This is a genomic window from Pectobacterium jejuense (assembly GCF_026800125.1).
GTDB lineage: Bacteria > Pseudomonadota > Gammaproteobacteria > Enterobacterales > Enterobacteriaceae > Pectobacterium > Pectobacterium jejuense.
Window position 1 is genome coordinate 461,371 of the sequence record NZ_JAPQKX010000002.1, and the last position, 195,298, is coordinate 656,668.

The 195,298-nt window shown below is 50.8% G+C and carries 172 protein-coding genes, 2 tRNA genes, 1 other RNA gene and 3 pseudogenes (1 of these 178 cut by a window edge); 60 read left to right on the plus strand and 118 right to left on the minus strand.

Annotation, left to right across the window (positions count from 1 at the left end; translation table 11 throughout):
- The 6 genes and pseudogenes from NXT09_RS05565 to NXT09_RS05590 all read right to left on the minus strand — a co-directional run.
- A protein-coding gene (locus NXT09_RS05565; protein ID WP_052234618.1) for a hypothetical protein crosses the window boundary here: on the minus strand, positions 1-470 show its 5' portion. 1,561 nt of this gene lie to the left of the window's left edge; 470 of the gene's 2,031 nt are visible here — the first part of the coding sequence; it begins with the start codon at positions 468-470; its stop codon lies beyond the left edge, outside the window.
- A gap of 452 nt (positions 471-922) precedes the next feature.
- Positions 923-1,958: pseudogene (locus NXT09_RS05570) on the minus strand (IS630 family transposase).
- Positions 1,959-2,271: 313 nt separating this feature from the next.
- Complete coding sequence (locus NXT09_RS05575) at positions 2,272-3,537, minus strand: DUF4427 domain-containing protein (RefSeq protein WP_039503412.1); 1,266 nt, start codon at positions 3,535-3,537, stop codon at positions 2,272-2,274.
- Between the two features lie 286 nt (positions 3,538-3,823).
- Positions 3,824-7,885: an NACHT domain-containing protein gene (locus tag NXT09_RS05580; RefSeq protein ID WP_039503414.1), complete on the minus strand. Its 4,062-nt coding sequence runs from the start codon at positions 7,883-7,885 to the stop codon at positions 3,824-3,826.
- A 13-nt stretch (positions 7,886-7,898) separates the two neighbouring features.
- Positions 7,899-8,306 (minus strand): DUF6375 family protein, encoded by a 408-nt coding sequence (locus tag NXT09_RS05585; RefSeq protein WP_039503416.1) that lies wholly within the window; start codon positions 8,304-8,306, stop codon positions 7,899-7,901.
- Positions 8,307-8,317: 11 nt separating this feature from the next.
- Entirely contained in the window at positions 8,318-9,220 is a 903-nt protein-coding gene (locus NXT09_RS05590) for a radical SAM protein (RefSeq protein WP_039503418.1), read from the minus strand.
- Positions 9,221-9,733: 513 nt separating this feature from the next.
- Between NXT09_RS05590 and NXT09_RS05595 the strand changes: the two are divergent.
- A pseudogene (locus NXT09_RS05595) lies at positions 9,734-9,971 on the plus strand (IS3 family transposase); the annotation flags it as partial.
- A gap of 83 nt (positions 9,972-10,054) precedes the next feature.
- On the opposite strand, the gene NXT09_RS05600 reads toward NXT09_RS05595, so the two are convergent.
- The 6 genes from NXT09_RS05600 to NXT09_RS05625 form a co-directional block, all read right to left on the minus strand.
- Positions 10,055-10,606 carry a hypothetical protein gene (locus NXT09_RS05600; RefSeq protein WP_039503422.1) on the minus strand — a complete coding sequence of 184 codons (552 nt, stop codon included), beginning with the start codon at positions 10,604-10,606 and terminating at the stop codon, positions 10,055-10,057.
- Positions 10,607-10,610: 4 nt separating this feature from the next.
- A complete protein-coding gene (locus NXT09_RS05605) occupies positions 10,611-14,957 on the minus strand; it encodes an AHH domain-containing protein (RefSeq protein ID WP_117588400.1) in 4,347 nt (1,448 codons plus the stop codon).
- Positions 14,950-15,393 carry a DUF1795 domain-containing protein gene (locus NXT09_RS05610; RefSeq protein WP_039503425.1) on the minus strand — a complete coding sequence of 148 codons (444 nt, stop codon included), beginning with the start codon at positions 15,391-15,393 and terminating at the stop codon, positions 14,950-14,952. Before NXT09_RS05610 ends, NXT09_RS05605 begins: the two co-directional genes overlap by 8 nt.
- Positions 15,394-15,448: 55 nt before the next feature.
- The gene (locus NXT09_RS05615; protein WP_039503426.1) at positions 15,449-17,278 is read right to left on the minus strand and encodes a type VI secretion system Vgr family protein; all 1,830 of its coding nucleotides are present in this window, start codon (positions 17,276-17,278) and stop codon (positions 15,449-15,451) included.
- Between the two features lie 121 nt (positions 17,279-17,399).
- The gene (locus NXT09_RS05620; RefSeq protein WP_039503428.1) at positions 17,400-17,918 is read right to left on the minus strand and encodes an Hcp family type VI secretion system effector; all 519 of its coding nucleotides are present in this window, start codon (positions 17,916-17,918) and stop codon (positions 17,400-17,402) included.
- 184 nt (positions 17,919-18,102) lie between these two features.
- Positions 18,103-18,321, minus strand: a complete 219-nt coding sequence (locus NXT09_RS05625) for a hypothetical protein (RefSeq protein ID WP_043885390.1) — start codon at positions 18,319-18,321, stop codon at positions 18,103-18,105.
- A 213-nt stretch (positions 18,322-18,534) separates the two neighbouring features.
- Here NXT09_RS05625 and NXT09_RS05630 point away from each other — a divergent pair, with 213 nt between their 5' ends.
- The 3 genes and pseudogenes from NXT09_RS05630 to NXT09_RS05640 all read left to right on the plus strand — a co-directional run.
- Positions 18,535-18,789: a helix-turn-helix domain-containing protein gene (locus NXT09_RS05630; RefSeq protein ID WP_039503430.1), complete on the plus strand. Its 255-nt coding sequence runs from the start codon at positions 18,535-18,537 to the stop codon at positions 18,787-18,789.
- A gap of 687 nt (positions 18,790-19,476) precedes the next feature.
- A complete protein-coding gene (locus NXT09_RS05635; protein WP_441844233.1) occupies positions 19,477-19,767 on the plus strand; it encodes an Arm DNA-binding domain-containing protein in 291 nt (96 codons plus the stop codon).
- Positions 19,713-20,147 (plus strand): annotated as a pseudogene (locus tag NXT09_RS05640) (integrase core domain-containing protein); the annotation flags it as partial. The gene NXT09_RS05635 and the pseudogene NXT09_RS05640, both read left to right, overlap by 55 nt.
- A 185-nt stretch (positions 20,148-20,332) precedes the next feature.
- On the opposite strand, the gene NXT09_RS05645 reads toward NXT09_RS05640, so the two are convergent.
- Together NXT09_RS05645 and NXT09_RS05650 are read right to left on the minus strand one after the other, a co-directional pair.
- Positions 20,333-21,640, minus strand: coding sequence for an AAA family ATPase (locus NXT09_RS05645; RefSeq protein WP_268579096.1), 1,308 nt, complete (start codon positions 21,638-21,640; stop codon positions 20,333-20,335).
- Between the two features lie 388 nt (positions 21,641-22,028).
- On the minus strand, positions 22,029-22,916 hold the full coding sequence (locus NXT09_RS05650) for a LysR family transcriptional regulator (RefSeq protein ID WP_268579097.1): 888 nt from the start codon (positions 22,914-22,916) through the stop codon (positions 22,029-22,031).
- Positions 22,917-23,053: 137 nt separating this feature from the next.
- Here NXT09_RS05650 and NXT09_RS05655 point away from each other — a divergent pair, with 137 nt between their 5' ends.
- A complete protein-coding gene (locus tag NXT09_RS05655) occupies positions 23,054-24,016 on the plus strand; it encodes an AEC family transporter (RefSeq protein ID WP_268579098.1) in 963 nt (320 codons plus the stop codon).
- 68 nt (positions 24,017-24,084) lie between these two features.
- Here NXT09_RS05655 and narP read toward each other — a convergent pair whose 3' ends face one another.
- Positions 24,085-24,717: a nitrate/nitrite response regulator protein NarP gene (narP, locus tag NXT09_RS05660; protein ID WP_268579099.1), complete on the minus strand. Its 633-nt coding sequence runs from the start codon at positions 24,715-24,717 to the stop codon at positions 24,085-24,087.
- Between the two features lie 98 nt (positions 24,718-24,815).
- On the minus strand, positions 24,816-26,534 hold the full coding sequence (narQ, locus tag NXT09_RS05665) for a nitrate/nitrite two-component system sensor histidine kinase NarQ (RefSeq protein ID WP_268579195.1): 1,719 nt from the start codon (positions 26,532-26,534) through the stop codon (positions 24,816-24,818).
- Between the two features lie 249 nt (positions 26,535-26,783).
- Between narQ and napF the strand changes: the two genes are divergently transcribed.
- From napF to napC, 7 genes are read left to right on the plus strand one after another with little or no spacing between them, the layout of a single operon-like run.
- Positions 26,784-27,320 (plus strand): ferredoxin-type protein NapF, encoded by a 537-nt coding sequence (gene napF, locus NXT09_RS05670; protein WP_268579100.1) that lies wholly within the window; start codon positions 26,784-26,786, stop codon positions 27,318-27,320.
- Positions 27,317-27,637 carry a chaperone NapD gene (gene napD, locus NXT09_RS05675; protein ID WP_268579101.1) on the plus strand — a complete coding sequence of 107 codons (321 nt, stop codon included), beginning with the start codon at positions 27,317-27,319 and terminating at the stop codon, positions 27,635-27,637. The genes napF and napD overlap by 4 nt, the downstream gene beginning before the upstream one ends.
- Positions 27,634-30,120 carry a nitrate reductase catalytic subunit NapA gene (gene napA / locus NXT09_RS05680; RefSeq protein ID WP_268579102.1) on the plus strand — a complete coding sequence of 829 codons (2,487 nt, stop codon included), beginning with the start codon at positions 27,634-27,636 and terminating at the stop codon, positions 30,118-30,120. The genes napD and napA overlap by 4 nt, the downstream gene beginning before the upstream one ends.
- Before the next feature lie 5 nt (positions 30,121-30,125).
- Positions 30,126-30,818: a ferredoxin-type protein NapG gene (napG, locus tag NXT09_RS05685; protein ID WP_040032198.1), complete on the plus strand. Its 693-nt coding sequence runs from the start codon at positions 30,126-30,128 to the stop codon at positions 30,816-30,818.
- Entirely contained in the window at positions 30,805-31,668 is an 864-nt protein-coding gene (gene napH / locus NXT09_RS05690; RefSeq protein ID WP_268579103.1) for a quinol dehydrogenase ferredoxin subunit NapH, read from the plus strand. The genes napG and napH overlap by 14 nt, the downstream gene beginning before the upstream one ends.
- The gene (gene napB, locus NXT09_RS05695; protein WP_040032202.1) at positions 31,665-32,117 is read left to right on the plus strand and encodes a nitrate reductase cytochrome c-type subunit; all 453 of its coding nucleotides are present in this window, start codon (positions 31,665-31,667) and stop codon (positions 32,115-32,117) included. Before napH ends, napB begins: the two co-directional genes overlap by 4 nt.
- An 8-nt stretch (positions 32,118-32,125) precedes the next feature.
- The gene (gene napC, locus NXT09_RS05700; protein ID WP_010276503.1) at positions 32,126-32,728 is read left to right on the plus strand and encodes a cytochrome c-type protein NapC; all 603 of its coding nucleotides are present in this window, start codon (positions 32,126-32,128) and stop codon (positions 32,726-32,728) included.
- Between the two features lie 608 nt (positions 32,729-33,336).
- On the opposite strand, the gene ccmI is transcribed toward napC, so the two are convergent.
- The 22 genes from ccmI to licT all read right to left on the minus strand — a co-directional run bounded on the left by ccmI (position 33,337) and on the right by licT (position 56,228).
- On the minus strand, positions 33,337-34,206 hold the full coding sequence (gene ccmI, locus NXT09_RS05705; protein WP_268579104.1) for a c-type cytochrome biogenesis protein CcmI: 870 nt from the start codon (positions 34,204-34,206) through the stop codon (positions 33,337-33,339).
- On the minus strand, positions 34,203-34,661 hold the full coding sequence (locus NXT09_RS05710) for a cytochrome c-type biogenesis protein (RefSeq protein WP_268579105.1): 459 nt from the start codon (positions 34,659-34,661) through the stop codon (positions 34,203-34,205). The genes ccmI and NXT09_RS05710 overlap by 4 nt, the downstream gene beginning before the upstream one ends.
- On the minus strand, positions 34,658-35,215 hold the full coding sequence (locus NXT09_RS05715) for a DsbE family thiol:disulfide interchange protein (protein ID WP_268579106.1): 558 nt from the start codon (positions 35,213-35,215) through the stop codon (positions 34,658-34,660). The genes NXT09_RS05710 and NXT09_RS05715 overlap by 4 nt, the downstream gene beginning before the upstream one ends.
- A complete protein-coding gene (locus NXT09_RS05720; RefSeq protein ID WP_268579107.1) occupies positions 35,212-37,167 on the minus strand; it encodes a heme lyase CcmF/NrfE family subunit in 1,956 nt (651 codons plus the stop codon). The genes NXT09_RS05715 and NXT09_RS05720 overlap by 4 nt, the downstream gene beginning before the upstream one ends.
- A complete protein-coding gene (ccmE, locus tag NXT09_RS05725) occupies positions 37,164-37,646 on the minus strand; it encodes a cytochrome c maturation protein CcmE (RefSeq protein ID WP_268579108.1) in 483 nt (160 codons plus the stop codon). The genes NXT09_RS05720 and ccmE overlap by 4 nt, the downstream gene beginning before the upstream one ends.
- Positions 37,643-37,864: a heme exporter protein CcmD gene (gene ccmD, locus NXT09_RS05730; protein ID WP_205554431.1), complete on the minus strand. Its 222-nt coding sequence runs from the start codon at positions 37,862-37,864 to the stop codon at positions 37,643-37,645. The genes ccmE and ccmD overlap by 4 nt, the downstream gene beginning before the upstream one ends.
- The gene (locus NXT09_RS05735; protein ID WP_095701931.1) at positions 37,861-38,601 is read right to left on the minus strand and encodes a heme ABC transporter permease; all 741 of its coding nucleotides are present in this window, start codon (positions 38,599-38,601) and stop codon (positions 37,861-37,863) included. Before NXT09_RS05735 ends, ccmD begins: the two co-directional genes overlap by 4 nt.
- Positions 38,602-38,668: 67 nt before the next feature.
- A complete protein-coding gene (ccmB, locus tag NXT09_RS05740) occupies positions 38,669-39,325 on the minus strand; it encodes a heme exporter protein CcmB (protein ID WP_010276475.1) in 657 nt (218 codons plus the stop codon).
- Positions 39,313-39,945, minus strand: coding sequence for a cytochrome c biogenesis heme-transporting ATPase CcmA (gene ccmA / locus NXT09_RS05745; protein ID WP_174877893.1), 633 nt, complete (start codon positions 39,943-39,945; stop codon positions 39,313-39,315). The genes ccmB and ccmA overlap by 13 nt, the downstream gene beginning before the upstream one ends.
- Before the next feature lie 189 nt (positions 39,946-40,134).
- Positions 40,135-40,995, minus strand: a complete 861-nt coding sequence (gene nrfG, locus NXT09_RS05750) for a heme lyase NrfEFG subunit NrfG (RefSeq protein ID WP_268579109.1) — start codon at positions 40,993-40,995, stop codon at positions 40,135-40,137.
- Entirely contained in the window at positions 40,992-41,393 is a 402-nt protein-coding gene (gene nrfF / locus NXT09_RS05755) for a heme lyase NrfEFG subunit NrfF (protein WP_268579110.1), read from the minus strand. Before nrfF ends, nrfG begins: the two co-directional genes overlap by 4 nt.
- A complete protein-coding gene (locus NXT09_RS05760) occupies positions 41,386-43,260 on the minus strand; it encodes a heme lyase CcmF/NrfE family subunit (protein WP_268579111.1) in 1,875 nt (624 codons plus the stop codon). The genes nrfF and NXT09_RS05760 overlap by 8 nt, the downstream gene beginning before the upstream one ends.
- A gap of 21 nt (positions 43,261-43,281) precedes the next feature.
- A complete protein-coding gene (nrfD, locus tag NXT09_RS05765) occupies positions 43,282-44,244 on the minus strand; it encodes a cytochrome c nitrite reductase subunit NrfD (RefSeq protein WP_268579112.1) in 963 nt (320 codons plus the stop codon).
- A complete protein-coding gene (nrfC, locus tag NXT09_RS05770; protein WP_205554441.1) occupies positions 44,241-44,912 on the minus strand; it encodes a cytochrome c nitrite reductase Fe-S protein in 672 nt (223 codons plus the stop codon). Before nrfC ends, nrfD begins: the two co-directional genes overlap by 4 nt.
- Positions 44,909-45,478: a cytochrome c nitrite reductase pentaheme subunit gene (gene nrfB / locus NXT09_RS05775; RefSeq protein WP_010276443.1), complete on the minus strand. Its 570-nt coding sequence runs from the start codon at positions 45,476-45,478 to the stop codon at positions 44,909-44,911. The genes nrfC and nrfB overlap by 4 nt, the downstream gene beginning before the upstream one ends.
- A gap of 48 nt (positions 45,479-45,526) precedes the next feature.
- A complete protein-coding gene (gene nrfA, locus NXT09_RS05780) occupies positions 45,527-46,900 on the minus strand; it encodes an ammonia-forming nitrite reductase cytochrome c552 subunit (RefSeq protein ID WP_268579196.1) in 1,374 nt (457 codons plus the stop codon).
- A 501-nt stretch (positions 46,901-47,401) separates the two neighbouring features.
- Complete coding sequence (locus NXT09_RS05785) at positions 47,402-48,415, minus strand: nucleoside hydrolase (RefSeq protein ID WP_268579113.1); 1,014 nt, start codon at positions 48,413-48,415, stop codon at positions 47,402-47,404.
- A 111-nt stretch (positions 48,416-48,526) separates the two neighbouring features.
- A complete protein-coding gene (locus tag NXT09_RS05790) occupies positions 48,527-49,711 on the minus strand; it encodes an alpha/beta hydrolase (protein WP_268579114.1) in 1,185 nt (394 codons plus the stop codon).
- A gap of 92 nt (positions 49,712-49,803) precedes the next feature.
- Positions 49,804-51,444, minus strand: coding sequence for a carbohydrate porin (locus NXT09_RS05795; protein WP_268579115.1), 1,641 nt, complete (start codon positions 51,442-51,444; stop codon positions 49,804-49,806).
- Between the two features lie 276 nt (positions 51,445-51,720).
- Positions 51,721-53,115: a glycoside hydrolase family 1 protein gene (locus NXT09_RS05800; RefSeq protein ID WP_268579116.1), complete on the minus strand. Its 1,395-nt coding sequence runs from the start codon at positions 53,113-53,115 to the stop codon at positions 51,721-51,723.
- Between the two features lie 35 nt (positions 53,116-53,150).
- Entirely contained in the window at positions 53,151-55,052 is a 1,902-nt protein-coding gene (gene bglF, locus NXT09_RS05805; RefSeq protein WP_268579117.1) for a PTS beta-glucoside transporter subunit IIABC, read from the minus strand.
- Between the two features lie 312 nt (positions 55,053-55,364).
- Positions 55,365-56,228, minus strand: coding sequence for a BglG family transcription antiterminator LicT (gene licT, locus NXT09_RS05810; protein ID WP_268579118.1), 864 nt, complete (start codon positions 56,226-56,228; stop codon positions 55,365-55,367).
- A 642-nt stretch (positions 56,229-56,870) separates the two neighbouring features.
- Here licT and pykF point away from each other — a divergent pair.
- Positions 56,871-58,283: a pyruvate kinase PykF gene (gene pykF / locus NXT09_RS05815; protein ID WP_014915791.1), complete on the plus strand. Its 1,413-nt coding sequence runs from the start codon at positions 56,871-56,873 to the stop codon at positions 58,281-58,283.
- 312 nt (positions 58,284-58,595) lie between these two features.
- Entirely contained in the window at positions 58,596-58,832 is a 237-nt protein-coding gene (locus NXT09_RS05820; RefSeq protein ID WP_005970385.1) for a major outer membrane lipoprotein, read from the plus strand.
- A 180-nt stretch (positions 58,833-59,012) separates the two neighbouring features.
- On the opposite strand, the gene NXT09_RS05825 is transcribed toward NXT09_RS05820, so the two are convergent.
- The 7 genes from NXT09_RS05825 to sufA form a co-directional block, all read right to left on the minus strand.
- On the minus strand, positions 59,013-60,035 hold the full coding sequence (locus NXT09_RS05825; protein WP_240585637.1) for a L,D-transpeptidase family protein: 1,023 nt from the start codon (positions 60,033-60,035) through the stop codon (positions 59,013-59,015).
- Between the two features lie 474 nt (positions 60,036-60,509).
- Positions 60,510-60,926, minus strand: coding sequence for a cysteine desulfuration protein SufE (gene sufE, locus NXT09_RS05830; RefSeq protein ID WP_103860441.1), 417 nt, complete (start codon positions 60,924-60,926; stop codon positions 60,510-60,512).
- Between the two features lie 33 nt (positions 60,927-60,959).
- Positions 60,960-62,183 carry a cysteine desulfurase SufS gene (gene sufS / locus NXT09_RS05835; protein ID WP_268579197.1) on the minus strand — a complete coding sequence of 408 codons (1,224 nt, stop codon included), beginning with the start codon at positions 62,181-62,183 and terminating at the stop codon, positions 60,960-60,962.
- A complete protein-coding gene (gene sufD, locus NXT09_RS05840) occupies positions 62,183-63,526 on the minus strand; it encodes a Fe-S cluster assembly protein SufD (protein ID WP_268579119.1) in 1,344 nt (447 codons plus the stop codon). Before sufD ends, sufS begins: the two co-directional genes overlap by 1 nt.
- Entirely contained in the window at positions 63,501-64,247 is a 747-nt protein-coding gene (sufC, locus tag NXT09_RS05845; protein WP_205554472.1) for a Fe-S cluster assembly ATPase SufC, read from the minus strand. The genes sufD and sufC overlap by 26 nt, the downstream gene beginning before the upstream one ends.
- A 96-nt stretch (positions 64,248-64,343) precedes the next feature.
- Positions 64,344-65,843 (minus strand): Fe-S cluster assembly protein SufB, encoded by a 1,500-nt coding sequence (gene sufB, locus NXT09_RS05850; protein ID WP_010297791.1) that lies wholly within the window; start codon positions 65,841-65,843, stop codon positions 64,344-64,346.
- A 13-nt stretch (positions 65,844-65,856) separates the two neighbouring features.
- A complete protein-coding gene (sufA, locus tag NXT09_RS05855; RefSeq protein ID WP_005970398.1) occupies positions 65,857-66,228 on the minus strand; it encodes a Fe-S cluster assembly scaffold SufA in 372 nt (123 codons plus the stop codon).
- A gap of 426 nt (positions 66,229-66,654) precedes the next feature.
- Here sufA and NXT09_RS05860 point away from each other — a divergent pair, with 426 nt between their 5' ends.
- On the plus strand, positions 66,655-67,056 hold the full coding sequence (locus NXT09_RS05860) for a hypothetical protein (RefSeq protein WP_205554474.1): 402 nt from the start codon (positions 66,655-66,657) through the stop codon (positions 67,054-67,056).
- A 48-nt stretch (positions 67,057-67,104) separates the two neighbouring features.
- Here the strand turns inward: NXT09_RS05860 and menI are convergent, their stop codons facing one another.
- The gene (gene menI / locus NXT09_RS05865; protein WP_268579120.1) at positions 67,105-67,521 is read right to left on the minus strand and encodes a 1,4-dihydroxy-2-naphthoyl-CoA hydrolase; all 417 of its coding nucleotides are present in this window, start codon (positions 67,519-67,521) and stop codon (positions 67,105-67,107) included.
- Complete coding sequence (gene ydiJ / locus NXT09_RS05870; RefSeq protein ID WP_268579121.1) at positions 67,521-70,574, minus strand: D-2-hydroxyglutarate dehydrogenase YdiJ; 3,054 nt, start codon at positions 70,572-70,574, stop codon at positions 67,521-67,523. Before ydiJ ends, menI begins: the two co-directional genes overlap by 1 nt.
- A gap of 295 nt (positions 70,575-70,869) precedes the next feature.
- Here ydiJ and ydiK point away from each other — a divergent pair, with 295 nt between their 5' ends.
- The 3 genes from ydiK to apbE all read left to right on the plus strand — a co-directional run bounded on the left by ydiK (position 70,870) and on the right by apbE (position 73,553).
- Positions 70,870-71,979, plus strand: coding sequence for an AI-2E family transporter YdiK (gene ydiK, locus NXT09_RS05875; RefSeq protein WP_205554478.1), 1,110 nt, complete (start codon positions 70,870-70,872; stop codon positions 71,977-71,979).
- A gap of 324 nt (positions 71,980-72,303) precedes the next feature.
- An RNA gene (rprA, locus tag NXT09_RS05880) (antisense sRNA RprA) lies at positions 72,304-72,415 on the plus strand.
- Between the two features lie 91 nt (positions 72,416-72,506).
- Positions 72,507-73,553: an FAD:protein FMN transferase ApbE gene (gene apbE, locus NXT09_RS05885; RefSeq protein ID WP_268579122.1), complete on the plus strand. Its 1,047-nt coding sequence runs from the start codon at positions 72,507-72,509 to the stop codon at positions 73,551-73,553.
- Between the two features lie 172 nt (positions 73,554-73,725).
- Here apbE and ppsA read toward each other — a convergent pair whose 3' ends face one another.
- On the minus strand, positions 73,726-76,104 hold the full coding sequence (gene ppsA, locus NXT09_RS05890) for a phosphoenolpyruvate synthase (RefSeq protein ID WP_268579123.1): 2,379 nt from the start codon (positions 76,102-76,104) through the stop codon (positions 73,726-73,728).
- 300 nt (positions 76,105-76,404) lie between these two features.
- On the opposite strand from ppsA, the gene ppsR reads away from it, so the two are divergent.
- The 6 genes from ppsR to NXT09_RS05920 all read left to right on the plus strand — a co-directional run bounded on the left by ppsR (position 76,405) and on the right by NXT09_RS05920 (position 82,363).
- Positions 76,405-77,226 (plus strand): posphoenolpyruvate synthetase regulatory kinase/phosphorylase PpsR, encoded by an 822-nt coding sequence (gene ppsR, locus NXT09_RS05895; RefSeq protein WP_010276338.1) that lies wholly within the window; start codon positions 76,405-76,407, stop codon positions 77,224-77,226.
- A gap of 203 nt (positions 77,227-77,429) precedes the next feature.
- Positions 77,430-78,476, plus strand: a complete 1,047-nt coding sequence (locus NXT09_RS05900) for a 3-deoxy-7-phosphoheptulonate synthase (RefSeq protein WP_268579124.1) — start codon at positions 77,430-77,432, stop codon at positions 78,474-78,476.
- Positions 78,477-78,707: 231 nt separating this feature from the next.
- Positions 78,708-79,757 (plus strand): hemin-degrading factor, encoded by a 1,050-nt coding sequence (locus NXT09_RS05905; RefSeq protein ID WP_268579125.1) that lies wholly within the window; start codon positions 78,708-78,710, stop codon positions 79,755-79,757.
- The gene (locus tag NXT09_RS05910; RefSeq protein ID WP_268579126.1) at positions 79,754-80,572 is read left to right on the plus strand and encodes a heme/hemin ABC transporter substrate-binding protein; all 819 of its coding nucleotides are present in this window, start codon (positions 79,754-79,756) and stop codon (positions 80,570-80,572) included. The genes NXT09_RS05905 and NXT09_RS05910 overlap by 4 nt, the downstream gene beginning before the upstream one ends.
- Positions 80,569-81,573, plus strand: coding sequence for a FecCD family ABC transporter permease (locus tag NXT09_RS05915; protein WP_268579127.1), 1,005 nt, complete (start codon positions 80,569-80,571; stop codon positions 81,571-81,573). The genes NXT09_RS05910 and NXT09_RS05915 overlap by 4 nt, the downstream gene beginning before the upstream one ends.
- Positions 81,566-82,363 (plus strand): heme ABC transporter ATP-binding protein, encoded by a 798-nt coding sequence (locus NXT09_RS05920; RefSeq protein ID WP_268579128.1) that lies wholly within the window; start codon positions 81,566-81,568, stop codon positions 82,361-82,363. The genes NXT09_RS05915 and NXT09_RS05920 overlap by 8 nt, the downstream gene beginning before the upstream one ends.
- A 20-nt stretch (positions 82,364-82,383) precedes the next feature.
- On the opposite strand, the gene NXT09_RS05925 is transcribed toward NXT09_RS05920, so the two are convergent.
- From NXT09_RS05925 to NXT09_RS05960, 8 genes are all read right to left on the minus strand, one after another.
- The gene (locus NXT09_RS05925) at positions 82,384-83,835 is read right to left on the minus strand and encodes a protein adenylyltransferase SelO (protein ID WP_268579129.1); all 1,452 of its coding nucleotides are present in this window, start codon (positions 83,833-83,835) and stop codon (positions 82,384-82,386) included.
- A gap of 176 nt (positions 83,836-84,011) precedes the next feature.
- Positions 84,012-85,028 (minus strand): lipoate--protein ligase, encoded by a 1,017-nt coding sequence (gene lplA / locus NXT09_RS05930; RefSeq protein ID WP_268579130.1) that lies wholly within the window; start codon positions 85,026-85,028, stop codon positions 84,012-84,014.
- A 39-nt stretch (positions 85,029-85,067) separates the two neighbouring features.
- The gene (locus tag NXT09_RS05935) at positions 85,068-85,544 is read right to left on the minus strand and encodes a C40 family peptidase (protein ID WP_207783042.1); all 477 of its coding nucleotides are present in this window, start codon (positions 85,542-85,544) and stop codon (positions 85,068-85,070) included.
- Positions 85,545-85,687: 143 nt separating this feature from the next.
- Positions 85,688-86,464, minus strand: coding sequence for a vitamin B12 ABC transporter ATP-binding protein BtuD (btuD, locus tag NXT09_RS05940; RefSeq protein ID WP_268579131.1), 777 nt, complete (start codon positions 86,462-86,464; stop codon positions 85,688-85,690).
- Positions 86,465-87,016, minus strand: a complete 552-nt coding sequence (locus NXT09_RS05945; protein WP_268579132.1) for a glutathione peroxidase — start codon at positions 87,014-87,016, stop codon at positions 86,465-86,467.
- 65 nt (positions 87,017-87,081) lie between these two features.
- The gene (gene btuC, locus NXT09_RS05950) at positions 87,082-88,119 is read right to left on the minus strand and encodes a vitamin B12 ABC transporter permease BtuC (protein WP_268579133.1); all 1,038 of its coding nucleotides are present in this window, start codon (positions 88,117-88,119) and stop codon (positions 87,082-87,084) included.
- Positions 88,120-88,255: 136 nt separating this feature from the next.
- A complete protein-coding gene (locus tag NXT09_RS05955) occupies positions 88,256-89,020 on the minus strand; it encodes a class I SAM-dependent methyltransferase (RefSeq protein ID WP_095699846.1) in 765 nt (254 codons plus the stop codon).
- 60 nt (positions 89,021-89,080) lie between these two features.
- Positions 89,081-89,422 (minus strand): cupin domain-containing protein, encoded by a 342-nt coding sequence (locus NXT09_RS05960; protein ID WP_095699847.1) that lies wholly within the window; start codon positions 89,420-89,422, stop codon positions 89,081-89,083.
- Positions 89,423-89,538: 116 nt separating this feature from the next.
- Between NXT09_RS05960 and NXT09_RS05965 the strand changes: the two genes are divergently transcribed.
- On the plus strand, positions 89,539-90,255 hold the full coding sequence (locus NXT09_RS05965) for a Crp/Fnr family transcriptional regulator (RefSeq protein ID WP_240585651.1): 717 nt from the start codon (positions 89,539-89,541) through the stop codon (positions 90,253-90,255).
- A 185-nt stretch (positions 90,256-90,440) separates the two neighbouring features.
- Positions 90,441-90,677 (plus strand): hypothetical protein, encoded by a 237-nt coding sequence (locus NXT09_RS05970; protein ID WP_268579134.1) that lies wholly within the window; start codon positions 90,441-90,443, stop codon positions 90,675-90,677.
- Positions 90,678-90,719: 42 nt separating this feature from the next.
- On the opposite strand, the gene cobB is transcribed toward NXT09_RS05970, so the two are convergent.
- The 5 genes from cobB to lolC all read right to left on the minus strand — a co-directional run bounded on the left by cobB (position 90,720) and on the right by lolC (position 95,707).
- Positions 90,720-91,550 carry a Sir2 family NAD+-dependent deacetylase gene (cobB, locus tag NXT09_RS05975; protein ID WP_205554512.1) on the minus strand — a complete coding sequence of 277 codons (831 nt, stop codon included), beginning with the start codon at positions 91,548-91,550 and terminating at the stop codon, positions 90,720-90,722.
- 11 nt (positions 91,551-91,561) lie between these two features.
- Positions 91,562-92,476 carry an N-acetylglucosamine kinase gene (gene nagK / locus NXT09_RS05980; protein WP_205554514.1) on the minus strand — a complete coding sequence of 305 codons (915 nt, stop codon included), beginning with the start codon at positions 92,474-92,476 and terminating at the stop codon, positions 91,562-91,564.
- A gap of 84 nt (positions 92,477-92,560) precedes the next feature.
- Entirely contained in the window at positions 92,561-93,808 is a 1,248-nt protein-coding gene (gene lolE, locus NXT09_RS05985) for a lipoprotein-releasing ABC transporter permease subunit LolE (RefSeq protein ID WP_240585655.1), read from the minus strand.
- On the minus strand, positions 93,805-94,512 hold the full coding sequence (lolD, locus tag NXT09_RS05990; protein ID WP_268579135.1) for a lipoprotein-releasing ABC transporter ATP-binding protein LolD: 708 nt from the start codon (positions 94,510-94,512) through the stop codon (positions 93,805-93,807). Before lolD ends, lolE begins: the two co-directional genes overlap by 4 nt.
- Positions 94,505-95,707: a lipoprotein-releasing ABC transporter permease subunit LolC gene (gene lolC / locus NXT09_RS05995; protein ID WP_205554526.1), complete on the minus strand. Its 1,203-nt coding sequence runs from the start codon at positions 95,705-95,707 to the stop codon at positions 94,505-94,507. Before lolC ends, lolD begins: the two co-directional genes overlap by 8 nt.
- A 142-nt stretch (positions 95,708-95,849) precedes the next feature.
- On the opposite strand from lolC, the gene mfd reads away from it, so the two are divergent.
- Complete coding sequence (gene mfd, locus NXT09_RS06000) at positions 95,850-99,302, plus strand: transcription-repair coupling factor (RefSeq protein ID WP_205568452.1); 3,453 nt, start codon at positions 95,850-95,852, stop codon at positions 99,300-99,302.
- 78 nt (positions 99,303-99,380) lie between these two features.
- Here the strand turns inward: mfd and NXT09_RS06005 are convergent, their stop codons facing one another.
- On the minus strand, positions 99,381-99,824 hold the full coding sequence (locus NXT09_RS06005) for a lysozyme inhibitor LprI family protein (protein ID WP_268579136.1): 444 nt from the start codon (positions 99,822-99,824) through the stop codon (positions 99,381-99,383).
- A 217-nt stretch (positions 99,825-100,041) separates the two neighbouring features.
- Between NXT09_RS06005 and yegD the strand changes: the two genes are divergently transcribed.
- Entirely contained in the window at positions 100,042-101,394 is a 1,353-nt protein-coding gene (yegD, locus tag NXT09_RS06010; protein ID WP_268579198.1) for a molecular chaperone, read from the plus strand.
- A gap of 51 nt (positions 101,395-101,445) precedes the next feature.
- On the opposite strand, the gene NXT09_RS06015 is transcribed toward yegD, so the two are convergent.
- The gene (locus NXT09_RS06015) at positions 101,446-102,036 is read right to left on the minus strand and encodes a TetR/AcrR family transcriptional regulator (RefSeq protein ID WP_268579137.1); all 591 of its coding nucleotides are present in this window, start codon (positions 102,034-102,036) and stop codon (positions 101,446-101,448) included.
- A 135-nt stretch (positions 102,037-102,171) separates the two neighbouring features.
- Here NXT09_RS06015 and NXT09_RS06020 point away from each other — a divergent pair, with 135 nt between their 5' ends.
- Both NXT09_RS06020 and NXT09_RS06025 read left to right on the plus strand, forming a co-directional pair.
- Entirely contained in the window at positions 102,172-103,380 is a 1,209-nt protein-coding gene (locus NXT09_RS06020) for an MFS transporter (protein WP_268579138.1), read from the plus strand.
- A 42-nt stretch (positions 103,381-103,422) separates the two neighbouring features.
- On the plus strand, positions 103,423-104,616 hold the full coding sequence (locus NXT09_RS06025; RefSeq protein WP_268579139.1) for an MFS transporter: 1,194 nt from the start codon (positions 103,423-103,425) through the stop codon (positions 104,614-104,616).
- Between the two features lie 111 nt (positions 104,617-104,727).
- Here NXT09_RS06025 and NXT09_RS06030 read toward each other — a convergent pair whose 3' ends face one another.
- The 9 genes from NXT09_RS06030 to NXT09_RS06070 all read right to left on the minus strand — a co-directional run bounded on the left by NXT09_RS06030 (position 104,728) and on the right by NXT09_RS06070 (position 113,021).
- Positions 104,728-105,267 carry a glycine zipper 2TM domain-containing protein gene (locus NXT09_RS06030; protein ID WP_205554552.1) on the minus strand — a complete coding sequence of 180 codons (540 nt, stop codon included), beginning with the start codon at positions 105,265-105,267 and terminating at the stop codon, positions 104,728-104,730.
- A 459-nt stretch (positions 105,268-105,726) separates the two neighbouring features.
- On the minus strand, positions 105,727-107,031 hold the full coding sequence (locus NXT09_RS06035) for an NAD(P)/FAD-dependent oxidoreductase (protein ID WP_268579140.1): 1,305 nt from the start codon (positions 107,029-107,031) through the stop codon (positions 105,727-105,729).
- Positions 107,032-107,397: 366 nt separating this feature from the next.
- On the minus strand, positions 107,398-107,940 hold the full coding sequence (gene ycfP / locus NXT09_RS06040) for an alpha/beta hydrolase YcfP (RefSeq protein WP_010297273.1): 543 nt from the start codon (positions 107,938-107,940) through the stop codon (positions 107,398-107,400).
- A 28-nt stretch (positions 107,941-107,968) separates the two neighbouring features.
- Positions 107,969-108,997 (minus strand): beta-N-acetylhexosaminidase, encoded by a 1,029-nt coding sequence (nagZ, locus tag NXT09_RS06045; RefSeq protein ID WP_268579141.1) that lies wholly within the window; start codon positions 108,995-108,997, stop codon positions 107,969-107,971.
- A 72-nt stretch (positions 108,998-109,069) separates the two neighbouring features.
- Positions 109,070-109,954, minus strand: a complete 885-nt coding sequence (thiK, locus tag NXT09_RS06050; RefSeq protein ID WP_268579142.1) for a thiamine kinase — start codon at positions 109,952-109,954, stop codon at positions 109,070-109,072.
- A complete protein-coding gene (gene lpoB / locus NXT09_RS06055) occupies positions 109,935-110,516 on the minus strand; it encodes a penicillin-binding protein activator LpoB (RefSeq protein ID WP_039532229.1) in 582 nt (193 codons plus the stop codon). Before lpoB ends, thiK begins: the two co-directional genes overlap by 20 nt.
- A gap of 21 nt (positions 110,517-110,537) precedes the next feature.
- A complete protein-coding gene (locus NXT09_RS06060) occupies positions 110,538-110,918 on the minus strand; it encodes a YcfL family putative periplasmic lipoprotein (protein ID WP_014915833.1) in 381 nt (126 codons plus the stop codon).
- Positions 110,919-110,987: 69 nt separating this feature from the next.
- The gene (gene hinT, locus NXT09_RS06065; RefSeq protein WP_268579143.1) at positions 110,988-111,338 is read right to left on the minus strand and encodes a purine nucleoside phosphoramidase; all 351 of its coding nucleotides are present in this window, start codon (positions 111,336-111,338) and stop codon (positions 110,988-110,990) included.
- 228 nt (positions 111,339-111,566) lie between these two features.
- Positions 111,567-113,021 (minus strand): MFS transporter, encoded by a 1,455-nt coding sequence (locus tag NXT09_RS06070; protein WP_268579144.1) that lies wholly within the window; start codon positions 113,019-113,021, stop codon positions 111,567-111,569.
- Between the two features lie 122 nt (positions 113,022-113,143).
- Here NXT09_RS06070 and NXT09_RS06075 point away from each other — a divergent pair, with 122 nt between their 5' ends.
- Entirely contained in the window at positions 113,144-113,941 is a 798-nt protein-coding gene (locus tag NXT09_RS06075) for a helix-turn-helix transcriptional regulator (protein WP_268579145.1), read from the plus strand.
- 60 nt (positions 113,942-114,001) lie between these two features.
- Here NXT09_RS06075 and ptsG read toward each other — a convergent pair whose 3' ends face one another.
- The 14 genes from ptsG to yceD all read right to left on the minus strand — a co-directional run bounded on the left by ptsG (position 114,002) and on the right by yceD (position 126,337).
- On the minus strand, positions 114,002-115,435 hold the full coding sequence (gene ptsG / locus NXT09_RS06080) for a PTS glucose transporter subunit IIBC (RefSeq protein WP_268579146.1): 1,434 nt from the start codon (positions 115,433-115,435) through the stop codon (positions 114,002-114,004).
- A gap of 313 nt (positions 115,436-115,748) precedes the next feature.
- A complete protein-coding gene (locus NXT09_RS06085; RefSeq protein WP_268579147.1) occupies positions 115,749-116,546 on the minus strand; it encodes a metal-dependent hydrolase in 798 nt (265 codons plus the stop codon).
- Between the two features lie 19 nt (positions 116,547-116,565).
- The gene (holB, locus tag NXT09_RS06090) at positions 116,566-117,576 is read right to left on the minus strand and encodes a DNA polymerase III subunit delta' (protein WP_268579148.1); all 1,011 of its coding nucleotides are present in this window, start codon (positions 117,574-117,576) and stop codon (positions 116,566-116,568) included.
- Entirely contained in the window at positions 117,576-118,235 is a 660-nt protein-coding gene (tmk, locus tag NXT09_RS06095; RefSeq protein ID WP_110164028.1) for a dTMP kinase, read from the minus strand. Before tmk ends, holB begins: the two co-directional genes overlap by 1 nt.
- Complete coding sequence (mltG, locus tag NXT09_RS06100) at positions 118,225-119,244, minus strand: endolytic transglycosylase MltG (RefSeq protein WP_268579149.1); 1,020 nt, start codon at positions 119,242-119,244, stop codon at positions 118,225-118,227. The genes tmk and mltG overlap by 11 nt, the downstream gene beginning before the upstream one ends.
- A 14-nt stretch (positions 119,245-119,258) precedes the next feature.
- Entirely contained in the window at positions 119,259-120,056 is a 798-nt protein-coding gene (pabC, locus tag NXT09_RS06105; protein ID WP_268579150.1) for an aminodeoxychorismate lyase, read from the minus strand.
- Positions 120,057-120,183: 127 nt separating this feature from the next.
- A complete protein-coding gene (gene fabF / locus NXT09_RS06110; RefSeq protein ID WP_205554590.1) occupies positions 120,184-121,425 on the minus strand; it encodes a beta-ketoacyl-ACP synthase II in 1,242 nt (413 codons plus the stop codon).
- A gap of 80 nt (positions 121,426-121,505) precedes the next feature.
- The gene (gene acpP / locus NXT09_RS06115; protein WP_005970506.1) at positions 121,506-121,742 is read right to left on the minus strand and encodes an acyl carrier protein; all 237 of its coding nucleotides are present in this window, start codon (positions 121,740-121,742) and stop codon (positions 121,506-121,508) included.
- 154 nt (positions 121,743-121,896) lie between these two features.
- Positions 121,897-122,631, minus strand: coding sequence for a 3-oxoacyl-ACP reductase FabG (gene fabG / locus NXT09_RS06120; protein ID WP_010276180.1), 735 nt, complete (start codon positions 122,629-122,631; stop codon positions 121,897-121,899).
- Positions 122,632-122,645: 14 nt separating this feature from the next.
- Positions 122,646-123,575 (minus strand): ACP S-malonyltransferase, encoded by a 930-nt coding sequence (gene fabD / locus NXT09_RS06125; RefSeq protein ID WP_268579151.1) that lies wholly within the window; start codon positions 123,573-123,575, stop codon positions 122,646-122,648.
- Between the two features lie 17 nt (positions 123,576-123,592).
- Positions 123,593-124,546 carry a beta-ketoacyl-ACP synthase III gene (locus NXT09_RS06130; RefSeq protein WP_010297218.1) on the minus strand — a complete coding sequence of 318 codons (954 nt, stop codon included), beginning with the start codon at positions 124,544-124,546 and terminating at the stop codon, positions 123,593-123,595.
- A gap of 6 nt (positions 124,547-124,552) precedes the next feature.
- Complete coding sequence (plsX, locus tag NXT09_RS06135) at positions 124,553-125,599, minus strand: phosphate acyltransferase PlsX (RefSeq protein WP_039511822.1); 1,047 nt, start codon at positions 125,597-125,599, stop codon at positions 124,553-124,555.
- 29 nt (positions 125,600-125,628) lie between these two features.
- The gene (gene rpmF, locus NXT09_RS06140) at positions 125,629-125,799 is read right to left on the minus strand and encodes a 50S ribosomal protein L32 (protein WP_005970518.1); all 171 of its coding nucleotides are present in this window, start codon (positions 125,797-125,799) and stop codon (positions 125,629-125,631) included.
- Between the two features lie 16 nt (positions 125,800-125,815).
- On the minus strand, positions 125,816-126,337 hold the full coding sequence (yceD, locus tag NXT09_RS06145; RefSeq protein WP_205554592.1) for a 23S rRNA accumulation protein YceD: 522 nt from the start codon (positions 126,335-126,337) through the stop codon (positions 125,816-125,818).
- Between the two features lie 140 nt (positions 126,338-126,477).
- Between yceD and NXT09_RS06150 the strand changes: the two genes are divergently transcribed.
- On the plus strand, positions 126,478-127,062 hold the full coding sequence (locus NXT09_RS06150; protein WP_268579152.1) for a Maf family protein: 585 nt from the start codon (positions 126,478-126,480) through the stop codon (positions 127,060-127,062).
- A 77-nt stretch (positions 127,063-127,139) separates the two neighbouring features.
- On the opposite strand, the gene rluC is transcribed toward NXT09_RS06150, so the two are convergent.
- Positions 127,140-128,096: a 23S rRNA pseudouridine(955/2504/2580) synthase RluC gene (gene rluC, locus NXT09_RS06155; protein WP_010276147.1), complete on the minus strand. Its 957-nt coding sequence runs from the start codon at positions 128,094-128,096 to the stop codon at positions 127,140-127,142.
- 594 nt (positions 128,097-128,690) lie between these two features.
- On the opposite strand from rluC, the gene rne reads away from it, so the two are divergent.
- Positions 128,691-132,017: a ribonuclease E gene (gene rne / locus NXT09_RS06160; RefSeq protein ID WP_268579153.1), complete on the plus strand. Its 3,327-nt coding sequence runs from the start codon at positions 128,691-128,693 to the stop codon at positions 132,015-132,017.
- Positions 132,018-132,077: 60 nt separating this feature from the next.
- Here rne and NXT09_RS06165 read toward each other — a convergent pair whose 3' ends face one another.
- Positions 132,078-132,365, minus strand: coding sequence for a putative quinol monooxygenase (locus NXT09_RS06165; RefSeq protein ID WP_268579154.1), 288 nt, complete (start codon positions 132,363-132,365; stop codon positions 132,078-132,080).
- A 184-nt stretch (positions 132,366-132,549) separates the two neighbouring features.
- Here NXT09_RS06165 and pyrC point away from each other — a divergent pair, with 184 nt between their 5' ends.
- From pyrC to NXT09_RS06195, 6 genes are all read left to right on the plus strand, one after another.
- Entirely contained in the window at positions 132,550-133,593 is a 1,044-nt protein-coding gene (gene pyrC / locus NXT09_RS06170; protein ID WP_268579155.1) for a dihydroorotase, read from the plus strand.
- Positions 133,594-133,699: 106 nt separating this feature from the next.
- Positions 133,700-133,939, plus strand: coding sequence for a DNA damage-inducible protein I (dinI, locus tag NXT09_RS06175; protein WP_205554597.1), 240 nt, complete (start codon positions 133,700-133,702; stop codon positions 133,937-133,939).
- An 88-nt stretch (positions 133,940-134,027) separates the two neighbouring features.
- Positions 134,028-134,285 (plus strand): hypothetical protein, encoded by a 258-nt coding sequence (locus NXT09_RS06180; protein WP_010297192.1) that lies wholly within the window; start codon positions 134,028-134,030, stop codon positions 134,283-134,285.
- Positions 134,286-134,519: 234 nt separating this feature from the next.
- Positions 134,520-134,774: a biofilm formation regulator BssS gene (gene bssS / locus NXT09_RS06185; RefSeq protein ID WP_039471533.1), complete on the plus strand. Its 255-nt coding sequence runs from the start codon at positions 134,520-134,522 to the stop codon at positions 134,772-134,774.
- 458 nt (positions 134,775-135,232) lie between these two features.
- A complete protein-coding gene (locus NXT09_RS06190; protein WP_010276123.1) occupies positions 135,233-135,787 on the plus strand; it encodes a cytochrome b in 555 nt (184 codons plus the stop codon).
- Positions 135,788-135,816: 29 nt separating this feature from the next.
- A complete protein-coding gene (locus NXT09_RS06195; RefSeq protein WP_205554674.1) occupies positions 135,817-136,392 on the plus strand; it encodes a YceI family protein in 576 nt (191 codons plus the stop codon).
- A gap of 73 nt (positions 136,393-136,465) precedes the next feature.
- Here the strand turns inward: NXT09_RS06195 and trhO are convergent, their stop codons facing one another.
- Complete coding sequence (gene trhO / locus NXT09_RS06200) at positions 136,466-137,533, minus strand: oxygen-dependent tRNA uridine(34) hydroxylase TrhO (protein ID WP_268579156.1); 1,068 nt, start codon at positions 137,531-137,533, stop codon at positions 136,466-136,468.
- Between the two features lie 235 nt (positions 137,534-137,768).
- On the opposite strand from trhO, the gene NXT09_RS06205 reads away from it, so the two are divergent.
- Positions 137,769-138,863: an NADH:flavin oxidoreductase/NADH oxidase gene (locus NXT09_RS06205; protein ID WP_268579157.1), complete on the plus strand. Its 1,095-nt coding sequence runs from the start codon at positions 137,769-137,771 to the stop codon at positions 138,861-138,863.
- A 259-nt stretch (positions 138,864-139,122) separates the two neighbouring features.
- Positions 139,123-140,043: a Kdo(2)-lipid IV(A) acyltransferase gene (locus NXT09_RS06210; protein ID WP_205554600.1), complete on the plus strand. Its 921-nt coding sequence runs from the start codon at positions 139,123-139,125 to the stop codon at positions 140,041-140,043.
- Positions 140,044-140,161: 118 nt separating this feature from the next.
- Here the strand turns inward: NXT09_RS06210 and mdoH are convergent, their stop codons facing one another.
- Positions 140,162-142,726: a glucans biosynthesis glucosyltransferase MdoH gene (gene mdoH, locus NXT09_RS06215; protein WP_268579158.1), complete on the minus strand. Its 2,565-nt coding sequence runs from the start codon at positions 142,724-142,726 to the stop codon at positions 140,162-140,164.
- On the minus strand, positions 142,719-144,221 hold the full coding sequence (locus NXT09_RS06220; RefSeq protein ID WP_240346588.1) for a glucan biosynthesis protein G: 1,503 nt from the start codon (positions 144,219-144,221) through the stop codon (positions 142,719-142,721). Before NXT09_RS06220 ends, mdoH begins: the two co-directional genes overlap by 8 nt.
- A 443-nt stretch (positions 144,222-144,664) precedes the next feature.
- Here NXT09_RS06220 and NXT09_RS06225 point away from each other — a divergent pair, with 443 nt between their 5' ends.
- Positions 144,665-145,162: a DUF2946 domain-containing protein gene (locus tag NXT09_RS06225; protein WP_268579159.1), complete on the plus strand. Its 498-nt coding sequence runs from the start codon at positions 144,665-144,667 to the stop codon at positions 145,160-145,162.
- A gap of 102 nt (positions 145,163-145,264) precedes the next feature.
- The gene (locus NXT09_RS06230; protein ID WP_268579160.1) at positions 145,265-146,788 is read left to right on the plus strand and encodes a PepSY-associated TM helix domain-containing protein; all 1,524 of its coding nucleotides are present in this window, start codon (positions 145,265-145,267) and stop codon (positions 146,786-146,788) included.
- 109 nt (positions 146,789-146,897) lie between these two features.
- Here NXT09_RS06230 and NXT09_RS06235 read toward each other — a convergent pair whose 3' ends face one another.
- The 3 genes from NXT09_RS06235 to NXT09_RS06245 all read right to left on the minus strand — a co-directional run bounded on the left by NXT09_RS06235 (position 146,898) and on the right by NXT09_RS06245 (position 150,173).
- Entirely contained in the window at positions 146,898-148,562 is a 1,665-nt protein-coding gene (locus NXT09_RS06235; RefSeq protein ID WP_268579161.1) for a methyl-accepting chemotaxis protein, read from the minus strand.
- Positions 148,563-149,433: 871 nt separating this feature from the next.
- Complete coding sequence (locus NXT09_RS06240) at positions 149,434-149,715, minus strand: hypothetical protein (RefSeq protein ID WP_205554617.1); 282 nt, start codon at positions 149,713-149,715, stop codon at positions 149,434-149,436.
- Positions 149,716-149,873: 158 nt separating this feature from the next.
- The gene (locus tag NXT09_RS06245; RefSeq protein ID WP_268579162.1) at positions 149,874-150,173 is read right to left on the minus strand and encodes a hypothetical protein; all 300 of its coding nucleotides are present in this window, start codon (positions 150,171-150,173) and stop codon (positions 149,874-149,876) included.
- Positions 150,174-150,327: 154 nt separating this feature from the next.
- Here NXT09_RS06245 and NXT09_RS06250 point away from each other — a divergent pair, with 154 nt between their 5' ends.
- Positions 150,328-150,513: a GhoT/OrtT family toxin gene (locus NXT09_RS06250; protein ID WP_039275654.1), complete on the plus strand. Its 186-nt coding sequence runs from the start codon at positions 150,328-150,330 to the stop codon at positions 150,511-150,513.
- A gap of 67 nt (positions 150,514-150,580) precedes the next feature.
- On the opposite strand, the gene NXT09_RS06255 is transcribed toward NXT09_RS06250, so the two are convergent.
- The 4 genes from NXT09_RS06255 to NXT09_RS06270 form a co-directional block, all read right to left on the minus strand.
- Positions 150,581-151,009 carry a universal stress protein gene (locus NXT09_RS06255; RefSeq protein ID WP_014915858.1) on the minus strand — a complete coding sequence of 143 codons (429 nt, stop codon included), beginning with the start codon at positions 151,007-151,009 and terminating at the stop codon, positions 150,581-150,583.
- Between the two features lie 166 nt (positions 151,010-151,175).
- Positions 151,176-151,631: a GNAT family N-acetyltransferase gene (locus NXT09_RS06260; protein ID WP_268579163.1), complete on the minus strand. Its 456-nt coding sequence runs from the start codon at positions 151,629-151,631 to the stop codon at positions 151,176-151,178.
- Positions 151,632-151,635: 4 nt separating this feature from the next.
- Positions 151,636-152,160: an isochorismatase family protein gene (locus NXT09_RS06265; RefSeq protein WP_205554623.1), complete on the minus strand. Its 525-nt coding sequence runs from the start codon at positions 152,158-152,160 to the stop codon at positions 151,636-151,638.
- A gap of 89 nt (positions 152,161-152,249) precedes the next feature.
- Positions 152,250-152,672: an NUDIX hydrolase gene (locus tag NXT09_RS06270; protein WP_268579164.1), complete on the minus strand. Its 423-nt coding sequence runs from the start codon at positions 152,670-152,672 to the stop codon at positions 152,250-152,252.
- A gap of 466 nt (positions 152,673-153,138) precedes the next feature.
- Here NXT09_RS06270 and NXT09_RS06275 point away from each other — a divergent pair, with 466 nt between their 5' ends.
- Entirely contained in the window at positions 153,139-153,393 is a 255-nt protein-coding gene (locus NXT09_RS06275; protein ID WP_014915862.1) for a biofilm/acid-resistance regulator YmgB/AriR, read from the plus strand.
- Between the two features lie 403 nt (positions 153,394-153,796).
- Here NXT09_RS06275 and NXT09_RS06280 read toward each other — a convergent pair.
- Positions 153,797-153,884, minus strand: a tRNA-Ser gene (locus tag NXT09_RS06280).
- Positions 153,885-154,171: 287 nt separating this feature from the next.
- Between NXT09_RS06280 and yccA the strand changes: the two genes are divergently transcribed.
- Entirely contained in the window at positions 154,172-154,831 is a 660-nt protein-coding gene (gene yccA / locus NXT09_RS06285) for an FtsH protease modulator YccA (RefSeq protein WP_103860384.1), read from the plus strand.
- 109 nt (positions 154,832-154,940) lie between these two features.
- Positions 154,941-155,270 (plus strand): sulfurtransferase TusE, encoded by a 330-nt coding sequence (tusE, locus tag NXT09_RS06290; RefSeq protein ID WP_268579165.1) that lies wholly within the window; start codon positions 154,941-154,943, stop codon positions 155,268-155,270.
- 12 nt (positions 155,271-155,282) lie between these two features.
- Here tusE and yccX read toward each other — a convergent pair whose 3' ends face one another.
- Positions 155,283-155,561, minus strand: a complete 279-nt coding sequence (gene yccX / locus NXT09_RS06295) for an acylphosphatase (protein ID WP_268579166.1) — start codon at positions 155,559-155,561, stop codon at positions 155,283-155,285.
- A gap of 227 nt (positions 155,562-155,788) precedes the next feature.
- Between yccX and hspQ the strand changes: the two genes are divergently transcribed.
- Positions 155,789-156,097: a heat shock protein HspQ gene (gene hspQ / locus NXT09_RS06300; protein ID WP_010276051.1), complete on the plus strand. Its 309-nt coding sequence runs from the start codon at positions 155,789-155,791 to the stop codon at positions 156,095-156,097.
- Between the two features lie 81 nt (positions 156,098-156,178).
- Here hspQ and NXT09_RS06305 read toward each other — a convergent pair whose 3' ends face one another.
- Positions 156,179-156,592, minus strand: coding sequence for a CoA-binding protein (locus NXT09_RS06305; protein WP_240583253.1), 414 nt, complete (start codon positions 156,590-156,592; stop codon positions 156,179-156,181).
- Between the two features lie 194 nt (positions 156,593-156,786).
- On the opposite strand from NXT09_RS06305, the gene NXT09_RS06310 reads away from it, so the two are divergent.
- The gene (locus NXT09_RS06310) at positions 156,787-157,311 is read left to right on the plus strand and encodes a DUF2057 family protein (protein WP_240583254.1); all 525 of its coding nucleotides are present in this window, start codon (positions 156,787-156,789) and stop codon (positions 157,309-157,311) included.
- Between the two features lie 137 nt (positions 157,312-157,448).
- Positions 157,449-157,907 carry a methylglyoxal synthase gene (locus tag NXT09_RS06315; protein WP_014915868.1) on the plus strand — a complete coding sequence of 153 codons (459 nt, stop codon included), beginning with the start codon at positions 157,449-157,451 and terminating at the stop codon, positions 157,905-157,907.
- A 77-nt stretch (positions 157,908-157,984) separates the two neighbouring features.
- Here the strand turns inward: NXT09_RS06315 and helD are convergent, their stop codons facing one another.
- The gene (gene helD, locus NXT09_RS06320; protein ID WP_268579167.1) at positions 157,985-160,042 is read right to left on the minus strand and encodes a DNA helicase IV; all 2,058 of its coding nucleotides are present in this window, start codon (positions 160,040-160,042) and stop codon (positions 157,985-157,987) included.
- Between the two features lie 197 nt (positions 160,043-160,239).
- On the opposite strand from helD, the gene NXT09_RS06325 reads away from it, so the two are divergent.
- Both NXT09_RS06325 and yccS read left to right on the plus strand, forming a co-directional pair.
- Positions 160,240-160,686, plus strand: a complete 447-nt coding sequence (locus NXT09_RS06325) for a YccF domain-containing protein (RefSeq protein WP_010276031.1) — start codon at positions 160,240-160,242, stop codon at positions 160,684-160,686.
- A gap of 20 nt (positions 160,687-160,706) precedes the next feature.
- Complete coding sequence (gene yccS / locus NXT09_RS06330) at positions 160,707-162,842, plus strand: YccS family putative transporter (protein WP_268579168.1); 2,136 nt, start codon at positions 160,707-160,709, stop codon at positions 162,840-162,842.
- 14 nt (positions 162,843-162,856) lie between these two features.
- Here yccS and NXT09_RS06335 read toward each other — a convergent pair whose 3' ends face one another.
- Positions 162,857-163,477 (minus strand): TfoX/Sxy family DNA transformation protein, encoded by a 621-nt coding sequence (locus NXT09_RS06335; protein ID WP_205554675.1) that lies wholly within the window; start codon positions 163,475-163,477, stop codon positions 162,857-162,859.
- A gap of 223 nt (positions 163,478-163,700) precedes the next feature.
- Between NXT09_RS06335 and sulA the strand changes: the two genes are divergently transcribed.
- On the plus strand, positions 163,701-164,207 hold the full coding sequence (gene sulA, locus NXT09_RS06340) for an SOS-induced cell division inhibitor SulA (RefSeq protein WP_095699904.1): 507 nt from the start codon (positions 163,701-163,703) through the stop codon (positions 164,205-164,207).
- Positions 164,208-164,569: 362 nt separating this feature from the next.
- Positions 164,570-165,655, plus strand: coding sequence for a porin OmpA (gene ompA / locus NXT09_RS06345; protein ID WP_205554647.1), 1,086 nt, complete (start codon positions 164,570-164,572; stop codon positions 165,653-165,655).
- A gap of 152 nt (positions 165,656-165,807) precedes the next feature.
- Here the strand turns inward: ompA and matP are convergent, their stop codons facing one another.
- Positions 165,808-166,266, minus strand: coding sequence for a macrodomain Ter protein MatP (gene matP / locus NXT09_RS06350; protein ID WP_014915873.1), 459 nt, complete (start codon positions 166,264-166,266; stop codon positions 165,808-165,810).
- Between the two features lie 177 nt (positions 166,267-166,443).
- On the opposite strand from matP, the gene NXT09_RS06355 reads away from it, so the two are divergent.
- On the plus strand, positions 166,444-168,213 hold the full coding sequence (locus NXT09_RS06355; protein ID WP_268579169.1) for an AAA family ATPase: 1,770 nt from the start codon (positions 166,444-166,446) through the stop codon (positions 168,211-168,213).
- Positions 168,214-168,304: 91 nt separating this feature from the next.
- A complete protein-coding gene (gene fabA, locus NXT09_RS06360; protein WP_014915875.1) occupies positions 168,305-168,823 on the plus strand; it encodes a bifunctional 3-hydroxydecanoyl-ACP dehydratase/trans-2-decenoyl-ACP isomerase in 519 nt (172 codons plus the stop codon).
- Positions 168,824-168,916: 93 nt separating this feature from the next.
- Here fabA and NXT09_RS06365 read toward each other — a convergent pair whose 3' ends face one another.
- The 4 genes from NXT09_RS06365 to betI form a co-directional block, all read right to left on the minus strand.
- A complete protein-coding gene (locus NXT09_RS06365; protein ID WP_205554651.1) occupies positions 168,917-169,570 on the minus strand; it encodes a tellurite resistance TerB family protein in 654 nt (217 codons plus the stop codon).
- Positions 169,571-169,716: 146 nt separating this feature from the next.
- The gene (gene betA / locus NXT09_RS06370; protein WP_268579170.1) at positions 169,717-171,396 is read right to left on the minus strand and encodes a choline dehydrogenase; all 1,680 of its coding nucleotides are present in this window, start codon (positions 171,394-171,396) and stop codon (positions 169,717-169,719) included.
- A 19-nt stretch (positions 171,397-171,415) separates the two neighbouring features.
- Positions 171,416-172,888 carry a betaine-aldehyde dehydrogenase gene (gene betB, locus NXT09_RS06375; RefSeq protein WP_268579171.1) on the minus strand — a complete coding sequence of 491 codons (1,473 nt, stop codon included), beginning with the start codon at positions 172,886-172,888 and terminating at the stop codon, positions 171,416-171,418.
- 69 nt (positions 172,889-172,957) lie between these two features.
- Positions 172,958-173,545, minus strand: coding sequence for a transcriptional regulator BetI (betI, locus tag NXT09_RS06380; protein WP_268579172.1), 588 nt, complete (start codon positions 173,543-173,545; stop codon positions 172,958-172,960).
- Positions 173,546-173,897: 352 nt separating this feature from the next.
- Here betI and NXT09_RS06385 point away from each other — a divergent pair, with 352 nt between their 5' ends.
- The 3 genes from NXT09_RS06385 to NXT09_RS06395 all read left to right on the plus strand — a co-directional run bounded on the left by NXT09_RS06385 (position 173,898) and on the right by NXT09_RS06395 (position 177,094).
- Positions 173,898-175,931, plus strand: coding sequence for a choline transporter (locus NXT09_RS06385; protein ID WP_268579173.1), 2,034 nt, complete (start codon positions 173,898-173,900; stop codon positions 175,929-175,931).
- A gap of 216 nt (positions 175,932-176,147) precedes the next feature.
- Positions 176,148-176,786, plus strand: a complete 639-nt coding sequence (locus NXT09_RS06390) for an RpiB/LacA/LacB family sugar-phosphate isomerase (RefSeq protein WP_010287191.1) — start codon at positions 176,148-176,150, stop codon at positions 176,784-176,786.
- A gap of 218 nt (positions 176,787-177,004) precedes the next feature.
- Positions 177,005-177,094 (plus strand) — tRNA-Ser (locus NXT09_RS06395).
- Positions 177,095-177,354: 260 nt separating this feature from the next.
- On the opposite strand, the gene phoH is transcribed toward NXT09_RS06395, so the two are convergent.
- The 3 genes from phoH to NXT09_RS06410 form a co-directional block, all read right to left on the minus strand.
- A complete protein-coding gene (gene phoH, locus NXT09_RS06400; RefSeq protein ID WP_010279663.1) occupies positions 177,355-178,143 on the minus strand; it encodes a phosphate starvation-inducible protein PhoH in 789 nt (262 codons plus the stop codon).
- 531 nt (positions 178,144-178,674) lie between these two features.
- Positions 178,675-179,190, minus strand: a complete 516-nt coding sequence (fliZ, locus tag NXT09_RS06405) for a flagella biosynthesis regulatory protein FliZ (protein WP_268579174.1) — start codon at positions 179,188-179,190, stop codon at positions 178,675-178,677.
- A 204-nt stretch (positions 179,191-179,394) separates the two neighbouring features.
- Complete coding sequence (locus NXT09_RS06410; protein ID WP_014915881.1) at positions 179,395-180,117, minus strand: RNA polymerase sigma factor FliA; 723 nt, start codon at positions 180,115-180,117, stop codon at positions 179,395-179,397.
- Between the two features lie 478 nt (positions 180,118-180,595).
- Between NXT09_RS06410 and NXT09_RS06415 the strand changes: the two genes are divergently transcribed.
- Positions 180,596-181,639 (plus strand): glycosyltransferase, encoded by a 1,044-nt coding sequence (locus tag NXT09_RS06415; protein WP_268579175.1) that lies wholly within the window; start codon positions 180,596-180,598, stop codon positions 181,637-181,639.
- 622 nt (positions 181,640-182,261) lie between these two features.
- Here NXT09_RS06415 and NXT09_RS06420 read toward each other — a convergent pair.
- The 7 genes from NXT09_RS06420 to NXT09_RS06450 all read right to left on the minus strand — a co-directional run bounded on the left by NXT09_RS06420 (position 182,262) and on the right by NXT09_RS06450 (position 194,826).
- Positions 182,262-183,377, minus strand: coding sequence for a DegT/DnrJ/EryC1/StrS family aminotransferase (locus NXT09_RS06420; protein ID WP_268579176.1), 1,116 nt, complete (start codon positions 183,375-183,377; stop codon positions 182,262-182,264).
- 42 nt (positions 183,378-183,419) lie between these two features.
- Positions 183,420-184,475: an FkbM family methyltransferase gene (locus NXT09_RS06425; RefSeq protein ID WP_268579177.1), complete on the minus strand. Its 1,056-nt coding sequence runs from the start codon at positions 184,473-184,475 to the stop codon at positions 183,420-183,422.
- A gap of 15 nt (positions 184,476-184,490) precedes the next feature.
- Positions 184,491-185,774: an ATP-grasp domain-containing protein gene (locus tag NXT09_RS06430; RefSeq protein WP_268579178.1), complete on the minus strand. Its 1,284-nt coding sequence runs from the start codon at positions 185,772-185,774 to the stop codon at positions 184,491-184,493.
- 12 nt (positions 185,775-185,786) lie between these two features.
- Positions 185,787-186,740: a PLP-dependent aminotransferase family protein gene (locus tag NXT09_RS06435; protein WP_268579179.1), complete on the minus strand. Its 954-nt coding sequence runs from the start codon at positions 186,738-186,740 to the stop codon at positions 185,787-185,789.
- Positions 186,727-187,443, minus strand: coding sequence for a WbqC family protein (locus NXT09_RS06440; protein ID WP_268579180.1), 717 nt, complete (start codon positions 187,441-187,443; stop codon positions 186,727-186,729). Before NXT09_RS06440 ends, NXT09_RS06435 begins: the two co-directional genes overlap by 14 nt.
- A gap of 65 nt (positions 187,444-187,508) precedes the next feature.
- Positions 187,509-190,997: a glycosyltransferase gene (locus tag NXT09_RS06445; RefSeq protein WP_268579181.1), complete on the minus strand. Its 3,489-nt coding sequence runs from the start codon at positions 190,995-190,997 to the stop codon at positions 187,509-187,511.
- Positions 190,998-191,142: 145 nt separating this feature from the next.
- A complete protein-coding gene (locus tag NXT09_RS06450) occupies positions 191,143-194,826 on the minus strand; it encodes a glycosyltransferase (protein ID WP_268579182.1) in 3,684 nt (1,227 codons plus the stop codon).
- Positions 194,827-195,298: the final 472 nt, after the last annotated feature.

A 195,298-nucleotide genomic window follows, 5' to 3' on the forward strand; every position in this document is an offset into this window, starting at 1 on the left:
TGCATGCAATCCCTGTCACGCATCAGCTCAAACAGTGGCCATCTCAGGCTATCAAGACGGTGCATAATAACGTTGTTGGCACTGACGGGGTCACTCTCCCCAACCATTGCAGTTTTACTGATCAGCATCTGTTCTATGGCAAGGGTATCGTGAGCAGCATGTTTTTTATCCTGCTCATCCATTACCTGCCAAAAAGCATAATTTGCACCGGCAATATGCGCTCTAATCATCTCCTGGTAAGGGGGCCTGTTTCCTTCTTCAAAACTGAACTGGTTGCGAGTGTTTTTCACTTTGTGAAAGTTATTGTTAAGCCAGGTCACCCCGGAAATGTACCCGATGGATTCGGTATCCCGCGGGCCTGTCTTGTCAAGAAATTGCAGCCACTGTTCTTGGCTAAATTCATCCAGTCGCCCAGGGTGGAACAATTTTCTGCTACGCGCTGCTTTAATCAGCGGATGGGTCGGCTTCATCTTTTCGCCCTGTCATGAAGAGTGCCTCAGACACTCCTGATTTATCTGTCTGCCAAGCTTATAAAATACCAGCGCGAAAAAATGGATTCGCTATGCCCATAATCCCCCACCATTTTGATGAATTTTCTATCAGCGAAAACAATCAATGCTTTTAAACAGGTAGTCATCGCGTTAATACTTACATTTTGCCTTCAAACCTTTAACTGTCAGGTCCGAACCACATCCCTGACGGTTCAGCAGAGCTGCCAGCTTGCCTGTTAACGCACTTGGGCTTACGACCCAGCCCTACCTGGGAGCCGGAGAGTGCCATCAGGGTTGTGACTGCCAGAAGCGGATGTTGCTAGTATCAATCTGTGCTAATCAATGGGGGAGCAGGTCACTTCTACTGAGAAAAGTGAGATAATACATGACAACAATCCAGTTTTTTATCTAAATAGCTGATCCTAATATCGCTACACTTTTACCTGACCGTGCTTCCTGCCAGGGAATGGACTTACCGTTTTCATAAAGTGGCGTGCTTTGTTCAGTAATTGCCACATCGAACGACAGCTATGATTTCTGGTTATTGTGTCGTGTAATGCCTGCCATAACCGTTCTACGTGGTTCACCCACGGTGAGTAGATTGGTTGATAAATAACAATAAATTTTGGGTTCTTCTTCAGCCAACGCCGCGTTTCACGACTTTTATGGATGATGTAGTTATCAACGATCAGCGTGATCGTTTTTGCTCGCCGGTACGTGCTTTTTAGATGTTTTAACAAGCTGATAAATAACCCCGAGTTTTTACTACTGCTGCCGACGTAACTGACTTTTCCTGTGCCGCCGTGCAACGCGCCAGCCAGATAATATTTTTCGTTTTTCCCTGGCGTAACAACTCGCTTTTGTTGACCGCGTAGCTGCCAGTCAGCACCTATTTTGGGGTTGAGATGGATATCGACCTCATCCTCGTAAAACACGGGATGTTCGACGCTACACTCGCTTAGCGCCTCGGCGATAGCGGCCATTTTCTCTTCTTTATACATACGGGTCGCGAATACGCAGCGCGGGGGCCGCTCTTCGCCAGACAAGTCCAGCAGAGGGAAGCCAGCGGCGAACGGTTGAAGCATGCAAACAGCACCCGGTTATCTCGTTGATTTTTATTGCTAACAGTTCAGTACTCCAGCGAGAACGCTGATAACCAAAATCTTCCGGCGAATGCTTAATCAGTTGACGCAACAGCACACAAATGTGCTCAAACGGCCAGCGTCGCCCACGACCTGAGGGTAATGATTTCTGGCCTTCCAGCACGTAAAGTGTGAACCAATTAATCCAGCGCCCCAGCGATGAACGTGCGCAGCAAAGCGTTTTGGCAACGTCACATATCTTGTCCCCACGATGAAGCATCAACATCGCGGTGAGTCTGCGGGCATGGTTTTTATCACATGTTTTATGGATGGTTTTTTGCATCAGACACCTTTCGGCGTCGGGTATCGGTGCTATGATCGGCATGACTCAGTCCGGTTGGTGATTTGGGATATTCAGCGATTGATCAGATCGCTTAAATCGTACTGAGTTCCCTTCTGTTGATCTACTATTTGGAACAGCTATTTAGGTCATCGTCAGCTAACTTGTTCCGAAGGATTTCTCTCTGAAAATATGCTTGATTACCAGATTATTATGGGGATCCCCCATGCTCGATTAATCATTCTTTTCTCCTCGTAGCCTAATGCTTAATAGAAGATGCGCCAAGTTGAACTTACCAAGCGCACCGAAATTAATATTAAAACTACTGAATTTAACACATCACCTTGATGTTTCTGCATCAATCAACCTTCAGTGTCGAATTAAAAAACTCATGTTTTTCATCATGGTACCCTGCGTAGGATGGAATGTCATCATATGACCCAGAATTGATGACTGAGAAGTAAGAACATAAGACACCATATTTTTGATTCAACTCTTTGGCAACAATACGTGCAAACTCTTCCTGTTGGGATAAATTTAAGTTAATCAATGCCCTACAACCCAAATCCAAAAGATAACGCCCCTCTTTACTAACCGAAACGCTACCATATTCCAGTAATGCCCTCGTTAACTCAGACTTGTTATCTAGTAACCAAACCCAAGCCCGTCCAATTTCTCGATTGTGTGAGTTACAGTTTGATAAATATTTTTTTAACTCAGAAGAAATAATAGTGTTTACATCACAACCAAACTTATCAACAACTGGTTGTGAAAGATTAAAGAATTCATCAATATTTAGTAAGTTCTGATTAATGTAATGAGACAAGGAGGCGGGATCGACAATATCTAGGTATGAAGAAAGATTTTCAGTTGAAATAATAAAAGTAAACGAATCTCTTGATAGTAAGTTTCTATCAATTAATGTCAACAAATCATTGAGGATGTATTTTACATCATGATTATTAGGGACTATTACTCCAGCACCTTTGAGATTTACATACTCTAACTCAAGCCCTGGGGTGTTATTAAAATCACTATGGCGACCATCTTCTTTAATTTCAGTTTCATAGTCATCCATGTTACCACGAAATGGCCAGCGCCACTCCCTTTCATGTGTCCAATCTATAGATCCAGGTGCATATGTAACATATCTATACTGCTCATTTAATGGGAGAAGGCCAGGGGCAATAATACGTTTATTCCCACCATATCCAGAAGGGAGGCTCAAACCAAAACCATCCAAGCCATAAATTACGGGTCTAGCCCCGATATTGAACATATCAGCTTTAGGTAGAAGCAAGGCATATAAACCTATATTTTCGCCCTTGCTTAATCTATCTGCGCTGGTTTTGACGAAGGCAGAAATGGGCATATCAGTAAAGCACACCGCTGGTGATTCACCATAAATTGTACGTACACCACCTCGAAAGGACCATGAGGCACTAATCTTAGAATGCCTAATGGCACAACGAAGTAAAAAACGTGCATCAAGATAATCTGAGTGAGCTAGGTTATTGAATCCACAATGCTCGGGAAAGTGAATGTAGTTCTTTCCTCGCAAATCAACATCACGGTAAAAGTGAATAAGATAATCAGAAAGGTCAAATCGAATATTATTTTTCATTTATAACCAACTCCATATGATGGTTAACAATTTATTAGTTCCCCCAAATGGGACAATCAACCCCGAAACAGAAAGCGAGAGTCAGTACCACTTACTCTGATTCGATATTGGCATAACATTACTTCGTCTCTAGGATGACGTTCCCGGCAGTATGTGCATGCCTACAGTTAATACCTCTATTTGGCCCCCGGACAGAAGGCTTCGAAGCGAAGCCCTTCTTCTTTTCCGATGAGATCCCGAACAAGATCCTCAAAGTCCGTGGATGAGTGATTTCTGACGTCGTAACTCATGTAGCGCCTCCGTTCGCAATATCAGTGTTGCTAGTACTCGAAGCAATCTGATGAACATGAATACTCTTGTGAATATGTTGGTGATTCACGTAATAACTGTGCAGATTGTGCGCCTTGTTTGACCGGTAATGGAAACCACGCTCACCCCACATAAGCCATACCAATACCTTGCCGGATTGCATTAAATAGTGGTCAAGAAGATCACGTCGCAGATAGCTGATAGAACCACTGACCTCTTCTCCATATTTACCAACTTTGCGGTACAGCGATGCCGCACCTGCAGCATCGTGCAAATCCCATTTGTTTGTACGGTACCTGAGATTCAAAGCCTCACAAAGTTGCTTTGAAGGCAGGCTAGCCCCGCTGCTTTGGTTCTCTTTGCTATGGTAGCTCTCCCAGTTGTAGTTCTGCACGGTAGTCTCTACCGCGACGCCACTGCCTGACCATCTGTCAGAGGAAACCATATTTTCAAAGCTATCATCCTCTTGCTCGCCAGTGGCTAGTAAACCCGGTATTGACGAGAATGGCATCTCACCCGCATAGGTGTAGTAGTTGTCAGGAACATCAGGAATGGCGCTGTTGCCAGGGTATTCAAGACCAGAAAATAATGTGTATAGGTGGTCAATTTCTTGGCTGTCTACAAATACCCCTCGTAGGAAAGTGAAGATCTGTCTGTCATCCGTGGGAGCATTCTGCTCAATAAAACCGTCAAGAAGGATCCACGGTCCTGCCATACCATCAACTTCTGTGAGTTCAAGGATGCTTAGATAGTCAGGTTTCAGACCTCTTACAATCCAATCGCCAGCATCTGTCAACTGATCGTTGAATAAGGCAGGTAGTGGCAAATCAATGCTCTCAGCCTCTAGTGGGAACGTTGGGTCTATATCTGCATCTGATGGGCGAGAGCTGCGGTTCTCGGAAAGAAGACCTTGCGCGTATCGTATTCCCCACATCTCGAAGTAAGCTATCCAGCCGTACTTTTTCCCATATCGATCGATTTTGTATTTGTCTTCTCCCATGCGAGGGCCGGAGTTCATTTGCCGGTCAATGGATTCGAATTGCTCGGGATCATATCCAAGCACCAACATTCGTGAAACAATTGCTGGCAGCACTCGTTGATATTCTGGGTTGCTATCATCGTAGTTCCAGCGATCTGGAATCAGTCTCCCTATCGTGTAGTTGCCGAAATCCATTTGAATCGCTGCGTTTTTTGCACGTTTGATCACTGCCAAGTCGTAATGCGGCAAGACATCAAACGGATTAGGCAGACGGCTAAACGGAGGAAGCAGGTGCTTTGCCTCGTCCTCAGACAAGCAAGCCGGATCAACCATCCTTGCAATGGCAATGGTTCCCAGGCAGTACTGCTGATATAAGGCATGCCAAGTAGAATGCGATCCGCCAGGTGCGAACATCGATTCATAAATCTCACGAGCAACTTGGGGTAGCGCTTCACGCATCTCCACAGCATTAATATCCGACCAAGTGGTTAAAGCCGCACCGTAGGATGCGGCGAACATTCGCTCGGGGACATATTGGTCTGAAACTGCAATCGACTCGACAGCCAGCCGAAAAAACTCTCTTGGCCGCTTGACTGCGAATTCATACAAGACCCTGGTGGCCAAGTCGCGCAGGCTTCTGATCGTTGATGTCATCGTCCACATCACCCATCGTGCCCGACGAATATCTCGCTCGTCCAGAACACTCGATTTCCATCGGGAAGACAGGAAATTAAAGTCATCTTCAATTTCCTTAGATCTCTCTCTAACCCACTCAGACCAGAACAGATCTCGCTGCGTATTGGGCATGGCCAAGAGCACGCCATGTGTGAAATCCATATCAAACGGATGCGCTCTTGCTGCCCTGGTGCTCCAAAGCCTCTTGAAGGCTAATCGTGCAAACGGCTTCGATTCCTGCATCGCGCATGCAAACCGTTCAGCCGTTTCCCTGCTGATGTGACGTGGGTCGGATTGTGCCGTCAACAACAGAGCGTTCATGATTAGATTCTCATCTAGCAAGTCTTGCCAAAGCGAGCGGCGGCCACGATGTTGCGGATACAGGCCCACCAAAGCCCGAAACACATCATAGGCAAAAGTGTGTGACCCAGACTCACGGAATTGAAACTGCGCAAGTCCCTCGTTGCTTTGCAGCAAATGCACCAAGTCAAGTTTAGCAAGCAGGTGATGCGCCATCATATGTCCGGCCATCAGGTCGTATGAAAACGCGATGCCCTGGAAGCCTTCTCCAGAAGTCGTTCGAACGAGTACGCCTTCGGACTCCAGCGCGCGAATGATGCTGACGTCCCAACGGCCTACGTCTCCAACTGCCGCCCGTGCCGTTTGGAACTCCACGCTTCTTGCGTTGCCATCCCAAAGGAGCCCCGCGATCGTCAGTAGTACATCTTGCACTTCTTCCTGATAGATACGATGCGCCGCTGGTGAAAGCTCAGCAATTCGTGCCGCGACCTTGTCGAAGTGCGCATCGAATAGGCTTGTAAGCGAACTGGGCAGCGCTTCCACCCCGACAAGGTGCTGGTGCCGAGGATTCGCCACCTCACAGAAGATTTTCAGCGTCAATGGATGCTGCAAGAACTCGATTGGTAGATCCGCGTCAGTGGCATCGATCTTGTAGTACTCAAAGTACTTCTCAATGGCCTTCTGCGGGGCTTCTTGGAATCCGTTGTGCTCAACTAGAGGAAAGTCCTCTGGCAGGCACATCGGCGCGAACTCATTACGTAGAGTGACAACCAGCAAAACATACGGAAAGCCCTCCAGAAACTCTTGCGCTCGGGCGAGTTCATCTCTCCAGTTTCTTGGATCTTCTGCTTCATTCAGACCGTCAATGAATATAGGGATGCGTTTGCCCGCGCGTTGACCTGCTGCATCAACGGCCTCAACCAATCGGTCGAAGCTTTCCGCAGGTCTGCCAGATATTTTGAAAGCAGACACAAGATCGTCAAGATCCTGGCCTAAGTGAAGGTTCTTGCCCAGTAGCAAAATACCACCGGAGAAATCTCCATCTGGCTCCGTCACCTTAACGGCAAGCTCGGATTTTCCTTCTCCTGCAGCTGCAAGAACGGCTACGGCTCGAACGCTGATCGATTGTTCCAGGCTGAGCATCACCGATGAAAGTGCATGGATATCCGCAACCAGATTTGCGGTTAACGGTGCTCCATCTGAACGAGCTCCTCGCAACTTCGAGAGTAGCCTGTCATAGCGCACCGGTTGAGGAGGATTGGCAGCCAACATATTTTTTATGGCGTCGAAGTCACCGCTGCCAAGTGCTGTGTGCAGGTCATCTAATAGATCAGCCGATTCGTTGGCTCTAGCCAAGAGTGAGTCAACTTCGGCTTTGAGTTCAGCTTTGAGTTGACCTGTTAATGAAGCAATATCCGAGCAATTTATCTTAAGGGAACTGGCGAGCGTCTCTAACGATTTCCATACACTTTGGGCACCCAAATGCCTAAGAATCTTCTCCTCGGCTGCAACGGCAACATGAACTTCTGGTTGGTAACGGCGTTTGAACGGAGCTGCAGCGAGCTTATGCTGCTCAGCAAGTAACGCTGGTGTCAGAACAAGCTCACCGAAGTAAGTCTCTCGAAATAGTGCTCCAGGCCCGACGAGAAGTTCCTCTATATCCTCAGCAGTCAGCAGTTCCAACTTAAGTTCAGGGAAACTATCTTTCTCCAGTGCGAAAAACCACTCTTGGTCATCTTTTGTCAGAGTGTGGCGTGTCCAAAGTTTCCAATTAGTTACACCTGGGACATATTTGCGTGTCTTTTCGATACCCTCGACGATTATCTTGCGGCGTTGGGCTCCCAAACCTTGTCCATTTGCCAGTTCATACCATTTGCATTGCCAACCAATCCAGTGCGGTGGTGCTCCGAGAGCACAAGATTCGGTCAACTCAAGGTGGAATTCTACGCCAGGCTGGTTTGCGAGTTGCTTGAAGCGTCCGAAACATCCGTAATGTCGACGCACCAAAGCACGGCAAAGTTTCTCAAAATTTTCATCTGCTGCACCGGGTAAGTTGCTGAATACATCCCAATTTGCTTCAGGCATCGGCATTTCCCTATTAGTTTGCGCCGTCGGAATCGGACGGATAGTCATGCGCTGAGAAAACTTCAACCTTTGCCCCGGCTTCGATAAACAGTTTCACGAACGCGGATACCTCTGCCTCATCAGTCGTTATTTTTATTCTATCGCCTTCACGACTTAGATTATGATCCGACACGAATTGGCCAAGATCAGTTGGTCCTAAAATGTTGAGTTTTAAACTGCAAAGTAACGAGAGCATCTCGTCTGAAAATCGTTGATTCTTTGGCTCATCAAAAGATATAGAGTAACAATCATCTTTCTCAGCTTGAGTTCTGAGCTTGCTAATATCCTTCTCGACCTTCTCTGCATCTTGCTCTAGCTTGAATTTTCCGATGAGAACTAAGTTCATCGAATGCTCAGAACCATATCCATTCCATATTTTCATTACTGTGCCCCTTATTTAATCTCTAAGGTATTTCGAAGTCGCTTAAGCGCTGACAGAACACCGGTTTCGCCAATATCCATACCTGTGGTTGAATAAGAATTCATGCGCAATATGCCGGAAGCGTCTATGTGCGCGTAGGCCCGAAGGCCAGTCTCATTAGGAAGAGGATCGCATATGGGTAGTACTGACGCTCCCACCTCACTTACTGCAAGGCGAACCTCTCCTCTATAGTTGGAGACCCAGCTCTTAAGCTCTCGGCCGACCACTTCATCCATACTTGCGACCGCGTTCGTTGCTTGCTGAGGCAACAACAGCAATTCACTAGCTCCAAACTGTTGCGCTAGCTCAGTTACTACATCAAGTTCAAAGACTGTACGTTCGTTTATCACGACATTGATTCCAAAGGGTGACAATGTTGCAATCGATTCAATTCCCTTAAGTAGATTGGTAAATGGTTTTCCACGCAGTTCTTCGTAGGTACGGCCAGTCCCATCAACGCTAATACGCGCGAAGTGAATAGAACCTTTGAGGTGTTTAACTAATCGTTGTGTCAAACGATGGCCATGAGTCGTGAATGTCACAGCAAGTTGAGTCTCCTCCGTAGCCCGTTTGCATATTTCGACGAAATCAGGATGGAGCGTTGGTTCCCCTCCACCAAATCCGATACCGAGGCATCCTTCAGTATCCAATTCTTTCAACCAGCTAAGCACTTGCTCAGTATGCAGCACAGCCTTGTGTTTAGGCGCAAAACAGTGTGCACAGTGGAGATCGCAAAGATTGGTGAGTGCTACTGAGACTTGACGGGGAGACATCGACCAAACCGTCTCCTGAGAGTGCAATTCGTCTAAGAGGATGTTCAAACCTGTATTTCGATCGAAGAAATGCACTCCGTTTGGCCCGATTCTGGACTTCATAACACCAAGTTCCCCGATGATTAAGGATAGCGTTGCATCGACCCGTTGAACTCACAGCCATAGCTGTCGGTCAAGTATCTGGCATGCGGCATGTGAGGTGAGAATCTCTGGCTGATGGACAGAAAACCCGGACTGTCCAAGTAGCACATGGAGTTAAACAAGAAGCGTAAAAAGGCCTCTGATACTGTATGTCATTTTTTGAATTTGTCACTACACATATCATCGATAAAGTTTGCAGTGTAATTACTTGCATCACTCTTCAAGTAAGTAAGAACGCAATCTTCGTAGGTACCAGGAGCCGTAAGATATTTATAACTTAGGCAGAGTATGAAAATGAAAAGGCAGAGAACGACTGCATATAGAAAACTCTTACCGGTGAAAGATACTGTCATAAAAAGCCCGCCTTCCAATTAATATCCAGAAATAGTGTACCCATTAGCAGGCTAAAATATCTGATTTGTAAGCTGATGCGTTGAGATTTTTCAAAGGCCGTCAGCTTCTAGATCTCCCTGGTTAAGGGAAATCGCCGAGACACACGTTCGCTAAGGTGTGCAGCCTTCTGCGGCGTGAAGGATGGCTGATAAATCACAAGAAAACCCACCGGGTTTACTGCCAGGAAGGGCTGAACCTGCTGAGAAAGCGCCCCCGGCGTCATGTCACGGCCAGGCACAGATGCTCGCGACCGGAAGTCAGTAAAACAGACCAGTGCTGGATCATGGATTTCGTTGCTGATAATCTGTTCAACTTACGGGACACACCCTAGCAAAACTCAATTGATGTGTTGCCCTGAGCGGTCTTACAACCGCCTCGGCTATATACCCTATGACCTTCGAATTAATCAGATCTCAGTATAGATGGATCAAAAACAACTATCTCATTCGAATTTTTTTTCACGCCACAGGGCAAAACACCTGTTTTGAAAATATCAAAAAGCTCCTCGAGTTTATTTTTAACTCTCTCCCCCTTCAGATATCGCTGCACACTAACCATCATTAAAATATAATTACACTCATCATCTACTTCTTTAATAAATTTATCATATTCAGAATTATCAGCCAGCCCTGCCTTTTTCCTCAAAAGATACTCTTTCCTTTTTCTTATTGTTTCTTTTAGAGTATCATTGCCCTCAGATCTGATAGCCTTGGTTATATCCTCTTGCGCCAGATTATAGTTTTTGTCCAGTATCAGATCAGATACCTGACCGGAAAAAAAATCACCCCAAATACAATAATCCGAAGGTACATCTTGGCTAAAAAACAATCTTAAAGCATCATTTTTTTCCGTAATCATACTATATTCAGACAAGGCTATTTTAGAACCTGATAAAAACAAGGGGTTCTTAAAAAATCTAATAGGCTCCATATAAAATTCAGCTTTATCATTCATTTTATCACCTTAATATGTTTTGCCATAACTCAAATACCCTCTGCCTACCTACTTGACCTATGTCCTTACCAAAGATGTCAGCATTCCACATATCTTTAGACCGAATAGGCATACCATCCATCATTCCTTTTTTTGCTGCATTTTGGATCTGAGCCACTTGCTTTGAAATAGAACTCACAGATTGATTAAGATCTATTCTATCTAAAGCTCCGCGTATAGCATCTGTATATCCATGATGGTTACCCTGATGCCTCGCCATAGCACTCACACCGTCATCCACTTTCCGAAGAAAAATACCATTATTAGCATTATCAATATAATAGTTAATTTTCTTCAACGCAGGATGATTAGCTAGTTCCTTGGGTATTACATGGTGTGCCTGATAGCCACTCCATTTACTAGAACGAGGCAATCCCATCCCCTGCATCATGTTCTTACCAAGAGTGGTAGAGCATCCAGCCAATCCAAACGGATCAATCCAATCAACTGGGTTATGAACATATCCATAATTATTATCACCACCCAAAATACTGATCGGGTCAGGGGAAATATAACAACCACCACTTGGATCATAATAACGGAACCTGTTATAGCATAAGCTACTTTCAACGTCACGGTACTGCCCCGCAAATGCCAGTCCCGGATCAAGACTTTCAGTATTATCTGTATAACGCTGGCCCCATAAGTTGGTGCGCGGAGCCTGCCAGCGAAGCTCGCCTTGCGGGTTAAAGACTGCCTGCGGTTCACCATTATGGCCGCTGGTTACAAAATCCGTTTCCCAGTTCCCCTCCACAGTTTGGCGCTGCTGCACCAACAGCTCCCAGCCGTTATGCACCCAGTGACGGCGGCTGACAATCTGGTTGTCACGATGATGTCGCACTTCGGCAATCTGGTCGCCATCCCACAGGTAGCGGAATTCGTCCTGCGTTTGCTCACAGCGTTTGCCAATGCGCCGCCCGAACGCGTCGTAGTTGTAGAGCCAGCGTTCGCCGTTCGGTGTGTCGACTACCCGTAACTGATTACGGCTGTCCCAGCGGTAGTGCCATACCTGCGGCCGATAACCCGGCTGTACCACCTGTTTGCGTATCAGCCTTCCGGCCTTGTCGTACTGGTAGTGAGTGTTGTCCTGTTGGGTCAGTCGTCCGGCCTGCCATTCGGTCAGCCTTGTCGTGTCCTGCGGCAGCCCGTTACGGGTGTAGCGGTATTGTTCTTCGGTGTTAACAGTGCGACCCGCGCCACCGCTCAGCACAGACAGTACCCGCCCGCTGGCATCGAGTTGATAGCCTGCTGCCTCGCGGTTACGCCGGGTGCCGGTCAGGTTGCCCGCGCCGTCGTACAGGTATTCCCGGGTCTGTACCGGTTGCAACCGACCGTCAGCCGTCTGGCCGCTCATTTCCCGTGTCAGCCAGCCCATGACATCGTATTCACGTTGCTGCGTAAAACCGCCCTTGCTCTGGCGAGTAGATTCACGTCCAGTAGCATCATAAGCCAGCGTCAGTTCCGCGCCGTCCGGTAACTGTATCTGGCGCAGTTCACCCGTCGCGCTATAACAGAAGGAACTGGTCAGTGCCGCGCTGTCTTCTTCACCTTCCCAGAACAGGCTGCGGGTAACGGTGTGCGATGCGTCCTGATAGCGGCGTCGGATTACCGAACCGCTGTTGTGCTCCTCTACCACACGGTCGCGCTCGTCATACGACAACTGGATATGACTGGTCGCGGACGTGACTTCAGTCAGCCGGCCTGTCGCATCGTAGCGATAGTGCAGCATATCGTCTGGTGCCGTTTCTTTTATCAGTAATCCGCACCCGTCGTACAGGAAGTGGCGGGTTTCTCCTTCGCCATTGCGAACGGTGATGCAGTGGCCGTCTTCGTCATAGCCGTAGTGGGTCTCCGTACCCGCCATGTCCCGTTCGCGGATAACCCGCGCATCGGCATCCAGCCACCATTGCCACTGGTTACCGTCCGGTGCCGTGACGCACACCAGTTGCTGACTTTCCTTGTCGTACTCGTACTGCCAGGTGCGACCTGCCGCATCGATACGTGACGTCAGCAAATCAAACGCGCCATAGGTTTGTCGCCACACCGCACCGTTACCGTCGGTATAGTTCAGCAGGTTGTTGTGTTTATCGTACTGGCGCTGCTCTTGCTTGTCGTCCGGGCGCAGTAGTTGCTCCGGTAGCTTCCAGCTTGCACGACGATAACCCAGCCGATAGGTTGAGCCATCCGGGCGTGTCCAGGTGGTCAGCCTGTCCTGCTGGTCATAACGCAGTTGCTGGGTACGGGACTCCGCATCCGTGGCACTCAGCAGGCGCTGACGGTGGTCGTAAAACAGGCTGGCCTGTACCTGACCGTTATGGTCGCTGACTTCAGTCAGCAGGCCGTAGCGATTCCAGGCAAAACGCACTTCGCTGTTGTCCGGTCCGGTCAGGCTCTGCGGGTTGCCCTTGCTGTCGTACTGCCAGGCCCAGTGGCGCCCGAGTGGGTCAGTAATACCGATAAGCCGCTCATGGTCGTCGTAGGCGTACTGCCATTGGTGGCCGCTGCCGTCGGTGAAGGTGCTGACCAGTCCGGTATCATCCAGATAGGCAAATTCCACCACCCGGCCCGCCGGGGAGATTTCCCGCAGCAGGTTGCCCGCATCGTCATACTCATAGCGGGTGATATGGCCGAGCGGGGATGTCTCCCACGCCATCAGGTGTAGGTCATTGAAGCCATATTCACTGCGTTGGCCTAGCCCGTCAGTCATCACCACACGGTCGGCCAGGTAATCAAATTTCGCCGTCAGGTAGCCGTCGGCACAGGTGGTGTAGATGCACCTGCCTTGATGGTCATACTCATAACACGCCCAGGTTTTGTCGTTGTCGTGCCAACGAGTCAGACGATGATGGTTGTCATACTCGTAGAACAGGTGATAAGCATGAGCGGCATCTGCCTCGACCAGTCGGCCTTGCTCATCCTGACGGTATTCGGCCAGCACGGTTTTCTGGCCACCGTCAATGCGCTGCACCTGGCGCAGAAATTCCCCCTGCCACACCAGTAGCAGTTCGATGCCGTCGCTGTGCTGTATCTTGCGCAGGTAGCCTTTGGGGTCGCGGAGAAAATCGATTCGGTTCTGGTGGTTGTCGGTAATCGCTGACAACAGCAACTCGTCACCCTGTTTGACGGTAAAGGCACGCCAGGTCTGACTATCGCGGTGCCACAGGTGAAAACCGTTATGCCGTCGCAGCAGCTTGAATTCGGGGTATTCGGCGCAGTACACCACGGTGGCACCGAGCCCGAAGGTGAAATCAATATCATAGCCCTGTGCCAGCGTGATAGTGACATGGATGCCGCCATCATCCTGACTGACGGTAGCGACCTCGCTCCAGCTATCCTGCCAGCCACGGCCTAACAACCCAACATGTGAAGAAGCAGTACGATAGGTGCGTTCGAACACCAGCCGGATAGTCTGCCCCAGCGCCAGGTCGATACGATTTTCAATCACTTCACCGCTGGCAATATAAACCGGATCAGCCTTGAAAGCCGCTTTAGCATGAGAAAAACGGGCCAATCCTTTGCTGCGAATAAATGCTGTAGTCGCACAGCGTGTCTTTTGCGCCAGTCGTTTGCCTGCCCAAAGTGCACCAGCGCCCAGCCCTTTCATCACCGCTTTGGGGCCGCGAAAGAATAACTTCCCCAACCCGCGAAACAGGCCACGGGTCGGCGGCACCAGAAATTCCACCGCAATCAACAGCGCTTTCTGCCAGCCGCTGAACTCGTCCTGTATCTCCAGTACGGTAGCCTGACCGGAACCAAAGAACACCGTTGATGCCCCCTCTTTGATGGTGGCACCACACACGGTTTTATCACCAATCCGTGCAGCCGGATGACCGTTCACAAAGACAGTCTCGCTGCCCTGCGCAATCAGTTGCGGACCGTTGTGTTTGGTGCAGAGAACGACATCGACTTCAGCACGGGACACCGGACTCCCTTCCACCGACACATTCGGTGAACCACTGTCCACTTTCCCTGCAGGCGGTGAGGCACTGTCCACCATGGCAGATACCCGACCACTGACCGCCGATATCAGGCTTCCCGCCCCCAGCACCGCCAGCCCACCGACCACAGCAATCGCCAGTCCGCCGGTGACGCCCACCAGGGCAACGGCCACCGCCGCGACCGCAGCAGCGACCAGCGCCCCGGCAACGGCACCGAGCAGCGCCCCCAGAAAGCTGCTGTGCTTGATAGGCTTGCCCGGCGAGGTCGGCGGCGAGCCGCTACCCGGTGTCGGTAAGTCGGGTGGCAGCGTGGGCCGATTGCCCGCGTGCATAGCGCCGACACGCGCAATACGGGCCAGAATTTCATCACGCATCGCCGCTCTCCATCCCCTCCGATGTGGCAGGCTCAGTAGCGTTGAAGGTCTCGATCACCGCCAATAATGCTTTTTTACGATCATCACTCAGCACGTCAGCAGCGGTAATGGTGAACGTCAGCAGCAGGTCGCCACGTACCTGCATCACCACCACCTGATGCATCTGACCTTCCGGCGACTGCCAGGTGTATTCCAGCGCCAGGGCTGGCGCGTCCGACAGTGTCAGTTCCCAGGATTGCACTTCTTTATAACCATTAAGATGGGTAGAGAACTGCTCCAGCGTTTTCTGATACACCACGTCTGGCGTCTGACCGGGTTCGGTCGGGGTGCGGTTAACCACCAGGTTAGTGGTTTCATCCGGCAAGACAAAAACGTGTAGGGATTCATCACGCCACTGCGCAGGAATGGCCAGGGTGCCTTCGTTCATCTGGTACATGTTCACGTGTCCTTGTTGTTCTTGTTGTTCTTGTTGTTCTTGTTGTTCTTGTTATTCAGTTCAGGTCGATTTGCTGGCCGTTGATGACAATGTGGGTACCCTTGATATTGATGACCCCGTCAGCGCCGATGCCAATAAACCCCTTGTCAGTGGCTATCAGGATGTCCCCCTTCTGCGACTGGATAGCGATGTTGTTTTTCACCTGAAGGCTGTCGTTGTCATCCACGACCGTGTTGCGGTTTTTGGTCACGGCGATACTCTGCTGCCCCTGGATTTCAGTGGACTGGTCTTTCACTACCGATACCGCCTGATTGCCACCGACGCTTTCGGTGTGATCAGCGGTCACAGTCGTACTACGGTTATTCAACACCACGGTGTTCATGTCTTTCTGGGCATGGATAAACACCTCTTCCTGCCCGGCCTGGTCTTCAAAACGCAGCTCATTGAAACCCGCCCCCTTGTGCGTTGACGTACGCAGCGAGGTGCGTGTCTTGTTCGCTGGCAGTGGATACGGCGACGGATTGGTGGCATGGAAAGTTCTGCCTGTCACAATAGGCTGGTCCGGGTCACCTTCGAGGAAGCTGACAATGACCTCATGGCCGATACGCGGGATGGCTATCAGGCCATATTGGCCGCCCGCCCAGCCCTGGCTAACGCGTACCCAGCAGGAGCTCTGGTCGTCGCTGGAGCCATAGCGGTCCCACGGGAATTGCAATTTGATGCGGCCATATTCGTCACAGTAGATTTCCTCACCAGCGGGCCCCACCACGGTGGCAATCTGCGGACCATCCACCATCGGTTTGTACGGCAGGTCGGCACGCCAGGTGCTTTTGGCACTCATCACCTCGAAGCTGTTGCTGTAGGTGGTCGGTTCACCGCCGCTTTCTTCTTCCAGCGCCTGCGGCTGTTGCCCGCTGTGGGTGATGGCAACCAGTTGCCAGCCACTATTCAGCGTCGGATTAGGATGTTCGGTTAAGGTGAAACTGCTGCCGGGCATCAGCATGGCGGCATTGGATTCACCCGAGCCGGTCATGGCGTTCGTGCGTAACGCATCCAGCCGATAGCCAGTGAAAGCCTTGCCGCTCGGGTCTTGTTTAAAACGCCCGGGATAATCGAAGTGCTGATAGCTTTCACGCTGGTTCGCCAATTCGCCGCTCATCTTGCTGTGCAGCAGGCCGTAGGCGGGGGTTTTGAAGCTGTAATCCTTGAGGGCGACTTCGGCGGTACTGACGGCTTCGGCGTAGCGGAAACGGCGGACATACTCGCCTTCGCTCAGTCCCTGCGTGGCGAGGTTGAAGAATAGCTCAGGGCCTTTGCTGAGCGCCCCGGCATCATCCGCAAAGACGACGCGGTGCTTGCCGTCTTCAAACTCATGGAAGAAGTACAGCCCTTCTTCCGCGGCCAGACGGGTGACAAACGCCAAATCACTTTCGCGATACTGTACGCAGTATTCGCGCGGGGCGTGGTCGTGACGCAGCGCAAAGGCATAATCGGTAATGCCAGACTCTTCCAGCAACGTACCGATAATGGCCTCCGGCTTTTGTGCCTGAAAGATACGAGCATTGGTACGCAGCCCCAGCCGCCACAGTGCTGGGCGAACCTCTGCCTGATAGCGTGTGCGGCGAAAGCCGGTGTCGCCCTGTGCGAAGGCACTGATAATCCCGCTGACGCGCCGTTTCAGTTCGCCTTCGTACCACACCAGCAGCTCACACGGCTGGTCGAGCACGGCGCCAAAGTCGATCCCCGGTAGGGCACTCGCCAGATTCAGCGACAGGGCAAATGGCTGGTTAAGGGCCTCGCTAAGCTGAAAATCCACCACGGCAAAGGTCGAGGCGGGTAATGCACCGACCTTTACCGTGAACTGTAATCCTGTACTGTTTGCCACGTTTATTCCCTCGCTTCCCGTGATGAACACCGTGTTGTCTGCACTCAGGTCTGGGAGAATCAGACCTCAGGGCAGTGCACGCAGAAAACCCGGGACAAGCCCGGGTAAAAAAACAGAAAGACTACGCTTCGACCGGTGTACGCCAGTCGTCAGAGCCGGAGGTACCGGCAACCGTGTGTTCCCAGTCAACCTTGCGGTAGGCCAGCGACACTTCGATTAACTGGGTGTAATCCAGTTTGGACGGGTCCTGGCAGTGCGGCATCTGGCAGTTGATGTCGACGATGGTGGCGTCGGTCAGCACAGTAGAGAAGAAGTGCTCCTGCTTCCCTTCAACCGACGTGCGGTACCACTTCAGGGTGACGGTCGGCAGCATTTCACCGGAGGCCAGGGCGTTGTACATCAGCGGAACCGCTTTGTTCAGCGCGACAGTGAACTTGAACGGCTTGTGTACGCGCTGGCCGGATGGCTGACCAGACTGTGGGTCGGTTGGTACGGTGACGATGTGTTTGAATTCCTGCACCAGCATTTCATCTTCGTGGCCTTCCACATAGATGTTGCCGACAGAATCAGACGTGAAAGCCCCTGCGGTGATGTTGCCCTGCGTTTTACCTTCGATGCTGATATAGCATGGAGTTGGCATAGTTTTGCTCCTTGTTGTTGAACGTGATGAGTAACTTCACGCTCCGCATAGCAATTCTCATGCCAACTTTTATCTCATTGTTTTTACTAAATAATTACTTAATCCAAATTTTCCCTAAGCAAAATTTGAGCAAGAAGTTGCGCAGACCTCGTGAAAAAACGGCATCCATTGCGCAAAAAGTGATTTACACCAGAAAGTGAGCAAGAAGTTGCGCAGAATGCGCAGTTATGCTGAAAGTTTGAATTAGGAATATGAGATGACCATCTCTTTGAAGAAAATGATCGATTAATTTCTGTCTATCGCCTTTATCAGGGCATTTATTGTCTGCATCCTCATTGAAACTTGCAGATACAGAACCAGCCAATTCATCCACTATTTGATTTGAGAATGCTGCAAATTTCACTTATCTTAGTTATGCCTTTGGCAAAATCCATTGGCGGGGATTTGCAGCCCCAAACCATGTTTCCCATCAGCGTTCACGCGCTGGTGTGCTTGAGTACGTCTGTTATGGCGGTTCAGGCAGGGGAGGATTCGTCCTCGCCGGAACTTGGAAACATGGCCGGTACTGCAAACCCTGTCTGAATCGCCACCAGCAGTAAGACTCAGGGTTAATTCTATGATGATGAATAAGCAGGACTGGCACAACGCCGATATCATTGCAGGCCTTCGTAAAAAACACACCACACTGGCTGCTCTATCCCGACAAGCAGGACTCAGTTCCTCTACCCTCGCTAACGCACTAACGCGATCCTGGCCAAAAGGTGAACGACTGATAGCAGATGCGCTCGGTGTGGAACCTGCTGAGATCTGGCCCAGCCGGTATTTCGATGACGATGGCAATAAACTGGAAAGAAAAACCAGAAATCGTTAATTCATGATGCTATTAATAAAAATTAGCTGACGAACCAAAAATTATCCGCTTCGCTAGGGAAGCGGATAAAAAGCATAAATCTGCACACTATCAAGCAATATGCACTGGAAGTATCTGGCCCTATGTCATAGCCCCAGCCAAAACAGTTGTTTCTACTACTATGATGCTTAAGAGCATCGTTCTGCATAGTGCAACCTCTGAGTTGCTCTACCATCAACTTCCCGATGTACATATTCTCAACTAACTGAGTGATTCCCCTTCGCTTCAGCAATCACGGCCTTCTGTATTAGCGGAAAGCTATGAACATGCTATCTGGCCGGAACCGTTCTGATAGAAGCGCTTACTGCAACCTTGCTATAGCTTTAAAATAAGTCCATAATGAAGTCCACTAGTTATACTAGTGACAAAATAAATTTTGTTAAATCAAAGAGTCAGATACTGGATGTTAGTCCACTCGGTCGTACCAATTCATATTCTGTAAATATTACCCTACGCCCGTAGGTTAATGAATGTGAGTTGAAATTCTCCCTACTCATGTCTTGTTAGTTTCATCTAATTCAAACTAAATCCAATGACTTTAAGTACATATTTAAGTCCATTTGAATGCGGATGACTTCGGTTCCAGATTGTTACTGTTAAGCAATACCACCGAGAACCAAAATTCAGCTCTGATCCTAATCAGGAGCGATGATAGTGGTACTTTCTGCTATAGCTGTTCGCCAAGCAAAAGCAATTGGTAAAGCCTATACACTCCCAGATGATAATGGCCTTTCCCTTTCGGTCTCGCCAAGCGGTGGGAAATCTTGGCATTTCCGCTATTACTGGCTAGGTAAACAAAAGCGCCTATCTCTTGGCACCTATCCCAAAGTGTCACTACAAGAAGCTAGAAACATGTGGGAAGAGATCAGGCGGACCGGTACTAGAGCATGGACTTCGTGGCTGATAATCTGTTCAACGGACGTCGGAGCCGAGCGTTAACTGTAGTCGATAATTTTAGTCGGGAATGTCTGGCGATCCAAGTTAGCCAGAAACTGCATGGGAATGATGTAGCCACGGTGATGGAGTATCTAAAGCCGTTACAGAAGCGCGTACCGGGACAGTTGCAGACCGAGAACGGCGTGACAATAGTCTTCCTCCGGTCCGGCAATCCGACAGATAACGCGCTGATAGAGTCGTCTAGCGGCAGTTTTCGAGATGGGTGTCTGAACATCCACTGGTTCCTGCCACTGGAAGATACGCAGGAAAAGGCCAAACGCTGGCGACAGGAATATAACCAACAAAGAGCGTATTCCTCATTAAATAACCAGACTCCGGCGGAATTTGCTAGGAGTCTTAAAAGGCCCAGATCCCTGATTTAATCTGTTACTGATATTACATATATATCATATACTTAAAATGTTTAAACCATGAGGATTTTATTGATCATTAAACATAGGGGTTCTATATTCACTTGACATTTCATAGTAATCATAAAACCTACCTCTAACGAGCACGAAAAAATAGTCGACCTATCGACACAGAGAATACACGTATAAATTATAATTTAGTTTTCAAGGCCATCGAGCGGGCAAACTATTTCATCTTTTATTGCCTCTAAATCAGCGTTTTTAAGGAAAAAGTAAAATGTAGAATCAACAACCTTTAGTAATCTAGAGTTTGAGTCATAAGCTATTACTGGAGGATTAATTCCTCTAATCGCTTGAAAATCTGTAAGCCCTTTAAGGACAGACGTTAGTTGAGGCCCTTTCAACTCATCTTTACGATGATGTAGCTTTTTTATTGCATGCATGATGGATTCTTTAGTAATACCCCCATTAAATCCATCATATCCTATACTGAGAATATGCTGGACTATATAATAGTGCAAGAAATAAGGAAGAGGTTTATCTTTCTGGATAACAGAACCATTACCTGCAGCTATAGACTCTAAATTCCTAAGATGTCTACCTGAATACTCTTCTGTTTTCTGTACTATAGCCCGATTTAATGCATTCATGTCCTCAAGAAAAGAATTACCTGCTTGTTTACTTTCTATACCATTTTCTTGACAGGTGGTTTTTAATAACTCTTGGTATACACCAACACTACTAAATGCATTATTAATACACTCCTGAACAATCACCGTTGCAAATGTTATATTTAGTAGAGGTTCGCCTTTCTTCGCTATCTTCACAAAATCGTCTGATTCCCATGGTTCTACCGGAACTTCATAAACTCTATCCTGAAGCTCTCCATTATATTGGGACAAACGATTTGCCTCTTTCCAAACACCTAATATAACAAAACGAACTTTTAGATCTTGAAAAGTTCGCAAGTCATAAGCAAATGTCCTCTGTAGATCTTCAGGTAGGTAATGAAAATTTTCTAAAATAACTACTTTCTTTTGCCCTGTTCTATGCATTAAATCTGCAACATCATTAGGGAGTTCCAAGTTAAACTCAATTTCTTCGTATTTATCTTCTAAATTATTAAAGTTCTCTTTGTCGATTCCAACATCCACTTTCCCCTTCAATACTAGTGCAACTGCGCCTTGTATAGATGCCTTAGCCCGTATTTTTGTTTTATCACCAGTTCCTTCTGTAAATGAAGTTCTTAATGTCACCCCTGATTTTCGCAGCATTGATTGATAAATATCTTTTAATGTACTTTTAGGTGACAGGCTAATTAAAATATTTTCAGAATAGTCAATATATTTCTTAACTAAAGCTGTTTTACCTTGTTTGGACGCACCATACACTATGATTTGTTTATCCGTTCTTAGCGCATCTTTAAATTTGTCATCTACCTTAGGTCTTTCTACATAGCTCGCTACCTGTTTCCCTGTAACACCAAAAATTTCTTCTAATTTCATTATTTTTCCTAATGCTTAATTATTCGATTATGGAGGAGCGCAGCCATAAAACACAAAGAAAACATCAAAAAACGACATAGCCGCTTTTCAATCACTAAGAATAAATACCTAAACAATCATTCTTCATGCATGATTATTTTTAACAAACCAAGAAAAAAAACACAACAAATATTATTTTGTGAAAAATCTTATAAATAAATAGCAGGATTAGAAAAACAGATTTTAGGCTTTCATAAATAAAACATAAAAGAAGCAATTTTATGGCCCCCACCATCCCAAGACATGACGAGACACCAACCTGCTTGTGTGACGATTAAACCGTAGTGCTGGTTTATTTCACCTATTTTTTGACGTTAACCCGCCCTGATTAGGCGCTGCTTTAGACAGCCTATTGCGCCAATGCCCGATCGATATAGCGGGTAAACTGTTGGTAGAGTTTCCCGGGTCGCGTCACGCTGAGCACGAGCTGAATCGCCGGAACGCTGGGAGTGCCATCTTCCGGCTCCAGAACATACAGCGCGTCGGACAGCGCGCTCTTCGGCAGTAAACCAATCCCCAGCCCCTTTGCCGCCGCGCTGCGGATATTATCGAAAGATCCGCTCACATAAGAAAAGTAGTATGGGCGTCCGACATGCTCCAGCGCAGAAACCGCGCATTTCCGAATCACACAGCCATCAGGAAAAGTGACGAGAGGGACTTCATCCATTTCACTGAAATTCACCGCACCGGAACTGACCCAGTGAAGAGATTCAACCCGCAAGATTCTTTCTGTTTCAGAAATCAGCGGCTGTCCCGCCAGCCCTTTGAGGATCACGACATCCAGGCGTTGCTGGGCAACCATCGAAGACAGCACGGTCGATGACGCCGCCGTGATTTCCACCCTTAATTCAGGATTCTCCTCAAGACATAGCGAAATGATTTCGTGCAGATTCTTAACTTCGAAATCATCTGGGACGCCGAGCGCTACGCGGCCTGTCATCGGCGACTTCTGCAATGCGCCGATGGCCCGATGCGTACGTAGCAGGATGTCACGCGCGGCAGGCAGCAGCTGTTTCCCTTCTTCGGTCAATCCGAGGATGTGTCCCTGACGCCGTTCGATGAGGCGACAACCGACATCCTCTTCCAAGCGTTTCAGGCCAGCACTCAGCGTTGATTGCGTCCGTCCCAACTCTTCACCCGCGCGTCCGAAACCACCGCACTCCGCAATGGAGACAAAGATACGCAGCTGCTCCAGCGTGATACCACGCCCTTCTATCCGCTCGACCTGTGCTCGCACCGTTATCCTGACCTCTTGAGATTATCGTTATTGATTAAATCAATTATGAACACATCATAATTCATTTAGTGATTTATGAAACACCCCGCAAAATCCACGGGTCGATATCTTCAAAAATATAAAAAAGAGGCCCATCTATGTTCTTGATTGTCATCCCCTTATTTCTGGTGATTCTCGTTGGCTACGTTTATGGAAGATCAAAACCCGACAGCGGCCAAGCAGATAAGTTAATCAACGACTACGTCCTGTATATCGCGCTGCCAGCCTTACTGTTCATTGCCGTGGCGCGTGCCGACACCGGCGATCTGAAACAGTGGGGCTTTATGCTGTCAACGCTGATCGGAATCGCAACGTCCTACATGCTTGCCACATTGCTGGCGAAGCGCATGAGGATCGGACTGCCCCACTCCTCCCTTCTTAGCATGGGCGCGTGTTATGGCACCACGGGATACATGGGCGTGCCGATGTTGATTTCAGTCTATGGCGAACAGGCGGCACTCCCCGCAGCGATGGCAACCATTCTGCACAATATCCCCGCCATCATGGCCGTGATCGTCAGTTGGGATGTGTTTTCTACACGAGCGGCAGACGCAAATACGCGACTGATTCACAGTGTGGGAAACTCGGCGCTAACGACCGTGAAGAATCCATTAACGATCTCGGTGCTTGCCGGTCTGGCTTTCGTCCTGCTCGACATTCAGATCCCCGTCGTCATCGAATCCTTTGCGCACTTTCTGGGCAATGCTGCGGGCCCCACCGCGCTATTTGCTCTCGGGCTGGGCCTTGCCAGACTAAAGGTAAAAGAGCACCTGAACGTCACGGTTAGCAAAACGGTACTACCGATGGTTGTGCTAAAACTCGTGATACACCCTGCCATCACGTTCGCGATAGCCGTCTATGTATTCGGGATGGGTCACTCTCAAGGGATCTGGCTGGCAACCGCCGTGGTCATGGCCGCGCAGCCAATTGGCGCTGGTGTGTATGTGTTTGCTAAGAAGTATCACTATCAGCAGGATGTGATCGCGTTATCGATCATCGTCTCGCTACTGCTCGCACTCGTCACGATTCCCGCAGTATTGAGCCTTTTTCCGCCTCCGTGAATAACCGTCTGGGCTTCTGGCAATGATGCGGAAGCCCTATTCACACCTCTGTTTTAGCAACCAGCAGACTACTGGCCTCGCGTTTCCAGATACAACACCGTGGCGGCGACGCGGGAGCGTACGTTGAGTTTGCGCAGCATGTTGCGGATATGCACTTTTACCGTCTCTTCTGAGATATAGAGCACACTCGCAATTTGCTTGTTGGATAGCCCAGAGGCCACCTCCTGCAACACATCCAGTTCGCGCTCCGTCAATACGGTAAAGGGCGACGGCGTGTCCTGTATAGCGATACGGTGGCGCAGCACGTCCCGCACCTGCTCGCTGAAGGCATCACCGTTACGAATGGCCTCCAACAAGTGTTCTGGAGCGCTGTCTTTAAGCAGATAGCCATCGGCACCCGCATCCATCAGCGCATAAATATCGCTGGGCGCATCGGAGACCGTCAGCACAATCACACGGGCGCAGATCCCATCGCGCCGCAGCGCGTGGAGCGTATCCAACCCGCTCAATCCTTTCATGTTGAGATCGAGCAAGATGATATCGGGTGAATCCCGATTCGCGAGGCTCAGCGCCTCCATGCCGTTGCTGGCTTCCCCGATCACATCAAAAATGTCATCGGTTGCCAGTAACTGACGGATTCCCCGGCGCATAAGCGGATGATCGTCAACGATCAAAACACGATAAGATGGTTTTTCTGACATGCCCAGCCCCAATGTAATATGGATCTTATTATTTTATTTATGATTATGGTCTATGATTTATCGCCGTCATACTTCAAGCAGCCTGTTTCCCACTCGACTTATTCCGGATAGAGATTGTTCGTGTTGTCGCGTTCACGCGCGGTCGTCGGCGTCGAGAAACAGACGCTCACCTGCGTTCCCCCTTCAGGGTGAAGGCCAATAGAGAGCTTTCCTCCTAACCGTTCGGCGCGCTCCTGCATAATGTTTAAGCCGTAATGTCCCGCAGGTTCCTCCTGACTGATAATGCCACAGCCGTCATCACGAATATCAACACAATGACGACCATCGGGCTGCGTACGGCAGTTGACGGTAATCGTCGTCGCCTGCGCGTGTTTAATGGCATTCAGCACCGCTTCACGGATGATTTGCAGCAAGTGAACCTGCTGTGAGGCATCCAGCGCCTGCGTAGGAATCCGGCAATCAATCGTGATGGTCGCCGGGGTCTGCGCGCGCAGTGGCTCAATCATTTCCTGCATCGCCGCTGGCAAATCGGCCTGCTGTAGCGTCAGCCGGAACGTGCCCAGCAGTTCGCGCAGTTGGCGATACGCATCGCTGAGCGCCTGCTCGAAATCGGTGATGATCTGCCGAGCCTGCGCATTTTCTTCCGCTACCGAACGCTTTAATAACGCCATCTGGATATTCAGATAAGAAAGCACCTGAGCCAGTGAGTCATGCAGTTCACGCGCGATAGTGGCACGCTCTTCCATCAGTAACAGCTGCTGATAGTGCTTCTGCGCCTGATTAAAATAGAGCCCGCGACCCAGCATAGTAGCGACGCTTTCCATCAGCTGCGCCGACGGCTGCTGCGTTGATGCCTGCCAGCGCAACTGTCCAAACTCGACCTCTTGCAAACGAATGGGCAAAGCCTGCCATGCAGTCTGCTCGTCCGGCTGGCCTTCACATAACCGCCAGTTTTCCCCGACCCGCATTTCCAGACAGTCGACCGTTTCATAGCGGCGAACAATTTGCAGAATCTGCTGAAAGCAATGCCTGTCTATCGTGCTGACGTTCATCGCCTGAGAGCAGTTGTACAGCACCTTCAGCATGCGGTTCACTTCCTGCAAGCGCAGCGTTTTCTGCCGTACCTTATCTTCCAGAGAGCGATAAAGTTTTTGCAGCTCGTCAGTCATACTACTGAAGGTTTGCGCCAGTAAACCCAGTTCGTTAGGCAGATTGACGTCCAGCCGCGAATGGGTAAAACGCCCCTTCTCAATGGATGCACAGGCCGCCATCAGCTTATTCAACGGCACGACCACCTGACGACGAATGCGACGCAGCGTAAAGAAGATCAGTATATAGATAGTGATCGAGCCAATTATTGATGTCACAACGACTATCATCATCTTGCGTTCGGAATAGTGCTGCAACGCCAGCACAAAGAGATCGATCTGCGTAACATAGCCGACAATATTGTCCTGATACCACCCCCGATCCCCCGCGCTCAGGCGCTCATCCATCGTTTTCCAGCTCTGCAACAGCGCGGCATAACGATCGCGCACATCGCGCGGCACATACCAGCGATCGAGTAAGTGAAAAACTGGCGAATCCAGCGTTTGCGCATAGAGGCGGCGATGCGGTTCTAACGCTGCACGATCACCCTGTAGGTCATATCCCATACGGTAGCTTTGCATACGCATGGAACCGGCCACGTTGATCGCTTCCGCATCGCGTAAACCGCTGGCTAACGTCAGCAGCGCAATGCCCGTCGTCAGGAATGAAAGCAGCGCGATATAGAAAAACGCGCGCGCCAGGCTGGTAGAAACAGGACGTTTGACCATCACAGCGAATAATCCTCTTTGGCATCACACCTACTCTAAATAAGTAGATCAGCATTTCAGCGTACTATCACGATCCCCACACGCTCCCGCAAGCCAATGAGACGCGAATCCCACATAAGCTTGATCCGGCACCACCATTTACCTCTAAAGGGTGATTATCGCATACACCCCAAGAGGAATAGTGTAACCCCTACAAAAACAGCGTGTTTTTATTGGATATTTCATTGAGCACCAGAGCGACAAACAGCCATGACTAACCTCTCCCGGCGTTCCCTACTGACTGGTGGCCTACAGCGGGCAGACAACGCATTGCGTCCGCCGTGGATCTGTGCGGAAAGCCAGTTCCTGAGCCAGTGCACGCGCTGCAACGTCTGCATTGATGCCTGCGGTTCGGGGATTATCCAGCGCGGTTCGGGCGGTTTCCCCACCATTGACTTTCAGCGCGGCGAATGCACGTTCTGCTACGACTGCGCACGTGCGTGTCCACAAGCGCTGTTCGCGGAGAGTCATACCTCGCCGTGGGAATACCACCTGACGATCCAGGATGCCTGTTTATCACTGCATCAGGTGGAATGCCGCAGCTGTCAGGATACGTGTGAAACCGGGGCGATACGGTTTCGTCCCGCCCTCGGGCGCGTTGCCGCACCGTCAATCGACAACGACGCCTGTACCACCTGTGGCGCATGCATTTCCGGGTGCCCTGTCGGTGCCATGTCGATGAAAAAAATCACCGCGGGATATCACACCGCGCCAGCGCGTCTTCCGACGCAACAGGAAAACCGATGAGCACAGTCTGGCATGTTTGCAGTGTAGTGGTTCACGTCAACCCGTCGCAGTTGGCGGCCGTTGCCGAGGTGCTATCGACGCAGCCCAACGTCGAGGTGGGTGCCAGCGATAGCGATACCGGAAAAATGGTCGTGGTGCTGGAGTCAGATTCAGAAGACACGCTGTTAAAACAAATAGCGTCAATACGCGAGCTTACAGGCGTACTGGCGGTTTCGCTGGTTTATCACCAGCTTGATGAACCGTCTTTCGATGAACAATCTTTTGCTTTCGATGAACAACCTCTTGATCAACAAGCTCAGGGTGAGGAAATACCATGAAACTCAGTCGACGACACTTTATGAAGGCGAACGCGGTCGCAGCGGCAGCCGCAGTCGCAGGCATCACCATACCCACCGCGGTGCGCGCCGTGACCGAACAGTCAGAGGCTATCCACTGGGATAAAGCCCCCTGCCGCTTCTGTGGCGTAGGCTGCGGTGTACTGGTCGGGACGCAAAACGGCCGCATCGTCGCCAGTCAGGGCGATCCCGAAGCGCCGGTTAACCGCGGATTAAACTGCATCAAGGGCTATTTTCTGCCGAAAATCATGTACGGACAGGATCGCGTGACCCAGCCTTTGCTGCGTATGCGCGACGGAAAATTCGATAAGGAAGGCGAATTTACTCCGATCTCCTGGGATCAGGCGTTTGACATCATGGCGGAAAAATTCAAAACCGCCCTGAAGGAGAAAGGTCCGAACGCAATAGGGATGTTTGGCTCTGGGCAATCAACGATTTGGGAAGGCTATGCGGCCGCCAAACTGTTCAAAGCGGGCTTCCGTTCCAACAATATTGACCCCAATGCGCGCCACTGTATGGCATCGGCGGTCGTCGGTTTTATGCGTACCTTCGGTATGGATGAACCGATGGGCTGCTACGACGATATCGAGCAGACCGATGCATTTGTGCTGTGGGGCTCCAACATGGCGGAGATGCACCCGATTCTCTGGTCGCGTATCACCGACCGCCGCCTGTCGAACAGCAATGTTACGGTCGCCGTGCTGTCCACCTATCAGCACCGCAGTTTTGAGCTGGCGGATAACGGTATGGTGTTTACGCCGCAAACCGATCTGGCCATTCTCAACTATATCGCCAACTACATTATCCAAAACAATGCGGTGAACGAGGCTTTCTTTACCCGCCACGTGAACCTGCGCCGAGGCGTGACCGATATCGGCTACGGGCTGCGTCCAACGCATCCGTTGGAAAAAGCGGCGAAAAATCCGGGTTCCGATGCGTCCGAACCTATGAGTTTTGAAGAATACAAAGCCTTTGTCGCCGACTATACGCTGGAAAAAACGGTCGCGATCAGCGGAGTTCCCGCCGACCAGTTAGAAGCGCTGGCAAAACTCTACGCCGATCCGAAAAAGAAAGTGATCTCCTACTGGACGATGGGCTTTAACCAGCACACGCGCGGCGTTTGGGCGAACAATCTGGTTTATAACATCCACCTGCTAACGGGCAAGATCTCTCAGCCGGGCTGCGGGCCGTTCTCGTTAACTGGTCAACCGTCTGCCTGCGGCACCGCGCGTGAAGTCGGCACCTTCGCCCACCGCCTGCCTGCGGACATGGTGGTAACCAACGAGAAACACCGCGCGATAGCGGAAAAACTGTGGCAGCTACCGACAGGCACCATTCCTGAAAAGATCGGCCTGCACGCCGTCGCACAAGATCGGGCGCTGAAAGACGGCACGCTGAATGCCTACTGGGTGATGTGTAACAACAACATGCAGGCCGGCCCGAACATCAATCAGGAGCGTATGCCGGGCTGGCGCGATCCACGCAACTTCATCGTCGTATCCGACCCCTACCCGACCGTCAGCGCGCTGGCTGCCGATCTGATTTTGCCGACTGCAATGTGGGTAGAAAAAGAAGGTGCCTACGGCAACGCCGAGCGTCGGACGCAGTTCTGGCGTCAGCAGGTTAAAGCGCCGGGCGAATCAAAATCGGATCTGTGGCAGGTCGTGAGCTTTGCCAAACGCTTCGCCATCGAGGAAGTGTGGCCGGAAGAACTCCTGGCGCAGAAACCAGCTTACCGTGGCAAAACGCTCTACGACGTGCTGTTTGCGAACGATGTCACCACACGCTTCCCGCTCAGTGAATTAGCGGAAAATCAGTTGAACGATGAATCCCGTGACTTCGGTTTTTACCTGCAAAAAGGCCTGTTTGAAGAATACGCCGCGTTTGGCCGTGGACACGGTCACGATTTAGCACCGTTCGATGACTACCACAAAGTGCGCGGACTGCGCTGGCCGGTCGTTAACGGTAAAGAAACGCAGTGGCGCTACAGCGAAGGGAACGATCCTTACGTCAAAGCGGGAGAAGCCTACCGTTTCTACGGCAAACCGGATGGCAAAGCGGTGATTTTCGCGCTGCCGTACGAGCCTGCCGCCGAAGCGCCGGACGACGAGTACGATCTCTGGCTCTCCACCGGCCGCGTACTGGAACACTGGCACACGGGCAGCATGACGCGCCGCGTACCGGAACTGCACCGCGCCTTCCCCGAAGCCGTGCTGTTTATGCACCCGCAGGATGCCAAAGCGCGCGATCTGCGTCGCGGTGAGAAAGTCCGCATTATCTCGCGCCGTGGTGAAGTCGTCTCGATTGTTGAGACGCGCGGTCGTAATAAGCCGCCGCGTGGGCTGGTGTATATGCCGTTCTTCGACGCCGCGCAGATGACCAACGTCCTGACGCTGGATGCCACCGATCCGCTGTCGAAAGAAACGGACTTTAAGAAATGCGCCGTCAAGCTGGCTAAGGTATAGCGCACATGGCACGCCCGGAGAATTCATCACCCGCTCGCCGTCGCTTTCTGCGTGACGCCGTCCGCGCCGTTGCGGGTTTATCCGCCGCGGTGACGGTTCTCGGCATTCAGCAGCGGCGCGCTCAGGCCGACGTACTCCGGCTGCGGCCGCCGGGTGCGCTGTCTGAAGCGGCGTTTTCCGGTGCCTGCATACGCTGTGGCCAATGTGTTCAAGCCTGCCCGTACGACACGCTGAAGCTGGCAACGCTGGTCTCCGGTTCCGCAGCCGGTAGCCCTTACTTTGTCGCGCGCGATATCCCGTGCGAGATGTGTGAGGACATTCCCTGCGTGGTCGCCTGCCCCAGCGGGGCGTTACAGCCGCTGGACGCTATCGATGACGCCCGCATGGGATTAGCGGTGCTGCTCGATCAGGAGAACTGCCTGAACTATCAGGGGTTACGCTGCGATGTGTGCTATCGCGTCTGTCCCCTCATCGATAGCGCCATCACATTGGAGCCAGAGCGCAATACCCGCACCGGAAAACATGCCCGTTTTTTGCCTACGGTGCATAGCGATGTCTGTACCGGCTGCGGCAAATGTGAAAAAGCCTGCGTGCTGGAACAACCGGCGATCAAGGTTTTGCCGCGCGCGCTGGCAAAAGGCGAACTCGGACATCACTACCGTTTCAGTTGGCTGGAGGCACGCGATGGCAAATCGTAAGCAAGACGCAGGACGAGAAGCCCGAGCGAAAAAAGGCTGGTGGCGCAGCCACCGCTGGCTGGTCTTACGCCGTCTGACCCAGTCTCTGGTGCTGCTCATGTTCCTCAGCGGTCCGCTCTTCGGATTTTGGATCCTGCACGGCAACTACAGCGCCAGCCGCTTGCTCGACACTGTGCCGCTCAGCGATCCGCTGATGGTGCTGCAAAGCCTGGCTAGCGGACATCTGCCCGCTACGCTGGCGCTGGTCGGTGCGCTGATTATCGCGTTGAGCTATGCGCTGGCAGGCAAGCGCCTGTTCTGTAGCTGGGTCTGCCCGGTTAATCCGCTCACCGATTTAGCCGCCTGGCTGCGTCGTCGTTTCGGCATTACTGCCTCGGCGACGATCCCCCGCAATCTACGCTATCTGCTGCTGATCCTCATTCTGGCAGGGAGTGCGCTGGCGGGCGGGCTGCTGTGGGAATGGGTCAACCCGGTTTCACTGATGGGTCGCGGGCTGATTTTTGGGTTTGGTGCAGGTATCTGGCTGCTGCTGGCGCTATTTCTGTTTGATTTGTGGGTCGTAGAACACGGCTGGTGCGGACACCTGTGCCCGACTGGCGCGCTGTACGGCGTACTTGGCGGTAAAGGCGCACTGGTTGTGGATGCCACCGAGCGTGAACGCTGTACGCGCTGTATGGACTGCTTTCATGTCTGTCCGGAGCCACAGGTGCTGCGCGCCCCCCTGCTCGATAAACACAGTCCGGCACAGGTGACTGACCGAGACTGCATAACATGCGGACGTTGTATTGATGTCTGCGCTGAAGACGTTTTTAAAATAACCCTTAGATGGAAATCGGGAGCAAAGTCATGAAAAGCCTGAGAATGGGATGGTTTCGCTGGATCACCGCCCTGACAATAATGGGCAGTACAATAATAGGCAGTGCAATCGCTACTGCACAGGTCGATTTAAGCCAATCGCCAGAAGTCGCCGCGACACAGCCGGGAAATAGCCGGATGCCGAAGCAGCAGGAGCGTATGGCGCTCAACTATGTCAACCAGCCACCGATGATCCCGCATAGCGTGGATGGCTATCAGGTCACCCCGACCTTTAACCGTTGCCTACAGTGTCACGGCGTAGAGAGCTATCGTTCCACCAGCGCCCCCCGCGTCAGCCCGACCCATTTTGTCGACAGAGACGGCAAAGTGCTGAGCAATGTCGCCCCTGCGCGCCATTTCTGTCTGCAATGCCACGTACCGCAAGCGGACAGTTCGCCGATTACCGGTAACACGTTCACCCCTTCTAAAGGCTTTGGTCAGTGAGGTTTGCTATGAAACAACCAGGAAAAGTGGGACGGTTGTTGCGCCAGCTGTGGCAATGGTGGCGCCGCCCGAGTCGGCTGGCGCTGGGAACGTTGCTCATTATCGGTTTCGCGGGCGGTATTTTCTTTCTGGCGACATCCCAGAAAGGCATGGAAATGAGTAACAGCGAGGCGTTCTGCATCAGCTGTCATGAAATGCGCAATACGGTTTATCAGGAATATATGGAAACCGCGCACTACAGCAACCGCAGCGGCGTGCGCGCCACCTGCCCGGATTGCCACGTTCCGCATGAATTTGTGCCGAAAATGGTGCGTAAGATTCAGGCCAGCAAAGAGCTGTACGGCAAGATAATGGGCACGATTGATACGCCACAAAAATTTGAAGCCCACCGGCTGACGATGGCGCAGAGCGAATGGCGGCGCATGAAAAATAACAATTCTCAGGAATGCCGCAACTGTCACAACTTTGACTATATGGACTTCTCAGGGCAAAAAACCGTCGCGGCGGAGAAACACAGCGAAGCGATAAAACTCGGTCAAACCTGTATCGATTGCCACAAAGGCATCGCCCACAAACTGCCGGACATGCACGGCGTCAAAAGCGGGCTATAACCCGCGCCTCGAAGTAACACTCGGGACGGCGTCTGCCGTCCTATCGTTGCTGACAAAGTCCGTCGAGCGGTAGTAACGGATAGATCGTAAAGACGCTGTAAATACCGTGAGGGTTTCGTGCGCAGTAAGCCGCGTGACTTTCTGCAACTCGCGTCGCATGCGCCCGACGCGGGGCGGCTCAATTGCCGTCGCCCCGCGACCCCTGGCTTTTTGCGGTAAATCGCGCCGCTTCGCGGTGCCTTCTGTGTTCATGCCCGCTGTTCGGACCGTCTGCGACGCGTTCCTTACGCGGCGCAGACTTTCGCGGCGTCCATGCCGCTCATCCGGCGGTCATGTACACCTCTGCGCGATTTTTTACGCGAACCAATCCCATAAAATCAAAAGACTGAACTTCGTTCATTGTTATTTTGGAGCAGATGTTTCCGTCTGTGCTGAGAGCGGCCTTAGCCGCCCCGTGTCGGGCGCGTGCAACGAGAGTTGCGGAGAGTCACCCTGCTTATAGCGCACGAAACCTTCGTCGTAACAATAGAAACAACAAGCACCGTAACAACAGAAACAACAAAGGGCGATATATCGCCCTTTTGCTATTGATGATGAAGAAAAAAGACCTACTTCCCGGTGACTGCCTGAACCGACAGTGACGCTTTGGCCTGTGCCACGCTGCGCTCGATGACCGCTCGGCGCGTGTCGTTTTGCGGTAGCAGTTTCAGCATCATTTGCCAGGCATCAATCGCGTCCTGATAGCGCTGGGCTTCATAAGCGTTGAAAGCCAGCAGGCTCAGCACGCGCACATTGGTCGAGCCGGAATTCATCAGCTCACGTAGCATGTCACCACCACGCTGGCTATCACGCGGGTCGGTAGAGCGCGACAGCAGGTCGGCATAATCCAGCGCCAGATCCGTGTTTTTCGGATCGAGCTGGAACGCCTTGGCAAACGCCTGCACGGACATGTCGTAGTTATTCAGCAAGCCCGCAATGCGCCCCAGCATCCACCAGTCTTGTGGATTGTCTGGCTGCGTCTCCAACTGGCTACGCAATCCCAGACCGAGACGTGCGACCTCTTCAATAGTCAGCGGTTCGGCGTCAGGATCCAGCGCTCGCTTCATCAGGTCCGGCGTTAATGCCACAACCTGCTGTAGCTCCTGCACCCGATTAATCGCCGAGGTTTTCCAAAACACGCCGAGGCTGACGATGATCAGCAGCAGCACGCCCGGCAGCAAAACCCAGCGGTTCAGTGGGCGCTGTTGTGCCTTCGCACCGCCGGGAATATCCTGCAATAGCGTGTGCTGGAGTTCTTCAACCATCTGAGCACGTTCCTGCTCATTAGCAACATCCGCAGTAAGCTCACGCAGACGGTCGCGATACAGCGCCTGATTGATCGCATCGCGATCGTATTCGCCCCGTGACGACCACGGCGCAAGCAGCAGCGCCGAAAGCGCCATCAGCGATAGCACAATGGTTGCAGTCAGTAGCATCATTCCGATTTCTCCTCACGTCCCAACAGCGTCTGCAAACGCTTTTTATCCTGTTCGCTCATCGGTTCTTTGGCGTTTCTGATACGGCGTGCGCGCTGAATAATCATCCACGCGCCCGCGGCCAGAAACAGCGCAGGCAGCAGCCATAGCAGGAGGGTAAACGGCGTGATCGGCGGTTCATACGTCACAAAGTAGCCGTAACGATCCACCATATAATCGACAACCTGCTCTTTCGTTTGCCCCTGCTGCATCAGTTCGTACACTTTCTGCCGCATATCCGAAGCAATCATCGAGTTGGAATCGGCAATGCTGTTGTTCTGGCATTTCGGGCAGCGCAACTGCATCGTTAACTCACGAAACTCTTGCTCCTGCGTGTCGTTGTCAAAACGCAAGACCTCGGAGGACGCCAGCACGCTGAACGACAGCAGCAATGCGCAAAGGAAACTCAGCACTCTCATGCGCCGCCCTCCTTGCTGTATTTTTCCCACAGCGGTTGCAGCGTTTCTTGCCACACCTGCATATTGAGATCGCCCGCATGGCGATAGCGAATGATGCCTTTCCCGTCGATCAGGAAGGTTTCCGGCGCGCCGTACACGCCCAGATCCAGCCCCAGCATGCCGTCGCCATCAAACAGGCTCATCGCATAGGGGTTGCCTAGCGTCTTCAGCCACTCAATCGCTTTGGGGCGTTCATCTTTATAATTCATGCCCACGACGCGAATTCCCTGCGCCGCCAGCGTGTTGAGGAACTGGTGCTCGGCGCGGCACGTCGGGCACCAGGTCGCCCAGACGTTCAGCAGCAGCGGTTTGCCATCGCTCAGCTCAGATTGGTTATAAACCTTTCCCGGCTGATCCAGTGATTCAAGACGAAATTCGGGAATCGGTTTACCAATCAGGGCCGACTCCAGCCGCATCGGATCGTCACCGTCGCTGTTACGCACCAGTTGCCACAACAAGGCAACGGCCAGCAGCAAAAACAGCACGAGCGGGATTAACAAGATCTTGCGGCTCATGATACTGTCTCCCGAACGGCGCGACGCAGGCGATAGCGCGGGTCAAACATGCACAGGATGCCGCCTAACGCCATCAGCCCCCCGCCGTACCAAATCCAGCGGACAAAGGGTTTGTAATACAGCCGTACCGCCCAGCTACCGTCATCCAGCTTTTCACCCAAAGCTGCGTAAAGATCGCGCGTCACCCCCGCATCAATCGCGGCTTCCGTCATGATCGCGCCGCTGGTGTTGTAGAAGCGTTTTTCCGCTTTCAGCGTCGCTTCCGGTTTGCCGTTGTGCGTGACCTCAATCGTTCCTTTAGCGCTTTGCCAGTTCGGCCCCACGACATCACGCACGCCTTGAAACGTAAAACGGTAATCGTGGATCTCGATGCTGTCGCCGGCACGCATCCGTACATCCCGCTCAACGCTATAATTCTGGCTGAAGGCGATCCCTACCACCGTCACCGCCAGCCCAATATGACCGCACACCATGCCCCACTGGCTCAGTGAAAGTGTGGTCAAACCGCGCAGCAGACCATGACGACGGGTGGAACTGGTATGCAGCTCGTACACCGTTAAGAAGAACACCCACAGCGCCATCGACAGGCCAACCACCGTCATGGCAACAACGGAATCCTGGAACAGCCACGGCAGCAGCAGCGACAGTGCAGCGGTCACGGCCAGCGCAATCAGCAGCAGCTTACGTAGCTTTTGCGGCTCGTCACGCCGCCAGCGAACCAGCGGCCCCACGCCCAGCAGTAAGGCAAACGGTGCCATTAACAGGGTGAACATGGTGTTGAAGAACGGTGCGCCAATCGAGATGCTGCCTAAGCCCAGCTGTTTATGCACCAGCGGCAGCAGCGTTCCCAGCAGCACCACGAGTGTGGCCGCCATCAGGATCAGGTTATTGCCGAGCAGGAAAGTCTCACGCGACCAGAGCGAGTTCGTGACCCGCGCCCGTACCCGGTTGCCTTTGATGGCAAACAGCAGCAAAGAACCGCCGATGACAATGACCAGAAACGCGAGAATGAACATGCCGCGCGCCGGATCGGAAGCAAACGCGTGCACCGATACCAGTACACCGGAACGTACCAAAAACGTTCCCAGCAGACAGAGCGAGAACGCGCCGATGGCCAGCAACACCGTCCAGGCCTTGAAGCTGCCCCGCTTTTCGGTGACCGACAGCGAGTGCAGCAGCGCCGTACCCACCAGCCACGGCATCAATGACGCATTCTCTACCGGATCCCAGAACCACCAGCCGCCCCAGCCAAGCTCGTAATACGCCCAGCCCGAACCAAGCACGATACCCAACGTCAGAAATGACCACGCCGCCTGTGTCCACGGTCGGGACCAGCGTGCCCATGCGCTGTCCAGCCGCTCAGCCAGCAGCGAGGCGACCGCAAACGCAAACGCCACGGAGAACCCGACATAGCCCATGTAGAGCAATGGAGGGTGGAAGATTAACCCGACATCCTGCAGCAGCGGATTGAGATCGCGCCCGTCAATCGGGTAGTCCGGCAGCGTGCGCGTAAAGGGATTCGACGTCAGGATGATGAACAGCAAGAAGCCGACATTAATCATCCCCATGACGGCCAGCACGCGGGCGACCGCATCCAGCGACATCCCGCGGCTGAATACTGCCACCGCGAAGGTCCAGCCGCTCATCAACAGCACCCAGAGCAGCAACGACCCTTCATGTGCGCCCCACGCCGCCGCCACGCGATACCATACCGGCAACGCGCGGTTCGAGTTGTTGGCTACATAGAGGACGGTGAAATCATTGATCACCAGCGCATGCACCAACACGAGGAACGAAGCCAAAATGCATGCAAACAGCGCCCAGGCAAGCGGACGCGCCAGCGCCATCAGACGAGTATCCTGACGCGACGCGCCCCACAGCGGATATACGCTGAGCAACAGCGCGACGCCCAGCGCCAGACAGAGCAGATAATTGCCCACTTCAGGCATCATAACCGTTTACCCTCTGTGGTCGCTGCCGATGCATGACCGTTCTGCCCTTCCATCGCCGCCTTGATTTCCGGTGGCGTGTAGTTTTCATCATGTCGGGCAAGCACTTCTTTCGCCATAATATGGTCGTCGGTATCCAGAATGCCCTGCGCCACCACCCCTTGCCCCTCGCGGAACAGATCCGGCAGCATCCCGTTATAGGTCACATCCACGGAGCCCTGCGCATCATAAACGGTGAAGCGGACTTCTAGACTTTGGCTGTCGCGGCGCACACTGCCCGGCATCACCATGCCGCCGACGCGCAGACGCTGCCCGATCGCCGGTTTTTCCTGCGTTTCGTTTTTGCCGTAAAGAATTTCACTGGGCGTATAAAAGAGATCGATATTTGAGCTCAACGCATAGAGCGTCAGCGCGATCGTCAACACCGCGCCGCAAATGACGGCCAGAATAGCATAGAGGCGAGTTTTACGCGGGGCACTCATTGCGCCACCTCCATCGTTTCTGACTGGCGAGCCGTATTCTTGCGCTGCTCGCGCGCCTGTTGGCGGCGGATATCATTCAGCAATGCGCGACGATTCAAGAGGGTATGACCGACCAACGCGCTCAGCGGTAACAGCGTGAGCACCACGGCCAGCCAGACGTAAAAGGCATAGCCGCCCATCGCAAAGAAATCCTGCCAGCTTGTGAAAGCGATGTTCATCGGGCTATTCCTCCTTTATTAAGCAGTGCAGCCACCCAGGGTGCGCGGCGCTGCTGTACCAGTATCAAGTTACGCAATCGCATCAGTGACAACGTCACGAACAAGCTCATAAATCCTAACATCATGATTCGCAGCGGGAGACGCATGGCGGGATCGATCGTTTTCTGCATTTTTGTCGATCCCTGATGCAGGGTATTCCACCACTCGACCGAGAAATGGATGATGGGTAAATTCACCACGCCCACCAACACCAGAATGGCCGCCGCACGACCGGCAAGACGACGATCGTCAAACGCGTTGTAGAGCGCGATGATGCCCACATATAGAAACAGCAGAACGAGTTCCGACGTCAGACGCGCATCCCAGACCCACCAGGTTCCCCACATCGGTTTCCCCCAAGTGGCACCCGTCGTTAACGCAATAAAGGTAAACACCGCGCCGACCGGTGCCATCGCAGCCACGGCAAGCTCCGCCGTTTTTGACTGCCGAATTATCCCGACAAGCGCACATATCGCCATCACGGCATAGACGCCCATCGACCACACGGCCGCCGGCACGTGCACGTACATGATGCGATACCCCTGCCCTTGCTGATAATCCGCGGGCGCAAATCCAAATCCCAGCAAGCAACCGCCGATCAACAGCGCCGCGCTAAGCAGGGCAAACCAGGGGATAAGCCTGCCGCAAAGGCCATAAAGGCGATCCGGCTGCGTAAGCTGATAGTTCTTTTTCAACATAACGTGTGCTCACTCTGCGTAAAACTCATCCCAACGGGACGATGAAGGCGATCCTGAGATCGGAAAATTACTGTATGCTCACCCGCAACGCCGCCGCCGTGGCAAACGGGCTCAGGGTGGCGCTGCCCGCCAGAAAGGCACCGAGGATCGCCAGATACCCGCCCACCGGCAGTTGCATCATGGCGGCCTCGACCGCCGCCGTCGCAAAAATCAACAGCGGTATGGTTAACGGCAAGACCAACAGGCTTAACAGCACGCCGCTGCGGCGCAGCCCGACCGTTAATCCCGCCCCAATGGCTCCCAGAAAACTGAGCGTGGGCGTGCAGAGCAACAGCGTTAGCGCCATTACCCGCCAGCCGTGGCTGTCCAGCCCAAACAGAAGCGCCGCCAGCGGAGAAAGCAGTAACAGCGGCAGCCCGCTGACCATCCAATGCACCACCACTTTCGCCAGCACCACTAACGGCAGCGGCAACGGCAGCAGCGTCAGTTGTTCCAGTGAACCGTCCTGATAGTCATCACGGAAAAGACGATCCATACCCAGCAGCGAAGCGAGCAACGCCGCCACCCACACCACGCCCGGTGCCACGCGCATCAATAGCTGCGGCTCTGGTCCAATAGCCAGCGGGAACAAAATGATGACGATCAGGAAGAACCACAGGGGATTGAGAATTTCCGCGTTATTGCGCAACGCGACGCGCAGTTCTCGGGCAATCAGACGCCGCATGATGGGGTTCCCTCACTCGGTGTCAGTTGGATACAGCGAATGCCTTGAGCGAACGGACGCAGCGGCTGATGGGTGGTTAAAATGATGATGCCGCCGCGCGCAATATGGTGTTCCATACGCTGCGTCAGCATTTCGACGCCCGCCACGTCAAGCGCGGTCAGCGGTTCATCCAGAATCCACAGCGGAACATCGGTGAGCCACAAACGCGCCAGCGCGACGCGACGCTGTTGTCCCGCAGAAAGACGCGCCACGGGCACGTCTTCATAGCCTGCCAGCCCGACCGCGGCCAGCGCCTGCCAAAGTGCATCCTGCTGCTGTTGCGGATAGAAAAAGCGCAGATTCTCTTCACCGGTCAGGACACTCTTGATGCCCGGCTGATGGCCTAGCCACAGAAGCTGTTGATTAAACTGCTCGCGCATACGGTTGATGCGTTGCCCTTGCCAGCAGATTTCCCCCGATTCAGGCGTCGCCAGACCGCTTAAAATGCGCAACAGCGACGTTTTGCCCACCCCGTTGGCACCCGCAATCTGCACCATTTCTCCCGCGCTAGCCGTAAACGACAACGCGCTGAACAGCACATGCTCATCGCGTATGCAAACCACATCGCGCGCTTCTAACATCGGGGTGTACTCCTGCTTTCTTAGTGGCTATAGAATAACATGGTGCCCGTACTCCCCCTCTCGGGGGTCGTAACCATAAAGAGTTAATCTTTTTTATTGAGATCAATAAACTCGGCGATTCTGGTTATTCTCGTCATTATGACGGTGTCAAAAGTCGTGCTTGCCCTCTGACTCAAGGGGTATCACGCATTACTTCTGACTATTCTTCAGCAGCGTTGCCGTGTTGATCGCCTCGATCAACTGGACGCGATTAACCCGCGGGCTGTACGTATCCAGCAAGCGCTGCCAAATCGTAATCGCGCGCGCATAGTCCGCTTTCAGGAACGCGTCAGACGCCAGCAGCATCAGCGCCGTCACTTCATTGGCATCCAGCGCCAACGCTTTATCGACCATCTCTTGCATCGGGGGCGTGACGGCCTGACCCGCCTGGTAATACAGCACCGTCGCCAGCGCCGAATACAGTTCCGCGCTGTCGCCCTTCAGCGCAATCGCCTGTCGATAAGCGCGCAGCGCGTTGTCGTAGGCGTTACGGTAAAGATAATATTCACCCAGCTCAGCCCAGAGGACGCTGTTGCCCGGCGTTTTACGAATGTTATCCTGCAAGGTAGCGAGCTGTTTTTCCTGCTGTTGCGCATCGCTAAAATCGTGTAGCGGATCGGCAAGCCGCTGGCGTTCAGCCTGAACCAGCGCAGCACGCGGACTTAGCATGTAGAACGCCGCACTGCTCAATAGGATAGCGATGACCGCGACCACAACCGCGATGGCAGGCAGCGGGTGCTGCGCAGAAGAAGGCGATGAGGCTAACGGCAGGTCGTGGGACAGTTCTCGACCCAGCATCTTTGCCTCATGCTCGGACAGATGCTTCCCTGCCTGTTCACACTGAAAATGCCAGATGCGCTCAGCTAAACGCGGTAGCTTGTCATCCCCTTCCGGCTTGCGCAGGGGCAATAGCGGCCATAACAGTCCGGCAGCCAGAACGACAACCGCGATGGCGACAAACACCATGCTTAATAAATTCAGATCCAACAGGTTCACGCTTAACAGGCTCATGGGCGCCCCCCTCGGTTCTGTCGCCGCATCACTCGCCACGCGATCACCGCAATCGCTAACAGTAGAAACAGCGGCGTGAGCCAAAGGATGCCGGTTTGCATTTTCATCGGCGGGTTGTACTGAACAAAATCACCATAGCGCTGGTTCATAAACGCCATAATTTCTGACTTGTCCTTGCCCTGTTCCACCATGGAAAAGACCTCATGGCGCATGCTGACCGCCACGGGCGAATTCGATTCCAGCAGGCTCTGGTTCTGACATTGCGGGCAGCGCAGTTCGCCAGCAATCGCCATCGCGACCTGACGCTGTGCCTGATTGGAAAACGCCCAGGTATCGACCACCTGAGCCTGCACAGAAAAAGCCAGCAGCATGAAAAGGAGCGCAATGTATTTAGTCATAGGCCCTTCTCCCTCTGAACCACCCCAGCAGTGCGCCCGCTACCATCAGCAGGCCGCCGCCCCACACCCAGCGGACGCCGGTTTGCACATAGAAACGCATCGCATAGCGGTTTTCGCCGGTTTTCTCTCCCATCACGGCATACCATTCTCTGATCGGCCCCCAGGCAATGCCCGGCTCAACCATCTGTTGTTTACGTGCGTTGTAGTAACGGCGTTCCGGCATGACCTGAGCGATCGGTGAGTCGCCGCGATAAATCGCAATCACGGCCTGCTCTGCGGTGTAGTTCTGCGCCGCCACTAACTCCAGCTGTAAAAATCGAAAATGGTAGTCGCCCAGCGTGACCTGCTCTCCCTGCCCCACATCGGCGCTGATTTCCTGTTTGCTGCCCGCAGAGAACACAATCCCCAAGGCAAATAGCGCTACGCCCGTATGCGCCAGCAGTGCGGGAAGTTGCTGACGTATCACCGACAGCGGCTGCAACCACTGCGCAGCCATAGCCCAGCCGATCAACCCCGCAGCCAGTGCGACAGCATACCCATACGGCCATAAGACCAGAGCGGTAATAATGCCGACGGCCAGCGTCATGCCTACACGCCGGACAGGCCATCGCGTGCTACGTTTCCAGTAGCCCCCCGCTGCTACCCCGATGAGCAGCAGCATCAGGCCACCGAAGGGCAAGAGCACGCGGTTAAAATAGGGTGCGCCGACAGAGATTTTCCCCCAGCCCGCCAGCCCGTAGATCATTGGGTAAAGCGTGCCGAGCAGTACCACCAGTGCGACAGCGCTGAATAACAGCAGCACCAGCAGTATCGCCATTTCCCGCGACCAGCCGGAGAAGCGGGCAGCAGAGCGGACAAGCTGAGCACGCCAGCCATAAACCGCCAGCGCCGCCATACTCAAGCAGGCAAACAGAATAAATAGAGGCACCGCGCGATCGTGTTCAAGCGCGAAGGCATGGACAGACACCAGTATCCCAGACCGCACAATCAGCGTGCCCAGCAGACATAAAATGAACGTCAGCAGCGCCAATATCAGCGACCAATGGCGGAAGATGCCGCGCATGCGGGTGACAGACAGGCTGTGCAGTAATGCGCTGGCCGTTAACCACGGGAGCAGCGAGGCGTTCTCTACCGGATCCCAGAACCACCAGCCTCCCCAGCCCAGCTCGTTATAGGCCCACCACGATCCCAGGATGATCCCCAGCGTTAACAGGCTCCAGGCGGGCAGCGTCCAGCGCCAGCAGATCCAGGCAGTTGGCGCTGTAAACTCACCGTGAATCAGGGCGGCTAACGCCAGCGCCGCACTCACGGTTAATCCGCCATAGCCCAGATAGAGCAACGGCGGATGGAGGATGAGGCCAATGTGTTGCAGCATGGGGTTGAGATCCCTCCCCGCCACGGCAGGCGGGAAGAGACGCACAAAGGGATCGGAGAAAAAGACAATGAACACCAGCAGCGCGGTCGCGATCACGGCCAGCATCGCCAGCGTCAGCGGAAACAGATCGCTCGTCGCCTTGCGATAGCGGCAGGCAAACGCAGCGCTCCAGCCGGTTAAACATAACAGCCACAGCAGCAGCGATCCTTCATGCCCGCCCCAGACTGCCGCAATTTTCAGCCCCAGCGGTAAATCACGATGGCTATGCTGGGCGACATAGTTAACGGAGAAATCATCCTGTACCACGCTCAACGTCAGCGCGATAAACGCAAACAGCACCAGACCAAACAGTACTAACGTCCAGCACCGCGCCAGTCGGTAAGTGCCCGACCAGCGCAGGGAGTGGCCTGAAAATGTCAGCAACGCCGTTGCCACACCGACGCAAACCGCCAGCGACAGCGCGACATACCCAAATTCTGGCAATAACAGCATCAACAGGCCTTTTGCTGGGAATTAGACAACGGTTAACTGCCCCGCATAGAGAATAAAGAAGCGCAGTAACAAGACGCCCACCAGACTCAGGCCACACACCGCCAGCACGCCATAAGGTGAATGCTGTCGGCTGGCCCATGACTTGAGCAGCAAGGGAATAACCAATCCAATCCCTACCACGCCCAGCCAGAACCACACGGCCCAGAATCCCCCGCCCACGGCGGCCACCAGCGCCCGCTGCTTCCCATCGTCCCCTAACGCAAGGCCGATAAAGAACGCGAACAGTAAGAAGATCTCTAACCACACGACCGGCGTTTCGACACGGTGTACAAAGTGCGCTTCTTCGCTATGTGGATTGCGACGATAGCGGCAGGCCATGGCGATCAGCGCCACCGCCGCACCGGAGGACACCCCCGAAAACAGGAATAAAGCCGGTAAGATCGGGTTATTCAGCAGCGGATAGGTCTTCAACGCGGAGAGTAAAAATCCGGTGTAAGCCCCTAACATCACCGCCAGCAGTAACATCACGATATCCAGTGATTTCTGCATCGGTGCCAGCCAACCGAGCACCTTGGGAACGAGAGTCAGCTTCGGTAGCCAGCGCTGTTGCAGCACGATAACCTGCTCGCTGAAAATGTTGGCTAACCAGACTGCCAGCGCCGCCATATAGACCTGAAACAGCATGACCCCAACCGACATCACCGAGGTAAAGCTGTAATGGAACATCAGCTTCCAGAACGTCCAGGGGCGCGTCAGGTGGAAGATCAGAATCAGCAATCCCAAAATGATGGTGCATGGCGCAAGAATCAGCGTGGTGCGCATTAGCGTACTGTCTGCGGTTGCCTGTTCGGGGTGATAGCGCCGCAGTAAGGCCGACAGCGTCACCAGACCCGCAGAAATGCCCACTAAAAACAGGTAAATCGCAATCGGCCAGTCCCAGACTAACGAAGCAAAATGGAATGCGCTTGAAGACACGGGCGTCATTGATGAACCTCCCCGTATTTAAACGGTACGCGATAGACCTTAGGACGAGTGCCGAGCGCGATTTTGTAGCGATACGTCGGCTGTTGACGAAGCAGGCGGGAAATCTCGCTGTCAGGATCGTCAAGATTGCCGAACGTCAGCGCGTTAGTCGGACAAGACAACACACAGGCGGGCAGTTTTCCGGCTTTCAGGTTGGTCTTGCGGCAAAAATCGCACTTATCCGCCGTTTTCGTCTCGGGATGAATAAAGCGCACCTGATAAGGACAGGCAGCAAGACAATATTGGCACCCTACGCACAGATCGGGGTTCACATCCACAATGCCGCTTGCCGCATCGCGATACGACGCCCCGGTAGGGCACACGTCAACACAAGGTGCATGATCGCAGTGCTGACAGGAGTGACGGAAAAAGCGGTATTTCACGTCTGGGAAGGTCCCAATCGGTTCGCTGCGAATGATCGTCAGACGCGACACACCTTCCGGCACCTGATTGACTTCCCGGCAGGCATCCATACACGCCGTACAGCCGATACAGAGCGATTCATCGTGGATCATGCCGTAGCGGACGCCGTTGATATTTAGCGTCTGTGCGACGACCTGCCCCGCCGTGCTGGTGATGGCAATCAGCCCCCCCATACGGGCAAGAAATTGACGACGAGAGCAACTCATGGCTGCCTCTTATTACCCAGATGAACTGAGGCTGGGTTGAAATCGGGGTTATTACGCTGATCGCTATGGCAATCCACACACAGTTTGATGCGACTCTTGTCGTTCAGCGTCTGCATACTATCCTGCGTAGGGTGCAGTTGGTGACAGCTGGCACAGGCCACTTTCGCGACGTGCACATCGTGTGGCCAAAACGATTTCTGCAGCTGTTCCGGCGTATGGCATGACATACAGACGCTGTTTTGCTCTTCCACCTTATACATCGGGAAGTTAAAGCGCATGACATCTCTGACGCCTTCGCGGTGCATCGGCGACGGCTTACCGTGACAGTTTGTGCAGGTCAGTTGCTTCTGATTATGCGGGTTGACGGCGGAGGCATGTTTGCCCTGCATGCCATCCTCTTCCGGTTTATGGCACTGTAGACAAGCCTCATCGGGATTGCGCTGCGGCATGACCTCCCAGCGCTCTCCTTTTTCCGCCTGAGGTGCGGGCTGCGTCAGCCCTGGCAATGCCCAAAGCAGGCCTGATACCAGCACCCCGGCAGTCAATAACGAACGTAATACGCTCATATCCACTCCACTTTATGATCGCCCGCGTCCACGGGCGATGAGGGGTTATTAGTTCAGTCGTCCCGCTTTACGCGCTTGCTCATCCCACTGCGGCACTACCGTGTTCAGGAAATCCTGTTTTTCGGCTTTGATTTGCTGCATGTTGAGCCCAATTGCCTGCTGCGCTTTCTCCTTCGTCGAGATATCCGGCAGCTTGATTTCCCCTGTCACCCCTTTTTGGGCCAACAGACGCACCAGTTTGGTTCTCGCCTCGGCGGATTTACTCAGAGAGGTGCCGAGCATCCGTAAGCCTTCATCCGGCGCATGCATGTGAATACCGTGAGAGGCAACCGCCAGATCCCAGCGCCATTGCGCATGGCGGATATCCATCAGAATCGGCTGCATTTCTGCTTCGGTTGCTCCGGCATCCCAGGCCGCTTTCGCCTCAAAGTGCGCGTGAACCAGCTGCTCTTCCGCTTTCAGTTTTAAGTCCTGAATGGCCGTTTTGCGCTCTGCAACAACCGCCTGCATCGCCGCTTTATCCTGCGTGTGGCAATTGGTACAGGTTTCACCGTAATTGTCGAAAGGGTTACCAATCTTGTGATCGGTATACAGTTTGCCGTCCGCATTTTTCACTTTCGGCATATGGCAGTCGATACAGGTCACGTTGTTTTTACCGTGAATACCAATGCTCCAGGTTTCATATTCTGGATGTTGGGCTTTCAGCATCGGTGCGCGGGAAAGGGAGTTGGTCCAGTCGGAGAAGGAAATGGCGTCATAGTATTTTTCCATGTCTTCGACTTTCGTGCCGTTATCCCATGGAAATTTCACCGCTTTGTCTTTACCAGAGAAATAGTACTCAACGTGGCATTGTCCACAGACCATAGACTGCTGACCGAAACGACTGGTTTGATCAAACGGTTTGCCAATTGATTCCATTGCGCGCTCGGCGTAAGGACGGGATAGCGTCAGCGCCGGTTTGCCCTGAGCGAAATCTGGGGACGCAGTATCATGGCAGTCCGCACAGCCGAGATCGTTAGCAATCTCCGGCCCGCCTCGTGCCCATTTGCCTTTGAAGTAGCCGTCTTCGCCTTCCTGTTGAATCAAGCGTGCGACATCCGGGCTTTTACAACTCCAACACGCCATCGGCAGAGGGCCGTCTTCCGCCGTCTTCGGTGCGCCGGTACGCAGCGTCTCACGCACGTCCGTTAACGCATACGCGTGACCGCGCGGTTTGTTGTAGTCTCTGGAAAAGGGGTAACCCGCCCAAAGGATCACCATCATGGGGTCTTCTGCCAGCGCATCATGACGTTCAGACTGTTCACTGGTCGCTTTCCACGAGTTGAACTGATCGGGGTGTTGATTAATGAAGACGGAGTTTCTTGCTTCTATTGGGGCGGGTGGTGGTGACGCCGGAGCATCAGCGGAATAGGCTGGCATCATGAGAAAAAGACTGGCTACCATGCCCCACAGATAGGAGATTGACGTGCTTATCCTGACCATGCGTTTGTGTCCAATTTAAGCCGCCTACCGGCGGTCATTTTAGTTATCTATTTGACAGAAACCACAACAACTGTCGTGACATTACTCGCCCTATGAATAACAAAAAGATGCATTCAAAATATTGTTTTCGATCAAAGGTAAAGAAAAGTAATGAATCGTATCGAAAGTTATATGAAGCGTATCTCAGTCATGGAGAGTGGACATCACCAGATGAGACGAAAGACTTAAACGTTGATGATTTTAAAATTAAGCACTTAAAAACTGGGTACTTACGTATCAAGGTAGGTGGCTTGAACTCTGGGATGAGGTGTCCATGTCGGCCGTTCATCCCAGAGTATTTGCTGATAAAGCGCGGCGTTTTGCCTGATAGAAAAAATTCAGGAGCTCAATAAGTGGGGCTTAAGTGAAAATGTTGCCCCAGAGTCTGCCCTTCTGGGATGTTTATTTCCCTTGACCATAGGCCAACGCCAGTTTGGCGTAGAAATCTTCCAGCGTGAAGCGGGCATCAACGGCGTTATACACTCGAATCTGGCGCAAATTTTTCTGAGGCGCATAGGTCAGATCGTCATTTAACTGCGGTGCATTAACCAACGTGTAGTGATATTCGTGGTCATCCAACAGCAGCGAAACCGCAGGGTTATCACCCAAGACCCAGACTTCACTTTTCGGCCACGGAACATCCTTGATGGTTTCGGAAATCGCACGATTAAACTCGATCAGCTGTTGCCACAGGTACTCCCCGACTTTCCCCTGCGGCTTCACGCGCACGGCAAGCTCAGACAGCGAGACGCGTACGGACATATAGACATTATGCGGCACCTGCCACAAAGGCACCTGAGACTTGAATACGCTGTTCGCCGCGACCGGATCGTTGAACATATTGTATTCCCAGCCGCCTTTCGGATAAGGCATGCCGCCAATCCACACTACCGTCATTTTGCTGGCGATCTTTGGTTCAGCCTGCAATGCGGCAGCAATATCCGTAATCGGCCCCATGACTAACACAAACAGCGGATGCGAATCCTCTTTTAACGCTTCCTTGATCAGCATTTGCGCCCCTTCACTCAACGCAGGCGCGCTACCGTCGGCTTTCAGCGCGTGCGTCGCACCGCGATAGACGGGAATATCTGTTTTTCCCATCACGTTCATCAGGCGCTGGAGCTCGTGGTAGCTTTCCATCATGCTGTTTTCGCCATCACGCTTCATCAACGGCGCAGTGCGGGAGTAATGGGCAGCAATCAGCCCTTTCACCTGCATCGTCGGCGTCAGCAACGCATGGGCAACGGCAAAATCATCGTCAGCCTCGTTTTTCGCATCGGCGCTGATAATGACGCGAATCTGCTTATGGTCGGCCACATCAAAAGGGGAATGTTGAGCCTGCACGCTGAACGCACTGAGGAAAGGCAATGCCACGATCAACATGGCAAAACAGGAAAAGTATCTGCGAATAGACATGATTATCCTTAACGCTAACGGTGCTTGGCCGTCGTTGATATGGCAGCCCAGCGATTCAGGCTGCCATCAGAGAAGCGGGCATGTGACGACGCTGCCCGCAGCATGAAGATGCTATTTAAAAAGCTTCTGAACAAACTCGCTGTAGGCCGGTCGCCAGACATCCATTTCATGACCAAGATCGGGATAATGGCGGTAATCAAACCGGATATTCTTCTGCTCCAGGATGGTTTTCAGGCCCGCAATATCCTTACCCGTGATGTTGTCGGTCTCGCCAATCACTACAGTAAAGTTCTTCAGTTGCTGGTTAATCTGCTCCGGTCGTTCAAGCTGTGCCGCAACGGCCGTGTTCGGCACCGTTTCTGTGGTCACGCCGCTAAACGTTGCCAGCCAGCCGAAATGATCTAAGTGGCTCATGCCGGATACCAATGCCTGATAGCCGCCCTGCGACAGCCCGGCCAGCGCCCTGCCGTTTGCATCCTGACGGACGTTAAAGCGCTTGCCGATCTCGGGGATGATGTCATGAATGAGTTCCCTGTCCGCCGCTAACGCATTGCGCGGATAGAACACTTTACGGCGCTCCTGCGGTGGATATTCTTCCGGGATAATGCCGGGAACGTCCGTTTCCGTATCAGGAATAACGACCAGCATTGGCTCAATCTTTTTCTCTGCCAGCAGGTTATCCATCATCTGCGGTATCCGCCCCTGCACCACGGCCGATGCGCCCGTGTCGCCAAAGCCATGATAGAAGTACAGCACCGGCAATGGTTTTGACGATTCGCTATAGCCCGGCGGCGTCCAGACATACACCTGACGCTCTGATTTCAAGGCTTTCGAATGATAGGTTAGCGTTCTCAGTTCACCGTGTGGCACCTGACGCACGTCCAGAATGCTCCCCGGCACCAGAATCAGGCTGGTATTCACCTGACGCTGCGGTTTGGTAAACGCCGTGCCGGTATCGATGGTGCGAAAACCGTCCACGCTGAAGAAATATTCATACAGGTTCGGTACCAGCGCGGGCGTCTTGAAAGACCATACGCCAGAGTCATCTTTCGTCATCGCATGGGACACGATGCTATCGGGCGTCGAACCGGTAAAAACACTGACCTGCTTCGCCGTTGGCGCAAACAGGCGGAAGGTAATGCTGCTATCGGCATTCACCGCTGTGACGTATTGGCTCACAGGGACGGTGGCCGCCGGCATAACCGGGAAATCGGTAGGTAGTGCAGACACATTGACAGAAACCCCCGCCAATACACCCAGAGCCAATAATGATAAAGATATTTTCTTCATGTTCATTCGCATAATTCCATCCCGAATATCACGTAATCGAGTCTGTTTTTGCTAAATGTAGCGGCACCGCCGAAGCGATGCCGATGTGGTGACAGCAATTACCACCAAACTTCCGCTTGAACACCCACGGAGAATTGCTCGCTCTTACTGTCGTTAAAGGTGGCCTTGCTGATATCGTTATCTTCAATTTTCAGGTAAGAACCATAGAACCGAATCTCTGGACGGGAATTCAAGATACTCGTGTCAACTTTAAGTGCATGGTACAGCGTGGTTTTATAACCTGACTCGTGATAATTCACACCATTGGCCTTATTGGTTTGGTTAAAATACGCCAATTCGACCCCAGTCTGGTTAAATTTATCCCAAATATAAGCAGGGCGTAATACCGCACGGATGCTGTTGAAATCGGTATTCGCTCCCGTGTCATAGCTGTATATGTCATTACCTTGTGAATAAACCAGCGCATTCGCCATAATGACATCATCACGCAGGTACATTTCTCCTTGCGAGATCGCGCGGAAGGCATTACCTGAATGATTGCCATAGTAGTCACCATTACGGCTATACGTCGGGTTAGCATCAGATATATTAGCAAAACCGCTGGCAATAGAATTACTCGCGCCTTGAACGGTGAATTCATTAAATCCACCGTTATATAATCCTTGGCGTAAAATGACACCAGCGGTCCAGGCATCTTTCATTTTATACGATAAACCATCGATTTCATTATTATTCTGCACATTGCTCTTATTGGCTTGCGCATATTTACCAATCAAAGACAATGTTGCATCATCCCACAGCGGAATACCCTTATAGCGTATATCAACCGCATTGGTATTGACCTGATTTTTATCTTTTTTCGGGTCATTATATACGAATCGCCGCGCGTTAACGTCTTCACGGTTCAAAGAGACATCAAGCTTACCCATGCCCAACTGCCAGTTCTCAATACCGACACCGCCCGCCGCTTCTGAACGGTGGCTTTTCCAGTCCAGCATCTGAATCTCATAGACTGGCAGGGTATTTTTACCTACCCAAAAATCAGCCTCTGGGGCGAATGGTAAGAACCCTTTTGTATTGACGTACATCTGGGAGAATTGCAGTTTATTTTCATTATCGGCGTCTTCGCCAAACCAAGCGCTGTTGTACTGCATACCCACGTTACCATCCAATTGGATGACGGCGTCGACACGTTTATTCCCTTCTGCATAAACTTTTTGGCTCAGTATGAGATCGAACCAACCACTGTGCTCATTACCAAAACGCCCTAATGAACCAATCGCATACGATTTTGGTGCGCCATGATCGGCCGTTGCCCATCCCGAACGGAAATACCCCGTATAGCTAAAGCCAATATCATCCTTAACGAACTTACTCACTTCAGCTAACGTTAATGGCTTCTGTTGTGCACTTGTCGCGGCATCAGTCGTATTTGTAGCGGGTTGGACAACAGGCGAAAGAACCACTTGATTAACCGATGACGTGCCAGAAGAAGCAACAACCAGCGGTTTATCTTTTGCCGCAGAGTTTGCTGCAAGACGTGCTTTATTTTCTGCGTTCGTCTTATATTCACGAAACTCTTTTTTCGTTGACTGCAATTCGGCTTTATTTGCCGCCAGTTCTTTCTCCAAGAGTTCCAGTCTTTCTTCTACGGTCAATTTTGCGGCCATAGCACCATTAGACAAAAACACTGAAGACATCAGTAATACCATCATCTTTACAGGGAATTTTTTACGCATGATTATTATCCGAGTAGGGTACATTTTAACATTGGAAACAGCGGTTTTAAGTTGAGACAACCCCCTCGCGACGCTAGCCGCAAGTCCGCCTATTTATAAAATTTTTTGTAAAACCCACATGACCGTTTATATGATTTAATGGCTAGTCCATTCCCTCCCGTTTCATCTTATTCCCCTGCCATCTTTCCCATGGATAGTAAAAAAATAGAGTTCGCATTCATTCCAGATCTTATTTCTCTGAGAATGAATGCGTAAATGACTCATCGATGCGATGGTTTATTTCAACGTTTCACCATTAGAGGAAATAACCTCTTTATACCAGTAGAAACTTTTCTTACGTCGACGTTCTAACGTGCCGTTCCCTTCGTCATCACGATCGACATAAATGAAGCCGTAGCGTTTCGACATTTCGGCTTTTGACGCACTCACCAGATCGATAGGCCCCCAGCAGGTATAACCCATAACTTCAACGCCATCTTCCAACGCTTCACCTACTTGATACAGGTGATCGTTCAGGTATTGGATGCGATAGTCATCGTTAATGCTGCCATCGCTTTCAAGTTTATCTTTGGCACCTAAACCGTTTTCCACAATGAACAGCGGTTTCTGGTAACGGTCATACAGATAGTTCAGCAAGTAGCGCAGCCCTTCCGGGTCGATCTGCCAGCCCCACTCGGAGCTTTCCAAATGCGGATTCGGCACCATATTCAAAATATTGCCGCGGGCTTTCAGGTTCGCTTCTTCATCCGTGGTCACACAGCCCGTCATGTAATAGCTGAAAGAAATGAAATCGATGGTTTCTTTCAGCGACTGGCGATCGTCTTCCGTTACCGTCAGCGTAATACCGTGCTGTGCAAAGAAACGCTTCATGTACGCCGGGTAGTATCCTCGGGCTTGGACATCACCGAAGAACAGCCAATCGCGGTTCTGCTGCATCGTTTCCATGACATCCGCAGGCTTGCAGGTTAATGGATAGAACATGGAACCCAACATCATATTGCCGATTTTGGCATCAGGGATGATGTCATGACACGCCTTCACCGCTTTAGCACTTGCCACGAGCTGGTGATGAATCGCCTGATAAATATCCTGCTTACTACTCTCGGTAGGTAAACCAATGCCTGTAAATGGTGCGTGCAGCGCACAGTTAATTTCGTTGAACGTCAGCCAATATTTCACTTTGTCTTTATAGCGCTGGAATACCGTGCGAGCGTAACGCTCGAAGAACGTAATCGTTTCACGGCTTCCCCAGCCACCGTAATTTTTCACCAGACCGTACGGCATTTCATAGTGGGACAGCGTCACCAGCGGTTGAATGCCATACTTTGCCATCTCATCCAACAGACGATCGTAAAATGCCAGCCCTGCCTCATTCGGCTGGGTTTCATCGCCCTGCGGGAAAATACGCGTCCAGGCAATGGAGATTCTCAGACATTTGAAGCCCATTTCAGCAAAGAGCGCGATATCTTCGGGATAGCGGTGATAAAAATCGATCGCGGTGTCTTTGATTCCGCTGTCGCCCGGCGTACGCGTGACGATCTCGCCAAAAATACCCTGTGGCTGTAAATCGGACGTTGATAATCCTTTGCCGTCCGTTAAATACGCACCTTCAACCTGATTGGCAGCGATCGCGCCGCCCCACAAGAATTCTTTCGGAAACTGATGGCTCATCTTTTCTCCTCCCAATTGGGTCGTAAATGTCAATGTCAGCGGATTAACGTCAGCAAAGCGCCCTGTTCCTGCACGGCGCTTCCGGCGGTAGGCAGAACATCAACGTAATCTTCGCTATTGGTGATAATGACGGGCGTTGTCGTGTCATAGCCGGCTTTCTCAATCGCCTGATAATCAAACTCCACCAGAAGATCGCCCTGCTTCACGACATCGCCAGTCTTAATGTGTGCAGTGAAATACTGACCATCCAATTTCACCGTATCGATACCAACGTGAATGAGCACCTCGGCCCCCTCTTCCGATTCGAGTCCAATCGCATGGTTGGTCTTGAACAGCGAGGCAACCGTACCGTTCACCGGGGAAACCACGCGCCCGGCCAGCGGTTTAATCGCAATCCCTTTTCCCATTAAGCCACTGGCAAACGTTTCATCGCCGACTTGTTCAAGTGGCAGAACCGTACCTTCGATCGGGCTGTTTATCTCTTGCTTGCGCGTATCATCACTCTGACGCTCTGTGGCTTGTGGTGCTGTCGCAGGCGCATTTACTTCTGTCGTTTTTTCTTGCGCGGGAATCCCGAACGCCCAGGTCGTCACAGCCGCGAAGGTAAAGGCAATGGCAGTACCAATGATCGCAGCCCAGACCGTGTTATCGACACCGGTCGGCGGGATAACCTGAGTAAAAGTGAAGATGCTTGGGAAGCCGAAGGAGTAAATCGTGGTGTTGAAATATCCCAGAACACCGGCACCGATAGCGCCGCCTAAACAGCCAAAGATGAAAGGACGCTTCAGCGGCAGCGTGACGCCATACACTGCGGGTTCGGTAATACCAAAGATTGCTGCCGAGAATGCCGAACCAGAAATCCCTTTCAACTTCATATCACGGGTACGCAACAACACACCCAGCACCGCGCCTGCCTGCCCTAACACCGCAGGAATCAGCAACGGCAGCATAGTGTCGTGTCCCAGCACGCTGAGGTTGTTGATCATCAGCGGTGTTAAGCCCCAGTGCAGACCAAAAATCACAAACACCTGCCACAGCGCGCCCATCAGTGCGCTCGCAATCGTGGAGTTCAGCCCGTAGATCAGCTGGTAGCCGCCGGCCAGCATATGCCCAAGCCAGGTTGCCGCCGGCCCAATCAGCAGGAACGTAACGGGGACCGTAATACAGAGGCACAGTAACGGCGTGAAGAAATTGCGGATGTTGATGTGCAATATCGCATTCAGTGGCTTTTCCAGACGTGAGGAGAGCCAGGCCGAGAAAATAATGGGAATAACGGAAGAAGCATAATTAATAAATGTAATCGGAATGCCGAGGAAATAAAGCGGCTGATAATTTGCATTCTGCATAGCGCCAAATTCAGCAATCATGGATGGATGCACCAGCGTGGCACCAATTACCATGGAAACGAATGGATTTCCACCAAACTTCTTCCCTGCGGTATAGCCTAACACCACGGGGAAGAAAAAGAATAATGCATCGCTTGCTGCAAACAGAACTTTATAGGTTCCGCTGGTTTCAACCATCCAGCCACACACTAAACTCAGCGCTAAGAATCCCTTTAAAATACCGGAAGCAACCATGACACCAATTAATGGCGTAAATATGCCAGATATAATATCGATAAAGCGGGAAAGGATATTATCTTTCTTCTCATCGCCGTCTTCATTACCTGAGGAGTCAGCCTGATCCGTCAATCCAGAAACATTCTGTAAACTACGATAGACGTCACTGACATGATTGCCGACGACGACCTGAAATTGTCCGCCACTTTCAACCACCATGATCACGCCTGAATTACTTTTCAGCGCAGCGGCATCCGCTTTTTTGTTGTCTTTTAGTTTAAAGCGTAATCGGGTTGCGCAGTGCATCACGCTAATGATGTTGCCACGTCCGCCGACACCATCGAGTATCTCTGTTGCTAATGCTTTGTATTCCATCGTCTATCCTTAATACTAAACAGACTTAAATATCAATAATTTAAGATTGCCAGCTCTGTTTGAGACAAAAAAAAACCTAAATCGCTTTTCCCAATAAGCATTGAGAAAACGATTTAGGTTTTGCCTGCCGGCCTAGACTAGCCTGACAGTAACAATCCTGCTTGTTTGTCAGCGTGATTACTGCGCCGACAATAAAACCAACTTCATCTGATAATTTGCTTTCCACCTAATCTATGCTTTCACTTTCACCGTATGCAAGGACATTTATCTTGTCATACTGTTATTTTGTGACGAAAAGCAAATTAGCAGAAATTATTCTCCATCACCGGGTTCTATTTTATCCTGACCTTCTGTCCGTACGCGTTCAATATGAATCGTTAAGAACATCAACTCTTCTTTCGTTAACGTATACTGATACTTTTGAATAATATGAATCTGTATTTTTTCCGCACAACGATAAGACAATTGATATCTTTCCTTCACGACATCATGTAATGATTCATCATCACTAAATACCGTGCTTTTTCCTATTAGCCGCTGCGCAAAAAACTTCAAATGCGTCACAAAGCGATGATAGCTTAACGCCTGTTCGTTATAATCCAGACTCAGCTGATATTTTACAATATTCAGTATTTCCTGCATGATCTTGGTAATCTGCAAGACTTCTGGCATTTCGCTGTCAAGCTGCGCATTCACCAAATGCAGCGCAATAAACCCCGCTTCATCTTCCGGTAACCGCACGGCAAGACGCTGCTCAATAATATCCAGCGCTTCCAGACCAACAGCGAATTCCTTTGGATACAGGCGCTTTATTTCCCATAGCAGCACATTACGGATATCCACCCCTTGCTTGTGGCGCTCTATCGCAAAGTGACAGTGATCCGTTAAAGAGATATACACGCTGTTTTGCAGTTTGCCGGGCAAACGGTCTTTTGCCAGCAGAATGATCTTGTCTGCCGTCGTGATGACATCCATCGGGATCTCTGACAGCAACTCCTGCAAGCGCGATGTCAACTCGCCGGATTTCATCACAAACACACGTTCAATCAGCGTTTCGTCCAGCAGATCGCCAGAGTGCTTTTTGAAGCCCAGCCCGCGTCCCATTACAACCGACTCATTATTGTTTTCGTCGATTACGGTAACGACATTATTGTTGAGTATTTTGGCAATCTTCATTTTTCAAACCCTGGAAACAAAAAAACCAGACACCCGTAGCAAGAACGAGCATCTGGTTTTGCCTGCTAACGCAGTAACAATCCGCAATGGCAGGTAAACTACCACCTGCATTTATCTTCTCAAGAAGCATGACACAAAAACGTGATACGGATCGACAGAAAAACATGGCGCTTACACGTGTTTTCTTTATTTATTGCCCGCGGTTACAAGAATCAACCACTTGCTCTCGTTCGCCGTCATTCCGTATTCTTACAGCGGATTTGTTAGGCAGTTGCGCAACAAAGTTAGGTAAAAACACCAAATCGATCAGTTTTTTGCGTAAACACGACAAAATATTCAATTTCATCCCTTTTACCACCTTGTTTCTCGTCGCTTAATAACTATAATACGGAACGTCGTTTCAATTGAATGGTTTCAGCTAAACAACGTGCCACTATCAATAACATCATTATCAACGGCATCGCCAACGCGAATCCCGCTAATCTCATGCGACGAGCGGCTGTGCATTTCATCACCCATTCACGACGACCATCTATACTTACCTCCTATACTGTTCCCTCACACATTCTTTCCAGCGGCCTGTCTTGCATCGCCACTGGTTCACTCGTTTTTTTATCCATCACAACTTGCAGAAACTATCTTATGAAAAAGACAAAAATTGTTTGTACCATCGGGCCGAAAACAGAGTCAGAAGAAATGCTTGGCAACCTGCTGTCTGCTGGCATGAATGTTATGCGCCTGAATTTCTCTCACGGGGATTACGCAGAACACGGTCAACGCATCAAGAACCTGCGTGCCGTAATGGAAAAAACCGGCAAGAAAGCCGCTATCCTGCTTGACACCAAAGGCCCTGAAATCCGCACCATGAAGCTGGAAAACGGCGCGGACGTCACGCTAACCGCAGGTCAAACGTTCACGTTCACTACCGATCAGAGCATCGTGGGCAACAAAGATCGCGTCGCAGTCACCTACGCTGGATTTACCGAAGACCTCAGCGTTGGTAACACCGTTCTGGTTGATGACGGCTTGATCGGTATGCAGGTGACGGCAATCAACGGTAACGACGTTGTTTGTAAAGTGCTGAACAATGGCGATCTGGGCGAGAATAAAGGTGTCAACCTGCCTGGCGTTTCCATCCAACTGCCTGCTCTGGCCGAAAAAGACAAACGCGATCTGATTTTCGGTTGCGAGCAAGGCGTCGATTTCGTTGCAGCATCTTTTATCCGTAAACGTTCTGACGTTGAAGAGATCCGTGCTCACCTGAAAGCACACGGCGGCGAGCACATCCAGATCATCTCCAAGATCGAAAACCAGGAAGGTCTGAACAACTTCGACGAAATCCTGGAAGCATCCGACGGCATCATGGTTGCTCGTGGTGACCTGGGTGTTGAAATCCCGGTTGAAGAAGTGATCTTCGCGCAGAAAATGATGATTGAGAAATGTAACCTGGCACGCAAAGTGGTGATCACCGCGACGCAAATGCTGGATTCCATGATCAAAAACCCACGCCCTACCCGTGCTGAAGCTGGCGACGTGGCGAACGCCATCATCGACGGTACCGATGCCGTGATGCTGTCTGGTGAAAGTGCGAAAGGTAAATACCCGTTGGAATCCGTTACCATCATGGCGACGATCTGTCAGCGTACCGATTCCGTGATGAAAAGCCGTCTGGATACCATTAAGACTCCCCCGGTTCTGCGTATCACCGAGGCTGTCTGCCGTGGTGCAGTAGAAACTGCAGAGAAACTGGATGCGCCACTGATTGTGGTTGCGACCAGCGGCGGTAAATCTGCCAAATCTATCCGTAAATACTTCCCGAACGCTCGCATTCTGGCGCTGACGACTAACGACGTTACTGCTCGTCAGCTGCTACTGAGCAAAGGCATTGATACGCTGCTGGTGAAGGAAATCGCTTCTACTGATGATTTCTACCGTATCGGTAAAGAAGCCGCGCTGAACAGCGGCCACGCGCAAGCTGGCGATGTTGTGGTTATGGTGTCTGGTGCACTGGTTTCCAGCGGCACAACCAATACCGCTTCCGTACACCGTCTCTAATCACAACGATCAGATCGGTAAAAAGCGCCTTAATGGCGCTTTTTTATATTCTGAAACGACTTTCTACAGTGCGATAACCTAATTAATGCGTCTGTGTAACACGTCATTTAATAGCCTAAAGCCTCAGAGTTATCCGATAAAAATAGCACTGTTTTCCTTACTTTTTTAATGAATATGTAAAACTCGCTGTTTCTTTGAGCGAACGATCAAAATTAAGCATGTTCTCATCAAAAATTTATTCTCATTAGAAAAAAGTTTGTGTAATACTTGTAACGCTACATGGAGATTAACTCAATCTAGAGGGTATTAATAATGAATCGTACTAAACTGGTACTGGGCGCGGTAATCCTGGGTTCTACTCTGCTTGCTGGTTGTTCAAGCAACGCTAAAATTGATCAGCTGTCTTCTGACGTTCAGACTCTGAACGCTAAAGTTGACCAACTGAGCAACGACGTGAACGCAATCCGCTCTGACGTACAAGCTGCTAAAGATGACGCAGCTCGTGCTAACCAGCGTCTGGACAACCAAGTTCGTACTTACAAAAAGTAATCGAACTGGTTAAGTAGTGAAAATGGCGCACACTGTGCGCCATTTTTTTTGCCTGCGTTTTACCTTTTCAGCGTGCTCTTCCAATCCCTTTTTCGCTTTGTCAGGTATCTTCATCCTTCTGCCCTATATCTGGGGACAGCACAGATGCGCCTAAACGCATCTGGCCGATTTATTTCCGTATTACCGAGCAGTGGTGCTGATCGCCGTGATCGGCGCAACCTGATGCGTTTCAGGCGCTTCTGGAGCCGATTCTACAGGTGGCTGGTAGGTATTGATGTCTTGTCCTACGCTCACCACGATTGGCATGCCTGAACGACGCACAATGGCATCAGCAACGGCTTTGCTGTCCGTCTCCGCATCCTTAACAAACTTCTGCGTCTTCGCTGTCAGCGCAATCGGCATGGTTTGTGGATCGTCCTTATCGGTTTTCGACAGAGGTTGATGTACTTCAACGTAGCGTTTGCCGTCTGGTTCAACGGACGTTTTAATCGCATCGTTAACAATCTGCACTCGCGTACCAACTGGCACGTTGTCGAACAACGCCTTAATGTCATCCGGGCGCAGACGGATACAGCCGGAGCTTACGCGCATACCGATACCGAAGTCCGCGTTTGTACCGTGCAGCAGATAAACACCGCCGTGTGCGGACAGACGCAGCGCATGTAACCCCATCGGGTTATCCGGGCCAGCCGGAACGACGGCAGGCAGTTTAATGCCCTGCTCTTCGAGATAATGCTTACGGATGTTCGCCGTTGGCGTCCAGGTCGGATTTTCACGCTTCTCGCTTACGCTGGTCGTCATCAGTGGTGTATTGCGCCCCAGTTGACCAATACCGATCGGGTAAACGATGACGGTATTTTTCCCTTTCGGGTAGTAGTAGAGGCGCAGCTCCGCCAGATTGACCACAATGCCTTCACGCGGGGTATCCGGCAGCAGCATTTGCGTTGGGATCGTGAGGGTGGAACCCGCTGTCGGCAGGTAAGGATCCACGCCGGGATTCGCTTCCATCATGCCCAACAGACCAATCTTGAAATCCGAAGCGATAGCTTCCAGCGGACGACCATCATTGGGGACCGTATAAGCGATATTTTCGCCGATAAGGCGGCTATTGGGTGGCGGTAGCGGGTATTCCGTCGCTTTAGCAGCGGTGCTGGCCAGGTATGCCGCGAAGGCCATACCAAGTAAAGTTAACGCGCGTTTCATATTAGGTTCCCTACATCACAACTAACATAAGTAATTTATCAACAACATCCGGTTCTGTACCCAGAATGCAGTATCCGGCTGGCTATACCCGTTTACCCCGTCATACCTCAAGCTGCCTGTGCATTCGCGTTTCTGCAACCTGAATGGTTCAGGGATATCTGGTGTCAATGCGGCTATTGTTGCCCCTTTCCACCGAGCGTGGGTATATATTAGCATTGTTGTAACAAAAGAATATTTTATTTAAAAATCAAAGCATTGATATTCAATTCTTTACAAAGCAGAGCCAGCATAAAATTTAATGGGAAATAAATATACGGGACGAATTCTGAAATATCAGCGAGTTAATAAATCTGCCAAAAAACAATAACCTGCCGTTGGTAAAAATCAGTAAATGAAAAAACAAAAAAGCGCTGGACGTTTTTTCCGTCACAGCGCTTTTTTATACTTCAGGAAAGCAGAAAACAGGGAAGAAAATTAAAGCAGTGCGGCGGCGTGCGCACGAATCGCGCGCAGCATCGCCTCAAGCCCCTGAGAGCGGGATGGCGTCAGGTGTTGATTCAACGCCAGCGATTCGAAGAATGGCCGCACATCTAGTTCAACAATCTCCTGCGCTGTCAGCCCCTGATACAGACTGAAAACCACCGCAATCAGCCCTTTCACGATGGCGGCATCGCTGTCGCCGTGTAGGGTGATAATGCCCTGTTCATCGGGCTGGGTCACAATCCAAACCTGGCTTTGGCACCCCGAAATCAGGTTATCTGGATTACGCCACTCGTCGGGCAGAGGGTCAAGACGCTCCCCTAACTCGATGACATAAAGATATTTTTCTTCCCAATCATTACAGCGCGCAAAGTTGCGCGCCAGTTTCTGCGGTTCTGGCAGACTCGCCATGTTTTCCTCCCCGAACAGATCCGCGCGCGGCGCTTAACTGCCCAGCAATCGATGGATACGTTGCAATCCGGCAACCAGCCGGTCAATTTCTTCGCGTGTAGTATAAACGGCCAGCGAAGCGCGGCACATACTCGGAACACCGTAGTATTCCATCAGCGGCATCGCGCAATGGTGGCCGGTGCGAATCGCAATACCGTACCGATCGAGGAAACTTCCAACGTCATAGGCGTGGTGCTGCCCAAGATTAAACGCAATCACACCGTGGCGTTCAGCAGGCCCGTATAGCGTCAAATCGGACACCTGCGTGAGCGCTTCGAGCGCATACTGCATCAGAGAGGATTCATAACGCTGAATCTCTTCACGCCCCAGCGACGTCACATAGTCCAGTGCGGCGCCTAAGCCCATGATGCCGCCCGTATTCGGCGAACCGGCTTCAAAGCGCCACGGCGAGTCAGCATAGGTGGTGCCCGTACGCAGGCTAACCTGACGAATCATCGCCCCGCCGCCTTCCCATGGCGGCATGGCCTGAAGCAGGTCACGTTTGCCATACAGCACGCCAATACCCGAAGGGCCGTAGATTTTATGTCCTGAAAAGACAAAGAAATCACAGTCCAGATCCTGCACATCGACCGTCTGATGCATAATCGACTGCGCACCATCGACCAACGTAACCGCGCCAGCCGCTTTTGCCTGTGCGATCATGGCCTTAACTGGGTTTAGGGCACCGAGTACGTTAGAGATCTGCGTCACCGCCAGCAGGCGAGTACGCTCGTCCAACAAGCCGGGAAGCTTTGCGACATCCAGCGAGCCATCTTCGGCCAGCGGCAATACGCGAACCTCAGCGCCACGCGCTTCCGCCAGCATCTGCCAGGGAACGATATTCGCATGGTGTTCCATCTCGGTGATGATCAGGTTGTCGCCCGGCTGGATAAAGGTGCGGCCATAGCTGTTAGCCACCAGATTGATGGCCTCTGTCGTCCCGCGGACAAAAACGATCTCTTCCACTGAGGCCGCATTGATAAAGGAGGCGACCTTCTCGCGAACGGCTTCCATCGCGCTGGTCGCCTGTGCGCTCAGCGTGTGAATACCGCGATGCACTGCGGCATATTCATGGCGATAGAATTCGGCTTCGCGATCGATAACCGCGTGCGGTTTTTGCGCACTCGCGGCGCTATCAAGATAGGCTAACGGCTGACCGTTAACCTCACTTGCCAGCAACGGGAAATCGGCACGAACCCGTTCAATAGGATAACTCATCATACCGCCTTGCCGGCATTCGCCAGCGCGTTTGGCAAACGCTGCGCGATACGTTCCAGAACCACATCTCGCAGAGACTCGTTTTCAATCGCTTCTGTGACTTCCGCCGCAAAGGCGAAGATGATCATCTGTTGCGCATCCTGCTGCGTAATACCACGAGAACGCAGATAGAACAGCTGCTCTTCGTCCATACGACCGATGGTAGCGCCGTGGCTGCATTTCACGTCGTCTGCGTAGATTTCCAACTGCGGCTTGGTATCAACCTCAGCCAGTCGACCCAGCAGCAGGTTATTGTTAGTCATCTGTCCGTCAGTTTTCAGCGCATGCGGCGCAACTTTGATCATGCCGTTAAACACCGCTCTGGCGCGATCGTTGACGATGACTTTATGCAACTGGCGGCTTTCGCCATAGCCCTGATTGTGTTCCAGATACGTGCGCGTATCGCACACTTCGCTACCAACCGGCAGGATCAGGCTGTTCATGGACAGATTAGTGCCTTCGCCGTTCAACTGCGCGCTGGTGTTATGACGCGTCAGACCCGCACCCAGCAAGAAGCTGTGGCTACGAACCCGAGCATCACGTGCCAGCACCAGATCGTTGTGCGCGAAGTGGTAGCCTGCCGCCGCTTCAAAGGCCAGCTTATAGTGGCTAACCTGGCTATTTTCCGCCGCATTCACCGTCAGGCGTGCGCCAGTAAAGTGCGCATGCTCATCCAGACTGACGTAGTGCTCGATAATTTCCGCACTCGCGCCACGTTCAACGTTCAGGTGATGACGATGGTGAACCGTGTTCAACGCGGCTTCCTGACTGCTGCTAATGTGCAACAGGTAAAGCGGTTTTTCCGCCTGCTGCCCGGCAGCCAGACGAATCAGCGTACTGGTGCTAGCCAGACTTTCGGTCAGGTGCAGGAACACTTCGGACTGGATGGCCGCAGGCAGCACGCCATGCGCACGCGACGCCTGTACGTCAACCTGATAAGGGCCCCAGGCGCTGTCGCTGAGTTCGGCGTTGAATACGCCATCGACAAACACCAGACGCCAGCTATCTACGGCTAAGGCCAAGGCGTCTACCGCTGCACGATCGAGAGACGGTGCCTGGGGTGCGACAAATTCGTTGCTCAGCAAGCCATCCAGCGGCGTATATTTCCAGTGCTCGTGCTTACGGTGCGGTAAGCCAAGGCGCACCACGTCCTGCCAGTGCTGGTTCGCCCCTTCAGAACGGCGCGACGCATCGCGTTCAAACAGACTATGCCATTGCTGCAGCGCCTGCTCTTGTTTCTGTGCGATGCTGGTTTTACCCGTCGCATTATCGCTCGTCTTATTGCTCGTCGGTAAGCCAGCCATAGCCTTGCTCCTCCAACTGTTTCACCAGCGAGAAATCACCGGATTTCACAATACGACCCTGATACAGAACGTGGACGTGATCCGGTTTGATGTAATCAAGAATACGCTGGTAGTGCGTGACGATGATGAACGAACGTTTGCCGTCGCGTAGGGAGTTGACGCCGTTAGAGACGATTTTCAGTGCATCGATGTCCAGACCGGAGTCGGTTTCATCCAGAATGCACAGATCTGGCTCCAGCGCCGCCATCTGCAGAATGTCGTTACGCTTCTTCTCACCGCCGGAAAAGCCCACGTTGACCGAACGGGTCAGCAAATCTTCTGGCATATTCAACAGCGCGATCTTTTCTTCGATAAAGTCGGCGAAGTCAAAGCGATCCAGCGGTTCCTGCTCGCGGTATTTGCGCACCGCGTTAACGGAGGTTTGCAGGAAGAATTGGTTGCTAACGCCGGGGATCTCGACAGGGTACTGGAACGCCATAAAGACGCCTTCGCCCGCACGATCTTCTGGGGACAATTCCAGCAGATCTTTCCCTTTGAAGTTCACCGAACCGTCGGTCACTTCATATTCTTCGCGTCCAGCCAGCGTCGCGGAGAGCGTACTTTTTCCTGAGCCATTCGGGCCCATAATCGCGTGAACTTCACCCGGCTTAATGGTGAGATTAAGCCCTTTGATGATCTCTTTGCCTTCTACGCTGACTTTTAAATTTTCGATGCTTAACATGCTTATTCCTTCCAACGCCCAATGTGGCGAGCGCTTAATGAATTCCGGGACCGATGATTCTCATTATTCTCTGTGAAAATCCCGGTAACCGCCGAATTAACCCACGCTGTGTTCCAGGCTAATCGCCAGTAACTTTTGTGCTTCTACCGCAAATTCCAACGGCAATTCAGAGAAGACGTCCTTACAGAATCCGTTCACGATCATCGAGATGGCGTCATCTTCGCTGATACCGCGTTGCAGACAGTAGAACAGCTGGTCTTCACCAATTTTCGAGGTCGTCGCTTCGTGCTCCAGCTGCGCGGTATTGTTGCGCACTTCCACGTATGGGAAGGTGTGTGCGCCGCACTCGCTGCCGATCAGCATAGAGTCACACTGGGTGAAGTTACGGGCGTTGGTCGCGCTCGGCATGATCTTCACCAGACCACGGTAGGTGTTCTCACTGCGTCCGGCGGAAATCCCTTTAGAGATGATGGTCGAACGGGTGTTTTTACCGATGTGGATCATCTTGGTGCCGGTATCGGCCTGCTGGCGACCGTTGGTCAACGCAACAGAGAAGAACTCGCCGACGGAGTAGTCACCGCGCAGAATAACGCTCGGGTATTTCCAGGTGATCGCGGAGCCAGTTTCTGACTGCGTCCATGACATTTTTGAATGCTCGCCTGCACACAGCGCGCGCTTGGTCACGAAGTTCAGAATACCGCCTTCGGCGTCATCTTTACCGGAGAACCAGTTCTGCACCGTGGAGTATTTCACTTCGGCATTCTTGTTGATGATGACTTCCACCACCGCAGCGTGCAGCTGGTAGGTGTCACGAACCGGCGCGGAGCAGCCTTCGATGTAGCTAACGTAGCTGTCATCATCGGCGATCAGGATCGTACGCTCGAACTGACCGGTTTTCGCCGCGTTGATGCGGAAATACGTCGACAGTTCCATCGGGCAGCGCACGCCTTTCGGGATGTACACAAACGTGCCGTCAGAGGCGACCGCCGAGTTCAGCGCCGCAAAGAAGTTATCGTTCGCTGGGACGACCGTACCGAGATACTGACGCACCAGATCGGGATGCTCCTGAATCGCCTCGCTGAATGAGCAGAAGATAATGCCTTTTTCAGCCAGCTCATGCCGATACGTGGTCGCAACAGAGACGGAGTCGAAAATCGCATCGACCGCCACTTTCTTGCCTTCACGGACAGGAACACCCAGCTGATTAAACGCATTCTCTACTTCGCTGGTCAGGTAATTATTCACGTCCGTAATCCCGGATTGCTGCTTGGCGCCGGGCTCAGAGCCGCAGCTGTCGTCGCAGTTACCGCAGGAAGGCGCGGAATAATAGCTATAGTCCTGATAGTCCAGTTTCTCGTAATGGGCTTTCAGCCAATGCGGTTCTTCCATCTCCAGCCACGCTTTGTAGGCGTTGAGACGGAATTCCAGCATCCACTCAGGTTCGTTACGCTTCGCCGAGATCGCCCGTACGACATCTTCGTTGATGCCGTGCGCCAGCTCATCGGTTTCCAACTGCGTGAAGAAACCTTCTTTATAGCGTCCATCACCCATCCAGATCTGGACATCATCAGGTACATCTACCGTGCTACGTGCCATAATTTTTCATCACTTAAATGCCAAAGCTTTCGCCACATCCACAAGCATGCTGCGCTCTGGGATTATTAAACTTGAATATCTGATTCAGCCCTTCGCGGACGAAATCAAGTTCTGTGCCGTCAATGAAAGGCATCGCCTTCAATGGGACATACAGTTTTGCACCATCACGTTCGAACACCAGATCGTCGGTCTCGAACTCCTGTACCAGATCCAGCACATAGCCAAATCCCGCACAGCCTGATTGTTTAACGCCGAGCCGTAGTCCCTGCACGGCTTCATCCTGCTTCATCAGATTCTTAATCTGCTTCACGGCGCTGTCGGTCAGCGTCAATCCTTGCCAGACATTTTCATCCAGTGAAAACGTCCCTACATTTTCCGCTTGCATATGGAATACCTCATTGCGTGTGGTACCAGTTTTAGGCTGGTTTCCCCTAATGTTAGTGATAATGAAACTAGCTTCAACCTCTTGTTTCGCAGGGCTATTCGTAACATTTCGGTTTTTAGCGAGCCAATAGCGCTATTTTACACGTCTCTGACGCACCAAACAACGTGGCAACAAATCAACTAACCAACTGATAATAAATGAATTAATAACATCACCCCTGTCCCTTTCGGGGAGGTAAAATTTATCATCTCGTTATCATTATTATAACATTTATCGGCGATACCTATTTGTAAAACAGGGAAGGTATATGAAGATTTATGTGATTTCCGATCGGACTTTTGACGTTAAAGCACATTTTACCCATTGATCATGTCCTTTTTTAACAATATGATAATGATTATCATTTCATATTCAGGATCGATAACCATGCTTTCCGTGAATGCCTGGCTGCACCACCAAATTGACGAATATAAATTTCAGATTCGCGATGCCACCGTTGATTTCTATATGGCGGAAGCTCGCCTGAACCGTTCGGGAAGCAATATTGACCATTTACGTCGCTATCATAACGCCTGTATGGACATGGTTGAACTCTGTCTGAGAAATGGCGATGACGACAGCTATCTGCATGCGCTGGTCAAGCTGCACAATCGGTTGATTAAAGAGATTAATAATGAAGGGCGTTGCCACCTGTTTCGCGTGCAAAGCTACTACTTTGCCCGTAACACGCTGAAGTCGATTTGCCATCAGTTAAGCATGCAGGGCTCATGGGATAAAGCCACCGCGTTTCAGACCGACTTCGTTAAGCGTGTGCCGTTTCTCCCTTGAAGAGCAACGAAACCAGACCGGCCAGCAATCTGGTTTCGTGCTTCATGTTTACGGCGTAATGACCGACGTCGTCAGACGTGAAATGCAGCACAGGCGATTTTGGTCATCAAAAATCTCAATCTGCCACACCTGACTACGGCGGCCAACGTGAAGCGCACGACACACGCCACGCACTTCCCCTTCACGCACGGCTCGCAGATGGTTGGCATTAATTTCAAGCCCCACCACCTGCTGATCGCCTTCAGAACACAGATAACCCGCGACGGAACCCAGCGATTCCGCCAGCACAACAGATGCACCGCCGTGCAATAAGCCAAACGGCTGACGCGTGCGAGAATCTACCGGCATCACCGCTTCCAGAGAATCCTCCGCGATATGGGTATAGCGGATACCGACATGACCCACCATACACGTTTGGTTCGGTTCATTAAGCTGCTCAAGCGTAACCTGTCGTTTCCATAGCATCAGATAATCTCCAGCAAGGCCTGTAGCGGATGCCGCAATGCGCTGCCTTCCATGCGTTTCACCTGACTGCGACACGAATAGCCGGTAGTCAGGCAGCGTTTCTGCGGTAACTTCTGCAACACCTGCTGCCACGACAGCGCATAGATTCCCTGCGAGTTGGCAAGGTTCTTGGTTTCATGCCCGTAGGTTCCCGCCATGCCGCAACATCCGACGCTGACATTCTCCAGTTTGGCACCAAAGCGCGAGAAAATGTCGGACCACTGTTTGGTGCTGATCGGCAGCGCCGTCGTTTCCGTACAGTGCCCCAGCAAATACCAGGATTCGCCAGTGGCAGGCTGCGGCGTGCTATCTGCCAATGCCGTCACTAGCCATTCATGCACCAGCTGCACCTGAAAATCGCCACGCTTATCGCCCAAAATCTCACGGTATTCGTCGCGATAACACAACACCAGCGCCGGATCGACGCCCACCATAGGCATCCCTAATTTAGCGACGCGGTTCAGGAAATCTGCCGTCTTCGAGGCCGTTTTGGCAAAGCGTTGCAGGAAGCCTTTAATGTGTTGCGCCTTCCCGTTCGGCGAGAACGGCAACAGCACCGGTTTCAGCTTCAGCTTTTCGATCAGATGGACGAAATCGGCCACCACCTGCGCATCGTAATAGCTGGTAAACGGATCCTGCACGATGAGCACGTACTGCTGGCGCGCCGCTTCCGGCAACTGTTCCAGTTGTTCAAGTGTGGTGTTGACGCCACTGTGTCCGGCAAACTGCTGGCGCAGCGACGGCGATGACAGCAGAGGCAAATCGACCATGCCGATCTGGCTGCGGCTCAGGTTATTCAGCAGCGGCATTTTCAGGAAGAAGTTAAACGTCTTCGGGCTGCGCGCCATCAGCGGCGCATAACTTTCGACACCGGCGACCAAATAGTCACGCACCGGACGCAGATAGCGCGTGTGATAAAGTTGCAGGAAGCGAGAGCGGAAACCGGGCACGTCAATCTTGATAGGGCACTGCGTTGAGCAGGCTTTACACGCCAGACAGCCTGACATCGCGTCTTTGACTTCGTGCGAGAAATCGTAATCCCCTTGCTTCGCCTGCCAGGTATTGCGGGTCTTCTGGATAAAGGCGCGCAGGCTCAGCTTTTGCTGCGGCAACGCTTTTTCCAGCGCTACGGGATCGACGCCCTGCTCCGCCAGCAGGCGTAACCATTCACGCACCAGCGTCGCCCGGCCTTTCGGTGAATGAATACGGTTGCCGCTGATTTTCATCGACGGGCACATTGGGCTACGGGCATCAAAGTTAAAGCACAGCCCATTGCCGTTACATTCCATCGCGCCACGAAACGCCGTGCGCACCGTCAGCGGGATCGTGCGGTCGAACGTGCCGCGCTTGACCGCATCGACTTTCATCATCGGCGCATCCACGTCCAGCGGCGCACAAATCTTCCCGGGATTAAGTCGGTTATCAGGATCGAACGCGGCCTTGATACGGCGCAGCTCGGCATACAGCTCCGGTCCAAAGAATTCAGGGCTGTATTCGGCGCGGAAGCCTTTACCGTGCTCTCCCCACAGCAGGCCACCATATTTAGCCGTCAGCGCAACAATCTGGTCGGAAAGCTGTTTCATCAGCATTTCCTGTTGCGGGTCGCACATATCCAGCGCCGGACGAACGTGTAGCACTCCGGCATCGACGTGGCCGAACATGCCATACGTCAGATTATGGCTGTCCAGCAGCGCACGGAATTCTTCGATGTAATCGGCCAGATGCTGTGGCGGCACGCAGGTATCTTCCGCGAACGGAATCGGCTTCGCTTGCCCTTTGCTGTTACCCAGCAGCCCGACGGCTTTTTTCCGCATGGCATAAATACGCTCGATGCCGGCCAGGTCGTTACAGGTTTGGTAACCAATCACCCCACCTTCTCCGTTTGCCAGCAGCGTATCCAGCCGCTGACAGAGCGCGTCGACCTGCCCGTTAATTAGTGCTTCATCATCACCCGCAAACTCAACGATATTCAGACCGAGCATTTCCTGATTAGGCACATCGGTAATCAGTTCGCTAACGGAATGCCAAACGATATCTTCGCGGGCAAGGTTTAAGACTTTGGAATCCACGGTTTCAACGGACAACGCCTTCGCTTCCACCATGAACGGCGCATTGCGCAACGCGGAGTTGAAGGAGTCGTATTTGATATTGACCAGACGGCGGCTCTTCGGCAGCGGCGTGATATCGAGCTTCGCTTCGGTGATAAACGCCAGCGTGCCTTCAGCGCCGGTCAGAATACGCGTCAGGTCAAAGGTCTGGAGATCGTCGCTGAACACATGACGCAGGTCATAACCCGTCAGAAAACGATTCAGCTTAGGGAATTTGTCGATAATCAACGCACGCTGTTCGCGACAGCGGTGCAGCACCGTATGGTAAATACGGCCGATGGCGGAATCTTCTAACGCCAGTTTCTCTGCCAGCTCTACCGGCATAGCCTGCGTATCCAGCATTTCGCCGCCCAGCAGGACCACACGTAGCCCCAGCACATGGTCTGAGGTTTTACCGTACACCAGCGAACCCTGCCCTGATGCATCGGTATTGATCATGCCGCCCAGCGTCGCCCGGTTACTGGTCGAGAGCTCGGGGGCAAAGAAGTAACCATAAGGCTTCAGGTATTGGTTAAGCTGATCTTTAATGACGCCAGCTTCGACGCGCACCCAGCCTTGCTCAGGATTAATCTCCAGAATGCGGTTCATATAACGCGACATATCGACCACGATGCCGCGATTCAGCGCCTGCCCGTTCGTTCCTGTCCCGCCACCGCGTGGAGTAAAGGTCAGCCCTGAAAAACGCGCCTCGCCCGCCAGCCGCGAGAGAATCGCGACATCGGCGGTTGAGCGGGGGAAAACCACCGCATCCGGTAAAAGTTGATAGATGCTGTTATCCGTTGCCATCGTCAGACGATCAGCGTAATTCGTCGCCGTATCGCCCGTGAATCCATTTTTCTTCAATGCTTCCAGAAAATTAAGCACCGGCTGGACCAGCCCGGGAGATTGCGTGATCTGTGGGATCATTATTTTTTGACCCTGTCCGTACATGATGTGTTTGCCAATATGTCGTGATATGCCTGTGAAGAGCCGGATATAGCCGCTCTGTCATCGGGGACATCACGTTTTATCACATTTCGCAATCGTGTGCGCTCCCGGATCGGCAAAAACATACAGCGTGTTGGCTAATGGCTGTTTCACCAACAAAATGTTCAACAGGCTGTCAAAACCCTCGGAAATATCTCATGATGACGGATGACTACATGGTTTCACCCAAGCGACCTCGCCTAAGCCCTTTCTTTTGCTATTGAGGAATGATTCATTGAGCAAATATTCCCAGCCACCACGATTTGATCTGGCCAGAATCCTGTTCAGTCTGGTGTTTATTACCATCATGATTATTGCCTGTTTTTGGGTGGTACAGCCTTTTATTCTGGGATTCGCCTGGGCATGTATGGTGGTCATTGCCACCTGGCCGATGCTGATTAAATTTCAGGCGCTATTATGGGGGAGACGTTCTCTGGCCGTGCTCGTTATGACGCTGCTGCTAATTCTGCTATTTATTGTCCCGATTGCCGTTCTTGTGAGTAGCGTGGTGGAGAACAGTTCAGCGCTAATGAGTTGGGGAGCCAGACAGGAAAACTTTTCGCCGCCAACGTTGGAGTGGCTGACGTCCATTCCTTTAGTCGGTGAGAAATTATTCAACAGCTGGCAGGCACTGTTGCAAAGCGGCGGCAGCGGTTTGTTCGCCAAGGTGCAACCCTATTTTGGTAAAACCGCAACCTGGCTGGTTGCACAGGCAGCGCATGTTGGGCGTTTTCTGATGCACTGTTCCCTGATGCTTATTTTCAGCGCCCTGCTCTATTACAAGGGTGAAGCCGTTGCGAAGGCCGTGCGACATTTCGCTATCCGGCTGGGACAGGAGCGCGGCGATGCCGCAGTGATTCTGGCAGCGCAGTCAATTCGTGCCGTCGCGCTGGGCGTGGTGGTAACGGCCATCGTGCAATCGGTATTAGGCGGAATTGGTCTGGGGCTGTCTGGGATTCCTTACACCACGCTATTAACCGTGCTGATGTTTCTGTGTTGTCTGGCACAGTTAGGGCCGCTTCCGGTATTGATTCCTGCCATTATCTGGCTGTATTGGACGGGCGATAACACCTGGGGCACCATTTTGCTGGTCTGGAGCTGCGTCGTTGGCACCATCGATAACGTTATCCGCCCGGTATTAATCAAAATGGGTGCCGATCTTCCTATGTTGCTGATTCTTTCTGGCGTGATTGGCGGATTGCTGGCATTTGGCATGATAGGGATATTTATTGGCCCGGTCGTCCTCGCCGTTTCCTATCGTCTGCTGTTTGCCTGGATGCGTGAAATCCCCGAGCCGCAAAACATCCTTTCCGTTAATACGTCTAACACGCCAGATAAAGAGTAAGACCGACAGTCACCGTTTTCTCTTCCCGTGGGCGGTACGCCGCCCACACATTCCCTCTCTCAGCATCGCGCCTTCGGCACTTTTTCGTGCATGACTTTGACACTATTTTTCGGCGCTATCATTCCCTTACTTTTTCAATAGGTAAAAATAGCTAATGATTAACCCTCTGTTCTTGGGGATTAGTCCTAAAAATTTTGATATCATTTCTCTAATGCATCAATATTATTGACAATAAAAAAACTCTGAGGGGCCAACTCTTAAAAGATAATTAACTATTAGGATGATTCTTAATGACTGAATAGGGCATAATCCATAGGATAAATACCGGAGCTAGTATTAACCTACTGTTTGTCAATGAGGTTTCCTCCTCGTCAGAGTTAGTAACGAATTGCTGTGTGTAGTCTTTGCCCATCCCCTGAGATGGGCATTTTTTTTCCTTTCATTTGTCTTCCATTCAATTACGCTTCATCCCTTTTTTGTTACTCTCCTGTCTGCCTACCCTCAGTTCAGTTTTTCAGGAGTTTTTCATGATGCCTCTTGCCGCGAAGAGATTGCTACTCTGTGGCTTATTCAGCCTTCTGACAGCCTGCGATAATCCAACGCCGACAACACAGCGCCCTTTGCTGACAATTGAAGGCAAAACCATGGGGACGTTTTACAGCGTAAAAATTAGCGGCGACATCACCGAAGACAAAACGCAGCTGCAACGGGAAATCGATGTTCTGCTGGAGCAGGCCAATAACGATATTTCTACCTACCGTGACGATTCAGTCCTGTCGCGTTTTAATCAGTACCGAGGAACGGATCCCCAGCCCATCAGCAATGGCATGGCGGATATCATTCTGGCCGCGCTGCGTATCGGTAAAGCCACGCACGGCGCGATGGATATCACCGTCGGCCCGTTGGTTAATCTCTGGGGATTCGGCCCGCAGAAGCAGCCTACGCGGATCCCCAGCCAGCAGCAGATCGATGTAGCTCGGCAAAATGTCGGGTTGCGTCACCTGAAGCTGATCGGTGACGAAAAAGGGGAATGGATTCAGAAAGATCTCCCGGATTTGTATGTCGATCTCTCCACGCTGGGCGAAGGGTACGGCGCAGACGTTCTCGCGCAGTTAATGACGCGCAAAGGGATCACCAATTATCTGGTTTCCGTCGGCGGCGCGGTTTCCAGCCGTGGGGTGAACGCCGAGGGTACGCCGTGGCGCGTGGCGATTCAGAAACCCACCGATCAGGAAAATGCAGCACAGGCGGCGGTGAATTTGCAGGGGTATGCGATCAGCACCTCCGGCAGTTATCGGAATTATTTTGAAGAGGACAGCAAGCGCTATTCTCACGTTATCGATCCCGAGACGGGCAGACCGATTACTCATCAGCTGGTTTCTGCGACCGTGATTGCGCCAACTGCGCTGGAAGCGGATGGCTGGGATACCGGTTTGATGGTGTTGGGGACGGAGAAGGCGTTGAAGCTGGCAGAACAGCAGGGGCTAGCGGTTTATCTGATTACCAAAACGGATAAGGGCTTTAGCGCGGTAATGACGCCACAGTTTAAATCCTTCCTGATTGCAGCACCGTAAGAAACGAAAAGGCCAACAGCAACCCCATCGAGATGAGATCGAGATACATGAGGCGACCACGAAGTGAGGCATCCCTGCGGGAACCTCATCTCCGTGTTTCCCCTAAAATCTGACATCGTCGGTTGCTATGACGCCCGGCAGTCACCGAGCGTCATAGCATTCACCGTACTGATTACTTATGCTCAGCCAGATTCAGCCAGGTTTGCACCACGGTGTCCGGGTTAAGCGACAGGCTATCAATGCCCTGTTCCATCAGCCAGAGCGCGAAATCTTCGTGATCTGATGGGCCCTGACCGCAAATACCGACGTATTTGCCCTGTTTCTTGGCAGCCTTGATCGCCATCGACAGCAGCGCCTTCACCGCATCGTTACGCTCATCAAACAGCGACGATACCACGCCAGAGTCGCGATCCAGACCTAGCGCCAGCTGTGTCATGTCGTTTGAACCGATAGAGAAGCCATCAAAGTGTTGCAGGAATTCATCGGCCAACAGCGCGTTGGACGGAATTTCGCACATCATGATGATTTTCAGACCGTCCTCGCCACGGCGCAGACCTTGATTCGCCAGTTCAGCCACCACCGCTTCCGCTTGTGCCACGGTACGAACGAACGGGATCATGATCTCGACGTTCTTCAAGCCCATCACGTTACGCACGCGTTTGACGGCTTCACATTCCAGCGCAAAACAGGCTTTGAAATCCGGCGACACGTAGCGACCCGCACCGCGGAAGCCCAGCATCGGGTTCTCTTCTTCCGGCTCATAGCGCTCACCACCGACCAGATTGGCGTACTCGTTCGATTTAAAATCGGACAGGCGGACGATAACGCGTTTAGGCGAGAATGCGGCTGCCAGCGTCGCGATTCCTTCCGTCAGGCGACCGACGTAGAACTCCACCGGGTCGTCGAAGCCCTGCATCAGTGTCTTGATCTCACGTTGCACCTCAGGGGCTTGCTGGTCGAATTCCAGCAACGCACGCGGGTGCACGCCAATCATGCGGTTGATGATGAATTCCAGACGCGCCAGACCGACGCCATCGTTTGGCAGGCAGGCAAAATCAAATGCGCGATCAGGGTTACCTACGTTCATCATGATTTTCAGCGGCAGTGCTGGCATTTCATCAATCTGTGAACTCTTCACGGAGAAGTCCAGCAGATCCTGATACACATAGCCCGTGTCGCCTTCCGCACAGGAAACGGTCACTTTCTGCCCTTTGCGCAAACGCTCGGTTGCATCGCCGCAGCCCACAACGGCCGGAATGCCCAGCTCGCGCGCGATAATCGCCGCGTGACAGGTACGTCCACCGCGATTGGTGACAATCGCCGCCGCTTTCTTCATGATCGGTTCCCAGTCTGGGTCGGTCATGTCGGTCACCAGCACATCGCCTGCGTTGATCAGGTGCATCTCGCTGATGTCCTGAATCACTTTCACTTCACCCGCACCGATGCGGTGCCCGATCGCACGGCCTTCCACCAGTACCGTACCGCTGGCTGGCAGGTGGTAGCGCTCCATCACCTGACCGTTGGAACGAACCGTTTCCGGGCGCGCCTGCACAATATAGAGCTTGCCGGTATGACCATCTTTCGCCCATTCGATGTCCATCGGACGACCGTAGTGTTTTTCAATCAGCAGTGCCTGACGCGCCAGCGCCTGCACTTCATCATCCGTCAGGCTGAAACGCGTCGTTTGTTCTGTCGGCACATCTTCAATCCGCACCTGCTTGCCATGTTCCTGGCTCGCGGCATACACCATACGGATTTTTTTCGATCCCATATTACGGCGCACAATCGCAGGTTTGTTGTTCTGCAACGTTGGCTTGTGAACATAGAACTCATCCGGGTTCACCGCCCCCTGCACCACCATTTCACCCAAGCCGTAAGCTGACGTAATGAACACCACCTGATCAAAACCGGATTCGGTATCAATGGTAAACATCACGCCCGCAGAGGCCAGATCGGACCGCACCATGCGCTGCACGCCTGCCGACAGCGCCACGCCACGGTGGTCATACCCCTGATGCACACGATAGGAGATCGCACGATCGTTAAACAGCGATGCAAATACGTGCTTCACGGCCACCATCACCGCATCAATGCCCTGCACGTTCAGGAAGGTTTCCTGCTGACCGGCAAAGGATGCATCCGGCATATCTTCTGCCGTAGCGGAAGAACGCACGGCAAACGAGGCGTCTTTCTCACCGTCGGCCAGTTTCTGGTAGGCGTCACTGATTGCCTTCTCCAGCTCCGGCTGGAATGGCGTGTCAATAATCCACTGGCGGATCTGCGTACCGGCGCTCGCCAGTTGACTCAGATCGTCAATGTCGGTGCGATCGAGCAGCTCATAAATGCGCTGGTTAATCCCGCTTTGATTAAGAAAATCATTAAACGCCTGCGCCGTTGTCGCAAAGCCGTTGGGAACGGCTACGCCCAATTCTGAAAGGTTGGTGATCATTTCACCCAGAGAGGCATTTTTGCCTCCCACCCTTTCAACGTCGTGCATACCGAGCTGGTTATACCAAAGGACATTACGCAAATCAGGGCCGTTATTGGACATCGAAAATAATCCTTTCTGCATACAATTAGGGTATGAAAGAGTTCGGTTGAGAATCGCCTCAACGCAATCAGGTTAGCATAGCGTTTTGATGAACATGGACAGGTGAATCGATCAACCTATGAAAAAAAACTGATTTCACGGCGAATGATTGCTTAACGCGGTAAAAATCCAATATCGTAGAAGATTAGTATTCTTTATCATGAAGATAATGAAATGGCGTTTTAATAAAAGTATTCTTGAAATGCAATTTTTGACGAGGTTAACGTGTTCGAGTTGTCGGAAATATCAACAGGGGGTTATGTGGAAAGAAGCGTATTTTATGTCTCGGACGGTACGGCCATTACGGCAGAAGTACTGGGCCATGCGGTGCTGTCCCAGTTCCCTGTGAACACGGTTAGCTATACCTTACCTTTCGTGGAAAGTGAAGCGCGCGCCAAAGCCGTGTGCGAGCAAATCAATACGTTGTATCAGCAAACCGGTGTGCGTCCGCTGGTGTTTTATTCCATCGTCACGCCGACCGTGCGTAACATTATTACCAGCAGCGAAGGATTTTGCCAGGACATCGTACAGGCGCTGGTTGCTCCCTTACAGGAAGAATTGAACACGCCGCCGACACCGATTGCCAACCGCACTCACGGTTTGACAGCCAATAATCTAAGCAAATACGACGCCCGTATCGCCGCGATCGACTATACGCTGGCGCACGATGACGGCATCTCGCTGCGCAATCTCGATCAGGCACAGGTTATTTTGCTGGGCGTGTCGCGCTGCGGCAAAACGCCGACCAGCCTATATCTGGCGATGCAATTCGGCATTCGCGCCGCCAACTATCCTTTTATTGCCGATGATATGGATAACCTACGCCTGCCCGATGCGTTGAAACCTTTCCAGCACAAGCTATTCGGGCTCACCATTGATGCCGAACGACTGGCGGCCATTCGGGAAGAGCGCCGGGGCAACAGTCGCTATGCGTCGCTGCGCCAGTGCCGCATGGAACTCAGTGAGGTTGAGGCGCTATTTCGCAAACACCAGATTAAATATCTCAATACCACCAATTATTCTGTTGAGGAAATTTCCGCCAAAATCATCGACATTCTCGGCATGAGTCGAAGAATGTACTAGTACATGAGAGATTTTTTATCCTGATGCGGTTGTAATGTGCGCCAGTTCGTTTATTGTGTGCTCCATCACTTCCCGGCATTTCGCCGCTGCGAAGCAACCTTTTAGTCGGAAACATAGCCTGAAAACGCTGTCTGAAAACACCGTTATGTCCATACATTTCGGTGCTGGCAGGTTTTCGGCTTGACCGCATTCAGAGATAAAACATGCTGCAAACAGATGAACTGCGGAGCGCGCGCATCGAGAGTCTGATTACGCCTCAAACGTTATTCGCCAGACTCCCCATTACCCCTGCCGTTGCCGAAAATGTCACCTCGTCACGCCAGAAAATTGAAGCCATTCTAACTGGTCAAGATCCCCGCCTGCTCGTCGTAATTGGCCCCTGTTCGATCCATGACACCGACAGCGCCTTAGATTATGCACGCCGTCTGGCCGCGCTACGCACGCAGTATCAGGATCGACTGGAAATCGTCATGCGCACCTATTTTGAAAAACCGCGCACGGTGGTGGGCTGGAAGGGACTCATTTCCGATCCCGCGCTCAATGGAACGTTTCAGGTGAATGAAGGGCTGGAAATTGCGCGCCGCCTGCTGCTGGACGTCAATCAACTTGGATTGCCGACCGCGACAGAATTCCTCGATATGGTCACCGGCCAGTATATTTCCGATTTGATTAGCTGGGGTGCGATTGGTGCAAGGACCACCGAAAGCCAGATCCACCGCGAAATGGCTTCTGCGCTGTCCTGCCCTGTCGGCTTCAAGAACGGCACGGACGGCAACACGCGTATCGCCGTCGATGCCATTCGTGCCGCTCGCGCCCAGCATATGTTTCTCTCGCCGGATAAACAGGGATTCATGTCGGTCTACAAAACGCAGGGCAACCCGTTCGGCCACATTATTATGCGTGGCGGGAAAAAACCGAACTACCACGCGGAAGATATCGCCGCGGCCTGCGCTCACCTGCGTGAATTCTCGTTGCCCGAACATCTGGTGATCGATTTCAGTCATGCCAACTGTCAGAAACAGCATCGCCGTCAGCTCGACGTAGCCGATGATATCTGCCAGCAAATTCGTGCCGGTTCACGTGCCATCGCGGGCATCATGGCGGAAAGTTTCTTAATCGAAGGCAACCAGCCAGCGATCAACCCTCTGGCATTGACGTATGGGCAATCCATTACCGATCCTTGTCTGAGCTGGCAGGACACCGAAACGCTGCTGGCGCGTCTGGCGGACGCCGTTGACAGTCGTTTTTAATCCGATATACGCTGGCACACTCACCTTCTCGGTAGGGTGCCAGCCGTTTTCCTGCTTTCCCGCCGCTTATTTCGTCATCTCATCGTATTAACGCAGCACGTAAATACCTTTTACTATTCCTCTTATTCCACTTATTAAGAAAACTTCACTTGAGGTTGCTTTTTTGTTACATGAAAATGATTCTCATTCATTGCTATAATTAATACGACAACGATTAAGGGAACGAACGAGATGCAGACGTCCATTTACCAACAATACCTTCAGGCGAAAATTGAACATCCGCGTAAATACGCCCGCGATTTGGCTGCGCAACTCGGCATCAGCGAAGCGGAACTAACCCACGCCCGTGTCGGACACGATGCGCAGCGCCTGCAGGGTGACGCCAAAGTTTGGTTAAGCGCACTGGAGCAGGTTGGTAATACCAAGTCGATCACACGTAACGAATACGCCGTGCATGAGCATACTGGTTACTATCAGAACCAGACGCTTGATGGGCATGCCGGTCTTATCCTCAACCCGCGCGGGCTGGATCTGCGTTTGTTCCTTTCTCAGTGGGCTTCCGCCTTTGCGCTGCGTGAAAATACCGCACGCGGTGAGCGTCAAAGCATTCAATTTTTCGATCATCAGGGTGATGCCATTCTGAAGGTCTACACGACCGACACCACGGACATGGCCGCCTGGCAGCTATTCGTTGAGAAATTTACCAGCAGCGAAAATCCAGCCCTCGCACTTCGTCCAGCGAACAGCGCGGCAGTGGAGCAGGTTGTTGCCCATAATCCTCAGCTTGAAGCGGAATGGCGTGCGATGACGGACGTGCATGATTTCTTCATTCTGCTCAAGCGCCATAACCTGACTCGCCAGCAGGCGTTTAACTCGGTCGCTGACGATTTAGCCTACCGTGTAGACAACGACGCGCTGTCGCAGATTCTGTTTGCCGCGCGTGAAGATCAAAACGAAATCATGGTATTTGTCGGTAACCGTGGCTGTGTGCAAATCTTTACCGGTACGCTTGAGCGTGTAGAGCGTATGGAACAACATGCAGAGTGGATTAACATCTTTAATAAAGATTTCACCCTGCACTTGATCGAAGGCGCGATCGCTGAAAGCTGGATCACGCGTAAACCGACGGCCGACGGCATTGTAACCAGCCTCGAGCTCTATGCCGCAGACGGTTCTCAAATTGCACAACTCTTTGGGCAACGTACCGAAGGCACGCCGGAACAACAGCAGTGGCGCGACCAGATCGATGCCCTGAAACCGTACAAGGAGCTCGCCGCATGAAAAACTGGCTATTCCCCCTGCTATTGACACTCCCGCTGGGGGTGTCTGCTGCCGAACGTATCGTTTCTATCGGCGGCGACGTCACGGAAATCATCTATGCACTGGGCGCAGAGAAAGATCTGGTTGCGCGTGATAGCACCAGCCTGCACCCAGAATCCGTGAAGAAACTGCCTGACGTGGGTTACATGCGCCACCTCAATGCCGAAGGCATTCTGGCGATGAAACCGTCTCTGGTCCTTGCCAGCGATTTGTCTCAGCCTTCTCTCGTCTTACAGCAGGTTGCGGAGAGCGGCACCAAAGTGGTCCACGTTTCCGCTCAGCCAGCGCTGGATGCAGTTCCGCAGAAAATTAGCGCCATCGCACAGGCGTTGGGTAAAGACACAGAAGGTAAAAAGCTGACGGAAACCTATCAGCAGCAGTTGGCGGCGGTCAAAACCGCACCATTGCCTGTCAAGACGCTGTTTATTCTCAACCATGGCGGTATGAGTGCGATGGGCGCAGGCAAAAATACGCCGCCAGACACGATCATTCGCCACGCAGGGTTACAGAATGCCATGCAGAATGTTGAACGTTACCAGCAACTATCGCAGGAAGGCGTCATTGCCAGCGCGCCAGATCTGATTCTGATCTCCAGTCAAGGACTGAAGACACTGGGCGGCGAAGCGCAAGTCTGGAAATTACCCGGTCTGGAACTAACACCGGCGGGTAAAAACAAGCGTCTGCTGGTCGTCGATGATATGGCAATGCTGGGCTTTACGCTCGAAACGCCAGCGTTGATGGCAACGCTGCGTCAGACAGCCGAAGCGATCAAATGACGTCACGGTTTCATCCGCGCACCTGGTTGATCGCGCTGTTGTTGCTCATGGCGGTACTGATGGTGGGTGCTGCCAACATGGGCGCGTTGACGTTGTCGCTCAAGACGCTATGGCAGACGCCTTTTGACGATCCGCTCTGGCATATCTGGCTGAACATCCGCGTCCCCCGCGTGCTGCTGGCGATCCTCGTCGGCGGCGCGCTGGCCTGTTCAGGCACGATTATGCAAGGACTGTTTCGCAATCCACTGGCCGATCCCAGCCTGCTTGGCATCAGCAGCGGCGCAGCGCTCTGCGTGGCACTCACTATCGTTCTGCCGCTCGGTCTTCCCCCTCTGCTGGCGCTTTACAGCCCGATGTTTGCCGCTTTCGCGGGTAGTCTGGCGATTACCGCGATCATTTTTATCCTCAGCCGCTCCGAACAGGGTGGATTAACACGATTACTGCTGGCAGGTATCGCGCTCAATGCGCTGTGCCTTGCGCTGATCGGCGTCTTAACCTACATCAGCACCGACCAACAATTGCGCCAGTTCTCGCTTTGGGGCATGGGCAGTCTTGGACAGGCTCAGTGGCCAATGCTGTTGGTTACCAGCACACTGGCGATTCCCGGCATGCTTGCCACGCTGTACTACGCGCGCCGTCTGAATGTGTTGCAGTTGGGAGATGAAGAGGCGCATTACCTTGGCATCAACGTAAAGCGTACCAAGTACGCGCTGCTGCTACTGAGTTCACTGCTAGTGGGTGTCGCCGTGGCGGTCAGCGGCGTGATTGGGTTTATCGGGCTCATTATCCCCCACCTGATGCGTTTGCATGTGGGTGCCGACCATCGCTGGCTTATTCCCGGTTCTATCCTCGGCGGTGCCTGTCTGCTGTTGTTTGCTGATACGCTGGCGCGCACGCTGCTTGTTCCAGCGGAAATGCCCGTTGGGCTGTTAAGCAGCCTGATTGGCGGGCCGTATTTCTTATGGCTGATCGTTCAGCATAAAGGACGGGGCAATGACTAACTCAACTCTCGATCGGACGTTAGTCGCACGCCATTTGCGCTTTCAGACCAACGGTCGTTATCTGACGGATGACGTTTCTCTGGAATTGCACAGCGGGGAAATCGTCGCGATTATCGGTCCTAACGGCGCAGGGAAATCTACCCTGCTCCGTTTACTGACCGGTTATTTAACGCCAGATGAAGGCGAGTGCCTGTTGGCCGGACAGCCGTTTTCGCACTGGCAGCCCGGCGCGCTGGCAAAAACACGTGCGGTGATGCGCCAGCATAGCGGTATGGCGTTTGCGTTTAGCGTGCGGGATGTCGTTGCAATGGGGCGTTCCCCTCATGGTCGCTACCCGAAAAATGATGATGTGATTCAGCAGGTCATGGCGCAAACGGGCTGTCTGGAACTGGCTACGCGCGACTATCGCCAGCTTTCTGGCGGGGAACAGCAGCGTGTACAGCTCGCTCGCGTGCTGGCGCAGCTGTGGCATCCAGAACCGACGCCGGGTTGGTTGTTCCTCGATGAACCCACATCGGCGCTGGATCTGTATCATCAGCAGCACCTCTTGCGGCTGCTCAAGCAGCTTACGCGTGAACAGCCGTTATCCGTATGCTGCGTCCTGCACGACCTGAATCTGGCGGCGCTGTATGCCGACCGCATTCTGCTGTTGCACGAAGGAAAGCTGGTCGCACAAGGCACGCCCGCGCAGGTATTACAGGCAGACACGTTGACCCACTGGTATCGTGCCGATCTCAGCGTCGGTTCACACCCTGACTACACCATTCCGCAGGTTTATCTGCGGCAATAGCCAAGTCCCCCTGCTCCGGTTCAGCTGGAGCAGGAAATCTCCAGATGCTTGCCCCACTCTGGCGGTAACGCCGCCAAATCGTTCTTTTCCGGCTGTTCATCAAACGGTTGGCACAGCGTCTGATGCAGACGCGCCAACACACTAATGTCGTCGCTTTCCGCCCGTTCAATCGCCATTTGCGCCAGATAATTACGCAGAATATATTTTGGGTTCGTCGCATTCATCAGCCGACGACGTTCTTCATCGCCCTGTTCTTCCTGCATCAGCCTCTGGCGATAGGTCGCAAACCAGCTATCGAACGCGGCCCTGTCGATGAATTCATCACGGAGCGGCGAGTGCGATGCCTGCTTTTCGCTATCGGCCAGCAGGCGGAACGTGCGGGTGTAATCGCTGCCTTCCTGCTGCATCAGACGCAACAGCCCGACCAGCACGTCATTATCCTCGGGGCTCGCGGTAAAGAGGCCCAGCTTAGCGCGCATCAGCGTGCCATAGTGCTGCATCAGCGCCGGTTCATAGCGGGCAAGCGCGCGCTCCAGCGTTTCCGTGTCCATCAGCCCCGACAGCGCCTGCGCCAGACGATGCAGATTCCACAGCCCCACGGCGGGCTGATTGTCAAACGCGTAGCGCCCGCGATGGTCGGAGTGATTGCAAATGAAATCGGGTTGATACGCATCTAAAAAGCCATAAGGGCCGTAGTCGATGGTCAGTCCCAGAATCGACATGTTGTCCGTATTCATTACGCCATGCGCAAACCCGACGACCTGCCAATGCGTAATCAGTCGAGCGGTACGTTCTACCACATCGCCGAACCACAGTTCATAGCGACGCTCGTCGTTTTCCCACTGCGGCCAGTGGCGAGCGATCACATACTCCGCCAACTGACGTACTTTTTCCGGCTCACGGCGATAGTAGAAGTGCTCAAAATGGCCGAAGCGTACATGGCTTTCCGCCACGCGCAGCAGCATGGCGCCCTTCTCTTCCTGCTCACGCTGCACCGGGTGTGTGCTGGTGACAATCGTCAGCGCCCGCGTGGTGGGAATACCCAGATGGTGCATGGCTTCCGAGGCCAGAAATTCGCGTATCGCCGAGCGCAGCACCGCGCGACCGTCACCCATACGCGAATACGGTGTCAGCCCTGCGCCTTTCAGGTGCCAATCCATGCTGCGGCCATCCGGCAGCTGTTGTTCTCCCAGCAGGATGCCGCGTCCGTCACCCAGTTGACCAGCCCACATGCCAAACTGATGGCCGCTATAAACCTGCGCCAGCGGCTCCATTCCCGGCAGCAGACGCTCGCCACTCCAGACGGCATCCTGTTCTGGCGTAAACCAGTCGGAAGACAGCCCAAGCTCCGCGGCCAATCCCTCACTGTGATAAAGCAGGCGAGCGCCATGCAGCGGCGTAGGCTGTAGCGCGGTGTAGAACCCCGGCAACTGGTGAAAATAGTGATTATTGAATAACGGTGTTTGCTGCATCCTGTCTCCCTAATACCACTCTGTTCAAGTGAAGAGAGCCACGCGCTCATCACACTACGACTCATGGGTAAACAGAAAGTGTAGAGGGATGGCAATCGAATTAACACTGAGGAAACGCAGGGGTATTATTTCCCTTACGTTTCCTTGTCATCGATTCGTTGAGAAAAACAGGATGTTTAACGCAGGCTCTGCTCCAGCCAATCGGCTAGTTCCTGTAACTCGTTTTGCTGTTCGGGGAACGTCGTAATCAGTGCCTGACAGGCGGCTGCCATGTTTTCCGGGCGATATGCCGTTCTCTGTAATGCGGAGGCGAGTGCTTCTAACGGTGCAGGGTTCAGGCTATCGGTATAAATCTGCGCGCGGACAATCACGCCGCGTTCCACATCGAAATGTAATTCAACGCCGCCCCAGGTAAAGCGGTTATCGAGTAAATGCGAGAAATCCGGTGCCTGACCGAAATTCCATTCCCAGCTACTTTGACGCGCAAACTGTTCACTGAATCCCGGTAGGTCCGGGTAGGCGGAAGGCGAGATAATTTCTGGTTCACACTGTTCGCCGAAATAATCAAAGAAGGCCTGCGTCACCGCCTGACTAATGACCTGGTGATCGACAGAGGGCAGCAATTCCACCAGATTGGCGACGCGGGAACGCACGGACGTAATCCCTTTTGCCTGTAGCTTCTTAACGTCTGGATTCAAATAATCGGCTAAGCGGCTAAGATCGGCGTTCAGCAGCAGCGTGCCGTGATGAAAGCCACGATCTTTGGTTTCACGGTAGGCAGAACCGGACACCTTGCGCACGCCGTCCGTGGTTTCCACCACCAGATCGTTACGCCCCGAGGCACTGGCCTTTAATCCCAGCGAACTGAGTGCATCCAGCACAATCTGCGTTGAGACGCTTTTATCGTACTCCGGTTTGCCCGCCATGAAGGTAAAGCAGGTATTCCCGAGATCGTGAAAGACCGCTCCACCGCCGCTGCTGCGTCGTGCCAGCTTGATGCCATCCTCTTCCATCCGCCGCGTATTGCACTCTTTCCACGGGTTCTGGGCACGGCCAATGACTACGGTTTCCGCATTGCGCCACAAAAATAGCACCCGCTGCGTGGTGGGCATCTGGCGAAAGATGCACTCCTCAACGGCCAGATTAAACCAGGGATCGTAAGAGTCAGAGATCAATAAACGCAGAGAGGACATGAGCAGCTCCGTGCTGTAAGCATAATAAAAGGGGGGAAATTAGATGCGGCGGGCCTGCCAGTACGCCCGTTTCCAATACACGTTATCCAGCGACGAGCGGATTACACCCTGACTGGTGGAGGCATGAATAAACTGGTCGTCTTTGTCATAAATGCCGACGTGCAGCCCACTGCTGCCGCTGCCCGTTTTGAAAAAGACCAAATCGCCCGGTAACAGGTTATCGCGGTCAACGCGCTCGCCCAGTTCGGTTTGTGCTTCCGTGGTGCGTGGCAGCTGCATGCCAAACCTATCGCGAAATGTCAGGTAGACAAAGCCGGAACAATCGACGCCGTTACGATCCAGCCCGCCATAGCGATAAGGCGTTCTATACCATTGCCCCAGTTGATCGTTTAGCTGCACCATCACCATAATCGAATCGCTCAGACGCGCATTCGGCGGCGGATTATTATGCCGACTACTGCTACAGCCGACTAAAATAAGGCTGGCGAGAATCAAAGCATGTCGTAAACGTATCATCGCGATTACCATAAAACCGCCGAGGCCATAGACCTCTAGCGTTTGAAAATGCTAGGTATTGGATTAATTTAGCGTTTAATCGGGGTAACTGGCAAGTAAAGGCGATTTTTCCTATTTTCTGACGACGCCATTTTCTGGCAGCGCTAGGCGCTGCGCGTGATGATCCAGTTTCTGCCATCGACCACGTGCCGCTGAAACGCGACACCGAACACAGGAGACAGCACCTCCGGCAGCATGACCTCCGCCGTTTCGCCCTGCGCCACCAACGCCCCTGCCGACAGCAGCCACACGCGATCCGCATGATGGGCGCTGTGGTTCAGATCGTGTGCACAAACCACGACCGCGATACCCAAACGACAGAGCTCACTCAGTAACGCATCCAGTGCCACCTGCTGAGCCACATCGAGGCTATTGGTCGGTTCATCCAGCAGCAACAGACGCGCGTGCGGATTGAGGGTCGGCCAAATCTGCAATAGCGCCGCCACCAGCCGAACGCGCTGCCACTCGCCTCCCGACAGCTGCGTGAGCGGGCGCGCCAGCTTATCGGTTAACATCAGACGTTCCGCCAGAAAATGCACCACCTTTTCAACCGCATCTTCCTGAGCCAGCGGCGGTTGATGCCGTTGCCAGTACTGGAATACCGGCATCAGCGCCAGCGGCGGTTGCTGCTGTGCCAGATAGGCTCGCCGTACGGCTAAATCCGCTGCCGTATACTGCGACAGCGGCGTGCCGGCCAGATAGACCTCGCCTTCTCCCGCCAGCAAACCCGCGGCTCTTGCCAGCAACGTGCTCTTTCCGGCCCCGTTCGGGCCGATGATGTGCAGCAGCTCACCGCGACGACACTCCGCGCTCGTCGGCGACAAACGCGGCGAGGCACCAGCCTGCCGCAACTGTAATACCGGTGAAGTCTGCTGCGTCACTTATTTTGCCAGCGCGTCTTCGATCGCTTTCACGATGGTGTCATGGTCAGGTGCCATATCCGGCGCAAAACGATCAATCACGCGTCCTTCGCGATCCACCAGGAATTTTTCGAAATTCCACAGAATGTCTTCCGGGTTTTTAGGCTTACGGCCTTTATTGACCAAACGGGCAAAAAAGTCACTTTTCCAGGTCCCGTTGGCTTCCGGCTGCTCGCAAATCAACACTTGGTACAGCGGATGACGGTTCTCGCCATTGACTTCAATTTTGCTGAACATCGGGAACTGAACGCCAAACGTCCCACGGCAGAATTCCTGAATCTCTTCTTCCGAGCCCGGTTCCTGTCCTGCAAATTCATTGGAGGGGAATCCCAGCACGACCAGACCTTTGTCGCGATAGGTTTCGTAGAGTTTTTCCAGCGCGTCGTATTGTTTAGTCAGGCCGCATTGAGAGGCGACGTTGACGACTAAAGCCACCTGCCCTTTAAACGCTTCAAACGTTGTTGCTTTCCCATCAATGGTGGTCAGCGGAATAGCATGGATTTCAGTGCTCATCGTTTTGCTCCCTTCAGTGATAAAACAGAGTTGATAAACAAAAGTGGATAGAACAAGACATATCGCTACAGTCGATTGCGTAATAGTAGCCAGATAAACCATGGCGATCCCAGCGTAGCGGTAACCACGCCTATCGGCAACTCGGCTGAACTTAGCGCAACGCGCGCGACCGTATCCGCCAGCAGCAGAACGCCGCTGCCGGCCAGCGCACATCCAGTCAGTAAATAGCGTTGATCGGTCAGTCCGCACAGCCGCAACATGTGTGGGATCACCAAGCCAATAAACGCGATGATGCCGGCCAACGCCACGCTCAGCCCGACCTGTACGCCCATAACCAGCACGAGAATCGTGCGCCAGCGATAGACAGGAATGCCCAATTGACGCGCCTGAATCTCACCGAGCGTCAACCCGTTCAGTACCGCACCCTGACGACTCAGCCACAGCAGCAGCGGCAAAAGCGTCAACATCAGCCAGCCGTGTCGCCAGTCAATGCCGCTGAAACCGCCCATCATCCAGTACATCAGTTGGCGTAAATCGAGGCTGGTACTGAAATAGACGGCCCAGGTCATCACCGCGCTACAGATAATCCCGAGCACAATGCCGATGAGTAATAAACGGGTATTGGAAATATGACGACGGGCAAAATGGAGTAACAGAAAGGTAATCAGCAGCGCGCCAGCAATGGCGCTCAAGCTTAACATCCAGACAGGCAGCAATCCCTGCCCCAGCAGTACCGTCAGCACTAAGGCCACGCCTGCGCCGTTGGCGACGCCCAGCAGCCCCGGTTCCGCCAGCGGATTATCAAAAACGGCCTGCATCACGGTGCCTGACATCGCCAGACTGGCACCCACCAGCATCACGGCCAGCGTTCTGGGCAAACGCAGCTGCCAGACAAAGAGCTGCTGAGCGTCATCCAGCCAGGCCGTCGGCCAAATCCAGCGTTCCCCCGCGCACAGGCTGACGAGCAGCGTGAGTGCGAGAAACGCCAACAGCAGTGCCAGACTCCGACGATCGCGTCTGCACTGCTGTTGTTTTAGCTGGCTGTAATGCGGTAACTGCGTCGCGTGCTTTAGCGGGATATCACCCGGCGATAATGGCTGCATTGTTCACCGTAACAAGGAATCCAGCGCAATAAAAAAGCGCAGTTAAGATAACGTATTGTCACGTATGTTAAACGATTTCGCCTGCCTTACACGCTTTTTCCTTGTTACCGCGACGCAATCAAAATGAATGCGGCCACTACTTGGTACTGCATACCGCAATATAGTTAAGCTGGTTTCGATTGCGGCGGAAAGTATGAAACATGTTGAAGAACATGTCCCGATTCTCTTTCTTAAGCGCATTTTTTACGATGCGCGCCGCACCCGCTACGCCTTCATCATAAATCAGCCCTTGTGGCGTCAGCAGCGTCATTGCGCCATTATCGTAGCTGACCTTGCTAAAACCACACTCCTGAAACAGCGTCACCCAGCGCTCACGCAGCATCGGCTGAGCATGCACGTTGATCGCTTTATGCATCTGTTCCACCGCCTGCAAGGCTCCGGTATCCTTCTCGGAAAGCAGCATGATGTCATGGGTAATCAAGCGACCACCCGGTTTCAGCACGCGATAATATTCGGCAATAATGCGGCTCTTGGCCTTGTCGGCATACATCGTCAGCATGGCTTCATTAATCACCACGTCGAAGTGATTATCGGGAAACGGCAGTTCCAGCGCATTTGCCTGCATAATCGTGACCTGCGATGCCAAGCCGTTCGCTGCAACATTCTCCTGCGCCTTCTGTAGCGCCACTTTATCCATATCCGCGCCGATAACCTGACAGCCAAAACGACGCGCAATCTCCATCGCCGTGGTGCCCATATTGCAGGCGACTTCCAGCACGACGCTGTCCTGTTGGAACCCAGCCTGACTGAGCAGCCATTCAGTTGCCTTTCTGCCGCCGGGGCGCAGACGCTTTTTCCCCAATCGGGCTAAAAATTTATGTCCTGCTTCATGATCGCTCATACTGTCACTCCTTAATTCGGTGTTATCGCGGTAGCCGTTTAGCGCCTACTGTGGTGGCGCTTAGTTGGTTTTCAGCGTCTTCAACATCGTCAGCAACATACGTGACGACTGCTGCGCATCAACAGCATGCGGAACATTGGCTGGCATACGCACTAGCGTACCGGGCTGCGCGACAACGGGTTCGCCACCGATCGTCAGCAATAATTCACCTTCAAGTACCATAACCAGTGCATCATAAGGGGCGCTGTGTTCGCTCAGCCCCTGCCCCTGATCGAAGGCAAACAGCGTGACATTGCCGCCGTCGGTACGAGCCAACACGCGACTGGCGATACCGTGTTCGGTTGGGGTAATCAATTCATGGAGAACCAACGCCTGTGCCGCCGGAAGGGTATTTTCTTTCATGGAAACTCTCCGCTATTCTCGATTCAGCGCGCCGTGATTTTGCTTGCTGAATTCATGCAAGTGATTATTATTTTCATTTGCTAGCTTAATGGTAATACCAGCCTCTGGGAGGGCAAATGACATTTGTCAAAAAAGCGCTATCGCCCGATGAATACGGTGACGTGCTGTTTCAGCATGACTGGATGCGTGATGAACCCAACAATGTGGTGTGTGAGCTATTGGCAAAAAGCGAGCGTCTGTTTTTCCGGCAGGATGATGTTCTGTTTCGCGAAGGCGACAAAATGCAGCACTGTTTGCTGGTTGAAGCAGGAAAATTGCAGGCTTTTCGCCATACCTATGGCGGCGATGAGAAGATTTTCGGGCAGTTTGAGCGCGGAGAATTTGTCGCCATCGCCGCGGTGTTTATGGATCACGGCCGCTTCCCGATGAATATCCGCGCGCTGAGCGAGGGTCACACGCTGATGATCCCACGGCAGGATATTCACCAGTTCTGTTTGCAACGCCCGGAGCTGGCGCTGCGTTTGCTGAATTATCTGGGCAAAAAGCTCTACTCGACGATCAACCAAATCGACTGGCTGACGTCCAGCTCCGCACCACAGCGTTTGGCAGATTACCTGCTGCGGCAGCACCACATTCAGCAAACTCAGCAACTGACATTACCGGTGAGTCGGGGCCAGCTCGCGACGTCATTAGGGATGCGCAGTGAAACATTGAGTCGATTGATGTCCGACTGGAAGCGGCAAGGCCACATTACCTATCGGGGTCATCAGGTGGAATTGTGCGATCTGAATTATCTGAAAGCACTGGCGGCCGAAGCCAGACGGACATTTTGATCGTTCTAAGCCTTTGTCGATTCAGGCATGACGGGTGGATAGAACCATTTTGGATATACTTTTTGACAATTGTCATTCCCACATCATCATATTATCAACTAGGCTTAGCTTACATTGATGAGAATAGCTCTCATTAACATAACTATCTCATTCATCTCGTGATGAGATACTGTGAGGGTAACGCTATGCTGGGCTTTTTCCGACGAACCTTATCTCTTCATGGAACATCGTCACGCCATGACAGCCAACAGCCGCCACATCCGCCGGCGGACTCGCCGACAGAAACCGCTGCGCATGCTCGCTGTAGCGAGAGTGAATATCGTTTCTTTAACCACGCCGCGATGTTGCCGTTCGATCAGCTTGATGAATGTTGCTGCGGCAACGATCGGCAAGAGAAAACGCCGTCCTCATACGATTCATGACGTTTTCTCTTTTTGCGGGCGCTTAAAACTTTTTGTGGACGCTTAAAATTTAATGCTTTGACCGCGCGTCAGCCAGGCAGCGACAAACTCGGGCACCACGGTGCTGGCGGGGCCGTAAATTTTTTCATCAAACTGGCTTTCGACCTGGCTGGGTTCCAGATTCAGTTCCAGCGTGTAGGCACCGTGCGAATGGGCCTCATGGACAAAACCGGCAGCGGGATAGACATGCCCCGACGTGCCAATCGCAATAAAGTAATCAGCCTGCGACAGTGCATGGTAAATCTTGTCCATGTGCAGCGGCATTTCACCAAACCACACCACATGCGGGCGTAACGGCGCGGGAAATTGACAGCAGTGGCAGCGTTCGCCAGCGGCGAGATCGTCTGTCCATTCAAAGATCTGTCCACTTTGGCTACAGCGTACTTTCAGTAGCTCACCGTGCATATGAATGATGCGCTTGCTGCCAGCACGTTCATGCAGGTTATCGATGTTTTGCGTAATCAGCAGGAAGTTATCTTCCAGCATCGCTTCCAGATTCGCTAATGCTAGGTGCGCAGCATTCGGTACAATTTCCGGCTGCTGTAGCTGACGACGACGGGCGTTATAAAATTCCTGCACTAGCTCTGGATTACGCTGAAAGCCTTCGGGCGTCGCGACATCCTCGACGCGGTGCTCTTCCCACAGGCCATCGGCTGCACGAAAAGTACGGATGCCCGATTCCGCTGAAATACCTGCGCCCGTTAATACTACCACGCGCGGTTTTTTCACTTCGCTTGCTGCCAGATAATCACGATGGAAAATACGCGCACGAAGACGCTGTTGCCGCATACGCTTTCCCTTATGAAACCGCCCTAATCGTTGACGCGTATACATACCTTCTCCAGCTAGTTATCCATTAAGTGTAGCAACGCCGCACCACGTACGCCGCCCGCATCGCCATGACGCGCTTTCTCTATACGTGGCAGTTTCGCAATCGGTAAAAGTCGTGGAGGAAGGCGCGTCGGCAGAATTTGATAGATTTCGTCAAAATTCGACAGGCCGCCGCCCAACACCAGCAGGTGTGGATCGAACAGCGTCAGCAGATTGCCCAGACAGGCCGCTAACAAATCCATAAAGCGATCGACAAACGCCTGCGCTTTTTCTTCTCCGCCGCGATAGTGCCGAATGATGGTCACGGCAGGCAGCGCCTCACCATACAGATGCTCGTACAGCCATTCAAAACCGCGACCGGAAATATAATTCTCGATACAGCCTGATTGACCGCAGCCGCACTTCACGCGGGGAATATCCACGCCGATGATATCCAGAGCGTCGGACGGCAGGCGAAGATGGCCGAACTCACCCGCGATGCCGTTGCGCCCGTCGACCGGACGCCCGTTAATCACCAAACCACCGCCCAGCCCCGTGCCTAGAATCATACCCAGCACGACAGGATAGGAACGAAACTCGGCGTCCCAGGCTTCCGACAGCACAAAGCAGTTAGCGTCGTTACTGATGCGAATATCTCGCTGCAAGCGCTGCGACAAATCCGTACGCAGCGGCTTTCCCATCGTCGCAGGCAGGTTAGCGGTGAATAGTGCACCGTCGTTACCTGTCTCCATGCCCGGTACGCCGAGACCGACCTTCCCCTGCATGCCGACCTGAGCGTCAGCTTCATGCACCAGATCGACCAGCGTCGTGAGCAGGTCATCATAATTACTGCGCGGCGTTGGCACCCGCTTTTGCCACACCTTGTTCAACTCCGCGTCGAACACGCCCAGCTCAATTTTCGTGCCGCCCATGTCAAAACCGTAGTACATGACTGCTCCTTAGGGTGTGTTCGATTTCCCACACGATAGGGACTATCCCCGTCATATCTCAAGCCGCATGTGCGTTGGCTTGGTTTACTGTCCGCTCAACACGCGGGCAGGATCAATCCGGCTGGCGCGCCGTGCCGGATACCAGCTGGCAATCAAACTCAGCACCAGCGACGTGCCTAATACGATCAAGACATCCGTTACATGCAGTTCAGATGGCAGGAAATCGATAAAATAGATGTCGCCGGACAGCAGCTTATGACCAATGATGGATTCAATGCCGTGAATAATCGGCGTCAATTGCAAGGTCGCGATCACGCCAATGACAGCGCCTATCACGCTACCCAGCAGCCCAGCCAATAGCCCGTACCAAATAAAGATAGCCCGAATCAGTCCGTCTGGAGCGCCCAGCGTACGCAAGACCGCGATGTCGCTACTTTTGTCTTTCACCGCCATCACCAGCGTTGAAACAATATTAAAACAGGCCACGCCAATCACCAGGATCATCGCCAGATACATGATGGTTCTCACCATCTGAATGTCCCGATACATATAACCATAGGTGCCAATCCAACTGCGAATAGAGACATAAGCCTTTGTGGCCATACCCGCATCGCGCACCAGTTTATTGGCGGAGAACACGTCGTTAGCCTTGATGGCGATCCCCGTTACGCTCTGCCCCATGTCCAGATATTGCTGGGCATCCGCCAACGGAATCAGCGCTAAGCCATGATCGAGCTGGCCGCTCAGCTGTAAAATACCGCTGACGTGCAGCCGGATGCGTTTCGGCTGCATCAGCTTCATTTCCGGGTCGCTGTTCGGGATCATCACCGTGACCCAGTCGCCTTCCGTCACATTCAGCGCCTTTGCCACGCCCTGACCGATAATGACCTGCTGCTCACCCGCACGGAAGCGCTGCCAGGCATCATTCAGCACATAGTTGGGCAGCGCGCTAAGACGTTTCTCCTGCTGCGGATCGACGCCTTTTACCTGCACCGCCTGAAGTTTGGCACCGTTCTCCAGCAGCCCGGTGAAATTGATATAAGGCGCCGCGGCCGCCACGCCAGGCACCTGTTCTATTTTCGGAAGAATGTCCTGCCAGCCGTCGAAAGGCTGATTGACCGGTGCGATTTCGCCGTGCGGAACCACGGCCAAAATGCGGTTGTTCAGTTCGCGCTCAAAGCCATTCATCGCGCTCAGACCGAGAATCAACACCGCTACGCCGAGGGCAATCCCGAGCGTAGAAATGACCGAAATCAGCGAAACCATGCCACCACGCCGACGGCCGCGGCTAAAGCGCAGGCCAATCAGCAACGAGAGCGGAGGAAATCTCATTGCCGCGCTCCCATCAGGGTCAGTTCCTGCTGCAACTGACCGTCACGCATTTCCAGTTGGCGGTTCAGTCGGCTAGCCAATTGCAGGTCATGCGTCACCACCAGAAAGGCAGTGCCCTGCCGGACGTTCAGCTCTCCCAGCAGTTCAAAAATGGTGTCGGTCGTACGCTGATCGAGGTTACCGGTTGGCTCATCCGCCAGCACCAGCGACGGGCTGTTCACCAGCGCTCTGGCAATGGCGACACGCTGCCGCTCGCCGCCGGACAGCTCCGATGAACGGTGGTGACTGCGTGCTTCCAGCCCCACAGCCGCCAGCATTTCGCGGGCTTTATCCTGTGCCTGTGACGTCGGTACTTTGCCAATCAGCAATGGCATTGCTACGTTTTCCAACGCAGTAAAATCCGGCAGCAGATGGTGGAACTGATAAATAAAGCCCAGCTCGCGGTTGCGTAAATCCGATTTTGCCGCCGCTGAGAGCGTATTCAGCGGCTGGTCTTTAAAGATAACTTCACCTGACGTCGGCGTATCCAACCCGCCCAGCACATGCAGCAACGTACTTTTGCCCGAGCCAGAACTCCCGACGATGGCCATCATCTCGCCGCTGTTCATTTCAAATGAGACATCGCGTAACACGTCGGTAGACAGCTTGCCGTCCTGATAGCGCTTCGACAGGTTAGTACACTGCAATAACGGTAAATCACTCATAACGTAAAGCCTCAGCGGGTTGAACGGCGGCAGCGCGCCATGACGGGTAAAGTGTTGATAAGAGGGCAATGACCATCGCAGAAATGGCGATCGTCACGACCTGCATGGGATCAATATCTACAGGCAACGCGGCCCCATCCAGCAATACGCCCAATATTGGCATCAGCGTATTCAGTTGGCTGGCTAATAGCGCCCCTAGCATTGCCCCTAACAACGCGCCAATCACGCCAGCGCTCCCCCCTTGCACCATAAACACCGCCATAATCTGACGTTGAGTCAGCCCCTGCGTTTGCAGAATGGCGACTTCTCCCTGTTTTTCCATCACCAGTAAACCCAGCGAGGTAATTATATTGAACGCGGCCACCGCGACGATCAGGCTGAGCAGCAGCCCCATCATATTTTTTTCCATGCGTACGGCCTGAAACAGCTCGCCTTTACGCTCGCGCCAGTCTTTCCAGACCGTGCCTTCCGGCAGTTTTTGCGTGCTCAGCGTATCGACCGACAGCGGCTTTTCCAGCCACAAACGCCAGCCGGTAATGTGGTTCGCCGGATAGCGCATCAAGCGAGAGGCATCCTGCTGGTTCACCAACAGCTGGTAGCTATCGACTTCGCTGTTCGCGGCAAAGGTGCCGGCAACGGTAAAGATACGCTGGCTAGGGATACGCCCCATCGGCGTCAGTTGGCTGGCGCTCGTGACCATCATGCGAATTTGATCGCCGGCCTTAACGCCCAGCTGTGCGGCCAGTTTCTCGCCCAAAATGGCCTGATACTGACCGGATTGCAGCTGCTGCTGTTTGACGTTAACCAGATAGCGAGACAGCGGCTCCTGTTCGTCAGGATCAATCCCTAACATCACGCCTACGGCGACGCTGCGGGCGCTTTGCAGCACCACATCGCCCGTCGTCAGCGGCGCAACGCGCGTCACGCCTTCCAGCGAATCTAAGGAGGAAGCGGGAATCAACGCCGGGTTCAGCGAATCTTGCGGCGTAGAGATGACCGCCTGAGGCATCACGCCCAGAATATTGCCTTCCAGTTCGCGCTCGAAGCCATTCATCACGGAAAGCACCGTGACCAGCGCCATCACGCCCAGCGTGATGCCAATGGCGGATAACCAGGAGACAAACCGGCCGAAGCGGTCTGATGCACGCCCACGCATGTAACGCAGGCCAATAAATAAAGCGACAGGTTGATACATGAAATCCGTCTGGATAAGGTTGCCAAAGCAAAGTGATCAAGGATAATAAAGGGTAGTACTGCTTTATGGAACCCTAACACCCTCACTCTACGGCTTTTTCTTATTCCTGGCCGGATGCAGGGAGGCGAGACCCGATAATCAGATGATGCCTGAAAATTACCGTTATTCGCTGCCGCCCAAAGCGGGTGAGCAGCGCCTGCTGGGCCAGTTAACCGGCGCTGCCTGCGCCGTTGAATGTGCAGAAATCATTGAACGCCACGCCGGGCTGGTGGTGCTTATCGCGCCGGATATGCAAAACGCTCTGCGATTGCGTGATGAAATTCAGCAATTTACCGACCAGCACGTCACCACCCTGCCTGACTGGGAAACGCTGCCCTACGATAGTTTTTCTCCGCATCAGGAAATTATTTCGACCCGCCTCTCCACGCTCTATCAATTGCCCAACATGACACGCGGCGTCCTGATTCTGCCGGTCAACACGCTGATGCAGCGCGTTTGTCCGCACAGTTTCCTGCACGGTCATGCGCTGGTGTTGAAAAAAGGCCAGCGCCTCTCGCGTGATAAGCTGCGTTCGCAGTTGGAGCAGGCGGGCTACCGCAGCGTCGATCAGGTTATGGAACACGGTGAATATGCCACGCGCGGCGCGCTGCTGGATCTGTTCCCGATGGGAAGTGAAGAGCCCTACCGTATCGATTTCTTTGATGACGAGATCGACAGCCTGCGTCTGTTTGATGTGGATACGCAGCGCACGCTGAATGAAGTACCGCACATCAATCTGCTGCCCGCCCACGAATTCCCGACCGATAAAACCGCCATCGAACTTTTCCGCAGCCAGTGGCGCGAACAGTTTGAGGTGCGACGCGATGCCGAGCACATTTATCAGCAGGTCAGCAAAGGCGTCTGGCCTGCCGGGATCGAATACTGGCAGCCGTTATTCTTCAGCGAACCGCTGCCGTCGCTGTTCAGCTATTTCCCGAACAACACGCTGATCGTCAACACGGGCAATATCGAACAGAGTGCCGAGCGTTTCTGGCAGGATATTCAGCAGCGTTTTGAAAGCCGCCGTGTTGATCCTATGCGCCCGCTGTTGCCGTCGGATTCACTCTGGCTGCGCGTAGACGGTCTGTTCACGGAGCTGAAAGCGTGGCCGCGCGTGCAGCTGAGAACCGATACGCTGCCGGAAAAAGCCGCCAACGTGAATCTGGCCTATCTGCCGCTGCCGGAGCTGGCGATTCAGCATCAGCAGAAATCCCCGCTGGATGCGCTGCGCCGTTTTATCGAACAGTTCGAAGGCCAGATTATTTTCTCCGTCGAGAGCGAAGGCCGACGCGAAACGCTGCAAGAACTGCTGGCGCGTATCAAACTGAACCCGACGCTCATCAGCACGCTGGAGCAGGCTCAGGATCGTGGCACTTACCTGATCATCGGTGCCAGCGAACACGGTTTTATCGACACGCTGCGTCAGCGCGCATTGATTTGCGAAAGCGATCTGCTGGGTGAGCGCGTCAGCCGCCGCCGTCAAGATAATCGCCGCACGATCAATACCGATACGCTGATCCGCAACCTAGCGGAGCTGCGGCCGGGACAGCCCGTCGTTCATCTCGAACACGGCGTTGGCCGTTATGCTGGGCTGACTACGCTAGAAGCGGGCGGCATCAAGGCCGAATACCTGATTTTGACCTATGCGGGTGAAGACAAGCTGTACGTTCCCGTTTCCTCGCTGCATTTGATCAGCCGCTATGCGGGCGGTGCCGATGAAAATGCACCGCTGCATAAACTGGGTGGCGATGCCTGGTCACGCGCGCGGCAAAAAGCGGCAGAAAGGGTGCGTGATGTTGCCGCTGAGCTGCTGGATATTTATGCCCAGCGCGCGGCGAAAAGCGGCTTTGCGTTTAAGCATGACAAAACGCAGTATCAGCTTTTCTGCGAAAGTTTCCCCTTCGAGACCACGCCCGATCAGGCACAGGCCATCAACGCCGTACTGAGCGACATGTGCCAGCCGCTGGCGATGGATCGTCTGGTGTGTGGCGATGTCGGCTTTGGGAAAACCGAAGTGGCGATGCGCGCCGCGTTTTTGGCGGTTGAAAACCATAAACAGGTCGCCGTTCTGGTGCCAACAACGCTGTTGGCACAGCAGCATTTTGACAACTTCCGCGATCGCTTTGCCAACTGGCCGGTGAAGATAGAAATGATCTCCCGCTTCCGCAGCGCGCGTGAGCAAACGCAGGTGCTGGAGGAAACGCAGGAAGGCAAAGTCGATATTCTGATCGGCACCCATAAGCTGTTGCAGAGCGACGTACGCTGGCGCGATTTAGGGCTGCTGATTGTGGACGAAGAACACCGCTTCGGCGTGCGCCATAAAGAGCGCATCAAAGCGATGCGGGCGGATGTCGATATCCTGACGCTGACCGCTACGCCGATTCCGCGTACGCTCAACATGGCGATGAGCGGAATGCGCGATCTGTCGATCATTGCTACGCCGCCAGCCCGTCGTTTGGCGGTGAAAACGTTCGTCCGCGAATATGACAATCTGGTGGTGCGTGAAGCGATTCTGCGTGAAATTCTGCGCGGCGGACAGGTGTATTACCTCTATAACGACGTCGAAAATATCGAGAAAGCCACCCAGCGGCTGGCAGAACTGGTGCCGGAAGCCCGCATCGCGATCGGTCACGGCCAGATGCGTGAACGCGAGCTGGAGCGGGTCATGAACGACTTCCACCACCAGCGTTTTAACGTGCTGGTGTGTACCACGATCATCGAAACTGGGATCGATATTCCAAGCGCTAATACCATTATCATTGAGCGTGCCGATCACTTCGGTCTGGCACAGCTGCACCAGTTACGTGGTCGTGTTGGGCGTTCCCACCATCAGGCTTACGCTTACCTGCTGACACCGAATCCTAAAGCGATGAGTACCGATGCGCAGAAGCGTCTGGAAGCGATCGCCTCATTGGAAGACCTCGGTGCCGGTTTTGCGCTGGCAACGCACGATCTGGAAATCCGTGGCGCAGGCGAACTGCTCGGGGACGATCAGAGTGGACAGATGACCAGCGTCGGTTTCTCGCTGTATATGGAACTGCTGGAAAGCGCCGTCGATGCCTTAAAAGCGGGCCGGGAGCCGTCGCTGGAAGATCTGATCAACAGCCAGACCGACGTCGAACTGCGTTTACCTGCCCTGCTGCCCGATGATTTCATCCCCGACGTCAATACGCGCCTGTCGCTATACAAACGTATCGCCAGCGCAAAAACCACCGCCGAACTGGATGAGTTGAAGGTCGAACTGATCGATCGCTTCGGTCTCCTTCCTGATGCAAGCCGCTATCTGTTGCAGATTGCCGCCCTGCGTCAACAGGCGCAGGCGCTGGGTATCCGCCGTATTGAAGGCAATGAGAAAGGTGGATTTATCGAATTCAGCGAGCAAAATCGCGTCGATCCGTCCCACCTTATCGGCCTGTTACAGCGCGATCCGGGCACCTACCGTCTTGATGGCCCAACTCGCCTGAAATTCATGAAGGATTTGAGTGACCGTCCGCAGCGCATCGAATTTATCGGTTCACTGCTGGGGAACATGGCGCAGCATACGCTGGCGGCGTAAGGCGTTTTCATCATAAACGGGAACCTGCAGGTTCCCGTTATTTTATGAATTCATATCGACATTCATCGGCATTGTGAATTAGAAATCAAGAATACTTCTTCGCACCTGTAACAATTCGGTGGCTCTTTCGCGAACCATGCGTACCTTCATGTCGTAGGTTAACACTTGCCAAGTTCCTTCTACTTTCTCATCTTTTTTCTGCCCGTCCACCGCTTCGAATTCCCAATACGTATTTTCTGCTGCCTCAATATAGGCATCGCGGTATTGAATCCAGGCGTCTTGTGATTTTTTCAGCGAGTCTTTAACCGTTTGCGACTTATCCCGCATCAGCAATTGGTACTGCTGATTCATAATCCCTTCCCATCCCTGATAAGCGGCCTCGAAACAAGCTTTACGCTCGGAAATCGCTTGAGCTGACGCTGTACAAGCGATGAGTCGATGATCAGGTGACTCGTTAGTGTTATTCGCACCGTGAGCCGAAGACACCATGGCCAGAAGTGTTACAAGTATTGCCTTTTTCATTTTATTCACCGTTCCTTCTTAGTGTTTTTTCCATTATTAACTGCTATATCAACGCATTATCATTAACCAATATATCCGCCTTTACAAGCACCGTCGTAACGCAGTAAAGTCGCCACCCTTTTTATGGTCCGCCATCCTTGGCGGCCTCCTTTCCGGGCCGTCGCGGGTGCGACGTTAAACGTTTTTCCCGGAAATTTTCATGGCATGGGGCACGACGATGTTTATCGGTTTTGACTACGGCACGGCGAACTGTTCCGTGGCAGTGATGGATTCAGGTACACCACGGCTCCTGTCGCTGGAAAATGGCTCGCCTTATCTTTCTTCCCTGCTGTGCGCGCCCGTGCGCGAAGCGGTTAGCGAGTGGTTATGGCGACACCATCAGGTCAATGCTGAGGGTGAGAATGCGTTGCTGCTGAAGCGTGCCATCAGCTACAACCGCGAAGAAGATATTCGCGTGCAGCCTGATAGCGTGAAATTCGGACGTGATGCGTTACGCCACTATATGGATGACCCGGAAGAGACGTGGTTCGTTAAATCACCGAAGTCCTTCCTCGGTGCCGTCGGGCTGAAAGCCCAGCAGATTGCGCTGTTTGAGGATCTGGTCTGCTCCATGATGCTGCACATCCGCACGCAGGCAGAAAGCCAGCTTGATCAGCCGATTCGTCAGGCCGTCATCGGTCGCCCGATTAACTTTCAAAGCATCGGCGGCGAAGAAGCCAACCAGCAGGCGCAAGGCATTTTAGATCGTGCGGCACACCGTGCCGGGTTTGAAGACGTCGTCTTCCAGTTTGAACCCGTGGCCGCTGGGCTGGATTTCGAATCCACGCTGGCGAAAGAAACGCGCGTGCTGGTCGTGGATATCGGCGGCGGAACCACCGACTGCTCCATGCTGCTGATGGGCCCAGAGTGGCATAAGCAGCATGAACGTTCACAAAGCCTATTAGGGCACAGCGGCTGCCGCGTTGGCGGTAACGATCTGGATATCATGCTCGCGTTCAAACAGCTGATGCCACTGCTTGGCATGAATAGCGAGTCGGAAAAAGGCATCGCTCTTCCACTCATGACCTGGTGGAATGCGGTTGCGATTAACGATATTCCGGCGCAAAAAGAGTTTCATAGCACCGCCAGCCGCGCGTTAATCAACGAAATGATCCGCGATGCACGTCAGCCTGAACTGGTAAAAAGACTGCTGACCGTCTGGCAACAGCGCCTGAGCTACCGTCTGATTCAACTGGCGGAAGAGAGCAAAATTGCGCTGTCCAATCAGTCGGAAACGGCGGCCGATTTGCACTTTATCGAATCGGGTCTGGCAACGCGCATTCATGCGGATGAACTCAATGCCGCCATCGAGAATCCGCTCATGCGAATTCAGCAACAGGTGACGCTGGCGCTAGAAACCAGCCAAACCCGGCCGGAAGTGATCTACCTGACCGGCGGTAGCGCCCGTTCTCCGCTGCTGCGTCAGGCTATTCAGCAGTTGCTTCCTGATATTCCTATCGCCAGCGGCAACGATTTTGGCTCCGTTACCGCCGGGCTGGCGCGCTGGGCAGAGATTATCTTTCGCCGTTAAGCCAAGGATGAGACGCCAACCACGCCTCTCGTCAGGCTATTCTGTTGATCGCTATCGTGACTTGACTAATAGCCCACGTAGCAGCAATTCCAGCGCGGCAACGCCTTGTGCCAGCCGCGCATTTCCATCTTCTCCGTCCGCAATCCAGAACGCCGCCTCGGCCAAACTGCCGTAGATTAACGATGCCAGCGCCTGTGGATCGGCGTCAGCCACCACGCCCTGTCGGATAAGGTTATCGATCAGCCGCTGCATCGACTCAACGCAATGGCGCTGTGAATCCGGCGACGCACCCCCCAAAACCGCCCGCGCATCACGCAGCACGATGCGCTGAATCTCCGGCTCTAGCGCCATTTCCAGATAGGCGCGGCAGCGGCAGCGAAAACCGTCCCAGGCATCCTCAGCAGTGTCGGAGATGACTTGCAGTCGTTCATCCATCTCGGCATCGATCTGCTCCACCACCGCCGCCAACAGCCCTTTTTTGTCACCAAAATGGTGATAAAGCGCCCCTCGGGTCAGGCTCGCCTGTGCGGTGAGATCGTCCATTGAGGTGTCAGCATAGCCGCGTTCGCTAAAGACTTTGCGGGCGGTCGCCAGCAGCGTAGCGCGGGTTTCTTCCATTTCAGCACGGGTACGACGAACCATCGACACATCCTTACATACACACCGTATGATTATTTACATTCACTCCGTATGAATATATGCTTTTATTCATACGCTCTGTATGTATTGTCGCTGCGCCGCCACGTGGTGGCAAGTGGATTCACTTTGGAGAATGAGATGGTCAATCCTTATCGAGAACTTTTCGCTGCGCCCGGCACCAGAGGCTTCGCACTGGCCGGCCTGTTGGCGCGGATTCCACTGCCCATGACGGGCATTGGCATTATCACCATGTTGTCGCAACTGCGCGGCAGCTATGCGCTAGCGGGGGCGGTATCGGCCACCTTCGTACTGACCTACGCGCTGCTGTCACCGCAAGTCTCCCGTCTGGTCGATCGCCACGGGCAAGGCCGCGTGCTGCCGATTGCAACCGCCATCAGCGTGATCGGCATGCTGCTTCTGCTCGCCAGCACCTGGTGGCAAGCGCCTGACTGGAGCTTATTCATCGGTGCCTTGCTGGCCGGTTTTATGCCCAGCATGTCCGCAATGGTAAGAGCTCGTTGGACAGCGATCTATCGCGGTCAGCCTCGCTTACAGACCGCTTACTCGCTGGAGACGGTGCTTGATGAAGTTACTTTTATCGCCGGGCCACCGCTGGCTGTCGGGCTGTCCGTTGCGGTATTTCCTCAGGCTGGCCCGCTGGCAGCGGCGTTCTTGCTGATTATCGGCGCGTTTGCTCTGGTGACACAGCGCGGTACCGAACCGCCAGTAGAAGCGCAGGATGTCAGCACGGATCGTTCGGGGTCGGTGATCAAACAGGCGAACGTGCGTTTGCTCGCGCTGTTGATGGTCGCGATGGGCATCATCGTCGGCACCGTGGATATCGTCAGCGTCGCCTTCGCCGAGCAGTATGGTCAGCCGGCGGCGGCCAGTCTGGTGTTGTCGGCTTATGCGGTCGGTTCATGCTTGGCCGGGTTGGTGTTCGGTGCTCTCAAGCTGCGAACCGCATTGCACCAGTTGTTATTGCTGGGTGGCTTAGCAACAGCAGCAACCACGTTGCCCCTGCTGCTGGTTGGCAGTATTCCCGCGCTGGCTGCGGCCGTGCTGATCGCCGGACTGTTCTTCGCCCCCACCATGATCGTGGCGATGTCGCTGGTCGAGCGTCTGGTTCCTGAGCATCGTCTGACCGAGGGCATGGCATGGCTGCTGGCGGGGCTGAATGTCGGCGTGGCGCTGGGCGCTGCGGTATCAGGCTACGTTGTTGACGACAGCGGTGCCCGAGCCGGATTCGCCGTTGCGCTATGCGCTGGCGTGTTGGTGCTGCTGGTTGCGCTGCGGGGATACCAACGCCTACGGACAACGCCTTCTCCTCTTCCCGATGCCGTTTGACGGTTACACATCGCCTGCTTCCCCCCTGTTAAGGACTGAACCATGAACACGTCTTCCTCTATCCCTGTAGGTGCTACTGCACCGCGTTCCTGGCTGGCCGTTGTCGCCGTCGGCCTTGCGACGTTCTCTGTCGTCACGACGGAAATGCTTCCAGTCGGCTTGCTAACGCCGATTGCCGAGACGTTAGATACTTCTACCGGAACCGCCGGCCTGATGATTTCACTCCCTGCGCTTCTGGCTGCACTATTCGCCCCGCTGGTGGTGATCGCATCCGGCGGCATGGATAGACGCAGGATCCTATGTGGACTGCTGACGCTGCTGGTTATCGCCAACATTGCCTCTGCACTGGCACCGGACATCGGCTGGATGCTGGCTGCGCGTGTACTGGTCGGTTTCTGCATGGGCGGTATTTGGGCGATTGCCGGTGGTCTGGCGGCCCGGCTCGTTCCCGAGCACGCCATCGGCCTGGCAACATCCATCATCTTTGGCGGTGTCGCTGCGGCATCCGTGCTGGGTGTGCCGTTCGGCGCACTGATCGGCGATCTCGCCGGGTGGCGCTGGGCCTTTGGCTGTATGGCCGTGTTTAGCGGGCTAGTGCTAATGCTTCACCTCGCGGTTATTCCTGCCCTACCCGTTGCCCATTCCGTCACCCTACGCCAGTTCGGTGAGCAGTTGATCAACCGTAAGCTGCAAATCGGGCTACTCCTGACGCTGTTGCTGGTGGCCGGACACTTCATGGCCTTTACCTTCGTGCGGCCGTTGCTGCTATCGGTATCGGGATTCGATGCGCGATGGATCGGCGCACTGCTGTTCGCCTATGGCATGGCTGGCATCGTCGGTAATTTTCTGGCGGGCATTATCGCAGCGCGGCGCACGGCGTTAACCTTGATAGTCATCGCGCTGGGGCTATTGTTGACTCCGATACTGTTCCTGACCATCGGTGGCTCGCATTTTGGCGGTGGTGTAACGCTGCTCGTCTGGGGATTGGCCTACGGCGGCGTGTCCGTCGGGTTGATGACATGGATGATGAAGGCAGCACCGCGCGCCGTGGAGATCGCCTCCGCGCTGTATGTTGGCATTTTCAATGTTGGCATCGCGCTCGGATCGTGGGTCGGTGGTCAAGCCGTGGATCGCTCAGGCCCGATCGCGACACTTTGGCTGGCAGGTGGATTCGCCGCGGCCGCCTTGCTGCTATCCCTTAGCATGAAGCTAACCGAGAGCAGAAAATGCCTATAAGCAGAAAGAACATAGAAAGAATATAGAATGAAAAAACCGCGAGCACCTTCTTCAGGTGTCTCGCGGTTTTTAGAGATGGTGTCAGCGCAAAACCGTAGAAGTTGGAGTCAGTTAGCCCTGTTGATTCAGGATTAATTGCCCGTTTCGGTCTACTGGAATTTGTGTACCAGGATCGCGATCCATGCGGATTTTACCCTGCTGGCCGTCGATTTTATAGGTGACATCATAACCCAGAACTTTTTGTGATTTGTCGTACACCGTCTGACAGCGCTGTTGCTGCGTCGTGTACGTATCATTTTCCTGCATGCCGCTTTGTACACGGTTACCCGCATAGCCGCCAGCCAGTGCACCCGCTACCGTTGCGACATCCTTCCCGCGTCCGCCACCGAACTGATGCCCCAGAACCCCACCCGCTACGGCACCCAGTACCGAGCCAGCAATCTGGTTTTCATCCTGTACCGGACGACGATGCGTCACGCTCACGTTACGGCATTCCTGACGAGGCGTTTTGACCGTTTCTTTAATTGGTGTTGCTGTTAGCACCTGTGCAAACTGAGGTTTAGAGGAAAATACATCCATACTCGCCACCGCCGCCACACCCAATGCAGCAGCCACACCAATACCTACACCCGCTAACATTGATTTGTTCACAGGATACCTCCCGAATCTATTCTCACGCATTCCCCACCTGCAACCCTGCCGTAAATCTTGTTTTACGCCAGCTCGCGTTTAACGCGATGAATCCGGTGGTTCCTTCTGAATATCAGCATTCAGAATTTTCGGCGTGCGTGCTACGCCATCTGTAAACAGTGGAAAGTCTGCACAATGTTTTAAACTCTCGCAATAAGACTAATTAACCAAAACTGTCAGATTCGTAACATAAAAGCGTCATTTGGGAATTATCTTAACTGGAATTGGTAATAGGACGCTATTTTATACTGCCTTATCAGCGAAGTAGCCAATTGCGCTACGGCTCCAGAAACAGGAAATGGTGAGCAGATTGACGGAAAGAGAGGGCTCTGAGTAAGAATAAGATGGCCCCTGGCAGAAAAGAATACGGGCATGAAATTGCGTTCATGCCCGTATCAGAAAGATGTCAGCAAAGATGGATTAATGCAGCTTCAGACGCGGGCGAATCACCCGGTTGATCCCACCTACCAACATCATCAGGCCTGTTTTAACATAGCCATGCAGAGCAACCTGGTGCATGCGGTACAGGGAGATATACACGAAACGTGCAATCCGTCCTTCTACCATTACGGAGCCCCGCATCAGGTTCCCCATCAGGCTGCCAACCGTACTGAATTTAGACAGGGAAACCAGCGAGCCGTGATCTTTATAGACATAAGGCTTCAGCGTTTGCCCGTTCAGCAAGGCGATGATATTGCTGTGGCAGCGTGATGCCATCTGGTGAGCGGCCTGCGCGCGCGGTGGCACAAACCCGCCGCCTTCCTGCGGGCAGGAGGCACAGTCGCCAATGGCGAAAATATTGGGATCGCGCGTCGTCTGCAACGTCGGCTCAACCACCAACTGGTTAATCCGGTTCGTTTCCAGACCTGCAATTTCTTTCATTGCATCCGGTGCCTTGATACCCGCCGCCCAAACCATCAGATCGGCTTCGATAAATTCACCGTCCTTGGTATTCAGACCGCTACTTTCTGCGCTGGTCACCATGGTTTTCGTCAGCACGCGAACGCCAATATTGTTCAATTCCTGATGCGCAGCCGATGAAATGCGCGGCGGCAGCGCAGGCAGAATACGTTCGCCCGCTTCCACCAGTGTCACATTCAGCGTTTGGTTATCCAGCCCGTCAAAGCCGTAGCTGTGCAGCTGTTTCACCGCGTTATGCAATTCCGCAGACAGTTCGACCCCTGTCGCGCCGCCGCCCACAATCGCGATATTCACGCGCTCTTTTTCTTCCTGATTTGCTGTGAATTTCAGGAATAAATTCAGCATTTCATTATGGAAACGGCGGGCTTGTTTCGGGTTATCCAGGAAAATACAGTGATCTTTCACGCCCGGCGTACCGAAGTCATTTGAGGTACTGCCTAATGCCACCACCAAAATATCATACGGAATACGACGCGCTGCAACCAGCACATCGCCTTGCTCGTCACACACTTCAGCCAGTTGAATCTGCTGCTCTTCACGATCGATATCCGTCAGCATGCCCAGTTGGAACTGGAAATAGTGATTGCGGGCGTGTGCCAGATAGCTCAGCGCATCCATATCGTCGTCCAGCGAGCCTGTCGCGACTTCATGCAGCAGCGGTTTCCACAGGTGGCTATGGTTACGATCCACCAGCGTAATCTCCGCTTTTTTCTTGCGTCCTAACTTGTGGCCCAAACTCGTTGCGAGTTCAAGTCCGCCAGCTCCCCCGCCGACAATGACAATTTTTTTGGTTGGTGATGTCAAAATGACCCCCTAAAATGTGAACCAATCGTTAATAAAGAGTAAAAAATAATATCCTTATATAACATAGGGTTCGCGTAAGTTAAGCCTGATATCTGCTGCAAGAATAGCACGCTAGGTTATTTGGTCATACCAAAATTGATATATATCAATTTATTTTGTCAGGCAGGTTTTTAGCGAGAAAATTCCATCTTTATTTCAGTGAATTAGCACAAATCTGCGCGAAGAGAAAATGCTGAATCGTGCGCGTCTGCACCACAGGATGAACTAAGGAAAGTAAATAAATTGCGTCGTTCCTTCTGTTCCCCCTCAAACAAGGGTATCAGAAGGAACGACAGCCGCAATGAACAGGTCGTCGCTAAAGCAGTGTTAACCGAGCGTTTTGAAGGCTTTTATTCGCTGTAAATGAGGGGAGATGCTTTTGAATTTATGCGTCTGAATATCATCCCAGACGATCTCGTAATACGTTCCCAAGGTCTGCGCGCTACGCTGGCTGTCGAGCATTTCATCCTGACGGGAAAGCATCACCATGCAGCGATCGCGGTTCTTTTCACGAAAGTTCGCCACGCACTTCGTGGCGATATCCAGATACTCTTCCGGGCGATCGATTTTCCCGCTCATGTTTTCCTGCGGGAAAAGGTTAGGATTAACGATGACTTGTCGTATATCACACAGGAAACCGACGCGTTCGGCCCAGAAGCCCCCTAGCCCCACGCCACAGATCAGCGGACGATCGTCATCAGACTGCTGAATCGTCTTATCCACCTGCTTTAGCAGGTGTTGCATATCATGACGCGGATGCAGCGTGCTGTAGCTAATCAATCGTACATCTTCATCAATAAACTGAAGCTGCAAGACCTTTTCATGGTTGCCGGGGCTGGTCGAGTCAAAACCGTGTAAATAGATAATCATCTTTCATCCTCACCGCAGACTAAGTTGCCTATTTCTCGCCATTTTTATGCGCCTGCCAGCGCTCGCTGAGCAATGTGAGCGCCTGATTCGCCTGCTTCCAGCGCGGCGAATCCAGCAGTTCCCGACGAGAAAACGAACCCTGATGATATAAGCGCGTCAGCTGCTCCGCTTTGACCGGGGACAGGTTATCCAGCACGCTGACCGCCCCTTCGCGATGATTGCAAACCAGAATCATGTCACATCCTGCCTGCAACGCCGCCTGCGCCCGTTCGGGATAACTGCCCATCACCGCGGCACCTTCCATCGAAAGATCGTCAGAGAAAATAATGCCGTCAAAGCCCAGCTCGTCACGCAGCACCGTTTTGAGCCAATAGGGCGACCCACTGGCAGGATGCGGATCGGCCTCCGTATAAATCACGTGGGCTGGCATGATCGCATCCAACTGCTGGCGCTGGATCAGCGCTTTAAAAATTGACATGTCGTGGACACGAATCTCCGCGAGCGGACGCGGATCGCGCGGCGTTTCTTTATGTGAATCGGTGCTGACCGCACCGTGGCCGGGGAAGTGCTTACCCGTGACCTTCATGCCTGCGCTATGCATGCCGCGAATAAAACTCTGCGCGACGGCCAGCGCCGTCTCTGGATTGGCATGGAATGAGCGCTCACCAATCGCCGCGCTCTGGTGGCCGATATCCAGCACCGGTGCAAAGCTAATATCGATATCCATGGCGATCATTTCTGCCGCCATCAGCCAGCCGCCCTCTTCCGCCAAACGCAAGGCTTCTGACTCGCTGTTTAATGCCGCGAACGCCTGCGCGGCAGGCAAACGAGTAAACCCATCACGAAAACGCTGAACCCGTCCGCCTTCCTGATCCACAGACACCACAAGGCGCTCGCGCGACGCCGCGCGGATTTGACGCACTAATTCCCGTAGCTGCGCCGCATCATGAAAATTACGGGTAAACAGAATCACGCCGCCAACCAGCGGATGTTCCAGCACTTCACGATCTTCTGCATCCAGCTCATAGCTGGCAACGTCTAACATTACCGGACCCACAAAAACCTCATTCTTTAGAGTGTACTGCTTAATGAAATGATCTTTACTACAAACGCCACATCGTCAGCCTGGCTATAGCCGATGGCCCAACTGTAACCGATGATATAGCGCGGGAATTTCCGCTAAAAATTCGGGGTTCTTCGTTTGCTGCCAGCGAACTTCAAACCACATCAATACCAGATAATCGACCCAGGGGAACCACTGCATCATCTGTTGCTGGAGGCGGCTCACGGAAAACCCTCGCCGATGTCGCTGGTAGCTCTGTAGAAAATGCGTTTGCGCCAGGTTTTCCATCTGGCTGGCTCGCACAATGAACGCCAGTTCAAAGGCAATATCACCATCAGAGGCATATTCCCAATCAATCAGCATCGTTTCTTGTGGAGTAATCAGCAGGTTTTCAGCATGCACATCAAGGTGGAGAGGCGCTAGCGCCAAAGGCGTGGGTAGCGCTGCACGCTGAAAATAATGGTGTGCACGCAATAACGCGGGCGAACGGCGGCGCGGATCCATCAACTGCCAGTGCTGCGCGAAGAGCACTTTGAGATCGAGAGGATGACCGCTACGCGGCTGGCGATGAAGCTGAGACAGTATTCGTGCCACTTCGCCATTAGCCAACATCATCAGGAACTCATCAGATGTGGCAATGCGCCCGGGCACCCACTCGACAATCAGCCAGTCGTCACGCCACAGCAGCGGCCGTGGCGCGAGACCTATCGCCGACATCTGCCGCAGCAAGGCGAATTCGCGCTGGCGATCAACGCCCATTTTCCGCTCGGTTGGCGACTGCCGACGCGCAAGCCATTCGATGTCAGGCCCACGGATCCGCCAGCTTTTACTACTCAGCCCACCAACCAGCTCAAAGCGAATATCCTCCATCTCCACAGCCGGGAAATGTTTCTGGATCGTCGCAGTCAGCTGCTGCTGGATACCTGCCTGCTTAATGCTGAACGGCGCCATTGCCTGACCACACAATTTCACCGGTCTGCACCAGCATCAGTTGCATGTCGAGCTGCGGCGATTTCACATCACCACTGACGTCGCTGTACAGCACATACTGCGCGCTGACATAACGTGCCAGACCAATCGCCTTGCTGCGCGATCCTAAGCTGTCATCAACCGACAGACCCAGCGTTTGTTTCGCGGCGGCCAACTGCTCACGCGGCACCAGCGTAAACGCTTTACCGGAAGATAGCGCGCTGTACAACGCCCCTGTCGCTTTCGCGATCGGCAGTGAGCCGTTGGTGTTGTTTTTCACGCTATCCACCAGCAGGATACTGCCCGGCGTGACGCCATCGGCTTTCAGCATCTGCGCCACCAGCGGATTAATGCTGGCTTCCCAGTTCAACGTCTGGATTTTTGGCGGTTGCGGTACAGATTCACCCGGCGGCGGCGTTGGCGTAGTCGGCACTTGAGGCTCAACGGGTTCAATCGTCGCAGGCGGTTCGGTCGGTTCCGGCGGACGGCTGGGGCACCCAGTCAGTACCAATGCCGCCAGCATCACCCCTAGATACTTTTTCATATTTTCTCTCTCTGCACACCATTACAAAAACAGATGAAGACGAACCTGACGCGCATTGGGACTGCTGCGCGTGGAAAAAACCGTCATTTCCGTCTGTGGCGGGATTTCAATGGACTGCACCTCTTCAAAAGGCAGCACATCCAGCCCGTTTTCGTCATACCAATAGAAACGGTAATGCACGGTCACCGCGTGTGAAGCGTCATTGCTGACGGCGGAAGACGCGCGCAGCCGGCCATTTTCTGAATCCAGCGACGGGTTCCCCGCGGTAATACCGGCCGATAGCACTGGTGCATCTAGTACCAGAGTTTGCCGTTCATTGATGGTCAGCACCTTTGGCGCGCTACAGCCCGCCAGCAGCCCAGCCATCAAACACGCGGACAGAAAAAGCATCGGGTTACGCATGATGTTCTCGCATGATGGTTTTCTCGCACGACAGTCTACCCATGACTGTCGAACCTGGTTCTATAAGATCTAGTTCGCCAGCAAAGGCCCTAATGCGCGGCCACCCAGCAGATGCATGTGGATATGATAAACCTCCTGCCCGCCGTGTCGGTTGCAGTTAATGATCAAGCGATAGCCGTCTTCTGCAATCCCTTCCTGCTGCGCAATTTTACCCGCGACCGTCACCATACGTCCCAGCGCCGCTTCGTGCTCGGGGGCAGTGTCGTTAACGGTAGGGATCAAGACGTTCGGGATGATCAGAATATGGGTTGGCGTGCGAGGCGCGATGTCACGGAAGGCGGTGACCAGTTCATCCTTATACACGATATCGGCAGGAATTTCCCGGCGGATAATTTTACTAAAGATGGTTTCTTCAGCCATGATTGATTTCCTTGTTAAAGCTGGCGTTGAACGACGTTATGTAGGCAGTATGAGTGACATATTCCATTTCTTTCAACCTTCTTCGTCTATTTCTGGTGCGGGTGGTCAAAATACGACTCCCAGTAAAAACCAGAAATACGCCAGCTTTCGCCCGAAAACAGCGACGCTATCGCCCCTGCGGTAAGGATTTCGCATCATCCATCGAAAATTCGTGAGTGCGCCTTCCTATCAACTAAACAACCGTTGCGTTCTCACCAGCATCAGCAACAGGACGCAGACCAACAGCGCCGCGACCAGGTTGTAGAGCATTCCCGCCACAAAGGCTGAAACGTATTGACCCGCTTGTGCAACTGCGTCATCGCCTGTCGCCAGTGCAGTACCAAACAGGATACCCACCACGGCCACACCCAGCGCCGCACCAACCTGCTGAACCGTCGAGATCACGCCCGATGCCATACCCGCCTGAACCTCATCCACAAAGCCCAGTACCAGATTCAACAGTGGCGTCATGATGAAGCCCTGACCCGCACCGACGACCACCAACACAGGGATCAGCCGAACGGCCACCAGACCCGCACCCGCTATCTGTACCTGCATAATCAACAGGCCGATCGAGATAGCATAAACCAGCGCCCCCGCGACGATAGCAGCCGTGCCCCAGCGAGCAACCAAACGCGGAGCCACCAGCGATGCCAGAACGAACCCCACGCTGCACGGCGCGAAAATACTTCCTGCAAGGAAAGGATCAAGCCCCAGTCCTGTTTGTACCAGCAAAGCAAAACACAGGAAAAATGAGCTGGATGTGGAATACACCAGCAGCACCAGCAACACGCCCAGCATGAAGCGGCGCTGTACGAGCAGACGCATATCCACCAGCGGAAGATACCCCGCTCGCTGTCGACGTTCCTGCTGGCGGTAAAAAATCGCTAACAAGAGCGTTGCTGTGGCCAACATCCACAGACTCCATGCTGGCCAACCTTCCCCCGGCCCTTCAATCAGCGGCACCAACAGCAGCGTCAGCCCAACGCTGACCAACGCCACACCCGCCCAATCTAGCGAAGGGCGCTGCGGCGTCCGGGACTCAGGAATAAATCGTGCAGCCGCGATAGCCAGCAGGCCGATGGGTACATTGATAAGAAAGATACTGCGCCAGCCCAGCCCAAACAGATTGGCATGCACCAGCCATCCCCCTAGTATCTGACCCGCGATAGCGGCGAGCCCTAGCGTCATGCCCAACAGACCGAAGGCACGGCGGCTATCGTCACCGTCGAAATTGACGCGGATAGAGGCATAAACCTGTGGAAACAGTAAAGCGGCCGCAAGTCCCTGCAAGATGCGAGCACCGATCAGAAACCCCGCACTGGGCGCTAAACCACACAGCGCAGAGGCAAGCGTAAATCCGGCCATTCCCACTACAAACAGGCGACGTCGACCAAATACATCCCCCAACCGCCCGCCCGTGATCAGCAGTACGCCGAAAGCCAGTTCATAACCCGCTACGATGAAACCGATTTGCGCGAAGCTAGCGCCCAGATCGGCCTGCATGCTGGGAATCGCGACATTGACCACGAACAGGTCGAAGATCGTGACAAAACCGGCCATCAGCAGCACAGAGAGGCCAAGCCACGGCGGACTGTTGACGGCTGGCGTAGGCAATGCCGACGCGCGATAATTTGAGTTCATCTGTATATCCTTGCCTATCGAGAAGTTGCGTATCGAAAATGATGACGCCGCCATTCTCAAATCCTTTTTAAACAATTACAATTTAACCACTTATGCTATTACTAAAAGCAATGCGGTAAACGATGCGAACATTGGAAAGAACTCGCCATGATCTGGCTGCGTTTTTGCGCGCGCGCCGTGAACGGGTGTCACCCGCCGACGTGGGCTTGCCTAGCGGAGGAAGACGGCGCACGCCGGGGTTGAGACGCGAAGAAGTGGCGGCATTGGCTGGCGTTGGCCTGACGTGGTACACCTGGCTCGAACAGGGACGTGATATCGGTGTGTCGGCGGCATTTCTGGACAGTCTGGCACGGGTGCTCAAACTCGATGCCGCCGAACGTCGCCATCTGTTCCTACTGGCGCATGAGCGACCGCCTGCCGAACCGGGTAAGACATGGTGTGTGGTGCCGCCGCTGGTACGGCGTCTGATGCACGATCTGGCTCCGCATCCGGCCTATATCCTCAACCTGCGTTGGGACGTGCTGACCTTCAATGAACCGGCGAATCAGCTTTTCAACTTCGACGCCCATTCTTCCGAAAGACGTAATCTGCTCTGGCTCTTGTTCACCGACCCGTTACTGCATGAGCGATTCATCGACTGGGAGCAACAGGCTCCACAGATGCTGTCGAGTTTTCGCCGCGATTTCGCACGCGCGACTCAGGAGGCTGACATTCATGAACTGGTGGACGAGCTGGAGCAGGTATCGCCAGATTTTAAAACGTGGTGGCGGCAGCATGAGGTACACGCCCCGTGCAGCGGCGTGCGGCAACTGATGATCGACGGCAAGGCTGAAGCTTTCGACCATACCTCGCTAACCATCGATGAAGATCGCCATCTGCGTCTGGTGGTTTACGCTCGGCAGTCTCAGGAAGAGGACTAAGGCGGTTCTGACCATAAAAAAAGGGGCTTTCGCCCCTTTTTACCACTCCCCAACAACACATCAGTGGTTACGGATGTAGTCGTCCATGTCGGTTTTCAGGTTATCGGATTTTGTACCGAAAATGGCCTGAACACCGGAACCTGCCACAACCACACCTGCTGCGCCCAGTTTTTTCAGGCCAGCCTGATCAACTTTAGCCACATCGCCTACGCTAACACGCAGACGGGTGATGCACGCATCCAGGTTAGTGATGTTTTCTTTACCACCAAACGCGCTAACCAGTGCCGCAGCCATTTCAGTGCTGTCCTGTGAGCTTTGCTCAGATGCACTATCTTCACGGCCCGGCGTTTTCAGATTCAGTTTGGCAATCAGAACGCGGAAGATGGTGTAGTAAATCAGCGCATAGCACAGACCCACAATCGGGAACAGCCACAGGTTGCTACCGTTGCCGCTCAGTACCACGAAGTCGATCAGACCGTGAGAGAAGCTTGTGCCATCACGCATGCCCAACAGGATACAGATTGGGAACGCCAGACCTGCCAGAATCGCATGGATCACATACAGGATCGGCGCGACAAACATGAAGGAGAACTCAATTGGCTCAGTGATGCCCGTCAGGAACGAGGTCAGCGCCGCAGAGATCATGATGCCGCCTACTTTCGTGCGGTTTTCTGGTTTCGCTGAATGCCAGATAGCAATAGCCGCAGCTGGCAAGCCGTACATTTTAAACAGGAAACCGCCGGACAGTTTACCCGCAGTCGGGTCACCTGCAATGTAACGAGGGATATCACCGTGGAAAACCTGACCCGCCGCATTGGTGAACTCACCAACCTGCATTTGGAAAGGTACGTTCCAGATATGGTGCAGGCCAAACGGTACCAGAGAACGTTCAACGACCCCATAGATACCGAATGCCAGCATCGGGTTCTCATTTGCTGCCCAATGTGAAAACGTTTGGATAGCGCTACCGACCGGTGGCCAGATGAAAGACAGCACCGCACCGGTAACGATCGCCGTCAGGCCGGAAATAATCGGCACAAAACGTTTACCGGCAAAGAAGCCCAGATACTCAGGCAGCTGAATGCGGTAGAAACGGTTAAACATATACGCGGCAATCGCACCGGCAATGATCCCGCCCAGAACACCGGTATCCGCCAGATGCTTCGCAGTAATCTCGGCAGCCGGTAGATTAAGAACCAGCGGCGCAATCGCAGCCATGGTTTTGACCATGATGCCATAAGCCACCACCGCCGCCAGTGCGGAAACACCGTCGTTATTAGTGAAGCCCAGGGCAACACCAATAGCAAAAATCAACGGCATGTTGGCAAACACCGAGTCACCGGCCTGTGCCATGACGCTGGAGACAATTTCAGGCAACCAGCTAAAATTGGCCGAACCGACACCCAGCAGGATACCTGCGATAGGGAGTACGGATACGGGCAGCATTAGCGACTTACCTACTTTTTGCAGGTTTGCGAATGCATTCTTGAACATAATTGAGTGTGCTCCTGAGTAATAGTGCTTTTACTTCTGATACTTCATATAAGCAAAGGCGGGGAGGATGGCCTTTGCGAGTTGGGGTGTCTTAGCCCCCTTTAATTTTTACGCAGAGTAAAATAAATAGCGTTCACAATGTTTGATTGCTATCACGTTTCCACAAGGCAACAGGCTGAGATCGAACAGATATTGCACTTTTCTGTGATATATCGCTAAAAAACACGTCCCCCTGAAGAGGAAAAACCTAATCAAGGGGATTATGAAGCGCTATTAATTACACGGATAAAAAAAACTCGGCTATTCTCAGTCACTATTGCGCAGCGGTCAACCGAGCCGGATCGATGTGAAACAGGCGGGAGAAGTTTTCTGTCGTGGCGGCAGCGAGGTTTTCCAACGATGTGCCTTTCAGTACAGCGAGATATTCTGCTACATCGCGTACATACGCGGGCTGGTTTTCCTGCCCCCGGAACGGAACCGGCGCGAGCCAAGGGGAATCCGTCTCAATCAGCATCCAATCCAGCGGCACGTAACGCGCGACGTCACGCAGTTCCTCTGCATTGCGGAACGTGACGATCCCAGAAAACGAGATATAGAATCCCATATCTAGCAGCGCTTTTGCCGTCGCCAAATCTTCCGTAAAGCAGTGCAGCACACCGCTGCATTTCTCCGCCTGTTCCTCACGTAGAATGGCCAGCGTATCTTCACGGGCGGCACGCGTATGCACGATAACCGGCTTGTTCAGGTCATTGCCAATACGAATATGTTCACGAAACGATTCTTGCTGCTGGGCTTTCGTCTCTTGCTGATAGAAATAGTCCAGGCCCGTTTCCCCCATGGCTACCACGCGGCTTGCGCTGGCTAACTCACGCAGCTCGGCATAATCATAAGGGGCTTCCTGATTGAGCGGATGAACGCCGCAGGAAAAGGCCACGTTATCGCGCTCGCCGATTAACTCCACCATGGCACGATAGCCGGGCAGCGTTGTCGCCACCGCCAGAAGGAAACCGACATCACGGCTTTTCGCTTTATCCAGCACATCGGAGACATCTTTATGCAATGACTCATAATCCAAACCGTCAAGATGACAGTGGGAATCCACTAACAACATGATATTTACTCGATAGTAATTAAACAGAAAAAAGATGGCTATCGCGCTTAACCGATGAAGCAAGCGTGCGCTCTCCATCAAGCAGGCGTTCCGTCAGCAGCAGTTCACGGTTCACACCCGTGACGGTCAGCAATTTTTGCCGACAAGCCAGCCACTGTTGCAGCTCATACTGCAAATGTGCGGAAGGTTCGCGCGCCAGACGCTCAACCAATTCAATCTGATCCTGATTCACCCAATGCTCGCTTGCCCCCTGCTGCCATTTCATGGCATCCAGCAGTAGCGCAGCCAGCCAGTGAATACGAACATCAGCATCGTCATGATTTAGCTGTGATATCAATGAGAGCTGATCTCGCGAAGTCAGCGCGGCAGAAAACGCCTGACATAACGCGCTACGCTGCTTCCAACGCTCTGGCTGCAATAACGCCTCGGCAGCTAGCGGCGCGCCCGATTGCAATCTCAATGCCGTGCGCAATGCCTTGCTGTCATGGCGATGGCGAGCATTCAGCCACAGCACGCTCTGCGTCTCATGTGGGACATCCAGATAGTGATACAAACAACGGCTGCGCAACGTAGCCAACAGCCGGGCTGGTTCACGGCAGCCAAATAAAAAGAAGGTATTCTGCGGCGGCTCTTCCAGCGTTTTCAGCAGTGCATTGGCGGCAGCCTCGGTCAGTTGCTCAGCGGCAGCCAGCCAGATCACTTTTGCTCCGCCTTGTCGGGAGTGTTGATACACTTTTTCCACGACGTCACGCACTGGGTCGACGCCCAGGCTTTGCTTGCCTTTCTCTGGGCTCAGCACATGCCAGTCTGGATGCGTTCCTGCGGTCATCAGGTTACAAGAGTGACACTGGCCGCAGCTTTTCATCCCATCAGGCCGCTGGCAGATCAGCCACCGGCTCAGCGCATAAATCAGCGACTCATCGCCCATACCCGGCAGCGCATGCAGCAACACCGCATGATGCCCCCTGCCCGCCTGATATTGGCCAATAAGCTGCCGATAGGATGCATTCAGCCACGGATACCACTCCATCAGCCCTGCCCCTGTGCAACAGGCTGCAACCCTTGTTGCTGCAACCATTGCTGTAACGTCGCCTGAATATCCGCACTCACGGCATCAATAGACTGTGAGGCATCGATCGTCAGGATGCTGTCATCCTCCGCCGCCAGTTCCTGATAGCGGGAACGGGTGCGATCAAAGAAAGCCAGCGACTCCTGCTCAATCCGATCCAGCTCGCCGCGCTGGCGCGCGCGTTGTAAGCCAATCGCTGGCGGCAAATCAAGATAGAGCGTCAGGTCAGGCCGAAAATCGCCCAATACGGTATCGCGCAGTGAGCGCAGCAGTTGCTGATCGATTCCGCGTCCACCGCCCTGATAAGCCTGTGAAGAGAGATCGTGGCGATCGCCAATGACCCAGTTTCCATTCGCCAGCGCCGGTTTGATGACGTTATCCACCAACTGAACTCTGGCCGCGTATAACATCAGGACTTCTGCTTTGTCGGTGACCTTCTCATCGGCTATGCCTTGCTTGATAAGCTCACGCAGCTTCTCCGCCAGCGGCGTACCACCTGGCTCTCGCGTGAACACCACGTCTTTCACACCATGTGACCGCAGCGTTTCCACGACGATATTACGTGCGGTGGTCTTCCCCGCGCCTTCCAATCCTTCAATGACGATAAATTTACTGTTCATCCCGTTCCTTTAACGCTGAGCGGTATACCCTCACAGCACGATTATGGTCTGCAAGGTTAGTGGTAAAACTGTGTCCGCCTTTTCCATCCGCCACAAAATACAGGTATGACGTTTTGGCTGGGTGCGCAGCCGCATCCAATGAAGCTTTCCCCGGCATCGCGATTGGCGTCGGCGGCAAGCCGGAGATGACATACGTATTGTAAGGCGTCGGCGTGTCTAATGCTTTACGGGTTATCACGCCTTTATAGTCATCACCCATGCCATAAATCACGGTAGGGTCAGTCTGCAAGCGCATACCAAGCCGTAAGCGATTGACAAAAACGGAGGCGACCTGAGTACGTTCTTCATTGATCGCCGTTTCTTTTTCAATGATGGACGCCATCGTCAGCAACTCGTCCGGTGTCTTATACGGTAATCCTTCTTCGCGCCCTTTCCAGACCTCATCCACCGTTTTTTTCATGCGCTGATGCGCACGCTGCAACAGGGCGACATCACTCGTACCTGCCGTGTATGAATACGTATCAGGATAAAACCAGCCTTCCGGGTTCGTCTTATCTTTGATTTCCAACTGGGTGGCAACGTCCTGTTCGGTTTTATCGGCCAGTGAGTGCTTGATATAAGGTGCTTGTTGCAGCGTGACCAGCCACTCTTTCAAACGTGAACCTTCGACAAAGCGGATGGAAAATTGCGCTTCTTTTCCGCTGGACAGCAGCGCCAACATCTCGCGCACGGTCATGCCCGAAGTAAAGCGATACGTACCCGCTTTGAATTTTGCCAATTCAGGTTCAAAACGCAGCAGCCACGGAAAAAATGTGTCATCAGTGATAATTTTCTGATCGAGAAGCAGCGTTTCCAGCCCTTCTCTTCCCGTACCAGCCGGAAGCGTAAAGATAGTTTCCTTTTCGATAGCCAATGGAGAATCAGCAAAACGCTGCATTTTCTGCCACGCGACCAGTAATATCAGGACAGCGGCAGTGATAATCAGCAAACCAATTTTCTTTTTCTTCATAAATCAACCATCTACTAGCAGTCAGGACTTAGGAATTGATAAAGCTCTCGGGAGTGATAACGCCAAATGTGTGCCTGGTTCACAGGGACGATCGGCATTAATGCATTACAAACCAGCACTTCGTCCGTATCAGACAGTGCGGTCAAGGGTTCACTGACGATCTGTAGCTCGAAATCAGAATCTGCCAGCAAGGCAATAATATGCTGTCGAGCAACGCCATCCACGCCTGACTCGGATAAATCCGGCGTATAGACCCGATGCCCTTTACGCCAGAATAAATTCGCGGCACAGCATTCCACTAGCGCACCAGAGGTGTCAAGCACGAGGGTCTCATCGGCTGAGGTCTGGTCAAGATGCGCGCGAATCAGCACTTGTTCGAGCCGATTCAGATGCTTTATTCCCGCCAGCAGCGGATTTTTAGCGAGCGCCACCGGGCTGAGATTCAGGCTAATACCCTGCTCACGCCAGCCGGCGTAGTGCGCAGGATAGCTTACCTGCATGACGACTCGGGTTGGCTGCGCGCAGCCTTGGGCACTATAGCCACGCCCACCGACACCCCGCGTTAGCATCACTTTCACTACGCCGTCCGCTCGCCCCAGCGCTGCCTGTTTCATTTCAGCGATCAGGCCTTCCCAATCAAGCGTCGGAAATAATAAGCGCGTAGCAGCCTGTTGCAGACGCGCGACGTGTCGATCAAGCCAGACAATCTCGCCCTCGCATACTCTGGCTGTCGTAAAACAGCCGTCACCATACTGTGTACCCCGATCGAGTACCGAAAGCTGTTCCTGTAACTGACCATTAATCCACAGCATATAAGCTCCGCATCATTCATCGTCGTCAGCTTGCCAGCAAAGCGGCGTTGCAGACAAGCAGGCATGTCTGATTTTACGCAGGCAAAAAAAAACCCGGAAACCGGGTTTTTTTAAAACGCTATCGCAATCAAACTTTACGGAAGATCAGAGAACCGTTGGTTCCACCGAAGCCGAAAGAGTTGCAGAGTACGTATTCCAGGTTGCTGACCTGACGCGCCTCATGCGGCACGAAATCCAGATCGCAGCCTTCATCTGGATTGTCCAGATTAAGCGTTGGCGGAACAGCCTGATCGCGCAGAGCAAGAATACTGAAAATAGACTCTACCGCGCCTGCCGCACCGAGCAAGTGACCCGTCATGGATTTGGTCGAGCTCACCAGCACATTGCTGGCGTCTGCACCAAATACGGATTTCACTGCCTGTGTTTCAGCTTTATCACCCGCAGGCGTAGAGGTGCCATGCGCGTTGATATAACCGATCTGGCTCGTTGACACGCCCGCGTCACGCAGCGCATTTTCCATCGCCAGCGCAGCACCAGAACCGTTCTCCGGCGGAGACGTCATATGATACGCGTCGCTGCTCATGCCAAATCCAACAATTTCTGCATAGATTTTCGCACCGCGCTTTTTCGCGTGTTCATACTCTTCCAGCACCATGAGGCCAGCACCGTCACCCAGTACAAAACCATCACGATCTTTATCCCACGGACGGCTTGCCGCCTGAGGATCGTCATTGCGCGTAGACAACGCACGGGCGGCACCGAATCCACCGACGCCCAATGGCGTACTGGCTTTTTCTGCACCACCGGCCAACATCACATCCGCATCGTTGTAAGCAATGATGCGAGCGGCCTGACCAATATTGTGCACGCCAGACGTACAGGCCGTAGCGATAGAGATGCTTGGGCCACGCAGTCCGTACATAATAGTAAGATGCCCAGCCACCATATTGACGATGGTTGACGGCACGAAGAACGGACTGATTTTACGCGGGCCACCGTTCACCAGCGCAGTATGGTTCTCTTCAATAAGACCCAGACCGCCGATGCCGGAACCAATCGCCGCACCGATACGCGGGGCGTTCTCTTCCGTTACTTCCAAACCGGAATCCTGCATAGCCTGAACGCCAGCAGCAACACCGTATTGAATAAAGGCATCCATTTTGCGAGCTTCTTTACGCGAAATGAATTCCTCAGAATTAAAATCCTTTACTAAGCCAGCAAAACGCGTTGCGTAGGCACTAGTATCGAAATGGTCGATCAGGCTGATACCACTCTGACCGGCAAGAAGAGCACTCCAGGTAGACTCAACTGTATTGCCGACAGGAGATAACATGCCCAGTCCGGTCACAACTACTCGACGCTTAGACACGCTTATCCTCCAGGGAGGGAAAAAAGACACTGCGGGACAAAAAAACTTAGGCGGTCGAATGACCGCCTAGATATGTTCGCTTACTGCTGGTTAGCCTGAATGAAATCAATGGCTGCTTGAACAGTCGTGATTTTTTCAGCTTCTTCGTCTGGAATCTCAGTATCAAATTCTTCTTCCAGAGCCATTACCAGCTCAACAGTGTCAAGAGAATCAGCGCCGAGGTCGTCAACGAAAGAAGCATTGTTTACGACTTCTTCCTGCTTAACACCAAGCTGTTCAACGATGATTTTCTTAACGCGTTCTTCGATAGTGCTCATACTCTTAAATTTCCTATCAAAACTCGCTTTCGCGATGGTTTTCGTAGTGTATAAAATGTTTGAAAAGATGCAACAAAATCTCGGCTGGTCGAACCACGATTTTGTGCTATTTTGCGGTTATCACCGCAAATAATGCAAATAGTTTTCGAGCTTTTTAGATCATATACATGCCGCCATTGACATGCAATGTTTCGCCAGTAATGTAAGCAGCTTCATCAGAGGCTAAAAATACAACAGCACTGGCGATTTCTTTAGCATCACCGAGTCGGTTAGCTGGAACCGACGTCAAAATGCCTGCTCGCTGTTCTTCTGTCAATGCCTGAGTCATATCTGTTTCGATAAAACCAGGCGCGACGACGTTGACCGTAATACCACGAGAAGCCACTTCACGCGCGAGGGATTTACTGAAACCAATCAGTCCCGCCTTCGCTGCCGCGTAGTTAGCTTGTCCTGCATTGCCCATCGTTCCCACAACGGAACCGATGGTAATGATCCGGCCAAAACGTTTCTTCATCATGGCACGCATCACTGCTTTAGACATGCGGAACACCGACGTTAAATTGGTATCCAGAATATCGTGCCACTCATCATCTTTCATACGCATCAGCAGGTTATCACGGGTGATACCCGCGTTATTGATAAGAATATCAATTTCCCCGAATTCTGCGCGAATTTCTGCTAATACGCTTTCTACTGATGCTGCATCGGCAACATTCAGCATATAACCTTTACCGTTCTCACCCAGCCAGCCGCTAATAGCTTCAGCACCTTTTTCGCTGGTTGCGGTACCAATGACTTTTGCCCCGCGGGCAACCAACGTCTCGGCGATGGCACGCCCAATACCACGGCTTGCACCGGTAACCAGTGCAATTTTCCCCTCAAAACTCATTGTTTTCTCCGTTCTTATTTCTCAATCGCCGCTGATAGAGAAGCAGGATCGTTCACCGCAACTGCTGTCAGGGTATCGACGATTCGTTTGGTTAAGCCAGTCAATACTTTACCCGGCCCGACTTCTAACAGCGACTCAATGCCCTGAGAAGCCATAAATTCAACACAGTCAGTCCAGCGTACCGGGCAATGAAGCTGGCGCACCAGCGCATCACGAATGGCTTCCGGCGTGGTTTCGATGCGTGCATCAACATTATTGACAACGGGGATGACCGGAGAATTAAACGTCACGGATTCCAGCGCAACAGCGAGTTTCTTCGCGGCTGGTTCCATCAGTGCACAGTGTGATGGCACGCTGACAGGCAGCGGCAGCGCACGTTTCGCCCCCGCCGCTTTACACGCAGCACCAGCACGCTCAACGGCGTCTTTATTGCCCGCAATCACCACCTGACCCGGTGAATTGAAGTTTACCGGAGACACCACTTGCCCCTGCGCGGATTCTTCACACGCCTTGGCAATAGCCTCGTTATCAAGTCCGATAATGGCATACATCGCCCCCGTGCCTTCTGGCACGGCTTCCTGCATCAGTTTGCCACGCAGTTCAACCAGGCGGACGGCCTGTTGGAAATCCAGCACACCCGCGCAAACCAGTGCGGAATATTCACCGAGGCTATGACCAGACATCAGAGCAGGCGTTTTTCCCTCCTGCTGCTGCCAGACACGCCAGATAGCAACAGAAGCGGTCAGTAATGCAGGCTGCGTCTGCCAGGTTTTATTCAACTCTTCAGCCGGCCCTTGTTGGGTAAGCTGCCACAAGTCATAACCTAACGCTTCAGAAGCCTGAGCAAACGTTTCGGTGACGATCGGGTATTCTGCTGCAAGTTCAGCTAACATCCCTACCGTCTGCGATCCCTGACCGGGAAACACCATTGCAAATTGCGTCATATCACAATCCTGTTTAATTAAAAACGAACCAGCGCGGAACCCCAGGTAAAACCGCCACCGAAAGCTTCAAGCAGCACCAGTTGCCCTGGTTTAATACGCCCATCGCGTACCGCTTCATCCAGCGCTGAAGGCACAGAGGCTGCGGAGGTATTACCATGACGATCCAGCGTCACAACCACCTTATCCATCCCCATACCCAGCTTTTTCGCCGTGGCGCTGATGATGCGCAGGTTAGCCTGATGAGGCACCAGCCAGTCTAATTCACTTTTATCCAGTTGAGCCGCTTGCAGCGTTTCTTCAACGATATGTGCCAGTTCAGTCACTGCCACTTTAAAGACTTCATTACCCGCCATCGTCAGGTAAGCCGGCGTATCCGCGTGGTTACGATCTTGATGCGGCAACGTCAGCAGCTCGCCATAGCGGCCATCGGCATGCAGATGGGTAGAAAGAATACCCGGTTGCTCTGACGGCGTTAACAGTACGGCGCCCGCACCATCACCGAACAGAATCAGCGTGCCGCGATCTTCAGGATCCAATGTGCGAGACAACGTATCAGAACCGATCACCAGTGCATATTTCACCGCACCACTTTTAACATATTGATCGGCAACGCTCAGCGCATAGGTAAAACCTGCACACGCAGCGGCCAGATCGAAGGCAATCGTATCTTTGATCCCTAGCAGTTGCTGAACCTGACAGGCAGAGCTAGGGAAAGCATGGCTTGATGATGTTGTAGCAACAATCAGAAGACCGACTTCAGAAGGATCGACATTCGCCATTTCCAGCGCTTTCTGCGCGGCACGGTATCCCATGGTCGCCACGTTTTCATCCGGCGCAGCAATACGGCGCTCACGGATTCCAGTACGTGTGACGATCCATTCGTCCGTCGTTTCCACCATCTTTTCTAAATCAGCGTTCGTCCTGATTTCTTCAGGCAGGTAGCTGCCCGTTCCGATTATTTTTGTATACATGTACGCTTAGTCACTCTTGGGTAATACCGCTTCTAGACGAGCGGCAATCCGCTCGGGAAGCTGCCGCCGTACCGTCTGCATTGCCTGTTCAATAGCAACAGCAAACGCTCTCTGGTTTGCTGCACCATGGCTTTTGATTACAGTTCCCCGTAATCCTAGCAGGCATGCGCCATTATATTGATCGGGATTCAAATGACCGAAACGCTTTGATAAGCGTTTTTGTAACAAACGTCCTAGCCATTTCAACCACCAGGATCGCTTTTGTTTTTGCCCAGGGCCTGAAGCTGGAGATTTCAGCAGTGACAGGAACATCCTTACCACGCCTTCCACCGTTTTCAGTGTGACATTCCCCACAAAGCCGTCACAGACCATCACATCCGTTTTCCCAGTCAGCAAATCGTTGCCTTCCAGATAACCGATGTAATTTATTGATGGTGCCTCTTTTAGCTGTGCCGCTGCTTCACGGATAGTGCTCAGCCCTTTGCTTTCTTCTTCACCGATATTCAACAACGCGACCCGAGGATTTGTCAGTTCCAGCACTTCTTCTGCCATCACTGAGCCCATCACGGCAAACTGAACCAGCATCGTGCTGTCACAGTCAACATTCGCCCCCAGATCCAACACAACTGTTTTTCCGTGTTGCTGGTGAGGTAATACTGATACCAACGCAGGTCGCTCAATGCCTTCCAGTGGCTTAATCAGGAGCTTGGCGAGCCCCATCAGCGCCCCCGTGTTGCCAGCGCTCACACAGGCCTGTGCCCTACCGTCTTTAATCAACTCAAGCGCTATGCGCATTGAGGTACCACGGCTCGCACGAATAGCCTGCGATGGCCTCGCATCACTAGCAATAACCGACTCCGCCGGAACAATCTCTAAGCGGGAAAGTAAATCAGAATCGACTTTGGCAAGTAATGGCGTTATTGCAGCAGGATCGCCGACTAATAACAAATTGAGAGCTGGATTAGAAGCCAGTGCCTGCAATGCAGCAGGCACTGTTACGCAGGGACCAAAATCCCCGCCCATCGCATCTAACGCCAGAGTTAGGCGTGTCAAGGTATTGCCTTGCAAATAATTCGCAAGAATTACTTAGCAATGACCTTGCGACCGCGGTAGTAACCATCCGCAGTGATGTGGTGACGCAGGTGAGTTTCGCCAGAAACTTTATCTACGGATACAGAAGCGGTAGTCAGCGCATCATGTGAACGACGCATACCACGTTTGGAACGGCTAGGTTTGTTTTGTTGTACGGCCATGGACCTTACTCCTTAATTACTTACGCTTTAAACTGGCTAATACGGCAAACGGATTTGGTTTTTCCGCCTCTGCAGGCAGTTGACCAAACACCATGTCCGCTTCGGACACTTCACAGTGTTCAGAATCATGCACCGGGGCGATAGGCAACATCAGAATAATTTCATCTTCAATCATTGCCAGCAGATCGACTTCGCCAAACTCATCAACGCCGATCGGCTCATACGCTTCCGGTAACGCTTCGGCCTGCTCATCATTGACGACCGGGCTAAAACAGAATGTCGCATGGACTTGATGTTCAAACGGCTTTCCGCAACGTTGACACATCAGTGTGACCGCAACGTCAGCGTTACCGTCAATCACTGCCAGACGCTGATTATCAATATTGAAAGATAAAGAGGCCTGAACATCACTATCCACACTCACCACTGATTCGGCGACACGCGCTACTTGTTCAGCTGAATAGACACCAACGTAATCTAAACGCTTCTGAGCAGTGCGGACCGCATCAAGGGTTAAGGGTAATTTTACCTTTTGCATAGGGCGCGCATATTAACGTCGTAACGACATAGAGTCAAAGAAAAAGGCAGTGATGCACCACCTTTCACCAATATTCGCTTCCAGAGCGGCGCACAGTTTAAAATGCCTTTCATCATTACGCTACGGTTTATCAAAAAATTATGCAGCAGATCATTCTCGCCTCAACCTCATCTTATCGCCGGGCCTTGTTGGAAAAGCTGGCGATCCCCTTTGTCTGCGCATCGCCAGACATCGATGAAACGCCTCGCCCCGGCGAAAGCGCTGTCGATCTTGTGATCCGTCTTGCTGAAAGCAAAGCGCGAGCGCTGGCCGCGCACTACCCCAATCACCTGATTATCGGTTCCGATCAGGTTTGTGTTCTGGAGAACGCCATAACAGGAAAACCACATAATAAGGGTAACGCAACACGCCAGTTACAGCAGGCCAGCGGAAAGTGCGTTTCCTTCTTTACGGGTTTGGCGCTCTTCAATAGTGCCACTCAGGAAATGCAGAGCCTCGCAGAGCCATTTGACGTGCATTTCCGTACGCTAACGGAAGCGGAAATTGACGGTTATCTGGAGAAAGAGCAGCCGTGGAACTGCGCGGGCAGCTTTAAAAGCGAAGGGTTGGGCATTACCCTCTTTGAACGACTATCTGGGCGCGATCCGAATACGCTCATTGGATTGCCATTGATCGCGCTAACGCAAATGCTACAAAAGGAAGGCGTGAATCCGCTGACGATGTAAATTGACGATATAAAGTAAATCGGGATAGCCCGATGAAGCGGCTATCCCGACAGATAAAAGCATGTAGGTCTATGTGGTTATGCTTTTGTCTTGCGCAGCACCTGCAGACAGCGACGCAGTCCGCTATCCAATGGGGCTTCAACTCTCAGTGTCTCACCCGTGTTCGGATGTTCAAAACGTAGCGCCTGCGCATGCAGGAAGAGACGTTTTAAGCCCGTGTCCGCAAGTTGCTGATCGAATTCACGATCGCCGTAACGGTCATCGAACGCTATCGGATGCCCAGCATGTTGGGCGTGCACACGAATTTGATGCGTACGCCCGGTAACCGGACTCGCCCGCACCAGCGTCGCGTGTTCAAAACGTTCTTCTATTTTAAAACGCGTTTCTGACGGTTTACCGTCGCTGTTTACCCGTACGATGCGCTCACCGCTTTGCAGGATATTTTTCAACAGCGGTGCCTGAACAACCTTGCAGTGAGACTGCCACTGACCGCGAACCAGCGCCAGATAGTCTTTTTGCATGCCTTTCAGCCGCAACTGTTCATGCAGAGAACGTAAGGCCGAGCGTTTTTTGGCGACCAGCAAAACGCCCGAGGTATCGCGATCGAGGCGGTGTACTAACTCCAGAAAACGCGCTTCTGGGCGTAAAGCTCGCAGCCCTTCAATCACGCCGAAACTTAGGCCACTGCCGCCATGCACAGCCGTACCCGAGGGCTTATTTAGCACCAACAAGTAGTCATCTTCATAAATAATGCACTCGGCCAACGCAGCCACTTTACCAAGACTGGCAGAAACAGGGGTTTCATCGCGTTCTGCCTGTCGAACAGGCGGAATACGGATGACATCACCATCGAGCAATTTATACTCAGGTTTGACCCGTTTCTTATTTATCCTTACCTCACCTTTTCGCAAGATACGGTAAACCATGCTTTTAGGCACACCCTTTAAGTGGGTATGCAAAAAATTATCGATGCGCTGCCCCGCTTCATCTGCGGAGATCGTCACAAATTGTACTGAAGGATTATCTGTTTTCATGATGCGCGATTCTAAATAGAGCAACCCGATAGCGCCACTTCTTTTTCTGTGCTTAACTGTGTGTCTGACTTATGAAGATATTGTTGCATTGTCGAGTAAGTGGACGGGTGAGTTGGGCTGTAGCATCAAACCCTGTCCGTTTTGGTGATAACAACAGAACTATCTTTATACAGACAGGCAAAGTCACCTTGCTATAACGGTATCAGCAGTGGAATAATGCTTTTGCGTTTCCCACGCGGATTTCCGATAAAACAAGGGGAAATTGCGAAATTATTAAATTTGCCTGATGACACACACACGCAGCAATGGCGTAAGACGTAATGTGAAATCAAGCAGTTAGCGGGCTGCGGATTGCAGCTTGGCCGGCAAATGGAATCAGATCTGGCGACATAATTCAGAAGCTGTTCCCTCAGTAAATGCGCTGTTTTCCATCAGGAAACACAGGCTACCGAAACATGCGTCTCTATGCAGGCGACAACCGGGAGGTTGACGTCCCTGCGATAAGCCACGAGACCATCGGTTCACTCCGGTCATGCGGTTCTTTTGTCCGCAGCTCTATCAATAATGCAAGTAAAAATAACGAGTAAGTTGAAGATGAAAAGAATGTTAATTAACGCAACTCAGCAGGAAGAGTTGCGTGTTGCCTTGGTTGATGGTCAACGGCTGTATGACTTGGATATCGAAAGTCCGGGTCATGAGCAGAAGAAAGCAAATATCTACAAAGGTAAAATCACTCGTATCGAACCTAGTCTTGAAGCGGCTTTTGTTGATTACGGCGCTGAAAGACACGGTTTCCTCCCTCTTAAAGAAATCGCCCGCGAATACTTCCCTAGCAACTATTCTTCCCACGGTCGTCCTAACATCAAAGACGTGTTACGTGAAGGTCAGGAAGTCATTGTTCAGGTAGACAAAGAAGAACGTGGCAATAAAGGCGCTGCACTGACCACCTTTATCAGTCTGGCAGGCAGCTATCTGGTCTTAATGCCAAATAACCCTCGTGCGGGCGGTATTTCACGCCGTATCGAAGGTGACGATCGTACCGAGCTCAAAGAAGCGTTGGGATCGTTGCAACTGCCCGATGGCATGGGGCTCATTGTGCGTACCGCTGGCGTGGGCAAATCCGCTGAAGCGCTGCAATGGGATTTGGCGTTCCGTCTGAAACACTGGGACGCGATCAAAAAAGCCGCCGAAGGTCGCCCTGCACCGTTCCTGATCCATCAGGAAAGTAACGTGATCGTCCGTGCTTTCCGCGACTATCTGCGTCCGGACATTGGCGAAATCCTGATCGACAACCCCAAAATTCTCGATCTGGCGAAAGAACATATTTCTGCGCTGGGTCGCCCTGATTTCAGCAGCAAAATCAAGTTGTACAGTGGTGAAATTCCACTTTTCAGCCACTATCAGATCGAATCGCAGATCGAATCGGCTTTCCAGCGTGAAGTTCGCCTGCCGTCCGGTGGTTCTATCGTTATCGATACGACCGAAGCGCTGACGGCAATCGATATCAACTCCGCCCGTGCGACGCGCGGTGGTGATATTGAAGAAACTGCATTCAATACCAACCTTGAAGCCGCAGACGAAATTGCCCGCCAGTTGCGCCTGCGTGACCTCGGTGGCCTGATCGTTATCGACTTCATCGATATGACCCCGGTTCGTCACCAGCGTGAAGTTGAAAACCGCCTGCGTGATTCCGTGCGTCAGGATCGTGCACGTATTCAGATCGGCCGAATTTCCCGCTTTGGCCTGCTGGAAATGTCACGTCAGCGTCTGAGCCCTTCACTGGGTGAATCCAGTCACCACGTCTGCCCTCGCTGTAGCGGTACCGGTACGATTCGTGACAATGAATCACTTTCACTGTCCATTCTTCGTCTGATCGAAGAAGAAGCGCTGAAAGAAAACACCAAAGAAGTCCACGCGATTGTTCCAGTCCAGATTGCGTCTTATCTGCTGAACGAGAAGCGTGATGCTGTTAACGCCATTGAGAAACGTCAAGGCGGCGTGCGCGCGGTCATCGTGCCACACGACGGTATGCAGACACCGCACTACTCCGTTGTTCGCGTCCGTAAAGGCGAAGAAAAACCGACGCTCAGCTACTTGCTGCCTCAGCGTTTGGAAACGGAAACGCAGCAGTTGCAAGACGAACAGACTATCGAGCGCAAACAGCCTGAACAACCAGCGTTAGCCACGTTTAGCATGGCTGAAATGCCAGAGGAAACCGCACCATCGGTTGCCAAAGCGGCACCTGCTGCGGCGAAACCTGCGGAAGTCGCGCAGCCGGGCATCGTTAGCCGCTTTTTCAGCGCCTTAAAAAGCGTCTTTGCTTCCGAGCCTGCGGTAAAAGCAGCGGATAGCGTTGACAATAAGAAGGCCGAAGAAGAGAAATCCACTGAAGGTCAGCGCCCTGAACGCCGGAACTCACGCCGTCAGGGTAATAACCGCCGCGATCGTGGCTCTCGTGACAATCGTGACAATCGTGACAATCGTGATGAGCAGCGCCGTAATAAGCGACAAAACGAGGACGCGGTTACTGACACCCGCGCTGCGGAAAATGCGGAGAAGTCCAGTTCGGAAGAGCAACCGCGTCGTGAACCACGTGCTGAACGTCAGCGTCGTCGTCAAGATGATCGCCGCCAAGCTCCGGCTGAGGCAAAAGCACAGCCAGTTATTGATGATTCTGATGACAATGCCGCCGAGCAGGATAAACCGACTCAGGTTATGCCGCGTCGCCAACGCCGTCAGTTGACGCAGAAAGTACGCGTTCAGTCCGATGCTCAGCAAAATACCCTCTCCGACAGCACCGCACCTGTCGCGGCACCATCTGAGCAGGTTCAAGCTTACGTCAAGCCAAGCGATGCTGCGGTAGACAATAACGAGGTCGATAACGAGCAGAACGATGCAAATCGTGCCAATGGCGAGAATGGCGGTATGCCGCGTCGTTCACGTCGTTCTCCGCGTCACCTCCGTGTTAGCGGCCAGCGCCGTCGCCGTTATCGTGACGAGCGTTACCCGTCTCAGTCGCCAATGCAGTTGGAGTTTGCTGCCGCATCACCGGAAATGGCATCAGGAAAAGTGTGGGTTAGCTATCCGCTTGCACAGCCACAGCAGCCTGAAAGCCAACAGCAGGACGAGAACGTTGCAGCCATTGAAACACCGCTGTTACCTGCCGTTGTCGAAGCCGCAGTGACTGCACAAGCTGACACAGCAGAATCCAACACGGTTGAAAACGTTGCGATTACTGAAGCCGTGGTTCAGGAAGAAGCAGCCGTAACCGCTACAGCACAATCTGCTGACGTTATCCAGGATAGCAATGTAGTGGATGTCGAGGTGAGTACCGCAGGCGAAGAAACCGTCGTCGAGCCAGTTACCGAGAACACCGCTATCGATGATGCTATCGCTGCAGTTGCCGTGAATGCCGTTGAGGAAGCACCAGCTGCTGATACTGTGGCAACTCAGCTCACTGAAGAAACCGTTGACGCTGTTGCTTCTGAAAATACCGTGGCTGAAAACGTAGCTACCGAAGCGGCCGCAGAAGAGCAGCAGGCAGATAGCATCGCTGATTCAACTGAGAAAGCAGATCTGGCAGAACCAGTTTCTACCCCTGAGGTTTCCGCAGTACAGGAAGTCAGCCCGCCACAACGTCAGGATGAGCCGGTATCTGCTATCAGCGCACAACCGATTGTGGAAGCGCCTGTAGCGAGCGTAGCAAAAGCAGCAAGCGTTGCTGAGCAACCTCGATATAAGCTCCATGCGACAGCGCCAATGACTAAAGCACCAGCGCCTGCATATCATGCGGAGCCTGCTCGACACAGTGATTGGGTTCGTCCTGCCTATCCGTTCTCAGGAAAAGGTTCGGCAGGTGGTCATGCCGCAGTTAACCAGTCAACTGCGCCAGCAACCAAGCCTACACCGGTCAGCGAGTAATTCTGGTTTCTATAGACAAAAACCCGCCAATTGGCGGGTTTTTTTATGCATAACTATTTATTAGCCTAGAAAATTCAATAGCTTGATATCTACACTATCCGTTTTGCCATCCAGCTCCGCTAGCAGATTTTTGAAGTGATCGCTCTGCTCATGTGATGCCAACGCATCGCGATCTTTCCAGCGTTCGAAGAACACAAACGAGCCAGGTTTATCCACAACCTCATGCAGATCATACTGCACATTACCCGCTTCCTGTCGGCTAGGTGCCACCACGCGTTTCAGCGTTGCGGTAACATCTGCAATGAACTCTGCTTTTGCCTGAATGGTAGCGACAATACGAATTTCCATATACATCCCTTATTTATCAATGAAAAGATAATGCTATCAAATGCCAATCCACGGTTAATTTCAAGCATTCATCAACAAACGGATGCATTCAAATGGCTTTGCGCTTATCCTTATCCCCCGCCGTATCAGTCCCAAAACCAACCGAAAGATGCTGTTTTTCTACTGACCGCCGGAGCGCAATTCCATGACCGCACTGCCCACTATTCTTAAAATCCGTCGCCCTGACGATTGGCACATTCACCTGCGTGACGATCGGATGCTGGAAACCGTTCTCCCCTATACCAGTCGTTTCTTTGGCCGTGCGATTGTTATGCCTAACCTGACACCACCGATTACCAGCGTAGCCAGCGCGATAGCGTATCGTCAGCGTATTTTAGCCGCGGTCCCGCAGGGTGATGATTTTCATCCGCTGATGACGTGCTACCTGACTGATGCGCTTGATGCCAACGAAGTCGTGAGTGGTTTTGAGCAAGGCGTCTTTACCGCCGCCAAACTCTATCCGGCCAATGCCACAACAAACTCCAGCCATGGGGTCACCAGCATCGCCAATATCTCCAGCATTCTGGAACAAATGCAGAAAATTGGCATGCCGTTACTCATCCACGGCGAAGTGACTGACTCTGCCGTGGATATTTTCGATCGGGAAGCGCGCTTCATCGAAACGGTGCTGGAACCATTACGCCAACAGTTCCCTGAGCTGAAAGTCGTCCTCGAGCACATTACGACGAAAGAAGCCGCGCAGTATGTTGTCGAAGGTAATGATTATCTCGGTGCAACCATTACACCGCAGCATCTGATGTTTAACCGTAATCATATGCTGGTTGGTGGCGTTCGCCCTCACCTGTATTGCCTGCCTATCTTAAAACGCAATACGCATCAGCAGGCGCTACGTGAAGCCGTCGCTAGCGGCTGTGGCCGGCTTTTCCTCGGCACTGACTCTGCGCCGCATGCCAAACACAGAAAAGAGTCCAGCTGCGGCTGTGCTGGTGTGTTCAATGCTCAGGCGGCATTAAGTACATACGCCACCGTTTTTGAAGAAATGAACGCGCTGGATAAACTCGAAGCATTCTGCTCCCTGAATGGCCCACGTTTTTATGGCCTGCCAGTGAACGACAGCTGGATTGAGCTGCATCGTGAAACCGTCACGTTCCCTGAAGAAATCGCGCTCGGCGACGAGTCGCTAATCCCCTTCCTGGCCGGACAAAGCCTCAACTGGTCAGTCCGTTAACCGATAAGCCCATCCGCATTGTGCCGATGGGCTAAATTTTATTGCGTGTCTTGTTCTCCACTTGCAATAACTGTATAAATAAACAGTTTAAAATTTGGAGGTCAGCATGCGCGTAGAAATCACTGTTGCAAAGACAACGCCTTTACCCGCCGGTGCAGTCGAAGCACTCAGGCATGAGCTAGAAAAGCGTATTCACAAAATTTATCCCGACACGCCCATTCAGGTTCGTTATGCGTCCGCAAATAACCTGACAGTCATGGGGGGTGGCAAAGAGGACAAAGATCGTATCTCTGAAATCTTGCAGGAAACGTGGGAAAGCGCCGACGACTGGTTTACTGCAGAGTAATCTAAAGCTTGAAAAATAACGAAGAGATAGGCTGTAATGGCAGCTTAAAGCGGCATTTCGCCATGTGCTATGACCGAGGGTATGTGTTATGACGGTAGAAAAACCAGAAGAGGCAATGACATTTGGGGAACTGCTGGAGCTGATTGGCGAGCAACAACGCAAGATCGACGCTCTGGAACTTGCCTTTTCGTCCCTGGCATTCTGCCTTGATGAGAAAGCAAACAAGCTGATGATTCACAATCTGGCACTCGAATCTCAAAATGAGAATCGGGATCCAGCGATGAAGAAATACCTTGCCCGACTTGCTGCCGCATTGGAGAAAAATGCAGGATTTGGCGTGGAATAATGCTCTGCCGTCCCAGTTAACAACACCTTCGGGATGAAAATCTATTCGTCCCGATATTTCATCTGACACAACCCTTAGCCATACCTGCCTGTGTAATATTTTTTACGAAAAATCGAAAATATTTCCCATAAATTAAATAAGCAGCAGTATACTGATAATGTTCATTTAAAAAAAATGAACCACCTGAAGCCTCATTAGTCACTCATGTTAGTAACTAGTCAATAAGGGGTATTTATGGATAGAAAAAATGAAGTTATTCAGACACATCCTCTTGTAGGTTGGGACATCAGCACCGTTGACAGTTATGACGCCATGATGATCCGTTTGCACTATTTATCCACCTCGGACCAAGCACCAGATGAAGCACATGTCGACCGGACGCTTTGGCTAACAACCGATGTTGCGAGGCAACTGATACACATACTCGAAGCCGGTATTGCAAAAATCGAATCAACAGACTGTGACACCAGTGATTATCGAAAACATTAGTAATTGATAACGTTATTAATTTTATATTCAATACCCATTAAGTTTCTTAAAAAATAACAACACCGCCAATAGAGCGGTGTTGTTATTTTAGGGCTATTCTCATTTCTTTTTATATCCGCAAATAAATTAAATCGCGCCTATCTTTTTATACTATCACCGCCCTGATACTAATAATCACCCGCTACATCATTATTCAACTAATAGAGCCGCTTTCCAGTGCAATTAATTTATCTCACTGCCGTCTTTATTCATCTTTTGCCTGAAAACAGGCATTAGAAATATCTATTTCCAGCAAAGAACTTCCATAACCAAACTGAATAAATTATGAATTTAAATTCAAAAAAATTGTTCATGTTTATGATAATGTTACAATTTGAAAGTTTATATTGATTTTATGTTTCTTCCTGTTAAATTTCGCCGAATTGACTGCGTTACCGATCTGATAAGGAGTTATCACCATGCTTTGGCGTAATACCTCTTCTCGTTATGGCCATATCAGCATTCTTTTGCACTGGATTGCAGCGTTAACCGTTTATGGCATGTTCGCTTTAGGGCTGTGGATGGTCACATTAGGGTACTACAATATTTGGTATCACCGTGCCCCAGAGATTCACAAAGCCATTGGCGTACTGTTCTTTGCCATCTTAATCTTTCGCGTGGTGTGGCGTTTTATCTCCCCACCGCCTCCGCCGTTGAAAAGCTACTCCACATTAACCCGCGTCAGCGCGACGCTGGCTCATATTGCGCTTTATGTCATTCTTTTCGCCATTCTCATTAGTGGATATCTCATTTCCACTGCCGAAGGGCATTCTATTTCAGTTTTTGGCTGGTTTTCTGTTCCGGCCATTGTCAGCGGCTTGACGGATCAGGCCGATATAGCAGGCGACGTGCATCTTTATCTTGCATGGGCGGTGGTTGCCTTATCAGCGCTGCACGGTTTAGCCGCATTAAAACACCACTTTATCGATGGTGATAACACGTTGAAACGGATGTTGGGTCGCAACGTTCCTTAACTTTCTGGATTTATGGAGAAATACCAATGCTGAAGAAAACACTACTGAGCCTGACCGCAGTATCCATGCTTGCCTCTGCCGGTTCTGCACTGGCGGCAGAATACAAGTTCGATAAAGAAGGCCAGCACGCGTTTATCGAATTCCGCATTAAACACCTCGGCTACAGCTGGCTTTACGGCAGCTTTAACGACTTCGATGGCGCCTTTACCTTTGATGAGAAAAACCCATCAGCGGATAAAGTGAATGTCACTATCAACACCAACAGCGTTGACACTAACCACGCTGAACGTGACAAGCACCTTCGCAGTGCAGAATTTTTAAACGTTACCAAGCATCCGCAGGCAACGTTTACGTCCACTGAAGTGAAGAAAGACGGTGAAGAGTACGATATTACCGGCAACCTGACCTTAAATGGCGTCACCAAGCCCGTTAAGCTGGATGCCAAACTCATCGGTCAGGGCGATGATCCGTGGGGTAACTATCGTGCAGGATTCCAAGCCGAAGGCACTATCAAGCTGAAAGATTTCGGCATTACGACCGATTTGGGTCCAGCTTCACAGGATGTAGAACTGATTATTGCCGTTGAAGGCGTTCGCCAGAAATAAGGCAGCACCACGCATCAATACGACACAGCCCTTTCCATTGGAAAGGGCTTTTTATTGCATGATGAGCCGTTTGTTATTCAGCCTTATCTTTCGCTGCTGGGGCAGGAATGTGCAATGTTGACTGCAATAATCCTTTGGATTTATTGAAAATCTTCATGCCATTCTCACGCCCGCTGCGTATCGCCCTTTGTTCTTCCAGCGGCAACTTCATCTCATCCTGACACTGCGTACTGCAACAGCCTTCGTATTTTGCGGCGCAGCTCGGACATTGGATAAACAGAAGATGACACCCTTCATTACGGCAGTTAGTGTGGCTATCACACGACGCTCCGCACTGATGGCAATGCGCGATGACGTCATCAGAGATACGCTCTCCCATCCGTTCATCAAACACGAAATTCTTACCGATAAACTTCAGCGGCAAGCCTCGGGCTTTAGCCTGACGCGCATACTCAATAATACCGCCCTCGACGTGATACACGTTCTTAAAGCCGTGATGCAGCATGTAGGCACTGGCCTTTTCGCAGCGAATACCGCCCGTGCAGTACATGACAATATTTTTATCACGCGCCTCGTCCAGCATTTCAACCGCCATCGGTAGCTGCTCACGAAACGTATCCGACGGCACTTCCAGCGCATTCTCGAAATGCCCGACTTCGTATTCGTAATGATTACGCATATCGACAAATACGGTATCAGGATCGTCAGCCATCGCATTAACCTGATCGGCTTTCAGATATTGCCCGACATTCGCCGGGTTAAAGGTAGGGTCGTCAATGCCATCGGCGACAATCCGTTCGCGTACTTTCATACGCAATACCCAGAACGATTTCCCGTCATCTTCCAGAGCGATATTTAAGCGAATCTGATCGAGTGCCGGATGTGCACTGAACAATGCGGCTTTAAAGGCATCGAACTGATTATTAGGTACGCTGATTTGGGCGTTAATCCCTTCAGTAGCAATATAGATGCGTCCGAAGACCTTATATTGCTCAAGCTGAATATACAAACGATCGCGAAAGGCTTTTGGATCGTCAATCGTAAAATATTTATAGAAGGAAACTGTGGTACGCGGCTCGGTTTCCGCAAGCATACGCGCCTTCAGTTCCTCATTAGAAATTCGGTTATGTAACACTGGCATGGTGTACGTTCCTGTCTTCATTGAGGTTAGCATGTGGCATTCATCATCGAGCTATGGCTCGACATACTGAATCGCCCGGCATCATACCTGATAGCGCTGAGGCTGTCAGGGCATGAAATGAATAGCGCAACGAGAAAGAGTGATCTACCGTAAACCCATGACCTTACCGTAAACCAATAACCTCTGGGATTCATTTTCGCTTTCATGAAGTATCATCATCGAAGGATCTGTCATTATGAGTCAGCTTTTCTCCCCGGTATCGCTGGGTAAACTCGAACTGCCCAACCGAATCATCATTGCCCCCATGTGTCAGTATTCAGCGGAGGACGGCAAGGCGACAGCTTGGCATACCATGCATTTAGGTAACCTGTCACATTCTGGCGCTGGGCTACTGATTATTGAGGCAACCGCAGTCTCACCAGAAGGGCGAATTTCACCGCACGACCTTGGTTTGTGGGATGACGCGACGGAGCAGGCTCTTGCTGGTGCGATTCACGCAGTCAAAACCTATTCTGCCATGCCTCTCGGCATACAGCTGGGGCACGCGGGTCGCAAAGCATCAACAGGCGTTCCGTGGAGCGGACGAGCATTTCTACACCCAGACCAGGGAGGTTGGCAGACTATTGCACCATCGGCTGTGCCTTATAATGCCAGCGATGCGAAACCACAGGCCATGTCGGAACCGCAAATCCGTGCGCTAATTGACTCGTTCGTTAACTCCGCTAAACGTGCGGATCGTCTGGGCTTTGATCTGATAGAGATTCACGCTGCCCACGGCTATTTACTGCACCAGTTCCTTTCACCGCTGACAAATCAGCGCACGGACGGCTATGGCGGCTCACTTCAAAATCGGATGCGTCTGGTCATTGAAATTTACCGTGCGATACGCGACGTTTTCCCTGGACATAAAGCCGTCGGCGTACGCATTTCTGCAACAGATGGTGTGGAAGGCGGTTGGGATCTGGAACAGTCCGTACAACTCAGTAAAGCGCTGCACGAATTGGGCTGTGATTTCATCCATGTATCCAGCGGCGGGCTATCGCCGTTACAACAGATCCATCCTGCGCCTAATTATCAGGTGCCCTATGCGCAGCGGATTAAGCAAGAGGTGGGCATTACGACCATCGCCGTTGGATTGATAACCGAACCAGAACAGGCAGAAGCGATCGTTGCAACCGGTGAGGCAGACGCTATCGGGCTGGCTCGCGCGATACTCTTCGATCCTCGCTGGCCGTGGCATGCGGCCGCCAGACTGGGCGCACAGGTCTCCGCCCCTGCACAATACTGGCGTAGTGAACCACGCTACGCCAGGGGTATTTTCAAACAGTAACGGTGAATACGATGTGTCAGGCGATCCTATCTGGGTCGCCGCTTCCCCTTCTCACCACGCGGTATGCCAACAAAGGTTAAAACTCATTCCCTGAAGATGGTACGATCAAGCCCGCTTTTTGCATAAAAATCAGTCAATAACACGACGGTAATTTGTTTTATTGGCAAAGCGCCGCAATAATCTATCTTGCAGTTGACCATTAACTCGTTTTTTTAACGGTTCGCGTGCTGACCAGCACCAAAATATTGATACTGAGACTATGACACAAATCCCTTCTTTTAATCGTTCATTGCTACATCCGCGCTACTGGCTCACCTGGTTGGGCATCGGCATCCTGTACCTTATCGTTTTGCTTCCCTACCCCGTTATTTATCGTATCGGTACCGCGCTCGGCTATCTGGCTATGCGCCTGCTGCCAAAGCGCGTCAAGATCGCTGCCCGCAACCTTGAACTGTGTTTCCCTGACATGCCACAGGCTGAGCGTGATGTATTAATCAGGAAGAATTTCGAATCTGTCGGTATGGGCGTAGTTGAAACAGGTATGGCCTGGTTTTGGCCGAATTGGCGTATCGAGCGCTGGTTTACAGTGACAGGCGTTGAACACATCCTTCCTGAGAACGAGCGGGAGCAAGGAGTACTGCTTATCGGGCTGCATTTTTTAACATTGGAACTCGGTGCGCGAGTTTTTGGCATGTACAACCCGGGGATCGGCGTCTATCGTCCGAATGATAACAAGCTGATTGACTGGTTACAGACGTGGGGAAGAATGCGGTCCAATAAATCCATGCTGGACCGCAAAGATCTGAAAGGCATGATTCGCGCGCTCAAACAGGGCGACATTATCTGGTATGCCCCAGATCATGATTATGGCCCACGCAGTAGCGTGTTCGCTCCTCTGTTTGCCGTAGAGAAAGCTGCGACAACCCGCGGTAGCTACATGCTGATAAAAACGGCACGCCCGGCAGTCATCCCTTTTGTACCTCGCCGACTGCCTGACGGCAAAGGCTATGAGCTCCTGATCCAGCCAGCGGAACAGGATGCGCCTGTAGATAATGAAACTGCGACCGCCGTTTGGATGAACAACGTGGTTGAACGGAACATTCTGCTCGCACTGGATCAATACATGTGGCTGCATCGCCGTTTTAAAACGCGTCCGGAAGGCGAACCATCCCTTTATTAACGAATGCACTCCTCTAGTTTCAGGAGCTGCGACACCTTATGACAGTCGAAAAAAAAGCAACGGCATTGATTGCCGTTGCTTTATCTTTCACACCACTAATTTTCTACACTACAAGCAGTTAGCTTTTGATATGAGGTGCGGGCAGTTTCTGGTAAGACTCAACCCACGCAGCATACGTTTCCGGCTTTTGCCACACATGGTAGTGCAGGCGCGATATCGTCACAGGATCGCTAAGCAACGCCAGACGCTGATTATTGCTCACCTCTTCCGGCTTGCGATTCAACGCATCACGCACATTCTGCTCACGTACGTCTTCAATTGCTCGGCTGAAGCTATGGCGCGCCGTCGCCATTGCACTGGCAAGGGCGTTAATTGACGGATCAAAGACAGCCTGCATAAACCCGTTATCGAGTCTACGCTGGTGGTTCAACCGGCAATATTCATCCGTAGCGACCAGTTCGCGCGGCGGATTAAACTCTTCCGGTATCATCAACAGCTTGGCACGCTTACAGCCCAGCCCCAATGACGCACGGCTCGAATAAACCGAAACGAACGGCGACAAAATCAGCGAGAAGACAATCGGAGCCAGCCACCACAGGAAGCGTAGATCCAGCCATGCCATGCCAATCGCCCAGACCAGCCCCAGAATCAGCTGAGAACCGTGGCGCACAAACGCCTCACTCCACGGGGTCGCATCGTCATCACGCTGTGGAGAATTCCACTGCACCGACCAGCCGAGAAACGCACTGACAACAAACACCGTGTGGAACAGCATACGAACCGGTGCCAGCAGGACTGAGAACAGCATTTCCAGCAGCAGGGAAAGGAATACCCGGATAGCGCCACCGTACTCTTTTGCCCCTTTCGCCCACACCAGAATCACGCTCAACAGTTTTGGCAAGAACAACAAGACCAATGTCGTCGAGAAGAGCGCGATAGCCAGTTCCGGCCGCCACTGTGGCCAGACGGGGAACAGCTGTCGAGGCTGCAAGAAGTACTGTGGTTCCATCAGCGTATGCACAACCTGTAAGGCTGTAGAGAGCACCAGGAACATAAACCACAGCGGTGCAGACAGGTAAGACATCACACCGGTAAGGAAAACGGCACGGTGAACCGGATGCATACCTTTAACCAGGAACAACCGGAAATTCATCAGGTTACCATGGCACCAGCGGCGGTCACGTTTCAGTTCATCCAACAGGTTAGGCGGCAGCTCTTCATAGCTTCCCGGCAGGTCGTATGCAATCCATACGCCCCATCCAGCACGGCGCATCAGCGCAGCTTCAACGAAGTCGTGAGACAGAATCGCCCCCGCGAACGAACCTTCACCCGGCAATGGCGCCAGAGCGCAGTGCTCGATGAACGGTTTAACGCGGATAATCGCGTTATGTCCCCAGTAGTGCGACTCACCCAACTGCCAAAAATGCAGGCCCGCGGTGAACAGCGGCCCATAGACACGCGTTGCAAACTGCTGGCAGCGTGCATATAGCGTATCCATGCCCGATGCTTTCGGCGAGGACTGGATGATGCCAGCGTTCGGATTGGCTTCCATCAGCCTGACCAGAGACGTCAGACATTCGCCGCTCATTACGCTATCGGCATCCAGAATCACCATGTAGCTGTACTGGTTACCCCAACGGCGGCAGAAATCATCGATATTCCCGCTCTTACGTTTGACGCGACGGCGACGGCGGCGATAGAAAATGCGCCCTGCTCCGCCAACATCACGACACAGCTCCATCCAGGCTTTTTGCTCTGCTACGCAGATATCGGGATCGTTACTGTCGCTCAGGACGTAAATATCAAAATGTTCAAGGTTGCCCGTCGCTTCAACTGATTCATACGTCGCACGTAATCCCGCAAACACGCGTTCTACGTCTTCGTTACAAATCGGCATGATTAACGCCGTGCGATGCTCGGGATTCAGCGCCTCGTTACCCACTGTCGTGGAAGAGATACTGTATTTATCTCGACCAATCAGCAGTTGCAGGAAGCCCATCAGCGCGGTCCAGAACCCGGCCGACACCCAACAGAACAGCACCGCGAACAGAACGAGTATGCCGCTTTGTAGCACATAAGGCAGCAATTGCATCACCGAGCGCGTCCACGGCTGACCCGCCATTTCAAACGGATCGATCAGCGCCCATCCCTGATAAGGCAGGATGGTTTTCATGTACCAGGTGGCGATCGCCGTCTGGAACAGCGTCAACACCAGCAGAATATAGCGGCGGATTGTCCCCACCAGGCGCCAGCGGTTTTCGGAAATTTTCTCTTCCGGGCTGTAATGAGGACGAGGCGGCACGGTACGGCCCAGCAGACTTTCCCACCAGCGAATCAATGGGTTCGTCCGCCAAACATCAGGGAACATTGAGGCGCGGGTGATGACAGGCATCGCTTTTAATGCTGTCCGCCCTTCCCTGTCTGTGCCGAGCTGCTTGCCGTTGTCCAGACCATCAGCCCAGGCCATTTCAAGACGAGCCTGCACAGAATGCAGCGCAACATCGTCTTCTGCCTGAACATTGACCTGACGACCTTCAGACTGGCTGCCTTCAGACAAAGCCTGATGCAAAACGGCCTGATCGTTCCAGGCCGCTTGCGGTAATTTTTCGCGAAGAACCTCTGCCTGCGGAGCAGGCAGAGGAAGCTTCTCAATATAATCGAGAGAAGAAGTTGACTTATTCATTAGCAGGCAGCTGATTGCTCCAGGTTTCAGTCAATGTCGTCTCGCCATTAACCAACGCAGCTCTCATTTCAGTCGGCTGTTTCGCATCCTTCACACGCAAACGCAGCGTCAGACGCCAGCCATGAGTTACCGGGTTATAGCGAACATTATTTTCTACAATCTCGCCGTTGTCGCCAATGCTGACCTGAGAAGCGACCGGAGTGCTCTCATCCAACTCTTTTAAATTCGGTCCAACAAAATCCACAATGTAAGCGATCGTGCCGTCAGGCTGGCGGATCAGGTTAGATTGTTTAACATCACCGGCAGAACGGCGAGTCTGTTGAACATAGGCAATGTTCGGGGAATGCAGTTGATCTTCGTCGCGCGTAAAGTGCAGACGATATTTAATATCCAGCGGTTTGCCCGTTTCTGGCAACACATCAGGTGTCCAGAAGGCAACGATATTGTCGTTGGTTTCATCCGCGGTAGGGATTTCAACCAGCTCAACTTTTCCTTTGCCCCACTCGCCTTTTGGCTCAACCCAGCCACTTGGACGCAGATCGTAACGGTCATCAAGATCTTCGTAGGCGGCGAAATCACGGCCACGCTGCAGCAGACCAAACCCTTTCGGATTTTCTACCGCATAAGTGCTCACGGACAGGTGCTTAGGATTATTCAGCGGACGCCAAATCCATTCGCCATTACCGGCATGAATTGACAGACCGTTAGAGTCGTTCAGCGCTGGACGGTAGTTCAGCGTTGGCGACGGCTGGTTCGGTCCAAACAGATACATACTGGTCAGCGGAGCGATACCCAGCTTGCCCACTTTATCGCGCAGGAAGACTTTCGCCTGAACGTCTACGACGCTGTCACGCCCCGGATAAACGGTAAAACGGTAAGCCCCTGCAGCACGTGGCGAATCCAACAGCGCATAAATCACCAGGTGTTTATCATTTGGTTTTGGACGTTCAATCCAGAACTCACGGAAACGCGGGAATTCTTCACCAGAAGGCAACGCTGTATCGATCGCCAAACCACGCGCAGATAAGCCATAAATCTGGCCCTTACCTACCACACGGAAATAGCTGGCACCCAGCATGCTGACAATTTCATCGTTCTTATCTGCTTTATTGATCGGATAGAGAACTTTAAAACCGGCAAAGCCGAGATTTTTAACCGTTTCAGGATCGTGATTGACGGAACCGAAATCAAAATACTCAGGAGAGTATTTAATCTCATCAACCGTTGTCGCCGTCACTTCATTAATTTTCACCGGGGTATCGAAATACATGCCCTGATGGTAAAACTGGAGTTTGAAAGGCGTCTGTACATTATTCCAGTATGATTTGTCGTTATTGAAACGAATTTGCTGGTAGTCCGCAAATTTCATATCACGGAATTGCGCAGGAAGATTACTTTTCGGCGCTTCAAAACCCTTTTCAGCCAGCTTTTCGGCCTGCTGTGCCACATCATCAATAGAGAATGCCCAAGCTGGCGCTGCGCTTACTGACAACATAACGGCGGCGGACAGCCAGCGAAGGCTAGCAACCCGCTGTTTAAACCCAAATTTATTATCCAGCACAGCTCCCCCTGTTCGTGTGCTTCAATCAACTAAAATCCATATTAATGGATAAGTTAGCTTTCCGACAACTTGATAAAGATATTGTTCATCATAATAGGTCAGCGTTTAAACAACGAGAACGCTAAAGCATGATAAACCGGGTTGTCAAAATGGAAAACAGCCACGGACTATAGCGAATATCGCCCTGCGCGTGCGTAGGATTATTCCGTTTACGCCCATGCAATTTCCTGACGTGGCATTGATAGAAATCAGAACGGATGGCGACAGCACTTCACCTGTCACTTGCAGTATGCCGGGTATAAACATTTGTGTAACAATGCAGGGACAAGTAAAGTACACTCCTTGGCTGAACCCGGTATTGTTGAATTAAGACTGCTATGCTTTTGTCCGCACTACGACGGCGAAGTTTCCCAGCCTGGGTCGGCATCTTCGCTATTTTGACCATTTTCATTGCCCCAGTGATTTCACAAACACTGGTGCTTTATGGGGCCCATGCTCATGAAAATGGTACACACACGCATAGCTCTACTGCATATAGTCCTACTGCACATACGGTCGACGCACATGATACAGCCGCGTCCGCCAGCCATAGCGGCAGTATAGCCGAACCGCATCATAATCATACCGGACATCAGATGTCCGGGCATCATGCGACGCAATCACACCATTCTCCCTCATCGCCATCCATGATGATGGACCATGCTGCTTGCGGTTACTGCGTACTCTTTTCGTATACGCCAGCGCTGTTCGCAACAGGCTCTCCTAATCCCATACTGACTGCGTCTTTATCAGAAGCACTGGTTATTCATTTTATTTCCCGCATTGTCCTTCCTGAACGTTATGCTTCTCCTGTAGTCCGCGCCCCGCCTTTCTGAATCACGCATCATCATGCTCATGTGCATTTATAACGCATCGCGCTATACCCTTTCAGGTGTGGCGTGTGATCATTTTTTTGCTAAGTGATTTCAGAGGGGTCTATGTCACACCCTAATCAGGCATCAGCCACTGCTGCCGCCTCCGGCTCACGCCCAGCCGGAGAAACGGCGTCGGATAAACACGCGATGGATAACATCTCGCCACGTGCTGCGATCGTTGCCCTGTTCATCCGGCTTCATTTCTATATCGGTATTTTTGTCGGTCCTTTTATTTTTGTCGCCGCTCTGACAGGGACGCTGTATGTTTTGACACCGCAGATTGAAAACCAGCTGTATTCACACCAGCTTTTCACCGAGAGTCAGGGCACGCCACATTCTCTGTCTGAGCAAATCCATGCAGCACAGGCAGGGCTCGCTCACCGTCAGGATGCAAAACTGCTTGCAATACGCCCTGCACCGGTAGCCGGAGAAACCACCCGCGTCATGTTTGCCTTGCCGGAATTGGGGCCATCGGAAAGCCGCGCCGTTTTCATCGATCCGGTTTCACTGGAAAATCGTGGCAGTGAGATTGTTTACGGCACCAGCGGCATTCTGCCATTCCGTACCTGGCTTGATTACCTGCACCGCGGGCTGCTGTTAGGCGATGTCGGGCGTAATTACAGCGAGCTGGCAGCATCCTGGCTGTGGGTCGCGGCACTGGGCGGCATTGTTATCTGGTGGTCAACTCGACATCTGTCGTCAGCGACCAAACGACGGAAGTTGAAGAATAGCCGGACGACAACAGCCAAGACGCAGCGCCTGCGTCACTGGCACGCCACGATGGGGCTAACCCTTGTGCTGGGTTTGCTCTTTTTCTCCGTAACGGGGTTAACCTGGTCGCAATGGGCGGGAAGCAACATTTCTGTCGCGCGTACCGCACTAGGGTGGCAGACCCCATCGGTGAACACACAGTTGCCCACACCGATGTCTCATCACGACATGATGCACGGTCACGATATGGCTATGACTGCGGATGAACACGCAGAGCACCATGCATCGATGCCCATGGAGGATGTCGAAGCCGCTTCACCCGCGTTATTTGATGAGGTGTTAGCTGCCGCACGCGATGCTGGGATTGATGCCAATAAAATCGAAATCCGCCCTGCCACCAAGCCGCACCGTGCCTGGACCGTCAGTGAGATCGATCGTGCTTGGCCAACGCAGGTTGATGCCGTGTCGGTTAACCCAGATACGCTGGAGATTGTAGACAAAACCGATTTCAACACCTTCCCGCTTGCCGCCAAACTCACCCGCTGGGGAGTAGATGCACATATGGGCGTGTTATTCGGTTTACCAAACCAACTCATCCTCGCGGCGTTTGGTCTTGGGCTCTGTACGATGATTGTATGGGGCTACCGGATGTGGTGGATACGTCGTCCAAAATCTCGCCATGACGCTAACCCAGTCAACACGCTGACGGCGGCATTGTTGAGGGTTCCGCTCTTTCAGCGTCTGCTGATTGCGCTTATTACGCTGCTGCTGGCAGTGAGCTTGCCGGTCATGGGGATCAGCCTGCTCATCTTCCTGCTCATTGACGTTGTTCGGTGGTATATGAATCACCCTAAGCAAACTATCGCTACAAGCTGATTTCCGTACTGTCACCATTGCCCGACACGGCAATAAAAAACCGCCATTGTGTTACACAACTTGTGCACACAATGGCGGTCAATCAACAATACAGCTTAACGACAAAATGTTAGAACGTGGTCCAGTCCGCTAATTCACCTTTGGCTGCTGTTTTTTCTGTACGGCCATTTTTAGGGGCAGCCAGCGCGGGCGTTTCTGCTTTTCTATTTAACGCTGCACTTTTGTACGATGCACCAAGGTTGAATACGCTGACCGTGCGCGCGAGGCTATTGGCTTGATCCTGCAAAGAGAGCGCAGCGGCAGCAGATTCTTCAACCAGCGCGGCGTTTTGCTGGGTTGTCGTATCAATCTGCCCAACGGCCAGGTTAATCTGGTTGATTCCATCGCTTTGCTCACGGCTGGCCTGCGCAATTTCGCTGATGATTCCCGTTACGCCCTGCACATTCGTCACCAGTGAGTTCATCGTGACGCCGGTTTTTTCTACCAACCCCATGCCGTCCTGCACTTTCTTGAACGAATCATCGATAAGCTCTTTGATTTCTTTTGCCGCCGTAGCGCTTCGCTGAGCCAGCGCGCGTACCTCACTGGCGACAACGGCAAACCCTCTGCCCTGTTCACCGGCACGTGCCGCTTCAACGGCCGCGTTCAGCGCCAGAATGTTAGTTTGGAATGCAATGCCATCAATCACGCCGATAATTTCCGCCATACGCTGTGACGAATCACGGATACCGCGCATTTCCTGCGTTACCGTTTCCATCATAATACCGCTTTTTTTCACGGTTTCAGACGCGCTAGCCGCAAGGTCTGTCGCCTGCGTCGTATTATCGGCGGTATTTCTTATCGTCGACGTCAATTGTTCCATCGATGACGCCGTTTCTTCCAGCGAGCTGGCCTGTTCTTCCGTGCGGGCAGATAAATCCTGATTCCCCGCAGCAATTTGCGATGCAGCGCTGGAGATCGTTTCTGCCCCGTCACGCACCTGGCTGACAATCTGCCTTAAGCTGCTGTTCATATTATTTAAGGCGGATAACAACTGGCCGGTTTCATCTTTACGCTCGGTATAGATTTCAGAGGTCAGATCGCCTTTCGCGACATTTTCGGCTACACCTAGCGCTTCCTGTATCGGCTGAGTTACGCTGCGGGTAATCAGTGAGGCAATAATCAATCCAGCCAGCGCACTGATGATAATAATCGTAGCAAGAACCATCAGCGCATTTTTATAGCTGTCACCCACTTCTTGCGCTGAGGATGACATTTTATCATCCTGTACATCGATGAATTCATTGACTTTACTGGTGTATTTCGCCTGGCTAACACGCGTGACATTGAAGTACTCTTCGGCTGCCGCGTCGGTGTTACCTGCTGAGACCAGTGCAGAGAGTTTGTTCGCTGAACCAAGGAAATCGCGGCGAATATCGCCAATATCACGCAATATCGCAACGGATTTATCATCGCTTACCGATTGGTTCAAATACTCCATGAGTTCAGATATCGTTCCTGAACGCTCTTTGTTCAACGCCAACTGTTTGTTAATTTCACTTTCTGATTTAAGTAAGAGCAACAGCTGCTGATTATTGAGATAACCGTTCAGCTCATCAATGAGCTTGTTACTTTTGACGGTGAGTGGGTAATTTTGCGAAACAATCTCATCCATTTTTTCGTGAAAGTCACTTAGCTTTGAAATTGCAACGCTGCCAATTACCAAAAGCATTAAGACTAGAAAAGAAAATCCCGCCCCTAATCGATATCCTATACGCCAGTTGGACAAACTCATTAACATCTCCTTAATTAATTTTCTCTATCTGTATAAAAATATATAATTAAAAAATTAATATTTATTTAATAAATACAGGTAGCTCCAATACTCTTTTTCATAACAAAAAACACACACCTCTGGACAGATTATTTATATGCCCTGGTGAGAAACATAAACAATGTGTAGATAGACATGCTCATCAAAACCACATCCATCACAGCGCGGTCGAATGGGTCTAGCCAGATACGGCGCTCGGTACAAGATATCTGCACACTCCGACAGTGGAAAAAACGTCATCCTTTACACCTCATCTTTCACCGCACGTTCTCGTCCATGATTGGTTTCTTGCATTCCCACATGCACCATAAAATCCAGGAGCATTACCGCTACTAAAATTAGGGTTAAATAGCAGCGACAAGGGTGAATAAAAACCAGAACACGTCCTCCTTACGCCGAAGGGGGTATCGGCCTTTTGTAGATAATCTTTATATTTTCTAACTTATGGATTTAATATCTATTAAATCGATCATTTTTTTATAATCTATCTATTTATAAGATATATATCTTTTCATGTAGGGTAAATATTGCATTTAGAATGTAACAATAAACTCAAAAATAAAAGGTAACACTTCATTATAAAATTAAATAAACACAGCCTGAATTTATATTATGCCGCGTATGGAGAGCGGGCATATATGGAATTAGCCGAATCAGGTGAATGAAATAGGATACTTTCAAGTGATTTTCACTTTCTGTACTCGCAGTATTACAGGCAGGATGCGTTGAGAAAATAAACACACCCAGAGGTCTTTTTATCAAGACCTCTGGGTGATTTAATTTTATTATTTACGTTTTGAATCAATCAGCGATTCAACGTCACATATCTGTATTACTTTTTCTTGGAAGCTGCTTTGGATTTACCTTTCAGCAAATCACGAACTTTCTTTAGCTCTTTCTGCGTCAACGGCGCTTCTGCTCCGACTTCTTCTGTACCCTGACTGTCCACTAGCTCAGGAGACAACTCAGAGGCCTGGTGGCTTTCATCAAAGCTTCTCAGTAATCGGGCGCTGACTTCTGCACTGATAGATACTTCGTTTTCCAGGGCGGCCGCTTTGATTTTTTCTTTCAATTCTGAGGAAATCTTCAGGGACAGACTAGATATCTCACTCATTTTATTACCTTTCTCATGGGGTAAAATAGTAAGCTATGACAGCCAGCAGGTAATGTCCATACTGAAATAAAAATTTAATATTTCTGTCACAGAAAAAGCGTAATTAGATTCTTAGCAAAGAGATTATTATTGCGCTATTTTTATTTCCCTGCTGAATACTATCCATTTCCGTTTTTCATTCTCCAATCGTCAATCATTTTCCGAGTCACTTCGTCTTTGTAACAGATTGGCGAATATCCCCCCGCCCGGCTCCATGCGCTACGTTTACCACACTTGCTGCCATTACGTGCTGAATTATAAGGGCAAGGACAATTGCCAGAATAAGACGAAATCGATTCCTGAATGATCTGTTCTTTGATCTGTTCATCAGAAATTCGGCCATTTTTCGCCATACTAGGCGTAGAAATAGAAAGCAGGGTCATAGCACACACCATCGCAACAGCCAGCGTTGCTTTCATACCAAGGGTCTCATTTTAACCAGAGGATAATAACTGCAGTACAAGATACGTACCGCAGAACAATGTCACCCACTACCCATTAAGGGTTAAAAAATTGATCGTAAAATATTAACAACATAAAATGCAGGTGCTGCGAGGATAAAAGGAAACAAACGTGCCACATCATTCCCCATGGGAACTCATTAAACTTACCTACATGATCGGCTTTGTCGTTTCCCTGATCGTGACGTTCTTGTTAAGTAAAGATAAATCCCTACTCATCCGATTCTTTGCCTCGTTGATAGTGGGGCTAACCTGGCCGTTGAGCTTTCCCGTTGTCCTGCTGTTCTCCATTTTTTAAAGCGGTCTCAGCGTAGGATTGCTGCCCCGTCCCCAACCTCAGACGCGGCAGCAGCGTTATGCAAAAACTAGCGGACAACTAAGACTGACATTTTGGCATGACGAACGATTGCTGCGGCATTTGAACCCAGTAGATAGGTTTTCACATTCGGTCGCCGCGAACCGATGACGATTAAATCTGCATTAATCTCCTCCGCCAGCGCTAACACTTCGTCTCTGGCCGAGCCAAAACTAACGCTGCATGACAAACGCGAGGCAGGAAGGTCGATCGTTTTCATCAGTGATTTCAGCTTGTCATTCGCTTTCACCACCGCCTCATTCTCCAACTCTTTTATGCCAAAAGAATAAGCAGACAAAAACGCCGACGCATCTGGGAGGGAATGAAAGAGGTGGATTGCGGCACCCGACATTTTGGCCAACCTGACTGCATGCGTAAGCGCGTGTTTGGTGAGTTCATCTTCTTCTATATCTACTGGCACCAGAATGCTCGTGTACATAATCACCTCTCCCCTGCGTGGATAACTGATTACCTGTCAGTCTGTAAGAAGCGTAGTCTGCCCCTCGTCAGCAAAATATGATCCCGTTCACTTTTATGCATGTTGCCTGCAACTTTTAGCCCAATCGGCGCACAAAGTAAGCCGTTAGCTCACATGTAATTTTCCTTTAAAGCGATCGTGAATAGATACGTGACGATTCACCCCAGGGGTGATAGCCCATTCCGATAAAGTGAAACCCATACCGTTCATAAAAACCGAGTAACTCGGTGCATAAATGCAATGCAGAAAAGCCAGCACGGCGAGTTTCCTGAGCAAGATGCTCAATCAACCGTCCCGCATAACCTTTGCCACGATAGTTCTCTTCAACGTAAAGCGCACACAGCCAGGGATAAAGATCCATGCGGCTGATGAAATCATTGGTAATTAACCCCGCACCGCCAATAATCTGCCCGTCCTTTTCCAGCAGATACCAATCTGGCAATGGGTTTTCCGCATCAATGCAGTGGCTGATACAATCTTCGTAAAGCATCAGCGTCTCATCTGATGCCCAGTGGCGTTGGAAGTACTGGATCGCCTGCTCTTTGTATTCGGGGCGATTTCTGACAGAAATAATATTCAGCATGGAACTAACGACTCATCTTCCATGAAGCAACGATGTGCTCCGTAGTTTCTACCGTAATCGTGTTGCCCGGAATAATAAAATTCCGCCACACGTCGTTGTAATGCGTGACTAGCTGTTCGGCTTTCAGTTCGCCGCGATTCGCCGTCGTGTGCGCATCAGCAGCAATCGTCAGCGCATAGCCTCGGCTGGCTGCATTTTTAATGGTTGCATCAACACAATAATCTGTCGCACATCCGCAAATCGTAATATGGTTAACACCCAACTCAGTCAGCACATCGGCTAACGGCGTACGGTAAAATGCATCGCACGCTGTTTTGGTGATAAACAGGCTCCCCTCTGGCTGATGCAATTCAGGTAATAGCTGCCACCCATCGCTGCCAGACAGCATGCCGTCTTCTTCATGCTGAATAAAAATCGTCCGATCTGCTGCCTCTGAAAGCTGGTTTATCAATGCGACCGTCTGCGCTTGTCGCGCTCTTGGCGTTGAAAACACCGCATTTTGCATATCAATCACTATCAAAACCTGCATCTTTTTTTCCTTATTTCGACGCTTAACATCGGCACGGATTATCATCACGGAGGCAGCGGCATACCATCATCCCAACCCGTCAATTCCGACTAGATCATGTCCACTATACCATGAGGATAAAACTTGATTTCCCCTGAGCGCAGCAAATCAATATCAAACCAGCGAGTCACGATCGGAACACCGTTTGTCTCGATACCATGAATGATATCGTGTTGATAAAGGGACTCATCCTGAAAGCGGGCCTCATAAACAAAGACAATCTCATGACCCGGCTTGCCATTGTAGGAGAAAATATTCTCTGAAACGCCCAACAGCGAAAAGTCCTTGGTCGCGGCACTGATTTCCTCCTGAACTTCCCTCTCCGCCGCGGCCTGCGACAGTTCACCAAAATCGATGCCACCACCGAGCGGCAACACATAGTGCTCATCTTTTATCGGGTCATGCCCTTCGGCTAACAGAATTTTGCCATTATTGCGGAAAAGACAAACTGCTTTTGCTCTGATCTTTTGCATGCCAACGCTCCAGGTAAACTACAGCACTCTTTTGATAAAAAGACATTTATTGATAAACTGCAGGTATCACAGAAAAATGTCATCTTCTTGTACAGATCAAAATCTTATGGGTCGTCATCAAAATGTATTAATAGTCTTTATGTTCAGTGAATGTTTTTACCTGCCTCCTTTTCTCTCGTTATGTTTAACTTATTGAAGTTATGTATCTCGTATAATTATTTCAGACATAATATTGGTGGGAAATGAGCAATTCATATTTATCCGCCTGACCATTGATCGCCGTCATCCTTTCACGTTTGGAAGCATTGCCGAGTAACGCGGTGTTTATTTATCTTATCGACTGGTTTTATGCGTATGATCGACTAAAGTTAAGTAACCATTTCTTCATGTCTGGCGGATAGCGCGTTCGTGCTGTCTGGCAAGGCGTGTATTCACCCTGTCAGAAAGCGCTAAGGGAGGAAAAGCAATGCATTCAGAGGTGCCCCAAAACGAGCTCCCGATATCTGATGTTCTCAGTCTTGACTCTCAGATCAGCGATATGGAAATGCTTGGCAACATTGTGGAAGAGATCATTCAATCTGGCCATTCCGTCAGTAACAAGGCCATCATCGCTAAATTAGTCCACAAGATTGAAACAGAGGCCAATGCCGCTTTTCAGGAAAAATATCGCACATTGCTCGATCTGGTTGTTTATAAAACTCAGGATGATTTCCTGATTTAATCTGTAGTCAATACATCAACCTATCGCGTGCAGTAACATGCATATGTTCTAGTTCAGCATTTTATTTAATGTACGCAAGGCCGAACAGGAATATGTAAGCAATAGATAACATCGGTATTTATATTGTTATTATTGAGCAATAACTATCGATTTATTACTGATGAATAACGCGATGCTTATTTATTTTTTACCAATCGTTAGTATTCATTTCTGAATGAATAGGTGAGGGGAAAAATTCGTGTCGTTTTCGCTACACGTTTCAATATGCTCGGCGCGGGGAACATGTTCAGCGCGAAGATTGTTACGGACAACAACCACATCAGCGGCGCAAGATAAAAAACGATTCTGGGATTTGATAGCAGAAACGAAAACGGGCTAGCCTAAGCTAACCCGTTGAATTTTGTGGCGGAGGAGTAGAGATTCGAACTCTAGAACACTTTCGCGTCGCCGGTTTTCAAGACCGGTGCCTTCAACCACTCGGCCACTCCTCCGCAATGACGCGAACTATAAACAGTGTGTGAGATCTTGTAAAGCATCACAGCGCTCAATTGCCTGAAAAATAGTCTAACGCAGAGTAATTGGACGCAAAACCACCACGCAACGGATAAAATCGTGCAATTTATCTCCGGTATCACACCACTTGCTGAACAAAACACACGCGCTGGGCAGAAAAATGAAAAATTTCAGCGTAAAGATGGGTAAACCACCTTTAATAACGTCATGAAACTATTTACTCTTTGACATTGGATAATAGCACCCTGAAGAGAGAGTCGCTGATATGGATCGTATTGTTGTTTCTTCTACCCGTGAAAGCTCGCTACTCAGCACGCACAAAGTGCTGCGCAACACCTATTTCCTGCTGTCGCTGACACTGGGTTTTTCAGCCGTTACCGCAACGGCAAGTACCGTACTTAACCTACCTGCCCCTGGCTTAATTCTGATGCTGGTTGGGTTTTATGGTCTGATGTTCCTGACGCACAAACTGGCCAACAGCCCTGCAGGTATTCTGGCGGCGTTCGCACTGACCGGATTCATGGGTTATACGCTGGGCCCAATTTTAAGCTCGCTGATTTCTTCCGGCGCAGGCGACATTGTCATGCTGGCCCTCGGCGGCACGGCGGTGGTGTTCTTCTGCTGTTCAGCTTATGTCTTAACGACACGTAAGGATATGTCCTTCCTGTCAGGCATGATGATGGCTGGATTTGTTGTTCTGGTTGTTGCCGTTATCGCCAATCTGTTCTTACAGATTCCGGCCTTGCATCTGGCAATCAGCGCCCTGTTTATTCTTTTCTCTGCTGGTGCCATCCTGTGGGAAACCAGTAACATCATCCACGGTGGCGAAACCAACTACATCCGGGCGACGGTTAGCCTGTATGTCGCGATATACAATATCTTCGTTAGCCTGTTGAGCATTCTGGGCATCATGCGTAACGACTAAGTCTCGTCTATCGCCACACCGAGAAAGCCCCATCTGGGGCTTTTTTTATTCCGGCGCAGACAGAAAAATTTGTTAAACTGCGTGCTGAACTATCGCAGTCGGAGAGAAGATGTTGGATTTTGAAGGGCGAACAATCGCAACTGACGCGCAGGGTTACCTGATGGACAGCACTGCATGGAGTGAAGCATTGGCTCCCGTGTTAGCGGAACAGGAAGGCATCGTGTTGACTGAACCGCATTGGGAAGTCGTCCGGTTTGTGCGGAATTTTTATCAGGAGTTCAATACGTCACCCGCGATACGCATGTTGGTTAAGGCGATGGCGCAAAAGTATGGTGAGGAGAAAGGAAATAGCCGCTACCTGTACAAACTGTTCCCGAAAGGGCCAGCCAAGCAGGCAACTAAAATCGCCGGCTTACCCAAACCAGTGAAATGCATCTAGCGTCACTCAGGTTCAATAGCGGATCGTAAAACCTTCATAGTCCGTCTTACCATGTGGCTCAATAAGCACCTTATCCACTCTGGCGCTTCGTGGGCCTCCTTGCTTCAGCCATTCAATCAACGCATCTACCGCATGAGGTTCACCGCTTGCTACGACCTCTACGCTGCCATCATCACAATTGCGTGCATAGCCATTGAGCCCAAGCTGCATAGCCTGATGCTGCGTGCTGTAACGAAATCCCACGCCCTGAACCAGACCATAGACATAGGCGGCCATCGCTATCTTTGCCATCTTCTTCCCCCCTTTCCAGCCCTGCGACCACACAACATTTCATTAGCAGACCTGTATCTTCTAAAAATTTACACCATACTGTTAATAATGTGTTCAGCCAGCGATTCATCAACGAGCACATGACTTGAAAAAACGCTGTACGCTAAAAGGCGTTATCGGATGCGGTGACTTTTCCTTCACGCCATCCACAACGAGTAGAAAGTGTAATCTATTTCCAGGGGGGTTATATGATCATCTGTAAATTTGGTATCGGACAACAGATTCGTCATAGACAACTGGGATTTCCAGGGGTTGTTATCGATATCGATCCCGAATACTCATTAGACACGCCCACCTGGGAAGAAATTAGCGGCAATGACACGCCGCGCTCCGAACCGTGGTACCACGTTGTGATGGAAGATGACGAAGGCCAACCGATTCATACTTATCTGGCAGAAGCACAGCTGATGAAGGAAGAGCTTTCTGAGCATGAGCACCCTTCGCTAAACGAATTAGCCGAGGTCATTCAGCGCCGCGCTCCACAGCTGCGCCATTAATTTTTCACTAAAAGCAGATACTGATGACCAGAGGCAGGCATTGGCGATGTTGTGATATTCAGCATCGCCTAATTCTGTAACTTATTTCTCCAACCCCAGCCGCGGGATTTCAATTTTCGGACAGCGATCCATGACGACTTTCAGCCCGGCATCGTGAGCCAAAATGGCGGCTTGCTCATTAATGACGCCAATCTGTAGCCACAGAACGGTTGCGCCGATGGCGATGGCCTCTTTGGCAATCTCATAGGCCGCTTCCGGCTGGCGAAAAACATCGACCATATCAACTGGTTTAGGAATATCCTCTAAGCTGGCATACGCTTTTTGACCTAACAGCGTCTGGCCGGCCAGTTTGGGACTAACGGGGATAACGTCGTAGCCCTGCTTAAGTAAATACGCCATCACACCATAACTCGGACGGGACGGATTATCGCTGGCCCCCACTAACGCAATGGTTTTTACCGTTTTCAGTACAGACTCAATCTCTCTGTCATTCATGCTATTCAACCTCTCTTGCGTGATTGATTACAGTGTATCGCACATTCTACGAATAGCATGAAATGGCTTAAGACCACCTCCATCTGCGCCCTATAGCGCGAAAAATGCCATAACAGCCTGTTTCAAATTGAAACCTTTGACACATTCAGACAATTCCTCAACAATACTCGGATTACGTTCCATTTGGGAAAATTATGAAATTCGGCTTCATCACTGTCTGCCTGGTTATTGCAGGTTTAAATACCTCTGCAATGGCGGCAACAACGTTGAAATTAGATCAGAAAATCGATCTCCTTATGGTTGACGGGCAAAAGATGTCAGGCTCGTTGCTGAAAGGTGCCGATAGCCTCGAACTTGGCAGTGGGCAACACCAGATTCTGTTCAAAGTCGTCGATACTGTCGATGCCCAGACCGGTGCGCCAGTGACCTATTTCCCTTCAACCTTTATTGCGACCTTTAACACGGAAAAAGTGGCATCGGTGTCATTTAAGCTACCGCCGCTGCAAACCCTTCAGGATCGCAAAAACTTTACCGCCCAGCCTCAATATCAATTGCTTGATGAAAAAAATCAGGCTATCCCCCTGCGTACCGATGCAATTGCGATCGCAGACAATGAGCTGCTCGATATAGAGCGAAAAATGTCAGAATACAACGCAGCGGCGAACGGGGCTTCAGTTGCGGGCTTTGCTACCGCACTGAATGAATCTGTAAGCTGGTGATTTTACGCGCAGTCACATCTGATTTTTGATACCCGTTCGCCTTTTCCTGCTTTTATCGCTTTGCACTGAAACTACGTTTCCGTAATCTGTCTGTACCCTAGCGTCAGCTTTACTACACCAGATTGAAGGACGTAACCATGGAGTTCACCACCCGTACTATCCCCGCGCAAAAACATATCGCGCTGGTCGCACACGACCACTGTAAACAATCTTTGCTGGATTGGGTTGGTACGAATAAACAACAGCTCACAGAGCACACGCTTTACGCTACTGGAACCACCGGCAACCTGATTCAGTTAAACACGGGGCTGCCCGTAAAAAGCATGCTAAGTGGACCGATGGGGGGTGACCAGCAGGTTGGCGCACTCATTTCCGAAGGGAAAATCGATTTAATGATCTTCTTTTGGGATCCACTCAACGCCGTACCACACGATCCTGATGTGAAGGCGCTGCTGAGACTGGCTACAGTGTGGAACATTCCTGTCGCCACCAACCGGGCAACGGCAGATTTCCTGATTAACTCAGCGCTATTTAAAGAATCCGTTCAAATCGCCATTCCTGATTACCAGCGCTACTTGCAAGACCGTCTAAAATAATATCAGTACATCATAATGGACCAGCGGCGTACTACGCTGTCGACGCTGGTCTCTTCTGTTTTACTTCTCTCTTTTCGTTACCCCGGCTTACGCTGCGTCGGTACACCTAAGCGATGAAGATGTTCAATAAACACCGATGGATTCGCCACATCCTGTAGCAACCACACGCGATGTTTCGCCCTCGTCAACGCCACATACAGTAAACGCCGCTCTTCCGCATCGGGGAAGTCCTCCGGTTCAGGTAACAGCACCGCTTCAATCACGGACTCTCTTGCCGGTGCCGGGAACCCGTCTTTCCCTTCATGCATGCCCACGATAATGACATATTCCGCCTGCTGCCCTTTGCTGGCATGCACCGTCATGAAATCAATGTGCAAATTAGGCCATTTTGTTGCTGCCTTCTCTAAAATCGCCGGGCGTAAATGGTGATAACGCGCAAGCACGAGAATGCGTTCATCCGCTTTCACAAAACCGCTCAGTTTATCCAGAAGTGGCTCAAGCTGCTCCTGAGGCAGAATAGTCACCGCTTTTTTATCCCCTTTGCTCAGGCTATTAAGCGGTTTCTTCAACTGATACGGGTTTTGCTGTATGAACGTATTCGCAATTTCACCAATGCGTTCATTAAAGCGATAGGTGGTATCCAGCGCGCATTGCTCGCCTACGCCGAAATGCTGTTCAAATGCCGTCGTCAACGCCAGCTCAGCACCGCTAAAACGGTAAATGGCCTGCCAGTCATCCCCAACGGCAAAAAGACAGGTGCGACTATTTTGTCGACGCAGTGCTGCAAGTAAACTCGCACGCTGTGGCGAAATATCCTGAAATTCGTCTACCAGAATGTGCTTCCATGGGCTCACAAAGCGCCCTTTATCCAGCAGGTTCACAGCCTGATGGATGAGGCCAGAAAAATCGACCGCGTTCTCGTCCTTAAGCGCTTTTTTCCAGGCTTTCAACAACGGTGCCATCAGGCGAATGCGCTGCTGAAACTCTGTCCGAATGGATTCTGGTGCCTGCTCAACCATTTCACTCTGGCTGCCGCCGTGCATACGCATCAATCCTAACCAGCGCTCAAGTCGCCCGGCCAACCGCCCCGCCAACTTCGGATCGTTCCAGAAATCGCCTTCTGGCACATCCCACTCCAGCTCTTCCGTTAACCAGCGTCGCCAACCGTTAGCCTGCGTTTTTTTCTCTGCACACTGCTGCTGCCAGTGAGAAATCAGCAGTTCGCGACGCTGTTTCGCATCACTTTCTAACTGGCTTATCATCGGGGCCTTGCGGCTAGCCTGCTGAATGATGTGCAATGCCAATGCATGGAACGTCTTAGCCTGAATCTCATCCGTATGAAGCCGCTCCCGAATGCGATCGTTCATCTCTTCTGCCGCTTTACGGCCAAATGCCAGCAGCAAAATTTGATCGGGCGTGGCCTCTTGTCGGTGCATTAACCACGCGGCTCGGGCCACCAGCACGGAGGTTTTTCCGCTGCCAGCCCCAGCCAATACCAACACGCCCTCTTCGCCATTAATCACCGCTTTACTCTGCGACACATTTAATGGCGAACTCTCCACCGTTTCAAAGAAAGCCTGTTCTGCCGCCAGCGTGCGATCCATCCATGCCTGATTCACCGCCGTGCGCATCTCATCACCCTGCTCAAGCCAGCGTAAGCAGTGCCAGTAGTTATCACGGCAGTTATCAAAAGTTTCAAGACGAGAAACAGGCAGAGGCAAAGCCCCCAGCGAATCGCGAATGGCATTCTGCAACGTAGTCAGGGCCTGACGGCTAAACCATTTGTCCTGCTGCGTCAGCGTTTGAATATTGTCCGTTTGGCGCTGCAAAACTTCAGCGCTGATCAGACTCATCTCCTCGCTCCAGTCGAGCCAGGATTTTAGAAGATGGCGGTAAAAAGCCTGCGTTTCCTGCCACTCTGTTCCGTGCAGGCGCACCACTTTTCCGGCTGGCAATTCAAATTCCAGCTCTCCCCACACCAGCCCTCTTTTACAATGAATACTCAGCAACTGATTAAAAGGGATCAGGTATTGATGTTTATCGCCACTCACTTCGACACCGGCATTCAATAACCGCACCCGATTGTAGGGATGCTGGGCCAGATGTTTACCTAACGAGGTAGATTTCAGTTCCATGATGTTCGCGCCATGACTATGTGAGAGGTTATTTGTCCATTTTTTGTCGTTTATCTGTTCCCTAGTTTACCCGTTATCGGACTTCACGCTCTAGCCTTAAAAACAGGTTAGGATATCCTACTGCTTAATGTGATAATTCTTTTACCATCAGCGAGTTTGGGACGTTATCTGGTTACCTTACAAGTACAGGAGAGACTATGCGTACTGTGTTGAATATCCTTAATTTCGTATTAGGTGGTTTTTTCACCACGTTAGCCTGGCTTCTGGCAACAGTCGTCAGCGTGTTGCTGATTTTTACCTTACCGCTAACGCGCTCATGCTGGGAAATCACCAAGTTGTCGCTCTTGCCTTATGGTAATGAAGCGATCCATGTTGATGAGCTACGCCCAGATGAAAAGAGCGCCATTCTCAGCGCGGGCGGATCGCTGCTGAACATTTTCTGGTTCATTTTCTTTGGCTGGTGGCTTTGCCTGTCGCACATTATTACAGGCATCGCACAGTGCATTACGATCATTGGCATTCCTGTTGGCATTGCCAATTTTAAAATTGCCGCCATCGCGCTGTGGCCAGTAGGGCGTCGCGTGGTTTCCGTCGAACTGGCGCAGGCAGCGAGGGAAAACAATGCCCGCCGCCATTTTCGCTAACGGCATCTAAGGATATTACGTTGCTCACCTTCGCCCCGGGAATTCGCCGCTATGTGTATAACAGCAGCTGGCTGTATACCATTCGCATCCTTATTGCACTGAGTGGTGCGGCGGCAGTTCCCTGGTGGCTGGGTCAGCCAACATCGACAATCCCCGTCACGCTTGGCGTCGTCGCGGCCGCCCTCACCGACCTTGACGATCGCCTCACCGGGCGCCTGCGTAATTTGTTCATTACGCTGGCCTGTTTTTTTGTCGCTTCCGTCTCGATCGAACTGCTTTTCCCCCACCCCTGGCTATTTGGCCTCGGTCTGGCGGTATCGACCTGCGGCTTTATTCTGCTCGGCGCATTAGGGCAACGCTATGCCACCATCGCATTCGGCGCACTGCTGATCGCGATTTACACCATGCTGGGCATATCCCTTTACGACAACTGGTATCAGCAGCCCATCATGCTGCTGATCGGGGCCTCCTGGTACAATCTGCTGACGCTATTCGGCCATCTGATCTTCCCCATCCGCCCGTTGCAGGATAACCTCGCGCAGTGTTATCAGCAGTTGGCCCGCTATCTGGATGCCAAAGCCAACCTCTTCGATCCCGATATTGAAGAAGAAACTGACAAGCCCCTCATTGACGTCGCGATGGCAAACAGCCAACTGGTTGCGACGCTCAATCAGACCAAGTCATCGCTGTTAACGCGCCTGCGTGGCGATCGCGGTCAGCGCGGGACACGTCAAACGCTGCACTACTATTTCGTCGCGCAGGATATTCACGAACGGGCCAGTTCGTCGCATGTTTACTATCCACAATTGCGTGAGAAACTGCGTTATAGCGACGTCCTCTTTCGCTTTCAGCGCCTATTGAGTATGCAGGCCAAAGCCTGTCAGCAACTGTCGCAATCCATTCTACTGCATCAAAAATATCAGCATGACGGCCGCATTGAGCGGGCTTTCGTGCATCTCGAATCTGCTATTGCGCGTATCGCTGCCAACAACATGGCGGACGCCTCGCAAATTAAGGCGCTCACTTATCTCTTAAATAATTTACGCGCCATTGATGCCCAGCTCGCGACTATCGAATCCGAACAGGCCATTGAGCAAGAGAACAACCCGGAAAACACGCTGGCAGACGACAAAATCACGGGCTGGAGCGACATCCGCTTGCGCATTAGCCGCCATCTGACGCCACAGTCAGCGCTGTTTCGTCATGCCATCCGTATGTCCGTGCTGCTCTGTAGCGGCTACGCGTTGATTCAGATAACGGGCCTGCAACACGGTTACTGGATTCTGCTCACCAGCCTGTTTGTTTGTCAGCCTAACTATAACGCCACTCGGCGGCGGCTGACGTTGAGAATCATCGGGACATTGACAGGTATTTTGCTCGGCTTACCCATCCTGTACTTCGTTCCTTCGCTGGAAGGACAGCTAACGTTGATCGTTATTAGCGGCGTACTATTTTTCGCCTTTCGCAACGTGCAGTACGCCCACGCGACCATGTTTATTACGCTGCTTGTCCTGCTCTGTTTCAACCTGTTGGGTGAAGGCTTTGAGGTTGCGGTGCCACGCATCATTGATACGCTACTCGGGTGTGCCATCGCATGGGCGGCGGTGAGTTTTATTTGGCCGGACTGGCGCTTCCGCGGTCTGCCAACCGTCATCAATAAGACATTGGACGCCAACTGCCGTTATCTTGATGCGATCATGGTCCAATATTATCAGGGGAAAGATAATAGCCTGCCTTATCGTATTGCCCGCCGCGATGCGCATAACTGCGATGCCGAACTGGCATCCGTTGTGTCGAATATGTCTTCAGAACCTCATGCGACCAGAAGCAAGCTGGACAGCGCCTTCCGCTTTATGTGTCTGAATCATACGTTGCTAAGCTATATTTCGACGCTCGGCGCACACCGCGGGAAGATTACCTCAACGGAAACGCTGCAGTTGCTGGATAATGCCGTTTGTCATGTTGATGATGCGCTACACTGTAGCGAAGAGGAAAGTTTGCGTATCAATCAGGGATTGAAAACCATTACCGCCAGCCTTCAATCCCTTTCACCCGAGTCAGACAGTAAAGAATCATTAATTATTCAGCAAATCGGCCTGCTGATCGGTCTCTTACCTGAACTCGTACAGCTAAAAAATGACATGATGACACAGTGAAATAGACGCATCCCTTAGTGCTTTGGCCCTTTGGAGACCGCATTGTTTTTATACCATTCCAACAGTTCATTGCGGATACCGCGAGGGAGTGCCGCCTGATGTGTGCCGCAAATGGCGCCAGCCAGCGCCAATAGCACATTAACACTCAGATTAGCGCGAACCTTTCTCAACTCGAGATAGCTGTTTTTCGCACCATAATGCTGTAATTCATCGACATTCTTGATCCCCGCTTTCCACAGTAGCCGCTCGATATCGTGGTTAAGATTCGGAAGATCCTTTAACCGCCCGTTGGTACTTCTGACTGCTTTATCATACTGCGCGCCTCCCAACGCCAGATGGGCGAAATACAATAGCTGCTCAGATTCTTGCCATAATGCGTCATCGACAAGAAAGTAATTCAACGGAACGGGCATACCGCGCTTGGTATAAATCAGATTAGGCATATCACGCTGCTGAAAATATTTTTCATCCTTCTTACTGGCGCGAAGATAAAGCTCCCCTTCAGACACCAGTCCAAAAATCGTTTTATTTGCTGCGATGCTGTAGCCACCAAATTGGGAACGCGAAGTGATGTCCCCCAAAGATGAAAAAGACTGCTGAGATTGCAAAATCCTTTTTTTGCATAATTGCTTCATTGCCATAATCCTTAGTATTGAAATGATCTCGTCCTGAACAATTAAAAATATTTGTAGCAGGAACAAATAATTAACCACAGCCCCGATGCGGCTTCAAACAGTAAATGTGTTTACTGTCCCTTACATAAGGAATATGCGAAGCGCTTTCAAAAAATCAGGTTGATTTTCACGCATACAGCAGATACTGTATGTTCATACAGTAACACTATGGGTAGAACTCATTATGCGTACGCAATCAATCCGCTCTCACAACATCGAGCCGTCATCATTTTCTGCAAATCAACACGCTGCGGAGCCCTCGGTTGCCACAGGTGGAATTATCAGCGAAATCGTGTACAACGCCGATCAGCCCATAGTCACACACCTGTTATTACCGCTTTTACAGCAGCTAGGCACGCAGTCTCGTTGGCTGTTATGGCTTTCGCCACAGCAAAAATTGAGCCGCCCTTGGGTCCAGCAATCTGGGCTGCCGCTGGATAAAATGGTGCAACTCCACCACATCAATCCGCTGTTTACAGTTGATGCCATGGAAAGAGCCTTGCTGACAGGGAATTACAGCGCTGTTTTATGCTGGTTACCGCACGAATTGACGGAAGAAGAGAAGGTTCGGTTACGACACGCCGCACAGGCAGGAAATACGTATGGCTTTATTATGCGGCCAGAAAGTGCTGGCGGTGACGCCTATAGACTGTTTCCTAGCCTTAAAATTCATTCGACATTGTATCATTAAGTAAATTAAGAATTTTCTCAGCTTATCCAGGTTATATGTCTTGTCGATCGCCGCAGAGCGGTATTCTGCGGGCTTTTTGGATATATTTGATACAGCTAAAAGGCGTAAGATCTGTCAAAAGCATCTACTATTTGTTAGCAAGTATGTATGAATCGTGCGATTTTCTTATGACGTAAATCACATCATACTTGTAACTTTCTCATCACGTTGTAGACTTTAACTCGCTGGAGTTGCTCTTTTATAACGTCAGTTGACTGACAGCGAGTCATAAATAAGGGCAAAGTCTCCGACCAAAGGATTTTAACCAAAGGTTTATTAGCCCTCCGGGTTAATTGCCGATTTGGATGATAATGAGGCGTAAAATGAAAAAAACAGCTATCGCAGTTGCAGTGGCACTGGCTAGCTTCGCGACCGTCGCGCAAGCAGCTCCTAAAGACAATACCTGGTACACCGGTGGTAAACTGGGTGTGTCTCAATTCCACGATACTGGTTTCTACGGCAATGGTTACACCGGTATCAATAACAACCCGATCAAAAGCAAGTTAGGCGCTGGTGCATTTGTTGGTTATCAAGCCAACCCGTACCTGGGCTTTGAAATGGGCTACGATTGGCTGGGCCGCATGAAGTATGCCGGTTCTGCTGCTAACGGAGCAGACAGCGCAAGCTTCAAAGCACAGGGCATCCAACTGGCTGCTAAACTGAGCTACCCAGTTCTGCCTGATCTGGACGTTTATAGCCGTCTGGGCGGCATGGTATGGCGCGCAGACAGCCACGCGGCTATCGGCGGCGGCGACATCAACAACGACGACACTGGCGTTTCTCCGCTGGCTGCAGTTGGTGTTGAATACGCTATCGACAAAAACTGGGCTGCACGTGTTGACTACCAATGGGTAAGCAACATTGGTGATGCTGGTACCGTTGGTGCCCGTCCAGACAACCTGCTGATGAGCGTTGGCCTGTCTTACCGTTTCGGCCAGGATGACCGCGTAGCACCAGTTGTTGCTCCGGCTCCAACTCCAGCTCCGGCTCCAGTTGTTGAAACCAAGCGTTTCACGCTGAAATCTGACGTCCTGTTCAACTTCAACAAAGCAACGCTGAAAGCAGAAGGCCAGCAATCACTGGATCAACTGTACACCCAGCTGAGCTCTCTGGATCCGAAAGACGGTTCCGTTGTTGTTCTGGGCTTCACTGACCGTTTAGGTTCAGAGCAGTACAACCAAGGCCTGTCTGAAAAACGCGCACAGAGCGTCGTTGATTACCTGGTTTCTAAAGGTATCCCTGCGAACAAAGTCTCTGCTCGTGGCTTAGGTAAATCTCAACCAGTTACCGGTTCTACCTGTGACAACGTGAAACCTCGTGCTGCGCTGATCGACTGCCTGGCACCGGATCGTCGCGTAGAGATCGAAGTTAAAGGCATCAAAGACGTTGTAACTCAGCCTCAGGCTTAAGTTATTAACGAAAAAAAACCTCGCTCCGGCGAGGTTTTTTTTATGCAGAACATCCTTGTCCGTCACCCTGTGGGCCGTTGCTTTGCAACGTTGAAAACGCTCCCTGCGTTTTTTATGCATGTTTGTCAGTGCGATCAATGACAAAAAACCAATCACGTCTCGTCTTTATTCAGAATGGCTTTAAGATCCTGCTTAAGCAGCGACATCTGGCTGGCATATTTTTCCTTGTGCTCAGCGTCTTCGATTAACTGCACAATCGTTTCTGATAAGGTCACCCCACGTCTCTGAGCGAGAGCCGCAAGACGCTGCCAGACCAGATATTCCAGATCGATCGATTTCTTGCGTGTATGCTGGTGCTCTGCGTTGAAATGACGTTTACGCCGTGCACGAATCGTTTGCTTCATCCGGTTTTCTAATGAGGGATTCATACATTGTGCAATCCACTCCAGCACTTTCACCGGCTGATTTTCCATTTTAAGCAATGCCTGTACGGCGTCATCCGCAGCGCTTTGCTCGAGAAAACGCGTAATCTCTTCTCCCTCCCGATGCTTCTTCACCAGGTATTTCCATTTCCACCCGCACTCAAGATTTTCTAGTTGTTGATATTTCATATTAAATTCTTCAGTGACCGCGTAACGTGACTTTCAGCATAACAGTTTTCCCTGATTTTGACCGCTTTCTAGCGGCTTTCTGACAGCTTTTAAGATGATTAGCCAAACGCGGTCGGAGCTTCAACGTATGAAAGATGACGGAGAGATGACTCTCCTTATGCGAAGTCTAGATTATTCTTGTATAATCACGCTTTTCCTTCAGACGATTACATTGATACTTTGACCAGTAACCGACTCTCATGGCAGCATTTACTGCCCAATAATACGCCTTATCAAACGCTATTCACTCAGGCAGCTCAACTTGCTCCTGCTGAATTCTCCGCTATTCAGTCGCGTCTGGCAGACAGCCTGACGCTCTTTTGCCACCCTCGTTCCCCTTCCCGCTTTATGCTGTTGAAAGCGCAGGAAAACGATGAATATATGGCATTGATCGCCCGTGCGCTGAGCGCCATCAGGCCAGACTCCGGGGCGATACATGGCAGTAAATATATCATTGAGGGTCGTCATATCCGGGTCGAACCCGCTACACAGCATGCTGATAATTTTGCCGCACAGCAGCTCTGTGGTTATCAGGAATGGATTGAACCTGAACAGCTCTTCGGCTGCGTACGCAGTTTTCACGATGAAATCACGCTGCATCCAGGGCTGATTCATCAGCTTAACGGCGGCACGTTGATCCTAGCGGCCAGAGCGCTGCTGGCTCAGCCGTTGATGTGGCTGCGTCTGAAGCAAATTATGGCTGAAGGCATTTATCGCTGGCAGTCACCAGACGAGCGCAAGCCACTTCCTGTTGATGTGCCACCGATGCCGCTTGATATTCGCCTGATCATTCTCGGTGACCGTGAAAGTCTGGCAGATATTCATGATATGGAGCCGGAATTAGGCGAACACGCTATTTATGGCGAGTTCGAAGCACAATTGCAGTTGATTGAAACGGATGACATGGCGCGCTGGTGCTCCTACATCAATGCACTATGCAGCGAAAATCAACTACCGCTGCTGGATGCCGATGCCTGGCCGGCATTAGTGAACGTTGCAATACGCTACAGCGGCGATCAGGGTAATTTGCCATTATGCCCACGCTGGCTAACCGGTCAGTTAAAATATGCATCTCTATACGCCAGAGATGGTCAAATCACGGAGCAGGCGCTGGTTGACGCCGTTGCCGCTCGCCAATGGCGTGAAGGCTACCTTCGTGAACGTATGCAGGATGAAATAGAATTAGGCCAGATCCTGATCGAAACGGAAGGCGAAGTCGTCGGCCAGATTAACGGGCTTTCCGTATTGGAATTTCCAGGCTATCCCGTTGCCTTTGGCGAGCCGACACGTATCAGCTGCGTGGTTCACGCTGGCGACGGTGAATTCACCGACGTTGAACGCAAAGCCGAACTGGCTGGCAATTTACACGCCAAGGGTATGATGATCATGCAGGCGTTCCTGATTACGGAACTGGAGCTTGATCAGCAACTGCCTTTCTCGGCTTCCATGGTCTTCGAACAATCGTACAGCGAAGTTGATGGCGACAGCGCCTCACTGGCGGAGCTGTGCGCGCTGGTTAGCGCCCTCTCCTTGCGGCCAATCAATCAGCAGTTCGCGGTGACCGGATCCGTCGATCAATTTGGTCACGTGCAACCCATTGGCGGCGTGAATGAGAAAATTGAAGGTTTCTTTGAGGTCTGCCAGCGTCGTGGATTGACGGGAACACAGGGCGTGATTTTACCTGCGGCTAATTTACGCCATCTCTGTTTACAGGAAGATGTCGTTGAAGCAGTACGCGAAGGGAAATTCCATCTTTTCCCGGTAGAAACTGCGCCGGAAGCGTTGTCATTATTGACCAATTTCGCTTATTACGATGAACAGCAGCCAAACCTGCTGTCCGCCATTCGTGAGCGAATTGGGCAACTTACACCGCAAGAACGTAGACGTTTCCCTTGGTTTTTCCGTTAAACCAACTGGTTCAACCAGACGCAACAGACTTGCCCAGCGTACAGGTGTACGCTAACCTGCGTGCTTCATTAAAACAAGGCTTACAGAGACCATGGTAGATAAACGCGAATCCTATACAAAAGAAGACCTCCTTGCCTCCAGTCGTGGCGAACTGTTCGGCCCGAACGGCCCTCAGTTGCCTGCCCCTAACATGCTCATGATGGACCGCGTCGTTAAAATGACGGAAGACGGCGGTAAGTATGGCAAAGGCTATGTGGAAGCCGAATTGGATATCACGCCTGACCTGTGGTTCTTCGGCTGCCATTTCATCGGCGATCCGGTGATGCCAGGTTGTCTCGGTCTGGATGCCATGTGGCAGTTGGTCGGTTTCTATCTGGGCTGGCTGGGTGGCGAAGGCAAAGGCCGCGCGCTCGGCGTAGGTGAAGTCAAATTCACCGGACAAGTGCTACCAACAGCGAAGAAAGTGACATATCGCATTCACTTCAAACGCGTGATCAATCGCCGTTTGGTGATGGGTATTGCTGATGGCGAAGTGCTGGTTGACGGTCAACAGATCTATACCGCTGACGAACTGAAAGTCGGTCTGTTCAAAGACACCAGCGCTTTCTAAGTGTCAGACAGCACTGCGGGCGAAAACCTTTCGCCCGCGTTATTCGTTTATTTCTCTGACATTATCTCACCACCACTTAACCCACTCGCCCTACTATGATGGACTTTTCAGTTCATTGGTGATCGACTGCCGTACATCTTGCGGTATCTTCAATTCGGTCGCTAACGCATCCAGATAGCTTTTCTCCATGAAGTGATCGACATCAATGACCGCGCAGCTCAAGAAGTAGACCTCAAGCGCCTCTTCCTCATTTTTCACATCTTTTGCCAGCAGAATTGGATCAAGCGGTTGTTCTATGGCTTCCTGCACCCAGCGGTTCGCTTCACTGCCCAGTTGCAGTTGCTGAATATTTTCATCAATACGCTGTCTCTCAGTCGCATCAATATGACCGTCACTTTTAGCAGCAAAAACCAGAGCCTGAATCAGACGGCGGGCACGAATATTGTCAGCCGAGGACTGGGTGCCAAACTGCGGATCGTCCTGATGCGTATCGCGAACGCGTTTTTTGTACTGGTTCCACAACACCACGCCCGCCGCAGCACTACCGCCAATAATCAACGCATTTTTACCCAACGACCCCATGATTTTCCGCGTGGACTTATTCGATAACAATACGCCCGCCAAACCGCCCAGCGCAGCAGGCTTCAGCATATCGCCCAAATTGCCGTTTTTACCTCCTTGATGCTGATTCCCCTGCTTGCTACCGGAGCCCAATAAGCCCTGAATCTGTTGCAGCCAATTATTCATTTTCATTCCTCAAGGAAAAGTGACATCACTGATGGTGTTGCCACTCATAGTAATGGTGCGGAAGGCGTTTGTTTGTCAGATTGTGTATAGCAATGAAAAGTATGGACCGCGCTTTCTCTACGGTCCATCTGGCTATGCAGGAAACGTCACGAAGCCGACTTCAGTGGCGCTTTTCTCACTGGAGTATTTCCGGAAACATAGTAGCGCGCTTTGCTGCGCGGCAGCGGCTGACGTCGGCGGATTCGATCGGCAATTTTCTCGGCAATCATGATGGTTGTCGCATTCAGGTTACCGGTAATAATCTGCGGCATGATGGAAGCATCCACCACGCGCAGCCCTTCCATACCGTGAACCCGGCCTTGTCCATCGACTACCGCCATCTCATCCTCTCCCATCTTACAGGAACAGGAAGGATGGAATGCCGTCTCGGCGTGGTTGCGGATAAACTCGTCCAGTTCCTCATCGGTCTGCACCTCCAGCCCAGGGCTGATCTCTCGCCCACGGTATTTGTCCAGTGCAGGCTGCGCCATGATTTCACGCGTAATACGGATCGCATCGCGAAATTCCTGCCAATCCTGCTCCGTCGACATATAGTTGAACAAGATACTAGGGTGCTCACGGGCGTCCTTGGATCGTACCTGTACGCGTCCTCGGCTGAGTGAACGCATGGAGCCGACGTGCGCCTGAAATCCGTGCTCTTTCACCGCATTACTGCCGTTGTAATTAATTGCGACGGGCAAGAAGTGGTACTGAATATTCGGCCAGGCGAACTCATCCCGACTGCGAATAAAGCCGCCTGCTTCGAACTGGTTGCTAGCCCCAACACCAGTGCCATTGAACAACCATTCCGCGCCGATTTTGGGCTGGTTAAACCACTGCAACGCCGGATACAGCGATACAGGTTCTTTGCAGGCGTATTGCAAATACATTTCCAGATGGTCCTGCAAGTTCTCGCCGACGCCGGGCAAATCGTGCACCACGGGAATATCGAGACGCTGAAGCAGGTCTTTCGGCCCCACGCCAGAACGTTGCAGGATTTGTGGCGAGGCAATGGCACCTGCGCAGAGCAGCACTTCGCGGCGTGCCTTCGCCGTCTGCGCGCTTTCCCCTTTAAAGTAAGCCACGCCAACAGCACGTTTCCCATCAAAGAGAATTTTGTCGGTTAAGGCATGCGTCACGATGGTCAGATTTTTACGGCCTTTCGCCTGATCCAGATAGCCTCTCGCAGTACTGGCTCGACGCCCCTTCGGCGTGACGGTTCTGTCCATCGGGCCAAAGCCTTCCTGCTGATAGCCGTTAAGATCGTCCGTACGCGGATAACCTGCCTGTACGCCCGCTTCAACCATCGCGTGAAACAGTTCGTTGTTTCCCATCTTCGGCGTTGTCACTGAAACAGGGCCGCTCGCGCCATGATAATCATTCGATCCCACATCCCGCGTTTCCGCTTTACGGAAATACGGCAGGCAGTCAAGGTAACTCCAGTCTTCCAGACCCGGCATGGTCGCCCAGTTATCAAAATCCATCGCATTGCCACGGATGTAGCACATGCCGTTAATCAGCGAGGAACCACCCAGCCCTTTGCCGCGACCGCATTCCATACGGCGATTATTCATGTAAGGTTCTGGGTCGGTTTCATAAGCCCAGTTATAGCGCTTCCCCTGCAATGGGAAAGCCAATGCGGCGGGCATTTGCGTGCGAAAATCCAACCGATAGTCCGGGCCACCCGCTTCGAGCAGCAGCACGCTTACGTCGCTTTCTTCTGTTAGACGCGTTGCCAGCACGTTGCCTGCCGAACCGGCTCCGATAATGATGTAATCATATTCCATTAGGCTTTCTCCCCTTCGTTTAAAATACCGAGCGGAATTCACCCAGTTCAACCTGTACAGATTTAATTTGCGTATAGTGTTCCAATGTTGTTATGCCGTTTTCACGTCCGACACCCGAATGTTTGTAGCCGCCCACAGGCATTTCAGCCGGAGACTCACCCCAGGTGTTGATCCAGCAAATCCCGGCCTCAAGCTGATGAATCACCCGATGTGCCCGATTCAGATCGCTGGTCACAATGCCAGCCGCCAGCCCATACTCGCTATCATTGGCGCGGCGGATAACCTCATCCTCATTTTGATACGTCAGAATACTCATGACCGGGCCAAAGATTTCCTCGCGCACAATCTTCATGTCATCCCGGCAGTCCGTGAACACCGTCGGAGCAACGAACGCACCTTGCGCATACTTCTCGTCAGCCATCGGTTCGCCGCCCACCAGCACACGAGCACCTTCACGTTTCCCGCTTTCGATGTAACGCAGTACGGATTCTCTGTGCGGAAAGCTGACCAGCGGACCAAAATTCACCTGCTCGTCAGTCGGGTCGCCAATATGAATACGCTGAACACGCGCCAGAATTTTTTCCTCAAACTGCGCCTGCAATGCCTGCGGAATAAAGACGCGTGTACCGTTAGTACACACCTGCCCTGAGCTGAAGAAATTCGCCATCATGGCGATATCCGCGGCCTTATCCAGATCGGCATCATCAAAAATGATCAGCGGCGATTTTCCACCCAGCTCCATCGTGACGTCTTTCAGGGTCGAACCTGCGGCATTGGCCATTACCGTTTTCCCGCTGGCGATCCCACCGGTGAAAGAGACTTTGGCAATCCCCGGATGCGTGGTCAGTGCCTGACCAACGGATTGTCCCGTTCCCGTCAGCACGTTGAATACGCCAGCCGGTAACCCTGCCTCGGTATAGATTTCTGCCAGCTTCAGTGCGGTGAGCGACGTGACTTCACTGGGTTTGAAGATCATCGCATTGCCTGCCGCCAGCGCAGGGGCGGATTTCCACAATGCGATCTGAATGGGGTAGTTCCAGGCACCGATACCCGCGACCACGCCAAGCGGTTCACGACGGGTGTAGGCGAATGAGGTATCACGCAGCGGGATCTGCTGACCTTCCAGCATAGGAATCAGCCCTGCGTAGTACTCCAGAACATCCGCACCGGTCACGATATCAACCGTTCGAGTTTCCGAGAGCGGTTTGCCGGTGTCATGCGTTTCAAGCAAGGCGAGTTCATCATTGCGCTCACGCAGGATATCCACGGCGCGGCGTAAAATGCGCGAACGTTCCATCGCCGTCATGGCCGCCCATACTTTCTGCCCTGCGGTTGCTGCACTGACCGCACGATCAACATCAGCAGCAGTGGCCGACTGAATGTGGGCAATGATGTCGCCATTCACAGGGTTAATCGCCTCAAACGTCTCGTCACCCGTGCTATCGACATAAGTGCCGTTGATATAAAGCTGTTGTAAACCGTAGTGAGACATAAATTCTCCTGTCTGATGGCTGCCCGAACAAACGTTCCAGGCAGAAAAGGCAAAAATGATAAGGAAGGATTACACGCGGGCGAGTTGCTGTTCGATATAGTCGTAGGTAATGCTCAGCGCTTCTTCGCGGTTGAAGGCCTCATGGCTTAGCGCACCACGTAGCCACAGCCCATCGATCAGACCTGCCAACCCTTTTGCTGCAACGCGTGCGCTGTCCTTCGGCAAACAGCGGCTGAATTCGACACACAGATTGGAGTAAAGCCGCCGATCGTTAACCTGCTGTAGCCGGTGGAGCATGGGTGAATGCAGGCTACTGGCCCAGAACGCCAGCCAGGTTTTCATCGCCGCGCTATTCGTCTGGCTATCATCAAAATTCCCCTGAACAATCGCCCGCAAACGTGCACGAGGCGTGTTTTCCGTCAGGCTCAGCAATCTTGATTTCACCGCCAACCCCAGATGACTAATCAGATAGCGCATCGTCGCTTCCAGTAAGCCATTTTTATCGCGGAAGTAATGACTGATGATTCCATTCGACACTCCCGCACGTCGGGCAATCTGTACGATTGAGGCATCATGCATCCCTACATCGTTAATCGCGGCCAGCGTCGCGTCGATGAGTTGCTGCCGTCTGATAGTCTGCATTCCGACTTTAGGCACCGCACTTCCCCTTCATGTTCTTCCCTTCATTTTTGCGTGATGAATCACGGTAAACGACGGTGATTCATGATCCGATTTGTCCCATTAAACTTTTTTTTGATTGAACGTTCAATAAAAAATGAATATCTTTTATTGCTGAAAGGTTAAAAATCTGTATCAATTATCATGAAAAACGGTGTGAGTTCAGACGATAACTCCACCTTAAAAAGAATAATTTCTTTTTTGTTCTGACGACCTTCTTCAACGAAAAGCGTACTCAGCGGATGTCCTGCGCCGTATTCTTTATATGCGCTAAGCGCGCTTCGTGGAGAGAGGAATCAGAGTGTCTGTTCACGTCACGCAAGGGATAACCATGCCAGCATCAGAGACAACCACCCAACAGGATCGCCTGAATCCTGTCGTGTTCTACACATCCGCGGGATTAATCCTGACCTTCTCGCTGATGACCATGTTGTTTAACCAAGAAGCGAATGCCTGGATTACCCACGCGCTTAACTGGGTTTCTGCCACATTTGGTTGGTACTACCTGCTAGCCGCCACGTTCTACATCGTTTTCGTCATCTTCATTGCGTCATCTCGATTTGGATCGATCAAGCTCGGGCCAGAACAGTCGAAACCTGAATTTAGCCTGATGAGCTGGGCGGCGATGTTGTTTGCGGCAGGGATTGGCATCGATTTAATGTTCTTTTCCGTTGCGGAACCGATCACGCAATATATGATGCCGCCAGAAGGACAAGGCCAGACGATAGAGGCAGCACGGCAGGCCATGGTCTGGACGCTGTTTCACTACGGGTTAACCGGTTGGTCAATGTACGCTCTGATGGGCATTGCTCTGGGCTACTTCAGCTACCGGTATAATCTGCCGCTGACGATTCGCTCTGCCCTGTACCCTATCTTTGGTAAACGTATTAATGGCCCGATTGGCCACAGCGTTGATATCGCGGCCGTACTCGGAACCATCTTCGGTATCGCGACCACGCTGGGCATTGGCGTCGTTCAGCTTAACTATGGGCTGAAAGTCCTGTTCCAGATCCCAGAAAATCTCACCGTTCAGGCCTCGCTCATCCTGCTTTCCGTAATCATGGCGACCGTTTCCGTGACGTCCGGGGTCAATCGTGGCATTCGTTTCCTCTCCGAGCTTAACGTCCTGCTCGCACTCGGCTTGATTCTTTTTCTGCTTTTCTGGGGTGATACCGAGTTTCTGCTCAACGCGCTGGTACTGAACGTTGGCGATTACATCAATCGCTTTACAGGCATGACGCTCAACAGCTTTGCATTCGATCGCCCGACGGAGTGGATGAATAGCTGGACGCTGTTCTTCTGGGCATGGTGGGTCGCATGGGCACCGTTTGTTGGACTGTTTCTGGCACGTATCTCACGCGGCAGAACGATTCGACAATTCGTTGTCGGCACGCTGATCATTCCATTTGTCTTTACGCTGCTGTGGCTCTCCATTTTTGGCAACAGCGCACTGTATCAGGTGCTCCACGGTAATCTGGATTTTGCCAATGAAGTCATGCAGCACCCGGAGCGCGGATTCTACAGCCTGCTAGCGCAGTACCCCGGCTTCAGCCTGAGCGCCTCTGTCGCGACCATTACCGGCTTGCTGTTTTATGTCACCTCAGCCGACTCCGGCTCGCTGGTACTCGGCAACTTCACCTCTCGCCTTGGCGACATCAATAATGATGCGCCAAACTGGCTGCGAATTTTCTGGTCAGTTGCCATTGGCCTGCTGACGTTGGGCATGCTGATGACAAACGGTGTGTCAGCCTTACAGAACACCACCGTCATTATGGGCTTACCGTTTAGCTTCGTGATGTTCTTTATTATGGCGGGATTGTACAAATCACTGCGGGTTGAGGATTACCGTAAAGCCAGCTCCTTACAAACCTCGGCACCGATGCCAATCTCCGGCGACGACCGTCTGAACTGGAAGCAACGCATCTCACGCGTCATGAATTTCCCCGGCACAACACATACGCAAAAAATGCTGGATAACGTCTGTAAAGCCGCCATGGATGATGTCGCACGCGAGCTGCGCCTGCGAGGTGCCAACGTTGAAGTCAATGAGCTGCCACCTGTCGAAGATGAACGTCTGAACCATCTCGAACTGTTGGTGGATTTGGGTGATGAACAGAACTTTCTTTACCAAATTTGGCCTCAGCGCTACAGCGTCCCGGCGTTTACCTACCGAGCCCGCTCGGGTAAATCAGATTATTACCGCCTTGAAACTTTCCTGTTGGAAGGGAGCCAAGGGAATGATCTGATGGATTACAGCAAAGAACAGGTGATTAACGACATTTTGGATCAGTACGAACGACATCTGAATTTTCTTCATCTTAATCGAGAAGCACCGGGCAACACGCTGACCTTCCCTGACGCATAACCCCCTCCCCTATGGCGCTGAAATACAGCGCCATTTTCAATATGTTATGCTTTTACTCTCCCTTTTTCTTGCATCATCTTTTTCCTGAATCTATGGGCTGTGCCGCATTCTTTGCTTCCACGATTTGCGCTTTATTTTTGAAACGGTATACTGCACACATCAAATTGAAATACAGTTTTAAAAAATGTATTTGTCCGTCACAGAAAAGGAACGAACATGAAAATTGCATTGATTAACGAGAACAGCCAAGCTGCCAAAAACGCCATCATCGCCGAGTCTCTGACCAAAGCGGTTGCACCGTTGGGCCACACTGTACACAACTACGGCCAATACGCCGTTGAAGATGCAGCGCAGCTGACCTACATCCAGAACGGTATTCTGGCAGCTATCCTGCTGAACTCCGGCGCGGCTGATTTCGTTGTGACCGGTTGTGGTACTGGCCAGGGCGCAATGCTGGCTTGTAACTCTTTCCCAGGCGTAATCTGCGGTCTGGTTGTTGACCCATCTGATGCTTACCTGTTCTCTCAGATCAACAACGGTAACGCTGTATCCGTTCCTTACGCTAAAGGCTTTGGCTGGGGCGCTGAACTGAACCTGGAAAACCTGTTTACCCAGCTGTTCAAAGAAGAAGGCGGCCGTGGCTATCCGAGCGATCGCGTTGCTCCTCAACAACGTAACAAGAAAATCCTGGATGCCGTAAAAGCAGTGACCTACAACGATCTGATCACCATCCTGAAAGGTCTCGATCAGGATCTGGTTAAAGGCGCGATTGCTGGTCCTAAATTCCAGGAATACTTCTTCGCTAACAGCAAAGACGAAGCACTGACCAGCTACATCAAAACACTGCTGGCGTAATCGTCCACTCGCTGACAAACAAACCACAGGCCATCGCGGTCTGTGGTTTTTTATGCCCATTATCCATTCACTTTGCCTACATTTTAACGACACGGTTACGCGGACTATCCGTTACCGTTCAATGCTTAGCCATACGCACCGTTCGGGCTAAATACTGCTTGACCGAAGCTAAGCGACTCCCTATAGTAGCGCCCCGTTGCCCCTTGTAGGCGACCCCCGGTGAGGTGTCCGAGAGGCTGAAGGAGCACGCCTGGAAAGTGTGTATACGTGAAAACGTATCAAGGGTTCGAATCCCTTCCTCACCGCCATATAAAAGAAAACGCCCTTAACGCAAGTTAAGGGCGTTTTCTTTTATACAGTTGGAACGGATGAGAAGCCTTGACTGGTTCGACAAAACGACAGGACTGGTGTTTTGGACCGCCAACGGCGGCCCGCAGGGCGAGCGGCAGGACGCCGCGAGTCAATCCATCGAACATGTACATGCCTGATATTAAAACGCCCTGATGCAAATCAGGGCGTTTTTTTATGGTAACAGCACAGGAATGTTCATTCCCATGCCACACCAGCATCAGCCATAGGCATGGAGCGTACGCTGACACAGTGCCGAACGCACGCAGTCCTCTTTACCGAAAGAGACTACGCCAATCATGTCATCCTCAACAAAACGCTCCAGTGCGTCGCGCAGGCCGGATTTAACCCCGGATGGCAAATCGCACTGCGTCACATCGCCATTGACGATAACCGTGACATTCTCACCTAAACGCGTCAGGAACATTTTCATTTGGTTCACTGTCACGTTTTGCGCCTCATCCAGAATCACAACCGCATTTTCAAACGTCCGCCCGCGCATATACGCAAAAGGCGCGATTTCAACTTTGGCGATTTCCGGCCGCAAACAATACTGCATGAAAGACGCCCCCAGCCGACGCAAAAGAATGTCGTAAACCGGGCGGAAATAAGGCGCAAACTTCTCCGCAATATCTCCAGGTAAAAAGCCAAGATCCTCGTCGGCCTGTAATACTGGCCGCGTAACAATAATACGCTCAACCTCTTTATGGATTAGTGCCTCCGCCGCTTTCGCAGCGCTCAGATACGTTTTACCGCAGCCAGCTTCGCCTGTGGCAAAAATCAACTGTTTATTTTCTATCGCAGACAAGTAATGTTCCTGGGCAACAGTGCGAGCTTGAATAACGGAATTATCACGATTCTCACGTGCCATTCCAATTGCTTCAATCCCCCCCATCTGTACCAGAGAAGTGACCGATTCTTCCTCACGCTGACGATGGCTACGCGACTCACGACGAATAACGCGTTTGGCTTCACGACGAGCTTTGATCACTGCTTTTTGTCTTCCCATAGTGGCACCTTACAGTTTGTTTCACTTACCGCACTGCTCTACAGCGCGTGACGTTTAACTCACTAACGAGGTTAGGCTTCCTTATTAAGCCAATAGCAGACAGAGAATACGCATGATTCATCCACGAACCGCGTGAAAAACGGGCCAAGTGCTCATGGATAGAAAAAGAAAATATACGGAGAGTTTGGGTAACAAGAGAATGGTGCAGTGTTAAAAATAAGTGGGAGGAACATCCCTCGCATCGGCGAGTCAGCGGCGTAGAATCTTGGCATCGACTACAAAGTCCAGAGAAGGACATTACCATTCGCGTTCCTCACTGTGACAACGACTATTCCACTGAATAATGATTGATCGCATCGTAGAACTACTGCTAACCATTGCCTAAAAATTAGTGCCGAATGATTTCAGTAGTATGACAGTGCAATAATTTGCCTCTGCAATGCAAGCATTTTTTACACTGTCATAACATTTACGTATAGTCAGTATCCCATGGTTTGGCAATGTCAGCCTGAGAAAGACGCATGATGTGCGTCAGAAATGCCGCTGCCAGTCCAGATATTGATCGTATTTTCGTAAGGCGCTGCGGTAAATATTTTGCTCAATACCGGGAAGGTAATCGCATACGCGCTGCTGTACCCCATCGCGGTGCCGGGAAAAAGTTTCTGTGGGATAATTATTAGCGGCAAGCAGCTCATCCAGGCGCCGCAAGCGAATGACATACTCGCGCATTGTGCTATGGCGGACTTCAGTCTGCTCAATCAGATACTGTGTGAAAGCTTTAATATCGAAATAGCTAGCAGTGGTATTGCATAATATTTCGCTACAAAAGCGGCAAAGTGGGATTAATTCCTGTTGCAGACCAGACCATATGTCGTCGTCGATAAGCCTATCGATGCTGCCGATCGATTTTTTATTGATGAGCTGATTGCGAAATACCAGTGAAACGCGGTCGAGTTCTTTATCACACTGGGAACAGTTAGTTTGTCTGTGTTTGAAGTCTTTCAGATAACGGCTTAGGAGCTGTTTCTTCCGAATTGATGGGTGCATGAATCCATTCCATGACAATATATAACTTCAATGTGAAGGGATAGCATTGTTCATTACGCCAGAGAGCCTGGTATGCTAAAAACAGGTGACATGAATCATGTAAATATTGATGCAAGACACGCATCACTATTCAAACATGGTCATCGTCCTGCTACTTCAGTGACTGAAGATATACTTTGATAACAGTATTCCTACGCAGCGCAATTAAACATCGTTCATTAATTTCACGCGCAGGCGCTTTATCGCCTGGCTATGCAACTGACTGACTCTCGACTCTCCGACTTCAAGAACGGCACCGATCTCTTTCAGGTTCAACTCTTCCTGATAGTAAAGCGTCAATACCAACTTCTCGCGTTCTGGCAGGCTTTCAATCGCATCCATTACACGATGACGCAAATTGCCTTCCATCAGTTGATGCAATGGATTCGCATCTTCATTGCCTTCCAGTAACGCCTCTGCGCTGTCACCATGTTCTTCACGCCATTCATCGTAAGAGAAAAGCTGGCTGTTATTCGTATCCAGCAATATCTGACGATAATCCTCAAGCGTGATATTCAAGGTCTGCGCAACTTCCTGCTCTGTTGGAGTACGACCGAGCTGCTGTTCAGCCTGTTGCATTGCTTGTGCCACTTCCCGCGCATTACGCCGTACACTGCGTGGAGCCCAGTCACGACTGCGTAATTCATCCAGCATCGAACCGCGGATTCGTTGGACAGCATAGGTGGTAAACGCCGTACCTTGTAACGAATCATAACGTTCAACTGCGCTTAACAAGCCGATACCGCCAGCCTGTAGCAGATCGTCAAGTTCAACACTCGCGGGGAGACGAACCTGTAAACGCAAGGCTTCATGGCGCACTAGTGGAACATAGCGCTTCCAAAGGGAATTTTTATCCATTGTGCCTTCGGCGGTATACAAATCGCTCACAGTGACAAATACCTACGATGATAATGTTATCGACACTATTATGCTTTTAGGTAGGGTAGCCAATCGCCTGAATAGCGTCAAAAAAGGAGGGTTATTCATGCTATGTATGACAGGATTGAGTAAGGAGTCTGCAGAGAGAAACACACATGGCACGTACAGATGGTGCAATGCGACAGCAAATTTGTGACTCACATCTCTTCTGAAAGGAGAAGATTCTAGCGCAGATCTCGAACAGATAAACCCGAATTTTCTCCTCATAGGATCAACAGTAATGTGAAACACGTAGTATTAGTAGATGTAAATACTAATGCATATCAAAAGTATTACAATCAATAATATAAAAGCCTACGGCCACTCATTCACCCTTTTGTTTCTGTCAATCGAGAACAAGTATCAAATTGTTATCACTGATAAATTAATATAGTATTGAGTAATATCAAGCCTTTAAAAATGCGGTGCATAAATGATATCAGTCTGCATGATCGTGAAAAATGAAGCTTTGCACTTAGGCAACGCACTGAAAGCAATAGCAAAATATTTTGACGACATTGTTGTCGTTGATACTGGCTCGACCGATGACTCAAAAAATATCGCCAGAATTTTTACTGACAAAGTTTATGACTTTGAATGGATATCAGATTTCTCCGCTGCGAGAAATTACTCACTACAATTTGCCAAATATGATTGGATTTTAGTTGTCGATGCTGATGAAGTGATTAATCAATTTGATCTAGCACTGCTTTCAGAGCTCATTAGCGCACATCCGACACAGGTAGGCACCGTAGAAATTGCCAGCATTACTAATGATGAAAGTTCAGAAGAGACAGATTTAATTCAAGAACGTATAAGTCGGCTTTTCAACAAAAATTATTATGAGTTTTTCGGCATTATCCATGAGCAAATTTGCAAGAAAAATACTGGAAAAGCGCCAGATGGACGTTTTGATACCCCACTATCGTTCATGCATAATGGTTACACAAAAGAAATCATAGAAAGCAAAAACAAGATCGCGCGCAATATTACATTACTCCAACATGCCATTGACAAAACAAGTGATGATGCTTATCTGCATTATCAGTTAGGAAAAAGTTACTATCTGGGGAAAAATTACAAGCAAGCGGCACAAAGTTTTGAAACATCACTACATCTACAAAAAGATATGCATCAGGATTACAACGAAGTCCTGATTGAATGCTACGGCTATTGTTTAATTAACACAGCACAGTATGAAAAATCATTAGATATTTTACAATATGAAGATCTCTGCTCTTCCACCGACTTCATGTTTTTAAAAGCATTAATACTCATGAATAATTCTGATTTTCAGAATGCTATAGATACATTTCAGCTCTGCACGAAGATGGGACCAGGTCGAAAACAAGGTGTCGGAACGTATAAAGCCAATTACAACATAGCAGTTATATTGGAGTGTTTTGGCATGAAACCTGAAGCACTTGATTATTACCAACGATGCGGGAATTATAAGTTAGCGCTTGAAGGGATAATGAGGGTTAAATCGTAATTTATTTTAGAAAAGATAATGAAATATCTCTACATTACTAAGATTGATATTCCATTAGAATGAGATGGAATTTAAAAATCCATATATTCATCGCTAAGAATGCTTATAGTAGCTTGAGCTAGCCAATGCTTTAGTCAAATCAGTTCAGCTTATCAAAAAATAAATATTTTATTTTACAGACAAGCTACGATCCTGAATCTCTCATCATATATTTGTCCCGAGTCAGAGAAGATAAATAATAATCTGAGTAATCAAAAATCAGCTTCCCTGAGTTATACAAGCTCTTATATTTATCAGCATCCTCGATCAGGGCAGCATGCTTTTTATCTTGGGACAAACGAACATATAGCGTTTATACCTAAATGTCTTGCCATGACGTCTGAAGCCCTAGACTATTATCAACGATGCGGAAGCTATAAGTTAGCGCTTGAGAGGATAAAAAGGTTAAATCGTAATTGGCGCGAACTTGAGTTAATACTACAGATTATTTAAATTAGCTTTACTGTAGCCTAGAACCAGTACAATATTTGAGTCAACTAAAATTTTTCACTATGCGATGAAAGACTAAACTAGCGATATTTTCACATCACTACGAAAATAACATTCGTGCCATGCTTTTAATTTATAATGAAAAACGCTTGATTATATCAACAACTCGACATAAATCACTTTTTTCTAAAGCAGGATAAATAGGTAAACAAATGATCTTACTTGCTATTAAGTTTGCGATTGGAAGGTTGCTCTCGCTAGCTGATGGCATACTTCTATACATTGGAAAGTGGCTAATTAATGGATAAAAGTAACGCCTAGCAAAAATATTATTTCCTTTCATCTTTTGATAAAGTTCGTCACGGCTCAATGGGTATTCCGGTTCAATGAGCATAGGGAAATACGAATAGTTAGAAATAAAATTTGAAACGTTAGAAATAATACGCAACCCTGTGACATTATTTAGTTCACTTCGATAAAAATTATCAATTTCCTGACGTCGTGCTATTGCATGCTTAATATGTTTTAGTTGTAACAAACCAAAAGCCGCATTAATTTCACTCATTTTCCCATTTATACCCGGAGCAACCACAGTCGTTTCATCAACAAAACCAAAATTTTTAAGGCGGTCTATACGCAATTTTGTTTTAGTGTCAGGAGAAATAATGGCTCCGCCTTCAAATGTATTAAATACTTTTGTTGCGTGAAAACTTAACACACTAAGATCACCGTGTCTTAAAATGCTCCCACCATCATCCTCGACGCCAAATGCATGAGCAGCATCATAGATAACCCGAAGATTGTAATTATCTGCAATTGCTTGTATTGCCCTAGTGTCGCAGGTGTTTCCATAGCAATGAACTGGCATGATAGCCGTTGTTTGTGGCGTAATCGCTGCCTCGATTTTATCCACATCAAGATTGAGGGTAACCGGATCAATGTCAACAAAAACGGGCTTCAGGCCATTCCAAAGTAACGAATGTGCTGTAGCGACGAAAGAATACGGAGTCGTTATAACCTCGCCTGATACTCTCAAAGACTGTAATGCAGTAAGCAATCCAATAGTAGCATTGTTGAATAAAGAGATGTGTTTCACCCCTAAATATTCACACAATGACTTCTCCAATTGCACATGCAGTGGCCCACCATTTGTGAGTACCTTATTACTCCATATTTCTTCAAGATATGAAGTAAATTCGTTTAACTCAGGTAAATAAGGCTGGGTTACAAATATCGGTTTATCATTCATAGACTATTCTAGAAATTTATTTCGTTAGTAAAGTAAACACTTTCACTTTGGGATAAAATAATAAACAGTTTCCAGCAAACCTTCAGTATAGTGACGCATATATAGATTATAATTATTATTGTAAGAGTAAACTAGTTCAGGAATTTTCCAAAAATCATCTATTTTATGATAAGCGCAAATAGCCAATTTGGGCCCGTAATTAGAAATTATATTTTTAGCACCCTCAAGTGCTTGAAGTTCATGCCCCTCAATATCCATCTTGATAAACGAAGGTTTGACTTTAAGTATATTGTCTAATTGGATAGTTTGAATCTCTGTATCACCTAGATCTGAAATTTGGGACAAACTACCTTGAGAATTAAAACGCAACGCTTTATTTTCATTTGAAACAGCGTAAGGGTAAAACACGATATCCCTGATACCTTCTAGATTCGCTTTTATTTTTTCCATACATAAAGGATCTGGTTCAAAAATATAAACGCTTTTATAGTCTGGATATTTTTTTATAAACTCAAGAGTGGTTGAACCATCAAAAGAGCCTGCATCAATAAAAATACCATCCTCTTTTTTTTCATTCGGGAAAAGATCAAAATACTGATTTTTTAAATTTATGGAAAAACCAGACAGATGGGATATGTCACTTGTAATTCTAAACTTAATCAAGTTATCAAAAGTTTGACATGATTCATTATCTGACAATAGATTTCTCGTACTTTCATACTTATTTCTATTTGTTACATATTCATGTTCAAAATTTTTATTAAAGAAGAAAGGGAAAGAAGGTAGCTGAAGACCAGAAATTTTTACAAACATGAAGAAGTCAATATTCTTAATATTCCTTGCGTCAAGGATTTTTTTTGCAGTCAACGGTTTTCCAAATACTACAGCTGACACAACAAGTGCACCGTCAGGAACCTCGTTAAGTTTAATAACACGGACATTCCCTATGTATTTTTCTGAGGTATAATCATCAATAATACCGTCTAAATTTAAATAACTAGCGAGGAACCTCCCTTCTTCTGTCGCACCAAAAACAAATCGCGGGGTTTTCTTATCCAGAAAATCCTTACAGAAATTAATGTTATCTTGATTCTTCATAACCTTCCTTAATTTTTACTTCAGTAATAACTCGACTGCATCAACATCTAAGACCAGACATCCAGTTTTTTCATAGACATCTTTTCTTTCTGGAAAGTGATTATCGATGAAAATAGAGTTGGCTTTAATATAATTAGACTTTTTTTCATTATTTTTAATATGATAAATATCATTAAAAATAGCTGGCGAAATTCTTGCTCTATCAAGAGTTTCTTTAATGTCAAATTCATGCCTAGTGATAAGATATATGTTCTTGTGCTCAAGAATAGATTGATAAATAAAACTTATAACTTTAGGGACAGCATTTCCATCTATTATAAGGGTGTCATCTAGATCAACATAAATATTTTCATATTCCCTGTCGACTTTAGCTCGTGTAGCTATACTGCGATCTATAAGGGTGATCACGTTGTTTGGTAACGCAGTTACATCTCTTCCCATATAGTCATGTATCGCCATAAGAGGAAGATTAATGCCTCTCGCCCGTTGAAATACCATTGTGCCACTTATACGGCAAGATACTTCGAGCAACTTCCATTTTCCTGAGTTATCGCCCTTCAACTGAAAGAACCATGGCCCACGCAAAGGCATACGTTGATTAATAGTATTGGCGATACTCTTAATGTCTTCCTCAAGTTCGACTTGCTGGGAACGCATGGTAATTCCGGCCCGAATTCTCTCCCTCGTCCGAGGGCCAACCCAAACCACTTCACCATTACGATTAGTAAAGCAATCAACAGTTAATTCCGAACCAGGTAAATATTCAACTATGATGGGAAAACTAACACTCTCTAATGCCAAGTTAGCTTTATCAGAATTTTCGACTAAAATGACCCCCTGACCGCCTTGTCCCAGATCAGGCTTTATAATAACTGGCCATTCTGAGATATCACTTATTGATTTATAACAATGTGGGACCCAAGGACAATCATCAAATAGAGCATACGTTTCGCTTTTCCTACGCGCTATTCTAGTTGCAACAACGTCACCATTAATTAGAAAAAAACCAATTTCTTTAGCTAAGAAGGAAAGCTTTTCAGCAACAGTATCATGCGTAGCAAAAACAATGTCTATCTTGTTTTCATGAATAATATCAGAAAAAGCATTATGAAAAGTACTATCGTTTATATTCGGGACATCAGATATATAATTTTGATACCGAAATCTGCCATGATCTTCTACGCTAGAAGCACCTATAACATTGACATGAACTGAATAACGCAATGACTGATATATTTCATTAGCATTTTCTGAACCACACGGAAAAACAAGCACATTAATTTTTTTATGACTACTCATTGACGTTTTTCCTTATATCACTGACTCTACGATATCTAACATTACATCTGTGTCTTCAATACTGTAACGCTGATCTACAGGGATTGGAATAACGTAATCCCTCAGATATATTGCCATGCTATCTGCTGGACATACCTTTTCAAGCCCCGGCCAGTATGTTGCAACATACAAATTTTCGGCAATCAATTTCTTTTTTATGTCTCTATTTTCAATTAACAATGGGTAGACCATAGGCGTGTCATTATCAGATAACGCCACATCCAATAGATTTATACCCGATAGACGACTGTGTATGCGGTTATAATTTTCCCTTCGTTTCTGTTTTATTAATTCATAATCAATACCAGACATCATATTCTTTGTTAAACGTGACATGTATCTCACAGGTAATGAGTCAATACTCTTATCTGCCTCACAAAAATCAGAATATGCCAGGCTAGCGCCTAAATCATGCCTCTTAAGTAAATGTAAACATCTATGATATGAAACATCAATATCTAATGACTCATCAAGCCTGCCTGACGTAACTACCACGCCACCGTCTGGTAATCCAAAAAATTTTCTCGGACTGTAGAAACCGGCGCGACCATAGTTTTCAGAAAAAAAAGCCTGAGCATTATCAACGATAATATTTTGATAACAGTTAATTAACTCATTTACTTTTTCAGACCTAACACCAAAGTAGTCATTAACAATGATAAAATCGTTTTTTCCAAGACCATTCAGGTTCGGATTCATATTCAAATCGCAATCATAAAAGATGATGTCGCAATTTTCTTCCTTGAGCGCTGTCCATACAACAGGGCAAGTAAAGTAAGGCACTGCTATTTTTTTTATCTTGTAGAGGCGAACAATATATTTTAATGAGTTTCTTGCAGAGTTAAGATAAACGGCATCTGGGTGATAGTTTTTTCCTCGACCAAATTCTAGTTGAAGAAAACCGCCATATTCTTTATAAGCACTCATAATTATCCAACATTTTATTCAGCTCATCAGGGGAATTGAACATCATACAATCAATAATAGATAAGCCAGCCTCAAAATCAGTAAGTCTATTGAGTTGATTGTAAGGTAATAAATTTACATTATGAAATATTAATTCAATCCCAGCCTCATGATATTTTTCCTTATTGAAAAAACTCATGCCTCCAATAGGGTTCCAATATTGAGTTACGCCTTTTATTTCCTTACAGATATTAACAGCCCAGTCATCAGGTTCATTTGGTGTTTCAAGTTCTATACCCAAATGAGAAAAAATAGAAATATCTTTATTTATATTTAGATAACTACAAACAGATTTTAATGCATGTAAATTCAACTCTACTATACTATTTGTTTCTATCGATAAAGCATCATCAACAATAGCAATAGTTTCCTTATAAAACGGAGATCTTTTTTTGTAATGCTCTAGCTGCCTAATTATCTTTCCCTTCCAATCAGTGTTATTATTTATTTCTACATTTTTTATTTTTGTCGTAAATGTTTTTTTATTTAGGGGGACTGATATATATTGCCACTCTCCCGCGGGCTTTAATATTCTATTACGCTCTATCCATCCGTGCCTAATGAATTGGACATCGTCAAGAAAAATAAACCGATCAGTATGCTTTACTAAACTTATATACCCGAGATATGGGAAAAAATAGGGCTGCATGATTCCTACTTTCATTTTATATCGACCTTACTCTAAAAAATTATCTGAAGTTATAAAAACGGGAAAATATAATATCTCGATTATAACCATGCATTCATTATCACTTCAAGATTCCTTCTATCAAGCAGCCACTTGGCTCTAATTTCGTCCTGAAAAACCATGCCTGTCTTTCGTACATCATCGTGATTATTAATATATTCTCTTATAGCACCACACCAATCTTTATATCTATTTTTCACTAGTTTAATAGGTAAATTACTTTGATAACTACTTATATTACTACAAATTACAGGAATACCACAAGCACCAAGCTCTAAAAGGCGCGTATTGCTCCGCCATCGATTGAATATATTATCTGCTAGTGGTGCTACCGCTATATCAAGATTAAGTGATGCCAATTGTTGAGGATACTGAGCTAGCCCCTGATAACGATGTAGTTCATGAACACTGGCTTTTAACTGGGGTGGGCAGTAGCCTAAAAACACCCATGTTACTTCATTTGAAAAATCACGAATCACTTCATATATTAACTCAAGATCTTCCTCTTTAAGATCTACAGTTATGCATCCCACTCTCAGTTTTTTCTGCCTATTTTCAGATAAGTTAATATTTCCCCACTCCATAGGCAAAAAAGTGGGCAATACTTTAACATCATGATGTGTTTTGCTATACCTTTCAGCCATAATTTCAGAACCAACAATAATTCGATTAAAAACCGAAAACTCTTCTTTTAGTAAAGTAAATCCATCCTTCTTATTTTTTTTATCAAAAAAACAGGGGTTAAATAAATTACGTGCATCATATATGGCAAAAAAGTCTTTTAGTCGTTTTAATTGATTGAGTAACGTGTGGCTATAGTGGGTAATAAATACATCTGGGCTATAGCGATAAAATTCAGAAACAGTTATTTTTTCAGAAAGTACTGCCCCATCAGCCATACCGAAATTTTTCATTTCATGAAAAGGTGCTAGCAAACGATAAGATGAAGCTAAATCAGATAATTCAGGTAACAATACTACGCTAGGTAAGCTTTTTTCATGCAATAAATGCAGCCCAGGCTTTATATTTTTTTCTAAAGAATAGCTTTTTGATAACGATAAATTCTTATTATAAGCAGGATCACTGACAATAACGGGTAGCCATTTTTCGTATATACTCATTTCCTGCGAAGATATTTTTTCGCTCTTACAAAATCCTTGTTCAATACGTCGATCAGTGGCGACAATAGAATATGGAGTCCAGACAGATAGATATCCTGCCGCATAGACTTTTAAGCATAGATCAATATCACTCAGATAGTTTTCCGTCAGAGTATCTGACATTCCCCCCACACTTTGAAAAATGGACTTTCTTATTAATAAATATTCTGATGACATTGCACTGTAGTTTTGATCAACGGCTAAACGCAGTGTATAACCAGGGCTATCGTAACGCACATTTAAGAATGGACTTTCGGCAACACCATTTATACCTAGAACCAAGCCTGCTGAATAAATAGTTTCATCCAGATGAATAATCTTACCACCAACGCAACCAACTTCCCGCCGTAGACCATGATTCATTAAGTTTTGCAACCACTCATCATGGACAGGAAATATTGTCGCGTCTAATAAAAGCAAATATTCACCGAGAGCTTCACTTGCAGAAATATTAATTAAAGAAGACTTTCCCTTTTTATCTTTTACTTTTATTACTTTCATTCTTTGGGAGTCTATACTCCCAATTTCATTTAACCAATGAATAACCTCCTCATTATCAGTATTGCAACTTACAATGAGAATTTCATAGTTATAATACTTAGAACGCTCTAATAAACTTGTAACACAGCGCTGTAGCGCGTTTATATTATTATTTTCAATGATAACAATACTAACTTTTGGTAACTCTGCGGAACAATTATAGATAATACGGTTTGCCCCACACTGATTTTTTACAACTTCGCCATCATGATAGCCTTGAAAATTCAAGTAGTTAGTAATAATTCTTGACTCTTCATTACTCGGAGTTAGATCGTCTTTCCTAAAGATAAGCACAGGTTCAGGAATATGACCGATTCTAGAGGCCCCCAACATCATGATTAGTTCAATTAATATCTCAAACTCTAGTGAAGTCACTGATAAATTAGGAAGATCATTAATTTTTAAAAACGCATCTCGATGGAAAAAGCTGCCTTTTGATAAGATAGCTGGAGTACTAAGTAGATAATCTATATTAAAGTCAGGTAGAAAACATGACTCCATCTCTCCATTATTATCTACAACAATTTTATCAGTATATATGGCATAAAAATCATTTTCAGAAGTAATATTACTTATAGCTACAAGATATGAATCAGCAACAATTTCCGTCCCAGCATTAATAAACTGAAACCACTCGAAATCTTCATCCTGAATTGTATTTCGCATATCTTGGATGATATTATGTGCATCACGGATGCGCACAAAATCAGAAAAATCAGTCAAGTTGATTTTTTTATTTGTATACACAACACACTGAATATATGGATAAAGGCTATAAATAGTTGATAATGAACGTAGTGTTTTACAGATAGCGGCATCATCTTTACTACAATCATACACATAAATTAACAGTGATTTTTTCTTGGAAAAAGAAACATTTTTTCCTATAAATTCTACTTTTTCCGAGTCAATGATTTTTCTACATTCTAACCAATGCTTGATGTTTTCCTCTGCATGCTTAGTAGCATAGTTTTCAGCATGCGTTTGAGTAAGAGAAAAAAACTCCGCCAGTTGATTTTTAAGAACCGTCTCCAATTCCAGATATGAATCTCTTACTTTGTAAGCTGTTTTACGTGCGTTCTCTATTTCATCAGGTGTATCGCACCAAGCGATCCCACCACCGCCAATATCAGGTAGCGTCTTTTCGGTTATCGCATATTTCTCATATCCTGGTGCAACCATAGCAACAACAGGGCAACCACACAATGCTGCCAATGAGCATGTACCTGATGCTTCATAAGAGTAGAGAACTCGACCTCTTTTTAGTACCTTAGCAAGTTCATTGAGAGATAACGGATTTTCCATGGAAAGAATGGATATATTCTCTGGCAACTCTGAGAAATTCACAACTTTCTTTGGCACACGGTTTAAATAAAGAAAATCTATATCCTTCTCTTCGACATCATTACAGAAAACGGTTAAATCACATGTTGTTATAGTCAGCAGATTTATATTTACTTCGTTTTCAGCAAATTCTTTTCGATAAAAGAAAAAGAGGTCATCCTCTCCTGCATTAATACTATTGCCGTTCAGAACCCCTTCTCTATTCAGCATGTATCGGACACAGACAGGAGCTTCCAGAGGGTTACCTGACTCTATTTCAGGATAAACAGCAATAAATGCCTCTCCGGATTTTTTATATTCGTTAAACTGCCCAGAAGTTAATTGTGGCGTATTCCATTCTGGGTTGGTTTCTGGAGAAACAATATATGCCTCTCCGCCATTCTCATTAATAAGATGACAAAGTTTATGAACAACCTGAATACCAAGAGAGGCTTCAATATAACCAGGAACAGTAATTACATAAGGATATTTAAATTTTTTACTCATCGTTTATCCTAAAAATCAAGTATTGCATATTCGCAGTTTACAAAAAATCTATCATCATTATCTAAAGATAAGAATGCTACCGCCCTTGGCTCTTCAGCAACCAATGCGCTAGCACGTCCTCATGTTGTGTTACTACGATATCTCGCTATTTTGGCAACCAGGCCTGTAACCAATCCGTCAAGCCCTCGCCTTCCAGCATCCAATCTTTATACACGGCATCTCTCAGTTGATCGCCTACTCTTGCTGTCGCATCCATATCAGAGATATGCATACGTATTGCATCCATCCAATCTTTGAAACGATTATCAACCCGTGTTACGGGCAAACCACAGCGATAAGGCTCAATATCAGTACAAATTACAGGCACTCCACAAGCCCCTAGCTCCATGAGTCGCAGGTTACTTTTGCATTCATTGAACAGGTTATATTCTAGCGGTACCAGTGCTAAATCGAGATTCAGGCTCGCTGTTTTTTGTGGGTAATATTCAATAGGGACGCCTGCATGAAATTCACATTTCACACCTTCAGGTTTCATCCCCATGAAAACCCACTCAACTTCATCTTCAAGCGCTTTCACCACCGAACGGAGAATAGCCAAATCACCTTTATGACTACTCCCGCCAGCCCACCCCACCCTAGGTTTACGCCCTTGCTGACGCAGGCTCGTTAACCCTTTCCACCAGGATGCAGGTAGCCGGTTATAAGCAACACGAATATCTGAGTGGTAGGCTGAATAGGCTTCAGCCAGTGCTGGCGTAGAAACCACAACCCAATCAACAGATTCCAGCGAACGACGGAAATTTTTAATTAACTGCTGTGAGAACGCTCTTCTATTACCACTGTTGATAGGGATATTAAGAATATAGTCATCGAATTCCGCAACAATCGATGAACGCGTATATTTGCGATACTGTGCCACCATCTCCGGCGTCTGGGCTCCAGCGGCGGATTGAACAATCACAACATCGGGCTCCATATCAACCGCATCGACCAGTTTTGGTACACCATGTTTCAGTCCCCCTTCTATATGCATCTCTCTCTCTAGAGCCTGAAAAGGGAAAATAACACGATAATGACCACATCCATGCCAATCACTATGACTCCCAATAACCACTGGCAGAGGTCGCCCTGGTAATGCGCGTTGGCATCTTGCCATTTCTGGCGTTAGAGAAAACCCCGGAGCATGCTTACCATAAGCTGGGTGATAACAGGGATCGTTCGCGAGCTGCGGTAACCAGCGATCATAAAGCAGGTCAACATCTGACTTTTGAGGTAACGGTGGTAACTTGAAGTGCTGCTGTAATAAGCGCGATGCTCCACCTAAATGCATCACTTGAGCATCTGGCGTCCACACAACCAAATACCCCTGCTGTCGAGCTTTAAGCGCAAGATCAACATCGCCAAAATAGGTAGGATATTGCTGCTCATCAAATCCACCAAGTTCAACATAAACGTCACGCCGCATCATCATGCAAGCCGCACTGACCGCACTGACATTATGGGTCGTACGTAGACGACTCATATAACCTTTTGATTCCGCCCCCATCCCCTGAAACGCAATCGCGGCACTATCATTCATACCTAATACAATACCGCCATGCTGAATGCATCCATCATCAAACACCAGTTTAGCCCCAACAATGCCAACCTCAGGACGTAGTGCATGATTTAATAAAGCATCCAGCCAATCCCCATTTGTAATTTCGGTATCATTATTAAGGAAAAGCAGGACATCGCCTTTCGCTTTTTGAGCAGCAAAATTATTAATAGCGGAAAAATTAAATGGATGTGGCCACGACAGAACCTGAACCTGAGTTAACTCCATTGCAGCAAGTTGTCTTAAATATTGACATGCACCTGCCTCTGCTGACTGATTATCTACAATTAACAATTCATAATTGAGATATTGCGTACGTTCCATCAACGTTTCAATGCATCGACTGATGACAGGTAGATGATCACGCGTAGGAATAATAATGGAAACAAGCGGCTTATTTGCATGCTGATACTGAATACGGCATATGCCGTCATTGTTTCTTTCTGAAACAACAGCTTCAACATGGCAACGAGCAAGATGACGTTGAATAATATCAGGATAGTGCTGTGTCACACCGTCGCTGTTCAACCAATCGAACAATGAGTCTGTGGTATAAACCAGCACTTCAGGAATATGACCAATCGCTTGCGGCCCTTCTTGTTCTACCAGTTGCCAAACGACATCATGTAATTCAAGAGATTCACCTATCGAAGGAATAATACCTTGCTGGCGCAAAGTTGACACATCAACAGCGAGATTACGGCCTATGTAGGGGAAACTGCGCAACATATCAATATTACACTCAGGCTTAAGCATTGGGTTTTCTGCTTTACCTTCTTTCAGGATCGCTTCGTCAAAATAGAAGGCTTTCGCCGAAGGAAAACGCAGGCGGTGCTCAGCTAATAATAATGATGTATGCGGAAGTAAACGTTCCCCGGCACGTAAAACTAATAGATAGGATGTTGATGTTTGAGCCAGAACGGCATTCAGCGGGCTTTCCTCAGCCAGATCGGATGATAGCCATGTGATCGCTCCGGGAGCACCTGCACAAGTGAAACCATTAGAGGTCAATACATAGACCTCTTTGGCCGAGTAAAATTGTTCATGGATACTAGCCAATGAAGCATTGATGGCATTTTTATCGTTAGATTGTGCCAGTACCGCAATACTTATATTACCAATATCTGGATAGGCTTGGATAAACGCTTGTAATAAATCACGACGAGCAGGACTAATCAACCGCTCGCTCAACCACTTATCAACAGAATAAAAAGGCTTCGTTTTATCCTGCAACGTTAAGTTATGAAGAGCAAGCCTTTGCAGTTCCTGATCGGTTATTGTTTTAAGCGTCGGCTCTGGCAAGCTGTCAATCAGTGATGGTAACGTATTTGATAACCGCCAGGATTTATTATAATAATCTGAACGTTTCTGGGTATATTTAGCCGCTTGCTCATAACCCTTATAAATGCTCTCTGCTACTTCCTCGGAAGAAAGAGCCTTTCCAGTTGTTTCATTACGAAACACATTACCTTCAGTCAGTTCATCGGTAATATATCCGATGAACAAATTGTCTTGGTACAAATAGGCCGGTTTTCCTGCACACAGCGCATATTGTGCAATAATCCCACTAGCAACAATAGCATCAAAATCCGCAACAGAATTATTATGAACCCATTGTTCTCGGTTCATGATTTCACAAACTATCGAAAACTTCTCCAATTCACTTATCAACGCCTTGAGCATCGGTGTTGTTTCTTCCACGACAACAAGTATCTTTTTTAGACTATTGTTATTTACCAGTGAAGTGTGATTAAAATATAAATCAGGCGCAGAAGGAGGGAACACAGATATCAACGAGCTCGTTATCCCACTCTCATTCAAAAAATCGCTCAAACGTGGCAATGTGACTAACGCACGATCGCACAAGCGATTTTCAAGCAAAATATCAGCTGATGCGGACTCTCGACTATCCAATGACTGGTGGTCGAATATCATATTCGTTGTGACACCACCATTCAGAAACCGGTCTAATATACTTGTACTTAATGAAAAATATTGAATCCAGAATAGATCATAATTTTCATTGAAAACATGATCAGTATCAGCAGTGGCAAAAATGTCTTTACCTGGAAATTTCTTCTCTATCAGATTTTTTATGCGCACATCATACTGATGGCAATAGACATCCACACCCCATCCGTTATCGATGAACCCACCGATCAGGTCCAAAATGGCCAGTGTTTCATCTCTGTAGTCGATAAGTTGAAGTGTGCTGATAAAGACGCGTGGCATAGAAAGGAGCCTTGTAGACAAAACGGATGTATAAATACTTCCATTCTAAAGAGAGAAAATCAAACTAAATGATAAATAAACCAATCAATTACCATGCTATTTAAAGCATTAAAATCAACACTCCGTTTTTTCTCCTAAAAAAATTTACTGGAATCTATTCCTTATTGCCCCTGACTTGATTGCATTATAAACAATCACTTATGGCTTTTTTTTAAACTATAAACGAGCCCAAAAATGCTCAATAAGCACTGGATTTAAAAGTGAAAAGACACGGAATGGAAAAATTAGAATAGAAGAATCATGAAGATACTGTTAAAAATAGACTTAAGATGACAATAAAACACAAGCGATTGATATATTTAACCCGGCACGAGGCCGGGTTAAAATTCATACCATGTTGCTTACGATTAACGCAGCAGAGACAGAACGGTCTGAGGAACCTGGTTCGCCTGAGACAGGACTGATGTACCTG

Excerpts from the sequence above, each read along its gene's own strand:
- NXT09_RS05575 (WP_039503412.1), bottom strand. The coding sequence starts at position 3,537 with ATGAAAAATAATATTCGATTTGACCTTTCTGATTATCTTATTCACTTT.
- NXT09_RS05580 (WP_039503414.1), bottom strand. The coding sequence starts at position 7,885 with ATGCCTGAAGCAAATTGGGATGTATTCAGCAACTTACCCGGTGCAGCA.
- NXT09_RS05585 (WP_039503416.1), bottom strand. The coding sequence starts at position 8,306 with ATGAAAATATGGAATGGATATGGTTCTGAGCATTCGATGAACTTAGTT.
- NXT09_RS05590 (WP_039503418.1), bottom strand. The coding sequence starts at position 9,220 with ATGAAGTCCAGAATCGGGCCAAACGGAGTGCATTTCTTCGATCGAAAT.
- NXT09_RS05600 (WP_039503422.1), bottom strand. The coding sequence starts at position 10,606 with ATGAATGATAAAGCTGAATTTTATATGGAGCCTATTAGATTTTTTAAG.
- NXT09_RS05605 (WP_117588400.1), bottom strand. The coding sequence starts at position 14,957 with ATGCGTGATGAAATTCTGGCCCGTATTGCGCGTGTCGGCGCTATGCAC.
- NXT09_RS05610 (WP_039503425.1), bottom strand. The coding sequence starts at position 15,393 with ATGTACCAGATGAACGAAGGCACCCTGGCCATTCCTGCGCAGTGGCGT.
- NXT09_RS05620 (WP_039503428.1), bottom strand. The coding sequence starts at position 17,918 with ATGCCAACTCCATGCTATATCAGCATCGAAGGTAAAACGCAGGGCAAC.
- NXT09_RS05630 (WP_039503430.1), top strand. The coding sequence starts at position 18,535 with ATGATGATGAATAAGCAGGACTGGCACAACGCCGATATCATTGCAGGC.
- NXT09_RS05635 (WP_441844233.1), top strand. The coding sequence starts at position 19,477 with ATGATAGTGGTACTTTCTGCTATAGCTGTTCGCCAAGCAAAAGCAATT.
- NXT09_RS05645 (WP_268579096.1), bottom strand. The coding sequence starts at position 21,640 with ATGAAATTAGAAGAAATTTTTGGTGTTACAGGGAAACAGGTAGCGAGC.
- NXT09_RS05655 (WP_268579098.1), top strand. The coding sequence starts at position 23,054 with ATGTTCTTGATTGTCATCCCCTTATTTCTGGTGATTCTCGTTGGCTAC.
- narP (WP_268579099.1), bottom strand. The coding sequence starts at position 24,717 with ATGTCAGAAAAACCATCTTATCGTGTTTTGATCGTTGACGATCATCCG.
- narQ (WP_268579195.1), bottom strand. The coding sequence starts at position 26,534 with ATGGTCAAACGTCCTGTTTCTACCAGCCTGGCGCGCGCGTTTTTCTAT.
- napF (WP_268579100.1), top strand. The coding sequence starts at position 26,784 with ATGACTAACCTCTCCCGGCGTTCCCTACTGACTGGTGGCCTACAGCGG.
- napD (WP_268579101.1), top strand. The coding sequence starts at position 27,317 with ATGAGCACAGTCTGGCATGTTTGCAGTGTAGTGGTTCACGTCAACCCG.
- napA (WP_268579102.1), top strand. The coding sequence starts at position 27,634 with ATGAAACTCAGTCGACGACACTTTATGAAGGCGAACGCGGTCGCAGCG.
- napG (WP_040032198.1), top strand. The coding sequence starts at position 30,126 with ATGGCACGCCCGGAGAATTCATCACCCGCTCGCCGTCGCTTTCTGCGT.
- napH (WP_268579103.1), top strand. The coding sequence starts at position 30,805 with ATGGCAAATCGTAAGCAAGACGCAGGACGAGAAGCCCGAGCGAAAAAA.
- napB (WP_040032202.1), top strand. The coding sequence starts at position 31,665 with ATGAAAAGCCTGAGAATGGGATGGTTTCGCTGGATCACCGCCCTGACA.
- napC (WP_010276503.1), top strand. The coding sequence starts at position 32,126 with ATGAAACAACCAGGAAAAGTGGGACGGTTGTTGCGCCAGCTGTGGCAA.
- ccmI (WP_268579104.1), bottom strand. The coding sequence starts at position 34,206 with ATGATGCTACTGACTGCAACCATTGTGCTATCGCTGATGGCGCTTTCG.
- NXT09_RS05710 (WP_268579105.1), bottom strand. The coding sequence starts at position 34,661 with ATGAGAGTGCTGAGTTTCCTTTGCGCATTGCTGCTGTCGTTCAGCGTG.
- NXT09_RS05715 (WP_268579106.1), bottom strand. The coding sequence starts at position 35,215 with ATGAGCCGCAAGATCTTGTTAATCCCGCTCGTGCTGTTTTTGCTGCTG.
- NXT09_RS05720 (WP_268579107.1), bottom strand. The coding sequence starts at position 37,167 with ATGATGCCTGAAGTGGGCAATTATCTGCTCTGTCTGGCGCTGGGCGTC.
- ccmE (WP_268579108.1), bottom strand. The coding sequence starts at position 37,646 with ATGAGTGCCCCGCGTAAAACTCGCCTCTATGCTATTCTGGCCGTCATT.
- ccmD (WP_205554431.1), bottom strand. The coding sequence starts at position 37,864 with ATGAACATCGCTTTCACAAGCTGGCAGGATTTCTTTGCGATGGGCGGC.
- NXT09_RS05735 (WP_095701931.1), bottom strand. The coding sequence starts at position 38,601 with ATGTTGAAAAAGAACTATCAGCTTACGCAGCCGGATCGCCTTTATGGC.
- ccmB (WP_010276475.1), bottom strand. The coding sequence starts at position 39,325 with ATGCGGCGTCTGATTGCCCGAGAACTGCGCGTCGCGTTGCGCAATAAC.
- ccmA (WP_174877893.1), bottom strand. The coding sequence starts at position 39,945 with ATGTTAGAAGCGCGCGATGTGGTTTGCATACGCGATGAGCATGTGCTG.
- nrfG (WP_268579109.1), bottom strand. The coding sequence starts at position 40,995 with ATGAGCCTGTTAAGCGTGAACCTGTTGGATCTGAATTTATTAAGCATG.
- nrfF (WP_268579110.1), bottom strand. The coding sequence starts at position 41,393 with ATGACTAAATACATTGCGCTCCTTTTCATGCTGCTGGCTTTTTCTGTG.
- NXT09_RS05760 (WP_268579111.1), bottom strand. The coding sequence starts at position 43,260 with ATGCTGTTATTGCCAGAATTTGGGTATGTCGCGCTGTCGCTGGCGGTT.
- nrfD (WP_268579112.1), bottom strand. The coding sequence starts at position 44,244 with ATGACGCCCGTGTCTTCAAGCGCATTCCATTTTGCTTCGTTAGTCTGG.
- nrfC (WP_205554441.1), bottom strand. The coding sequence starts at position 44,912 with ATGAGTTGCTCTCGTCGTCAATTTCTTGCCCGTATGGGGGGGCTGATT.
- nrfB (WP_010276443.1), bottom strand. The coding sequence starts at position 45,478 with ATGAGCGTATTACGTTCGTTATTGACTGCCGGGGTGCTGGTATCAGGC.
- nrfA (WP_268579196.1), bottom strand. The coding sequence starts at position 46,900 with ATGATGCCAGCCTATTCCGCTGATGCTCCGGCGTCACCACCACCCGCC.
- NXT09_RS05785 (WP_268579113.1), bottom strand. The coding sequence starts at position 48,415 with ATGTCTATTCGCAGATACTTTTCCTGTTTTGCCATGTTGATCGTGGCA.
- NXT09_RS05790 (WP_268579114.1), bottom strand. The coding sequence starts at position 49,711 with ATGAACATGAAGAAAATATCTTTATCATTATTGGCTCTGGGTGTATTG.
- NXT09_RS05795 (WP_268579115.1), bottom strand. The coding sequence starts at position 51,444 with ATGCGTAAAAAATTCCCTGTAAAGATGATGGTATTACTGATGTCTTCA.
- NXT09_RS05800 (WP_268579116.1), bottom strand. The coding sequence starts at position 53,115 with ATGAGCCATCAGTTTCCGAAAGAATTCTTGTGGGGCGGCGCGATCGCT.
- bglF (WP_268579117.1), bottom strand. The coding sequence starts at position 55,052 with ATGGAATACAAAGCATTAGCAACAGAGATACTCGATGGTGTCGGCGGA.
- licT (WP_268579118.1), bottom strand. The coding sequence starts at position 56,228 with ATGAAGATTGCCAAAATACTCAACAATAATGTCGTTACCGTAATCGAC.
- pykF (WP_014915791.1), top strand. The coding sequence starts at position 56,871 with ATGAAAAAGACAAAAATTGTTTGTACCATCGGGCCGAAAACAGAGTCA.
- NXT09_RS05820 (WP_005970385.1), top strand. The coding sequence starts at position 58,596 with ATGAATCGTACTAAACTGGTACTGGGCGCGGTAATCCTGGGTTCTACT.
- NXT09_RS05825 (WP_240585637.1), bottom strand. The coding sequence starts at position 60,035 with ATGAAACGCGCGTTAACTTTACTTGGTATGGCCTTCGCGGCATACCTG.
- sufE (WP_103860441.1), bottom strand. The coding sequence starts at position 60,926 with ATGGCGAGTCTGCCAGAACCGCAGAAACTGGCGCGCAACTTTGCGCGC.
- sufS (WP_268579197.1), bottom strand. The coding sequence starts at position 62,183 with ATGAGTTATCCTATTGAACGGGTTCGTGCCGATTTCCCGTTGCTGGCA.
- sufD (WP_268579119.1), bottom strand. The coding sequence starts at position 63,526 with ATGGCTGGCTTACCGACGAGCAATAAGACGAGCGATAATGCGACGGGT.
- sufC (WP_205554472.1), bottom strand. The coding sequence starts at position 64,247 with ATGTTAAGCATCGAAAATTTAAAAGTCAGCGTAGAAGGCAAAGAGATC.
- sufB (WP_010297791.1), bottom strand. The coding sequence starts at position 65,843 with ATGGCACGTAGCACGGTAGATGTACCTGATGATGTCCAGATCTGGATG.
- sufA (WP_005970398.1), bottom strand. The coding sequence starts at position 66,228 with ATGCAAGCGGAAAATGTAGGGACGTTTTCACTGGATGAAAATGTCTGG.
- NXT09_RS05860 (WP_205554474.1), top strand. The coding sequence starts at position 66,655 with ATGCTTTCCGTGAATGCCTGGCTGCACCACCAAATTGACGAATATAAA.
- menI (WP_268579120.1), bottom strand. The coding sequence starts at position 67,521 with ATGCTATGGAAACGACAGGTTACGCTTGAGCAGCTTAATGAACCGAAC.
- ydiJ (WP_268579121.1), bottom strand. The coding sequence starts at position 70,574 with ATGATCCCACAGATCACGCAATCTCCCGGGCTGGTCCAGCCGGTGCTT.
- apbE (WP_268579122.1), top strand. The coding sequence starts at position 72,507 with ATGATGCCTCTTGCCGCGAAGAGATTGCTACTCTGTGGCTTATTCAGC.
- ppsA (WP_268579123.1), bottom strand. The coding sequence starts at position 76,104 with ATGTCCAATAACGGCCCTGATTTGCGTAATGTCCTTTGGTATAACCAG.
- NXT09_RS05900 (WP_268579124.1), top strand. The coding sequence starts at position 77,430 with ATGCTGCAAACAGATGAACTGCGGAGCGCGCGCATCGAGAGTCTGATT.
- NXT09_RS05905 (WP_268579125.1), top strand. The coding sequence starts at position 78,708 with ATGCAGACGTCCATTTACCAACAATACCTTCAGGCGAAAATTGAACAT.
- NXT09_RS05910 (WP_268579126.1), top strand. The coding sequence starts at position 79,754 with ATGAAAAACTGGCTATTCCCCCTGCTATTGACACTCCCGCTGGGGGTG.
- NXT09_RS05915 (WP_268579127.1), top strand. The coding sequence starts at position 80,569 with ATGACGTCACGGTTTCATCCGCGCACCTGGTTGATCGCGCTGTTGTTG.
- NXT09_RS05920 (WP_268579128.1), top strand. The coding sequence starts at position 81,566 with ATGACTAACTCAACTCTCGATCGGACGTTAGTCGCACGCCATTTGCGC.
- NXT09_RS05925 (WP_268579129.1), bottom strand. The coding sequence starts at position 83,835 with ATGCAGCAAACACCGTTATTCAATAATCACTATTTTCACCAGTTGCCG.
- lplA (WP_268579130.1), bottom strand. The coding sequence starts at position 85,028 with ATGTCCTCTCTGCGTTTATTGATCTCTGACTCTTACGATCCCTGGTTT.
- NXT09_RS05935 (WP_207783042.1), bottom strand. The coding sequence starts at position 85,544 with ATGATACGTTTACGACATGCTTTGATTCTCGCCAGCCTTATTTTAGTC.
- NXT09_RS05945 (WP_268579132.1), bottom strand. The coding sequence starts at position 87,016 with ATGAGCACTGAAATCCATGCTATTCCGCTGACCACCATTGATGGGAAA.
- btuC (WP_268579133.1), bottom strand. The coding sequence starts at position 88,119 with ATGCAGCCATTATCGCCGGGTGATATCCCGCTAAAGCACGCGACGCAG.
- NXT09_RS05955 (WP_095699846.1), bottom strand. The coding sequence starts at position 89,020 with ATGAGCGATCATGAAGCAGGACATAAATTTTTAGCCCGATTGGGGAAA.
- NXT09_RS05960 (WP_095699847.1), bottom strand. The coding sequence starts at position 89,422 with ATGAAAGAAAATACCCTTCCGGCGGCACAGGCGTTGGTTCTCCATGAA.
- NXT09_RS05965 (WP_240585651.1), top strand. The coding sequence starts at position 89,539 with ATGACATTTGTCAAAAAAGCGCTATCGCCCGATGAATACGGTGACGTG.
- NXT09_RS05970 (WP_268579134.1), top strand. The coding sequence starts at position 90,441 with ATGCTGGGCTTTTTCCGACGAACCTTATCTCTTCATGGAACATCGTCA.
- cobB (WP_205554512.1), bottom strand. The coding sequence starts at position 91,550 with ATGTATACGCGTCAACGATTAGGGCGGTTTCATAAGGGAAAGCGTATG.
- nagK (WP_205554514.1), bottom strand. The coding sequence starts at position 92,476 with ATGTACTACGGTTTTGACATGGGCGGCACGAAAATTGAGCTGGGCGTG.
- lolE (WP_240585655.1), bottom strand. The coding sequence starts at position 93,808 with ATGAGATTTCCTCCGCTCTCGTTGCTGATTGGCCTGCGCTTTAGCCGC.
- lolD (WP_268579135.1), bottom strand. The coding sequence starts at position 94,512 with ATGAGTGATTTACCGTTATTGCAGTGTACTAACCTGTCGAAGCGCTAT.
- lolC (WP_205554526.1), bottom strand. The coding sequence starts at position 95,707 with ATGTATCAACCTGTCGCTTTATTTATTGGCCTGCGTTACATGCGTGGG.
- mfd (WP_205568452.1), top strand. The coding sequence starts at position 95,850 with ATGATGCCTGAAAATTACCGTTATTCGCTGCCGCCCAAAGCGGGTGAG.
- NXT09_RS06005 (WP_268579136.1), bottom strand. The coding sequence starts at position 99,824 with ATGAAAAAGGCAATACTTGTAACACTTCTGGCCATGGTGTCTTCGGCT.
- yegD (WP_268579198.1), top strand. The coding sequence starts at position 100,042 with ATGTTTATCGGTTTTGACTACGGCACGGCGAACTGTTCCGTGGCAGTG.
- NXT09_RS06015 (WP_268579137.1), bottom strand. The coding sequence starts at position 102,036 with ATGGTTCGTCGTACCCGTGCTGAAATGGAAGAAACCCGCGCTACGCTG.
- NXT09_RS06020 (WP_268579138.1), top strand. The coding sequence starts at position 102,172 with ATGGTCAATCCTTATCGAGAACTTTTCGCTGCGCCCGGCACCAGAGGC.
- NXT09_RS06025 (WP_268579139.1), top strand. The coding sequence starts at position 103,423 with ATGAACACGTCTTCCTCTATCCCTGTAGGTGCTACTGCACCGCGTTCC.
- ycfP (WP_010297273.1), bottom strand. The coding sequence starts at position 107,940 with ATGATTATCTATTTACACGGTTTTGACTCGACCAGCCCCGGCAACCAT.
- thiK (WP_268579142.1), bottom strand. The coding sequence starts at position 109,954 with ATGGCGCCGTTCAGCATTAAGCAGGCAGGTATCCAGCAGCAGCTGACT.
- lpoB (WP_039532229.1), bottom strand. The coding sequence starts at position 110,516 with ATGAAAAAGTATCTAGGGGTGATGCTGGCGGCATTGGTACTGACTGGG.
- NXT09_RS06060 (WP_014915833.1), bottom strand. The coding sequence starts at position 110,918 with ATGCGTAACCCGATGCTTTTTCTGTCCGCGTGTTTGATGGCTGGGCTG.
- hinT (WP_268579143.1), bottom strand. The coding sequence starts at position 111,338 with ATGGCTGAAGAAACCATCTTTAGTAAAATTATCCGCCGGGAAATTCCT.
- NXT09_RS06070 (WP_268579144.1), bottom strand. The coding sequence starts at position 113,021 with ATGAACTCAAATTATCGCGCGTCGGCATTGCCTACGCCAGCCGTCAAC.
- NXT09_RS06075 (WP_268579145.1), top strand. The coding sequence starts at position 113,144 with ATGCGAACATTGGAAAGAACTCGCCATGATCTGGCTGCGTTTTTGCGC.
- ptsG (WP_268579146.1), bottom strand. The coding sequence starts at position 115,435 with ATGTTCAAGAATGCATTCGCAAACCTGCAAAAAGTAGGTAAGTCGCTA.
- NXT09_RS06085 (WP_268579147.1), bottom strand. The coding sequence starts at position 116,546 with ATGTTGTTAGTGGATTCCCACTGTCATCTTGACGGTTTGGATTATGAG.
- holB (WP_268579148.1), bottom strand. The coding sequence starts at position 117,576 with ATGGAGTGGTATCCGTGGCTGAATGCATCCTATCGGCAGCTTATTGGC.
- tmk (WP_110164028.1), bottom strand. The coding sequence starts at position 118,235 with ATGAACAGTAAATTTATCGTCATTGAAGGATTGGAAGGCGCGGGGAAG.
- mltG (WP_268579149.1), bottom strand. The coding sequence starts at position 119,244 with ATGAAGAAAAAGAAAATTGGTTTGCTGATTATCACTGCCGCTGTCCTG.
- pabC (WP_268579150.1), bottom strand. The coding sequence starts at position 120,056 with ATGCTGTGGATTAATGGTCAGTTACAGGAACAGCTTTCGGTACTCGAT.
- acpP (WP_005970506.1), bottom strand. The coding sequence starts at position 121,742 with ATGAGCACTATCGAAGAACGCGTTAAGAAAATCATCGTTGAACAGCTT.
- fabG (WP_010276180.1), bottom strand. The coding sequence starts at position 122,631 with ATGAGTTTTGAGGGGAAAATTGCACTGGTTACCGGTGCAAGCCGTGGT.
- fabD (WP_268579151.1), bottom strand. The coding sequence starts at position 123,575 with ATGACGCAATTTGCAATGGTGTTTCCCGGTCAGGGATCGCAGACGGTA.
- NXT09_RS06130 (WP_010297218.1), bottom strand. The coding sequence starts at position 124,546 with ATGTATACAAAAATAATCGGAACGGGCAGCTACCTGCCTGAAGAAATC.
- rpmF (WP_005970518.1), bottom strand. The coding sequence starts at position 125,799 with ATGGCCGTACAACAAAACAAACCTAGCCGTTCCAAACGTGGTATGCGT.
- yceD (WP_205554592.1), bottom strand. The coding sequence starts at position 126,337 with ATGCAAAAGGTAAAATTACCCTTAACCCTTGATGCGGTCCGCACTGCT.
- NXT09_RS06150 (WP_268579152.1), top strand. The coding sequence starts at position 126,478 with ATGCAGCAGATCATTCTCGCCTCAACCTCATCTTATCGCCGGGCCTTG.
- rluC (WP_010276147.1), bottom strand. The coding sequence starts at position 128,096 with ATGAAAACAGATAATCCTTCAGTACAATTTGTGACGATCTCCGCAGAT.
- rne (WP_268579153.1), top strand. The coding sequence starts at position 128,691 with ATGAAAAGAATGTTAATTAACGCAACTCAGCAGGAAGAGTTGCGTGTT.
- NXT09_RS06165 (WP_268579154.1), bottom strand. The coding sequence starts at position 132,365 with ATGGAAATTCGTATTGTCGCTACCATTCAGGCAAAAGCAGAGTTCATT.
- pyrC (WP_268579155.1), top strand. The coding sequence starts at position 132,550 with ATGACCGCACTGCCCACTATTCTTAAAATCCGTCGCCCTGACGATTGG.
- dinI (WP_205554597.1), top strand. The coding sequence starts at position 133,700 with ATGCGCGTAGAAATCACTGTTGCAAAGACAACGCCTTTACCCGCCGGT.
- NXT09_RS06180 (WP_010297192.1), top strand. The coding sequence starts at position 134,028 with ATGACGGTAGAAAAACCAGAAGAGGCAATGACATTTGGGGAACTGCTG.
- bssS (WP_039471533.1), top strand. The coding sequence starts at position 134,520 with ATGGATAGAAAAAATGAAGTTATTCAGACACATCCTCTTGTAGGTTGG.
- NXT09_RS06190 (WP_010276123.1), top strand. The coding sequence starts at position 135,233 with ATGCTTTGGCGTAATACCTCTTCTCGTTATGGCCATATCAGCATTCTT.
- trhO (WP_268579156.1), bottom strand. The coding sequence starts at position 137,533 with ATGCCAGTGTTACATAACCGAATTTCTAATGAGGAACTGAAGGCGCGT.
- NXT09_RS06205 (WP_268579157.1), top strand. The coding sequence starts at position 137,769 with ATGAGTCAGCTTTTCTCCCCGGTATCGCTGGGTAAACTCGAACTGCCC.
- NXT09_RS06210 (WP_205554600.1), top strand. The coding sequence starts at position 139,123 with ATGACACAAATCCCTTCTTTTAATCGTTCATTGCTACATCCGCGCTAC.
- mdoH (WP_268579158.1), bottom strand. The coding sequence starts at position 142,726 with ATGAATAAGTCAACTTCTTCTCTCGATTATATTGAGAAGCTTCCTCTG.
- NXT09_RS06220 (WP_240346588.1), bottom strand. The coding sequence starts at position 144,221 with ATGTTGTCAGTAAGCGCAGCGCCAGCTTGGGCATTCTCTATTGATGAT.
- NXT09_RS06225 (WP_268579159.1), top strand. The coding sequence starts at position 144,665 with ATGCTTTTGTCCGCACTACGACGGCGAAGTTTCCCAGCCTGGGTCGGC.
- NXT09_RS06230 (WP_268579160.1), top strand. The coding sequence starts at position 145,265 with ATGTCACACCCTAATCAGGCATCAGCCACTGCTGCCGCCTCCGGCTCA.
- NXT09_RS06235 (WP_268579161.1), bottom strand. The coding sequence starts at position 148,562 with ATGAGTTTGTCCAACTGGCGTATAGGATATCGATTAGGGGCGGGATTT.
- NXT09_RS06240 (WP_205554617.1), bottom strand. The coding sequence starts at position 149,715 with ATGAGTGAGATATCTAGTCTGTCCCTGAAGATTTCCTCAGAATTGAAA.
- NXT09_RS06245 (WP_268579162.1), bottom strand. The coding sequence starts at position 150,173 with ATGAAAGCAACGCTGGCTGTTGCGATGGTGTGTGCTATGACCCTGCTT.
- NXT09_RS06255 (WP_014915858.1), bottom strand. The coding sequence starts at position 151,009 with ATGTACACGAGCATTCTGGTGCCAGTAGATATAGAAGAAGATGAACTC.
- NXT09_RS06260 (WP_268579163.1), bottom strand. The coding sequence starts at position 151,631 with ATGCTGAATATTATTTCTGTCAGAAATCGCCCCGAATACAAAGAGCAG.
- NXT09_RS06265 (WP_205554623.1), bottom strand. The coding sequence starts at position 152,160 with ATGCAGGTTTTGATAGTGATTGATATGCAAAATGCGGTGTTTTCAACG.
- NXT09_RS06270 (WP_268579164.1), bottom strand. The coding sequence starts at position 152,672 with ATGCAAAAGATCAGAGCAAAAGCAGTTTGTCTTTTCCGCAATAATGGC.
- NXT09_RS06275 (WP_014915862.1), top strand. The coding sequence starts at position 153,139 with ATGCATTCAGAGGTGCCCCAAAACGAGCTCCCGATATCTGATGTTCTC.
- yccA (WP_103860384.1), top strand. The coding sequence starts at position 154,172 with ATGGATCGTATTGTTGTTTCTTCTACCCGTGAAAGCTCGCTACTCAGC.
- tusE (WP_268579165.1), top strand. The coding sequence starts at position 154,941 with ATGTTGGATTTTGAAGGGCGAACAATCGCAACTGACGCGCAGGGTTAC.
- yccX (WP_268579166.1), bottom strand. The coding sequence starts at position 155,561 with ATGGCAAAGATAGCGATGGCCGCCTATGTCTATGGTCTGGTTCAGGGC.
- hspQ (WP_010276051.1), top strand. The coding sequence starts at position 155,789 with ATGATCATCTGTAAATTTGGTATCGGACAACAGATTCGTCATAGACAA.
- NXT09_RS06305 (WP_240583253.1), bottom strand. The coding sequence starts at position 156,592 with ATGAATGACAGAGAGATTGAGTCTGTACTGAAAACGGTAAAAACCATT.
- NXT09_RS06310 (WP_240583254.1), top strand. The coding sequence starts at position 156,787 with ATGAAATTCGGCTTCATCACTGTCTGCCTGGTTATTGCAGGTTTAAAT.
- NXT09_RS06315 (WP_014915868.1), top strand. The coding sequence starts at position 157,449 with ATGGAGTTCACCACCCGTACTATCCCCGCGCAAAAACATATCGCGCTG.
- helD (WP_268579167.1), bottom strand. The coding sequence starts at position 160,042 with ATGGAACTGAAATCTACCTCGTTAGGTAAACATCTGGCCCAGCATCCC.
- NXT09_RS06325 (WP_010276031.1), top strand. The coding sequence starts at position 160,240 with ATGCGTACTGTGTTGAATATCCTTAATTTCGTATTAGGTGGTTTTTTC.
- NXT09_RS06335 (WP_205554675.1), bottom strand. The coding sequence starts at position 163,477 with ATGAAGCAATTATGCAAAAAAAGGATTTTGCAATCTCAGCAGTCTTTT.
- sulA (WP_095699904.1), top strand. The coding sequence starts at position 163,701 with ATGCGTACGCAATCAATCCGCTCTCACAACATCGAGCCGTCATCATTT.
- ompA (WP_205554647.1), top strand. The coding sequence starts at position 164,570 with ATGAAAAAAACAGCTATCGCAGTTGCAGTGGCACTGGCTAGCTTCGCG.
- matP (WP_014915873.1), bottom strand. The coding sequence starts at position 166,266 with ATGAAATATCAACAACTAGAAAATCTTGAGTGCGGGTGGAAATGGAAA.
- fabA (WP_014915875.1), top strand. The coding sequence starts at position 168,305 with ATGGTAGATAAACGCGAATCCTATACAAAAGAAGACCTCCTTGCCTCC.
- NXT09_RS06365 (WP_205554651.1), bottom strand. The coding sequence starts at position 169,570 with ATGAATAATTGGCTGCAACAGATTCAGGGCTTATTGGGCTCCGGTAGC.
- betA (WP_268579170.1), bottom strand. The coding sequence starts at position 171,396 with ATGGAATATGATTACATCATTATCGGAGCCGGTTCGGCAGGCAACGTG.
- betB (WP_268579171.1), bottom strand. The coding sequence starts at position 172,888 with ATGTCTCACTACGGTTTACAACAGCTTTATATCAACGGCACTTATGTC.
- NXT09_RS06385 (WP_268579173.1), top strand. The coding sequence starts at position 173,898 with ATGCCAGCATCAGAGACAACCACCCAACAGGATCGCCTGAATCCTGTC.
- NXT09_RS06390 (WP_010287191.1), top strand. The coding sequence starts at position 176,148 with ATGAAAATTGCATTGATTAACGAGAACAGCCAAGCTGCCAAAAACGCC.
- phoH (WP_010279663.1), bottom strand. The coding sequence starts at position 178,143 with ATGGGAAGACAAAAAGCAGTGATCAAAGCTCGTCGTGAAGCCAAACGC.
- fliZ (WP_268579174.1), bottom strand. The coding sequence starts at position 179,190 with ATGCACCCATCAATTCGGAAGAAACAGCTCCTAAGCCGTTATCTGAAA.
- NXT09_RS06415 (WP_268579175.1), top strand. The coding sequence starts at position 180,596 with ATGATCGTGAAAAATGAAGCTTTGCACTTAGGCAACGCACTGAAAGCA.
- NXT09_RS06420 (WP_268579176.1), bottom strand. The coding sequence starts at position 183,377 with ATGAATGATAAACCGATATTTGTAACCCAGCCTTATTTACCTGAGTTA.
- NXT09_RS06425 (WP_268579177.1), bottom strand. The coding sequence starts at position 184,475 with ATGAAGAATCAAGATAACATTAATTTCTGTAAGGATTTTCTGGATAAG.
- NXT09_RS06430 (WP_268579178.1), bottom strand. The coding sequence starts at position 185,774 with ATGAGTAGTCATAAAAAAATTAATGTGCTTGTTTTTCCGTGTGGTTCA.
- NXT09_RS06435 (WP_268579179.1), bottom strand. The coding sequence starts at position 186,740 with ATGAGTGCTTATAAAGAATATGGCGGTTTTCTTCAACTAGAATTTGGT.
- NXT09_RS06440 (WP_268579180.1), bottom strand. The coding sequence starts at position 187,443 with ATGAAAGTAGGAATCATGCAGCCCTATTTTTTCCCATATCTCGGGTAT.
- NXT09_RS06445 (WP_268579181.1), bottom strand. The coding sequence starts at position 190,997 with ATGAGTAAAAAATTTAAATATCCTTATGTAATTACTGTTCCTGGTTAT.
- NXT09_RS06450 (WP_268579182.1), bottom strand. The coding sequence starts at position 194,826 with ATGCCACGCGTCTTTATCAGCACACTTCAACTTATCGACTACAGAGAT.